The organism is Methylobacterium sp. 174MFSha1.1, from assembly GCF_900116815.1.
GTDB lineage: Bacteria > Pseudomonadota > Alphaproteobacteria > Rhizobiales > Beijerinckiaceae > Methylobacterium.
In genome coordinates this window covers 55,954-274,620 of the sequence record NZ_FPCB01000010.1, presented here as the reverse complement: position 1 = coordinate 274,620, position 218,667 = coordinate 55,954, and the positions used below count along the sequence as shown (strand labels likewise).

Here is a 218,667-nt window from a genome sequence, read left to right as displayed (position 1 = left end):
CCGTCTCGGCTACGCCTGGGATCGCACCCTCGTGTACGCCACCGGCGGTTTCGCCTACGGCTCGGGCGGCGGTCGCGATTTCGGCCTGACCAACAGCTCGCGTGACGACTTCCAGACCGGCTGGGTCGTCGGCGGCGGCGTCGAGTACGCCCTGCCCACCGACTCGTTCTTCAACTTCTTCCGTTCGTCGGCGGTGACGCTGAAGGTCGAAGGTCTGTACGTGAAGCTGGACCAGGGCAACCGCAACAACGGCGTGTTCGCCCAGACCGCCAACGGCACGCAGTACTCGGTGTTCTCGCCGGGAGTGGTGTCGGTCGGCCCGGCCAACCTGTACCGTCGCGAGACCGAGTTCGCGGTCGTTCGCGCCGGCCTGAACTACAAGTTCAACGGCTTCTAGTCGTCGCACTCCGTCACCTCGACGGAGCGGAGCCCGGCCGAAAGGCCGGGCTCTTTTTTTTATGTCAATAGGCTTTCGAAACGACCTTTGCTCGCCGTTGAGCCGACCCGATCCATACTCTCCTGGTCATCCCGGGGCCGCGCAGCGGAACCCGGGATCCATAACCGCTGACGCGTCAGGATGGAGCGGATCGCGCTTCGCCCTTTTCGGCATCGTCAGCGGTTATGGATCCCGGGTTCTCGCCTGCGGCGAGCCCCGGGATGACGTAGAGGGAAATCGGCCGCTTCCCCGGATTGATCGTAGCCACCGATCAAACAGGCGCTGAAAACCGTCAGCCTTAATCACGCCCCCGTCGGCACCTTCACGCTGAACTTCACCTCGCGCAGCGCGAAGTTCGAGTGGATCTGCTGCACCGCCGGGCAGGAGAATACCGCCTCCTGCAGGAAGCGCTCGTAGTGCTGGGCGTCCCGTACCACGACGCGCAGCAGGTAATCGGCCTGGCCGGTGGTGGAGAAGCATTCCAGCACCTCGTCCCGGCGCCCGATCACGCGCTCGAACTCGGCCACGCCGTCCCGGTCGTGCTTGGCGAGCGTGACGTGGGCGAAGACGCATTGGCCGTGGCCGAGCGCCGCGGCATCCACCAGCGCGACGTAGCCGCGGATGATCCCCCGCTCCTCCAGCGCCTTCAGCCGCCGCCAGGTCGGCGAGGTCGACAGCCCGATCCGCTGCGCGAGATCCTGCACCGAGAGCCGGGCGTCGTCCTGCAGCGCATCCAGGATCGCCCGCTCGAAACGGTCCGGCGCGTCTCCCCGTTCAGGCATGGGCATGTCCCGTTTCAAGGTTTCCGACGCCGTTCGTACCTCCGGACCCCGCGACACGGAAGCGAAGAGGCAGGTTTTGCCTGTGCGGGCGGCATAGCCTGACGGCGAGGAGACCCCGCTGATGCCCGAGCTCGACCGCGCCTACCGCCTCGACGACCGTTTCGACCGCGCGACCGGCCGGGCCTACATGACCGGCACGCAGGCCCTGGTCCGCCTGCTTCTCGCTCAGAGCCGGATCGACCGCCGCGACGGGCTGAACACCGCCGGCCTCGTCTCCGGCTATCGCGGCTCGCCGCTCGGCGCCGTCGACCAGGAATTGTGGCGGGCGAAGGAGCGGCTGGCCGAGGCCGGGATCCGCTTCCAGCCCGGCATCAACGAGGATCTGGCGGCGGCGGCCCTGCTGGGCAGCCAACGCGTCGCCCTCGATCCGGCCGCCACCGTCGAGGGCGTGTTCGGCCTCTGGTACGGCAAGGGCCCGGGCGTCGACCGTTCCGGCGACGCGCTCAAGCACGGCAACGCCTATGGCAGCAGCCCGAAGGGCGGCGTGCTGGTCGTCGCCGGCGACGACCATGGCTGCGTCTCGTCCTCGATGTCGCACCAGAGCGACCTCGCCCTCGCGGCCTGGCACATGCCGGTGATCCATCCGGGAAGCATCGCCGAGTACGAGGCCTTCGGCCTGTGGGGCTTCGCCGCGTCGCGCTTCTCCGGCGCCTGGATCGGGTTCAAGGCGATCTCCGAGGTGGTGGAGGGCGCGGCCTCGGTCGCGCTGGCCCCGCTGCCCTCCTTCGCGACCCCCGACTTCACGCCGCCGCAGGGCGGCCTGCACATCCGCTGGCCCGACCTGCCGAGCCTCGCCATCGAGGCGCGCGCGCTGCAGAAGCTCGAGGCGGTCCGCGCCTTCGCGCGGGCCAATCCCCTCGACCGGCTGGTGGTGGCGCCGGAGCGCCCCCGTCTCCTCGTCGTCACCGTCGGCAAGGCCCATGGCGACGCGATGGAGGCGTTCCGGCTCCTCGGCCACGGCCCGGATTCGCTGAAGGCCGCCGGCGTCGCGGTCATGAAGGTCGGCCTCGTCCACCCGCTCGACGTCGCGGGACTCTCAGGACTGGCGGCGGGCGTCGAGACCGTGCTGGTGATCGAGGAGAAGGCGCCGCTGGTCGAGCGCCAGCTGCGCGAGGCGCTCTACGACTTGACCCCGGCGCATCGCCCGCGCATCCTCGGCAAGCGCGACGCGGATGGCCGACCCCTGGTCCCGGAGGTCGAGGAGCTGCGCCCCTCGCGCCTCGTCGGGATTCTGGCCCAGAGCCTTCGCGGCCTCGGCCTCGCGGTCGCGGAGCCGCAGGGTCCCTCCGCCCCCGCTCCCTCCGGTCCGCTGCCGGTGCGCACGCCGTATTTCTGCTCCGGCTGCCCGCACAACACCTCGACCCGGGTGCCGGCGGGGTCGCAAGGGAGGGCCGGAATCGGCTGCCACTTCATGGCGAACTGGATGGAGCGCGACACCACCGGCATCGTGCCGATGGGGGCCGAGGGCGTCGACTGGACCGGCCAGGCGCCATTCACCCGCCAGGCCCACGTCTTCCAGAATCTCGGCGACGGGACCTATTTTCATTCCGGCCACGCGGCGATCCGGCAGGCAGTCGCGAGCGGGGCGAACATCACCTACAAGATCCTCTACAACGACGCGGTGGCGATGACCGGCGGCCAGCCGGTCGACGGCGTGCTCACCGTGCCGCAGATCACCCGCCTGGTCTCGGCCGAGGGCGCGGCCCGCGTCGTGGTGGTGTCGGACGATCCCGAGCGGGTGGCGAAGGCGGCCGCCCGCGACCCCCTCGGGCCCGGCGTCACCGTGCATCACCGCGACGACCTCGACGCCGTGCAGCGGGAGTTGCGGGAGACGAAGGGCGTCACGTTGCTGGTCTACGACCAGACCTGCGCCACCGAGGCGCGCCGGCGGCGCAAGCGCGGCAAGAGCCCGCCGGCCGCCCGGCGTGCGGTCATCAACCCGCTCGTCTGCGAGGGCTGCGGCGATTGCCAGCAGAAATCGAACTGCCTCTCGGTCGTGCCGGTCGAGACCGAATTTGGGCGGAAGCGCGCCATCGACCAGACCGGCTGCAACAGCGACCTCTCCTGCCTCAAGGGCTTCTGCCCGTCCTTCGTGACCCTGGAGGGCGCGACGCCCCGGCGCCGGCCCGGCGTCGCGGTCGCGCCCGAGGCGGTCGCCGCCCGCGCCGCCGCTCTTCCCGAACCCGACACCGCCCTCGGCGCCGCACCCTACGAGATCCTGGTCGCCGGCGTCGGCGGCACCGGCGTCGTGACGGTGGGCGCCCTCATCACCGTGGCGGCCCATCTCGAGGGGCATGGAGCCAGCGTGCTCGACTTCATGGGCTTTGCCCAGAAGGGCGGACAGGTGCTGTCCTTCGTGCGGCTCGCGCGGGATCCGGGCGCGCTCCACCAGGTGCGGATCGACCGCGGCCGGGCCGACGCGGTTCTGGCCTGCGACCTCGTGGTGGCGGCGAGTGCGGACGCGGCCTCGGTGATCGATCCCGCCCGCACCCGGATCGTCGCCAACACCCACGAGATCCCGACCGGCGCGACCCTGCGCGACCCCAACGCCCGGATCGACACGCGGATGCTGGAAACTTTGCTCACCCGCCGGGTCGGCGCCGGGGCGCTCCGCAGCCTCGACGCGCAGGCGATGGCGGCGCGGCTGACCGGCGACGCGCAAGCCGCCAACGTGCTGCTCCTCGGATTCGCCTGGCAATGCGGGCTGGTGCCGGTCTCGCGCGAGGCCCTCGATCAGGCCGTGGCGCTGAACGGCGTCGCGGTGGCGGGCAACCGCCTGGCGCTCGCCTGGGGCCGGCTGCTCGCGGCCGATCCGGCCTTCGTCGAGAGCCATCTCGCCCCGGAGCCCGCGCCGGCGCAGGACCTCGACACCCTGGTGGTCCGCCGGGCCGAGTACCTCACCGCCTACCAGGACGAACCTTATGCGGCGCGCTACCGCGACCGGGTCGCCGTGGTCCGGGCGCGGGGTGGAGATGTTTTGGCCGAGGCGGTCGCCCGCTCGCTCTTCAAGCTGATGGCGATCAAGGACGAGTACGAGGTGGCCCGCCTCCAATCCGATCCGGCCTTCCATGCCCGCCTCGCCGAGGAGTTCGAGGGACGAGACGCGGGAGGCCGCTTGCGGCCGACCTTCCACCTCGCGCCGCCCTTCCTCGCCCGGACCCGGCCGGGTGAATCCGAGCCGCGCAAGATCGCCTTCGGCCCGTGGCTGCTGCCGGTGCTGCGCGGGCTCGCGGCCATGAAGGGCCTGCGTGGCCGGCGCCTCGACCCCCTGCGGCTGATCGCCGAGCGGCGGGAGGAGCGGGCGGTGCTGGCGGAGTACGAGAGCCAGATCGACGCCGCCCTCGCCCTCGTCGGCCGGGCGGAGCCGTCGGCCTTGCAGGACCTCCTCGCCGCCCCCCAGGAGATCCGCGGCTTCGGCCCGGTCAAGGCGCGGGCGATCGCGGCGTGGCGCGCGCGGAGCGACGCGCTGCTGGCCGCCGCCCGGGCCGGCAACGATTCCGGGGCGCCGCTGTCGCGGGCGGGTTAACGGGTCGTCCCCCTGCGTCGGCCGGCCGGATTGCCGTCCGGCGGCCGCTCGCGTAGGCGGGGGCTCACGAGATTGCCACCGCCTCAGGGTTGCCCCACCATGCGCCGCCGCACCCGTTCCTTCGTCGGGACGATCGTGATGATCGCATTCGTGCTGATCTACGCGCCCCTCGCCATGGCGCTCGCCGACAGCCGCATCGCCCAGACGCCGCCGGTCGTGCAATCAATACTCTACGCGCTCCTCGGACTCGCCTGGATCATCCCGCTGATGCCGCTGATCCGCTGGATGGAGCGGCCCGACCGCGACCCGGCCTGACCCGGTCTCAATGGACTGACTGGTGCAGAGGCCGGGTTTTCGCCAAAAAGGTCTGGCAGACGTCCCGGTCGCAGCCTTTCGGCCCGCGCCCTCACGCTTCGGCACTCCTCGACACCCGCAAGGCAGCCCCAGGCCCATGCGCCACGCGCTCGCGCTCTTCCTCCTCCTCGGTCCCCTCGCCGGTGCCGCCCTGGCGCAGGGCGCGCCGCGCTCCGTCGGCGAGTGCGAGCGCATCAAGGGCGACCTCGCCTACAACCAGTGCCTGTCGCTGTTCGGCCCCGCCGCGAAGGGCGTCGCCGCCGCGGCCGCGGCGGTCTCCGCGGCGATCCCGCGCCTGCCCCTCCCTCCTGCCCTCGCCGAGGCGGTGGCGCCCGCGCCCCGCGGCCGCCGCGGCTGGACCCGGCGCCTGCGCGGCGGCCGGCAGAGCGCGAGCTTCGCGGTGATCAGCGGCGGCAGCCGCCACTACCGTCGCGGCCGCCGCCGCTGAACGTCACCCGACATTGAGCCGCCGGCCCCGGTTCCAGGCCAGGAACGGCACGCCGGAGAGGAGCGCGCCCAGGGCCGCGTCGGTCTGGAAGCAGCCGTTGACCGAGACTCGCGGCAGGGCATGCAGGTGCGCAGCGTGCTCCGGGAAGAGGTGGCCGGGCCGGGTCGTCACGGCGGTACTGTAGCCCGCCTCGCGGGCGAGGCCGAATTCCCGCGCACCCGCCGAGCCCGGATCGCCCACCGGATAGGAGAAATGCTCCGGCACCCGGCCGAGCAGGGCGCCGAGGCGCGCCCGCCCCTCGACGATCTCCCGGCGGGCGGTGGCGTCGTCGTGCTTGGCGAGCATCGGGTGGGACAGGGTGTGGGCGGCGAGCGTCACCGCCTCGTCCCGGGCGAGATCCCGCAACTCGCCCGGCGACAGGCACAGCTCGCCGGCGATTCCGCCCGCGTCGATCCCGGCCTCCCGGCACAGGCGCAGGGTCGCCGCGCGCAAGACCTCCTCCGGCCCGGCCCGCAGGACGCGATAGGCCTGCGCGAAGGCGGCGGATTTCTGCGGGTCGTCGCCCGCGGGCAGATCGAGCCCGGCCTCCGGCAGCCGCACCCTGTCGAGGACCCGGATCGCCCGCTCCAGCTCGATCCACCACAGCCGTCCGGTCCCGGTGGCGTAGTCGTGGGTGACGTAGAGCGTCCAGGGCGCGCCGTGGCGGCGCAAGATCGGGGCGGCGTATTCCAGGTTGTCGCGGTAGCCGTCGTCGAAGGTCAGCACCGCGAAGGGCTCTCCCGTCTCCGTCAGACGCCGCGGCAGGTCCGACAGGGGGACGATCGCGAAGCCCCGCGCCCGCAAAGCCGTCAGCGTGCGGTCGAGGAAGGACGGGGTGATGGCCAGCAGCCGGTTCGGCGCGTAGGCGCCCGGCGGCGGCTCGTCCGGCCGGACGTGGTGGAAGGTCAGGATCACGCCCCGGCCGCGGGCGGCGGGGGCGAGCCAGCGGTCGGCCCCGGTCGCCGCGATGGTGGCGAAGCCGGCCTGGAACAGACGGTGGCGCGTGGAAGAAACGAGTGCTTTGGCGGAGAGCATGACCGGAGGATGGCGGCGATCGGCCAAAGCTTCGTTACGACGTTTGCGGATTCTGCACGCTTGCCCGGTAGGTCATCGGCAGGACGTGCGAGGTGGAGCGATGAGCGGCACGATGCAACTCGCAGCGGAGGGCGTGGCGGCCGGCCCGGCGCCGTCGCCCACCCTGACGCCCGAGATCTTCTCCGGCCTCGCGGCGGCCGAGGCACCCTGGCGTGCGCTCGAGGCGACGCCCGGCGCGGTGATGACGCCCTATCAGCGCTTCGACTGGGTGGCCGCCTGCGCGCACCTGCTGCCGGCGGGGGCACGGCCCTGCCCGGTGCTGCTGCGCGATTCAGGCGGGCGGCCCGTCGCGCTCCTGCCGCTGTACACGCATCGCGAGGCCGGCATCCGCGTCGCCCGGGTGATCGGCGGCCGGCACGCGAATTTCCACATGCCGCTCTTCTCCGGCCCGGAGGCGATGGCTCTGCCGGCCGACGCCTATGCCCGGGCGCTGCGCCGCGCCGGCGCCGAGGCCGGCCTCGACGTGATCCATCTGCCGGACCAGCCGCGGCTGTGGAACGGCGTGGCGAATCCGCTGGCCGCGGGCTCGCCCTCGCCGAGCGACGCCTACGGCCTGGCCCTTGAGGCCGATCCTGACGCCGTGCTGAAGCGGTGCTTGAGCGGCGACGCGCGCCGAAAGCTGCGCCAGAAGGAGAAATGGCTGGTCGCCGCGCACGGCCCCGTCGCGCACCGGGTCGCGGCGGACGTCGCCGAGGGCGAGGAGATCCTCTCGGCCTATCTCGCCCAGAAGGCGGTGCGGTTCGCGCAAGATGGCATCCGCGACCCGTTCGCCGATCCGGCGGCGCGGGACTTCCTCGCGGCCGCGCACCGGGCCGGCGCCCTGGAGCTGCACGCCCTGCGGACGGAGGGGGGACGCATCCTCGCCACCTTCGTGGGCGCGGTCGATGCCACGCGCTTCAGCGGCATGCTGACCTCGTTCGATCCCGATCCCGCGCTCGCCCGCTTCAGCCCCGGCGACCTGCTGCTCCAGGCGCTGATCCGCGACCAGTCCTTACGCGGCCGCACCGCCCTCGACCTCGGGGTCGGCGAGGCGCGCTACAAGGCGAGCGTCTGCGACGAGACGATCGCCCTCGTCGATGCGGTGATCCCGGTGAGCCTGCGCGGCCGGGCCTACGGGGCGGCGGCCGGGGCGGGCGCCCGCCTGAAGCGGCGGATCAAGCGCGATCCGCGACTCTGGGCGCTCGTCGGGCGGATGCGCAAGGCGATGGCGCGGAAGGCCTGACGCAAGATTGACGGTATCGTCGCTCGAACCGACAGTTCTTCTAACCCTCCGCGTCATCCCGGGGCCGCGTAGCGGAACCCGGGATGACCCCGACGGTGGCAGCGACGTCGAGAGACTTGGCGTCCCGATTACCCTAGCGTCCCGATCACACCGGCCCCGACACCCCCGCCTGCGCGAAGGTCGCCATCTCGCGGTGGCAGGCCACCGCCGCCTTGACGAGGCCGAGCGCGAGCGCGGCGCCGCTGCCCTCGCCGAGGCGGAGCCCCAAGTCGAGGAGCGGGCGCAGGCCGAGGCGCTCCAGCACCGCGGCGTGGTCGCCCTCCGCCGAGACGTGGCCGGCGAGGCAATGGTCGAGGGCGCGGGGATCGACGGCGTGGAGGAGCGCGGCGGCGGCCGTCGAGACGTAGCCGTCGATCACCACCGGCACCCGCTGCTGCCGCGCCGCCAGGATCGCCCCGGCCATCGCGGCGATCTCGCGGCCGCCTAAGCGCGCCATCACGGCGAGCGGGTCGTCGAGATGGCCCTGGTGGCAGGTGAGCGCCGCCTCGACCGCCGCGACCTTGCGGGAGAAGCCCGCCTCGTCGATGCCGGTGCCGCGGCCGACCCAGCGGGCCGGCTCGCCGCCGTAGAGCGCGGCGTAGATCGCCGCCGCCACCGTGGTATTGCCGATGCCCATCTCGCCGACGGCGAGCCCGTCGGTGCCCGCCGCCACCGCCTCCATGCCGAACGCCATCGTGGCGACGCAAGCCTTCTCGGTCATCGCCGGCTCGGTCGTGATGTCGCCGGTCGGCATGTCGATGGCGAGGTCGAACACCTTGAAGCCGAGCCCGTAGGCGGCGCAGATCTGGTTGATCGCCGCCCCGCCCGCGGCGAAATTGTCGAGCATCTGGCGGTTGACCGTCGACGGGTAGGCCGAGACGCCTCTGTTCGCCACGCCGTGGCTGCCGGCGAAGACGCAGACCAGCGGCCGGTCGAGGCTCGGCGGTGCCTTGCCCTGCCAGGCCGCCATCCAGGCGGCGAGGAATTCGAGCCGGCCGAGGCTGCCGGCGGGCTTGGTCAGGAGCGAGTCGCGGGCCGAGACCTCGGCGGCGGCGGATTCGTCCGGCCCCGGCATGGTGGCGATCAGGCGGCGGATGTCGTCGAACGGGGCGGCGTCGGTCGGGGTGTCGGCCATGGGAATCGGTGTCCTGCGGGGGCAACCCGCTTGGCGGGCTATCGTGAGGCGTGCAGATACAGCAAAATGCCGGAGGGGCGAATCCAGAGGTGCAGGGGCGCCTAGCGGCGGGGCACGTGGGCGAATGGGGACAGGATTGAACATGGGGCCTGATCGGGCCGACGACGCGTTCGAGCCGCCCGTGCCCCGCTCCGGCCCGTGGCCTCCCCTCGCCGACCTCGCCGCCTGCCTGCGCTTCTACAGCCGCCTGCCGGTCCCGGCCCTGCCGGGCGAGACCGACGTCCACGCCGCGCCGGATTTCCGCACCGTGCCGCGGATGCTGCCGCTGGCCGGCCTGGTGATCGGAGCGGCGGGCGCCGTCGCGCTCGCCGCCTCCCTGGCGCTCGGCCTCGGGCCGTTCCTCGCCGCGACCCTGGCGCTCGCCTTCACGACGCTGGTCACCGGCGCCTTGCACGAGGACGGCCTCGCCGACGTGGCGGACGGGTTCGGCGGCGGCGCCACGCCGACGCGGCGCCTCGAGATCATGCGCGACAGCCGCATCGGCGCCTACGGGGCCGCCGCCCTGGTCCTGTCCTATGCGCTGCGCATCGGGGCGCTCGCCACCCTCGCCGACCGGATCGGCTGGCGCGTCGCCGTCGCCTTTCTGATGGCGGCGGCTTTGTCGCGCACCGCCGCCCTGTGGCCTCTCTGCCGCCTCCCTCCGGCCCGGCCGGACGGCGCCGCCCACGCGGTCGGCCGGCCGACGACCGCGACCCACGCCACCGCCTGGGCGCTCTGCCTCGCCGTGCTCGCCGCCGCCGGCCTCCTCGGCCTGCCCTGGCTGTCCTTAAGCCTCGCGGGACTCCTCGCCTTCCTCGCCGCCTGGACGCTGAGCCGCATGGCAGCCCGCCTCGTCGGCGGCCAGACCGGCGACGTGATCGGCGCGAGCCAGCAGCTGGCCGAGATCGCCGCCCTCCTCGCCCTCGTGATCGCGATTCCCGCCTGATGCCCGCCTCCTCCCCCTGCATCCGCCTCTGCGTCCTCGATCCCGTCACCGGCCTGTGCGAGGGCTGCGGCCGCACGGCTGCCGAGATCGCCGCCTGGGGTTCCCTGTCCGAGCCGGAGCGGCTGCGGATCATGGCCGGGCTGCCGGCGCGGCTCGCGGCCGCTGATCCCGAGCCGGAGCCCGCGCCGGCCCCGGCCCTGGCCTGACGCCCGTGCCGGGCGCCGTCGGCATCGGACTCCTGCTCCTCGCCTGCGCCTATGCGCTGAATGCTTTTGGCGGGCGCGAGGTCGCGGGCCTGCGCCCCGACGAGGCGGCCGGACTCGCGGCGGCCGGCGGCGCGGCCCTGATGATTCTGAACGGCGTCGGCAACCGGTTCCGGTCGGGCCTCGGCGAGGGGCTCGTCTCGCTGCTGCTCTGGATCGGGATCGGGTCGGGCGCGGCCGGCCTCTACGCCTATCGCGACGCGGCGCGGGACATGGCGTTCCGGGCGCTCGGCGAGATGCGGCCGGGCGAGCCGGTGCCGGGGCGCGGCGACGAGGTGGTGATCGCCCGGCGGGTCGATGGCGGCTTCACGGTGCAGGCCAAGGTCAACGGCCGTGCGCAGGCCTTCGCCTTCGATACCGGCGCGAGCGCGGTGGTGCTCACCGCCGAGACCGCGACCCAACTCGGCCTCCACCCGGGCCCGGGCGCCTACCGGGTCCAGGTCCAGACCGCCAACGGCCGCACCGCCGCGGCCCCTGTGGTGCTCGACACGGTGGCGGTCGGGCCGATCACCGAGACGCGCGTCGCCGCCCTGGTGACGAAGCCCGGGGCGCTCGGCGTGAACCTGCTCGGGATGAGCTTCCTGGAGCGGCTGAACTCCTACGAGGTGCGGGGCAGCCGCCTGATCTTGCGCGGGGCGCGGGGCTGACGCCTATGCCGGCGAGGCCAGCGGCTTGCCCTTCTCGACGATGTAGGTGCTGAGGATGCGGACCGACTTGGCCCCGCTCTTCGCGCCGGCATGGGGCACGCCCGCCGGGACCTGGAAGGCGTCGCCGGCCTTGAGCACGCGGGTCGGCTGGCCCTCGATCGGCAGCTCGATCTCGCCGTCCAGGACGTAGCCCGCCTCGATGCCCGGATGGGTGTGGCGGCCGACCAGCACGCCGGGCTCGATCTCGACCTCCGCGGTGATGGTGACGTAGCCGGGGGCCGGCCCCTCGGTCTGGCCCAGGACCTTGCGCTTCACCCCCGGCGTCGCAGCGGGCGGCGTCTGCGCCCCGGCCTCGGTGGCGAGAAAGCCGGTCAGGCTGCAGATCGCGCACGAGGCAAATCCCGCGAAACCGCGTCGCGTCAGCATGGTGTTCCTCCCGTCGGTCGCGCTCTCTCCGGAGTGCGGTTCGGGGAGTGTGCGCGCGTGCGGGGGACAGTCAAGAGACGGGGATAGACTGAGTTGTTTTTGATCGCCGGGCTGTCCGGGGCAAGTCCTCCTTGAAATGAAGCGCGGGTTTCCCCCTCCCCCCTCTGCGGGGGAGGGTGGCGAGCGTAAGCGAGCCGGGAGAGGGGACGCCGCTTCCGGATAGGGCGGAGGCGTCGCGAAGGGCGCTCCCTGGAACAGCGTCGCGCTGCCCCTCTCCCGCCCGGCTCCGCCGGGCACCCTCCCCCGCAGAGGGGGGAGGGGGAAACCCGCGCCAACTCTTCTGTCGGACAGCCCTGATCTGATCGGGTATGCCAGTCGCGCACGGCCACGCAGCATCGCGAAAAGACAAGGCTGCCCCGGCACCGTGATGCGGCGCCGGGGCAGCCTGAAAGTTTAGGTGCCGGCGCCCTGACGCCGGCAATACCAGTTCTCAGCGCTTGCCGAGCTGCTCCATCGGCGTCCGGTAGGTCTCCCGCGCCGTGAAGATCGAGACCGCGGCGATGCCCGCCGTGGCGGTGACGAACAGTGCCACCGGGACCCAGCCGGTCGGGCCGGTGCCGAGCAGCGAGGCGCTGATCACCGGGGCGAAGCCGCCGAGCGCGAAGCCGATCTGGGTGCCGATCGCCATGCCCGACAGGCGGACCTTGGTGTCGAACATCTCACCGTAGAGCGACGGCCACACCCCGTTGGCGGCGCTGTAGACCACGCCCGAGAGCAGGATGCCGAAGCAGAAGATGAGGGCTAAGTTGCCCTGGCTGATCGCCCACATGTAGGGCCAGATCAGCGCCGCGGAGCCGAGCGCGCCGAAGATGAAGACCGGGCGGCGGCCGATCCGGTCGGACAGGGCCGCGAAGGCCGGGATCGCGCCGAGCGCCACGACGTTGGCCAGGATCAGCACGGTCAGCATCGTCGAGCGGTCGATCTGCATCGTATTGACGGCGTAGGACAGGGTGAAGACGCTGAAGATCGTGCTCACCACCGAGACGAGCGCCGCGAAGATCACCCGCACCACGTCGTCCCACTGGGTGCGGAACAGCATCGCGACCGGAAGCTCCGCCTTCGCGTGGGTGTGCTCCTCCTGCTCCTTCTCGAAGACCGGGGTCTCCGGCAGGGTGCGGCGGACCCAGAAGCCGACGGCGACCACGAGGGCGCTGAGGAAGAACGGGATGCGCCAGCCCCAGGACAGCATCTGCGCCTCGGGCATCTGGGTGATCGGCAGGAAGACCAGCGTGGCGAGGATCAGCCCGGCCTGCGTGCCGCTCAGGGTGAAGCTGGTGAAGAAGGCGCGCTTGTTCGAAGGCGCGTGTTCGAGGGTCATCGAGTTGGCGCCGGCCTGCTCGCCCGCGGCCGAGATGCCCTGGAGCAGGCGGGCGATGACGAGCAGGATCGGCGACAGGATGCCGAGCTGGTCGTAGGTCGGCAGGCAGCCGATCATGAAGGTCGAGATGCCCATCAGGAGCAGCGTGAAGGTGAGCACCTTCTTGCGGCCGAAGCGGTCGCCGATATGGCCGAGCGCCACCGCGCCGAGCGGCCGGGTGATGTAGGCGACGCCGAAGGTCGCGAACGAGGCGATCGCCGCCGCCTGCGGGTTCGCGGCCGAGAAGAACAGTTTTGGGAAGATCAGCGCCGCGGCAGTGCCGTAGATGAAGAAGTCATAATACTCGACCGCGCTGCCGATCCAGCTCGCGAGTGCGGCCTTCTTCGGGGTTTTCACGGCCTCGGGCTCGTCGGCGGCCAGCGCGGCCGCCGGAAGGACGGTTGAGGTCATCGGGCGTTTCCTGGGATGGAGGAGAGGACGGGCCCGTTGGGTCGGGCCGCATTCTGGAAGAGTTGGGCCGCGGCGCGCGCCGCCGGCCGGGGGAAAAGCCTCAGGCCGTCCGGCCGAGCTCGGCGAAGTGGCGCAGCATCCGCTCCGGATCCGGGGTCCGGCCGGTGATGAGCCGGAACGCCTCGACCGCCTGGAACACCGCCATGCCGCCGCCGTCGAGGGTGCGGCAGCCGATCCGCCGCGCCTCGCGCAGGAGCGCGGTCTCGAGCGGGAAGTAGACGATCTCGGCGACGAAGAGTTTTGGGTGCAGGTATTCCGCCGGCAGCGGCAGGCCCGGATACTTGTCCATGCCGGTCGGCGTGCAGTGGACGAGGCCGTCGGCGGCCGCGACCTCCGCCTGAAGGTCGGTGCAGGCCCGCGCCCGGCCGGCGCCGAAGCGCTCGCACAGGGAGGCCGCCACCGACGCCGCCCGGGCCGGGTCGATGTCGTTGAGGACGAGGTCCTTGACCCCGAGGGTGAGGAGCGCGTGCGCCACGGCCGCGCCGGCCCCGCCCGCGCCGAGCTGCACCACGCGGTCGAGTTTCACGTCCGGCAGGCCGCGCCGGAACGCCTCGGCGAAGCCCCACCAGTCGGTGTTGTGGCCGACGCGCTTGCCGTCGCGCAGCACGACCGTGTTGACGGCGCCGAGCGCCGCCGCGTCGGGCGACAGCTCGTCGAGGTGGGCGAGCACTGCCTGCTTGCAGGGATGGGTGATGTTGAGGCCCGAAAAACCCATTCGCTCGGCCGCCTGCAGCAGCTCCGGCAGGGCGTCGGCGCCCAACCCCAAGCGCTCGAGATCGATCTTCTGGTAGAGGAGCCGCAGGCCCTGCGCGTCGCCCTCGTGCTCGTGCATCGCCGGGGTGCGGGAGGCCTGGATGCCGTTGCCGATCAGGCCGGCGAGAATCGAATGGGGAAGGACGGAAGTGGGGGCAGCGCCCATCGCGGGCTCCTCTCTCGGTGCGTTCCTCGGATGGCGCGATTGCGACGCGCTTGAATCCAAATGTACTAACCGGTACGTTCATGTCAAGCGCGAAAGAACGCGGCCTGCCCGGCCGCCGCTTCGGGCTCGACGGAGCCGGCCCCGTTTGCGATGGAGAGCCGGCGAAAACGGGAGAGGGAGAGCGCGATGAGGAAGTCGATCGCCACGGTGTCGGTGAGCGGCACGCTGGTCGAGAAGCTGGAGGCGATCGCGGCGGCGCGCTTCGACGGGGTCGAGATCTTCGAGAACGACCTCCTGTTCCACACCGGCGCCGCCCGCGACGTGCGCCGCTACGCCTCCGACCTCGGCCTCTCGATCGACCTGTTCCAGCCGTTCCGCGATTTCGAGGGCGTGTCGGACGCGCAGCTCAAGCGCAATCTCGACCGGGCCGAGCGCAAGTTCGACCTGATGGAGGAGCTGGGCGCGCCCCTGATCCTGGTCTGCTCCAATGTCGGCACCGAGGTCTCGGACGACGACGCCCGCATGGCCGACCAGCTCTACCAGCTCGCCGAGCGGGCGGCGAAGCGCGGCCTGAAGATCGGCTTCGAGGCCCTGTCCTGGGGCACCAAGGTGCGCACCTTCGACCGGGCCTGGGGCATCGTCGAGCGGGCGAACCACCCGCATCTCGGCCTGATCCTCGACAGTTTCCACACGCTCGCGCTCCCCGACGACTGGTCGGGCATCGCGAAACTCCCGGGCCAGCGGGTGTTCTTCGTCCAGCTGGCGGATGCGCCGCGGATCGGCATGAACCCGCTGACCCTGAGCCGCCACTTCCGCTGCCTGCCGGGCCAGGGCGACCTCGACGTGCCGGGCTTCCTCCAGGCGGTGCTCGCCTGCGGCTACACGGGCACGATCTCGCTCGAGATCTTCAACGACGAGATGCGCGCGGCACCCCCACGCCAGACCGCGGCCGACGGACACCGCTCGCTGCTGTTCCTCGAGGAGCGGGTGCGGCGCACCGAGGAGGCGGCCGCGCAGGCCCCCTCCCCGGCCAAGCGCCCCCGCCGCCGGGTCGAGCTGTTCGACCCGCCGCTGCCGCCGGCCATCGCCGGCCACCGCTTCATCGAGGTGGCGGTGGACGAGCGCTGCGAGGGCGCGCTGGCGCGGCTCTTGGGCCAGCTCGGCTTCACGCGCCTGGGCGTGCACCGCAGCAAGGCGGTGACTCTCTACGGCCAGGGCGAGATCCGCATCGTGCTCAACCGCGAGCCGGATTCCTTCGCCGCCTCCTACTTCCTGATGCACGGCCCCTCGGTCTGCGCCCAGGCCATCGCCACCGACGACGCACTCGCGGCTCTCGGCCGGGCCGAATCCTACGGCGCCGCCCGCTTCGGCGGCCGGATCGGGCCGGACGAGAACACCTTCCCGTCGATCCGCGCGCCGGATGGCAGCCTGATCATCCTCACCGATCCCCAGACCGGCGGCGACTTCGAGCACGACTTCGTGATGGACGGGGACGCGGCGCCCGCCGGCCTGCTGACCCGGATCGACCACGTGGCGCAGGCCCTGCCCGAGGGCCAGCTCGATTCCTGGGTGCTGTTCTACCGCGCGGTGCTCGGCCTCGAACCCGAGGACGTGGTGGTGCTGCCCGATCCCTATGGCCTCGTGCGCAGCAAGGCGATGTCGAACGCGGAGCGCACCATGCGCCTGCCGCTCAACATCTCGGAGAGCCGCAACACCGCCACCGCCCGCCTGGTGACGAGCTTCGCGGGCGCGGGCGTGCACCACATCGCGCTCGCCACCGACGACATCTTCGCGGCGGCGGAGAGCCTGAAGAAGGCGGGCGTGACGCTGCTGCCGATCCCGGCCAACTACTACGACGACGTGGCGGCCCGCTTCGGCCTCGACGACGCGCTGATCGCCCGGATGCAGTCGTTGAGCATCCTCTACGACCGGGTCGGCGACGGCGAGTTCCTGCAGCTCTACACCACGCCGTTCGAGGAGCGGTTCTACTTCGAGCTCGTGCAGCGCAAGGGCGGGTACGACCTCTACGGCGCGCCGAACGCGCCGGTGCGGATGGCGGCCCTGGCGGCGTTGCGCGGGCCGAACCTGTCGCAGGTGCTGCGGTAGGGCCAGGGGGCGGGCCCGTCCCGCTCCACTCCCTTTCCCGGACGACTGGAGCGTCAGCGGAAGGAGATCCGGGATCCAGGGGAGATGTGCCGCGAAGCGGCTCTGCATGCTGCACCGTTGCAGACACGCGGACGCTTCGCGGATTCTTGTGCTGGATCCCGGATCTCCTTCCGCTATCGCTCCAGTCGTCCGGGAAAGGGCGCGGCTAGCATGAACATAAGCGGCGAATCGATGAGAACAGCCCTCGGAGCGACGCTCCGGGGGCTGTTCTCATTCGGGGACCAAGCCTCAGTTCTTCTTCTCGTCCACCTTCGGCGCCGGGGCGGGCACGGCCGGCGCCGCCGCGGTCTTCTCGATCTTGGCGCCCTCGCGCAGCTTGGTGATGAGGTCCTGCTGCGTCTTGCGGGTCAGGTAGGCCTCGACCTGCTCCTTCATCTCGTCGAAGCTCGGCACCGGCTTGGTGCGCTTCTCCTCGACCTTGATGACGTGCCAGCCGAACTGGGTCTTGACCGGCTCGGAGATCTTGCCGGCCTCCATCTTGAACGCCGCGTCGGCGAAGGGCGCGACCATCCGCTCCTTGGTGAACCAGCCGAGATCACCACCCTCGGCCTTGGAGCCGGGATCCTTCGAGGTCTCGGCCGCGACCTTGGCGAAGTCCTCGCCGCCCTTCAGGCGCGCGGCGATCTTCTTGGCCTCGGCCTCGTTGTCGACGAGGATGTGGCGGGCGTGAACCTCCTCCTCGGGCTTCATCGCCTTGACGGTCTCGTCGTAGAGCGCCCGCTCGGCCTGCGGCGTCACCGCCTTCTTGGCTTCGCGCTCCAGGTACTCGTCGAGGAGGAGCTTATCGCGAAAATAGGCGAGCTTGCGGACGAAGTCGGGGCTCTCGGCGATCTTCGCCTTCTCGGCGGCCTGGGCGCCGATCTTCAGGTCGACCATGTAGTCGACGAGGAGACCCTTCTTCTGCGCGTCGTCGACGCCGGGAAGCGACAGGGCCGGATCGTCGGCCGCCACCGCGAGGTCGCCGGCGGTGATGGCCGCGCCGTTCACCTTGGCCACGACCGTGTCGGGCGACGGGGCGGGGGCGGCAGGGGCCGGGGCGGCGGGCGCCGGCGCTTGCGCGAGCGCAGCTCCGGGCAACATTCCCGGCAAGAGGAGCCCGAGGGCGAGCGCGCCGTTGCGCCAGAAGGGAGAGAGGGTCGGCATGGCGTGATCCTTGGGGCCCGTGCGCGAGGTCGGTCGAAACCGGCGGACAGGTGGCAAAGATCGGCCGACAAGACAAGCGGCGCGCGCGCCGCAGAGGCAAGGCAGGCGGCGCAGGCGCCGCGGGGGCAAGGCAGGCGGCGCACGCCGCAGAAGCAAGGATGGGCAGCGCCCCCGCGGATCCGTGATCCGCGGGGAGGCAGCAGGGCTCAGAAGCCGGTCGAGGCGACCTCGATCCGGTCGCCGCGGCGGGCGAAGGCGACCGAGGCGGCGGCGCCGTCCTGGGTGCCGGGCACCGAGAAGCTGACGACCTGCTCAGAGGCGAGCGTGGTGATCACCCGCAGCGGGGTGGCCGTGTCGGACTCCGTCGGCGCCAGGGTGGCGACGACGCGCAGGCCGTCCTTCTCGACGGTGTAATAGGCCGAGCCGCGCACCGGGCCGAGATCGAGGCTGTGGGCCTGGCGCGGGTTCAGCTCCGCGGCGCCCGCCGCGGTGGCGAGAACGAGGCCGAGGGCGGTGAGGGAGAGGAGACGCATCGGTGGTCCTGGAGGTTCTGTCCGGCGCGAGGAGCGCGTCCGGAAAGCCGGGATTCGCCGGGAGCCCGTAGCTAATCATTCATCATGATGCACCGCAATAGAATTATGTTGCAATGCACAATCAGCGACCTGCATTACCGGTCATCCCCCGAGACCTCACCGCGGCGGCAGAACTCCCGTCGAACCCGGCCGCCGAGGGTCCGGCGTGACCTTCCGGCCACCCCGCCCTACCTGCCGCCATGGCGAGCGACGCCGCCGCGACGATCGCCGACGCCCGGACGCCCTCATGAGACCCGCATGAGCACCTACCGCTTCGACAGGCTCCTCAGCCCCCGCTCCGTGGCTCTGGTGGGCGCGAGCGCGCGGCCGAACGCGTTCGGCGCCGCGATCCTGCGCAACCTGCGCGAGGCGGGTTTCGAAGGTCCGATCTGGCCGGTGAACCCGCGCCACGACAGCGTCGCCGGCGTGCAGGCCTTCGCCGACCTCGCCGACCTGCCCGAGCCCGCCGACCTCGTGGTGATCGTCACCCCGCCCGAGACCGTGCCGGAGGTGGTGGAGGCGGCCGGCCGCCGGGGCTGCGGCGCGGCCGTGATCATCACCACCGGCCTCGGCAGCGGTCCGGATTCGCTCGCGGAGGCCGCGCGGGCCGCGGCGCGGCGGCACTCCCTGCGCCTCGTCGGGCCCGACAGCATGGGGCTGGCGGTGCCGAACGCGGCCCTCAATGCCAGCCTGCTCGCCCGGGCGCCGCTCCCGGGCGACCTCGCGCTGATCTCGCAGTCGCGCACGGTGGCGGCGGGCATCGTCGCCTGGGCGCAAGGACGCGGCACCGGCTTCTCGGGGATCGTGTCCCTCGGCAACGCGCTCGACGTCGACATCGCCGACTGCCTCGACCACTTCGCCGGCTGCATCCATACCCGGGCGATCGTGCTCTCGATCGACAGCGTGACCGATGCGCCGAAATTCATGTCGGCGGCGCGGGCGGCCGCGCGGGCGAAGCCCGTGGTGGTCCTGCGCTCCGGCCGGCACGACACCGCCCGGGCCATCGAGGGCCGCGCCGCGCCGCATACGGGGATCACTCACACAGGGATCACTCACACAGGGATTCTTGCCCGCACCGACGCGGTCTACGACGCCGCCTTCCGCCGCGCGGGCCTGCTGCGGGTACAGGATCTCGACGAGATGTTCTCGGCGGTCGAGACGCTGGGGCGCCAGCGCCCCTTCCCCGGCCGGCGCCTCGCGATCCTGACCAATGGCCGCGGCGTCGGCGCCATCGCGGTCGACCGGCTGCTGGATCTCGGCGGCACCCTCGCGGGCCTCTCGGACGAGACGCGGGCGCGGCTCGCGGCGGCGGTGCCGGGCACGGACCCGGAGGATTGGCGCAACCCGGTCGATATCGGCGCCGATGCCGACGGGCCGCGCTACGCCGCGTCCCTGGAGGCGCTGATCGCCGACCGCGACAACGACGCCGTGCTGGTGATCAACGTGCCGACCGCCCTGTCCGGTGGCTGCGCGGTGGCGACCGCGATCGTCGAGGCGGTGAGGACCGGCCGCAAGGGGAGTTTTCGCGCCCGGCCGGTCTTCGCCGTCACCGTCGGCGACGAGGCGGCGGGCGAGATCCTGAGCCAGGCCGGCATCCCGCGCTTCGCGACCGATGCCGACGCGGTCGAGGGCTTCACCCATCTCGTGCGCTACCGCGAGGCGCAGGACGACCTCACCACCACCCCGGCGGTGCTGCCCGACGACCTGGTGCCGGATGCCGGCGCGGCGCGGATGATCGTCGACCGCGTGCTCGCGGAAGGGCGCACCTGGCTCGACCCGCGCGAGATGGCCGACCTGCTCGCCGCCTACGGCATCCCGGCCCAGCCGGTGACGCTCGCGGCCGACGCCGACGCGGCGGCCGAGGCCGCCTGGCCGGTCATCGCCGCGGGCGGCACCGTGGCGCTCAAGCTCGTCTCGCCGGACGTGGTGCACAAATCCGACGTCGGCGGCGTGCGGCTCGGCCTCACCAGCGAGGCGGCGGTGCGGGACGCCGCCCGCGAGATGCTGGGGCGCGTCGCCCAGGAGCGGCCCGGGGCCCGGGTCACCGGCTTCGTCGTCCAGGCGATGCTGCGGCGGACGCAGGCCCGCGAGCTGATCGCGGGCCTCGTCGACGATCCGGTCTTCGGTCCCGTGGTGGTGTTCGGCCGCGGCGGCACCGCGGTCGAGGTGATCGACGACCGGGCGCTGGCGCTGCCGCCCCTCGACCGGCGGCTCGCCGCCGACCTGATCGGCCGCACCCGGGTGGCGCGCCGGCTCAAGGCCTATCGCGACGTGGCGGCGGCGGACGAGGCGGCGGTGGCCCTGGTGCTGGTCAAGCTCGGCCAGCTCGCCGCCGACCTGCCGGAGCTGCGCGAACTCGACATCAACCCGCTGCTCGCCGACCGCGACGGCGTGATCGCGCTGGATGCCCGCGCCGCCGTGGCGCCGCTGCCGCCGGCGCGACGCCGCGACGCCGGGACCGGCCCGAGCCACGCCCGCTTCGCGGTGCGGCCCTATCCCCGCGCCTGGGAGCGCCGCATCGTGCTGGACGGCCAGGGGATCCTGGTGCGGCCGGTGCGGGCCGAGGACGAGGGGCTGTTCGAGACGTTCTTCCGGCAGGTCAGCGCCGAGGACCTGCGCCTGCGCTTCTTCGCGCCGGTGCGGGACTTCAGCCACGCCTTCCTCGCCCGCCTGACCCAGCTCGACTACGCCCGCGCCATCGCCTTCGTGGCGATCGAGGAGGCCAACGGCACGATGATGGGGGCGGTGCGCCTCCACGCCGACGCCAACCACGAGACCGGGGAATATGCGATCCTGGTCCGCTCCGACCTCAAGGGCCTCGGCCTCGGCTGGGCGCTGATGGGGCTGATGCTCGACTGGGCCCGGGCGGACGGGCTGCGAATCGTCGAGGGCCAAGTCCTACGTGAAAACACCACCATGCTGGCGATGTGCCGCAAGCTCGGCTTTACGGTAAGGACGGACCCCTCCGACCCCGACCTGATGCTGGTGCGGCGCACGCTCACGCAGGAGAGTGCCGCGCCCGAATCGTAGACGACCTCAGCTCCCCTCATGCGCGACACCCCTCCCCTCGACATCGCCGGCGGCCTCCTGCTCACCGCCGCGGCCGGCTACGTCGACGCCGTCGGCTTCCTGCGGCTCGACGGGCTCTACACCTCGTTCATGAGCGGCAACTCGACCCAGTTCGCGGTCTCGCTGGCGCAGGCGGGACACCCGGTCGCCTGGGAGATCGGCCTCCTGTTCGTGTCGTTCCTGGCCGGGGGGTTCTGCGGCAGCCTGGTCTCCCTGCGCGTGCCCGGTCGCTGGGGGCCGGCGGCGGTCCTGGGCGTCGAGGCCGCGCTCCTGGTGCTCGCCCTCGCGCTCGCCGTCAGCCCGGCGCCGGGACCGGTCGCGCCGCTCCTCGCCGCCGCCATGGGAGCGCAGAACGCGGCGCTCCGCCGGAGCGCGGGCTTCCGCCCCGGCGTCACCTTCGTGACCGGCACGCTGTTCAGCCTCAGCCACACCCTCGCCCAGGCGGCGACGCGGATCGGCCCGGCCTTCGGATGGGTGCCGGATGCCTGCACCTGGCTGGCGCTCGTCGGCGGCGCCGTGGCCGGGGGCCTGGCCTATCGCGGCTACGGGCTGGAAGCGCTGGTCGTGCCGGTGACGGGCGTCGGGCTCGTGCTGGCCCTCGCGGTCGGGCGGGCGACCCGGGGCGCCGCAGCGGCGTGACAGCGCGTCATCGCTCCCGGCATGGCGGGCCGGGGCGAGGAGGGCCTGCGCCTCATTTCTTGAAGAATTTTTGCCTACGCTTCCGTGCTTGGTCGCTATACGACGGTCGAAGCCGGCCGAATCGGCGAGACCGGATCCGCCTCACGGTCCGGCGCACCTGCGAACCCGCGCCTGCCTCAGTATCAGTCAGATATTGGACAGAGGACGCCGACGAAACACGCGTAATCGCACCGTTTCGCCGGGGACAGGCGCGATAGTCCCGTTCATTCGCCGCCGAAGCGAACCCTTGCGAGAAATCAATCCCGCATCCACACCGTCCACGTGCACCAGTGGACAGTCTTTCTCACATCTTGCCACTGGCTTTCAATCGTGTCAGGCGGCCCACGGCCCGCTCGGCCGAATCATCCCGCTGCATCTCTTGTTCCCACTCCTCGATCATCGTCGGGCGGCTGCGCAGGCTTTGCCGCAGGATGTCTACCTGGGTCCGCAGGATGGTGTTCCGCGGAGCCGTCTCGTGCTTCGGAACCGGAGGTGATTTGCGGGAGCTCGACATGCCGGGCATGCTCTGACGGCATCATTAACGAGTGGTAAATTTCTGTCAGATCCACCTCGTGCGCCGCTCCCGCTCACCCGATGGTGATGGACGACCTTGAAGCACGGGTCTCCCGGCCGATAACAGCGGGCAACACGAACCAACCCGGGAGGCGGTCCGCATGGCGATCCAGGCCCTCATCTTCGACGTCTTCGGCACCCTGCTCGACTGGCACGGCGGCGTCGCCCGGGAGGCGGCGCGGATCCTGGCGCCGTACCGGCCCGACCTCGACGGAGGCGCCTTCGCGCGGGCCTGGCGCGACCGCTACCAGCCCGGCATGGAGCCGATCCGCCAGGGCGCCCGCGCCTACACCGACCTCGACACCCTGCACGGCGAGAGCCTGGAGAGCGTGCTCGCCGGCCTCGCCCTCGCCGAAGCGGTGCCGCCGGCGGCGCGCGAGGAGCTGGTCCAGGCCTGGCACCGGCTCGACGCCTGGCCGGAGGTGCCCGATGCCCTGGTGCGCTTACGCGAAAAGTACCTGCTGGCGCCGTGCTCCAACGCGCATGTGCGGCTCGCCATCGCGCATGCCCGCCGCAACCGCCTGCCCTGGGACGCGGTGCTCGGGGCCGAGTTCGTGCAGGACTACAAGCCGAAGCCCGCCGTCTATCTCCGCGCCGTCGAGGCCCTGCGGCTGCAGCCGGGCGAGGTGATGATGGTGGCGGCCCACTCCTCCGACCTCGCGGCGGCCGCCGCCTGCGGGCTCGCCACCGCCCACATCGCCCGGCCGGACGAGAGCGGCCCCGGCACCGGCGAGCCGGCACCGCTCGTACCGGTGGATTTTTCCGCCTCCGACCTCGCGGATCTGGCGCGGCAGCTCGGCTGCTGAAGACTTGTCCGACCCACGGCGTCATCCTGACCCTCGACGTCATCCCGGGGCCGCGAATGCGGAACCCGGGATCCATGAACGCCGACGATTCAAGACAAGGTGGACCGCGATTCGCCTCGTTCTCCAACGTCGGCGGTTATGGATCCCGGGTTCTCGGCTTCGCCGAGCCCCGGGATGACACGGAGAGATGTCGGTCTGTGCGCCAGATCGATCAACCAAGTCGATCGACAGGTCGGGCGTAAAGAAAGGGCCCGCCCCCGGAAGGAGGCGGGCCCCGAAGGACACCCTTAGTTCAACAAGGCCTTCGCCGGCCGGCGCTCGTCCGGCGCCACTGCCTGATCGCCGATGAACAGGCCGGCGGGGCCGAGGCGGACCGGTACCGTCTCGCCGTCATGGACGCGGCCGGCCAGGATCTGCTCGGCGAGCGGGTCCTGCACCGCCTTCTGGATCACGCGCTTCAACGGGCGCGCGCCGTAGGCGGAGTCGTAGCCCTTCTCGGCGAGCCAGGCGCGGGCGTCGGGCTCGATCTCGAGGGTGATCTTGCGGTCGTCCAGCAGCTTGGCGAGGCGTCCGAGCTGGATGTCGACGATCGCCCCCATCTCCTGCCGCTGCAGGCGGTGGAACAGGATGATCTCGTCGACCCGGTTCAGGAATTCCGGCCGGAAGTGCGAGCGCACCACGTTCATCACGTCGTCGCGCACCGCGTCGGTATCCTGGCCCTCCGGCTGGTTGACCAGGTATTCCGAGCCGAGGTTCGACGTCATGACGATCAGCGTATTGCGGAAGTCGACCGTCCGCCCCTGCCCGTCGGTGAGCCTGCCATCGTCGAGGACTTGCAGGAGGACGTTGAACACGTCCGGATGCGCCTTCTCGATCTCGTCGAACAGCACGACCTGGTAGGGCCGGCGCCGCACCGCCTCGGTCAGCGCGCCGCCCTCCTCGTAGCCGACATAGCCCGGAGGCGCGCCGATCAGGCGGGCGACCGCGTGCTTCTCCATGTACTCGGACATGTCGATGCGCACGAGCGCCGTGTCGTCGTCGAACAGGAAGCCGGCGAGCGCCTTGGTCAGCTCGGTCTTGCCGACGCCGGTGGGGCCGAGGAACATGAACGAGCCGATCGGCCGGTGCGGATCCTGCAGGCCCGCCCGGGCACGCCGGACGGCGGTCGCGACCGCCACCACCGCCTCGTGCTGGCCGACGACGCGCTTGCCCAGCGCCTGCTCCATGCCGAGCAGCTTCTCGCGCTCGCCCTCCAGCATCTTGTCGACCGGCACGCCGGTCCAGCGCGAGACCACGCCGGCGATGTGGCTCGGCGTCACCGCCTCCTCCATCATGCCGGAGCCGTTGCCGCGCGACCCGTCGGCACCCCTGGCCTCGATCTCGGCGAGCTCGCGCTCCAGACCCGGGATGATGCCGTAGGCGAGCTCGCCCGCCTTCTGGTACTGGCCCTGGCGCTGCGCCGCCGCGAGGTCGTTGCGGGCCGCGTCGAGCTTCGTCTTCAACTCCGCCGCACGTCCCAGCTTGTCCTTCTCGGCCTTCCAGCGCGCGGTGATCGCCGCCGACTGCTCCTCGAGGTCGCCGAGCTCCTTCTCCAGCCGCGTCAGGCGATCACGGGAGGCGGAATCGGTTTCCTTTTTCAGGGCCTCGGCCTCGATCTTGAGGCGCACGATCTCGCGGTCGATGCTGTCGAGCTCCTCCGGCTTCGAATCGACCTGCATGCGCAGGCGCGAGGCCGCCTCGTCGACGAGGTCGATCGCTTTGTCGGGCAGGAAGCGGTCCGTGATGTAGCGGTTCGACAGGGTCGCGGCCGCCACCAGCGCCGAATCCTGGATCCGCACCTTGTGATGCTGCTCGTACTTCTCCTTGATGCCGCGCAGGATCGAGACCGTGTCCTCGACGGTCGGCTCCGAGACGAAGACCGGCTGGAAGCGCCGGGCGAGCGCCGCATCCTTCTCGACGTGCTTGCGGTACTCGTCGAGCGTGGTCGCGCCGACGCAGTGCAGCTCGCCGCGGGCGAGCGCGGGCTTCAGGAGGTTCGAGGCGTCCATCGCCCCGTCCGCCTTGCCGGCGCCGACCAGCGTGTGCATCTCGTCGATGAACAGGATGATCTGGCCCTCGGCCGCGGTCACCTCGGAGAGCACGCCCTTGAGGCGCTCCTCGAACTCGCCGCGATACTTCGCGCCGGCGATCAGCGCGCCCATGTCGAGGGCGAGGAGCTGCTTGTCGCGAAGCGATTCCGGCACGTCGCCGTTGACGATGCGCAGGGCCAGACCCTCGACGATGGCGGTCTTGCCGACGCCGGGCTCGCCGATGAGGACCGGGTTGTTCTTGGTGCGCCGCGACAGCACCTGGATGGTGCGGCGGATCTCCTCGTCGCGGCCGATCACCGGGTCAAGCTTGCCGTCGCGGGCCGCCTCGGTGAGGTCGCGGGCGTATTTCTTCAGCGCGTCGTAGGCGTTCTCGGCCGTGGCGTTGTCGGCGGTGCGGCCCTTGCGCAGGGCATTGATCGCGCCGTTGAGCGAGGCCGCGGTGACGCCCGCCTGGCTGAGGATCTTGCCGGCATCCGTGTCCTTCTCGACGGCGAGGGCCAGCAGCAGGCGCTCTACGGTGACGTAGGAATCACCGGCCTTCTCGGCGGCCTTCTCGGCGGTGTCGAACAGGCGCATCAGCTCGCGGGTCGCCTGCGGCTGCGACGCGCCGCCCGACACCTTCGGCTGCTTGGCGAGCCACGCCTCGGTCTGGGCCAGCGCCACGCGCGACTGGCCGCCGGCGCGGTCGATCAGGCCCGCGCACAGGCCCTCGGGATCGTCGAGCAGCACCTTCAGCACGTGGGCGGGCGCCAGCTGCGGGTGGCCCTCGCGGAGCGCAAGCGACTGCGCCGACTGCACGAAGCCCCGCGCCCGCTCGGTGTATTTCTCGAAGTTCATGAATTCGCTCCTCCTTGGCCGGTCCCTCCGCCCTCGTGGCGAGGCATCGGGAGACCGGTGGGTTCTCGCCCTCGCGCGTCGGTCGCGCGCCGGGCGCCGGCCCTTCCAGGAAGCTGCCGGCTCTCCCCATGTGGTGTGACATATCGGTAACACAAGGGGGCGGCGCCGCGATTTGCGGGCCGGAGGCATGCGGCCGGGGGATGGCTTGGCGGCACGCCGTGATGGGCCGGCGGCACCCGATTTTCAGCGCGGCGGATTTCCGTTACGCAAGAGGCCATGACGCAGGCCTCCCTCACCGTCACCGCCCTCCACCGCTACCCGGTGAAGGGCCTCTCCCCCGAGCCCCTGACCTCGGCGGCGCTGACTACCGGCGCCTATTTCCCGGGCGACCGGCTGTTCGCGGTCGAGAACGGCCCGAGCGGCTTCGACCCGGCCGCGCCGGTGCATCAGCCCAAGATCAAGTACCTGATGCTGATGCGCAACGAGGCGCTGGCGCGCCTCTCGACCGTGTACGACGACGCCACCGGCGTGCTGACGATCCACGAGGGCGGGCGGGAGGTCGCGCGCGGCGACCTCGCCACGCCGGAGGGGCGGCTTTCCATCGAGGCGTTCTTCCGCCGCTTCGTGCCGACGGAGCTGCGCGGCCCCCCGAAGGTGCTGGCGGCGCCGGAGGGCTACCGCTTCACCGATTCGCGCGGCGGCTTCGTCTCGCTCATCAACCTGGCGAGCGTGGCCGCGGTCGAGGACATGGTCGGGGCGGCGGTGGATCCCCTGCGCTTCCGGGGCAACCTGCACGTCACCGGGCTGCCGGCCTTCGCCGAACTCGACCTCGTCGGGGCGGAACTGGCGACGGAGGCGGGCCTGCGCTTGAAGGTGACGAAGCGCATCGTGCGCTGCGCCGCCACCAACGTCGATCCGGCCACCGGCCAGCGCGACCTCGCGATCCCGGAGGCCCTGCAGAAGAACCTCGGGCATGCCGATTGCGGCATCTACGCCGAGGTGGTCTCAGGCGGTGAGGTGCGGGCGGGGGATATACTGCGGGTGGCGGGCTGAGCGACCGCCTCACCGCTTCGTCGGCAGCCAGTCCGGCTCGGGCTCCTGGCGCGGCAGCACCGCGGCCACCTCGTCGAGGTCGACGGTGTAGCTGTCGGTGAGCAGGCGCCAGAGATCCTGGCGGCTGGCGGCGCGGTGGCTGAGCGAGGTGACCGTCGCGGCGAGCAGCGACGGGCTGGTGAGGGCGGGGCGCGGCAGGAGTGTGTCGGCGAGGCGCATCGTTCGGAGATCCGGTGGACCGTCCACAGGATGCAGGGATCGTGGTTAACCCTCAGTAAAGCCGACCGTCATCGAACCGTCGCGGGCCGCGGCCAGAACCCGGCGGCCGACGGGGCGCAGCCGTCGCGTTGAAATGTCCGCTCGCGAGATTTCAGTGTGACACGCCGTACGTTGATGCGTAGAACGCCGCGCCGTCCCCGGCCGCTTGCCGCGATGGCGCCGGCCCGACCTTGCGAGAGGAAACCCGCCACGATGAGCGATTCCGGAGCGGACAAAGCGCCCGACGTCCAGCTGCCCAACGTCCATGTGCGGGCCGAGGTCCTGGTCCAGGCGCTGCCGCACATGCAGCGCTACGATCAGGAAGTCGTCGTCATCAAGTATGGCGGCCACGCCATGGGTGACCGCGCGGCGGCCGAGGACTTCGCCGAGGACATCGTGCTCCTGGAGCAGTCGGGCCTCAAGCCGGTGGTGGTCCATGGCGGCGGGCCGCAGATCGGCCGCATGCTCGACCGGCTCGGCATCAAGTCCGAGTTCCGCGAGGGCCTGCGCGTCACCGACGAGGCCACCGTCGAGGTGGTCGAGATGGTCTTGGCCGGCTCGATCAACAAGCAGATCGTCGGCTGGATCTCGGCCGAGGGCGGCAAGGCGATCGGCCTGTGCGGCAAGGACGGCAACATGGTGCGGGCGCGCCGCGCCGCCCGCACGGTGACCGATCCCGATTCGCACATCGAGCGCCACGTCGATCTCGGCCTCGTCGGCGAGCCGGAGCATGTCGACCGCACGGTCCTCGATGCGGTGCTGAAGGCCGAGCTGATCCCGGTCCTCGCTCCCGTGGCGGTGGGCGGCGACGGCCAGACCTACAACGTCAACGCCGACACCTTCGCGGGTGCCATCGCCGGGGCGATGCGGGCCAAGCGCCTGCTTCTGCTCACCGACGTGCCGGGCGTGCTCGACAAGAACAAGAAGCTGATCCCGGAACTGTCGATCGAGGATTGCCGCCGGCTCATCGCCGACGGGACCATCACGGCCGGCATGATCCCGAAGATCGAGACCTGCATCTACGCCCTGGAGCAGGGCGTCGAGGCGGTGGTCATCCTCGACGGCAAGGTGCCGCACGCGGTGCTGCTCGAGCTGTTCACCGATTACGGCGCCGGCACGCTGATCCGCCGGTCCTGACGCCGGAGAACCGGGCGGCCGACCCGACGGCCGCCCGACCCGCAAGTCCCTTCTTTCATCTTCCCTTCCGCCCCGCCTCGCTTATCTTGGGCGTCCGGGGCCGTGGGGCCCCCGTCGCCGGACCGTCCCTTGCTCCTGCCAGGCGAGAGCCACCTCACCGCGCCTCAGGCCCGCGGCTTCTCCGGGATCGACACCTGGGTGTTCGACCTCGACAACACGCTCTATCCCCACGACGCCCGCGTCTGGCCGCAGGTCGACGAGCGCATCACCCTCTATGTGATGAATCTGTTCGGGCTCGACGGGATCTCGGCCCGCGCGCTGCAGAAATACTTCTACCACCGCTACGGCACGACTTTGCGCGCGCTGATGGCCGAGTGGAAGATCGACCCCTACGAGTTCCTCGACTTCGCCCACGACATCGACCATTCGAGCATCGCGCTCAATCCGGATCTCGGCGTCGCCATCGAGGGGCTGCCCGGCCGCAAGCTGATCCTCACCAACGGCTCGCGCCGCCACGCCGAGAACGTGGCGAAGAAGCTCGGCATCCTCGACCATTTCGAGGACGTGTTCGACATCGCGGCGGCCGATTTCGTGCCGAAGCCCGAGCGCTCGGCCTACGAGAAATTCCTCGACCGCCACGGGGTCGACCCGACCCGCTCGGCCCTGTTCGAGGACATCGCCAAGAACCTCGTCGTCCCGCACGACCTCGGCATGGCGACGGTGCTGGTGGTGCCCCGCACCATCGACCCGTTCCGCGAGAGCTTCGAGCAGGAGGCGGTGCGCGCCCCCCATATCGACCACATCACCAACGACCTCGCGGGCTTCCTGACCGACCGGGTCGCCCCGGCTCTCGCGGCGTGAGCCCGCCACTCCCGCCCGGACAGGACGGGCCGGGAGATCACGATCCCGTCGAGGTCTGGGGCCGGCGCATCGGCCGCGGCCTCGGGGCCGTGGCTTTCGTCGTGCTGGCCTGGCTGCTCGGCCGGCAGCTGCACCTGTGGTGATCCCCGAACGCGAGATCCGCATGTCCGAGACCGACTGGAGCCCGTTGCGGGCCCCCGACCTCGCCGCCATCGAGGCCCTGGCCGAGGCCGCCTTCGCGCGCCTGCCGGACGAGTTCCGCGCCCTGTGCGAGGGCGTGGTGATCCGGGTCGAGGAGTTTCCCGACGAGGAGACGCTGGCGGAGATGGGCTGCGAGAGCGAGTTCGACCTCCTCGGCCTGTTTCGCGGCACCGGCCTGGCGCAGGGCGGCGGCGCCCTGAGCCTCGCCACCGGGCAATTCCCCAACATGGTCTGGCTCTACCGCCGTCCCCTGCTCGACTACTGGGCCGAGCACGACGAGACCCTCGGTCATCTGGTCGCCCACGTGCTGGTGCACGAGATCGGCCACCATGTCGGGCTCTCGGACGACGACATGGCGGCGATCGAGGCGGCGGCCGATCTCTGAAGAGCCTTTTTGAGCGGTTGGGCCAATCGATCTTCACATAGGCCGGCCTCTCTCCACGTCATACCGGGGCTCGCTGCAAGCGAGAACCCGGGATCCATAATTGCTGACGCTCCGGGATGAAATCGCGAACTCGGCCTGATGTTGCGCGGCATCAAGCCACTCGCCCACTTCATGACAATCAACGACGACGAGCCGGAATGCCCCGTCAGATATTAGCGCCTGTTCGATCGACACGTGTCTCGAGTTTGCCTGATCAAACGGGAATATGTCGAACCCGCTCCGATCTTGCCGCAAGGCGAGGTTCGAAACGTGTTTTACGCGTTGTCCGGCGAGGCATGGAGGATCGATGCCATGCGTGCCCTGCTCGCCGAACCCGGCGAATGGACCCGGGATCGGGAGCGGCGCCAGGGAGAACTCTTCGGATACGAGAACTGGCAGAACGATGTCTGGCTCAGCCGGTGGCAGCGGCCCGCCCCGCTCTGAGCGGGCTGCCCGCCCACGATGCGCGTGAGGGACATCACGACGGCTCGCGCGGGCGGGCGATCCCGAGGCGGAAAGGCCATCGCTGGCCGCTCCGCCGGTGCCAAGCCGTGATCCCCTACTCCGCCGCCGCCGGCCGATGCGCCGCCTCGTGCCCCGGCGGCTCGTCCACCGCCCCCACGAACCGCCCGAACAGCCGCCCCATCAGCCGCGACAGGTCGTCCATCAGGAGGAAGATCGCAGGGACGAAGAGCAGCGACAGCAGGGTCGAGACGATCAGCCCCGAGATCACCGCGATTGCCATCGGCGAGCGGAACTCGCCGCCGATGCCGAAGGCCATCGCGCTCGGCACCATGCCGGCCGCCATGGCGATCGTCGTCATCACGATCGGCCGGGCGCGCTTGGCGCCGGCCTGGGTGATAGCGGTGACGCGGTCGACGCCGCGGGCCATCTCCTCGACGGCAAAATCGACCAGCATGATGGCGTTCTTGGTCACCACGCCCATCAGCATCAGGATGCCGATCACCACCGGCATCGAGATCGGCCGGTTGAAGAGCAGGAGACCGAGGATCGCCCCGCCGATCGAGAGCGGCAGCGAGAACAGGATGGTCAGCGGCTGGAAGAACGAGGCGAAGAGCAGGATCAGCACGCCGAGCACCATCATCAGGCCGGCGCCCATCGCCATCGCGAAGCCCTCGAACACCTCGCCCATCACCTCGGCGTCGCCGGTCTGGCGCAAGCTCACGCCGGGCGGCAGGTTGCTGGCGGTGGGGGTGCTCATCGCGAGCTTGATCTGCTCGCCGAGGGCGTCCGAGCCCTGCATGTTGGCTTCCAGCGCCACGCGCACCGCGCGGTCGTAGCGGTCGATCGCGGTCGGCCCGCGGCCGAGGCTGATGTCGGCCACCGCCGAGAGCGGCACCGCGGCGCCGTTCTTCGCCGGCACCTTCAGGCTCTCCAGCGCCGAGAGGTCGCCGCGCAGGGCCATCGGCAGCTGCACCCGGATCGGGATCTGCCGGTCGGTGGCGTTGAATTTGGCGAGGTTCTGGCCGATGTCGCCGATCGTCCCGACCCGCACCGTCTCGGCGATGGTGTCGGTCGAGACGCCGAGATCGGCGGCGACGCCGGGTTTCGGGCGGATGCGCACCTCGGTCCGGTCCAGCGGCGCGGTCGACATCACGTTGACGAGGTTCGGCAGCGCCGCGACCTCGCGCTGCATCTTCTCCGCCACCTCGGTCACCGTGGCGGTGTCGCCGCCGGCGACGATGAGGGTGAAGTCGCGCTGGCCGCCCTCGCGCAGGGACCAGTAGCGCACGTCCGCCTCGTCGCGCATCAGGTCCATGATCGCCGCTTCCACGTCGGCCTGCTTGCGCACCCGGGCGTTCTTCGGCGTCAGGTTGATGGTGAGGGTGGCGAGCCGCACCTCCTTCTTGCCCGGCAGCTGGCGGCCGCCGTCGACGAAGACGGACTTCACCTCCGGCAGGGTGCGGATGCGCTGCGCGACCCGGTCGGTGACCGCGATCGTGTCCTCCAGGCGCGCGCCCGGCGGCAGCTCGACCACCATCAGGGTGCGGGCCGCGTCCTCCTTCGGCAGGAAGCCGGCGGGCAAGAGGCTCGTCGACATGATCGAGGCGGCGAACAGCGCGAGGCCGACCACCAGGGTCACGTATTTGTGCCGCACCGACCACAGCACGACCCGGTTGTAGGTCCGCATCACCGGACCCTCGCGCTCCTCGTGGTGGCCGTGGTCGCGCAGGAAGTAGGCCGCCATCATCGGGGTGATCAGGCGGGCGACCAGCAGCGACATGAAGACGGCCGCCGCGATGGTGAGGCCGAACTGCTTGAAGTACTGCCCGGCGATGCCGCCCATGAACGAGACGGGCGCGAAGATCGCGATCAGGGTCGCGGTGATGGCGATGACCGCGAGCCCGATCTCGTCGGCGCCCTCGATCGCCGCCCGGTAGGCCGACTTGCCGAGCCGGACGTGGCGGACGATGTTCTCGATCTCCACGATCGCGTCGTCGACCAGGATGCCGGTGACCAGCGTGATCGCGAGCAGGCTCACCGCGTTGAGCGAGAAGCCCATCGCGCTCATCGCCCAGAAGGTCGGGAAGACCGAGAGCGGCAGCGCCACCGCGGCGATCAGCGTCGCGCGCCAGTCGCGCAGGAACAGGAACACCACCAGCACCGCCAGCGCCGCGCCCTCCATCAGGCTGTGCATGGCGGATTCGTAGTTGCCGATCGTGTTGGTGACCGAGGAATCGATCCGGTCGAAGCGGACGCCCGGATATTCCTTGGCAAACTCGTCGATCTTCTTCGCCACCACCTCGCCGACCGAGGCGTCGCTGGCGCCGCTCGCCCGCGAGATCGCGAAGGCGACGACCGGCTCGCCGTTGAGGCGGGCGAAGGTGCGCGGCTCCTCGGCGCCGTCGGTCAGGGTGGCGAGGTCGTCGAGGCGCACCTTGCGGCCGCCCGGCAGCACGATCGAGGTGGCCGCCAGCGTCTCCAGGGTCGAGGAGGCGGCGAGCGTCCGGATCGACTGCTCCTGGCCGCCCACTTCAGCCCGGCCGCCGGCCATGTCGGCGGAGGTCAGGCGCAGCTGCTTGTTGACGTCGGCGGCGGTGATGCCGAGGGCCAGCAGCCGGTCGGGCTTCAGGGTCACCCGCACCTCGCGGGCGACGCCGCCCAGGCGCTCGACGCCGCCGACGCCGCGCAGGCCCTGGATCTGGCGCGCCACCACGTCGTCGACGAACCACGACAGGTCCTCGGGCGTCATCGCGGGGGCGGACGCCCCGTAGACCATGATCGGCAGGCCGGCGATCTCGACCCGGGTGATGATCGGCTCGTCGATCGTCCGGGGCAGGTTCATCCGGATCTTGGCGATCGCGTCCTTGACGTCGTTGACGGCGCGATCGGTGTTCACCTCCAGGCGGAACTCGATCGTCGTGGCCGAGGTGCCCTCGGTGATCGCCGAGGTGATGTGCTTGACGCCCTTCACCCCCGCCACCGCGTCCTCGACCCATTTGGTGACCTGGGTCTGGAGTTCGCTCGGCGCGGCGCCGGCCTGCGTCACCGTCACCGAGACGATCGGCACGTCGATGTTGGGGAAGCGGGTGATCGGCAGGCTGCGGAAGCTCACGAGGCCGAGCAGCCCGAGCACCAGGAAGAGCACGATCGAGGGGATCGGCTTGCGGATCGCCCAGGCGGAGACGTTCAGGCGCATCAGGTGTGCTCAGTCAGGAGAAGAACGGGCGTCGGGCAGCGTCAGGGACGCCCGGCCTCGGCGGTGGCCGGCAGGGCCGGGTAGATCGGGCGGACCCGGTCGCCGTCGCGCAGGAAGCTGCCGGCCCGGGCGACGACCGCCTCGCCGGCCTTGACCCCGTCGCGGGCCTCGATGAAGCCGCCGGCCGAGAGGCCGGTGCGGATCGACCGCGCCTCGACCCGCTCGCCGGAGACCACCAGCACGGTCGGGCCCGAGGCCCCGTAGACCACCGAGGCGATGGGCACCGCGACGCCGGTGCGCCGCGCCGCCTCGACGGCGCCGCGGGCGAAGGCGCCGATGCGCAGGCGCGGATCGGCCTCGAGCTTGATCCGGACCTTGCCGAGCCGCGTCGCACGGTCGATCTCCGGATAGACGACGCGGACCTTGCCGGAGACGGCGACCGGCCCCTCCGTCGTGTCGAGATCGAGGCTCGCCGGAGCGCCGGCGCGCAGGCGGGCAAGGCCGGTCTCCGGCACCTCGCCCTCAAGCTCGATCTCGCCGCGGGCGATCAGGCGGAACAGGGGCTCGGCGGAGGCCGAGGCCGTGGCGCCGACCCGGGCGGTGCGGCGGCTGACGATGCCGCCTTCCGGCGCGCGGATCTCGGTGCGGGCGAGCTTCAGGTCGAGTTCCGAGCGCTGGGCGCGGGCCTGGGCGAGGTCGGCCTGGGCGATGGCGAGCCCGTTGCGGGCGGCCGACAGCTTGCCCTCGGCGGCCTTGGCGGCGGATTCGCGCTGCTCCAGCACCGCGGCGGTGCCGTTGCCGGTCTTCATCAGCGACTGGGCGCGCTCGAACGAGAGCGCCGCCTCGACCTGCGCGGCCTCGGCCTGCACGATGGTGCTGCGCGCCTGCGCCACCGCGCCCTCGGCCCGGGCGATGGCGGCGGCGTTCTGGGCGAGCTGGGTGTCGAGCATCTCGCGGGAGAGCCGCGCCAGCACCGCGCCCTTCGCGACCCGGTCGCCCTCCTCCACCAGCAATTCGGTGATGCGGCAGCCCTCGATCTCCGGCGAGACCAGGATCTCGTCCCGCGGCACCAGGGTGCCGGTGACGACGGCGCGCTCGACGATCTCGCGCTCGGCGGCCACCGCCACCGTGACGGCGGGCGCGGGCGCCGCCGTGACGACCGGGCCGGCCGCGGGCAGGGTCTCGGCGGCGAGGGCGGGCGCGGCGGCGAGCATGGCGGCGAGGGCGGCCGGAACGCCGGCGCGGCGACGGGGGCGGATCATCGGGCAGGTTCCGGAGTGGCGGCTTTGCCGGTCGGGTCGAAGCGGCCGTCGAGCGCCGCCCCGATCAGGGTCAGCATGGCGTCGATGACGGGGCCGGGGGCGAAATCGGGCGAGAGGGCGCGGCGGACCATGAGGCCGTCGGCCATCACCATGACGAGGCGGGCGAGCGCCTCCGGGTCGGCGCCGGGGATCGGCTGCCCGGCGCGGGCCTGCTCTCGGCGGTAGAGGCCCGAGAGGCGCGCCGCGATCTCGCGCTCGAAGTCCCGGCAGATCGCCGCCATGGCGGGGTTGCGGGTCGCCTCGGCCCACATCTCCAGGCACAGGACGGCCTTCTCGGCCGGCGCCTCGGCGAGGTGGCGCTGCGCCAGGGCGGCGAAGGCCTGCATCAGGTCCGGGGCGGTCTCGATGCCGGAAAAGTCCTCGGCCACCGTCGCGCGGTCGCGCTCGGCGAGGCCGGCCACGATCGCGTCCTTGGAGGGGAAGTAGCGGTAGAGGTTGCCCGGGCTCATCCCGGCCTCGGCAGCCACGTCGTGCATCGTCGCGCGGTGGAAGCCGTGGCGGACGAAGCAGGCCTCGGCCGCATCGAGGATGCGGGTGCGGCGCTCCTCGGCCGAGTCGAGGCGGGTGGGGTTCGCAGGGTTCGGTTGCGGCGGCACGCGGGGGAGGTCCTGAGAATGAACGTTCATTCTCTACACCCAAAGGGGCCGTTCCTGCAACGTTCGATCCCGTGCAACCTCCGCCGACCGGCACGCGTTGAATGCCCGGATATCAGTCTTCAGCGGGAGGACAGTTTTCATGGCCATCTTCCAGGTCAGGCAGGCCGCGACCGGCGCAATCCTCTGGACCGGCGGCGCCGAGAACGAGCAGCAAGCCCTCGACGCGATGGCACGCGAGGCGGGCTACGCGGATTTCTCGGCGATCCCGGAATCGTTGCGCGGCGCGGGCACCCAGGTGGACCGCCTGAACCTCGGCTGAGCCGGGACACATCGCATTCGTCGCCGATGAAGAGCCGGGGTTCGCGCCCCGGCTTTTTTCATGCGCGAACAGGGTCGGTCGGAATGGTTAAGGAAAGGTTGATACGATTCCCGAACGATCAGTTCGGAAATCGTATCGCCAGCCCGCGCGGCGCGTGAGCGAGGCCGATTTCCGCATCGCGAAGCGATCAATCGGAAATCGTATGAGAGGTGTCTCGCCGGTGTTTCGGGCGATTCTGCGGCCCGTCCGGCGGCGATGATGCGCGGAGGCATCAATCACGACGTCCGTCGTCGGCATGATCCGGGATAGCGGCGAAGATTCTGGAGATCCGACCGCATTCAACCTCGCCGCGTCATCCCGGGGCCGCGAAAGCGGAACCCGGGATCCATGACCGCCAGCGACTCAGGATGAAGCGGAACGCGATCCGTCCCTTTTTCGAACGTCAGCGGTTATGGGTTCCGGGTTCTCGCCTTCGGCGAGCCCCGGAATGACGATGTCGATCGAACAGCCTCTCAGGTGATCCGGCCGATGATCGCCTCCCGGGCCGCCCGCGAGCCCGACAGCCGCTTCTTCGCCCGCTCCAGCACCTCCGGCGGGGCCTCGGCCGGGGTTCCGGCGCCGAAGGGCGGGGCCGGGGCGTATTCGAGGGCGAGCTGCACCGTCTCGGCCTCCTCGCGGCCGAGGAGTTCAGCCACGACCGCCAGCCCGAAATCGATGCCAGAGGTCACGCCGCCGGCGGTGATCAGGTTACGATCACGCACCACGCGGTCCTGCACCGGCACGGCGCCGAAGCGGGCGAGGAAGTCGTGCGCGTACCAGTGGGTGGTGGCCCGCCGGCCTTCGAGCAGCCCGGCCGCGCCGAGCACCAGCGCTCCGGTGCAGACCGAGGTGAGGTAGCGCACCTCCTTCGCGCGGGCCCGCACGAAGTCCAGCACCGCTTCGTCCTCCAGGAGCGCGTTCACCCCGGCGCCGCCGGGGATGCACAGCACGTCGAGGGGCGGGCAGGTCTCGAAGGTCGCGGTCGGCACGAAGGGCAGCCCGGTCGCCGAGCGCACCGACTCGCCGTCCTTCCAGATCAGGTGGACGGCGCTGTCCGGCACCGAGGCGAAGACCTCGTAGGGACCGGTGAGGTCGAGCTGCTGGACCTGCGGAAAGACGAGGATTCCGAAGCTGAGCGACAAGGGCGGGCCTCCCGTTTGCGCCGCAGGATCGTATGCGGACGGGTGGGGTGCAAGGGTTGTGAGTATGTCTTCTCCCCGCGAGCGCGTGGACGAAGACGGTCACGCCCGGTCCCGACGCGGCCCCTCGCCGAATCCCAGCCGCGCCCGCACCTCCGCCGCGCTCATCCCCCGCTCGCGCAACGCGGCCAGCGCCTGCGAGCGCAGGCTCTTCGACAGCTTGTCCCCCGCCTCGTCCCGAATCAGCCCGTGATGGTGGTAGCGCGGGGTCGGCAGGCCGAGCAGCCGCTGGAGCAGGACGTGGAGGTCGGTGGCGGCCTCCAGGTCCTGGCCGCGGACGACGTGGGTGATGTCCTGCGCCGCGTCGTCGAGGACGACGGCGAGGTGGTAGCTCGCCGGCACGTCCTTGCGGGCGAGCACCGCGTCGCCCCAGCGGGCCGGATCGGCGATGCGGACCGCGTCCGGCGCGCCCGGCGCGAAGGCGGTGTAGGCGAAGGGGCCCGGGCACAGCGCGAGCGCGCGGGCCATGTCGAGCCGCCAGGCATGGGGGCCGTCCGGCACCGGCTTGCCGCGGCAGCTGCCGGGATAGAGCGGCGCCCCGTCCGGGTCACGGGCGTCGCCGGCCGCCTCCTGGATCTCCCGGCGGGTGCAGGTGCAGGGATAGACCAAACCTCTCGCCTGCAACGATTCGAGGGCGGCGCGGTAGGTGGACATCCGGACCGACTGGCGCCAGACCGGCTCCGGGTAGGTCAGCCCGAGCCAGGCGAGGTCGGTGACCAGGGCCTCGGCCAGCTCCGGCCGGCAGCGGACCGGATCGATGTCCTCGACGCGCAGCAGCACGGTGCCGTGCAGCGCCCGCGCGATCTCCGCGTTGAGGAGGGCCGAGTAGGCGTGGCCGAGATGCAGACGCCCGTTCGGGCTCGGAGCGAAGCGCAGGCGGGGAGACGGCACGGCGGGATGCGGACGCGACAGACCCCTCACCCCATAAGCCCGACGGGCCTCGGCGTCACGGGCCGGCTGCTCGATTGCGAGGCGGCGTTGCAGGAGGGCGTGGCGGCCCTGGCACGCCTCGATCCGGTGATGGCGCGGCTGGTGGCGGAGGGCGCGGTGCCTGCCTTGCGCAAGCGCCCGCCGGGCTTCGAGGGGCTGGCCGGCATCGTGGTGTCGCAGCAGATCTCGACCGCGAGCGCCGCGGCGATCTGGGGCCGGCTGACCGCCGCCCTGCCGGACCTCACCGCCGGAGCCCTGGCGGCGGCGCCCGACGACGTGCTGCGCGGGGCCGGCCTGTCGGCGCCGAAGATCCGCACCCTGCGGGCGGCGGCCGCCGCGGTCGTTGGGGGCGACCTGCCGCTCGACGCCCTGCATGGGCGTCCGGCCGACGAGGCCCACCGGCTGATGGTCTCCGTGCACGGCATCGGGCCCTGGACGGCCGACGTCTACCTGCTGTTCTGCCTCGGCCACCCGGACGCCTTCCCGGCCGGCGACCTCGCCCTGCAGGAGGCGGCACGCCTCGCCGACGGGCAGGAGACGCGCCCGAGCGCCGCCGCCCTGACGGCCCGGGCCGAGGCCTGGCGGCCGTGGCGCGGGGTCGCCGCCAAGGTGCTGTGGGCCTATTACCGGGTGGCCAAGGCGCGCGACGGCGCGCCCCTCGCATCATGAGCGTGCGCGACGGCGTGCCCCTTCCCTGAGCCGAACGGAACCCGACCCGATGCCGATCCTCACCGGCCCGCGCCTGATGCCCCGCTCGGGCGCGACACCGCGCCAGCTCGTCGTCCTGCTGCACGGCTTCGGCGCCGACGGCAACGACCTGATCGACCTCGCGCAGGAATGGCAGCCGCTCCTGCCCGACGCCGCCTTCGTGGCGCCGCACGCCCCCGAGCCCTGCATCCAGGGCTTCGGCCGGCAATGGTTCTCCCTCACCTTCCGCGATCCGCACGAGCGCTGGCGCGGGGTGAACCGGGCCGGCCCGACGCTCGACGCCTTCCTGGATGCGGAGCTGGAAGCCCACGGCCTCGGCCCCCATCAGCTCGCGCTGGTCGGCTTCAGCCAGGGCTGCATGATGGCCCTGCACGTCGCCTTGCGGCGACCGGCCCCGGTGGCGGCGGTCGTCGGCCTCTCGGGCATGCTGGTGATGGAGGAAGGGACGGGTCCCGAGGGCCTCAAGCCGCAGGTCCGCGCGGTCCCTCCCGTTCTTCTCGCCCACGGCGACCAGGACGAGGTGATCCCGGTCGACGCGCTGTTCCTCTCGGCCGAGGCGCTGGCGGCCGCGGACGTCCCGGCGGAGTGGCACCTCTCCGCCGGGATCGGCCACGGCATCGACGACGGCGCCCTGCACCATGGCGGGCAGTTCCTCGCCGCCGGCTTCAAGCGGGCGGCGCGGCAGAACTAAACATCATTCCGTCGGCCAGGAACGACCGGAAGTTGGGCGGAGCCAAGCTCGTTGGCCAAGACAGTGCATCTTCGCCTCTCCCCTTTCCCGGACGACTGAAGCGAAGCGGAAGGAGATCCGGGAAAGGGCGGGTTGCCTTACGATAGATATCAGCCCACCGACACGGCATCTGCGAGAGTCGTGGACCGTGCGTGCAGTTCTGCTCAGCCTCCTTCCGGCGGGAGTTAGCCTCGTGCTTCCCTCAGCGCCGCCGCGGCGCCCGCCCGCAAGAGGGCGCCGTCGCCCGAGAGCGCGATCAGGTCGAAGCCCTCGGCGATCAGCTCGCGGGTGCGCGGGCCGGACAGGGAGTAGATGCCGATCCGCTTTCCCGCCGCGCGGGTGCGGGCCATGGCGTGCTTGAGCGCGTCGCGCACCGCCGCGCCGTCGGGGTCGAGGCCGGCGCCGTTCGACAGGGCGATCGAGAGGTCGGAGGGGCCGATGAAGATGCCGTCGATCCCGTCCACCGCCAGGATGTCGTCGAGGGCGGCGAGCGCCTCCCGGGTCTCGATCATCGCCAGCGTCTGGCAGAAGCCGTTGGCCTCCCTGAGGTAGACGTCCGGTGCGAGGCCCGACAGCATCAGCGCCGGGTTCGGCCCCCAGCTGCGCTCGCCGAGCGGCGGGTACTTGGCCATCGCGGCGAAGCGCCTTGCATCCTCCACGGTGTTGACCATCGGGGCGATGATCCCGGAAATGCCGGCATCGAGGAGCCGCGAGACGGTGGCGAAGCCGCCGACCGGCACCCGCGCGAGGGTCGGCTTGCCGCGGGCCGCCACCAGGGCGACGGTGCGGTTGATGCTGTCGAAGTCGTGGGCCCCGTGCTGCATGTCGAGGGTCACGGTGTCGAAGCCTTCCGCGGCGAGCAGCCCCGCGACCGCCGGCTCAGGGATTCCGCACCAGGCCGTGATCAGCGGCTTGCCCTCGCGGAATCGCGCCGCCAGCGCGGCCACCGCTCCACCTCGTTCCGCCATCGTGGTCCCTCCCGGATCGGCCGCGTGGGTGCCGCGGCTCGTCGCGCGAGCTTAGGTCAGGCCCGGGTGCGCCGTCGAGGCGGGAACGCCCTCGCCCGCGACATGCCGCCCCCTCCCGCCACGCTTGCAACATCGCGGCGCGATGCGCATATCGGCGCGACCAACGACCGCAATCCATCGCAGCGGCGACCGAGCCCTCCCCGGCGCACAGGCTAACGCGTTGTGCTGCCTTCGCGGTTCGGGTAATTTGCCCCCGGCTGCCGGGACGCCCCGGATCGACGCGTCCCCCGGCCCGACCTCTTGTCGTCAGAGGTCGCCGCGCCGCGGGTCCCACACGTCGTCAGGAGCCTCGGCCCATGGACTTCCTCAAACCACGGTACACGCCTATGAACCGCCGCCGTCGCATCTACGAGGGCAAGGCGAAGGTCCTCTACGAGGGGCCCGAGCCCGGCACGCTCATCCAGCATTTCAAGGACGACGCGACCGCCTTCAACGCCAAGAAGCACGAGGTGATCGACGGCAAGGGCGTGCTGAACAACCGGATCTCCGAGTTCGTGTTCCAGCACCTCAACGACATCGGCGTGCCGACGCACTTCATCCGCCGGCTGAACATGCGCGAGCAGCTGATCCGCGAGGTCGAGATCATCCCGCTCGAGGTGGTGGTGCGCAACGTGGCGGCGGGCTCGCTGGCGACGCGGCTGGGCCTGGAAGAGGGCACCCAGCTCCCGCGCTCGATCATCGAGTTCTACTACAAGAACGACCAGCTCAACGACCCGATGGTGTCGGAGGAGCACATCACCGCCTTCGGCTGGGCGACGCCGCAGGAGATCGACGACATCATGGCGCTGGCCATCCGGGTCAACGACTTCATGTCGGGTCTCTTCCTCGGCGTCGGCATCCGCCTCGTCGACTTCAAGATGGAGACCGGCCGGCTCTGGGAAGGCGACATGATGCGCATCGTCGTCGCCGACGAGATCTCCCCGGATTCCTGCCGCCTCTGGGACATCAAGAGCCAGGACAAGCTCGACAAGGATCGCTTCCGCAAGGATCTCGGCGGCCTGATCGAGGCCTATACCGAGGTGGCCCGCCGCCTCGGCATCCTGGGCGAGAACGAGAAGGTGCAGACCGGCGGGCCGCGGCTCGTGCAGTGACGCGGTCCGGCTCAAGGCCGGATCGGGATCGAGGGCGGGGCTGCCTCCGGGAGGGGGCGGCCCCGTCGTCGTTTCTGACGTCCTCCATCGTCATCCCGGGGCTCGCCGCAGGCGAGAACCCGGGATCCATAACAGCTGACAGTGCCGGACGAAGCGGGACGCTGTTCGCCTCTGCTCGAGACGTCAGCGGTTATGGATCCCGGGCTCCGCTGCGCGGCCCCGGGATGACATCGAGGGTGCCATGATCGTCGAGGTGTCCGTGGACGACCCGCTCAACGCGGACCCGCTCCCTCCCATTCCCGCATCCGCACATACGTCCCCGCCCGCGGATCGAACCCCGGATGATACCAGGGATCGGCCTCCAGCCGCGCTCCCCACCGCGCCCGCAACGCCGCCACCTCGGCTTCGTGGCGGCTCTTCGCCTCCGGGTTCCAGCGCCGGCTCGCCGCCTCGTGGTGGTAGAGCACAGCGCCCGGCACCATCATCGTCCGGTAGCCCGCCGCCTCCAGCCGCAGGCAGAGGTCGACGTCGTTGAAATCGACCGCGAAGGCCGCCTCGTCGAAGCCCCCCACCGCCCGGAATTTCTCGGTCTCCACCGCGAGGCAGGCCGCCGTCACCGCCGAGACCCGGTGCGTCGCCCGCAACGAGGCGAGGTAGCCCGGCGCCTTGCCGGGGAAGTGGCGGTGGGCGTGGGTGACGAGGCCGCCGGTGCCGAGCACGATTCCGCCATGCTGGATCCGCTCGCGGATGTCGAGGAGCTTCGCCCCCACCGCCCCGACCTCCGGCCGCAGGGCCTCCTCGGCCATCCGCTGCAGCCAGTCGCCCCGGTGGGCCACCACGTCGTTGTTGACGAAGACCAGGAGCGCGCCGTTCGCCTCGGCGGCGGCCCGGTTGTTCATCGCCGCGAAGTTGAACGGGCCGGGGCAGGGCAGCACCCGCACCCCCTCCCCCGCCAGGCGCTGGAGATAGGCGAGGGTGCGCGGGTGACGGCTGTCGTTGTCGCAGACGATGATCTCGAGGGACGGCCAGTCGGTCCGGGCGCGCAGGCTCTCGATGCAGGCCCGCAGGAGCTCGACCCGGTCGCGGGTCGGGATGATCAGGCTGGCGAGCGGCGGCGCGGGCAGGTCGCGGCGCAAGGCGAGGATGCCGCCCGCCGCCTCGACCCGGCCGGCTCCGGCGAGGTGGCGCTCGGCCAGGGCCCGGCGCGACTCCGCCCAGCCCGCCGGAGGCGCGGCCGCGTCGGGCGCCCAGGTCGAGAGGAGGCGCGGCAGGTGGCGCACCTCCCCGGCCTTAAGCCGCAGCAGGAGGTCGGCGGCTTCCGCTCCCGGCAGGGCGGGATCGAGCCCGAGCCGGTCCAGCACCGCCCGGCGACAGGCGACAACCGGGCCGATGTAATCCGCGGCGAGGAGGTAATCGGGGTCGAAGGCCGGGCGCAGCACCGGCAGACGCGGCGCCCCCCCGGGACCCAGCACCACGGCGTCGCCGTAGAGGGCGGTGACGCCGGGCTCGGCCGCGAACGCCTCCGCGATGGCGGTGGCCGCCCCCGGCACGAGCCGGTGTCCCGGCGCCGTCAGCACCACGATGTCGGCCGGTCCGGCGCCGCCGGACAGGATCTCCGCCGGCGTCGCGACGCGCAGGCCGGGCACAGCCTCGGCCTCGCCCGCGGGCACGGGCGGCGGCGTCAGGGCGTGGCGGGCGCCCCACAGGATGGCGGCGCGGTCGCGCGCCCGAACCCTTTTGCCGGCGAGGAAGGCCCGGGCGACCTGCCACGCCTCGCCCGGACGCTTCAGCGCCAGGAGCAGCCGCACGAGCCCGCGCCGGGCGGGACCGGGCCGGTGTTCCGCGAAGCGTAGGGTATCGAAGGCCGGATGAGGCGGCAGCCTCATTCCAGCTCCTCCCCGAAGGTCGTGACCGAGAAGGCCGGGTGGTAATACGGGTCGTCGCGGATCACCCCCCGCCAGCGGGCGGCGAAACGGTCGCCCTCCGCCTCGAACCGCGCCCGGGCCGGGCCGACGCTCGGGCCGCGGCTGACCGATTCGTGGTGGGCGAGCACGGCCCGCGGGGTCCAGACCGAGCGCCAGCCCGCGGCGGCGAGGCGCAGGCAGAGGTCGATGTCGTTGAAATCGACCGGAAACGCCTCGGCGTCGAGCCCGCCGACCGCCTCGAATTTCCGGCGCGCCACCGCCAGGCAGGCGGCGGTGACGCCCGCCACCTCGTGCGCGACCGTGAGCCGGCCGAGATGGCCCGGCGTGTCGGCGGGGCGGTTGCGCAGGATGTGCCCGGCCCGGCCACCGAGCCCGACCACCACGCCGGCATGCTGGATCCGCCCGTTGCCGAACAGGAGCTTGGCGCCGACCGCGCCGACCTCCGGCCGCAGGGCCTGGCGCACCATCGCCGAGAGCCAGTCCGGGTGCAGCACCTCGACGTCGTTGTTGAGGAGCACCAGCACCTCGCCGCGGCTCGCCGCGGCGCCGTCGTTGACGAGGCGCGAGAAGTTGAACGGGCCCGGCCGGTCGAGCCGCCGCACCCGCGGATCGGATTCCCACTCGGCGTAGAGGGCGGCCACCACCGGATCGGTCGAGCCGTTGTCGACGATGACGAGTTCGAGCGCCGGATAGGCGGTGTCGTGCAGCACGCCCCGCACGGCGACGCGCAGCAGGTCCGGCCGGTCGCGGGTCGGGACGACGACCGAGACCAGGGGGGCCGGATCGGGGAGCGGCCAGTCGAGGTCGAGGGTGTCGCCGGTCCGCACCAGCGCGGCGTGCGAGCCGGCCCGGTCGAGGGCCCGCTCCAAGTCGGCGGCGTGGCCGTCGGGATCCGGCACGTCCGGCGCGACGCGGCAGAGGAGGCGGGGGATGCGGCGCACCCGCTCAGGAGCAGCGAGGGCGGCGGCGAGGAGGAGCGCCCGGGCCCCCTGCCCCGGCGTCCAGCCGCTGCGCGCGACGAGATCCCGTCCCACCAGGAGCGGCCGCCCGGGATAGAGCGTGGTCAGGGCGAGATCCGGGCTCCAGCCCGGCTTGAGCCGGGGACGCAGGCCCTCCGGCGTCTCGGCCTCGCTGTCGGCGTAAGCCAAGTCGGCGGGCGCAGGCCCCGCGAAGGCGGCGGCGAGATGGGTGAGCGCGTCGGGTGCCAGCGCATCGCCGGGGCGTAGAAAGCCGATCGCGACCCCGTCCGGCAGGGCCTCCGCCGAGATCCGCGGATCAGCGGCGAAGCCGGCGGGCGCCTGTCCCCGCCAGTGCAGGGCGAGGCGCCAGTCGCGATGGCCTTGGGCCAGCAGGGTGGCGAGGGTACGCCGCACGGCCTCCTCTTCCTCCGGCGCCGCCTCCAGGATCAGGCCGAGGCGCGGCAACCCGGGCGGCACCCGGTCGAAGGCAGGCTCGAACGGCCGCGCCCGCTCGGCCTTCCAGAGCGGGTACTGCGCCGGCGGCCGCACGCCGACGGCGATGCGCAGGGTGTTGCGCAGGCGGCGGCCGTCGCGGCGCAGCCACTGGTAGAGCGCGACCGGCAGTTTTTCCGGCCGGCGCCGGGCGCAGAGTGCGAGCACCGCCGTGCGGGAAAGGAGTTGCGCCGCCTCGATCCGGAACCCCTCCGCCGGGGCGGCGAGCCGGATCTCGTCCGTGCCCGGCGGCACCGGGCCGAGCCAGGAGGCGCGGCCGAGCACCGGGCCCGGCAGCAGCGCATCCTCGTGGGACCCGTCCGCCCGCGCGAAGCGCAGCATCGGCCGCACCGGCGCGGCGAAGCGGTCGAGGGCGTAGTCGAGGGCGAGCCAGCGTCCGGCGGTCGGCCGCTCGAAGACCAGGGCTCGGGAGAAATCCGGATCGTCCGGGCGGGGGGCGATGCGCCAGGGCGCCACCCTGGCGGTCAACCGTCGGCCGGCGCCGGGGCGGCGGGCTTGCGCCGCGGCGCCCGCGCGGGCTTCGACCCGCCGCCGAGGCCGACCTCGATCTCGAAATCCTGCGCGAGGTTGGCCGGGACGGAGATCCCCTCCTCCACCACCGTGAAGGTGCCGCTGGCGCTGCCCGTGGGAATCGTCGCCGCGGCCTGGCGGCTGCGCCGGGCGATGACCTGGGTGCCGTGCTTGACGGTGATGGTCACCGGAGCGTTGAAGCGGCCGGGGGCGCCGCCGGGCCCGAGCAGGACCACGCCCTGCACGCCGACCGCGACGGTGACGCTGCCGTTCGGCCCGGGCTGGCAGGAGCGGCTGATCTGGCCGAGGCGGATCTGCGTGCGCACGCTGCCGCCCGCCATGGTCTGCAGCGAGGAGCCGCCCTCGCTGACGTCGAGCGTCGGGCAATAGACGTCGTCGAGGTTCGGGGGCGCCTCGGGCGGCTTGGTGGTGCCGCCGTACTTGAAGATGTTGAGGAGCGGATTGCCCCCCTCCTGCGGCGCCGCATCCTGCGCCCGCGCCGGGGTGGCGAGCCCACCCGGCGCCGGGACCACGCCCAGCAGCGCCAGGGCGACGCCCAGGGTGCCGAGGCCGAGGGTGCGGAGACTACGAGCCGTCACGGTCCTCTCCCGATCGTCGATCACTTCAGGCTGTCGAAGCCTTCCTTGAACCCCTTGAGGGAGAGCGGGATGCCCACCCCCTCCTCGGGCGTCTGGAAGACGATGAAGGTGGCCTGCTGGCCGCCCTTGAGCTGGCTGATGAGCTTGTCGTCCATCACCACCTCGGCGACGCAGCCGGTGGAGAGGCAGCGCACGAACGAGGTGCGGCCGATCTCCGCCTGGTCGACCTTGAGGCCGAGGCCGGAGGGCAGGAGCACGCCGAGGGGCGCCACCACCCGCAGCAGGATGCCGCGGTTGTCGGCGGTCTTCAGCACGATCACCACGAGGGAGAGGTTCGGCCGGTCTTCCGCCGCGACGTACTGCACCAGGGCGCATTGCTCGGCCTTGGCGCCGGCGGGCGTCTCGCAGCGCAGCTGCCAGTCGTCGAAGCTCTGCTTGACCGCGCCCTGCGCCAGGGCGGCCCCGGCCGGCAGGCCGAGCGTCAACGCGAGTCCGAGGGTGGCGGCCCGCACCCGGCGTCCGATCCGTCGCAAGCTGTCTCCCACGCCGCTCACCGCTCCGCTGTCCGGGCCATCCGCCGGCCCGGGGGCGTTCCGACCACGGGGCCGGGATGCTGTCAAGCCGAGGCGCCGTTTCGACGTCGGGAACTCTCCATGGGACCTCTTGCGTGCCCCTGGCGGGAACCGGTGCCGCCGGACCGGCTTAGCTTGGTAAGGAGCCGGGCTGCATCCGTCGTTAGTGGTTGTGCATGGTTTCCGGTTCATATCGGATCGACCGACCCCCGCCCTCACCTTCCTCGCGAGAGCCCCGATGAGACCCGCCGCCACCTCCCTCGCCCTCCTGCTCCTGGCCGCCGGCCCGCTCGCCGGTGCCGCGGCCGCCCAGTCGCTGCCGGTCGACGAGACCACCTATGTCGAGCGCTCGCTCAACCGGGACGCGACGCTGACGATCGAGCACCCGCCGGTGCCGCGCAACCCGCGCGGCCGCCGGGCCTCGCGCTCGGCCGAGATCGCCGGATTCTGCCGCGACGGCGGGGTGATCCGGCGGCGGGGCGAACAGGGCGAGATCATCCTGCGCCAGCGCGAGACTTGCGACAGCATCGCGCCGCGCACCCTCGCTCCGGGCTATGTCGACCCGCGCCCGGCCTGGCCGGTGCGGCGCGAGCGCGTCGTGGTGGTGCGCACCAAGGGCTGAACTCATACGATTTCCGATTGATCGCTTCGCGATGCGGAAATCGGCCTCGCTCACGCGCCGCGCGGGCTGGTGATACGATTTCCGAACTGATCGTCCGGAAATCGTATCAGCCGTAGCGGTGCAGCTCGGTGCCGTGCCGCTTCAGCCAGGCCTCGGGCTCGTCGTAGCCCGGGGAGAGTGTCTGGACCACGCGCCAGAACCGGTCCGAGTGATTCATCTCGGCAAGGTGCGCGACCTCGTGCGCTGCCAGGTAGTCGAGCACCGAGGGCGGCGCCATGATCAGGCGCCAGGAAAAATTCAGCTGGCCCGCCGCGGTGCACGAGCCCCAGCGGCTGCGGGTGTCGCGCACGGTCAGACGCTTCGGCGTGCGGCCGAGCGTGGCGGCATGGCGCGTCACCGCCGCGGTGAGGTCGCGGCGCGCCTCGGCCTCCAGGAAGTCGCGCACCCGCCGCGCCACATGGGGCAGCCCGCACGACACCGCGATCACCAGGGCGCCGTCGGCATCCGTGGTGGCGACCGTCGCGCCCGACGTCGCCGACCAGTGCAGGATGCGGTGGGGCACGCCGCGCAGCGGCACGACCGCGCCGGGCACGAAGGCGACGCGTTCGGGGAGCTTCGCCACCCGGGCGGCGATCCAGGCGCCGTGCGAATCGGCGAAAGCTTGCGCCGCGCCGAGGTCGGTGCGCTCCGGCAGGGTGAGGACGATCTCGCCGGTAGCGCTCGACACCCGCAGGGTGATGCGCCGCGCGGCCGCGCGGCGGCGCACGGTGACCGGATAGCAGGTGCCGGCGTGGATGACGGTGACGTGGGTGGGTTCGGGCGCCGAACGGCGCAGGAGCGCGACTCGCATGCCACCCTTGTATCCGGGAGACCCGGAGCCTGTCAGCGTCCCGCGTGATCGCGCGAGGCCGACGAGGTGCGCGAACCAGGAGCGTAAGGAGCGGGCCGGTGACATCGGCGGGAGCCGGCGCCGCATGAGACGGCGCCGGACGGGACGATCAGGAGGCCGCGCGCAGGTCCTCGACGGCCTGCGTGCCCTGCATGGCGTGCATGAAGGCGGAGATGCGCGGCGCGATGTTGGCGCGGAAGCGCGAGCCGTTGAAGACGCCGTAATGGCCGACGCCCTTCTGCAGGTGGTAGAGCTTGCGCTCGGCCGACAGGTTGGGGGTCAGGTCGTGGGCCGCCAGGGTCTGGCCGACGCCGGAGATGTCGTCGTTCTCGCCCTCGACCGCCATGATCGCACAGTGGCGGATCGCCGTCGGGTCGACGGGCTTGTCGCGGTGGCGCATCTCGCCCTTCGGCAGGGCGTGCTCGACGAACACGGTGTTGACCGTCTGGAGGTAGAACTCCGCCGTCAGGTCCATCACCGACAGGTACTCGTCGTAGAAGTCGCGGTGCTTCTCGGCCGAGTCGCCGTCGTTGCGCACCAAGTGCTTGTACATGTCCCAGTGGGCCGTCAGGTGACGGTCGAGGTTCATGCCCATGAAGCCGGAGAGCTGGAAGAAGCCCGGATAGACCTCGCGCCAGGTGCCGGGATAGCCCGGCGGCACCACGGTGATGCAGTTGCGCTTGAACCATTCCGAGCCGCGCTCGGCGGCGAGGCAGTTCACCGCGGTGGGCGAGCGGCGGGTGTCGATCGGGCCGCCCATTAGGGTCATCGAGGTCGGCACGCCCTCCATGCCGTCCGCCTCCATCCGGGCGACGGCGGCGAAGACCGGCACCGAGGGCTGGCAGACCGCGATCACGTGCAGGTCCGGCCCGAGGGCCTGGAACATCTCGATCAGGTAGTCGATGTAGCTGTCGAGGTCGAACCGGCCGGCCTCGAGCGGCACCATGCGGGCGTCGATCCAGTCGGTGATCATCACCTCGTGGGCCGGCAGCAGCGCCTCGACCGTGCCGCGCAGGAGCGTGGCGTAGTGGCCCGACATCGGCGCCACGACGAGCACCTTCGGCTGGGCCTGGGTGGTCGGGCGCTTCAGGGCGCGGTCGAACTTGAGGACCTGGCAGAACGGCTTCGACCAAACGACCCGCTCGGTGACCTCCGTCACCAGGCCCTCGACCACGGTGGTGGGCAGGTTGAAGGCCGGCTTGCCGTAGCGGCGCGTGGTGCGCTCGAACATTTCGCAGGCCGCCGACACGGTCCGGCCGTAGGGCGTGTAGGTGATCGGATTGACGGGATTCTTGAACACGAGCTGCGTGGCGTCGGCGGCCGCTCGGGCAGGCGTCAGCATCCAGTGCGCAGCTTCATACCAGAAATAGGAGAGATCCATGACGCCACCGTCCACGATTGACCCAACGGCGCGCGCACCCGCCGTCATGAGACGCCTGTCCCGACTGGGAGCCAGGACAATAGAGGCTTGATATAGAAGGGCAACATCTGCGGAAATCCAAGGTGTCAAAAGGTGGAACTGTGCCTTTTTTGCCTCAACTCCCGCGTGTGCCTTGTGCAGTGCGGTAACCGGTGCGGAACCGCCCTGCCGGCAACCCTGAACCAGGGCATGCGCCGTCGACAATAACGCACTGGACCGCGAAGGGTTTCCGTCCCGTCGCCCTGGCCGGCGGGCGGCGGCGCACTATGGTTTCCGCCATGTTCGAGACCTTGCAGACCGACCTGGTGCGCGACGCCCGCCACCTGCGCCTCGATACCCTGGTGCGCCTGCGCTGGCTCGCGGTGGCCGGCCAGGGCGCGGCGGTGGCGGGCGCCCATCTCGGGCTCGGCCTGCCCCTGCCCTTCGGCTGGTGTTTCCTCGTCATCGCGGCCTCGTCCTGGCTCAACCTCACACTCCGGATCCGCTACCCGGCGAGCCACCGGCTCAGCGACGACGCCGCGGTGCTGCTGCTCGCCTTCGACATCATCCAGCTCGCCGCCCTCCTCTTCCTCACCGGCGGCCTGCAGAACCCGTTCGCCCTCCTGTTCCTCGCCCCCGTCCTGATCTCGGCCACCGCCCTCCCGCCGGCCCGGACCCTGGCCCTCGGCCTCCTGGCGGTCGGCCTCTCGACGCTTTTGGCGCTGGTCTACCGGCCGCTGCCGTGGTTCGCCGGCGAGAAGCTCGAACTGCCGTTCCTCTACGTCTCGGGCGTCTGGACCGCGATCCTGCTCGGAACAGCTTTCACGGGGGTTTACGCCTGGCGCGTCGCCGAGGAGGCGCGCCAGCTCGCCCAGGCGCTCGCCGCGACCGAGCTGGTGCTGGCCCGCGAGCAGCACCTGTCGCAGCTCGACGGGCTCGCCGCGGCGGCCGCCCACGAGCTCGGCACGCCGCTCGCCACCATCACGGTGGTGGCCAAGGAGCTCGACCGCCAGCTCGGGCCCTCCGCCTCCCCGAGCGTGGCGGAGGACCTGGCGCTCCTGCGCGACCAGGTCGAGCGCTGCCGCGGCATCCTCGCCAAGCTCACCTCGCTCGATGCCGACCAGGGCGGCTTCATCGAGACCATCACCCTCAGCCACCTCGTCGAGGAACTCGTCGCGCCGCAGCGGGCGCTGGGCATCGTGCTCGACGTGACGACGAAGGGCGACGGGCCGGAGCCGGCCTGCCGGCGCAATCCGGGCGTGATGTTCGGGCTGGCCAACATCGTCGACAACGCGGTCGACTTCGCCGAGAGCTGCGTGGCCATCGAGGCCCGCTGGAGCCCGGACCGGATCTCGCTCGAGATCCGCGACGACGGGCCGGGCTTCGCCCCCGAGGTGCTGCTGCGGGTCGGCGAGCCCTATGTCAGCACCCGCAGCGCGGCCAAGCATGTGGCCAAAAGTGCGCAGGAGAGTGCCGGACCGGAGGGCGGGACCGGCCTCGGCCTCGGCCTGTTCATCGCCAAGACCTTGATCGAGCGCTCCGGCGCGCAGCTGAACCTCGCCAACGCGGTCGATCCCTCGACCGGCGCGGTGGTGCGGATCGTCTGGCAGCGTCACGTTTTCGAGAGGGAGGCCAAAGGCCACCGAAACCCGGGTACGGGGGGCGCCGCACCCCTGACGCAGGCGCGCGACGTTCCTATATAACGCTCTGAAGAGACTGACTGAAATTCGCAAGGAGCGTCGCCTGATGACGCAGTACGGAACACTGAGCCCGGAGGCCGCGGCGGGGACCATCCCGGAGGGCGACGCCCTGCTCAACCATGCCGACCGCAGCCTGCTGATCGTCGACGACGACAAGCCGTTCTCGACCCGTCTCGCCCGGGCGATGGAGGCGCGCGGCTACCGGGTGCACGTGGCGGAGAGCGTGGCCGAGGGTGTCTCGGCGGTCGACGCGCAGCCGCCGGCCTTCGCGGTCATCGACATGCGTCTCGGCGACGGCAACGGCCTCGACGTGATCGCCCGCCTGAAGGAGCGCCGGCCCGAGGCCCGCGGCGTGATCCTGACCGGCTACGGCAACATCGCCACGGCGGTGACCGCGGTGAAGCTCGGCGCCTTCGACTACCTGGCGAAGCCCGCCGACGCCGACGAGATCCACGGCACCCTGATGGCCGAGCCCGGCGAGCGGGCCGACCCGCCCGAGAACCCGATGTCGGCCGACCGGGTGCGCTGGGAGCACATCCAGCGCGTCTACGAATTGTGCGGTCGCAACGTCTCGGAGACGGCACGCCGGCTCAACATGCACCGGCGCACGCTGCAGCGGATCCTGGCGAAGCGCGCCCCGCGCTAGAGCCCTGGGGATGGATGGCGAAGGGCCCGGCACCGCGAGGTGCCGGGCCCTTCGCATGTGTAGCCGTCATGCGCGAAGGTTACGTCATGTAACGCCTGTTCATCTTCATGGCCTACGGGATTATGACAATAGTCCCGGAAAGGCTCCTCGGCTGTGGAGCGGAAACGCCATGACCGCGAACCTCCAACGCAACTTCGGCGGCGCGATCCCGGATTTCTACGAGCGCGGCATGGCGCCGGTGATGTTCGCGCCGGCCGCCGCCGTGACGGCAGCCCGGGTCGCCGCCCTAGCCCCGGAGCGGGTGCTCGAGACCGCCGCCGGCACCGGGCAGGTGACCCGGCTCCTGGCGGCGCGCCTGCCGGCCGGGACGGCGATCACCGCCACCGACCTCGCCCCCGCGATGCTGGCGCTCGCCGCGGAGACCCTGTCGGACGCGCCCGCCGTCGAGCTGCGCCCTGCCGACGCGCAGGCGCTGCCCTTCGCGGACGCCACCTTCGACCTCGTGCTCACCCAGTTCGGCGTGATGTTCTTCCCCGACCGGGCCGGCGCGATGCGGGAGGCCGCACGGGTGCTCCGTCCCGGCGGCCGGGTCATGTTCACCACCTGGGATTCTCGGGCAGCCAACCCCTACGCGCAGATCGCCTCCGACCTCGTCGTCGAGACGACCGGCGAGCCCGGGGTCTTCGGCCTCGCCTACGGCCTGACGAGCCTCGACGCGGTTCGGACGCTGGTACAGGAGGCGGGGTTCACGGGCTTTCGCGCCGAGGTGGTCCGCCTCGACGCGCCGGTGCCGGATGTCGGGCTGTTCGCGGCCGGCCTCCTGCGCGGCAACCCGACCGCCACCCTGCTGCACGAGCGCGGGATCGCGCCGGAGTCGCTGGTCGCGGAACTGGAGCGCCGGCTCCGGGACGCGCTCGGCGACCCCGCGACGGCCCGGTTGCAGATGCTGCTGTTCGAGGCGGTGAAGCCGTGAGACGAGGCTAGAGCCCGGCCGCCCCCCCGTCCGAGCGCGGATCGTGCGTCGCCTCGACCCGCCCGTTGCCCGGGTGGCGCACCAGCAACCCGGCATGGCCCAGCGAGTCGATGTAGGAGCCGCCCAGCTCCTCGACCTCGTGGCCCAGCCGCGCGAGCGCGGCGATGCAGGACGAGTCGAACCGGTCCTCCACCTTCACGGTCATCGACTCGGCGCCCCAGGTGCGGCCGAAGAGGAAGCGCGGCGCGTCCACCGCCTCGGCGACGCCCATCCCGTAGGTGGCGTAGCGGGTGAAGACCTGCGCCTGGAATTGCGGCTGTCCGTCGCCGCCCATGCTGCCGTAGGACATCACCCGCCCGTCGGCGAGCACGGCGAGGGCCGGGTTGAGGGTGTGGAAAGGCCGCCGCCCCGGCTCCAGCGGGTTCACGGCCTTCGGATCGAGGGAGAAGGCGAGGCCGCGATTCTGCCAGGTGATGCCGGTGCGCGGCAGGACGAGGCCGGAGCCGAACTCCCAGTAGACCGATTGGATGTAGGAGACCGCGACGCCGTGTCCGTCGATCGCCCCCATCCACACCGTGTCGCCGTCGCCGACCGGGCGCACCGGGGTGGGCGAGGCGCGGTCCATCCGGATCGCCGCAGCTTCCGCCTCCAGCCGCTCCGGCGCGAGGAAGGTCGCGGGGTCGTGGCGCAGGCGGTTGAAATCGGTCACCACCGCGTCGCGGATCCTGAAGGCGCGCTTCGTCGCCTCGATCAACCCGTGATAGTGCGCCGCCGTCTCGGGGCGGATGGTGCCCAGACGCTCGTAGAGGCCGAGGATCATCAGGGCGGCCAGCCCCTGGCTCGGCGGCGGGCAATTGTAGACCGTGCCGCCCGACAGTTTCAGCGCGAGCGGCGCCCGCGACACCGCCCGGTAGCGCTCGATGTCGCCCCGGGTGACCGGACTCCCGGCCCGTTCGAGATCGGCGGCGACCTCGCGGCCGATATCGCCGCGGTAGAAATCGTCGAGCCCGGCATGGCCGAGTTGCTCCAGCGTCGCGGCGAGCGCCGGCAGCGCCCGCTTCGTCCCGGCCTTCGGGGGCTTCCCGTCGATGAGGAAGGTGTCCTTGAAACCCGGTTGGTCGTGGAGCGTGTCGAGTTCCTTCGGCACGTAGCGCGCCTCGGACGGCGACACCGCCACGCCCTCGCGGGCGTGCCGGACCGCGTCGGAGAGGAGCAGGGGCAGCGGCAGGCGCCCGCCGAGGTCGCGGGCGATGCCGCGGGCGAGCGCCCAGCCGCCGACGGCGCCGGCCACCGTCAGCGCCGCGTCGGGCCCGCGCTCGGGGATCGCCTCAAAGCCCTTGTCGCGGTAGCGCTTGATCGTCGCGAGGCTGCCGGCCGGGCCGCAGGCCTCGATCGCCCGCACCACGCCGTTCGGACCGCGGATCAGCCAGAAGCCGTCGCCGCCGATACCGTTCATGTGGGGGTAGACCACCGCGATCGTCGCCGCCATGGCGAGCATCGCCTCGACGGCGTTGCCGCCCTCGTCGAGGATCGCCCGGCCGGCTTCGGCCGCGAGGTGGTGGGGAGCCGCGCAGGCGGCGCGAGAGAAGACGGGGGTCTCGGGCATCTCACCGATATGACGAAACGGAACCGGCCCGCGCGGTTGCGCCGGCCCTGCGGTTCAGGCTAGTCCCCGCAGCCATGAAACGATAGGCGTCCCCTCGCCCGTCGCCCTGCCATCAGGACAAGGATCAGGCCGCGTGCCCGCATCAGGTTCCCTCAAGCCCCGCAGCCTCGTCACCATCCTCAGCATCATGGTGCTGGTCGGCGTCGAGGTCTTCGCGGTCGCGATCGCGGCGGGCTGGGCGCTCGCCGGCATCTTCGAGCTCGGCGACATGGTCGGCCACGCGCTGATGGTGCTGTTCAGCCTGGGCGCCCTGTACATCATGATCCAGCTCTGGCGCCGGGCCACCAGCATCGAGCCGATCCGCTAGGGGCGTACCGCGATGATCGACCGCCGTACGCTCCTCGCCGGCGCCGCGCTGCTGCTCGGCTCCGGCCCCGCGGCGCTGTCCGCCGAGCTGCCGCTGGGCACTCCCGAGCCCTTCAGCTTCGATGCCCTCAAGGCCCGGGCGCGGAACCTCGCCGCTCAGGCCTACGCGCCGCCGGCGATCCCCGACCGCGATGTCCTGCAGGCGATCGACTACGACGCGCACGGCAAGCTGAAGTACAAGCCCGACCACGCCCTGTGGGCCGACGGCCCGAGCGCCTTCCCGGTCACGTTCTTCCATCTCGGCCGCTACTTCCAGAAGCCGGTGCGGATGCACGTGGTCGAGGGGGGGCAGGCGCGCGAGATCATCTACGACCCGGCCGCCTTCGAGATGCCGGCGGATTCGCCGGCCAAGCGGCTGCCGCCGAATCCGGGTTTCGCGGGCTTCCGCTTCCAGGAGCGCCGCGGCGGCCCCCTCGACTGGCGCCGCAACGACTGGGTCGCCTTCCTCGGCGCCTCGTATTTCCGGGCGATCGGCGAGCTCTACCAGTACGGCCTCTCGGCGAGGGGCCTCGCCCTCGACACCGTGATGCCGGACCGCCCCGAGGAATTCCCGGACTTCACCCACGTCTGGTTCGAGACCCCGGCGCCGGATTCCGATACCGTCACGGTGCTGGCGCTCCTCGACGGCCCCTCGGCCGCCGGCGCCTACCGCTTCAAGATGCGCCGCACCAAGTCGGTGGTGATGGACATCGAGGCGAGCCTGCACCTGCGCAAGGATGTCGGCCGCTTCGGCCTGGCGCCGCTGACCTCGATGTACTGGTTCTCCGAGACCGCCAAGCCCACGGCGACCGACTGGCGCCCGGAGGTGCACGATTCGGACGGCCTGGCTTTGTGGACCGGCACCGGCGAGCGCATCTGGCGGCCCTTGCGCAACCCGCCCCGCACCATGGTCTCGGCCTTCTCCGATGAGCGCCCGCGCGGCTTCGGGCTGATGCAGCGCGACCGCCTGTTCGACCACTACCAGGACGGCGTCTACTACGACCGCCGGCCCTCGCTCTGGGTCGAGCCCCTCGGCGACTGGGGCAAGGGTAGCGTCCAGCTGGTCGAGAACGCCACCGACGACGAGATCCACGACAACGTCGTGGCGATGTGGGTGCCGAGTGAGCCCGCCCGCGCCGGTTCCTCGCACGACCTCGCCTACCGCCTGCACTGGGTCGCCGACGAGCCCTATCCGAGCAACCTTGCCCGCGTCGTCGCCACCCGCGAGGGCAATGGCGGCCAGGCCGGCACCGACCGGCCGAAGGGCGTGCGCAAGTTCGTGGTCGAGTTCCTGGGCGAGCCCCTCGGCCGCCTGCCGGCCGGGGTGAAGCCCGAGGCCGTGCTCACTACGTCGCGCGGCACCTTCCCGCTCGCCCGCACCGAGGCGGTGCCGGACGACGTGCCGGGCCACTGGCGGGCCGAATTCGACCTCGCGGTGACGGGAGCGGAGCCGGTGGAGCTGCGGCTGTTCCTGCGCCGGGGCGACGAGACGCTGAGCGAGACCTGGACGTATCAATACATCCCGGCGGCGTAACGTCGGGCCGATGATTCTGATACCCTTGATGTCATCCCGGGGCCGCGCAGCGGAACCCGGGATCCATAACCGCCGACGGCAGAGGACGAGGCGGAACCGATCCGCTTCATTCTCCGACGTCAGCGGTTATGGATCCCGGGTTCTCGCCTTCGGCGAGCCCCGGGATGACGCAGTGGAACGTCGATATCGGCAATGTTTAACCTTGACAAAGAGAAGCCCCGCGGCGCGAGCCGCGGGGCTTCTCTTTGTCTCACACGGTCGAGCGGTCTCAGCCCACCCGCACCCGCCAGATCTCCTCGGCGTATTCCCGCATCGTCCGGTCCGACGAGAACCACGCCGTGCGGGCGGTGTTGAGGATCGCCGAACGCCACCAGGTCCGGGGCTTGCGCCACGCCGCGTCGACCTCGCGCTGCGCCCGCCAGTAATCGTCGAAATCGGCGGTGAGCAGGAAGCGGTCGCCGTGGGTCAGCTCGTCGACGAGCGGGCGGAAGCGGCCCGGCTCGCCGGGCGAGAACCCGCCCGCGGCGATCAGGTCGAGGGCGTTGCGCAGGCGGGGCGAGGCCGCGATGGCCCGGCCCGCATAGCCCGGCTGGCTCTGGGTGCGCTGCACGCCCGCCGCGTCGAGACCGAAGATGAAGATGTTCTCCGGGCCGACATGGTCCTTGATCTCGATATTGGCGCCGTCGAGGGTGCCGATGGTGAGCGCGCCGTTGAGGGCGAGCTTCATGTTGCCGGTGCCCGAGGCCTCGAGGCCGGCGGTCGAGATCTGCTCCGACAGGTCGGCGGCCGGGATGATCGATTCGGCGAGGCTCACCGAGTAGTTCGGCACGAAGGCCACGGTCAGGCGGCCGGCCACGTCCGGATCGGCGTTGACGCGCTTGGCGACATCGCTGGCGAGGCGGATGATCAGCTTGGCCTGATGGTAGCTCGGCGCCGCCTTGCCGGCGAAGAGCTTGACCCGGGGCGTCCAGTCGCGGTGCGGCTCGGCCTTGATCGCCTGGTAGAGCGCGACCGTCTCCAGGATGTTGAGGAGCTGGCGCTTGTACTCGTGGATGCGCTTGATCTGGACGTCGAACAGGGCATCCGGATCGAGGGTGATGCCGGTGCGGTCCTCGACGACGCGGGCGAGCGCTTCCTTGCGCTCGCGGCGCACGGCCGCGTAGCGCGCCTGGAAGCCGGCATCGTCGGCGAAGGCCGCCAGCCCCTCGAGGTGGCGCGGATCGTCGAGCACCTTGGCGCCGACGGCCTCGACGGCGAGGCGCGTCAGGCCCGGATTGGCGTTGTGGAGCCAGCGCCGGAAGGTGATGCCGTTGGTCTTGTTGACGATCTTGTCGGTGTCGAGGGCGTGGAGCGGTGCGAACACCGTCTGGCGCATCAGCTCGGTGTGGAGCGCCGAGACGCCGTTGACGCGGCGCGCCCCGAGGAAGGCGAGGTGCCCCATCCGCACCCGCTTGCCATGGCTCTCGTCGATCAGCGAGACCTCGGCGAGCTGCGCGACCGAGGCACCGTGCTTCGACACCTCCTCGAGGTGCATCCAGTTGATCAGGTAGATGATCTGCATGTGGCGCGGCAGCAGCCGCTCCATCAGCTCCACCGGCCAGGTCTCCAGGGCCTCCGGCATCAGGGTGTGGTTGGTGTAGCCGAGCGTCTGGGTGGTGACGTGCCAGGCATCTTCCCAGGACATCCCGTGCAGGTCGACGAGGAGCCGCATCAGCTCCGGCACGGCGATGGCCGGATGGGTGTCGTTGAGCTGGATCGCCGCGTGGTCGGGCAGCGAGCGCAGGTCGCCGCGCTCGGCGACGTGGCGGCGCACCAGGTCCTGGAGCGAGGCCGAGGTGAAGAAGAATTCCTGGCGCAGGCGCAGCTCCTGGCCGGCCGGCGTGCCGTCGCTGGGATAGAGCACCCGCGAGATCGCTTCGGCCCGGGCGCGCTCGGCCACCGCGCCGACATGGTCGCCGGCGTTGAAGCGCGCGAGGTCGATCGCCTCGGGCGCGCGGGCCGCCCACAGGCGCAGCGCGTTGACGTGCTTGGCGCCCCGTCCGATCACCGGCGTGTCGTAGGGCACGGCGCGCACGATCTCGGCCGGGCGCCAGACGCGGCGGAGCGTCCCGTCCGGCTGGACGCTCATCGCCACGTCGCCGCCGAAGCCGACCTCGCAGGCGGCTTCCGCGCGCTCGAACTCCCAGGGGTTGCCCTCGGAAAGCCAGGTCTCCGGCACCTCGCGCTGGACCCCGTCCTCGATCACCTGCCGGAACAGGCCGTGATCGTAGCGGATGCCGTAGCCGTAGGCGGGAATGGCGAGGCTCGCCATGCTCTCCATGAAGCAGGCGGCGAGCCGCCCGAGGCCGCCATTGCCGAGCGCCGCGTCGGGCTCGGCGCCCGCCACCGCGTCGAGGTCGACGTCGAGGCCCGCGAGCGCCGCCCGCACCGTCTCGGCGACGCCGAGATTGCCCAACGCGTCGGAGAGCAGACGCCCGATCAGGAATTCGAGGGAGAGGTAGTGCACGCGCTTCGGCGGCACGATCCCGGCCGAGATCGCGCTCGCGGCGACCGCGCGGTCGCGCAGGGCGAGCGCGGTGGCGACGAACCAGTCGCGGTCGCGGGCGGTGGCGGGCGTCTTGCCCAAAGCGTAGGCGAGCTTCGACAGGATCGCGGTGCGCATCACCGTGACCTCGTCGCCCGCCGGCGCGGCGGGCGCCGCCTGTGGCATCCAGGAGCGCGAGGTCTCGGCATCATGGGACGCCTGCGCCTCCCGTTGAGCCTCTTCGCGCTGGCGACCGGACAGAAGAACTTCGTTCAGCACCTTGGAACCCCCTTCCCTGCCGCAGGTCTCTCGGGTGCTGCAGCGCGATCTCACGTCGCGTGCTGTGCAGCAAACCTTTGGCCACGGCAGCATCGTGTGGCTGTGGGACGGCGATGTCGAGACGCCGAGACTAAGCTTGAGCACGCGAGTCGCCGCGTGTTGCTGTCCCGACACGTCTCACGGAAACGAGACTTGATTTTGGCGAAGCGGCCTGAAGCGAGTGTGAACGCTTTCGGGCTTCCCCGCAGGTCGGACCTTAGGGTTAAGCCTTGCCCCTAGGGAATGGATAACCGTTAGGGCAGGGTTGCATCAAGGGTCTGACCTTCCGGCCACGGCGCGCCGCTCTTCCGGCGGATCGGCCGCGGGTCGTCCCGGCACGGGCGCGGATCGCGCCTCCCTCCATGCCGGGGCCGTCATGACGGTGTCGCGGCCGCCGGTGATGCAGGCGTGCCACGCTTGGGTCCCGCGCACGGAGGCACGGGAACCGGATGCGACAGGACGGTTTCCCTACGGGACGCCCCGCCGCGGGCGCTCCCTATAAGGGTGACCGCCCGGCGGCTCAACCCCGCAACTTCCTAGCCCGGTGCCGTCCGCCCCCAGGAGCCCAGCATGACCGACGACGCGAAGCCTGCCACCCTGCTGGCGGGCGAGCTGTGGTGGAAGGCGGGGGTCGTCTATCAGGTCTATCCGCGCTCGTTCCAGGACACCGACGGCGACGGCGTCGGCGACCTCAAGGGCGTGGCCTCCCGGCTCGATTACCTGGCCTGGCTCGGGGTCGACGCCGTGTGGCTGTCGCCGGTCTGCCGCTCGCCGATGGCCGATTACGGCTACGACGTCTCGGATTACTGCGACATCGATCCGCTCTTCGGCACGCTGGCCGATTTCGACGCGCTCGTGGCCGAGGCGCATCGCCGGCGCCTGCGCGTGATCGTGGATTTCGTGCCGAACCACACCTCGGAGGAGCATCCCTGGTTCCGCGAGGCGCGGTCCTCGCGCGACAATCCGAAACGCGACTGGTACATCTGGCGCGATCCCGGTCCCGATGGCGGGCCGCCGAACAACTGGATCAGCAATTTCGGCGGTCCGGCCTGGACGCTCGATCCGGCGACGGGACAATACTACTACCACGCCTTCCTGCGCGAGCAGCCGGACCTGAACTGGCGCAACCCGCAGGTCCGCGCCGCGATGATGGACGTGCTGCGCTTCTGGCTCGACCGCGGCGTCGACGGGTTCCGGGTCGACGTGATCTGGCACCTGATGAAGGACGAGGCCCTTCGCGACAATCCGGTCAACCCGGATTACGTGGCCGGCGAGCCCGAGATCAACACTCTTGTCCAGCTCCATTCCGCCGACCAGCCCGAGGTGATGCAGGTCATCGCCGAGATGCGGGCGGTGCTGGAGGAGTACGAGGCGCGGGTGCTGATCGGGGAGATTTACCTGCCGCTGGAGCGGCTGGTGGCGTATTACGGCGTCGACCTGTCGGGCGCGCATCTGCCGTTCAACTTCCAGCTGATCCAGACGCCGTGGCACGCCGATGCCGTGGCGCAGCTGATCGCCGAGTACGAGGCCGCCCTGCCGGAGGGCGGCTGGCCGAACTGGGTGCTCGGCAACCACGACCAGCCCCGCATCGCCGCCCGGATCGGCGACGCGCAGGCCCGGGTGGCGGCTTTCCTGCTCCTCACCCTGCGCGGCACGCCGACGCTCTATTACGGCGACGAGATCGGCCTCGGCCGGGTGCCGATCCCGCCCGAGCGCGTCCGCGACCCGTGGGAGCACAACGAGCCCGGCCGCGGCCGCGACCCGGAGCGCACGCCGATGCAGTGGGCGCCGGGGCCGCAGGCCGGCTTCTCCACCGTCGAGCCCTGGCTGCCCCTCGATCCCCAGGCCCAGACCCGCAACGTCGAGTGCCTGCGCGACGATCCCGCCTCGATCCTGACCCTGCACCGGCGCCTGATCGCACTGCGGCGCGAACACCCGGCGCTGAGCGTCGGCGCCTACCGGGCGGTGTCGGTCTCCGGCGACGTGCTCGTCTACGAGCGCCTCCACGGCGACGCGGTGATCCGCGTCGCCCTCAATTTCGGGCACGAGGCTTGCAAGGTTCCGGTGCCGGCGGATGCCTCCTGGGAGGTGCTCTTGTCGAGCGCGGGCGGCCGGCGCGGCGAAGGGCCGGACGAAGGGCATTTCGCACTTGCGGGAGACGAGGCCCTGGCGCTGATCCGGCGCGCGCCGGCGGCGAACGGCTGAGCCCGACCTTTACCCGCCTAAGCTCCCGGTGGGGAGCGGCACAGCTTCGGGATTCGGCAAAGATCGGGATTTTTGCTTTTCGTTAATCAAAATCGTCTTGCCGCGTCGGCGATCCATGATATTGTGCAGTGCACTGGAACCGGGATCGGTATCGCGCGTTGTCGTGGCAGTACGCCGCGGCATCGTCCGCTCGCAATCCGTCCGGCTCGCGGCGTGGGGGCTCTTCATGACATTTCCGGCGTCGGCACGGTCGGCTTCGCAAGCGCCGGTCCTGCCGTCTGGGGGCTCTCCGGGGAGAGCCGTCGAGGCGTTGCGCGGCTCGCTCAAGCCGCGGATCCTCTACGCCACGCCCGAGATGGCCGATTTCGTGAAGACCGGCGGCCTCGGCGAGGTCGCGGCCTCCCTGCCCCGGGCCCTGCGCCAGCACTACGACGTCCGCATCCTGATCCCGGGCTACCGCCAGGTCGTCGACCGCCACCCCGAGATCGCCGTGGTGGCCCAGCTCCCCGGCAGCGCCGAGATGCCGCCCTGCGACCTCGGCCTGATCGAGACCGGCGACGGCCTGCCGGTCTACGTCATCCTGAATTCCGGCCTCTACGAGCGCGACGGCACGCCCTACGGCGACCAGGGCGTCGACTTCCCCGACAACGACCTGCGCTTCGGCCGCCTCAGCCTCGCCGCCGCCGAGATCGCGCAAGGGATCGACCCCGAATGGCGCGCCGACCTCCTGCACCTCAACGACTGGCAGACGGCGCTGGCGCCCGCCTACCTCGCCTGGCGCGGCCTGCGCACGCCGAGCGTGCTGACCATCCATAACCTCGCCTATCAGGGCCTGTTCCCGTGGGAGAATCTCGGCCGCCTCGGCGTGCCGGAGAGCGCCTTCCACATCGACGGGGTCGAGTTCTACGGCAAGCTGTCCTTCCTCAAGGCCGGCCTGTACTACGCCTCGCACGTCACCACCGTCAGCGAGACCTACGCCCACGAGATCACCACGCCGGAATTCGGCTGCGGCCTCGACGGGCTCCTGCGCACCCGCGCCCATCAGGGCCGGCTCGCCGGCATCCTCAACGGGATCGACGAATCCTGGGATCCCCGCACCGATCCCCACCTCGCCACCCGCTTCGAGCCCGACGACTGGAAGGGCAAGCGCGCCAATGCCGACGCGGTGCGCACCCGCTTCGGCCTCGGCGTCTCGCGCGGGCCGCTCTTCGCCATCGTCTCGCGGCTCGTGCACCAGAAGGGCGTCGACCTGACCCTCGCGGCGGCCGAATCGATCGTCGCCGAGGGCGGCCAGCTCGTGGTGACCGGCCAGGGCGAGCCCCGCTTCGAGGCCGCCTTCCTCGACCTCGCCCGGCGCCATCCCGGCTCGGTCGGGGTGCGGGTCGGCTTCGAGGAGACCGACGCCCACCGGATGTTCGCCGGCAGCGACTTCCTGCTGATGCCGTCGCGCTTCGAGCCCTGCGGCCTCGCCCAGATGTACGCCCAGCGCTTCGGCTCCCTGCCGATCGCCCACCGCACCGGCGGCCTCGCCGACACGGTCGAGGACGGCGTCACCGGCTTCCTGTTCGGGGAATCCTCACTCAAGGGCCTGAGCGGCGCGATCCGCCGCGCCTTCGACGTCTTCGCCTCGAAGCGCCGCCTCGGCGCGATGCGCCGCAACGCCATGGCCCGCGAGTTCGGGTGGGACAAGGCCGCCGACAGCTACTCCTCGCTCTACACCCGCGTCGTCGGCAACGGCGCCGACCTGATGCGCGGGCGCGCGGCGGCCTGAACGCCGCCGCCCCTCTCTCGGCTGGTTTTTCCAACGACCCCGCGGTGCCGGAAGCGCCGCGGGGTCGTTCGCGTTCGGCACCACCGAATGGAGCGGCAGACGACAACGCCGCCGGACGGCAGAGTAGGGTCGGCGAGGCGTCATGCCTAAGCAGAGCTGCACAGGGCAACTCTGCTTGGCTTTCTGTTTTTGCATCATTTTCGGCGCCGAACCGGTGACCACTTCGGCGAATGATGCTGAGGGACGAGGGAGGCGACGATGAGGGCAATGGTGGCAGCGGCCCTGCTCGGCGCGGTCTGCACCGACGCCGGCGCTCCCCTGCTCGCGCAAGGGGCGGAGGAGGTGCCGATCCAGCGCGACCTCCGGCGCGAGCGGCGCCTCGAGCGCCGGCTCCAGCAGGACGGCCAGTCCCCGCCGTTCGAGTCATACGTCACCCCGGACAACCCGGACGGGGTCGTCGGCTTCGATGGACCGCCGGGCCTGTTCGACGACAACGACGTCGAGGAGAGCGGCCCGATGGCACCGGGCTCGCCCGCCGACATCGACGACGATTGAGCGCGCCACCCCTAGACACTTTTCACAAGGTCAGCAACACATGAGCACGTGTTCATGTGTTGGGGAAGAGGGCGTGCGGCTCCTGTCGTCGGAGCAGGTCGGTGACGTGGCGGAGGTGTTCCGGCTCCTCGGAGAGCCGAATCGCCTGCGCATCGTGCTCGCCTGCCTGGAAGCGGACCGCACGGTCGGAGAGATCGGCGAGGGGCTCGGCCTGTCGCAATCGCTGACCTCGCATCACCTGCGCCTGCTGCGGACCGCCCGCATCCTGCGCGCGATCCGCCACGGCCGGCACGTCGCCTACGCGATCGACGACGATCACGTGCGGGACGTCCTGCGCGGCATGGTCGCCCACTATACCGAGCCGCACGAGCACGCCCACCATTCTCACGATCACCCCGAAGAGGAACAGGATTCATGACCAGCACCAGTGCCGAGACCGTGAAGTGCGCCTGCGAGGACTGCGTCTGCGTGGTCCCGGTGGCCAACGCCGTGTCCCGCGACGGCAAGGCCTTCTGCTGCGAGGAATGCGCCGAGGGCCACCCCCACCACGCCGGCTGCGAGCATGCCGGCTGCGCCTGCCACGGCTGAACGTGCCCAAGTGCGGGAGACGACGGGCAAGCCGTTTCCCGTGCTCGGTGACCAGGATCGACCGCTCCGATGCATAGGCGTCCCGCGGCGGACGTGGCTGGTTCGCTGGGGCCGGCCTCGCTCGTCTCGGCAGGCCAAGCCTGATAGTCTGAGGCACCAATCCCCATTGATGCCGGGAGAGATGGATGGCTCTTCGCGACACCTTGCGCGCGGCCTCGGCCCAGGCCGTTCGGGACGTGCGCGTCGATGATGACCGGGTGAACCTCATCGCACGATGGCAGGCGTCGGTCATCGCGGTCGAGGATGAGATCGCACGGTGGCTGGCAGAGTTCGTCCGCGAGGACTCCCTCGCAATCGAGTTGCAAGACGTGGAGATCGACGAGGACAGCCTCGGCCCGTACACCGTGCAGGCGATGACGTTGCGGGCGGGAACGCGGGTCGTCAGGCTGCAGCCGATCGCCCGGGTCGTCGTCGGTGCAGCCGGCCGCATCGACATGTACCGGCAAGGCTTGCTGCATCAGGCCATCCGGTACACTCTCATCCGCACGATCGACGACGCCCAGGGTGGATGGTGCTTGCGGCCTCCGCCGGAGCCGGGACAGACCGCACCGAACCTCGAGCCGCTCACGCGCGACCGCTTTGAAGCGGCGCTCGACGCGCTCCTCCGGTGATCCCGGCATGGCCGATTCCGCTCCGATCGACCGTGCCTTTCAACGCTCGCGGGTTCTGGCCCGACTCGTCGCGGAGGCGCGCGAGCATGCGACGCGCAACCCGGGACACGACAAATGGCTCGATCTTGGTCTCACCGAGGTCGGGGACAGACCAAAGGACGCCGTTAGGAAGCTGGAGCGGATCTTCGATGAGATCGCCGGGTTGATCGAGCACCTCGCGATCCTGGACATGGCCGCGAGTTACGAGCGCTCCGCCCGCACCCGCATCGGAAACTACGTCGGCGTCTTGAACGCGGTGGGCGAGGCGGCTGTGCGACGTGGGGGATTGCCGAGGCACAGCCTGGGCCTGCTGCGCCGTGCCACGGAGTATCAGGACCTGGCGAGCATCATCGAACTCTTGAAGCCAAGTCTCGATGCCGACTTGCTGACCGATCTCCAGCGCGTGCGACGATCGCGCAACAGCTTCGCGCACGGCACCGACGTCTCGTTCGGACCCGACATCGATGCCGAAGGCGCCCGCGTGGTGCTGAAGCAGGCCATCGACGTCGTCTGACGACAGCCACGCCCCGGACCACGTGCCTCCGACCCCGAGATGCTTTAAAGCCCCGCACACGAGCAAAGCCCGGGCCCCCGCCCGGGCCGGGGATGGACGACGCCGATGATCGCGGGCTGGACGGTGGTGCTGGCGGCCCTCGTCTATATCTGCGCCCTGTTCGCGGTGGCCCATTGGGGCGACGTGGCCGGGCGGACCCTGATGCGCGACGCGCGGGTGCGGCCGACGATCTACGCCCTGTCGCTCGCGGTCTACTGCACCTCCTGGACGTTCTTCGGCTCGGTCGGCCTGGCGAGCCATGCCGGCCTCGACTTCCTCACCATCTATGTCGGCCCGGTCCTGGTAGTCGGCCTCGGCTACCGGTTCGTCGCCCGGGTGGTGCGGATCGCCAAGGCCCAGAACTCGACCTCGATCGCCGACTTCATCGCCGCGCGCTACGGCAAGAGCGAGCGCATCGCCGCGCTGGTCTGCCTGATCGCGGTGGTGGGCGCGGTCCCCTACATCGCGCTGCAATTGCGGGCGGTGACCGCCTCGCTCCAGGTCTTCCTGCGCGCCACCGACGGGGTCGGGGCACCGGCCGGGATGCTGGGGGATCTCAGCCTGTTCGTGGCCCTGGTGCTGGCGGGCTTCGCGGTCGCCTTCGGCACCCGCCACGCCGACGCCACCGAGCACCAGGACGGGCTGACGCTCGCGGTGGCTCTCGAATCCCTCGTCAAGCTCCTCGCCTTCCTCACCGTCGGCGGCTTCGTGGTCGGCTGGATGCTGGGCGACCTGCCGGAGGCCTCGAGCGCCGTCCACGGGTTCGGCACCCTGGTCGGGCAGACCTCCGGCCCCGCGACGCTGATCGTCCAGACCCTGCTCTCGGCCGCCGCCGTGCTGCTGCTGCCGCGCCAGTTCCACATGGCGGTGGTGGAGAACCGCGCGGTCGCCGATGTCGGACGGGCGGCCTGGACCTTCCCGCTCTACCTCGTGATCATCAACCTGTTCGTGGTGCCGCTGGCGCTCGCCGGCCTCGCCCTCTTCCCCGAGGGTACGGTGCAGCGCGACATGACGGTGCTGGCGCTGCCCCTGCACGAGCGGGCCGACGGCATCGCGCTCATCGCCTTTATCGGCGGTCTCTCGGCGGCGACCGCGATGGTGATCGTCGAGTCGGTCGCCGTGGCGATCATGATCTCGAACCATCTCGTCATTCCGGTCGCCTTGCGCCGGCGCAACCTCGTGGCGGGCGCCCCCTCGCCGGAGCCTGGCGCGCCGGATCTCGGCGGCTACGTGCTGGTGGTGCGCCGCATCGCGATCGTCGCGGTGGTGCTGGTGGCCTACGCCTATTCGCGGATCGCCGGCGAGGTGGCGCTCGCCTCGATCGGGCTCCTGTCCTTCGCGGCGGTGGCGCAGATCGGGCCGGCCTTCGTCGGGGCGCTGTCCTGGGGCCGGGGCACGGGCCTGGGCGCCGCGGCGGGGCTGATCGTCGGCTTCGCGGTCTGGCTCTACACCCTGCTGCTGCCGAGCCTGGTGACGGGCGACGGCTGGGCGGCGACGCTGATCGCCGAGGGGCCGTTCGGCATCGCGGCGCTGAGCCCGACGGCGCTGATGGGCGTCGACGACTTTCCCCGCCTCGTCCACGGCACGCTGTGGAGCCTCGGCCTCAACACCCTGGCCTATATCGGGTTCTCGCTCCTGCGCCCGCCGAGCGCGATCGAGCGCCTGCAGGCCGAGGCCTTCGGGCAGGTCGCCGGCTTCGACGAGGCCGGGCCCGTGGCCCCGAGCTTCCGGCTGTTTCGCAGCGCCGTGACCCTCGCCGAGCTGCGCGCGACGGTGGCCCGCTTCCTCGGCGAGGAGCGGGCGGTGCGGGCCTTCGAGGACTTCGCGCAGGCGCAGGGACGCGGGCCGCTGCGCGACGACGCGGTCGCCGGCCTGCCCGAACTGCGCCACGCCGAGCACCTGCTCGCCTCGGCGATCGGGGCGTCGTCGGCCCGGCTCGCCCTGTCGCTGCTGCTGCGCCGGCGCAACGTCTCGCCGAAGGCCGCCCTCAAGCTCCTCGACGACGCCTCGGCGGCGTTCCAGTACAGCCGCGACGTCCTCCAGCACGGGCTCGATCACGCCAAGCAGGGCATCACGGTCTTCGACCGCGACATGAAGCTGATCGTCTGGAACCGGGCCTTCGCCGACCTCTACGACCTGCCGCCCGACATGATCCAGACCGGGATCGGCCTGGAGGCGATCGTGCGCTTCAACGCCGGGCGCGGCGCCTACGGGGCGCGGGACGCCGACACCCTGGTCCGCGAGCGCATCGCCGCCTTCCGGCTCGAATCCGGGCCCCAGCGCCTGCGCCTGCATCCGAGCGGCCGGGTGATCGAGATCCGCGCCAACCTGCTGCCCAATGGCGGCGTGGTGGCGACCTATACCGACGTGACCGATTCGGTCGCCGCAGAGGAGGCCCGCACCCGCCTCAACGAGGAGCTGGAGACGCGGGTGCGCGAGCGCACCGAGGAACTGACCCGCCTCAACGCGGCGCTCACCCGCGCCAAGGCCGAGGCCGAGGAGGCCAACGCCTCGAAGACCCGCTTCCTGGCCGCGGCCAGCCACGACATCCTCCAGCCGCTCAATGCCGCGCGGCTCTATGCCAGCGCGCTGGTCGAGCGCGACCGGGCGACCGACCCGACGCTCGCCGAGAACGTCGACGCCTCCCTCGACGCCGTCGAGGAGATCCTGACCGCCTTGCTGGAGATCTCGCGCCTCGATACCGGGGCGTTGAAGCCCCAGCTCTCGATCGTGCGGGTGTCGGAGCTCTTTCGCCAGGTCCAGCGCGAGTTCGGCCCGCTGGCGCAGGAGAAGGGCCTGAGGCTGACGGTGATGCCCTCCTCGCTGGCGCTCCGCTCCGACCGGCAGATGCTGCGCCGGCTCCTGCACAACCTGGTGTCGAACGCCATCAAGTACACGCCGCAAGGACGCGTGGTCGTCGGCGCGCGGCGGCGCGGCGACCGGGTGGTGCTGATGGTGCTGGATACCGGGCTCGGCATCCCGGCGGCGCAGCAGAAGCTGGTGTTTCGCGAGTTCCAGCGCCTCGACCAGGGCGCGCGGGTCGCCCGCGGCCTCGGCCTCGGCCTGTCGATCGTCGAGCGCACCGCGCGGCTCCTCGACCACCCGGTGAGCCTCGCCTCGCGGCCGGGCCGCGGCTCCGCCTTCTCGGTCGCGGTGCCGGGTGCCCCCTTGCGGCCGGTGGTCGAGGCGCAGGGCGAGGCGCCGCGCCCGGCCACCGTGCCGCTCGCCGGGCTGACGGTGCTCGCGGTCGACAACGAGCCGGCGATCGTCGATGGGATGCGGGTGCTCGTCGGCAGCTGGGGCTGCGGCTTACACACCGCCGGCTCGCTCTCCGAGGCCCTGGCCCTGGTGCTCGGCGGACGGCTGCGCCCCGACGTGATCGTGGCCGACTACCACCTCGACCAGGGCACCGGCCTCGACCTGATCGCGGGTCTGCGGGCGGCGCTCGCCGCCGACATCCCGGCGGTGCTCCTCACCGCCGACCGCTCGCCCGACGTGCGCGATGCGGCGAACGCGCAGCGGGTCCAGGTGCTGAGCAAGCCCTTGAAGCCGGCGGCTCTGCGCGCCCTGCTGACCCAGTGGCGCAACCGGCAGGCGGCGGAATAGGGTTAGTGCCGCACCCACATCACCCGGGCCATCCAGGCGATCTCGGAGGCCGGGACGACCCGGTCGGGATCGCCGGGCGCCGGCCCGCTGAGCTCGGCGGCCCGGGGGGTGCGCCGTTTCAGCTCGGCGATCAAGATGCTGCCGCCGCCGAGGCAGGTGACCACCCGGTCGCCCTTGCGGATCGCCGCGGTGGCGGAGACCACCAGCACGTCGCCCTCCCGGTAGAGCGGGGACAGGGCGCCGTCCCGGACCTCGATGGCGAAGCAGCGCTCGGGACCGAGGCCCGGCAGTTCCACCTCCGCCGTGGCGCCGCCGTTGCCCGGCAGGCCGTTGGCCCCGATATGCCCGATCGCGCTCTCGCTGCCGATCAACGGCACCGCGACGCGGCCGCCGCCGTTCCGCGGCTCGATCAGGCTCAGGAAGTCGTCGAGCGTCGCCCCGGTCGCGGCCAGGATCTTGGCGACCGACTCGGTCGAGGGCCAGCGCTTGCGTCCGTCCGGGCTGATCCGCTTCGAGCGGTTGAAGCTCGTCGCATCGAGCCCGGCGCGTTTGGCGAGGCCCGACGCCGTCAGATTGTTGCGTTGGGCAAGATGGTCGATCGCGGACCAGATTCGCTCGTGGGACAGCATGGGAGACCTGGCTTGCCGCGGGGGGTACGTTCACCAGCGAACTAACAAATGTAAAGTACCGAACCCTCACCGAAAGGCAACGGGCGTTGCCGGTCCGTCCCGGGGCGGCTATCGCTCGCCCGCACCCCGCCGAGGAGGCCCTCGACGCCCATGACCCTGATCTACAAGATATGCCCGGTCCCCCTGTGGCGTGAAGCCGAGGCGGCCGGCCGGTTCGACGGCGCCCCGGTCGATCTGGCGGACGGCTTCATCCATTTCTCGACCGCGGCGCAGGTCTCCGAGACGGCTGCCAAGCACTTCTCGGGACAGGACAATCTTCTTCTGATCGAGGTTGACGCAGAGGCATTGGGAGAGGCCCTGCGTTACGAGCCGTCCCGCGGCGGCGCCCTGTTTCCCCATCTCTACGGCATGCTGCCGCTCTCGGCCGTCCGGCACGTCGCGCCACTGCCGACGGGGCCTGGGGGAACCCATATTTTTCCTGATTTCGCAAGGGGTTGATCTTGCTCTCGGCCGTCTTTCCGCTCGTTCGCCCGCTGCTGCACGCCGTCGATCCCGAAACCGCCCACAACTTGACCGTCGGGGCCCTCGCGCGGCTTCCCGTACGGCATCCGCCGGCTGATGACCCTCGTCTCTACGTAACGGTTATGTCGCGGACCTTTCCGAATCCCGTCGGGCTTGCGGCAGGCTTCGACAAGGGGGCGCGGGCGCCGGACGCGCTGCTCGGGCTCGGATTCGGCTTCGTCGAGGTCGGCGGCGTGGTTCCCCGGCCGCAGCCGGGCAATCCGCGGCCGCGGGTCTTCCGGCTGCCGGAGGACGGGGCGGTGATCAACCGATTCGGTCTCAACAGCGAGGGACTGACGGTGGTGCGGGCCCGCCTCGCGGCCCGGAGCGGCCGGCCGGGGATCGTCGGGGTCAATATCGGGGCGAACAAGGACTCGGCCGACCGCCTCGCCGACTACGTCGCCTGCACGCGGGGCCTCGCCGGGCTCGTCGACTTCATCACCGTCAACGTCTCCTCGCCCAACACGCCGGGCCTGCGCGACCTGCAGGGGGAGGCGTTCCTCGACGACCTGCTCGCCCGGGTGATCGCGGCCCGCGACGAGGCCGGGCGCGACGCCGGACGTCGCACGGCGGTGCTGCTCAAGATCGCCCCCGATCTCGGCCTCGACGGCCTCGACGCGATGGCGGCCACCGCGCGAAACCGCGGCGTCGATGCGCTCGTCGTCTCCAACACCACCGTGGCGCGGCCGGCGAGCCTCGTCGGGGCGGCGAAGGGGGAGACCGGCGGCCTGTCCGGCCGGCCGCTCTTCTCGCCCTCGACCCGGCTCCTCGCGGAGGCCTATCTGCGGGTCGGAACCGCCCTGCCGCTGATCGGCGTCGGCGGCGTCGATTCGGCCGAGGCCGCCTGGACCAAGATCCGGGCCGGCGCCAGCCTGGTCCAGCTCTACTCGGCGCTGGTCTATGCGGGCCCGGGCCTCGTCGGGGAGATCAAGGTGGGTCTGTTGCGCCGGATGGAGGCGGAGGGGATCTCGCGCCTCACGGATGTCGTCGGGCGCGACGCGGCGGAGCTGGCGCGCGCGGCGTGAGGCGCGGATAGTCGGGACGGCCCGCGCCGCCCTGACCCCTCCCCCCTCTGCGGGGGAGGGTGGCCTACGGAGTAGGCCGGGAGAGGGGCAGCGCGACGCCGATCCAGGGCGCGTCCTTCATGACGCGTGCGACCTCTCCGGAAACGGCGTCCCCTCTCCCGACCCCTGCTGACGCAGGGGCCACCCTCCCCCGCAGAGGGGGGAGGGTTTTGAAGCGCGCGCCTCGATCCCAAAGACCTTCACAATTCCGGGTTCGTCGGCTCGGTGCGCCGCGCCACCACCGTGTAGCAGAGGCGCTTCTGCCCGAGCAGGGACTGGCGGTGATAGGTCACCGTCGATTCGCCGAAGCCCAGGATCGCCAGGAATTCCTGCATCGTGGTCGGGGCGATGGTCCACCAGGCGTCGAAGCGGATCCGCTGGTCGGTGCGGGGCAAAAGGAACAGCGGCAGGCCGAGGCTGCGCGGCAGCCAGCGCAGGAATTGCAGCGATTTCGGCAGCATCTCGGTCACCACCACGGTCTCGCGGGTGAGCCGCAGCGTGCCGTGGAGGGCCCGGAACGGGTCGCGCAGGCGCGCCAGCGCGTTGCCGAGCACCGCGACGTCGACGGGGCCGATCGCCTCCGGCACGTCGTAGAGCGAGCCGCCGGCCCGGCGCGACCGGGAGCCGAGGGCGGCGTGGCTGTACCAGTAGGCGTTCTCGAACCGGCGCAGGTGGTTGCGGATCTCCGGCGCGATCACGGCGCGCTCGAAATCCGGATACGGCACCATCTCCCAGCAGGCCTCGCCGGCGAAATCGTAGGACACCACCTCGGCGCCCCGCGCCTCCATGGCGAAGCCGAGGAAGCCGCTGGTGGCGCCGAAATCGAGCACGCGCTTGCCCGCCACCGCGACGTGGCCGAGATACTCGTCGAGGGTCGGCCGCAGGTCCCAGGCCCCCGTCACGGTACCGTGGCCGGGCAGGTCGATGGTGTGGTGGAAGGTGCAGGCCGCCGGGTCGTCGACCGCGCGCGGAGCCAGGTAGGGAGCCGAGCACGGCGCATCGGTCTCGGGGTGAGCGGTCGGGTCCGCCATCGTCATGCGGGATCGTCTCGTGCGGCGGCGAAGAGAAGGCGTCAGGACCCGCGCGCCTGCGGGTAGGCCGGCAGCCCGGGGGGCAGCGCGACCCAGGACAGGCGGCGCGAGACCCAGACGTGGTCGCGCGGCGGAAACAGCTCCGGATCGTCGAGGCTCGCGAGCGTCAGGTCGATCTCTCCGGGCAGGTCGTCGGCCCGGTAGGCGAGCGGCGTGCCGCAGGCCGGGCAGAAGCCGCGCTCCGCCCGCGGGCTGGAGCGGAACCAGGCGGGCTCCGTACTGAGACGGCAGCTGTCCCGCCTTACGGTGAGCCAGCCGACCATCGGTGCGCCGGTGGCGCCGCGGCAATCCGCACAGTGGCAGACCGTGACGTTCCAGGCCTCGCCCTCCGCCTCGTAGCGCACCGCGCCGCACCGGCATCCACCCGAGATCATCGCGCGGCCTCCGTCAGGGGTCCGACCCGCGGCCGCGGGAAGGCGCCGGCCGCGAGCCGCGGGTAGAACGCGGCCTGGCCGAGGCCGCGGACCGCCAGGAAGGTGAGCATGGCGAGCCATAGGCCGGTATTGCCGAGATCCCGCGTCGCCGCCAGCATCGCGGAGTCGACCGCGAGCGCGACGAGCATCAGGTTGCGCATCGCCCGGGTCCAGGTCGCCCCGATATAGACGCCGTCGTACGCGAAGGCGGCCGCCGCCGCGAGCGGCGTCAGGGCGGCATAGACCAGATAATCGTGCGCGAGGGCCCGCACCTCCGGCGCGGTGGTGATCGCGTCGATGAACGGGCCGCCGACCGCGAGGAACAAGCTGGACACCGCCAGCGCGAAGCCGAGGCACCAACCGAGGGAGAGGCGCACCGCGCCCCGGAAGGCGCCCTCGTCGCGGGCGCCGAGCGCCTGGCCGCACAGGACTTCCGCGGCGGTGGCGAAGCCGTCGAGGAAGAAGCTGCCGATCAGGAAGAGGTTCTGCAGCACCGCGTTGGCGGCGAGCGTCACGTCGCCGGCCCGCGCCCCGAGGCCGGTGAACAGGGCGAGCGCGGTGATGAGCGCGAGGGTCCGCACCATCACGTCGCCGTTGACCGCGAGCATCCGGGTCAGGCCCGCGCGCTCGGCGACCTCGGCGAGGGGCACGCGCCAGGGCCGGGAGCCGAGGCGGTGGAGCGCGACGAGGCCGAGGACCGTGCCGGCGACCTCCGCCAGCAGCGTGGCGAGGGCCGCCCCGGCGACGCCGTGGCCGAGGCCGAGGACGAAGATCAGGGTGAGCGCGACGTTGACGACGTTGATCGCCACCTGCAGGCCGAGGCCGAGATCCGTGCGCCCGCGCCCGAGGGTCGAGCCGAGGATGGCGTAGTTCGCGAGGGTGAACGGCGCGCACCAGATCCGGACGGCGAAGTAGCCGCCGAGCGCCGTGGTCACCGCCGGGCTGGCGCCGAACAGCCTGAGCGCCAGAGCCCCGAGCGGTCCCTGCAGCGCCACCATGACGAGGCCGACGGTGACGGCCACCGCGAGTGCCCGGGCGAGGGCGCGGTCGATCTCCGCGCGATCGCCCGCCCCGGTCGCCTGCGCGGTGAGGCCGGCGGTCGCCATGCGCAGCGCCCCGAAGGTCCAGAACAGGTAGTCGAACGCCACCGCGCCGAGGGCGAGCGCCCCGAGCAGGGACGCGTCGCCGAGCCGCCCCACTGCCGCCGTCCCGACGAGGCCCAGGAGCGGCGTCGTGACGTTGGCGAGCGTCATCGGCAGGGCGAGGGCGAGGATCCGCCTGTGCGTGATCTCCGGGCTCGCTCCGGGACGGCTCGGGACGGCGGGACGCATCGTCGGTCAGCGGCCGCGGGCGAAGACGCGCGACAGGAGCCAGAGCGGCACCACCACCACGGCGCCGGCGACGAACCAGCGGCCGGCATCGTGGAAGGTCTCGAAGCCGAGGGCGATCAGCGAGTGGATCGTGTCGTAGGCCTGGGCGAACAGCAGCCCGGGCGTCACCCCCATCATCGCCATGCCGGCGCCGACGAGGAGCGACAGGAACACCAGCCGCACCAGCACCGCCCCCGGCGAGCCGCCGAGGAAGCGGTGCAGGTTCGAGCGCCGGTCCTGCCGGTAGCCCGCCTCGTAGGGCTCCTGCCCGAATGGGGGGCCACCCTGGGGGCCCGCACCCTGCCCGCCGAAGGGACGGTGGAATCTCTGCTCGCTCATGCTTCCTCGCGACCCTGCCGTTGCGGATGGACGGTGAACCGTGACGCAACGCAACCCGAGCGCTGCCGGCCGGCGTTGCGGGATTGTCACATCCCGAACGAAACCCTGCGCCGCCCGGCGCATTGCACCGTTTGGCAATCCGGACCTGAGATGGCAACCTTCGCGGATTATCCCAAGATGCCCGGTGTGCCACACCGGGCAGGACGGTGGCCCGCCCGCAACCCCGAGACGCTCCGCCGCCCGCGAGGCCGGCGGCGCAGCGCCGCGAGATTGATACCCCGAGCATGATCGACCACGCGCTCTTCGACCCGGCGAAAACCGATCCCGACGCCGAGCGGCTGAACCGGGAGATCATCGCCGCCCAGGCCCAGGCGCCGGACCCCTGGTCCATGCCGGTGGCCGAGGTGCGCGAGCGCCGCCGGCGCGGCAGCGTCGCCTATCCGGCGATGCCCCGCAGCGAGCGGGCCGAGACGATCACGATTCCCGGTCCCGGCGGGCCGCTGGCGCTCAGGGTGATCCGGCCGCAGCGCAAGGCCCGGGGCGCCTACCTGCACATCCATTCCGGCGGCTGGATCTGGGGCGGGGCCGACGAGCAGGATCCCTGGCTCGAGCGCATCGCCGAGCGCTGCGGCTTCGTCTGCATCTCGGTCGAGTACCGGCTGGCCCCCGAGCATCCCTACCCGGCCCCGATCGACGATTGCGAAGCCGCCGCGCTCTGGCTCTACAACGAGGGCCGCAAGCTGTTCGGGGTCGAGGCGCTGACCATCGGCGGCGAATCGGTCGGCGCGCACTTGAGCGTCATGACGCTCCTGCGCCTGCGCGACCGCCACCGGCTGCCCAAGGCCTTCCGCGGCGCCAACCTCTTTTCCGGCCTCTACGACCTCGGCGTCACCGCGAGCGCCCGCAACTGGGGCGACGAGCGCCTCGTCCTGAACTCCACCGACATCCGCCGCTTCGCCGACGGCTTCGTGCCGGAGGGCGTCGCCCGGCGCTCGCCCGACGTGTCGCCGCTCTACGCCGACCTCGCCGGCCTGCCCCCGGCCCTGTTCTCGGTCGGCACCCGCGATCCGCTCCTCGACGACACCCTGTTCATGTCGATGCGCTGGGCCGCGGCCAACAATGGCGGCTACACCTCGGTCTATACCGGCGGCTGCCACGTCTTCATCCGCTATCCCATCGCCATGACCCAGCGGGCCCTGGAGCTGATCGAGCGCTTCCTGATGGCCCTGGCGTGAGCGGCGGCCGTTCGGCCGCGACCGCCTACGCGCTTCTCGCCTTCGCGACGTTTCTCTGGGCCGGCAACGCGGTGGCGAGCAAGGTCGCGGTCGGCCTCGTCTCGCCGCAGGCGCTCGTCGCCCTGCGCTGGTCGATCGCGCTCACGGCCATCGCCGCGATGGCCGGCCGCGAGACCTGGGCCCACCGGCGCGTTCTGTGGGCGCACTGGCCGCTGATCCTGCTGATGGGCGGCGTCGGCTATACGGGATTCAACGCGCTGACCTACGAGGCGGGCGCGCTGACGAGCGCCGTCAACCTGTCGCTGATCGAGGGCACCATTCCGGTCCTGGTGCTCGTCCTGAACTTCCTCGTCCGCGGCGTCGCGGTGCGGGGCGGGCAGATCGTCGGCGCCGCGATCACGCTCGCCGGGGTGGTGCTGGTGGCGAGCCACGGCGACCTCGGCCGGCTGCGGGCGCTGGATTTCAACCGCGGCGACCTTCTGGTGCTGCTCGCCTGCCTGTTCTACGCCGGCTACACCATCGCCCTCCCCTTGCGGCCGGCGGTGCCGGGCCTCGCCTTCTTCACCGCCATGGCGGTCGCCGCCTGGGCGACCTCGGTGCCGCTCCTCGCGGCGGAGTGGGCCGCCGGCCGCGTCCTGTGGCCCGGCGCCGCCGGCTGGGCGCTGATCGCCTTCACGGCGCTCGGGCCGTCGCTGCTCGCGCAGCTCGCCTATATGCGCGGGGTCGAGACGATCGGGCCCAACCGCGCCGGGCTGTTCAACAACCTCGTGCCGGCCTTCGGGGCGATCCTGGCGGTGGGTCTGGTCGGCGAGCCCTTCGGCCTCGTCGAGGCCTCGGCCCTCGCCCTGGTGCTCGGCGGGATCGCGGTGGCGGAGATGTCCGGGCAGCGCAAGGCGGCGTAGGGGCGAAGCCCGGTCGGCTCGACCGGATCGCGGGCTGCCCGCGGGCTCCCAAGGATGCCGGCTTCCCGGCATTCGACTGCGCCGGTCGTCGGCGCGGCTCGATGGTGGTTCGGACGGCTGGCCGCGTCGCGCGCTGGCTGTTAGACCGGGGCCATGCCCGGCATTCTCGATTGGCTCGGCGGCCGAAGGTCGTCCGGACGGCAGGACGATGGCGCGGCCGCGCGCTCCAGTGGGGCGGCCGGCGATCCCTACGCCCGTCTCTCCGCCCGCCTCGGCGACTACCCACCCGACACGCCGCTCCATCGCGGCGATCCCCGGAGGCTGACACGGGAGCAGCGCGCCGAGAACCTGACCCGGTTCCTCGCCCGCGACGCCGACCGGATCGCCGTCCTCGTCTCGCGGCTCGCCCGTGAAGGGCTCGACGGGGCGGCCGTGCTGAAGGGCGACGACGCGGCGCTGGCCGAAGGCCGACGGATCGATGCGTGGCTGGCCGGCTGGGTCCCGCACCGCCCCTTCGACCCCGTCCGCGGCGATACCGAGGTCAACGCGCCGCGCACCCACTGGTTTGCGAGCGACCGCGCGGGTGCGGATCTCGTGTTCAGCTTCGTCTCCGATCTGGCACGGCTCAACGCCGCGGCCATCGCGGCGGCCGATCCGCTGTTCTCCTGGGCGGTCGTCGAGGACGCGCTCGACGCGGCGATCACCGGCGGCGCGGTCGACACCCCCAAAGGCGAGCCGAGCGACCGGCGCCACCACCTCTGCCTCGTCAGGGACCTCTCCGACGGCTCGGTGCCGGTCGTCCTCGACCTGCCGCTCGCGGTGCTCGATCTGATGCATGGCCGGATGTCGCCGCTCGGTCTGCCGGCGGCGGCGGCGTTCCCGATCGGGCTGCAGGCCGTGTTGTCGGGCGCGTACGCCCGGCCGTGAGCGGGCCGGCCGCCGTCGAACCACCGACACGATCGCCCGAGCGGCTAATCGCTCCGACCGCGTTCTCGACCCCGGGCGCCTCAGCGCGTCTGCCCGCCGAGCCCGAGCCGGCGGATCAGCAGGAAGGCGGCGGCCGCCGAGAGGACAGCGATTCCGATCGCCACCGTCGAGCCGTCGTCCCACTCGGCCAGCGGCAGGCCCTTGGTGTTCATGCCGAACAGGCCCGTCACCAGGGTCGACGGCAGGAACAGGGCGGTCAGGACCGATAGGGTCTGGAGCTGGCGGTTCGACTGGCGGGCCAACAACCCCGACAGTTCCTCCTGCAGCAGCCGGCTGCGCTCAGCCAGCACCACCATGTCGCGGTCCAGCGCGTCGAGGCGCTGGGCGATGCGGGCGGCCGCCTCCCGGGTTTCCTCGAGCAGGTCCTCGCCATCCTCCTCCAGGCGATGGAAGACCGCCCGCAGGCCGTTGAGCTGGCGGTGCAGCCGCACGGCGTCGCGGCGGATCGGCCCGAGCTGGCGGGTCTCGTCGCGGATGCGCTCGTCGAGGATGTGGTCCTCGATCCCGTCGAGGCGCTCGGACAGGAGCGTGCCGCGGGCCCCGATCGCCGCCGCGACCCGGCCGATCAGGGTTTCGAGCAGAGCCACCGGCCCGGGCAGCGCCCGCCCCTCGGCGATCGCCTCGCGCACCGCGTCGGGGCCCATGATCGGGTGCCGGCGCCCGCTGACGAGGTAGTTCGGCCCGAGCACGAAGTGCAGCCGCCCGGCGGCGTCCGGTAGGCGCTCCAGAGCGGTCGAGGCCTCGGTGGCGCGGGTCAGCTCGGCGTCCCGCGTGAGGTCGGCGATGACGCCGCCGACCTGCCCGTCCTCGACCGTGACCCGCTGGTGGGGATCGCTGGCGAAGGCCGCCGCCGCGAGGTCCGGCGGGCCGAGGCGTCCCTCCGCCACCAGGGCCGGCACCCGCGCGTCGTTGAGGTTGACGTGGAGCCAGACGAAGCCCTCGCCGAAGCGGCCGAGCGCCGGGATCTCCTCGCCCGGCTCGACCAGCCGCCCGCGGCCCGCCGCGTCGAACCGCATCGCCCAGATCAGGCCCGGCAGGGCGGGTTCGTCGCTGAGGAGGGGCGGCATCGGGCGTCCTTCGTCCCCGCCTGTCGAGAGAGGCGCGACCGGGACGCCGCCGCACCCGGCCGCCGTCGCTAGGGGCCGGGCACGACGGTTCGATGACGGCTCAGCCCTCCATCGCCTCCAGCTCCGCGATCATGCCCTCGATCATCGACAGGCCGATCTGCCAGAAGGCCGGGTCGCGGGCGTCCAGCCCGAACGGCGCCAGCAATTCGCCGTAGGGCTGGCTGCCGCCGGCCGCCAGCAGCGCGAAGTAGCGCTCGACGAAGCCCTCTTCCGCCGCCGGGTCGCCGCTCGCCCGCTGGTAGACGCCGTAGAGCGAGTTCACCAGGCAGTCGCCGAAGGCGTAGGCGTAGACGTAGAACGGCGAGTGGATGAAGTGCGGGATGTAGGCCCAATAGGGCTCGTAGCCCTCGTCGAGCCGGATCGCGGGCCCCAAGCTCTCCGCCTGCACCGACATCCACAGGGCGTTGATCGCCTCGGCGGTCAGCTCGCCCTCGCGGCGGGCGAGGTGGACCTTGCGCTCGAAGCTGTAGAACGCGATCTGGCGCACCACTGTGTTGATCATGTCCTCGACCTTGGCGGCCAGCATCGCCCGGCGCTGGACCGGGTCGGTGGTGGCCTCGAGGACGCGGCGGAAGGTCAGCATCTCGCCGAACACGCTGGCGGTCTCGGCGAGGGTCAGCGGCGTCGGCGCCATCAGGGCGCCGTTGGGGCCCGCCAGCACCTGGTGCACGCCGTGGCCGAGCTCGTGGGCGAGCGTCATCACGTCCCGCGGCTTGCCCTGGTAGTTGACCAGCACGAAGGGGTGGGCCGAGGGCACGGTCGGGTGGGCGAAGGCGCCCGGCGCCTTGCCGGGCCGCACCGGCGCGTCGATCCAGTTGCCGTCGAAGAAGCGCCGGGCGATCTCGGCCATCTTCGGCGAGAACGCGCCGTAGGCCGAGAGCACGGTCTCGCGCGCTTCCGCCCAGGGGATCGTGCGCTGCTCGACCTTCGGCAGCGGCGCGTTGCGGTCCCAGTAGGCGAGGTCGTCACGGCCGAACCACCGCGCCTTGAGCTTGTAGTAGCGGTGCGACAGCCGCGGATAGGCCGCCTGGACGGCCGCGACCAGCGCCTCGACGGTGTCGCGCTCGACCCGGTTGGCGAGGTGGCGGGCATCAGACACGTCGGTGAAGCCGCGCCAGCGGTCGGAGATCTCCTTGTCCTTGGCGAGCGTGTTGGTGATCAGCGTGAACACCCGGAGGTTCGCCCGGAACACGGTGCTCAGCGCGCCCGCCGCGTCCCGGCGCACGGTCTCGTCCGGGTCCTGGAGCTTGTTGAGCGTCGGCTCCAGCGTCAGCTCCTCGCCGCGCAGCGGGAAGCGCAAGGACGCGATCGTCTCGTCGAACAGCCGGTTCCAGGCGGCGCGGCCCGTCACCGACTTCTCGAGGAAGAGTTTCTCCGCCTCGTCGCTCAGCTGGTGCGGCTTCTCGCGGCGGATATCCTCGAGCCAGGGGCGGTAGCGCGCGAGCGGCGGGTGGGCGGCGGCGGCGTCGATCGACGCATCCTCGACCCGGTTCAGCTCCAGGGTGAAGAACAGCAGGTCGCTCGCGGCGTTCGTCAGCCGCTCCTGGGTGTCGCCGTAGAACTTCGCCCGCGCCGGATCGGTGGTGTCACCCGAATAGACGAGGCCGGCATAGGACATCAGCCGACCGAGCCGGTCCTCGATCGCCTCGTAGGCGGCCACCGCGGTGCCGAGCCGGTCGGAGGCGCCCTCGCCGGAGACGAGGTCCCGAATGCGGCCGCGATAGCTCTCGGCGAAGCCGCGGCACTCGGCCTCGGCACGGGCGAGGTCCCCGGCGAAGGCCGGGTCGTCGAGGCCGGCATAGAGGTCCGACAGGTCCCATTCCGGCAGCGGCCCGAGATCGACGGCGCGGGCCGTGGCCTTCGCGGTGCTCAGGGCGCTGTCGGACGGCGCGGCGGCACTCAGCGGCATGGACGATGTTCCTTCAGGCGCAAGCGATGCGGGGGACATATCGGCCGCGACCCGCCCGCGATCAACCGACGTCGCGGCGATTGCGGCGCGACCGAGGCTCGGACAGAGGGAGGCAGGGTTGTCCCCGGTCACCTCTCGTTGGCGTTAAGAGCCACTTTACGCTTGTGACGCAGCATGCGGCTCGAAACGAAACAGCCGCGTGATTCGCCGGTCGTCCGCTCGCCGGGCCCGGACGCGAGAGGCTTTCAGGGCGGCGCCTCCTCGGCGCCGGTCCTTCCGAGGAGTACAGATGACCACCACGGTCCTCATCGTCGACGACGATCCCGTGCAGCGCCGGCTGGCGGAGGCCATGGTGCGGCGCCTCGGGTTCGAGGCCGTGGTGGCCGAGAGCGGCGCGGCCGGCCTCGACGCGATCCGGGCGCCCGATTCCGGCATCGACGTGGTGCTCCTCGACCTCGCGATGCCGGGCGGCCTCGACGGGCTCGGGGTGCTCGCCGAGTTGCGCAAGGCCGGCATTGACACGCCGGTCATCGTCCAGACCGCGAACGGCTCGATCGACGCGGTCGTCAACGCCATGCGCGCCGGCGCGGTCGATTTCGTGGTCAAGCCCGCCGGTCCCGAGCGGCTGCAGGTGTCGATCCGCAACGCGCTCCAGGTCGACCAGCTCCAGGACGAGATCCGGCGGATGCGCCGGCGCGCCTCGGGCGCCCTCTCGTTCCGCGACCTCACCTCGAAGAGCCCCGACATGGGCCGGGTGATGCGGCTCGCCGAGCGGGCGGCGAAATCGAACATCCCGGTCCTGATCGAAGGCGAATCCGGCGTCGGCAAGGAGGTGCTGGCCCGGGCGATCCAGGGCTCGGGCGACCGGCGCGGCAAGCCCTTCGTCACGGTCAATTGCGGGGCGATCCCCGACAACCTCGTCGAATCGACCCTGTTCGGCCACGAGAAGGGCGCCTTCACCGGCGCCACCGAGCGGCATCTCGGCAAGTTCGTCGAGGCCTCCGGCGGCACGCTCTTTCTCGACGAGATCGGCGAGCTGCCCCTCGACGCGCAGGTGAAGCTCCTGCGCGCACTGCAGGAGGGCGAGGTCGATCCGGTCGGCGGGCGCAAGAGCGTGCGGGTCGACATCCGGCTGGTCTCGGCGACGAACCGCTCGCTCCTCGACCTCGTCAAGCAGGGCCGCTTCCGCGAGGACCTGTATTACCGCCTCAACGTCTTCCCGATGACCCTGCCCCCGTTGCGGGCGCGGCGCGAGGACATCCCCGACCTCGCCCGCTCGTTCTGCGCCCGCTTCGCGGCGGAGGAAGGCAAGCGGGTGCGGGGCATCGCCCCGGAGGCGATGGCGCTGATCACCCGCTACGACTGGCCCGGCAACGTGCGCCAGCTCGAGAACGCGCTGTTTCGCGCCGTGGTGCTGGCGGACGGCGACGAGCTGACCGTGGCGGAGTTCCCGCAGATCGCCGCCCAGGTCGAGGGCTTCGACGTGCGCATCCCGCCCCTGCCCGCCTCGCCGGAGCCCGGCGCCGGGCCGGCCCCGGTGCGCGAGATCGTCCGGGTCGAGGTGCGCGACCCCCACGCCCTGTCCCTCGTCGCCGAGGAGACCGGCGAGATGAAGACCATGGAGGGCCTGGAAGGCGAGATCATCCGCTACGCCCTGCAATTCTACCGCGGGCGGATGTCGGAAGTCTCGCGCCGGCTCGGGATCGGTCGTTCCACGCTCTATCGCAAGTTGAAGGAGCTCGGCCTCGACGACGAGAAGGCCGAGGACGCCGCCTGATCTTCGCGCCCGCGCGGGCTCCGGTCCGAAGAAAACCGCATTTTGCCCGTCTTGGGCGGCACAGCGCGGTCGCCGTCTCGGGTTTCGCACCGCGATCACCGTCGCGGTGCGCCAGAACACGCCGTGCGCGCCCAAGGTTGCATGTCATCCAGGTGTGGCTGCCGTGCGATGGCACGGCCTGCGCCGACGTGTTTACTAGTCTAGATTGACCAGCGTGGCCGCTTTCGACCGGCCGCGGCTTCGAGGAGAGGACCATGGCTCCCAGGCGCAGGACCGGCCGGAACGCGGGCGCGGCAGCGACCCTCGCGGTGCTGCTGGCGGCGCAAGCCGGCCTGCCGGCGGCGCGGGCCGAAGGCGTCGCCGCAGCAGGGCCGGGGGCCGCGGCCGTGACGCCGCCTCCCGCGATCACGACGATCCCGGACGCGCCCCAGGATCCGTCCAAGGACACGGCCAGGCAGAACGCGCCCAAGGACGCGACCCGGGCCGGCATCGACGTCCTCACCCCCGGTTCGGACGGTTTCAAGCCCGTCACGGTGGCTCCCGATCCCGCCGACGCGCCGAAGCCGGCCGCCGCGACCGAACCCGCCCGGCCCGACGCCGCCCCGGCCCAGCCCGCAAGCCTGCCGGGCAATGCGGCGCCCGCGGAGACGAGCCCCGCCCCGGCGGAGGCGGCCGTGCCCGCCCTGCCCCCGCCCGCCCCCGGCGACCCGGTCGCCGAGGTGGTGGCCGCGCGCCTCGCCGACCCGAACTTCACGCTGATCCGCCGCCTCAATACGAAGCAGCGCGAGGCGATGCAGGCCTTCTACGCGCTTGGTGCCTTCAAGTCGGTCTGGCTCACCGAGACCGGCTGGAGCGACGCCGCCAAGGCGGTGATCGCCCGGCTCCAGGCGGCGGGCGAGGACGGGCTCGACCCGCTCGCCTACCCGATCCCGCTCCTCGACCCGCCCCACGCCAAGCCCGCCGACCGGGCCGAGGCCGACCTGAAGCTGTCGGCGGCGGCCGTGCTCTATGCCCGCGACGCCCGCGGCGGGCGCATCGAACCGTCGCGCCTGTCGCGCTTCATCACCCCGAAGCTCGACCTGCCCTCCGCCGACGCGGTGCTGACCCGCCTCACCCCGGCCGGCAGCGGCGCCGGCGGCCTGCTCCAGGCCTACAATCCCGGGCAGCCCGGCTACCTCGCCCTCAAGGCGAAGCTCGCATCGTTGCGCGCGCAGCAGCCGAACCGCGCCGTGCCGATGGTGCGCCTGCCCAAGGGCCCGGCGCTGAAGACCGGCATGCGCGACCCGCGGGTGCCGCTGATCCGCGCCCGGTTCGGGCTCGGCGGCGCAACCGACGCCACCGCCTACGACGAGGGCGTGGCGACCGCGGTGGCGAGCTTCCAGCGCCAGCGCGGCATGAAGGCCAGCGGCGTGCTCGATCCGGCGACCGTGGCGGCACTGGCCGGCCCCGCGCCGGACCGGCAGGAGGCCGACCTCCTCGCCAACATGGAGCGCTGGCGCTGGATGCCGACGGATCTCGGCCGCACCCACGTCTTCGTCAACATCCCCGAATACAAGGTGCGGGTGATCCGCGACGGCCGCGTCCTCGACGAGGCGCGGGTGATCGTCGGCAAGCCCGATTCGCCGACACCGATCTTCTCCGGCGAGATGACCTACGCGGTGGTCAACCCGTCCTGGACGGTGCCGCCCTCGATCCTCAAGAGCCAGTTCCTCCCGGGCCTCGCCCGCGATCCGAACTACGCGGCGCGGCTGGGCTACCAGGTGGTCAAGCGCGGCAACGGCATCGCCATCCGGCAGCCGCCGGGCGAGCGCAACGCGCTCGGCTTCATCAAGTTCATGTTCCCCAACGACCACGCGGTCTATCTGCACGACACGCCGAACCGCTCCCTGTTCTCCCGCTCGGAGCGGGCGCTGAGCCACGGCTGCGTGCGCGTCGACGATCCGTTCCGCTTCGCGCAGGTCGTGCTCGGGCCGCGCTGGCCGACAGAGCGGCTGAAGACGCTGATCGGCAAGGGCGAGCGCACGGTGATGCTGCCCGAGAAGCTGCCGGTGCACCTGGCCTACTTCACCCTGGAGGCCGACGGCTCCGGGCCCCTGCGCAGCCTGCCCGATCTCTACGGCATCAACGCCCGGGTGAAGGTGGCGCTCGGCCTCTCGACCGAGGCGCTGCCGCCCGAGGCCGGCCACAAGCCGAAGGTCGCCGGCTCGAGACCCGCCGCGACCCCGCCCGGCCATCCCGGCGCGGCCCCGCGCCCGCATCGCGATCTCGCGCAGCAGCAGCAGGCCGCGCCCCGCCAAAGCCCCCGCCGCCCGGTCGCCACCGCGACCGAGCCCGTGGAGCCGGCGGCGGTCCAGCCGGCGCCGGATTATTTCGGCGAGACCGGGGCGATCCGACGGGGGTGGTGGTAGCCGTCAGAGGACGCAAGGGGCGCGGTACACCCCCTCTCCCCGCGGGCGGCAGGCAGGGCTGTCCGTGGACGGAAGTGGCGCGGGCTCTCTCCTCTCCCCGCGGGCGGGGAGAGGGCTTCACCCCCCTTGTCGGGGGTGAAGCGAGCGGAGGCGTAGCCGGAGTGAGGGTGAGGGGGTGTTTCCGTAGGAGCTTCACCCGTCGAGACCCCCTCACCCTCGGCTAGCGCCTCGCTTTGGTGACGACAAGGTCACCAAAGCCCTCTCCCCGCCCGCGGGGAGAGGGGAATGCCCGCGCCTCCCCCGTCCACGGGCGCCCCGCTTCCAATGAACCGGGTCGCGCTCCGTCGTGCATGGCCGCCGGGCACATCACCCTCTCCATTCCCCTTTCGGCGAAAACCGCCTAGATGCTGACCATGTCGCAGCCTCCGACCGCCCCCGCGCCCGTCACCGTCCTCGTCGTCGACGACAGCAAGCTCGCCCGCGCCGTCGCCGTGCGGCTGCTGCGGCAGGCCCGGCCGGACTGGATCGCGCGCGAGGCCGCCCATGCCGACGAGGCCGCGTCCATCGTGGCGGCCGAGCCCGTCGACATGACGCTCCTCGACTTCAACATGCCGGGCAAGGACGGCCTCGCCCTGGCGCAGGACCTGCGCGCCGCGCGGCCGGGGATGCCGGTCGCGGTGATCTCCGCCAACATCCAGGACGAGGTGATCGCCCGCGCCCGCGAGCTCGGGGCGACGTTCCTGGCCAAGCCCCTCACCGGCGAGGCGCTGGCGGGCTTCCTCTCGGGCGCGAGCCTGCGCCTGCGCCGGGGCGGCACGCCGTGAACGACGGCACCATGAATTCCGCCGCATCGGCGGGACTGACCGAGCTGCAGCAGGACGCCTTCACCGAACTCGTCAATATCGGGGTCAGCCGCGCCGCCGCGAGCCTGCGCCAGATGATCGGCACCCAGGTGCTGCTCTCGGTGCCCTCCGTCGAGATCGTCTCGCGCCACGCCGCCGCGCGGCTCATCGGCGAGCGCGAGGCGGCCCCGCTCGTGGTGGTGCACCAGGATTTCGCGGGCGCCTTCGCGGGCCGCGCCCTGCTGATCTTCCCGCAGGAGAACGGCCGCGAGCTGGTCCGGGCCGTCGCCGGCGAGGAATTGTCGCCCGAGGAGGTCGCCGCCCTCGAGGACGAGGCCCTGGCCGAGACCGGCAACATCATCCTCAACGGCTGCCTCGCCACCATGGCGAACATGCTCCAGCGCACCCTGACCATGTCGCTGCCCGGCATCGTGCGCGGGGACGGCCCGCGGATCTTCGGGCTGGAGACCGGCGAGGCGGCCGGGGACGACGCCCTGGTGCTGTTCCTCTACATCGACTTCTCGGTGAGCGAGCGCGACATCCGCGGCTACCTGGCGATGCTGATGGACCTGCCGTCGCTGGAGAACCTGCGGCTCCTGGTCGACGAGTTCATCGCCCGCGCCCTCGGCGACCTCGACGCATGACGCCCGGCCCCCGTCCCGGAGCCACCGCGTGAGCGCCCCCGACGGCACCGCCCTCGCGGCGTCCATCGCGGCGGCGCGCACCCGCGCCGGGCCGTTCCTCACCGCGCTGGAGCACTCGCGCCAGCCGATGCTGATCAGCGACCCTAGGCTCCCCGACAACCCGGTCGTCTTCGCCAACCAGGCCTTCCTGACGCTCACCGGCTACGACGCCGCCGAGGTGATCGGGCGCAATTGCCGTTTCCTGCAGGGCACGGACACCGATCCGGGCGCGATGGCGGCGATCCGCGAGGGCCTGCGCGAGGAGCGCGTGGTCCGGGTCACGCTCCTGAACTACCGCCGCGACGGCAGCCGGTTCTGGAACCAGCTGCTGATCTGCCCGATTCGCGACGAGGCCGGCCGCCTCGTCAACTTCTTCGCCTCGCAGGTGGACATGTCGCATGTCCACGAGGCCGAGACCGGTCGCGAGCGCCTCGCCGACATCGAGCGGCGGCTGGCCGAGGCGCAGCGCCAGCTCTCCCTGACCCTGTCCTCGGCCGGCATCGCCGGCACCTGGGACTGGGACATCCCGGGCAAGCGCCTGCACGTCGACGGGCGCTTCGCCGCGCTCACCGGGCTGACGCCGCCGCCGCGGCCCGGCACCCTGCCGCTCGCGCCCGGTCCGCTGCCGGCGAGCGCCTTCTTCACCGGCATCCACCCCCTCGACCGCCTGCGGCTGCGCCTCGCGGTGAGCGGCATCCTCGGCGGGGCCGAGGTGTTCGACAAGGAGTACCGCCTGCTCGCCCAGGACGGCTCGGTGCGCTGGGTCCATGCCCGCGGCCGCTGCCATTTCGGACCCGACGGCCGGCCCGCCCGCTTCACCGGCGTGCTCGTCGAGGTCACCGAGCAGAAGCGGGTCGAGGAGCGCCTGCGCATCGCCCAGTCGGCGGGCCGGGTCGGCGCCTTCGAGCACGTGCCGGGCTTCGCCACGGTGACCGCCTCTCCGCAATTCTGCAGCCTGCTCGGCCTGGTGCCGGCCCGCACCGTCGCGGCGAGCGCCGTCAACGCGCTGGTGATCGAGGGCGACCCGCCGCTGCTCGCCCCCGACCAGCGCCACGAGGGCGAGTTGCCGCCGATCGAGACCCGGGTGCGGCTCGCCGAGACCGGCGAGGTGCGCTGGCTGGTGCGCCGCGGCGAGGCGATCCGCGACACCGAGACCTCGGGCCTGCGCCATGTCGGTGTGGTCTACGACGTCACCGAGTCGAAGCGGGCCGAGGTGGCGTTGCGCGAGCTCAACGACACGCTCGAGGCGCGGGTGCGCGAGGCGGTGGCCGAGCGCGAGCGGGCCGAGGAGCAGCTGCGCCAGTCGCAGAAGATGGAGGCGGTGGGCCAGCTGACGGGCGGCATCGCCCACGACTTCAACAACCTGCTCACCGGCATCGTCGGCTCCCTCGACTTGATGCAGACCCGCATCAACGAGGGCCGCACCGAGAACCTGACCCGCTATGCCGGCCTCGCCATGGCCTCGGCCCAGCGCGCCGCGGCGCTGACCCACCGGCTCCTCGCCTTCTCGCGCCGCCAGCCGCTCGAGGCGAAGCCCGTCGACGCCAACCGGCTGGTGAGCTCGATGGACGAGCTGATGCGCCGCACGCTCGGCGAGCGGGTGCAGCTGGAGGTGGTGGTGGCCGGCGGCCTGTGGCTGACGCTCTGCGACCCCAACCAGCTCGAGAACGCGATCCTCAACCTCGCCATCAACGCCCGCGACGCGATGCCGGAGGGCGGGCGCCTCACGATCGAGACCGCCAACGCCCATCTCGACGACGCCTACGCCGCGCGCGACATCGGGGTGCGGGCGGGACAGTACGTCTGCATCAGCGTGACGGATACCGGCACCGGCATGCCGCCGGACGTGATCGCGCGGGCCTTCGACCCGTTCTTCACCACGAAGCCCCTCGGCCAGGGCACGGGCCTCGGTCTGTCGATGATCTACGGCTTCGCCAAGCAGTCGGAGGGCAACGTCAAGATCTACTCGGAGGCCTGCCAGGGCACGACGGTCAAGCTCTACCTGCCGCGCTACCACGGCGAGGTCGAATCCACCGCCGAGGTGCGGGGCGAGGTGCCGCGGGCCGAGCGCGGCGAGACGGTGCTGGTGGTGGAGGACGATCCCACCGTGCGGGCCCTGGTGGTCGAGGTGCTACACGAGCTCGGCTACCGCACCCTGGAGGCCGGCGACGGGCCGGCGGGCCTGCGCCTGCTGCAATCGGCCTCCCACATCGACCTGCTGGTGACCGATGTCGGCCTGCCGGGCTTGAACGGCCGCCAGCTCGCCGACCAGGCCCGGCAGGTGCGCCCCCACCTGAAGGTGCTGTTCATGACCGGCTACGCCGAGAACGCCGCCTTCGGCAACGGCCATCTCGGCCCCGGCATGCAGATGATCACCAAGCCCTTCCCGGTGGAAGGCCTGGCGACCAAGATCCGGTCGATCATCGAGGGGTGAGGCAGCGGACGGCGACCGGATCGCCGAGGTTCGTCGAACGGACGATCGCTGTTTCACCTCCCCCTTTCCCGGACGAGAGCAGCGTCAGCGAAAGGGGATCCGGGATCCAGCGCTAAAAGTCGCGAAGCGTCTGCTTGTCCGCAACGGTGCAGCATTCGGAGCCGCTTCGCGACACGTCTCCCCCTGGATCCCGGATCTCCTTCCGCTGACGCTCCAGTCGTCCGGGAAAGGGGAGCGTGACATACCTACTCAACCTGCCGTGGCCCCGTCATGGGCCGGGCTCCGCTGTCGCCATCCCGGGAACCGTGGAAGCTTCAGATCACCTCCGCGCCGGCCGGGCTCCGCGCGGGGGCGCCCTGCGTCGCCTGGAACAGGCGCTCGCTCGTCAGCTTGAGGAAGTAGAAGCCGAATTCCGGGTTCTGGTAGTAGAGCTGCTTCACGTCCGCATAGGCCACGCCGAGGACGACGCCCGGCTCGGTGCAGACCAGGGTGCCGGTGCGCAGGTTGCCGGGCGAGAGCATGCCGAGCTCGCCCACGATGGCGCCGGGCCGGATCTCCAGATCCAGCTCCTCGATGCGGAAGCGGCCGCTCTCGATCAGGAACATCTCGTCGGCCGGGTCGCCCTTGCGAAAAAGCACCGCGCCGGCGGCGATGCGGCGGGACTCGCCGAAGGGCCGGAGCCAGTCGAGGGAGAGGTCGCCTTCGGCGGCGCGCTCGACGTCGCGCACCAGCCGGACCATCTGGTACAGCCGCCAGGCGTTGAACGGGATCTGGATCGCCTCGGTCAGCACCACCGGCATGCTGCCGGTCAGGAGGCCGTAGGTCATCACCGCCACGCTGGCGAGGATCGAGACGACCCGCAGCGGGATCATGGTGCTCATCGCGGTCGACGCGATGGTGAGCCCGGTCCCGAGATAGCCGATCGCCTCGACCCAGTTCACGGCCTGTCGCGCTCAGCGCCGTCCGACCGCCGATCCGCTGAAGCGGCCGGCGCCGGGCCCGTCCTCGGACGAGCCGTTCTGGAACCGGGTCGCCACCGCGCCGGCGGGCGCCGAGACGAGGCCGGCGGGCGGGGTGCCACTCTTCGGCCGCTGGATGACCCGGACCGCCGCCGCCTCGACCGCCGGTGCGGCCGCCGCGGCGCTGAACAGGGCGCGCAGCTGCGTCTTCTGGTCGGTGGGCGCGGGCACCACGGGCACGGGCGCGGGCGTCGCCCGGGGGCGCGGCTGGAGCATGGCGCCGAGGGCCGCCGGGTCGGCCTCGGCCGAGGCGACCTGGATCGAGGCCGGACGGGCCGGGGGCAGCGGAACGCTGGCCGGCAGGTGCCCGGCGATCGGCGGCGGCGCGGCGACGAGGGCCTCCGCCAGGGCGGCGAATTCCGACGGGCGTCGGGGCGGCAGCGGGGTGGAGGCCAGGGTGGTCTTCGCCGGCGCCTCGGGCGCCGGCTCGGCGCTGCGAGTCTCCGGCTCGGGCGCGGCGGCCGGCGCGGCCTCCGGCTGCACCGGCTCCGGCAGGGCGGCCTGCCGGGCGGCCGCCTGCGGTAGCAGGGCGGCCGGCGCGGCGGGGGCCGCGTAAGCCAGGGCGTCGCGGGTGCCGGCATCCTCCGGCTGGGCGCTGGCGAGGGCCACCGGGCGGACGCGGCCGGCGCGCCCGGACAGCACCACCGGTGCCGGCGGCGGGGCAGCGGGCTTCGATCCGCCGAACAGCATCGCGAAGAACTGGCCGACGACGTTCGGGCTGTCCTCCTCGTCCGCCGCGGCGATCGCCTGGCTCACGCCCATCACGCTGCCGCCGCGGGCCAGGATCTCGGCCTTGGCGACCTCGTAACCCGGCATCGGCCGGCCGTCGGCGGGCAGGTGGACGGTGCGGCCGTCGGGGAAGAGGCGGGCGAGCTGGTCGTGGCTCATCCGCGGCCAGGAGCGTACCGAGCCGACGTCGAGATGGACGAAGGGGCTGTTAGCCTGCGGGTACCAGCCGACGCCGCCGCGCTGCATCCGCATGCCGATCGCCCGGATCTGATCGATCGAGACGTCGGCGAGGTAGAAATCCATCGCCTTGCCGAGCATGTGCTGGCTGTGCTCGGCTACCGCGCGGGAGCGGCGGCGCAGGGCGGCGTTGGTCTTGGGCGAGCGATAGGCCGAGACGACGTGGATCGCGTCCTGCGAGCCGACGGCGCGGTGGGCCTCCCACACCACGTCGAACAGGCGCGGGTCCATCTTGGTCGGCTCGTCGAGGCGCCAGTCGCGCAGGAGCCAGTTCAGCTGCTCCAGGGCGGCGCGGTCGTAGCGCCCGTCACGCTTGAACGTGATCGCGGCGCTCTCCTTGGTGTGCTCGTGGAAGATCGAGATCGTGCGGGTGTCGCCGTTGGCGACCGCGTCCTGGGTGCCGCTGGTCGAGCCGAGGACCGCCGTCAGGCAGGCGACGAGCGCCATCGCGCCGCGACGGCAGGCGCGGGATCGACGGGAGAGGAAGTCCCGGGCCGGGTCGGCCGCGCCGCAGCCGGCACGCTTGAGCGCTCGCACGATCCCTCTTCCTCGCTCGGGCCGCGTGGCCGCCATGGTGAACGCAGGGTTGCCGAGAACCGTCAACAAACGGTTACCAGGTCCCCGCGCCAAGGTTGGCCGCAGGGCTAAGCCGCAACCGTGGCGAAAATCGGCCCGCCTTCACGATTCCGTGCGCCGCAAGGGAAGGGGAAAGGAACGGGACCGCGCCGGGCGCCGCGGCCGATGTCCTCAGCGATACATGTCCGTGGTATCGCGACCGGGGCCGCAATCTTGCCGCGCCATGATTCGAACGTCATCGTCGCCTCGTCACAGTTTTTTGGCAATGCAAAAAAATTTCCCAATTTTTTTGCACTTGCGAGATGATCCCCGCCGTGCTCTGGTCCGGCCTCGTCTCGGACGGCAAGAGATCCCGAGATGGAAAGACATGTCGTGTGGGCGCGACGTGTCGGGAGATCAAGACATGGGCTACCAGAGCCAGATGGCCGAACGTCTGTCGCGGTACGGTGTTCGGCAAGGCGAGAGTTCCATCTCCGGCTTGTCTTCCGGCGCCTTCATGACGGTGCAGATGCACCTCGCCCATTCCAGCAAGTTCAAGGGCGCCGGGATCATCGCGGGCGGGCCGTTCCGCTGCGCCGAATCGTTCCGCGGGGCGGCTTTGCTCGCGGCCGACGCCTACCAGCTCGGCGCGCTGGCCATCGGGATGAACCCGCTCATCCCGCAGATGGCGCCGGATGCCGGGGATCTCGCGGCCCTGGCCCGGGACGCGGCTGGCCTCGGCCTGATCGACCCGCTCGGCGCCCTCGCCGATCACCGGCTCTACATCTTCACCGGCCGGTCCGACTGCGTCGTCTATCCGGACGTGGTGAGCCGCACGCGGGAGTTCTACCTGTGCCTCGGCGTCGATCCCGCCAACATCCTCTATGACGACGTCGTCAATGCCGGCCATTCGATCATCACCGACAACCTCGAAGACTCGCCCCTCGCCGACAACCGGCCGCCCTACATCAACAACGGCAATTTCATGCAGTCGCATGCGATCCTCCGTCAGATCTACGGCGACCTGAACGAGCCGGCGGAACACCTGCTCGGGCGGCTGATCCGCTTCGACCAGAGGGAGTTCTTCGGCGGCGACAAGCGCGCGAGCATGAGCGACTTCGGCTACGCCTACGTGCCGTCGGCGGTCCTGGCCGGGCGGACGCAGGCCCGGGTGCACATCGCGCTGCACGGCTGCAAGCAGGGCTACAATTACGTCAACTACGTCCGGGGCCTGCCCGATACGGCCAACCAGCCGCCCTACGGCAACCGGTACATCACCACGACCGGCTACAACCACATGGCCGAGAGCAACGACATCATCGTCCTCTACCCCCAGGTGGAGGGAAGCGACGGCGGCGACCTGCAGAACCCCGACGGGTGCTGGGATTGGTGGGGCTACAGCTCGCCCACCCCGCGCAACCCTGATTACTACTCGAAGAACGCCGTCCAGATCCGGGCGATCGCCGCCATGCTGGAGCGCCTCGGCGGCTGAGGATCGGTGATCCCCCGACCGGCCGGACATCGCATGAGGAATTCGTGATGACACCCCCGACCACCACGCCCGTCTCCATCCTGCCGGCGCCGCTCGCCGCCTTCGTACAATCGGCCCTGACCGCGACCGAGCAGGCGCCGGTTGCCGCGACGCCGGTCGGCGCGCCCCTGCGCCGCTCGGCCCTGGTCGGCGAGCTCGCGACGCGCAGCACCGCCAACGCGGTCGGGACCGCGCAGCTCCTGTCGGAGAACCCCGATTCGGACACGATCGGCGAGCTCTACGCGATGCAGGGCGCCTTCGTGAAGCAGCTCTGGAAGATCGACCAGGACTGGCGGGCCGGGCTGCTGCGGATCTACGAAAACTCGCTGCTGCTGCACAAGGCCAACACGGTGTCGAAGGTCATCGAGCAGGATTGCAACCTGTTCGGACAGTACGGCGACCTGGTGACGAACACCGTGACCAGCGTGGCGACGCTGATCGACAATTCGACGGTCGGCTACTCGTACTGGCTGAGCAAGAAGATCCAGGCGGCGCATGCCGCGAAGGTCGCCGCGGCGGCGTGACGACCGCCGCCGGCGCAGCCGTCGAAGCGGATACCGGTCCGTCGAAGGCTCTCGTGGAGGCTCGAGGCCGGGCGATCGCGATCGGCGAGGGGGGTCCCCCGCCCGTGTTCGTTTCCGGCGCCGGGGTACCGGCGGAGCACGACGGCCGCGGGTGGCGGCTCCTACCGCCCCACCCGCACCACCCGCGCCCGCAGCATCATCGCGACCGGCCGGATCGTCTCGCGCACGTGCCCGGCAACCGGATGGTCGAGGAGCAGCATCGCGACGAGCCAGGCGCCGGTCCCCCCGAACCCGGCGAGCACGCCTTGCGGGATGGTCAGGGCGAAGCCCTGGCCGGAGAGGGCGATGACGGCGAGCGGCGGCAGGGCGGTCGCGACCGTGACGAGGGCGCTGATCCGCAGCGCCCCGGCGAGATCGCCAAGGCTGAACGGCACCCGGCGCCGGATGAAGGACAGGGCGATGCCGACCTGGAGCGGGACGGTGACGAATTGCGTCGCCGCCACCGCGAGCGGTCCACCGGAGGCCGAGGCGGCGATGATCGCGGCGCTCGGCGGCAGGCCGATCAGGCTCGCCGTCAGGGTGTCGCGCAGGCCGCCGCTCGCCAGCAGCACCGGATAGGTCAGCATCGCCGGGAAGGTCATCATCGAGGCGAGCGACAGCACCTGCACGATCGGCACGCTGGCGAGCCACTGCGTGCCGAGCAGCACCAGCACCACCGGCTGGGCGATGAGCGCGAGCAGCAGGGCCACCGGCCAGAGCACCACCGTGATGTTGCCGATCGAGGCGAGGTAGGTCGGCGCCAGCGCCCGGCCATCGCGGCGGTCGGCGGCGAACATCGGCAGGATCACCGCGCCGAGGCTGCCGAGGATCATCTTGTCGGGCAGCTGGCTCACCACCTGCGCCCGGCCGTAGAGGCCGACCAGGTCCGGCCCGCCGAAGCGACCGAGGAGGAAGATCGGCAAGAGGTCGTAGGCGCGGTTGAGGAGCGTCGTCACGCTGGAGAAGCCGCCGATCGCCAGCGCCGTGCGCCAGCCCTGGAGACAGGGACGGTAGATCCCCGGTTCCGGGCGGCCGGCGAGGCTCAGGACCACCGTGGCGGCGGCGCTCGCCACCGTGGCCCAGGCGAAGCTCATCGCCCCGAAGCCGAGGAGCGCCAGGGCGATCAGCACCACGGCGTAGGTCAGGCAGGTGCCGACATTGACCCACATCAGCGAGGCGAACTGGAAGTCGCGCCGCATCAGCGCCATCAGCGGGCCGGAGAACGGCACCAGCAGGAAGCTCGCCGAGAGCACCCGCAGGTAGGAGGCGAGCAGCGGCTGGCCATAGAGCTGCGCCCACAGCCCGGCCGAGGCGAACAGCGCCACCGCGAAGACCAGAGACAGGGCGAACAGCACCGTGAAGGCGGTGCGCGCGCTCTGCTGCGAGGTCGTCGGCTCGTGGATGATGTAGTTGGTGGTGCCGAAATCGCGCATGCCGTCGATGACCTGCACCAGCGCCACCCCGAGCATCGACAGGCCGACCTCCTCCGGGGTGAGCAGGCGCGAGACCAGGGCGGTCTGGCACAACGTGATCGAGAGGACGAGGTAGCGCTCGCCCGAGACGAGCAGGACGGCGCGCTTGACGAGGCTCATCAAGTAACCCTTGAGGCTGGAACAGGCGTTGCGAGCAGGTGGGCGGATCAGGGCGAGCCGGCGAGCGCCCCGGGCGCCGGCCAGGCCCGGCCCGCCCGCCAGATGCGGGCGAGCACCGCGAGGTAGCGGGCCGGATCCAGGCCCGGGACGCAGTCCCGCGCCAGCACGGCCCGCGCCTCGGCCGGGCGGCCGAGATCGGCGAGCTTGCGGGCATGGTCGAGCATCAGCCGGTTGCGGCAACGCCGGGCGGAGGGGGCGAGCTCGGCCGGCACCGCGCCCTCGTCGAAGAGCCGCGTCAGGGTGGCGGCGAGCAGCGGCGGCGCCGGCACGCGCCGCGACGGAGGGGCCGGCCCGAGCACCGCCGTCGGCCGGGCGACGTAGCGAAACAGCCCCTGCAGGGCGAGGCGGCCCCACAGGTCGAGCTCCGGCCCGCCGCCGCAGCGGGTCGGAAAAAGCCCGGCATCGATCGCCGCCGCCCGCTCGATCAGCGCGGCGCTCGCCCGCAGCGGGGCGGCGCCGATCCGGAGCGCGAAGTCGAACGGGTCGGAGACCCGGCCCGAGGGCACGCTCATCGGCAGGAGCGGTCGCCCGCCCTCCCCCAGGACCGGGTTGCCGAACACCGCGACGGCATCGCCGAAGCGGGTCGCGGCGACGAGCTCGGCGAGATGGTCCTCGCGCCAGGCATCGCCCGGATCGAGGAAGGCCACCCACTCGGCCCGGGCGGCGGTGACCCCCCGGTTGCGGGCGGCGCAGCGGCCGGATTCTTCATCCCGCAGGGCTCGCACCCGCGGATCGCCAGCGAGGGACGCGGCCTCGGCGGCCCCCTCCCCGACCGCCAGGACCTCGTAATCGCCGAAGGTCTGGGCGCGCAGGGACGCCAAAGCCGGCTCGACGGGGAAGCCCGCCCGGAGCGGGAGCACGACCGAGACGCGGGGGCCGGATCTCGCGGTCGCGACAGCCTTGGTGCTCGTCATGGCGCTCACGCCCCCGTCCGCAGGGTACGGGCGGGATTGCCCACCACGGTGGCGCCCGGCGGCACGTCGCGCAGGACCACCGCTCCGAGGCCGACCAGCGCCCGCTCGCCGATGACGACCCGCTGGCGCAGTGCGCTGCCCGCCCCGACGTAGCAGGACCGCCCGAGCCGCACGAAGCCGCTGACGAGGCAGCCCGGCGCGAGCACCGCCCCGTCCTCGATCACGGCGTCGTGCCCGACGATCGCGCCGGGCCCGATGGCGACATGGGCCCCGACCACGACCTGGCCGGCGACGCTGGCGCCGGCATGGATGCAGGTGCCCGGGCCGAGCACGGCCCGGGACGAGACCCTCGCGCCGGCATGGACCAGGGTGGCGAAGCGCGCCGGGTCGAGCCCGGTCCCGGCGACGATCCGCAGGCGCTCGCGGTGGCTGGCCTCGCTGCCGATGGCGTTGACGAAGCCCATCTCGGGATCCTCGGCGAAACGCCGCGCCTCGGCGAGGCGTCCCAGCACCGGCAGCCCGGCGACGACGGCGCCCTCGGGGCGCGCGTCGTCGAGGAAGCCGGCCACCCGCCAGGGAGTGGGCCGGCTCTCGACGAGATCGAGGAGATCGAGGGCGTTGCCGCCGGTGCCGAGGATGATCAGAGGGCGTTGCATGGCTGTGCCGAAGCTGGGCCGGGTCTCGCCGCGGCTCACCAGAGGCTAGCCGGCCCTGTCCGCAGGGTAAGCGTCGCAATCGTCGGCGCCGGGACCTCCGAAAGGCGTAAACCCGCCCGCATTTCTGGGCGGGGACGCCGCCGAATTCCACCGCTCCCGGGCGGCAGGGCAGCCCCTAGGCTGCGCCTCAACGATCGCGCGGCGCGGGAACGCCACTTCCGCGCGCGAGACAGTGCAGTGGGAGCGTCGTCACCCATGACATCCGGCCAAATGGAATTCAGCCAAGTAAAATCCGGCTCGGCGACATCCGGCCCCGTGCCGTCCGGTTCGATGACGGTCGCCTACCTGGTCAACACCGCCCCGGTGACGAGCTCCACCTTCATCCGGCGCGAGATGGCGGCCCTGGAGGCGCAGGGCGTGACGGTGCAGCGCTTCGCGCTGCGGCGCTGGCACCAGCCCCTCGTCGATCCCGACGACGTCGCCGACCAGGCGCGCACCCACTACATCCTCAGCGGCAACCTGCGCGGTTTGGGCCTGGCCGCCCTGCGCCAGGCGGTCACCGGCCCGGCGGCGTTCCTGCGCGGCGCCTGGCTCGCCGCGCGGCTCGGCCGCTCGGCCGGCGGGGCGGTGCGGCACGCGGCCTACTTTCTCGAAGCGGTGTACTTCCTGCGCGCCTTGCGCCGCGAAGGCATCGCCCACACCCACGTGCATTTCTCGTCGAACGCCGCCGCGGTGGCGCTGATCGCCCGCGCCATGGGCGGGCCGAGCTACAGCTTCACTGCCCACGGGCCCGACGAGTTCCTGACCGCCGCGGAGGACGGCCTGGCGCTGAAGCTCTCCGGCGCCGCCTTCGCGGTGGCGATCTCGGATTTCTGCCGCGGGCAGCTCCTGCGCTTCGGCGGCGCGCAGCACCGCGACCGGATCGCGGTGGCGCGCTGCGGCCTCGACCTCGGGGACTTCGTGCCCTCCGCCCGCCCGGCGGGGGGAAGCCGGACGCTGATCTGCGTCGGCCGGCTCTGCCCGCAGAAGGGGCAGGTCTACCTGCCCGCAATTGTGGCGGCCCTGCGCGCGACCGAGGCGCCGTTCCGCCTGGTGCTGATCGGCGACGGCGAGAGCCGTCCGGCGATCGAGGCCGAGATCGCCCGCCACGGCGTCGGCGACCTGATCGAGCTCCGCGGCTGGCGCAGCAGCGCCGAGGTGCGCGCGGCGATCGCGGAATCCCGCGCCCTGGTGCTGCCGAGCTTCGCCGAGGGCCTGCCGATCGTGCTCCTCGAGGCGCTGGCCCTGGAGCGGCCGGTGGTGACCACCACCGTGGCAGGCATCCCCGAGCTGGTCGACGAGGGGTGCGGCCGCATCGTGCCCCCGGGCGACGCGACCGCCCTGATGCAGGGCTTGCGCGACATCCTGCGGGCCGACGACGCGACGCTCGCCGCGATGGGCCGGGTCGGCCGCGCCCGCGTCGCCCGCCATCACGACCTGGCGACGCTGGCGACCACCCTGCGGGGATTGTTCGCGGCGGCGATCGCTCGCGAGGGGAGCGCGGGGTTGCGGCGGGACCGGGTGGTGCTGGCGCGGGAGGCCGCGGAGGTGGAGCCGTGAAGGGGGCGCTGGTGCTGCGGCGTCGCTTCGCTCCCGTCCCGGATCTCCCTCCACGCCGATCCGGTCGTGCGGGCCCGGACAGGGAGGAGCAGGGGTGAAGCGGACGCCAAGGCCTCGCGGTCCGCCCCTCACATCGCGGAGGCCGTCACCTGCGGAAGCGTCGCCTTCGCACCGCCCACCCTCTCGGCCGCCCGCGCCGCCTTCGCGGCGGCCTGCTGGGATAGCGCGTGCTGGGAGAGGGACGCCCGCAACGCCGCCACGTTCTGCGCGGCCTGGGCCGGGCCGAGGTCGCGGGTCAGCACCTGCTCGGCCTCGCCGAAGCGGCCCTGGAGGCCGAGCACCAGGGCGAGGTTCTGGCGCACCCGGCCGTCGGCGCGGGGATCGGCGCCGGCCTGGCGCAGGGTCGTTTCCGCCTCGGGCAGGCGCTTGGCGAGGGCATAGGACAGCCCGAGATTCGACAGGACCGCCGGCTCGCCGGGCACGATCTTGAGCGCCGCCTCGTAGTAGCGCTGGGCCTGGACGTGGTCGCCCATCTGGTCGGCCACCGCGCCCTGCGCCGAGAGCACGCGCCAGTCGGGGTTGGCCGGCGAGTGGGCGTTGCGCAGGACCTCCGCCGCCTCGGCGAAGCGGCCGACCTCGGCCAGGCTCTTGCCGTAGGCGGCGAGCACCGCCGGGTTCTTCGGGTTGCGCAGAGCCGTCTGCTGCAGCACCGCCGCGGCCTGGGCGCCCTGGTCGGTCGCCCGCAGGGCCTGGGCGTAGGCCATGGCCGTGCCGATATCGGCCGGGTCCCGCTCGTAGCGTGCGGCGAGGCGCCCGACGTCGCGCCGGGCGGTGTCGGGCGGGGCGTTCGCGTCGATCGAGCCGGTGGAGAGGGACGCGAACGAGCCGGTGGTGAGTGACTTGAGGGAGTTGAGCGGGTCGCGCGACATGCAACCCGACGCCATCAGGGCCACGATCCCGGCGACGGCGAGCCGCCGCAGGGGGGTCGGGCGGGCGGGACGGGTCTCGACGGTCGCGGGCATCGGCCACTCCAGGGCGGGCCTGGGATGTGGCAACCCCGCTCCCACGGCCCTCGTGACCGTGGTGATATGTCGTTAACCCTAATCTCCCGTTAACGCTGCGGCGCGTCGGACGGGGTCGCCTTCGGGGCCGGCTGGGGCGCCTTCGCCCCGCCCCGGTCGGTGCCGGTGCCGTGACGGCTCGGGGTCACCGCCTCGCCGTCGTGGCGATTGCCGTCCTCGATGCCGATGGTCTCGCGCCGCTCCAGCGGGTTGATGGGCTTCTGCTCCTCGGCCATGGGAAATCTCCTCTTAAGGGTCGCAATCCGGTCGGGGGTGACGCCGCAGGGGCGCCCGGGTTCCCGGGACCCGGCCGCATCTCCGGTGCAGGGCGATTTGCAGAAGGCGGAATCGGAAATAACGAGTGGCGCGCCGTCGAAAGCGCGCGGCGGAACGGCCTCCGAATGGGCCCGGGACAACCCTGAGGTCCTGTCGGGGCGACCCGGCCCATGCTAGACTAGAGGGCATGAGCGCGGTCGCCTTCGACACCCTGAAATTCGCCCGCGCCCTGCGGGAGCGGGCCCACCTCTCCGCCGAGCAGGCGGAGGGGTTGTCCGAGGTGTTCGCCGAGGCGGTCCAGGGCGGCCTGCCGACCCGAGGCGACCTCCAGGGCCTCGAAGGCTCGGTGAAGGCCGAGTTCATGGCCGTCCGGTCCGAGATCGCGGCGTTCCAGGCCGAGACCAGGGGCGAGTTCGCTGCCGTCCGGTCGGAACTGGCGGCCTTCAAGGTCGAGACGAGGAACGATTTCGCCGCCGTCCGGTCGGAGATCAGGGCTGAGTTCGCCGCCGTGCGGTCAGAATTGGCCGCCTCTCAGGTCGAGACCCGGAACGAATTCGTCTCCGTCCGGCAGGAAATGAAGGCCGAGTTCGCTGCTGTCCGTTCCGAGATGAAGACCGAGTTCGCCGCCGTCCGGCAGGAAATGAAGACCGAGTTCGCTGCTGTCCGTTCCGAGATGAAGACCGAATTTGCCGCCGTCCGATCGGACATGAAGCTGCTCGAGCAGCGGATGACGATCAAGCTCGGCGCCATGCTGGCGGCTCTCGTCGGCATCCTGCTCGCGGCGATCCGCTACATGCCGCCCCGCTAGCGGCCGGGCGCAGGTCTCGCCCCGGAGCGTGCTCCGGCGCACCGCGCGCGGAGCGGGGACGGGCGACCTTGCCGCCGGACGCGGGGAGGGGCATGGTTTCGTCCGCGAAACCGCCAAGCCGGGCCGGGCGGGGCATGTCGGCTCGGGACGCCGCGCGGGGGCGCGGAGACGCCCCGCCCTCCGTCACCCCGTTTCACCAGGCACCCCGTTTCACCAGGATTGCGCCGCATTGGACCAGAGGCCCGACGCCGCCACCGGCCTGCCGGACGACTCCTTCCCCCGCTTCGCCTTCGAGGGCGCGCCGGTCGCCCTCGCCTGCCTGGGTGGGCCGGACCGGCGCATCCTCGCCGCCAACCCGGCGCTGGGCGCCCTGCTGGGTACGACACCGGAGGCGCTGACCGGCCGCCGCCTGGCCGATCTCGCACACGCGCAGGGATCCGGATCCGGCACGGAGGTCACGGACGAGGAGCTCACGGACGAGACGCGGTGGCGCCGGGCCGACGGGTCGCCCGTGCGGGTGCGGCTCCGGGCCGGGCCTGAGCGGGACGGGTGCCGGATCCTCTCGGTCGAGGCCGTCGCGGACGGGGCGGCCGTGGCCGGAGCCCAGGCGACCCCGGCGCGGTCCCCCTCCGCCCCGCAGATCCACCCCGAGCAGACCCATCTGGCGCTCGCCTCCGCCGGCCTCGGCGAGTGGAGCTGGAGCCCGGCCGACGGCCGCGTCACCCTGTCGGACCGGGCCGCCGCGATCCTGGGCTATCCCTCCGGGGCGATGCCGGCCTGGGCGGAGCTGCGGGACGCCGTCGGCCGCGACGACCTCGACCGGATCCGCGCCACGGTGGAGGACGCCGTCGCCAAGGCGCTCCCCTACGCGATCGAGCTGCGCTTCCGCCGGGCCGATGACGGCCAGGAGGCCTGGATCTCCGCCCGCGGCCGGGCGACCCTCGCCCCCGACGGGACGCTCACCGGCATGATCGGCGTGCTGCAGGACGTCACCGCCCGGGAGGAGGCGCGGCGCGCCCTGCACGACCGCGAGCAGCGGCTGCGGGTGGCGACCACGGTCGCGGCCCTCGGCATCTTCGAGTGGCACGTGCTCGACGACCAGTCGCTCTGGGAGAACGAGCGCATGTGGGAGATCTTCGGCCGCCGGCCGCAGGACGGCACCATCAGCATGCGCGAATTCTTCCGCACGGTGGTCCACCCGGAGGACAAGGCGTCCTTCCGCCGGGCGGTGGCCGCGGCGCTCCACGGCGACGGGGTGCTGCACGCGACCACCCGCATCCGCCGGCCGGAAGCCGCGGGCGGCGAGGTCTGGCGGACGATCGAGATGGCCGGCCGCTTCGAGCGCGACGGGCCGGCGGGCCTGCCGCGGCGCCTGATCGGCGTCGTCGCCGACATCACCGACCGGCGGCTGGCCGAGGAGCGCCAGTCGCTGCTGATCCGCGAGCTGCATCACCGCGTGAAGAACACGCTGGCGACGGTGCAGGCCATCGTCGGATCCACCGCCCGGACGGCGTCGAGCATCGACAGCTTCTACGAGGCCTTCGTCGGCCGCATCATGTCGCTCGCCCACACCCACTCGGTGCTCACCGAGGACGTGTGGCAGACCGCCTCCCTGCGCGGCCTCCTGGAGAACGAGCTGCGGCCCTACGCCGACGGCGAGATGCGCGCCGGCACCGGCGGGCGGGTGGAGCTCGACGGGCCGGCGGTCGACCTGGCCTCCGAGATCGCGGTGCCGATCGGCATGGCGATCCACGAACTGACCACCAACGCCGCCAAGTACGGCGCGCTGTCGAACCGCGCCGGGCGGGTGCGGATCCGCTGGAGCGTCGAGCCCGGGGCGGACCGGCCGCGCCTGCGCTTCCACTGGCAGGAATCCGGCGGTCCCCTGGTGGCGCCGCCGACCCGCCAGGGCTTCGGCTCGCGGCTCCTGCAGCGGGTGCTGACGACCCAGGTCCAGGCCGAGGTCGCCACCGACTACGCGCCCGGCGGCCTCGTCCTCACCATGCTGGCGCCGCTGCCGGCCCGCAACGCCGCGCTCAACCCGCTGGCGGCGCTGTAGCGGGCCTTCAGGCGCCGCGGGCCGCGCCCTCGCCGCCGGCCCCGCGAAACGCCTTCAGCTCCTCGATCGACGCGAAGTGGAAGCGTCCGGCGGGCGTCTCGGCGTCGATCGTGCCGTCGGCATACATCGTGTAGGTGTTGCCGCCGGAATCGTAGGTGCCGATCACGGTCTTCGCCAGCGCCTCGTCGAGGGGCGGCTCCTGATGGAGCGGCTCTTCATGGGACGGCGCCTCCGGCCGGGGCGCCTCGGCGACGGGCTCGGGCGCCGGGGGCGCCGGCTCGGGGGGCGGAGGCGGCGGCACATCGTGCCGCTCCTCGACCACGGGACGCGGCTCCTCCGCGGGCGGCCGCGGGGGCGGCAGCGGGTCGTGAGGCGCGGGTTCGTGCGGCGGAGCCTCGTGCAGGTCGGGCCGGTAGGGGTCGGGCTCGCGGGCGACCGGCTCGTGCGGGACAGCCTCATGCGGGACCGGCTCATGCAGGACCGGCTCATGCAGGACCGGCTCCTGCCGCCCTCCCGTCAGGTCCGGATCCTCGGCCCGGTTGAGACGCAGCTCGCTCGCCGCAAACCCCACGGCCGCGCCTGCGGCACCGGCCGCCAGCGCCGCGCCGCCGTCGAAGCCCGGCGGCTCGGCCGGGCGCGGCGCGGGGGCCGGCGGGGCCGGGAACGCGATCGGCGGCAGGACGGGCTCGCTGCGGGCGGCGCGGAGCGGCAGGGCGGGAGTCTCGATCGGTGCGGTGTCCGCCGCGCCGGAGCGCTCGGCTGCGGGGCGCGCCGCCAGCGCCCGCTCGATGCGCGCGAGCCGCGCCACCGCGGCGGTGATCCCGAGCAGGACCGCGCCGCCGCTCGCCCCGACGGTGCCGGCGATCACCATGGTCCAGCCGACCTCGAGCCGCACGAAGGGAATGCCCTGCACCATCGCGGCGAGACCGCCGATCAGCATCAGGAGGGCGAGCACGGTCAACGCGACGATCATCGGACTCTCGGACTGGCGAGATGGGACGCCGGCTGAGGGGGCAGCCGAACGGGCGGGACCGGGGCCTCGCGCCCCGCCCGCTACGGCCCAGATTTAGGGGCAGCGCCCGCTTTTGCAAAATCGCCGCGCTTGCGCGGTCGCCAGAGCCCGGCAAACGGCCAAAACCCGAAATGCCGGCGCCGCGGCGGGCCGGCGGCGTTGCCGCCGGCGGGCGGCCGACTTAGGTAGACGCGGGTGCCGCGGCGGCGCCCCCGAGGCCTCGCCGCGTTGACCCCATGCGATCCGGAGACACGTCCATGGCCTTCACGCTGCCCGAACTCCCCTACGCCTACGACGCGCTGCAGCCCTACATGTCGAAGGAGACCCTGGAGTTCCACCACGACAAGCACCACAAGGCGTATGTCGACACCGGCAACAAGCTCCTCGAGGGCTCGGAGCTCGCCGGCAAGAGCGTCGAGGAGGTGGTGAAGGCCTCCTACGGCCAGAACCAGCCGCTCTTCAACAACGCCGGCCAGCACTACAACCACATCCACTTCTGGCAGTGGATGAAGCCGAACGGCGGCGGCGCGATCCCGGGCGCGCTGGAGAAGAAGATCGCCGAGGATCTCGGCGGCACCGACAAGTTCAAGGCCGACTTCATCCAGGCCGGCGTGTCGCAGTTCGGTTCCGGCTGGGCCTGGCTCGCGGTGAAGAACGGCAAGCTCGAGATCATGAAGACCCCCAACGGCGAGAACCCGCTGGTCCACGGCGCCAAGCCGATCCTCGGCGTCGACGTGTGGGAGCATTCCTACTACATCGATTACCGCAACCGCCGTCCCGACTACCTCAAGGCGTTCATCGAGAACCTGGTGAACTGGGAGCACGTCGAGAAGATGTACGGCGAGGCGATCGCCTGATCGACGCGGCACGATAGTCTGTCGATAGCCCCCTCCCCGCCCGGGCGAGGGGGCTTTTCTTTATCGATGGCTGTGCCGCGCGGAGTGGATGCAACCTTTCCCCATCTCCGTGTCATCCCGGGGCTCGGCGAAGCCGAGAACCCGGGATCCATAAACGCTGAGATGTCAGAATAGCGCGACCAGCGTTACGCTTCGAACTGAACCGTCAGCGGTTATGGATCCCGGGTTCCGCATTCGCGGCCTCGGGATGACGCGGAGGGTTTCACATCGGTCGAGGCGAGTGAGCATGAGGGGCGAGGTCCGGCCCCGGCACCAGCCGCAGGCCCTCCCGTTCCAGGAAATCCCCGAACCTGCCCGATCCGAGATAGGCGAGCTCCAGCGGCCGGCTCGCCACCACCGGATCGAGGGCCCTCAAGGCCTCGTCGATCTCGCCGGGATGGCACATCACCACCGGCGCCGGGCCGAGCGCGCGGAAGCTCGCCTCGAAGGCCTCCGCGAAGCCCTCCCCCTCCGCGAAGTCCGAGAAGCCGGAGAAGCCGCGATTGGCGGAGAACCCCGCCCGCCGGACCGCTGGCCCGAAGCCGAGGCCGAGCCCGGCCACGACGAATGCCTTGCGCGCCTGCGGCCGCGCCCGGATCGCCCCCAGGGTGTCGCCCGGGTCGCGCAGCCAGCCCCGCCAGCCCCGCACCGAGAGCGCCGCCAGGAGCGCGCCCCGCACCCCCGGCAGGACGTGGACGTGCTGGTGCCCGTCGACGAAGTCCGGCAGGCGGCCCATCGCCGCCGCGAAGGCGTCGAGCTGGCGCTCGATCTCGGGGCGGACATCCGCGGCCTTGAGCCCGCCCGACAGGGCGAGCCGCAGGAGGCGCCCGAGGGGCGGCAGGCGCCCGTCCGGCGCCAGACGCGGCAGAGGCCCGAGGGGTTCGCCCGTGGTGAGGGTCAGGTGGAGCCCAAGGCCGACCGTGCCGGAGAGTTCGGCCAGGGCCGGCGCCGCCTCAGGGAAGGCCGGGATGTTGGTCATCGCGCCGGTCGCTGATATGCGCTTCACCCGCGCCAGCGCGAGGATGCCCCGGCTGACGCCCGGGCTCAGGCCGTAATCGTCGGCGCAGAGCACGACCGGGCGCCGTTCAGGAAGCATGGCTTAGATCTCGCGCTCGAACCGCCGGTGCGCGCACCGGCCTGATCACCGAAAGAAACGAGGGACAGCACCGTGGAGCTGTTCAGACACCCCGAGCCGGTCGACCTGAGCGTCGTCATACCGGTCTTCAACGAGAGCGCCAACGTCGCGCCGCTGCTCGCCCGCCTCACGCCCGTCCTGGAGCGCCTGACGCCGGCCTGGGAGGTTGTGTTCGTCGACGACGGCAGCCGCGACGACACCGCCGCGGTGGTGGCCGCCCACCACGCCGGCGAGCCGCGGATCGGCGCGGTCTCGTTCAGCCGCAACTTCGGCAAGGAGATCGCCATCGCAGCCGGCCTCGACCACGCCGAGGGCCGCGCCGTGGTGATCATGGATGCCGACCTCCAGCACCCGCCCGAGCTGATCGCGACATTCTGGGAGCGCTGGCAGGAGGGCAACGTGATGGTCTACGCCCAGCGCACCGACCGCGACGACGAGAGCGCGATGCGGCGCGGCTTCGCCCGGCTGTTCTACCGGCTGTTCGCCCGCTTCGGCGAGATGCCGCTGCCCGAGGGGGCCGGCGACTTCCGCCTGATCGACCGCAAGGGCGTCGAGGTGCTGCGCTCGCTCCCCGAGCGGGCGCGGTTCTCGAAGGGGCTGTATTCCTGGATCGGGTTCCGCTCCGTCGGCGTGCCCTACCAGGTCGAGGAGCGCCAGCACGGCAGCTCGAAATGGAGCTTTCGCAAGCTGTTCCGCTTCGCCTTCGACGGCATCACCTCGTTCTCGACGGTGCCTTTGCGAGTCTGGACCTATCTCGGCGGTGCCATCGCCACGGTGGCCTTCCTGACCGCGCTCTACTTCATCGCCGACACCCTGCTGCGCGGCCCCGACGTGCCGGGCTACGCCTCGCTGATCGTCTCGGTGATGTTCTTCTCCGGGGTGCAGCTGATGTCGCTCGGCATCATCGGCGAGTATATCGGGCGCATCTTCGCCGAGGTGAAAAGGCGCCCGCTCTACGTCGTCGCCGAGCGGATCGGCCCGGCGGCGGCGGGCCACGACCGGCTGGTGCGGGACGACCGGCGAGGGGAAAGACGGGGCGGCCGGCAGGCGCGCTATTCCGGCGCCGCGTGAGGCTTATCGGTCCCGGTTCCGATCACGTCCTGTGGTAATGACCGCCGCATGATTCGCAGCATCCTCTCGGTCGGCGGCTGGACGCTGGTCTCGCGGGCCACCGGCTTCCTGCGCGACGTGGTCATGGCCGCCGTGATGGGCGCCGGCCCGATCGCCGACGCCTTCGTGGTGGCGTTCCGGCTGCCGAACCACTTTCGCGCGATCTTCGGCGAGGGCGCCTTCAACGTCGCCTTCGTGCCGACCTACGCCGCCCTCGACGCCGAGGCCGGGGCGGCGCGCGCCTTCGCCGACCGGGTCTTCACCCTGATGCTGCTGGTGCAGGTGGCGCTGCTCGCGCTCGCCCTGCCGCTGATGCCGGTGATCGTGCGGGCGCTCGCCCCCGGCTTCGCCGACGAGCCCGAGAAATTCGCGCTCGCGGTCACGCTCACCCGCATCACCTTCCCGTACCTGCTGTTCATCACCCTGGTGACGCTGCTGTCGGGCATCCTCAACGCCCGCCGGCGCTTCGCGGCCGCCGCGGCGGCACCTGTCCTCCTCAACGTCTCGCTGCTGGCGGCCCTCGCCCTCGCTGTCCTGTTCCCGAATGCCGGCTACGCCGCCGCCTGGGGCGTCGCGGTGTCGGGCGTGCTGCAATTCCTCCTCGTCTGGGCCGATGCCAGGCGGGCCGGCCTCGCGCCGTCCCTCGTGCGCCCGACACTGCAGGATGCCGGCATGCGCCAGTTCTTCCGGATGCTGGGCCCGGCGGTGATCGGCTCGGCCGGCGTGCAGATCGCGATGTTCGCCGACACGATCATCGCCTCGTTCCTGCCGACCGGCGCGGTCTCGGCGCTCTACTACGCCGACCGGCTCTACCAGCTGCCCTTCGGGGTCATCGGCATCGCCGCCGGCACGGTGCTGCTGCCGGAGATGAGCCGGCGCATCGCCGCGAAGGACGAGGCCGGCGCCCACGCGGCGCAGAACCGCGCCACCGGCTTCTCGCTGGCCCTCTCGGCGCCGTTCGCGGTCGCGTTCCTGCTGGTGCCGGACCTGATCATGACGGCGCTGTTCCAGCGCGGCGCCTTCGACGCCGAGGCGGCCGCCCGCTCCGGCGCGGTGCTGGCGGCCTACGGCCTGGCGCTGCCGGCGGCGGTGCTGATCCGCTCGATCGTGGCGAGCTTCTACGCCCGCCAGGACAGCCGCACGCCTGTTATTGCTTCGCTCACGGCGGTCGCCGTCAACGTGCTCCTGAAGGTGGTGCTCACCGGGCCGCTCGGGGTGATGGGCCTCGCCCTCGCCACCGCCGCGGGCGTCTGGGTCAACGTGCTGATCCTGTTCTGCCTCGCCTATGGTCGCGGCTGGACGGCGCCGAGCCGCACGCTGATCGTCACCGCCTGCGGGGTGCTCGCCGCCTGCGCGGTGCTCGCCGCCTGCACCCTCGGCGGCCTGCCGCTGATCGACCGCCTGATGCCGTCCCTGCCGCGCTTCCGCGAGCTGGCGGTGCTCGCGGCGCTCGGAACGGCCGGGCTCGTCGCCTACGCGGCGACGCTGCTCGTGGCGCTACGGCTGTTCGGGGTGCGGCTCAGGCGGGTGTGAGCGGTGGGGGCGGACGCGTTCCTTCGGTCCCGTAGCGGCTTAGACCCGCGCCGATCTTTCTCTCCCTAGGGTCATTCCGGGCTCCGCTGCGCGGCCCCGGAATGACACGGAGGGTGTCGAGAGCGCCGAAAGAACTCCCTGCCGAACCCGGCCCGGCCCCCCGCGCGTTGACGGGCGCGATCCCGCCCGCGCCGCACGAGGCCCCCATGCCCCTTCCCGCCCCGCTCGACCGCGCCGAGGCCGTGGTCTTCGATGCCTACGGCACGCTGCTCGACGTCCATTCCGCCGTGCAACGCCACGCCGCCGCGATCGGGCCGGAGGCGCAGAAGCTGTCCGAGACCTGGCGCCAGAAGCAGCTCGAATATTCCTGGGTCCTGTCCCTGTGCGGGCGCTACGCCCCGTTCTGGACGCTGACCGAGCGGGCGCTCGACTACGCCCTCGCGAAGCACCCGGGGGTGGATCGCGGCGCGCGGGACGATCTGCTCGAGGCCTACAAGACCCTCGACGCCTATCCGGAGGTGCCCGGCACCCTCGAGGCCCTGCGCCGGGCCGGTCTCCGGACCGCGATCCTGTCGAACGGCGATCCGGCGATGCTCGACGCGGCGGTGAGGGCGACGGGCCTCGGGGACCGTCTCGGCGCCGTGCTCTCGGTCGATCCGGCCGGCACCTTCAAGACGGCGCCCGCCGCCTACGACCTCGCGCCGGACGCCCTCGGCGTCGCGCGGGAGAAAATCGTCTTCCTGTCCTCGAACCGCTGGGACGTCGCCGGGGCGGCGGCCTACGGCTTCGCCCCGGTCTGGGTCAACCGCACCGACCAGCCCGACGAGTACTCGGACCTCGCGCCGGTCCGGGTGATCCGATCCCTCGACGGGCTTTTGGCCTGACAAGGCCCAGCCTGATCACGCGGCCTAATCACTCGCCGGCGACGGGCCGCACCGCGCCGGGCATCGCGTCCGCGGCGGTCTCGCGGCGGCGGTAGATCAGCAGGGTGGCGACGAGGCCGCAGGCGCCCGCGAAGGCCATCCACAGACCCGGCGCCGCCTTGTTGTCGAGCTTCTCGATCAGCCAGGTCGAGACGACCGGGGTGAAGCCGCCGAAGAGCGCCGTGGCGAGCGAGTAGGCGAGCGAGAAGCCGGTGGTGCGGACGTGCTTCGGGACGATCTCGGTCAGCGCCACCACCATCGCGCCGTTGTAGCTGCCGTACAGGAACGACAGCCACAAGAGCGTGAGCAGCATGTTGGTGAACGAGATGTTGGAGGTCAGCCACGCCAGCGCCGGGTAGGCGGTGAGCATGGCCAGGGCTGAGAACACGATCAGGATCGGCTTGCGGCCGATCCTGTCGGAGAGCGCGCCCATCACCGGCAGCCAGATCAGGTTCGACAGGGCGGTGCAGAAGGTGACGATCAGGCTGTCGGTCTCGGACAGCTTCAGCACGGACTTGCCGAAGGTCGGGGTGTAGACCGTGATGGTGTAGAACGACACCGTGGTCATCACCACGAGCAGCATGCCGAGCGCCACGATCTTCCAGTTCTGGCCGAGCGAGGTGAAGACCTCGCTGAGCTCAGGGCGGTGCTTCTGCTGCAGGAATTCCTGGGTCTCTTCCAGCGAGCGCCGGATGTAGAACAGGAACGGCACGATCATGCAGCCGATGAAGAACGGGATGCGCCAGCCCCAGTCGGACATCTGCGCCGGCATCAAAGCGTGGCTCAAGGCAAAGCCGATCAGCGCCGCCACCATCACGGCGACCTGCTGGCTGCCCGACTGCCACGAGACGTAGAATCCCTTGCGGCCCGGCGTCGCCATCTCGGCGAGGTAGACCGAGACGCCGCCGAGCTCGACGCCGGCGGAGAAGCCCTGGAGCAGCCGGCCGATCAGCACCAGGAACGGCGCCGCGAGCCCGATCGTGGCGTAGGACGGCACGAAGGCGATCAGCACCGTGCCGGCGGCCATGATGCCGAGCGTCACGATCAGGCCCTGGCGCCGGCCGATCCGGTCGACATAGGCGCCGAGGAAGATCGCCCCGAGGGGGCGCATCAGGAAGCCCGCTCCGAAGGTCATGAAGGTGAGCATGAGCGAGGCGAACTCGTTCCCGGCCGGGAAGAACGCCTTCGCGATGTGGCTCGCGTAGATCCCGAACAGGAAGAAATCGAACATTTCCAGGAAGTTGCCGCTCGTGACGCGCAACACCGTGGCGACCTTCGACCCCTGCGGACCGTGGACCGGACCTGCCATGCTCTCCTCCCGAATGCGGGCTTCCTCGTCTGCCCCCTCTCTACCGCTAACGCCGTTACGTTTGACAGAAAAATCTAATCCCGAAGAATTTATGCCCCGGCCGCGAACCGCGGGGGAGAACCGGTGGAGCCGGCGCGTCAGGCGGGTTACCTAGGCGAGAGAGGGCGGATGATCGCCGCCGGGGAGGAACCATGACCATGACGACAGGGCGCTGGAACATCGCCTTCGGCCGCAGAACCACCCTCTCCCGCCTGGCCGCCGGACTGCTGGCCGGGCTCGTCCTCGCCGCCCCGGCCCGGGCGGCGGAGGTCCGGGTGATGATCTCCGGCGGCTTTACCGCCGCCTACCAGGCCCTGGTGCCGAGCTTCGAAGCCAAGACCGGCAACAAGGTGGACACCGCCTACGGCCCCTCGATGGGCACGGCCCCGGAGGCGATCCCCGTGCGGCTCGCGCGCGGCGAGCCGGCCGACGTGCTGATCATGGTCGGCTACGCCCTCGATAACCTCGACAAGGAGGGCAAGATCGCGCCCGGCAGCAAGGTCGCATTGGCCGATTCGCGGATCGGCCTCGCGGTCAAGGCCGGCGCACCGGTGCCGGACATCCACGACCTCGATCACTTCAAGAAGGCGCTCCTCGCCGCGACCTCGATCGCCTATTCGGACAGCGCCAGCGGCGTCTACATCGAGAAGGAGATGTACCGGAAGCTCGGCCTGCACGACGAGCTGGCGGGCAAGAGCCGGATGATCGTCGCCGAGCGCGTCGGCAACGTGGTCGCCCGCGGCGACGCCGAGTTCGGCTTCCAGCAGCTGAGCGAGCTGAAGCCGGTCAAGGGCATCACCATCGTCGGCCCGGTCCCGGCCGAAGTGCAGCAGGTGACGGTGTTCTCGGCCGGGATCCCGAAGGGCGCCGCCCATCCGGAGGCGGCGAAGGCGCTCATCGCCTGGCTCTCGGCCCCCGAGAACGCCGCGACCGTCGCCGCGACGGGACTCGACCCGATCAAGGGCCGCTAACTCCCGATTCACGACAAGGGAGAATGCGAGGGATCGGATTCACCACCTCTTCACGCCGCCAGGTGCCTGATGGGCCTCACACAACAGGTCTCGCGCCGCCCGAGAGGGCGGCCAAGCGGGCGAAGGACGGCATCATGCAGCAGGGTCGGACACCCGGAGCGGCGGCGCGCCTGAAAGCGCCGCTGCTCCGGCAGGAGAAGCACGCGCATCAGCGCTACCTCGCGGCCCCGGGCTACCATCCGGGCGCCCTAGTGATCGCGATGGCGGGCCCGGCGCTCGGGGCCGCGATCGTGGCGGTGATCGCCCTGGGGTTGCGGGTGTCGTTGTGACGCGCGATAAGTCTAGGCCGAGATCATCGCGCCGATAGTCCTGCACCCGCGGGATCAGCGGGGCGGGAACAGCAGCAGCGTCAGGAACATCCGCTTCGAGACTTCATCCGCACTGTCGAGATGAGCGATAGCGGATCGCGCCAGACGAACGTACACCTCCACCTCTGACTCCGAAACGACGTAGGCCGGATCGTAATCGGCGAGCATGCGTCGCTCGTTCAACGTAATGAAGATCCGCGCATAGTCGGCAATCGATCGATCCCAGCCGCCTGCCGGGACATACCGATGATACCGGGCCGAGGGTGCCGACTTCAGCACCTCCTGGCAGAGTGCCTTCATCTTGGCGTGCTCGATCGATCGGTAGGCCAAGCCGTACACGAGCGTGCCGCGCTCGGTGGTCTCTGCGAACAGGTCGGCGGCTGCGATCAGCCCGGCGTGGAAAACCGCATAATAAGTGGCGGACACGGCCCGGCAAAGATCAGTCAAGCGCGATGGTTCGGACCCGCCGACTGGCGCAAGAAGCCGCTCGGCCTGGTCAAGCAGATGATCTGAGTCGAGCATCCGGCAGCTCCGGCTCGTCTTCGATCCTGGAAAAGCTTACGAGCGGCAGCCTGCTCTCGCCGACGCGCGATAATTCGTCCCAGATCGATCCCAGGATTTTCAGGAGCTGGTCTCCGCTCAGCTCGGCCAGTCTCGCACCGGGGAATAGAACGACGATCTTGATCGCGCCCTCTCCATCGAAGGTGTATTCCCGCTGAAGCCTCGCATCCAGAGGCATGGTCTCGCCGACGACCTTCCTCGCCGCTGCCTTTGCCAGACCAGCCAATTCGTTGAGCGGACGCTCCATCGGCCCCTCCACTCCCACACGTGCGGAGCAGCCGATACTCTGCACGTCGCAGCCTCCGGCGTAAACGCGCATCCCCGCTTGATCCTGCCCATGCCAACCCCGCTCCGCTTCGGCCCCGCCCGCGCCAATCGGCCGGATTGCCGAACCGTCCTCCACCCCGCCATGGATAAGCCATGCGGCGCCACGTCCCCCTCGTCCTCGCGGCCCTTCTCGCCTTCGTGGCGACGGCGCTCCTCGCCTATCAGTGGCTCGGGCAGCCGACGACCCTGCGCGTCGCGGTCGGGCCGGCGGGGAGCGAGGATGCGCGCCTCGTCGCGGCGGTGACGCAGTCGCTCGCCCGCACCCACGAGGACGTGCGCCTGCGGCCGGTCGCGACCGGGGGCGTCGCCGAGAGCGCGAGCCTCGCCGAACGGGGCAAGGCCGACCTCGCGGTGGTGCGCTCCGACGTCGGCATCCCGGCCAACACCCAGACGGTGGCGATCCTGCACCGCAACGCCGTGCTGCTGCTGACGACCGACCCATCGCTCGCCGCCGTGCCGGACCTGCGCGGGCGCCGGATCGGGATCGTGCGCAACCCCTCCGGCAACACCCGGCTGCTCGCCACCATCCTGGAGCATTACGACATCCCGGCCGACGCCGTGACGGTCGTGCCGCTCGGCGACGGGCACGAGGCCGGCGAGGCCCTGCGCGGGCACCGGGTCGATGCCGTGATGGTGGTGAGCCCGCTCACCGGCCGCACCGCCGGCGACGTCGTGGCGAGCATCATCAAAGGAGATAACGGAGTCTCGGCCGGCGGCACCCCGAACTTCATCCCGATCGGCGAGGCGGCGGTGCTGGCCCGGCGCTGGCCGGCGCTGGAGAGCGTCGAGATCGCCCGCGGCACCTTCGGCGGCACCCCGCCGCGCCCGGCCGAGGCCGTCGCCACGATCGGGGTCAGCCACCGGCTGGTGGCCCAGGCGCACCTGTCCGATTCGATCGTCTCGGAGCTGACGCGGCTCCTCTTCGTCAACCGGCCCGGCCTCGCCGTCGAGGTGCCGCTCGCCAATCAGATCGAGGCGCCCGACACCTCGAAGAGCGCGTCGCTCCCGGTCCATCCCGGCGCCCAGGCCTATTACGAGGGCGAGGTCGAGAGCTTCTTCGAGCGCTACGGCGACTGGTTCTACCTGGTCGTGATGTGCGTCTCGATCCTCGGCTCGGCCGCCGCCGGGCTGGTGTCGCGGGCGGCCAACCGCTCGCGGGCCCGGGACATGGCGCTGCTGCGCCAGCTGCTGGCCATCGTGCGGGCGAGCCGCGACGTCGAGGACGACGGAGAACTCGCCGACCTCGAGCGGCAGGCCGACGAGATCCTGGCCGCGGCGCTCGCCCGGGCCGGCGCGGGCGCGATCGACAATGCCGGCGTCGCGGCCTTCACCCTCGGCCTCGATCAGGCCCGGCGCGCCATCGCCGAGCGCCGCGCCGTGCTGCTGGAGCGGCAGGCGCAGGGCCTCGACCGCGCACCGGACCCGCGCTCCGCCGCGGCGGAGTGACACCTCGCAAGACGAGCCCCCTCTTGCGAACAGGCGCCACACCTTATATTGCGACGCAACAGTTTTCCCCCGGCTCGATGCGTCCGGCTGCCATCCTGGCGGCCCGCGACGTGCCGGGCTTTGTTTGCTTCGGATATCCCATGAAGCTGCGCAATATCGCCATCATCGCCCACGTCGACCACGGCAAGACGACCCTGGTCGACAAGCTGCTCCAGCAATCCGGCTCGTTCCGCGAGAACCAGCGGGTCGAGGAGCGCGCGATGGACTCGAACGACCTCGAGAAGGAGCGCGGCATCACCATCCTGGCCAAGGCCACCTCGGTGGTCTGGAAGGACACCCGCATCAACATCGTCGACACCCCCGGCCACGCCGATTTCGGCGGCGAGGTCGAGCGCATCCTCTCGATGGTCGACGGCGTGATCGTGCTGGTCGATGCCGCCGAGGGCCCGATGCCCCAGACCAAGTTCGTGGTTTCGAAGGCGCTCAAGATCGGCCTGCGCCCGATCGTGGCGGTCAACAAGGTCGACCGTCCCGACGCCCGCATCACCGAGGTGGTGAACGAGGTCTTCGACCTGTTCGCGGCGCTCGACGCCACCGACGAGCAGCTCGACTTCCCGATCCTGTACGGCTCGGGCCGCAACGGCTGGATGTCGACCTCGCCGGAGGGCGACCAGTCCGAGGGCCTCGCGCCCCTGTTCGACCTGGTGCTGGAGCACGTGCCCCAGGCCAAGACCGAGGAGGGCCCGTTCCGGATGCTCGGCACCCTGCTCGAGGCCAACCCGTTCCTCGGCCGCATCATCACCGGGCGCATCGCCTCGGGCACGGTGAAGCCGAACCAGCAGATCAAGGTCCTCGACCGCGAGGGCAAGGTCGTGGAGACCGGCCGCGTCTCGAAGATCCTGGCCTTCCGCGGCCTTGAGCGCCAGCCGATCGAGACCGGCGAGGCGGGCGACATCGTGTCGATCGCAGGCCTCGTGAAGGGCACCGTCGCCGACACCTTCTGCGACCCGCAGGTCGAGACCCCGATCCAGGCCCAGCCGATCGACCCGCCGACCGTGACGATGTCGTTCATCGTGAACGATTCGCCGCTCGCCGGCACCGAGGGCGACAAGGTCACGAGCCGCATGATCCGCGACCGCCTGTTCAAGGAGGCCGAGGGCAACGTCACGCTCAAGATCGAGGAAGCCGCCGACAAGGATTCGTTCTACGTCTCCGGCCGCGGTGAGCTGCAGCTCGCGATCCTGATCGAGACCATGCGCCGCGAGGGCTTCGAGATCGCCGTGTCGCGTCCCCGCGTCGTCTTCGAGAAGGACGAGGCCGGCGAGATCATGGAGCCGATCGAGGAGGTCGTGATCGACGTCGACGAGGAGTATTCCGGCGTCGTCGTGCAGAAGATGTCGGAGCGCAAGGCCGACATGATCGAGATGCGCCCGTCGGGCGGCAACCGCCTGCGCCTGGTGTTCCACGCTCCGACCCGCGGCCTGATCGGCTACCAGGGCGAGCTGATGACCGACACCCGCGGCACCGCGATCATGAACCGGCTGTTCAAGGCCTACGAGCCCTACAAGGGCGAGATCGCCGGCCGCCGCAACGGCGTGCTGATGTCGAACGACCAGGGCGAGGCGGTGGCCTACGCCCTGTGGAACCTCGAGGATCGCGGCCCGATGATGATCGAGCCGGGCTGGAAGGTCTACCAGGGCATGATCATCGGCGAGCACAACCGCGAGAACGACCTCGAGGTGAACGTGCTCAAGGGCAAGAAGCTCACCAACATCCGCACCACCTCGAAGGACGAGGCGGTGCGCCTGACCCCGCCGATCCGCATGACCCTCGAGCGCTCGCTCGCCTGGATCCAGGACGACGAGCTCGTCGAGGTGACCCCGAAGTCGATCCGCCTGCGCAAGGCCGTGCTCGACCCGAACGACCGCAAGCGGGCGGAGCGGGCCAAGGAAGCGCTGAGCGCCTGATCGGCTTCATGACGATCTGAGATGTCCGTCCCTCGCCCCTTCCCGGGGCGGGGGATTTTTTATGGCGGCGGTGGACGGGCTGCCTGCTCAAGTGGATTCCCGGTTCTTCGTCCCGTATCCGGTAGGATGAACAGGGCACCGGACAGCGGCGGCAGGAGGCCGTGTGGAACACGAGATCTACCGCTGGCTCGGGATCCTGACCTCGATCCGGGCCGACGTCCTGGCGCCGATCGGCCTCGCCATCGCGGTCATCGTCACGGTGCACGCGCTGATGAACAAGCGCGAGGTGAGCGCGGCGATCGGCTGGATCGGCCTCGCCTGGCTGTCGCCGCTGCTCGGCAGCCTGCTCTACGTGATGTTCGGCATCAACCGGGTGAGCCGGCGCGCCCGCCGCCTGCCGGTGCTGCCCGGCCCCCGGCCCGGCGCCCCGCCGCCGCCGGTGGCCGAGGTGCCGGACGACTTCCAGCCGCTCAAGCAGGCGGTGCAGCGGATCAGCGGCCTGCCGCTGGTCGCCGGCAACCGCATCCGGCGCTACCGGCACGGCGACGAGGCCTATCCGGCGATGCTGGCGGCGATCGGCGAGGCGACCACCAGCGTCGCCCTGTCGAGCTACATCATGCGCGACGACGACAGCGGCCGCGCCTTCGCGGAGGCGCTCGCCGCCGCGAAGGCGCGGGGCGTCGCGGTCTGCGTGCTGATCGACGGCATCGGCAGCGGCTACTTCTTCCCGGCGATGTACCGGCGCCTGCGGGCTTTGAGCATCCCGGCGGGGCTGTTCATGCACTCGGCCCTGCCCTGGCGGATGCCGTTCCTGAACCTGCGCACCCACAAGAAGCTGCTCTTGATCGACGGCCGGGTCGGCTTCGTCGGCGGGGTCAACATCGCCGACGAGAACGTCATGGCGAAGGATCCGCCGGAGCCGGTGCGCGACAGCCATTTCCGCATCGACGGCCCGGTGGTCGGCCAGCTCGCCCAGGCGTTCTGGCGCGACTGGGCCTTCGTCAAGGGCGAGGACCTGGAGGGGCCGGCCTGGTTCCCGGAAATCCCGCCGGCGGGCGCCTCCCTCGCTCGGGTCGTCACCTCGGGGCCCGACGCCGACATCGAGAAGATCGAGTTCGTGGTGCTGGAGGCGGTGGCCACCGCACGGCGCTCGGTGCGCCTCGCCACGCCCTACTTCCTGCCGAGCGAGACGCTGCTGACGGCGCTGGGCCTCGCGGCGATGCGGGGCGTCACCGTCGACGTCATCATCCCGCAGGCGAGCAACCACCGGGTGGTCGACTGGGCGACCCGGGCCCATGTCGGGCCGCTGCTCGAAGCGGGCGTGCGGATCTGGCTCGACCGGCCGCCCTTCGACCATTCCAAGCTGATGGTGGTGGACGAGGCCTGGTGCTTCGTCGGCAGCGCCAACTGGGACAGCCGGAGCTTCCGGCTCAACTTCGAGCTCAACGTCGAGGTCTACGACACCGACTTCGCGGCCGATCTCGACGGGCTGATGCGGGCCAAGATGGAGCAGCGCCTGACGGCGGAGATGCTCAACTCTCGCGGGATGGCCGTGCGTCTGCGCGACGCCGCCGTGCGATTGCTGCTGCCATATCTTTGAGCGGCGCCCGCTTCCGAAAGTCCTCGGCGCGGTCGCGAAACGCCTCGATCCGGTCGCGGAGGGGCTGGCGCTTCCCCTGCGGATTGCCGGGTTCGAGATGGACCACGATCGGCCGGTGGTCGGAGGCGCCGCGCGGCAGCACCGCCTGACCGCGGCAGGTCAGCCCCCGCACGAGGCAGCGGTCGAGGCGCAGGGGCACGAGGTCGACCATGGCGTGGGTCGGATGGCGCGGCCCGACATCGTGGAAGCCCGGCAGCAGGGCCGGGCCGACGATGTTGTAGTCGCCGAGCACCGCGGCGCGCACCGGCAGGGCTTGAGCGATGCGGCGCAGCTGGCGCCGGTTCAGCACCTGCCCGTGCGAGAGGTGCACGTTGGCGACCCCGAAGGTGCCGAGATCGAGGATCTGGCAGACCCGGTCGATCAGGGCGCCCGAGGGCAGGGTCACTACCTCCGGCGGGCGCGGCCAGGGCGTCGGGCTCCACATCGCGAGGCCGTGGATGCGCCGCGGCAGCGGCGCCCAGGCATAATGCCCGCCGACCCGCGCCTGCAACTCGGTGATGTCGACGGTCGCCTCCTGCATCAGGAGCAGGTCCGGCTTCTCGTGCGCGATCAGCGCCTCGAGGGCGTCGACCGTCGCGCCGGTCCGCCGCAGCAGGTTCCAGCTGATGATCTTGCGCGGACCGGACCGGTGCGGCGCGTGGGCCGCGGCCGGGGTCTCGGCGGGCAGGAGGCGTTGGGGGGGCAGCATGGCACCGCGGGGGAAGCGCTCGGAGTGAGCCGGCGCGCAGCGACATACGCCGATTTGCCGGTTCGGGGAATGTGCCTCAGGCGCCCGGGGGTCGCAGGCCGGGCAGGGCTCGCACGAGGGCACGGAACTGGTCGCCGCGATCCTCGAAGCTGCGGAACTGGTCGTAGGAGGCGCAGGCCGGCGAGAGCAGCACCACCGGTTCGCCCGATTCGTCGCGCTCCGCGGCAGCGGCAGCCTCGGCGACTGCGACGTCGAGCGTGCCGCAGCGGCTGAACGGCACCTGCCCGTCGAGGGTCGCGGCGAAATCCTCGGTCGCGGCGCCGATCAGGTAGGCGTGGGCCACGCGGGGGAAATACGGCGCGAGGCTGGCGATGCCGCCCTCCTTCGGCTTGCCGCCGAGGATCCAGTGGACGCGCTGGAAGGCCGAGAGCGCCTTCTCGGTCGAATCGGCGTTGGTCGCCTTCGAATCGTTGATGAACAGGGCGGAGCCGCGGCGGCCGACCTCCTCCATCCGGTGCGGCAGGCCGGGAAAGGTCGCGAGCGCCGCCGCGAAGGCGTCCGGCGCGACGCCGAGCTCGGCGGCCACCGCGTAGGCGATGGCGGCGTTCTGCCAGTTGTGGGCGCCGCGCAACGACCCGATGCCGGAGAGATCCGCCACCGGCTCGGCCGGCTCCCGCCGCCCGTCGATGACGATGCCGCCGCGGGCGAGGATGCCGGGCCCCTCCCCCGCCTCGCCGACATGAACCCGGGTCAGCGGCCCGGACCGGCGCTCCGCAATCGCCCGGCAGAACGCGTCGTCGACCCCGACGATCGCGTGGGCGGCACCCGTCACCAGCCGCTCCTTGATGGCGGCGTAGCGGGTCATGTCGCCGTGGCGGTCGAGATGGTCGGGCGTGAGGTTGAGGAGCACGCCGATCGTCGGCGCCAGCGACGGCGTCAGGTCGATCTGGAACGAGGACAGCTCGATCACGTGGACCCGGTCGGGCGACGGAGGCGCGAGGGACAGGATCGCCGTTCCGATATTGCCGCCCATCTGCACGTCGCGGCCGGCCTCGGCCAGGACATGGGCGATCAGCGCCGTGGTGGTCGACTTGCCGTTGGTGCCGGTGATCGCCACGAAGGGCGCTTCGGGGCACGTCGCGGCGCGCTCGCGGCAGAACAGCTCGATGTCGCCGATCACCGGGACGCCGGCGTTCCTGGCGAGGTCGACCGTCCAGTGCGGCGCCGGATGGGTCAGCGGCACGCCGGGGGCGAGGATGAGCGCGGCGAAGTCACTCCAGTCGGCATCGCGCAGGTCGCCAGTCCCGATGCCCTGCTTGTCCGCCGCCTCCATCCGGGCGGGGTTGTCGTCGCAGGCGATCACCCGGGCGCCGCCGGCGGTGAGGCTCAGCGCGGTCGCGAGGCCCGAGCCGCCGAGGCCGAACAGGGCCACATTCTGGCCGGCGAAGGTGGTGGAGGGTGTCATGCGGTGTCCGCCGGGTACGTCAGGATGGCGTGAGGCTTGCCCCGTACGAACTCACGCATCCACACATCGCCGAAAGAGGCGCGGGGCTCTCCTCTCCCCGCGGGCGGGGAGAGGGCTGCGTCTCCGTTCAGGAGATGCAGCAAGCCCGAAGGGCGAGGGTGAGGGGGTGTTTCCGGAAGAGCCACATCCGGCACCACCCCCTCACCCTCGGCTGCCGCCTCGCTGCGCCCCCTGAACGGGGGCACAGCCCTCTCCCCGCCCGCGGGGAGAGGCGACGCGCGCGACCCGAGATGTGAATCCGCGACCCCGCATGGGAAAGGGATACACCTTACTTTCAAGCCTGGACGAGGATTGCAACAGGCGGTCCGTGACGCACGTCGCGGAGAACAATTTCTACCGCAGCTTCAGCGTCGCCAGACCCAGCAGCGCCAGCACCACCGCGATGATCCAGAACCGGATCACCACCTGCGGTTCCTTCCAGCCCTTCTGCTCGAAATGGTGGTGGATCGGCGCCATGCGGAAGACGCGCTTGCCGGTGAGCTTGAACGAGGCGACCTGGATGATGACGGAGAGGATTTCCAGCACGAACAGGCCGCCGACGATGCCGAGCACGATCTCGTGCTTGGTCGCCACCGCGACGGTGCCGAGGAGCCCGCCGAGCGCCAGCGAGCCGGTATCGCCCATGAAGATCTGGGCCGGCGGCGCGTTGAACCACAGGAAGCCGAGCCCCGCCCCGATCAGGGCGCCGCAGACCACCGCCAGTTCGCCGGTGCCCGGGACGTAGTTCACCTGCAGGTAGGAGGCGTAGATCACGTTGCCGACGAGGTAGGCGATGATCCCGAAGGTCGCCGCCGCGATCATCACCGGCACGATGGCGAGCCCGTCGAGGCCGTCGGTGATGTTGACCGCGTTGCCGGCCCCCACGATCACGAAGCCCGCGAAGGCGACGTAGAACAGGCCGAGATTGATGATGGCGTCCTTGAAGACCGGGAAGGCGAGCCGGTAGGCGAGGCCGGGCGCGGAATATTCCGCCACCGCGACGCAGGCCGCGACCGCGATCAGGGCCTCCAAGGCGAGGCGGAACTTCCCCGAAAAACCCTTGTGGCTCTGCTTCGTGACCTTGAGATAGTCGTCGTAGAAGCCGATCGCGCCGAAGCCCAGCGTCACCATCATGACGATCCAGACGTAATGGTTGCGCGGGTTCGCCCAGAGCAGGACCGCCACCATCACGCCGGCCAGGATCATCAGCCCGCCCATGGTGGGGGTGCCGCGCTTGGTCAGCAGGTGCGATTGCGGGCCGTCCTCGCGGATCGGCTGGCCCTTGCCCTGGCGCAGGCGCAGGAGCGAGATGATCCAGGGGCCGAACCAGAACACGAAGAAGCCCGCCGTGAACAGCGCGCCGCCGGTCCGGAAGGTGATGTAGCGGAAGACGTTGAGCGGCGAGAACACGCCGCTCAGCTCGGAGAGGAGGTAGAGCATCCCGAAGGCATCCGATCGTGGGCGAGCGGCAACGGCGGGCTTATGCCCACAGCGCTGCGACAGAATCCTGAAGGTTGGCTCAGCCGGACCGGCCGACGGCGAGATCCTGGTCCGCAGGCTCGCCGTAGCGGGCCTTCAGCGCCTCGACGATGCGGCCCATGCGGGTGCTGTTCGACCCCTTGACCATCACGGCGTCGCCGGGCCGCAGGGCCGCGAGCACCGGATCGACCAGCTCGGCCGAGGAGGCGCGGGCGGCGGCCCGGCGCGCGGTCGGCAGCGCCTCGAACAGCTCCTGCATCAGGGGGCCGGCAGTGAAGACGAGGTCGATGCCGTGTTCCTCGACGGCTTCGGCCAGTTCGCGGTGCAGGCGGGGGGCGTCGGTCCCGAGCTCCATCATGTCGCCGAGGACCGCGATGCGCCGGCCCGCGGTCTCGACGCCGGCGAGCGTGCTCAAGCCCGCCCGCACCGAGGCCGGGTTGGCGTTGTAGCTCTCGTCGACGAGGAGCGCCTCGCCGTCGCCGACGGTGAGGACGTGGCGGGCACCGCGCCCGGCCGGCGGGCGCAGCTGCGCCAGCGACAGGGCGGCGAGCGCGAGGTCGGCGCCGAGCGCCTGAACGGCGGCGATGACGGCGAGCGAGTTCAGCGCCGTGTGCCGGCCCGGCGTGCCGAGCTGGTAGGTGATGGCGACGCCCATCGCCCGCACGTCGACGATCGACAGGTCGGGGCGCATGACGATGCGCTCGGCCCGCACGTCGGCCTCGCGGTGCTCGCCGAAGCTCACCACCCGGCCGGCCCGGGAGGCGAGCGCGTGGGCCTTCAGCCGCTCGAAATTCGGGTTGTCGCGGTTGATGATCGCGACGCCGCCGGGCTCGAGGCCGCAGAAGATCTCGCCCTTGGCGTCGGCGATGCCCGACAGCGAGCGGAAATGCTCGATATGGACCGGCTCGACCGTGGTGACGATCGCGATCTCGGGCCGTACCAGGCGGGTCAGGGGGGCGATCTCGCCGGCATGGTTCATGCCGACCTCGAACACCCCGAACTCGCTCGACGCCGGCATCCGGCTCAGCGTGAGCGGCACGCCCCAATGATTGTTGTAGGAGGCGACCGAGGCGTGGGTGCTCCCTTGCGCGGCGAGCACGTGGCGCAGGGCCTCCTTGGTGCCGGTCTTGCCGACCGAGCCGGTGACGGCGAGGATCCGCGCGCCCGTGCGGGCACGGGACGCGGCGGCGAGGCCGCGCATGGCGGCCAGAACCCCGTCGTCATCCTGCGCGGGCACCGCGATCAGCGGGCCGGCCTCGGAGAGGTCGGCCGCGCGCTCCTCGGCCACCACGGCGGCGCCGGCGCCGCGGGCCAGCGCGTCGCGCACGAAGTCGTGGCCGTCGCGGGCCTCGCCGCGGATGGCGAAGAACAGGTCCGCGACCTTCAGGGTGCGGGTATCGATCGAGATTCCGGAGAGACCCTGCGGCGCAGACGCGTCGGCGACGACGCGGCCGCCCATGGCGGCGGCGGCCTCGTCCAGGGTCCAGAGGGGCTCGGTCATGCGCGGGACTCCTCGATCGCGCTCAGGACCGCGTCGCGGTCGGAGAAGGGGAGCGTCCGGTCGCCGATGATCTGGCCGGTTTCATGACCTTTGCCGGCAACGACCAGCACGTCGCCGGCGCGAAGGTCGCGTACGGCCGCCCGGATCGCCTCGGCGCGGTCCGCGATCTCCTCGGCGCCGGGCGCCGCCGCCAGGATCGCCGCGCGGATCGAGGCCGGGTCCTCGCTGCGGGGATTGTCGTCGGTGACGATGACGCGGTCGGCCTTCTCGGCCGCGATGCGGCCCATCAGCGGGCGCTTGGCCCGGTCGCGGTCGCCGCCGCAGCCGACGACGCAGACGAGGCGCCCGGTGGTGAAGGCGCGCAGCGCATCGAGGACGTTGGCCAGCGCGTCGGGCTTGTGGGCGTAGTCGACGATGCAGAGCGCGTCCCGCACCGTGCCGATCCGCTCCAGCCGCCCCGGCACGCCGGTCAGATGCGCGAGCGCCGCGATGACCTCGGATTCGCGCCCGGCGCCGGCCGGGGTCGCGAGCACGAGACCGGCCGCGACGAGGGCGTTCTCGACCTGGAACGCCCCGACGAGAGGAAGATCGACGGTATGGGTCGCGCCGCCTGCCGCGATTGCGAGGCGCTGGGCGAAGCCCTCGGTGCGGGCCGAGACGAGGCGGATCCCCTCCCCCGCCCGGCCGGTGGTGACGAGCCGCAGGCCGCGCTCACAGACGGCGGCGATCACCGCCCCGCTCTGCGGGCCGTCGGCGTTGACGATGGCCGTGCCGTCGTCGGGCAGAAGGGTCGTGAACAGGCGGAGCTTCGCCTGGAGGTAGGCTTCCGGCGTGCCGTGATAATCGAGGTGGTCGTGGCCGAGATTGGTGAAGCCGGCCGCCGTCAGGCGCACCCCGTCGAGGCGGCTCTGCTCGATGCCGTGGGAGGAGGCCTCCATGGCGAGTTCGGTCACGCCGTCGCGCTCGAGCCGGCCGAGGGTCTCGTGCAGCGTGATCGGGTCGGGGGTGGTCAGCGAGCCGTAGGCGGCGCCGCTCGTCGTGATGACCCCGAGCGTGCCGAGACTCGCCGCCTCGCGGCCGAGACGGCCGAAGATCTGGCGCACGAAATCCGCCACCGAGCTCTTGCCGGCGGTGCCGGTGACGGCGACGACCGTGCCGGGCTGGCCCGGATTCAGCCGGGCGGCCGCGGCGGCGAGGGCGACGCGGGCATCCGCGACGGCGATGTAGGCGACGCCCTCCGGCAGGTCGGCCGGGCGGTCGCCCTCGGCCACCATCGCGACGGCACCGGCTGCGGCGGCCTTCGCGGCGAAGAGCCGGCCGTCGGCGGCGGTGCCGGGCACCGCCAGGAACACGAAGCCGGGCTCGACCTTGCGGCTGTCGGCGGTGAGGCCGGTGACGGGGAGGCCCGCGACTGGTCCGGCCTCCGGGAAGAGGTCGCCGAGGGTGAGGCTCATCGTCCGTCCAGCATGTTGACGTGGTAGGCGCCGAGCTTGACCATCAGCGGGAACGGCTTGACCGGCGGCTCGAATTGCGGCGGCAGGCCGAGGATCGGGGCGACGCGGGCGATCGTCCGGCCGGTGACGACGCCGGAGTTCCAGGCCGCCGTGGCGTAGGAGCCGGATTCCGCCGCCACCGCCTGCGGCTCGTCCATGATGGTGACGAACAGGTATTTCGGCTTGTCCATGGGTGCCGCGGCCATGAAGGTGGTGAACAGCCGGTTCTTGACGTAGCGGCCGCGGATCACCTTCTCGGCGGTGCCGGTCTTGCCGCCGACATAGTAGTACGGAATCGCCGCCTTCTTGGCCGAGCCCTCGGTGGCGTTGAGGCGCATGATGTAGCGCATCGCCTCGCTGGTCTGGGGCGCGAGCACCTGCGTCGCCTTCTCGCGCGCCTCGGCCTCGCTCCGCTTCAGGAAGGTCGGCGTCATCAGGAAGCCGCCATTCGCGATCGCCGCCACCGCGGCGGAGGCCTGGAGCGGCGCGACCGCGAGGCCGTGGCCGAACGCGATGGTGATGGTGTTGATCTCGGTCCAGCGCGGCGGGACGATCGGCTCGGCGCTCTCCGGCAATTCGGTGCGCATCCGGTCGAGCAGGCCCATCTTCTTCAGGAAGGCCTTGTGGCCGGGCACGCCGATGCCGAGCGCCATCTTGGCCGAACCGATGTTGGACGAGTGCGTGAACACCTCCGGCATCGTGATGACCCGGTTGGTGCCGTGGTACTCGTGGATCTTCTGCCGGCCCCAATGCAGCACGCCGCCGCGGGTGTCGAAGGTGGAGTTGACGTTGAACTTTCCGGAGTCGAGCGCCATGGCGAGGGTCATCGCCTTGAAGGTCGAGCCCATCTCGTAGACGCCGACATTCATCCGGTTGATCCGGTCGGGATCGAGCGCGTCCTTCGGCTCGTTCGGGTCGAAATCCGGCAGCGAGGCGAGCGCGATCACCTCGCCGGTGGTCACGTCGAGGATCAGGCCGGCCGCTGCCTTGGCGCGGTAATGCTCCATGCCCCAGGCCAGCTCGTCGCGCACCGCGTGCTGGGCGCGCAGGTCGATCGAGAGCTGGACCGGCGCCATGTCGGCCGACTTCTCGACGAAGCCGAGGCTGTTGAGGTCGCGCAGGCCCTGGCGGTCGATGTACTTCTCCATGCCGGCGATGCCGACATTGTCGAGGTTGGTCACGCCGAGGATGTGGGCCGCCGCGGTGCCGTTCGGGTAGACCCGCTTGTGGTCGGACAGGAAGCCGACGCCCGGGATGCCGAGGCGGTGCACCTCGGCCTGCTGGCGCGGGGTGATCTCGCGCTTGACCCAGACGAAGCCCTTCTTCGACGACAGCTTTTCGCGCAGGTCGCGGGCGTTGATCTCCGGCAGGACGGCGGTGAGGAGCTCGACCGCCTCGTCCTTGTCGTAGATGTTCTTCGGCTCGGCGAAGACCGAGACGGTGCGGATGTCGGTGGCGAGGATCTCGCCGTTACGGTCGATGATGTCGGGCCGCACCTGGGTGGCGCCGGCGTTCTCGGCCCGGCGGGCCGAGGCCGTGCCCGGATCGTCCGGCACCAGGGCGAAGCTGGCGAGCCGGCCCATCAGGGCGAGGAACACCGCGCCGAAGACGAGGCCGACGAGGCCGACGCGGGCGGCGCTGCGCTCCACCGACAAGCGGAACATCGCCAGGACGCCGCCGCGCAGCACCTGCGCGAGGCTGCGCCGGGGTGCGGCCGGCGCGGCGGGCTCCTCGACGGAAGCGGGGGCCGGATCGACCGCGGCGGCATCGGCCTCCGCGGGATCAATCTGGGCCGTCCGGGGATCGTGAGCCTGGAAGTCCTGGTCCTGGTTCACGGGCGCCTACCTCTTGGCCGTCGGGGTGACGGTGCGGGTGGGAGTGGAGGTGGAGCCGGTGGTGCGGGGCTCCTCGCTGCGGGCGGCGGTGGTGGAGGGCGCACGCTCCTTGGCGGCGGGCGTCGCCGTGGCGCCGAGGCCGAGCGCCTCGAGCTTGCGGGCGATCTCGTCGCCGCGATCGGCCTTGGCCGGCAGGTCGGCGAGCCGCGCGAGATGGCTGGTGCCGATCGGCTCGAGCTGCAGGTACTTGTCGACCGCGCCCTGGAGGCGGTCCGGCCGCGTGAGCAATTGCCACTCGGCGCGCAGGACCGCGATCGCGTCGCGCTCCTTGCGCAGGCGGGTCTTCAGCTTGGCGACCTGCTCAGCCTGGTAGAGCGTGTCGTACTTGATCGAGTAGGCGTAGATGGCCGAGGCGATCAGCCCGGCGATCGCCGCGAGGTGCAGGAGGCGGATCACCGGCGCCCTCCCCGGGTCTGGGTCTCGGGCAGGGAGGCGAGCGCCTCGAGCGCCGTGAGCGGCGGCGGCGCGGGCGCGTCGGTCCGCTCGCCGGCGCGCAGCTTCGCCGAACGGGAACGGGGATTCGCCCGGCACTCGGCCTCGCCGGCCGCGACCGGGCCCTTGGTCACCAGCGTGAAGCTGCGCGGGGCGGGCTGCGCCGCCATCGGCAGGTGGCGCGAGGCCGCGACCGCCCGGCCGCTGCGGGCGGAGAAGAACTGCTTCACGATGCGGTCCTCGAGCGAGTGGAACGTCACCACCGCGAGGCGGCCGCCCGGCCGCAGGGTGTGCTCGGCGGCGTGGAGCGCCCGCTGCAGCTCGCCGAGCTCGTCGTTCACCGCGATGCGCAGGGCCTGGAAGGTCCGGGTCGCCGGGTGGATGCCGCTGCCGGGCTCCGCCCTCACGACGCCCGCGACGACCTCTGCCAGGGCCGCCGTGGTCTCGATGCGGCCGCGCCGGCGCGCCTCGATCAGCGCGCGGGCGACCGCGCGGGCCCGGCGCTCCTCGCCGTAATGGTAGATCACGTCGGCGAGCGCCGCCTCGGAGGCCTCGTTGACGAGGTCGGCCGCGCTCTCGCCCGCCCGTTCCATGCGCATGTCGAGGGGGCCGTCGAACCGGAACGAGAAGCCGCGCTCGGCCTGGTCGAGCTGCATCGACGACACGCCGATATCGAGCACGACGCCGTCGGCGTCGGCGAATCCGTGGTCGCGCGCGATGGCGTCGAGGTCGCCGAAGCGCCCCTGGACCAGGGTCAGCCGCCCGCCTTGCGCCTCGACCAGGGCCTGGCCGGCGGCGATGGCCGTGGGGTCGCGGTCGATGGCGAGCACGCGGTTCTGCGGATCGGCCGCCAGGATCGCCCTGGTGTAGCCGCCGGCGCCGAAAGTGCCGTCGATGACGCGCGCCGGCCCCGAGCCGAGGCGCAGGGTGGCCAGGACCTCGTCCAGCAGGACCGGGATGTGGGGGGCGGCCTCGCTCACGACTGCCGCCCCGACTCGACCGGGACGACGGGCGATCCCGCGCGCCGGGCGCGCCTTGAGGCGTGACGATCCATGGTGCTCCGGTATCCGCGCGAGCCGGGCCGAGGCCGGCCGGGATCGGCGCCAGGGCGCCGCTTTGCCCACGCCAGACACCGACGCGCGACCATCACGCCCACTCTCGCGGGGTGCGGCCGCCGATGCTGGAATCGCCGTGGACGGGGTGGCTCGGGGTATCATGGGCCTCTGGGGTCGTCAACGCGAGGGCACACGCGGCGGGCAGCACCCGCCCCGCGGCAATCAGAGACCAGCAAGGTTAACGAAGGCTTGTGATGGTCGCGCGTCGCGCCGAAAAGTCGAGGTGGCCGTACCTGTTTGCCCGCGGGCGCGGGCTCTACCTCGGAGATGCGTCGCGCCCGCCGGCTTTCAGCTGCGGCGGGCTTGGGCCGGATGTTCGGAGATTGGGTATCAGCCGGCCTGTAAGCCGGGTTCTGTATGGCCCGGGAAATCCGCGAGGATCCCCCGGACGTGGCGGCCATTCCTCTGGGACGGCCGTTGCCGGCCGCCTCGAGCAACCAACCCGGGCGACGGGCCTGAAGAAGGCCGTGCGCGATTTCTCGCGCGTGCCGCCCCTATTCGGTTTTGCTCCCGGTGGGGTTTGCCGTGCCGTCCGCGTTGCCGCGTCCGCGGTGCGCTCTTACCGCACCCTTTCACCCTGGCCGCAACAGGCCCCGAAGGACCTGCCATGCGGTGGTCTGCTCTCTGTGGCACTGTCCCTGGGGTCGCCCCCGCCGGACGTTATCCGGCACCGTCTCTTCATGGAGCCCGGACTTTCCTCCCCGATCCCGCGGACGGGCGAACCCGCTGACAGGACCGGAGCGGCCGCCCGGCCGGCTGACGGCGCCGATGTGCGATGCGGGAGCGCCCGCGTCAAGACGGGGGACCGGGTTGCCGTGCCGCGCCTCCTCCCTACCTGCCGGTCTCAAGGCCGCCGCGACGCGGCCGCGAGAACGGAGGCAACCCTGATGAGCGAGAACATCGAGGCGGGCTGGACGCTCGAGACCGTGCAGCAGCTCAAGGCCATGGCGCGCGAGGGCGTCTCGGCCTCGGTGATGAGCCTGAAGCTCAAGCGGCCGGTCACGGCGATCCACGCCAAGCTGGCCGAGCTCGGCCTCACCCCGGCGGCCGAGGCGTAGGAATATCGAAGGGGGGCGGGCCTCGTCCGGCCCGCCCGCCGATGCATCACCAGCTGCCGGTGTTCTGCATCGAGGCCCAGGGCTCCTGCGGCGGCTTCGCTCCGCCCTTCTGCAGGATCTCGATCGAGATGCCGTCGGGCGAGCGCACGAAGGCCATGTGGCCGTCCCGCGGCGGGCGGTTGATGGTCACGCCGGCATCCTGGAGCTTCTGGCAGGTCGCGTAGATGTCGTCGACCTGATAGGCCAGGTGGCCGAAGTTGCGCCCGCCGGTATACTCCTCCGGATCCCAGTTGTAGGTGAGTTCGAGCAGCGGCGACTTGGTGTCCTTGGCCCGCGCGGCGTCGCCGGGGGCGGCCAGGAAGACCAGGGTGAAGCGGCCCTTCTCGCTCTCGGTGCGGCGCACCTCCTGGAGGCCGAACTTGTTGCAGTAGAAGTCGAGCGCCTTGTCCAGGTCGGCGACGCGGACCATCGTGTGCAGGTATTCCATGGCGCTCCATCCTCGTCTGTCGGGGCGCCCCTGGCGGGCGCCGGATCCGGCGTCGTAGCTAGGGCGCCGCTCGGCCGGCGGGGAGGGCCCGGGGATCTCGCCGGGTCCGCGCGTCGATCCCGCGTTGCGCTGCGGCCGGCGCCGGTGCAAAGGCTGGATCCCTCCGCCGCCCGCGCGACCGCCGAGGACCCCCGCCATGCAGTCGATCGTCCGCCTCGCCGATTACCGCCCGAGCGACTACCTGATCGACCGCGTCGAGCTCGACGTACGCCTGCATCCGACCGAGACCCGGGTCACCGCGACGCTGGCGCTCCGCCCCAACCCCGCCGGCGAGCCCGGCGCGCCCCTCGTCCTCGACGGCGACGAGCTGACCCTGCTCGCCGTCGCCCTCGACGGGCAGCCGACCGGCCCGGGGGCGATCGCGGTCACGCCCCGGGCGCTGACCCTGCACCAGCCGCCGCAGCGCCCCTTCGTGCTCGAGATCGAGACGCAGGTGAACCCGAGCGCCAACACCAAGCTGATGGGGCTCTACCGCTCGAACGGCGTCTACTGCACCCAGTGCGAGGCGGACGGGTTCCGGCGCATCACCTACTTCCTCGACCGGCCCGACGTGATGGCGGTCTACACCACCCGGATCGAGGCCGAGCGGGTCGACGCTCCCGTGCTCCTCGGCAACGGCAATCCGGTGGCGACGGGCGAGGTGGGCCTGACCCGTCACTACGCGGTCTGGCACGACCCCCATCCGAAGCCCGCCTACCTGTTCGCCCTCGTCGGCGGCCGCCTCGGCCGGGTCGGCGCGCGCTTCACCACCATGGAGGGGCGGGACGTCGAGATCGCCGTCTACGTCGAGCCCGGCAAGGAGGGCCGCGCGGACTTCGCCCTCGACGCCGTCGCCCGCTCGATGGCCTGGGACGAGCGCACCTTCGGCCGCGCCTACGACCTCGACGTCTTCAACGTCGTCGCGGTCTCCGACTTCAACATGGGCGCGATGGAGAACAAGGGCCTCAACATCTTCAACGACAAGTACGTGCTGGCGAGCCCCGACACCGCCACCGACGCGGACTACGCCAACATCGAGGCGATCATCGCCCACGAGTACTTCCACAACTGGTCCGGCAACCGGGTGACCTGCCGCGACTGGTTCCAGCTCTGCCTCAAGGAAGGCCTGACGGTTTTTCGCGATCAGGAATTCTCCTCAGACGAGCGCTCGCGCCCGGTCCACCGCATCGCCGAGGTGCGCACGCTGCGCGCCCGCCAGTTCCCGGAGGATGCCGGTCCCCTGGCCCATCCGGTGCGGCCGCAGGCCTATCGCGAGATCAACAACTTCTACACCGCGACGGTCTACGAGAAGGGCGCCGAGATCGTCCGGATGCTGCGCACCCTGCTCGGCCCCGAGATGTTTCGGCGCGGCATGGACCGCTACTTCTCCATCTGCGACGGCACGGCCGCCACGGTGGAGGATTTCCTCGACGCCTTCGCGGCCGAGAGCGGGCGGGACCTCGCCGCCTTCTCGCGCTGGTACGAGCAGGCCGGCACGCCGACCGTGGCGGTATCGGGGACCTACGATCCGGCCGCCCGGACCTACACCCTGACCTTCCGCCAGAGCCTGCCCCTGGTCGCGACCGAGGCGACGGCGGGCGCCGCGCCGCGTCCCCTGGTGATCCCCGTCGTGCTCGGCCTCGTCGCGCCGGAGGGCGGCCCGGTCGCGGCCGCGTCCGAGCGGGTGCGGGACGGCGTGTTCGTCCTGGAGGCGGCGGAGGACGACCTCGTCTTCGCGAATGTCGCGTCGACGCCGGTGCCGTCGCTGTTTCGCGGCTTCTCGGCCCCGGTGAAGGTCGATCACGCCCTGACCCGGGCCGAGCGGTTGGTCCTCCTTGCCCACGATTCCGACGCCTTCAACCGCTGGCAGGCGGCCCAGAGCCTCGCCATGGAGGTCCTGGTCGCCCGCGCCAGGGCCGGCGCGCCCCTCGCCGCCGAGGCCGGGCCGGAGGGCGCCGGCCTCACCGCGGCGCTCGCGACCTTCCTCGGCGGCGAGGCCCTGGCCGATCCCGCCTTCGCCGCCCTGGTCCTGACGCTGCCGGGCGAGCAGGAGGTGGCGCAGACGCTTCAGTCCGAGGTCGATCCCGACGCGATCTGGCGCGCACGGCAGACGTTGCGGGTGCAGCTCGGCCGCGACCTCGGGCCCCGGCTCCTCGCCTTGCGCGACGCGCTCGCCGACGAGCCGGGCACGCCCTTCAGCCCCGACGCCGCCAGCGCCGGGCGCCGGGCCCTGCGCAACGCCGCGCTCGACCTCGTGAGCGCCGCCGATCCGGAGGCCGGCACCGCGCTGGCGCTCGCCCAGCTCGACGCCGCCACGACCATGACCGACCGGCTCGCCGCGCTCGCGACCTTGAGCCTGGTGCCGGGCGAGGCGAGGGAGGCGGCGCTCGCCCGCTTCGCCGACACCTACCGCCACGAGCCCCTGGTGCTCGACAAGTGGTTCGCCCTGCAGGCGATGATCCCGGAGGCCGGCACGCTCGACCGGGTCCGCCGGCTGATGGCGCATCCGGCCTTCTCGCTCGGCAACCCGAATCGCGTGCGCTCGCTGGTCGCGAGCTTCAGCCTCAACAATCCGACGCAGTTCCACCGCCCCGACGGAACCGGCTACGACCTGACCGCCGAGGTGGTGCTAGCCCTCGACCAAAAAAATCCCCAAGTCGCGGCGCGGCTGCTAACTGCTTTCAATACTTGGCGTATGGTCGAGAGCGGACGCCGACTGCGGGCCGAGGCCGCCCTGCGCCGCGTGGCCGAGGCGCCGGGCCTCTCCCCCGACGTCAGCGACATCGCCGGGCGATCGCTCGCAACCGTAAAATAGCGCACAAGCGCCTGTCGCCGTTGGTAGAATCGCGTGGCGTGCGCGCCACGCGCAGGTTTCGATCACTGGTTAACACTTCATTTCCACGGCGCGAGACGCTGGACAAAATGCTTGTGGAAATGCCAGATTGAAGCTCGATTCGGGGGCCAGCCGGGAACCTCCGCGGCATCTGTCTTTCTGTTCCGTTGGGGGTTTGGGTATGCTGGAGGCGGATCCCGCCCCCTTCTCTGCGCGTGCCGCGACGATCCTCGGGATCAGCCGGGCTTCGAAGGCCGCGCACCAGCGTCTCGCCCACGCGGAATCCTGGTTGCGGTTCGCCGTTCCGGCGATGCTGGCAGCCTTCCTCCTCTGCCTCGGCACCGTCACCGCCCTGCAGCTCTCAGGCCACCGCGAGGAGGTCGTCGCCGACGCGCGGCGCGACATCGACCTCGTCGCCCGCCTGACGGCCGGCACGCTGCCGGCCTCCCTCGCCCGGTCCTCCGGCGCGTCGGAGGCGATGGCGCCGACCTCCCTGCGCGAGCGCCTGGTGCGCCTCCTGCCCCCCGGCGGCCTGCCGGCCGGCCGCAGCGTGCTGCTGATCGGCGCCGACGACGCGATCCTGGCGGCCCTGCCCGAGCAGCACGGCCTGCCGCGCAATTTCGGCGAGTTCGTCGGCGAGGTGCAGGTGCTCGGCATCATGGGCGAGCGCGCCGGCGTGCTGCCGGTGGTGCTCGGCACCGGCGAGCGGGCGCTGGCGACGGTGCGGGCGGTGCCGGGCGGGACCGGGATCGCCCAGGTCGCCGTGGTGCAGACCCTCGACTCGGTCACCGCCCTCTGGGCCGGGCGGGCGCGCATCGCCGCGGTGCTGGTCGGCGCCGTGACCCTGGTGGTGGTCTGCACCGGCCTCGCCTACGCGCTCCAGGCCGACCGGGCGCGGGCGGTCGACCGGGTCTGCGAGCAGGTGCGCCAGCGCCTCGACACCGCGCTGGGACGGGGCCGCTGCGGCCTGTGGGACTGGGACATCCCGCGCGGACGGATCTACTGGTCGGATTCGATGTACCAGCTCCTCGGCTACGTCCGGGAGCAGGAATTCCTCTCCTTCGGCGACGTCAACGCCCTGGTCCATCCGGACGACACCGACCTCTACGGGCTCGCCCGCCAGCTCGCCGCCCGCGACACCACCGTCGACCACGAGTTCCGCATCCGCGCCGCCGGCGGCGAGTGGGTCTGGCTCAAGGCCCGGGCCGAGATCGTGCAGGACCTGGAGGATAACGGCCGCCACCTCGTCGGCATCGTCATCGACATCTCGGAGCAGCGGCGGCTGGCCGAATCGACCGCCACCGCCGACATGCGCCTGCGCGACGCCGTCGAGGCGGTGTCCGAGGCCTTCGTGCTGTGGGACGCGCAGAACCGCCTGGTACTGTGCAACTCGAAGTTCCGGCGCCTGCACGCCCTGACCGCCGACGAGGCGCAGCCGGGCCGGCGCTACGACGCCATCATGGGGCGCGCCGCCCTGCCGACCGTGCGGCGCGAGATCCCCGCCGGCGAGTTCCCGGAAGCGGGCGCCCGCACCTTCGAGGCCGAGCTCGCCGACGGGCGCTGGCTGCAGATCAGCGAGCGCCGCACCAAGGACGGCGGCTACGTCTCGGTCGGCACCGACATCACGGCCCTGAAACGGCACCAGGAGCGGCTCGTGGAATCGGAACGCCAGCTCATCGCCACCATCGCGGACCTCAAGCGCTCGCGCCGGACCCTCGAGATCCAGACCCAGCAGCTCGCCGACCTCGCCGAGCGCTACCTCGACCAGAAGGCCCAGGCCGAGAGCGCCAACCGCTCCAAGTCCGAGTTCCTGGCCAATATGAGCCACGAGCTGCGCACGCCGCTGAACGCCATCCTGGGTTTCGCCGAGGTGATGGAGAGCGAGGTGTTCGGCTCGCTCGGTTCCGAGAAGTACCGCGAGTATTGCCGCGACATCCGTTCGAGCGGCCACTACCTCTTGTCGGTAATCGACGACATCCTCGACATGTCGCGCATCGACGCCCGCCGTGTGAAGCTCGCCAAGCAGCCGGTGGCGGTGAGCGAGGCCCTCGAGCGCGCCCTCAAGCTGATCGCCGATCCGGCCCGGTCCAAGGGGCTGACCGTCAGCGTCGAGATGAGCGCCGACACCCTGGTGATGGCCGACGAGCGCGCCCTGCACCAGATCCTGGTCAACCTGCTGCAGAACGCCGTGAAGTTCACTCCCGAGGCCGGGCGGGTCGCGGTGCGCACCCGGCGCGCCCTCGATTCGGTGCACATCTTCGTCGAGGATAGCGGCATCGGCATCCCGAAGGCGGCCCTGCCGAAGCTCGGCTACCCGTTCGAGCAGGTCGAGACCAACTTCGCCCGCAGCTACAAGGGCTCCGGGCTCGGGCTGGCGATCGCCCGCTCGCTCGCCGAACTCCACGGCGGGGGGCTGCGCATCCGCTCCGAGGAGGGCACCGGCACGATCGTGCTCGTGCGCCTGCCGCGGCCCGGCCTCCACGACGCCGCCGAGGCGCAGGACGCGGCGCAAGACGCGGCGGCTGAGATCGGGGCGTGACCGGCGCCTGAGCCGGCAGGCATCACGACGCGCGGTCGGACACCCGCTCGACCAGCGTCAGCAGGCATCCCGGCCGCGCCGTGTGGATGTTGACGAAGGCCGTCCGCGGATCGTCGAGCGCCCGCGCTAGCGGCGCATCCACCTCCGCACCGGCGCAGACTTGGCCGAGATCGTAGAGGCATTGGTGCGCGCCGTCATAGGCGCGCACGGAGACGAGCGGGTTCGCTCGCACGATCGGCGCGACCTCGTCCACGATCTCGGCACGGGGGCAGTCGGCCGCGTGCAGGAAGATCGGGCTCGGCGTCCAGTAGATCCCTGCCGGCTTCGGCAGGTCGTAGGAGCCGAGCAGCACCGTCTCCCCCGGCGCGGCGAGGCGCAGGCAGTGCCGGCAGGGATACGCGCCGCCCGGCGTCGCGACGATCCGCCGGAGGGGGTTGCCGCGGTCGTCGGTGCCGGTGGCGCGGAAACGGGCGGCGGTCTCGGTCGGAACCGGGATGCAGCGGAAAGCGGTCATGCGATGTCCTCCTCCGATCGACCTTAAGCGGCCGGGAGGCGGCGCTTCATCCCGCTTCTTGCGCCCGAATCGCGAGCCCCGGGCGCCCGCCGCGCGGGCCCCCCGGGGCTGCATCGACGACCTCGACGGTTCAGGCCGCCCGCACCGTGGCGAGGAAGCGCGCGACCTCGGCGCCGAGATGTTCGGACTGGCGCGACAGCTCGGTGGCCGAGGCGAGCACCTGGGTCGCCGCCGCCCCCGTCTCCTCCGCCGCGCCCGCCACCCCGGCGATGTTGCCGGTGACCTCGCCGGTGCCGGTCGCGGCCTGGGAGACGTTGCGGACGATCTCCTGCGTCGCGACGCCCTGCTCCTCGACCGCGGCGGCGATCGCCACCGTGACGGTGTCGATCTCGCGGATCCGCTCGGTGATGGCGGTGATCGCCGCCACCGTCTCGCCGGTGGCGCTCTGCACCGCGGCGATCTGCTGGCCGATCTCCTCCGTCGCCCGCGCGGTCTGGCTCGCCAGCTCCTTCACCTCGGCGGCGACCACCGCGAAGCCGCGGCCGGCGGCGCCGGCCCGGGCCGCCTCGATCGTGGCGTTCAGCGCCAGCAGGTTGGTCTGCGCGGCGATCGACGAGATCAGGCCGGCGACGTCGCCGATCCGGCCGACGGTCTGGCTCAGCTCGCGCACCCGGGCGCCGGTCCGGTCGGCCTCCGTCACGGCGGCCCGCGCGAGGCCGGCCGAGCCGTCGACCTGGCGGCCGATCTCGGCCACCGAGGCGCCGAGTTCCTCGGCCGCCGCCGCGACGGTGCCGACGTTGGAGGCGGCCTCCTCGGCCGCAGCCGCGACCGCGGCGGACTGGCTCGCCGTCTCGGTCGCCGTGCCGGTCATCTGCCCGGCTGTCGCCTGCAGCTCGGTGGCCGACGAGGAGACCAGCCCGACGATGCCGCCCACCGCCTGCTCGAACCCGTCCGCGAGCATCATCATGGTGCGCCGGCGCTCCGCGGCCGCCGCGGCGTCGGCGATCCGCTTGACCTCGGCCTGCTCGGCCGCCTTCTGCGCCACCATCGCCTTGATGCCCTCGACCGCGCGGCCGATGGCGCCGATCTCGTCGCCCCGGCGCGCCTCGGCGATCTCGGCCTCGATCTCGCCGTGGGCCATGCGCTCGAGGACGCGCACGAGGCGGCCGATCGGCCGGGTGACGCCGAGCACCGCCACCAGGGCGACCACCGCGAGGCCGAGCACGAGGCCGAGGCCGCTGACGATCATCAGCCGGGTGCGGGTGGCGTTGGTCTGGTCGGTCAGGTCGTCCGAGTTCGCCGAGACGTAAGTCTGGATGTCGAGGGCGAGCTTCCGCGTTTCCTGGATCTGGCCGCCGAGGACGGGATCGACGCTGCGCCGGAACAGGTCGAGCGCCTCGGCGTTGCGCTGCGCCACGGCGAGGTCGCGGACCTTCGCCAGACGGCCGGCCAGGTCCTCGAGGTCGCGGGCGATCGTGTCGATGCGGCCCGCGAAAGTCGGCGCCCGCTCGCGCAGGGCCGCGACCCCCGGCTTGACCCCCGCGAGCGCCTCGTCGAACTCGGCGCTGGCGCGGCGCATCTGCGCCTCGTCGGTCTCGGCGATGATGCGGAAGGTCGCGTAGCTCAGGGTGTAGAGAGTGCGGTTGAGGAGGCTGGCGCTGGCCGGCGCCCGCCCCTCGCGGACCAGGAACACGCTGTAGGCGTCGTCGATCGCCGCCATGCGGCCTTGAGCGTACCAGACGCAGCCGCCGACCATGACGGCGATCAGCAGAACGGCAGCGGTGAGCTTGTGAAGAATCTTGAGCTTGGCGAGCACGGGGCCGGTCCCTGCGGAGGCTAGTGATGAGCAAGATAAGACAACGAGCGCCTTAATCCTGCGTAAATCCGCAAGTTTTTGTCCCGCAATCAGCCTATTCGCAGCAGGTCGCAGCCATATCCGCCAGCGCACGGGTGCTCAAGCCCACGATGAGCTGATCTCCACAACCGATACCCTATGTCAGTATCGATGCCGACTGGACGCTCGACGCGCATGGGTACGGGCCTGCGGCGGACAGGCAAGACCGCCGCGCCGGCTCCGGAACACGGCGAAAACGCTCGGCTGCGCGTACCGTTCCGCTTGTCGGAGCCCGATCTCGTTCGAAAATACGCGGCGCTCGCCCGCTTCCCGCATGCAGCTTAGCCGGCGCAGGCCCCGCCTCGACGGAGGCCCGCACCGCGTGGTCGGCCGCGCCGAGCGGGAGCGGCCTACCCCAGCAGCGCCTCGAACGCCTCCCGCACGCCCGCGCGGGTCTCGGCGAGCTGCGCCGTCAGCGCCGTCTCGTCGGGCTGGCCGAGGGCCGCGACGAGGCGGGCCCGAGCCGCCGGCGGGGCCGTCCGGGAGAACTCGCCCTCGACCATCAGGCGCTGCCAGTGATGCACGTCGTCGAGAAGCCGGTAGGCGGTGACGAGGCGGACAGCGAGCCCGCGGTCGACGAGGCCGTGGGCGCCGGCGCGCTCCAGCACCTCCGGCGCGTCGAGGCCGACGAGATCGGGATGCGCGCTCGCGTGCGACAGGACCAGGGCCTGCGCGAGGAAGTCGAGGTCGAGGAGCCCGCCCGGGGCGAGCTTGAGGTCGAGGGGGCCGTGATCGCCCTTCTCGCGCGCGACGAGCGCGCGCATCGCCCGCACCTCGCCGGCGACGAAGCCCGCGTCGCGCGGCTGGCGCAGGACCGAGGCGGCGGCGGCGTCGGCCTCCGCCATCAGGCCGGCATCGCCCGCGATGGCCCGGGCCCGGGTCAGCGCCATGTGCTCCCACAGGGCCGCCTCGTCGCGCCAATAGGCCGAGAAGCGCTGCCACTGGTTGGCGATCGGCCCCTGGCCGCCGCTCGGCCGCAGGCGCAGGTCCACCTCGTAGAGCCGGCCGCGCCGGGTCGGCACCGTGAGCGCCGCGACGAGGCGCTGGGTCAGGCGGTTGTAGTAGACCGCCGCGTCGAGGCGGCGGTGTCCGTCGCTCTCGCGCGAATCCTGGTCGAAATCATACAGGACCACGAGGTCGAGGTCGGAATCGGCGGTGAGCTGGCGCGAGCCGAGGCGCCCGAGGCCGAGCACCGCGAAGCGCCCGCCCGGCACGCTCCCGTGCTCCTCGGCGAAGGCGGCCTGGACCGCCCCGAGCGCCGTCGCGACGGTGACCTCGGCGATGCCCGCATAGGCCCGGCCGGCGCCAGACGGCGGCAGGATGCCGGAGAGGAGCCGGGCGCCGGTGACGAAGCGCAGCTGGCGGGCGGCGTCGCGGCTGCGGTCGAGGAAGTCCTCGTAGTCGCGGGGCCGGCCGAGGCCGGCACGGAACTGCTCGGCCAGCACCTCCGTCCCGGTCACCGGCGCCACGAAGGCCGGGTCGATCACCGCGTCGAGGACGTGCGGGCTGAACGCCACCGTGTCGGCGAGCCGCGGCACGGTGCCGAGGAGGTCGGCGAAGAGCAGCCGCAGGCGCTCGTGCGAGCGCAGGATGGTGAGAAGCTCGACCGCGGCCGGCATCCGCCCGAAGGCGCGGTCGAGGGCGGCGAGCGCGCCGTCGGGATCGGCGGTGCCGGCGAGCGCCTGGATCAGGGCCGGCACCAGCTCGGTCAGCACCTCGCGGGCGCGCGGGCTCGTCACCGCCGGGCGGCGGCCGAAATGCCAGCCCCGCACCGTCTCGGTCGCCCGCTCCGGCGCCCGGAAACCGAGGCGGCGCAAGGTCGCGAGCGTCTCGGGATCGTCCTCGACGCCGGTGAAGACGAGGTCGCCGACCTCCGCCGCGAGGTCCGGCTCGGCCTCGAACAGCAGCGCGTAATGCCCCTGGACCCGGCGCGCCTCGGCGGTCAGCGCTTCGCCGAAGGCGGCCTCGTCGGCATAGCCGAGGAAGCGGGCGAAGCGCCCGAGCTTCGAGGACTCCTCCGGCAGGCGCTGGGTCTGCTCGTCGGCCACCATCTGCAGCCGGTGCTCGACGGTGCGCAGGAAGCGGTAGGCCTCCGAGAGCTCGTCGCGCGCCTCCGCGGTGATCCAGCCCTCGTCGTGGAGGGCCGCCAGCATCTCCAGGGTGCGCCGGCCGCGCAAGGAGGGGCGGCGACCGCCGAAGACCAGCTGCTGGGTCTGGACGAAGAACTCGACCTCGCGGATGCCGCCGCGCCCGAGCTTGATGTCGTGGCCCGCCACCGCGATGGCGCCATGGCCGCGCACGGCGTGGATCTGCCGCTTCATCGCGTGCACGTCGGCGATCGAGGCGAAATCGAAGTATTTTCGCCAGACGAACGGCCGCAGCTCGGCGAGGAAGGCGTCGGCGAGCGTGGTGTCGCCGGCGACCGGCCTCGCCTTGATGAAGGCGGCGCGCTCCCAGTTCTGCCCCACCGTCTCGTAATAGGTGTAGGCGGAGGGCAGCGACAGGGCGGTCGGGGTCGAGCCGGGATCGGGCCGCAACCGGTAATCGACCCGGTGGACGTAGCCGTCGGCGGTGCGCTCCTGCAGCAGCTTCGCCATGCTCTGCGCGATCCGGCTGAAGAACGGCGTCGCCTCGACGCCCTCGCGCAGGGGCGCGGCGTCGGGATCGAACAGCACGATCAGGTCGACGTCGCTCGAATAGTTCAGCTCGCCGGCCCCGAGCTTGCCCATGCCGAGCACGATCAGGCCCGATCCGGCTTGCGGGTTCGTCGGGTCGGGGGGCAGGAAGCGGCCGGTGCCGGCGGCCTGGACGAGGGCCGCGTCGACGGCGGCACTCACCGAGGCGTCGGCGAAATCGGAGAGCGCCGCCGTGACCTGCTCCAGGGACCAGACCCCGCCGATGTCAGTGAGCGCCACCAGCAGCGCGTGGGCGGCGCGGTTGCGGCGAAGGCGTTTGGCGACGTCGCCGCCGGCCAAGCCCGCTCCGCGCTGGTCGGCCAGGATCGCGGCGTTGGATTCCTCCGGCGACCGCTCCAGCAGGTCGGCGAGCCGGGCGGGGTCGCGGGCGGCCAGGCCCCACAGGAACGGCGAATGGTCGGCGAGGCCGAGGAGGAGGTCCCGGGCCGGGCCGCCGTCGCCCAGGAGGGGCGCGAGGTCGGGCGCCTCGGCCAGGAGGTCGGCGAGGCGGTCTCGCGCCCGCTCCGGCTCGGCGAGGCGGGGCGCCCGGGTCAGGCGGGCGGAAAGGCCGGTCACGCGGCGACCTCCCGGGCGGCCGGCTCGCGCGGCGGGGCCGGCAGGCGTAAGGTCGCGCGCAGGCCCGGCGCGTTGTCGTCGAGCGTGAACGTGCCCTGGTGCAGGCGGGCGACGGCGTTGACGAGGCTCAGGCCCAACCCGAAGCCGGGACGGGTGCGGGCGGTCTCGAGCCGCACGAAGCGCTCCAGCACCCGGCCGCGCTCGGCCTCCGGGATGCCCTCGCCCTGGTCGGCGACGGTGAGCACCACGCTGCCCTCCTCCCGCCGCGCCGCGACGCGGACCACCGGCCCGGAGGCCGGATCCGCGGTTTTCTGCCCGTATTTCAGGGCGTTGTCGATCAGGTTCGCCATCGCCTGTCCGATCAGCTCGCGGCTGCCGTGCAGCACCAGGCCGTCCTCGACCTCGGCCTGCACCGCGATGCCGCGCTCCTCCGCCACCGCTTCGTACAGCTCCGCGACCTCGAGGGCGACCGCCCCGGCGTCGAATTCGGCCAATCCCTCGCGGGCATTGCCGGCCTCGAGCCGGGCGATCATTAGGAGCGCGTTGAACACCCGGATCAGGTTGTCGCTCTCCTCGATGTTGGCCTCGAGTGCCGCCCGCAAGGAATCCGGGTCGTTGCCTTCGCGGAGCGCCGCGTCGGCCTTGTTGCGCAGGCGGGTGAGCGGGGTCTTGAGGTCGTGGGCGATGTTGTCCGAGACCTCGCGCATGCCGCGCATCAACTCGCCGATGCGGTCGAGCATGGCGTTGAGGTTGCTCGCCAGCCGGTCGAGCTCGTCGCCGGTGCCGGCGAGCGTCAGCCTCCCGTCGAGGTCGCCCGCCATGATGCCGCGGGTGATCTCGGTCATGTGGTCGACGCGCTTGAGGACGCGCTGGGCGATGAACCAGCTGCCGAGGAAGCCGAGGCCCACGACCAGCATCAGCGACCAGGCGAAGGCGCGCCCGATCACGGCGCGGAGGCGGTCGCGCTCCTCGACGTCGCGGCCGACGAGCAGGCGGAAGCCCCCCGGCAGGGTGAAGATGCGCACGATCGCCCGGTGATCGAGGCGGTCGCCGTCGGTGCTGCGGCCATAGGCCGTCTCGGTCTGGCCCGGCTCGTTGAGCACGCCGGGCGGCAGCGCCTCGACGTTGCCGGCGACGTGCTCGCCCGCCGGCGTGGTGACGAGGTAGAGCGAGGCGCCGGGCTCGCGCGAGCGACGCTCGACCACGCTCACGAGCCGGCGGATGCCGCCCGACGCGTACTGGTCCGACAGGCCGTTGATCTCGGCCTCGATGGTCGAGACGATCTGGTCGTCGAGGACCCGCCGGGCGTTCCAGGCGACGTAGCCGAGGGCGAAGAACGCGAAGGCGGCGAAGACCAGGAGATAGGCGAGCGAGAGCTTGAACGCCGTGGTGCGGAACAGCGCGCCGAGGCGGGCCAGCACGCCGTCCGGCGCCCCCGATCCGAAGGTGCCTTGCCCATGGGGGCCGGTGTTCCGGGCGCTCACGCCTCGCCGCCGGCGCGGACCATGTAGCCGGCTCCCCGGACGGTGTGGATCATCGGGCGCTCGAAGCCCTTGTCGACCTTGGCGCGCAGGCGCGAGACGTGGACGTCGATGACGTTGGTCTGCGGGTCGAAATGGTAGTCCCAGACGTGTTCCAGCAGCATCGTGCGGGTGACGACCTGGCCGGCATGGCGCATCAGGTATTCGAGCAGGCGGAATTCCCGCGGCTGGAGCGGGATCTCCTGGCCGGCCCGGGTGACCCGGTGCGACAGCCGGTCGAGCTCGAGGTCGCCGACGCGGTAGGTCGTCGCCTCCGCGGCCGCGCCGCCGCCGCGCCGGCGCGCCAGCACCTCGATCCGCGCCATCAGCTCGGAGAAGGCGTAGGGCTTCGGCAGGTAGTCGTCGCCGCCGGCTTTGAGGCCCTTCACCCGGTCGTCGACCTGGCCGAGCGCGGACAGGATCAGCACCGGCGTCTCGACGCCCTGCTCGCGCAGCGAGCGGATCAGCGACAGGCCGTCGAGCTTCGGCAGCATGCGGTCGACCACCAGCACGTCGTAGGCGCCCTCGCGCGCCAGCGCGTAGCCGTCGAGCCCGTCATCGGCGGTGTCGGCGACGTGGCCGGCCTCGCGAAAGGCCTTGGAGAGGTAGCTGGACGCCTCGCGGTCGTCCTCGATGATGAGCAGGCGCATGTCGGGCATTCTAGGGCAGATCCCCGGCGCGCGGGAGTTTCCGATCCGGGATCCTGGCGCCCTTCGAACCCGGGGCGGGCCCCGCCCGGCATGCCGCGCTGATTGGGGGGAGGAAACGCGGCATGCCGGGCCTCGCCGCCGGGGGGTCGGCAGGCCGAGCGGGGGGCTCGGCCTGCCGTGGCACGCTGCACCGGGTCGTCTGGGGGGCGACGATGATGACCCGGCGCCTCGGCCCTCGGGGCCTTGAAGCGCGGCGGCGCCCGGGGGGATGGGGCGACGCCGCGTTCCGGCGACCCTGCCGTTATGGGCGCCGCCGGCTTACGCCGGTGTCTCCGGTCCATGAACTGTGCGTAATCTTTGCCGGAGCGGGGCTCCCGCTCCGGCTCTCATCACACCACCGGCGGGGCCGTCGCGGCGGCGTCCGGCGCCGGCGACTTGGTGCCGGAGACGAGCGGCCCGTCGCCGTGGACGAGGGTCATCACCAGGGCGATCACCGCCAGGACCGCCGCGACGACCGCCGGGACCAGGAAGGCGCGCTCGCCGAAGAAGCCGTGCAGGACGCCGCCGGTGATCGCCCCGAGGGTCAGGGCGGCCCAGAGCGGCGCCTGGATCCAGAAGGACGGCGAGGGATGGCCGAGCAGCAGGTTGGCGAGCCCGGTGCCGAAGCGCACCACCGCGCCGGTGACGTAGGTGAGCGCGAGGCTGCGCCCCTCCTCGTCCTGGAGGACGGCGTTCTGCATGCCGAGCGCCAGCACGATGGGGTAGGCGTGGATCGGGAACTCCTCTGGCCCGCGCGGCATGGCGAGGCCGACGCAGAGCAGGGCCGCCTGGAGGCCGAGCAGCACCGCGAGCCGCCAGTAGCCGACGGCGGCGGCGAGCAGCGTGCCGAGGAAGGCGCCGAAGCAGAACAGCGCGATGGTGCTGCCGACCCGGGTGACGTTGCCCCAGTCGCCCAGGCTGACCGCGGCGCCGAGGCGGGTGGTGTTGCCGCTCATGAACGACATGAACAGCTGCGAGAATTCGAGGAAGCCGATCGCGTCGGCGCAGCCGGCCAGCGCCGACAGGGCCAGCGCGAACGGAACCCTGGTCTTCGCCGCGGCCGGAAAGGCCTTCGTTTCCTTCTCTGCTGCCATTCAGCCTCTCTCCTGTGCTGCCGTCGGGGCAGACGACGCTCCGATGCAGAACAGGGTCGCAGCGTGACGGTTCCGCTGCGGTGCGTCAGAACACCTGCGTCAGAACATTTGCGTCAGGTGCGTCGCAGGGCGGGCAGCACGCCGGCGAGCGCGTTGTAGTCGAAGGGCTTCGACCAGGAGGGAATCGCCTCGTAATCGGCCGGGATCGCCGCGGCGTCGTAGCCGGTGGCGAAGACCATCGGCACGCCGCGCCGGCTCAGCTCGGCGACCAGGGGGTAGACGAGTTCACCCCGCAGGTTGATGTCGAGGACCGCGAGGTCGAGGGCTTGCGAATCCAGCAGGGCCCGCGCCTGCTGCACCGTCGGCACCGGGCCGACCACCTCGGCCCCGTGCCGGATCAGGGCGCGCGAAATGTCGTCGGCGATGAAGTACTCGTCCTCGACCACGAGAACCCGAAGGCGATCGGGCTTCTCCTGTCCTGTCATCGGATGATCCTCGCCTCGGGCGGCGCGCCCCGCACGGGCACCGTCCGGTGGTACACTATCACAGCCGGCGGGTTCCGCGGCGACCGCAACTTTCGGGCCGCGGCTCACTGTGGACAACCAGGACGTGAAGAACTCAGTAGAGCCGCGTCCTGTAGGATTCCTCCATCAGCTGCTCGGCCTCGGCGACGCCGATGGCGCCGGTCTGCTCGGCGAGCACGCGGCCGAGGCTCGGGAAGCTCTCGCGCGGAACCTGCGCCGCCGGGTCCCAGAGCCGGGCCCGCATCACCGCCTTGCCGCAATGGAAGAAGGCCTCGCGCACCGTGACCACGAGCCCGGTGGTCGGCACCTTGCCCTGGGCGGCGAGCGGCGCGAGCAGGGCCGGATCCGTGGTGAGGCGGGCGGTGCCGTTGACCCGCAGGGTCTCGGTCAGGCCGGGCACGAGGAAGATCAGGCCGATGCCGGGCGCGGCCAGCAGGTTGCCGAAACTGTCGGCGCGGTTGTTGCCGCGCCGGTCCGGGATCAGCAGGGTGACGTCGTCGACCACCTGGACGAAGCCCGGCGCGTCGCCCCGCGGGCTCGCATCGGCGCGGCCCTCCGCATCCGCGGTGGCGACCACCAGGAACGGCGAGAGCGCGATGAAGGCGCGGGCATGCCGGTCGAGCCGGGCCTGCACCTTGCCCTCGGCCAGGCGGCTGACCGGGCCCATATGGCCGCGCAAGGCGGCCGCGTCACGAATTTCGTCGTCGCTCGTGTGTCCACTCATGTCGCCCGTCTCCCGCTGCGGCGTAAGGTCCGTCGCGGCCGTGACCCGCGCGGCCGCCCTATCTTTCCGGCAAGGGTGCGGGTTCCGGGCGGGCGGTGCAAGGCGGGCCATGCAAGCGATGAGAGTCCTCGGCATCACGCCGGCCCGCCTCGGCCTCGCGGCGCTCCTCGCCCTTCTCGCCCAGCCGGCCGCGGCGGGGCTGACGCCCAAGGATCTCTCGGGCGTCGGGCTGGCGCCGCCGCCCGGGGCGCGGGCGCCCCTCGACGCCGCCTTCACGGACAGTGCCGACGGACGGCGCCTGACGCTTCGCGAGGCGCTCGCCGGGCGCCCCTCCCTGCTGATGCCCCTCGACTATGCCTGCCGCAACGTCTGCGACCCAATGCTCGCCGTCGCCGGCACGGCGCTCGCCGCCACCGGGCTCGCGCCGGGCACCGATTACCGGCTGGTGACGCTCGGCATCAATCCGCGCGCCGACGCCGCCACCGCCCGCGCCATGGTGGCCGAGCAGCTCGGGCCGGGACAGCTCCTTTCCGGCGCCGTCGTGCTCACCGGCTCGCCGGGACCGGTCGGGGCGGTGACGCGGGCGGTCGGCTACGCCTATGCGTACGACCGCGACACCGACTCCTACGCCCATCCGGCCGGCGCCTTGGTGCTGACCGGCGACGGCCGGGTCGCCCGGGCGCTGTCGCCGCTGGCGATGACCGCCCGCGACCTGCGCCTCGCCCTGGTCGAGGCCGGGGACGGCCGGGTCGGCGGCCTCGCCGACCGGCTGGTTCTGCTCTGCTACGGCTACGATCCGCAGACCGGGGTCTACACGCCGCTGATCCGCCGCATCCTCGCGGCCTCCGGAATCGTCACGGTCGCGGGCATCGCCGGCCTGGTGCTGGTGCTGCACCGGCGCTCGCGCCGGATGCCGGACGCCTGACGTAACCCCGGCTTAACGACGACCGCGATCGCCCATGGGCGCCGGCCGGCGGGTGGTGCAGACTGCCCCCTGCGTCGCGGGGGGCGGGCGCATCGTAATTCTGGCGGCCGCCCCACGGAACCGAGAGACAGATGGCCATTCCCCTCGTCATCACCGTGGCGCCGAACGGCGCCCGCCGCACCAAGGCCGACCATCCCGCCCTGCCGATCGACCCGCGCGAGATCGGCCTGGACGCCGCCCGCTGCCGCGAGGCCGGCGCCGCGATGATTCACCTGCACGTGCGGGACGCCGAACAGCGCCACACCCTCGACCTCGACCGCTACCGGGCGGCGCTCGCCGCGGTGCGGCGGGAGGCCGGGCCGGAGATGATCTGCCAGGTCACCACCGAGGCGGTCGGCCTCTACAGCCCGGCCGAGCAGATGGCGGCGATGCGGGCGCTGAAGCCCGAGGCGTTCTCGGTCGCCCTGCGCGAGCTCTTCGCCGAGCCGGAGGACGAGGCTGCCGCGGCCGCCTTCCTCGCCGAGCAGGCCCGGGCCGGGGTGATGGTGCAGCACATCCTGTACGATGCGGGCGACGTCACCCGCTTCCAGGGCCTGGTGGCGCGGGGGCTAATTCCGCTCGACCGGGCGAGCGTCCTGTTCGTGCTCGGCCGCTACGCCGTCGGCCAGCGCTCGGACCCCGCCGACCTGCTGCCGTTCCTGGGCGCCTGGAATTCCGAGCATCACCTCGACCTGCCCTGGGCGCTCTGCGCCTTCGGGCCGCGGGAAGCGGCCTGCCTCGTCGCCGCGGCGACGCTCGGGGGGCATGCCCGGGTCGGGTTCGAGAACAACCTCTGGCGGCCGGACGGCAGCCTGGCGCCGGACAACCCCGCGCAGGTGGCCGGCCTCGCGGCCCTGGCCCGCGCGGTCGGGATCGCCGTCGCGTCGCCCGCGCAGGCGCGGGCCCTGTTCGTCGGGGAAGTGTGAGACCTACTGGCTGACCGCGGCGGCCGGCTCCGGCGCCGCCGCGGCGGTCTGGGGCACCGGGGGCGCGGGTTTGCGCACGACGAAGTGGCGGAACTCGACCGGGCGGCGCGGCGGCAGCGGCATTTTGGGGCCGGCCTCGGGCTCGGCCGGCGCGGCGGCCGGCTCCAGGGCGGCGACGGTGGTCGCCGCGGCCGGTGCGGTGGCCGGCGCGGGAGAGGCGGCGGCGGGCGTCGCCGCGAGGCTGACCGTCTGGCCGGAGGTCGGGAACGCCAGGGTGCTGCCGCTGCCCGCATAGGCGAGGGCCTGGCCGGCGGCGGGGGCCGGGGCGGCGTGGAACGCCAGGGCGGCCGGGCGGACCGGCGGCAGCGGCACGGTGACCGTCGGCTCGGCGGCGGCCTGAGCCGACGGCTCCTGCGCCAACGCCATCTGGACCGGAGCTTGGACCGGAGCTTGGGCCGGCTGGGCCATCACCGGCTGTGGCTGCGCGGTGGGGGTCGGCAGGGCGTATGGCTGCGCGGCGGCCTGCTGGGCGTAGGCGCCCGCCAGGGCGGCGACCGACGGGTCGGCGGAGGCGGTGGCGGTCGTCGCCGTCTGGCGGGCGCCGAAGACGCTGCCGAGGAACTTGTTGAGCGGGTTGGCGGGCTGCTCGCGGACCGGCGGCGCCTCGAGTTCGGCCACGTCGGTGCGGATGCCCGCGCGCTTGGCGGCGTAGTAATAGCCGCGGGCGTAGTAGCTGTAGGCCTGGGCCTCGTTGCCGTGCGCGGTCTTGTAAGCGCCGGCGAGGTAGGCGACGCCGTAGGTCAGGTTGATCCTGGCATCGAGCAGGCCAGCGGGCGAGCCGCTATAGCCCAGCGCCCGGGCGGTGCCGTGCTTGATCTGCATCAGGCCCATCGCCCCGCCGCGGCCGACCGCGCGGGGGTTGTAGCCGCTCTCCCGCTTCACCACCCGGTGGATGAAGCTCGCCGGGACGCCGTTGGCCTTGGCGTGCGCCTCGATCAGCGCGTCGATGTTGTCGCGGACGGGGCTCACCTGCGCCGTGGCGGGGAGCGGCGCCGCGACGGCGACGGCGATGAGGAGGCGCTTGCGCATGCAGGACCTGCTGGAGGGGGCCGGTGCGCGGACCGCACCGACGGGGAGGCCCCATCCTGCTCCGGTTCAAATGCGGCGGGAAAGAGACTTGGCCGTTCCGGGGCCGAACTTGGCCGTTAACTCAACCGGAAAACGGTCGGGTTTCGCACTGCGGTGTGGCGCCAAGACCACAACGGCCAAGCTTCTGCGGCCATCCACAGCGGAGTCGGGAGGTCCGGTGATTCGGGCGATTCGCGTCAGCGCCGCCCGCCGCCACCGAAACCACCCCCGCCGCCGCCGAACCCGCTGGGCCCCTCGCCGCCCGGCCGGCCGAAGCCGCCGGGACCGCCGAAGCCACCTTGGCCGCCGGAGCCACCTGGGCCGCCGGAGCCACCTGGGCCGCCGAAGCCGCCCGGCCCTCCGACCCCGCCCGGGCCGCCGAAGCGCCCGCCCCCCTCCCCGCCCGGCAGGCGCGGGTCGATCTCGCCGCGGCTAGGACCGCCGAACGGCACCTCCCCGCCCGGGCCGAAGGAGCGGTCCGACGGACCCGGCCGTCCGCCCGGGCCGCCGCGCCCTCCGTGACCCGGTCCATGACCGCCAGGTCCGTGACCTCCCGGCCCGTGACCTCCGGGTCCCTGCCCTCCCGGCCCGCCTTGCCCCGGGCCGCCCCGTCCGGCCCCGCCGCCGGGAGCCCCCGGCCCGCTTGCGCCGGTGCGCCCGGTGGGATCGGGCCTGAGCCGCACGCCGTCGAGGTCGAGCCGGCCGCCGCGGCCGGTGCGGCCGTCGAGGATCGCGAGCCCGCCGCCGGCCGGGACGAGCCCCCCCTGCCCGGACACCGCGTAGCCGGCGCCGGTGCGCAAACGTCCGCCCTCGCGGGTCACGTAGGCCTCGATCGACAGGCGCCGCGCCTCGACGCCGAACGGCTCGGCCGCCGCCACCGCCCGCGCCACCGCGAGCCGGCCGCCCTCGAGGCGCCCCTCCGTCACCGCCCGCCCGCCGGCGAGCGCCGGGTCGAGGCCGGCGAGCGGCAGGTTGCCGATCCGCAGGGCGCCGCCCGGCCCCCGCTTCACCGGGCCGGCGACGAGGTCGGGGGCGGAGCCGGCCGGGTCGATCCGGCTCGCCGCGATGCTGCCGTCGGGCCGGCGCAGGCCGCTCACCGCGATCCGCTCGCCCAAGCGCGGCCGCGGCATCTCGGGCGGCAGCCCGGCGGTGGCGACCGTCTGGCCGAGCACCGTCAGCCGGTCGGGCGCGACGCGCTGCACCGGGCCGACCACCTCGTGGATCACCGCGATGCCGGCGGTGGACAGCCCGCCCTCCCCCGGCTGCGCCAGGGCGCGCACCACCTGGCCGACGCGCAGGTCCTCGACCCGGGCCGGGCGGCCGTCGACCGTCACCGGCACGTCGGCCGGGTAGGCGATGCGCAGGTCGTTGACGATGATGCTGCCGAAGCCCCGGATGGTGCCGACGACGCCGGTGCCGCCGATGCCGCGGTCGCCCTCGTCGTCGGGCCCGGGCCGGATGCCGGTGCCGCCGATCCCCTGGTCGAGGATCTTGTCGCCGGCCGCACGGGCGGGCCCGGCGACGGCGAGCCAGCTCGCGCCCGAGAGGAGGCGCACCACCCCCCGCAGGAGGCCGCGCCGGGTGACGGAGGTCGCGCGTCGCACGGGGGCCTCCCTCACGCCTTCGGCTCGGGCCGGGGCGCGACGGTCGGGGGGGCCTGCATGGAGGCCTGCGGCGCATCCTCGGAATAGATGTAGATGCCGAAGTTCCAGCGCGCCTCGCCGCCCGGATCGGTCTCGCAGGCCGCGTGCGCCTCGCGGTTGGCCTGCTGCAGCGCCTCCATGGCGATCTCCCGCGCCCGCCCCTCGAGCCGCCGCGCCAGCTCGGGCGACAGCCCGTCATAATGCACGGCGCGTTCGAAGAAACGCGGCTTCTCCTCCAGGATGTTGGTGACCGCGGCGGCGATGTGGTCGTGGAGGTTGCGGCCGAAATAGTAGAGCTGCTGGCTGCCGCCGCCGCTCGGCACGAAGGCGGCCTCGGCGAGCACGATGCGCTCCTCCGCGTCCAGGGTCACGAGGCCGCGGTCGAGCCACTCGTCGAGCACCGCCCGCGGGCGCAGGTCCCGGGTCACCGAGGCGACGAGGCTCTCGAAGGACGGCCCGCTCTCCGCCACCCGCGGCAGCGCCTTCGGCCGGCCGTCGGCCTCGGTGAAGTCGGGCGCGGCGACCCAGCGGGCGATGATGCGGCTGGTGCGCGAGACCGCGGCCGGCACCGCGCTCACCGGCGCGCCGGCGCCGCGCAGGCGGCGCACCTCCTTGCGGTGGATGCCGGTGAGCAGGCTCACGCGGCTGTCGGTCTGGTCCTTGCCGGGCAGGGCGAAGTCGTACTCGGCGACGTTCACGTAGAGCTCGCGCAGGAGGTCGGTCAGCGCCGGGAAGGTGATCCCGCTGCGCACGAACAGGCGCACCAGCGGGCGCAGCAGCCGGGCGAGCGGGGCCTGCAGCGCGCCCGCGTCCGGCGGCAATCTCGGGTTCGGCTCTGACATCGCGATCGTTGTAGCGGAGGCGACGTGGGACACAATCCCACGAAAGCGCATCGCAGCGCGTTTTCCGATTGACGTGGGAATTTTGCCCACATAAATATCGGGACGTGGTCAGATTTCCCACGCCGTCTTTCGCCTCAGGACCCTCCCCGATGGCCCGCCCGCTCCCCCTCCTCTGCCCCTCCGCCGAGCCGTTGCGGCTCCGGTCCGCTCCGCGCCGCCGGCTACCGACGCGGCTGCCCACGGCGATGCTGGTGCGCAGCCTCGCGGTGATCGCCGGGTTGGGGATGCCGGTGGTGGCGGCGACCCTGGCCGACCTCGTCCACCCCGCCCCGGTCGTCTCTCCTCCGATCGTCTCTTCCCCGGTCGTCTCTTCGGCCCGCTGACCCAGGAGTTCGTCCCATGCTCGAGACCCTGCGCGGCGACCGCCCCCACCCCGCCCCCCTCGGCCGGGCCTTCCCGGCCCCGGAGATCGACGGGGACCGCCCCGCCCTCCGCTCCCGGCGCGAGCCGTCCGACGGCGGCGAGGCCCTGATCGTCACCGCCCTCTGCCTCGTGATCGGCGGCGCGATCCTGCTGGTCGCCCTGCAGGCGATCTGCATCGTCCAGAACCTCTGACCCCGGTTCTGACGCAGCCGGCACGATGCCGGCCCAAAACTGATGGTCCGGACGGCCCGCCGCCCCGGCCCCACCCCGAAGACCCACGTACGGTTTCCCCAATGATCAGATCGACCGAAGCGCTCGGCCTCGCCGGCGCGCTCGCCCTGACGGCTGTCCTCACGGCCGCCTCGCCGGCCTCCGCCGCCGACCTGCCGCGCCGGGTCGCCCCGCCGCCGGCCTTCACCCCCGTCCCGGTCTTCACCTGGACCGGCTTCTACGCCGGCGTGAATGCCGGCGCCGGCTTCGGCGGCGGGGGCGGCACCTTCACGGACGCCACCTACGGCACCGTGACCCCGGCCAGCCGCGACGCCGCCTTCGTCGGCGGCGGCCAGATCGGCTACAATTACCAGCTCACGCCCGGCTCCGGCTTCGTGCTCGGCGTCGAGGCCGACATCCAGGGCACCACCTTCGGGCGGGCCCGCAGCGGCCTCGTCGGGAGCACGACGTTCTACGACGTCGGCCCGAGCCTCGACTGGTTCGGCACGGTGCGCGGCCGGATCGGCTACGCCTTCGACCGCTTCCTGGTCTACGGCACCGGCGGCTTCGCCTATGGCGGCGGCAGCACGCCGGCGAACGCTTCCTACTACACCGGCACCCTGCCCGACACGTTCCGCACCGGCTGGACCGCCGGCGGCGGCGTCGAGTACGCGATCACCGAGCGCCTGAGCGCCCGGATCGAGGCGCTCTACGTCAGCCTGGATCGCAACGGCGGCAGCGGCGGCCTCGTCTACGACACCGCCACCAACGCCTATTACGGCCTGGGCAAGCCCAAGGCGGATTTCGGCGTGGTGCGCGCGGGACTGAACTACCGGTTCTCGACCGACTGAGTTCCCCCCAGCAGCAGGACGGTCGAGAGGACCGGAGGCGGGCGACCGCCTCCGGTCCACCCGTAGGCACGCCACGTCAGATCATCGATCGACGTCGATCCCGCAGGTCGCGGCAAGGAAGGACAGGCGCCGCCGCAACTCGTCGATGGCGGGAGCGCTCTCCGGCATGCGGTCGAGGCGCGACTGCATGTCGGTGAGGGAGAAGAGGCCGGCCCTCAGCCCGGACTGCAACCAATCCCGATCCTTCTCCCGCCAGGCGACCAGCTTGGCGAGCGCCACGTCGTTCTGTTCGGGGACGATCGCCGTGACTCCGGGACATCCCGGTCCCTCGTAGGACGTCGCGCGCAGGCGCCAGTCCCGCGGCATCACGGACGTGCCCGACGATACGCCGTCGGCATAATATCCGTACTGGTCGTGAAACCGTGATCCCTGGCCGATGCTGCCCGCTATCCTGTCCGAGATATCCTCTTGGTCGGGAATATCAGGCACGTACAGGTCGATCTCGGGCGTCAGCAGCATGTCCGCGGGGATGTTCCTGCAGCGCACGAGGACCACCGTGGATCCCACCAGCACGAAGGTCCGGTGGCCGGTGACGCTCGCGGCTGCGCGCAGCAGATGATCGATCTTGCTCCGTCGCATCATGGTGCGGACAGGACACCCGGCATCTCGCCAGCGGTCGGATGGGGGCGATCCGAGCTCCCGCCTGCCCGTTCGCTCGGCGACAGGACGACGAAGACCGGCTGGGTGTCGCGAAGGAGGTCGCCGTCCGGCGAATCCTCCAACAGGCGGCGCGCGATCACCGTCACGTCCTGCCGGAGGAGATCGGTCCACATCGCGTAGTAGCGGGACTGCCTCGGATCGCCGCGCATGTGGCGCTCGAGGTAGGCCTGCCCGTTCCGGATCAGCGTTGGGTTGTCGACCAGACGCGTGGCGACAGCTCGGGTGAAGACGTAGGACCGTCGCTTGCTGCGGTCGTGAAAGTCGGTCTTTGCCGGCAGGGAACCGACGTAGCGCTCTCCCTCCGTCATGGGACCATGGTCCTTCTCAACAGGGCCGCAGGATCATAGGACGACGTCCGGCGAAAAACGAAGCACGGAACTCTCCGTGCTCACATATCGGCGGTGATCGCGCCGGCACCAAGCCCGACCCCTCCGCTTGGGTCGATCGGCGCGAGGGTTCCCGCCCGTCGGCGAGAACTCTCTCCATGCTTCGCACGGACGCGCCGGCGTCACCCCTTCGCGTCGATCAGCTGCGCGACCCGGCGCAGGGCCAGCCCGTAGCCCTGCGTGCCGAGCCCCGCGATCACCCCGTCGGCGCGCAGCGAGACGTAGGAGTGATGGCGAAACGCCTCGCGCTTGTGGACGTTCGAGATGTGCACCTCGATCACCGGCGCCTCGAAGGTATTGAGCGCGTCGAGGATCGCCACCGAGGTGTGGGTGAAGGCCGCCGGGTTGATGACGATGCCGCCGGCGGTCTCGCGGGCCTCGTGGATCCAGTCGATGATCTCGTATTCGCGGTTCGACTGATGGAAGCGGATCTCGAGACCGAGCTCGCCGGCGAGCGTCCGGCACGAGGCCTCGACATCGGCCAGGGTCTCGCTGCCGTAGATGTGCGGCTGGCGCTTGCCGAGCAGGTTCAGGTTCGGGCCGTTCAGCACGTAGACGAGGCGGCTCATGACGGGGCTCCTTGACGCGGCTTCTCGCGTGTCCGGCCACCGTTAGGGCGCTTTTCGCCGGCGGGCGTCAACGGGGTCCGCGCTACCCTTCCGCCTTGTCGCCCTGCCCCTGCTTGGCGCCGCCGGCCGGGTCGGTCGAATCCTCGCCTCCGGGCTCCGGCGCGTCGCGGCCCTGCGGAGTCAGGCGCGGCCGGCTGATCGCGTCCTCGTCGACGCCCGGCGGCTGGGTCTTGGGATCGGTCATAGTATGCTCCCGGGGAGTTTGTCTCAGGAGCAACGCTGGGCTGGTGGGGTGGTTCGCGATCGGATGATGACGATCCGAACGACTGCCTTTCGCGACAGAACTCTCACCCTCCATCGTCATCCCGGGGCCGCGAAAGCGGAACCCGGGATCCATAACCGCCGGCGTGTCCTGAAAAAGCGGATCGCGGTCCGGTTCGTCCTGCATCGTCAGCGGCGATGGATCCCGGGTTCTCGCCTTCGGCGAGCCCGGGATGACATCGAGGGTGGAACGGCCGGCGGTGCCAGCAGACGGACGTACTCCTTACCGCTTACGGTAATACTGGTCGATGCTCACCGCGCCGAGCAGCACCAGTCCCTTGATGACCTGCTGGTAGTCGATGCCGATGCCGAGAATCGACATGCCGTTGTTCATCACGCCCATGATCAGCGCGCCGACCACCGCGCCCGTCACCTTGCCGACGCCGCCGGAGGCCGAGGCGCCGCCGATGAAGCAGGCGGCGATCACGTCGAGCTCGAAGCCCAAACCCGCCTTCGGGGTCGCGGTGTTGAGCCGCGCGGCGAAGATCAGGCCGGCGAGCGCCGCCAGCACCCCCATGTTGACGAAGGTCAGGAAGGTCAGGCGCTCGGTGTTGATGCCCGAGAGCTTGGCCGCCTTCTCGTTGCCGCCGAGCGCGTAGACCCGCCGTCCGATCACCGTGCGGCTCGTGACGAAGCGGTAGAGCAGGATCAGGGCGAACATCACGATCAGCACGTTCGGCAGGCCGCGATAGGTGGCGAGCCACGTGCTGAAGGCGACGATGACGGCCGCGACGAGCGCGTTCTTGAGCGCGAAGGCACCCATCGCCTCGGGCGTGAAGCCCTGGCGCTGCTGGCCGAGGCGCCGGCGCAGGTTCGAGCCGACGAGGATCACCGCGAGCGCGACGCCGACGAGGACCGAGGTGATCCGCAGCGAGCCGCCGGTGACGACGTCCGGGATGAAGCCGGAGCTGAGCTTCTGGAAGTCGGACGGGAACGGCCCGACCGACTGGCCGGCGAGCAGCGCCAGGGTCAGGCCCTTGAACACCAGCATCCCGGCGAGGGTGACGATGAAGGACGGGATGCGCAGGTAAGCGACCCACCACCCTTGGGCCGCGCCGATGACCCCGCCGGCGATAAGGCAGAGGAGTGTGGCCAGCAGCGGGTGCAGGCCCATCTGCACCATCAGCACCGCGGCGAGCGCGCCGATGAAGCCCGCGGTCGAGCCGACCGACAGGTCGATGTGCCCGGCCACGATGACGAGCAGCATGCCGAGCGCCATCACCACGATGTAGCTGTTCTGCAGCACCAGGTTGGTGAGGTTGAGCGGACGCAGCAGCGCCCCGTCGGTGAAGAACTGGAAGAAGAGCACGATGCCGACGAGGCACAGGATCATGCCGTAGTCGCGCAAGGAGCCCGAGAAGGCCTTGGGGTTGAACCCGGCGATGGCCGGCGGGCGCGGGGCCTGGGCGGGGGTGACGGTGTCGCTCATGGCGGTCTCAATGTCCTCCCGAGGTGACGATGGCCCGCATGATCGCCTCCTGCGAGGCCTCGGCGGCGGGAAGTTCTCCGACGATGCGACCCCGGTTCATGACGAGGATGCGGTCGCACATCCCGAGCAGCTCGGGCATCTCCGAGGAGATGATCAGCACGCCCTTCCCCTGGGCGGCGAGGTCGTTGATGATCGCGTAGATCTCGTACTTGGCGCCGACGTCGATGCCGCGGGTCGGCTCGTCGAGGATCAGCACGTCCGGGTCGGCGAAGAGCCACTTGCTCAACACGACCTTCTGCTGGTTGCCGCCCGACAGGTTGACCGTGGCCTGGTCGATGCCCGAGGAGCGGATGCGCAGGCGCTCGCGGTAGCGCTCGGCCACCGCCCGCTCGCGGTCCTCGTCGATCACGCCGCGGCCTGAGACGCCGGGCAAGTTCGCCAGCGAGACGTTGGTGCGGATGTCCTCGTGCAGCACCAGGCCGTAGCCCTTGCGGTCCTCGGTGGCGTAGGCGAGGCCGGCCGCGATCGCCTTCTCGACGCTGCCGAGATTCGCGGGTTCGCCCCGTAGCCGCGCCTCGCCGGCGACGCGGGTGCCGTAGGCGCCGCCGAACAGGCTCATGGCGAACTCGGTCCGCCCGGCGCCGAGGAGTCCCGCCATGCCGACGACTTCGCCGCGGCGCACCGTCAGGCTCACGTCCTCGACCGCCAGCCGGTCGGGATGGAGCGGGTGGCGCACGCTCCACCCCCTCACTTCGAGGAGCGGCTCGCCGATCGCGACGCCCTCCCGCGGGGGATAGCGGTGGGCGAGGTCGCGCCCGACCATGCCCTTGATGATCCGGTCCTCGTTGAGGCGGCCGTCGGGCCCGAGCATCGCCTCCCGCGGCAGCGTCTCGACGCTGGCGCCGTCGCGCAGGATCGTGACGCTGTCGGCGACCCGGGCGACCTCGTTGAGCTTGTGCGAGATCAGGATCGAGGTGATGCCCTGCTCGCGGAACGCCTCCAGGAGGGTCAGCAGCGCGTCGCTGTCGCTCTCGTTGAGCGAGGCGGTCGGCTCGTCGAGGATCAGGAGCCGCACCCTCTTCGAGAGCGCCTTGGCGATCTCGACGAGCTGCTGCTTGCCGACGCCGAGATCGGTCACCAGGGTCTCGGGCGCCTCGTCGAGGCCGACCCGGGCGAGCAGGTCCCGGGTGCGCGCCATCACGTGGGGCCAGTCGATCACGCCGAAGCGCGAGGCGGCCTCGTTGCCCAGAAAAATGTTCTCGGCGATCGACAGGAGCGGCACCAGGGCGAGCTCCTGGTGGATGATGATGATGCCGAGCGCCTCGCTGTCGGGAATGCCGGAGAAGCGCCGCACCTCGCCGTCGAACAGGATGCTGCCGTCGTAGGAGCCGGCGGGGTAGACCCCGCTCAGCACCTTCATCAGGGTCGACTTCCCGGCCCCGTTCTCGCCGCAGACGGCGTGGATCTCGCCGGCGCGGACGGCGAGGGTGACGTCGTCGAGCGCCTTCACGCCCGGGAACGCCTTGGTGATGCCGCGCATCTCCAGGATCGGGGATGTGCTCGGCACCGCGCGGGGGGCCGGGGACGCCGCCATCACTTGACCTGCGAGGCCTTGTAGTAGCCGCTGTCGACCACCGTCTTCTGCCAGTTGTCCTTGTCGACCGCGACGGGTTTGAGCAGGTAGGACGGCACCACCTTGACGCCGTTGTTGTAGGTCTTGGTGTCGTTGACCTGGACCTGGCCGCCGGACGAGATCGCGTCGACCATGTCGCTCGTGACCTTGGCGAGCTCGCGGGTGTCCTTGAACACCGTCATGCTCTGCTCACCCCGCACGATCGACTTGATCGAGGGCAGTTCGGCGTCCTGGCCGGTGATGACCGGGAGCGGCTGGTCGGACGAGCCGTAGCCGACGCCCTTCAGCGACGAGATGATGCCGATCGAGATGCCGTCATAGGGCGAGAGCACCGCGTCGACGCGCTTGTTGCCGTAGAAGGCGGAGAGCAGGTTGTCCATCCGGGCCTGGGCCGCCGCACCGTCCCAGCGCAGGGTCGAGACCTTGTCCATCCCGAGCTGCTTGCTCTGCACCACCAGCTTGCCGGACTCGATGTAGGGCTTCAGCGCCGACATCGCGCCGTCGTAGAAGAAGTAGGCGTTGTTGTCGTCGGGCGAGCCGCCGAACAGCTCGATGTTGAACGGGCCCTTGCCGTCCTTGAGGCCGAGCTTGTCGACGATGTAGCTGCCTTGCAGCACGCCGACCTGGAAATTGTCGAAGGTGGCATAGTAATCGACGTTCTTCGAGCCGCGGATGAGGCGGTCATAGGCGATGACCTTGATGCCGCGGTCGCTCGCCTGCTGCAGCACGTCCGACAGGGTGGTGCCGTCGATCGCCGCGATCACCAGCACCTTGGCACCGGTGGTGATCATGTTCTCGATCTGCGACAGCTGGTTGGGGATCTCGTCCTCGGCGTATTGCAGGTCGGGGGTGTAGCCCTTGGCCTTGAGCGCCTGGACGAGGCCCTGGCCGTCGGCGATCCAGCGCGCCGACGACTTCGTCGGCATCGCGACGCCGACCTTGCCCTTCTGCTGGGCGTGAGCCGGAGAGGCGAGCATCGCGGCGGCCACCAGGGCCCCGCCGATGAGGGCGGTGAACGACTTCATGTTTCCTCCGGGAATTCCCGCGTCTTGGTCGCGCGGGGCTGATCGGGAACCGTGACGCGATGGAGCCGGCCGGCGTCTCCGCCGGCCGCGAGAGGCTACACCCAGCCGCCGTCGACGACGTAATGCTGGTTGGTGCAGGCGCCGGCCTCCTCCGAGGCGAGGAAGACCGCGAAGCGGGCGACGTCCGCCGGCACCAGCTTGCGCTTGAGGCACTGGCGGGCGTTGATCTCGGCCTCGGAGTCCGGCGTCACCCAGAGGGCGAGCTGGCGCTCGGTCATGATCCAGCCCGGCGCCAGCGCGTTGACGCGGATGCCGTACGGCCCGAAATCCCGGGCAAGCGAGCGGGTGAGACCGATCACCCCCGACTTGCAGGCGGTGTAGGCGGCCATGCCGCCCTGGCCGATCATCCACGAGACCGAGCCGAAATTCACGATCGCGCCCGAGCCCTTCGCCTTCATGTCGGGCAGGACGGCCTGCGCTGCGAAGAACTGGTGCTTGAGGTTCACCGCGATGCGGCCGTCCCAATAGGCCTCCGTCACCTCCTCGGTGGGGTGGCGCTCGTCGTGGGCGGCGTTGTTCATCAGCACGTCGACCGGGCCGAAGCGCTCGCGCACCCGACCGATCGCGGCCTTCAGGGCCGGGATGTCGGTGACGTCGGCATGCTCGAAGGCGACCGCGAGGCCCTGCCCCTCGAGCTCGGAGGCGAGCGCCCGCGACGGCTCGTCCGCGATGTCCAGGAAGCCGACCCGCGCCTGCTGCCGCGCGAAGTGCCGGACCAGCTCGGCCCCGATGCCGGAGCCGCCGCCCGTCACCACCACGACCTTGCCCGCAAGGTCCGGATAGATTGCCGCCAACGCTTCCTCCCTCGAAGCCCGTCGGATCGCTCGACGCACTGAAAATCATTTAATATGACTATTCCAGTGGCCCGGCCCTTATCGCGGAATCCTGACCCCCGGGCAAGAGGCGAAAGACCGCGGGAGGATGCAACCTTGGATGAACTCGGCGCCGAAACCGTGCCACGGCACGCCCCGGGCCACGCCCGGGTCGCCCGGGCGCTCGGCACCGGCATCGTTGCCGGGCGCTACCGGCCAGGCGACGTGCTGCCGGGCGAGCCGGTCCTGCTCGCGCGCTTCGGGGTGTCGCGCACGGTCCTGCGCGAGGCGATCAAGACGCTCGCCGGCAAGGGCCTGATCGAGACCCGCACCCGGGTCGGCACGCGGGTGCGCGAGCGGGCGGCCTGGAACCTGTTCGACCGCGACGTGCTCGCCTGGACCATCGAGGCCGGCATCGACGCGCGCTTCCTCGGCGACCTCGCCGAGATCCGCCTCGCCATCGAGCCGGCGGCGGCGGCGCTCGCCGCCGCGCGCCGGACCGCGTCCGACCTCGACACGCTGGATGCCTGCGTCGCGGCGATGCGCGCGGCCCCTGGCCTCGACCCGGCCTTCGCCCGGGCCGACGTCGCCTTCCACCTCGCGCTGGCCGAGGCTTCCGGCAACCTGTTCATGCACTCGGTCGGCGCGGTGACCGAGGCGGCGCTCGACGTGCTGTTCCACCTGAGCCGCCCGACCGATCCGCAGGCGCACGACGTCGCCTGGCGCACCCACGCGGCCATCGCGGCGGCGATCCGGGCCGGCGACGGCGCGGCCGCCGCGGCGGCGACCGAGGCGGCGGTGCGCGACGGCCTGAAGAACAGCGCCGCGGCGGTGGAGAGAGCCCCCCATGCGCCCTATCCTGAGGCGAGCCCGCCCTGCACCCGAAGGAACCCGACATGAGCTTTCCCGTCACCGTCGGCACGATGCCGGACGGCAGCCCGATCCTGGAGGTGCGCCTGGAGGGCGAGGGGCTCGCGGTCGCGGTCCTGAGCCTCGGGGCGGCGCTCCGCCGCCTCGACTTCCACGGGCGCCCGATGGTGCTCGGGCGCGACGACGCCCACGACTACGTGGCGAAGACCCCGCATTTCGGCGCGATCGTCGGGCGCTTCGCCAACCGCATCGCCGGCGGGCGCTTCACCCTCGACGGCGCGGCCTATGAGCTGCCCCGCAACGAGGGGGGCCGCACCCACCTGCACGGCGGGACGCGGGGCTTCTCGCGCCGCAACTGGACCTTCGCGGAGGTCGGTCCGCGCACGGCGACGCTGACCTACCGGGCGGCCGACGGCGAGGAAGGCTATCCGGGAGCGCTCACCGCCGCCTGCACCTACGCCATCACCGGCCCCGGTACCCTGCGCACCACGCTGACCGCGACCACGGACGCCGCCACCCTCGTCAACCTGACGAACCACAGCTACTTCAACCTGCTGCTGCCGCCCGACGGCGGCCCGGCCCCGACGATCGACGACCACGTGATCGAGATTCCGGCGGAGGCGTACCTGCCGGTCGACGAGGCCCAGATCCCGACCGGCGCGGTCGCCCCGGTCGCCGGCACCCGCTTCGACCTGCGCGCGCCTACCCGCATCGGGGCCCAAGCCTTCGACCACGCCTTCGTGCTCGGGCGCGAAACCCTCTCCGAGCCCCGCCCCGTCGCCCGGGTCACGGCGGCGGGCAGCGACGTCGCGCTGACCGTGCTGGCGTCCGCCCCGGCCGTGCAGTTCTACGACGGCACGCAGCTCGCCAAGACCGGCCTCGGCTACGCCCCCCGCACCGCTTTCTGCCTGGAGCCCGAAGCCTATCCCGACGCGCCGAACCATCCGGATTTCCCGAGCGCGGTGCTGCGCCCGGGCGAGACCTACCGCCAGATCATCGCGTACCGCTTCACCAGGGAGACCGCCCGATGAGCGGCTGGGCCGGCCTCTTCTGCGACCGCGCCTGCATCCTCGGCGAGGGACCGGCGGCGCATCCCGGCCTCGGCCGGCTGTACTGGCTCGACATCCTCGGCAAGCATCTCGCCGAGCGGCCGTTTTCGGGCGGCAGCACGGTTCTGCACGACCTGCCGGTGATGGCCTCGATGGTGGCGCGGGTCGACGACCACACCCAGCTTCTCGGCGCCGAGGACGGCCTGTACCTGCGCGACATCGCCACCGGCCGCCTGCGGCTGCTGGCGCCGCTCGAGGCCGACCGGCCCGAGACCCGCTCCAACGACGGCCGGGTCCACCCGAGCGGCGCGCTCTGGCTCGGCACGATGGGCAAGCAAGCCGAGCAGGGGCTCGGCGCGATCTACTGGTTCTTCCGCGGCGAGATCCGGACCCTGTTCACCGGCCTGACCATCCCGAACGCCATCGCGTTCTCGGGCGACGGCACCTCCGCGACCTTCGCCGATTCGGAGGCCGGCACGATCTGGCGCATCGCCACCGATCCGGCGACCGGCCTGCCGGTCGGCGAGCGCCGGGTCTTCGTGCAGGTTCCGGCCTCCGAGGGCGCGCCGGACGGGGCGGTGATCGACGCGGAGGGCCTGCTCTGGAACGCCCGCTGGGGCGGCGCCAGCCTCGACGCCTACGCCCCCGACGGCAGGCGGGTGCGCAGCATCGCGATGCCGGCCCGCCAGGTGACCTGCCCGGCCTTCATCGGCGAGGGCGCCGACACGCTGGTCGTCACCTCGGCGACGGAAGGGCTCGACCCCGACCGCACCGACGACCGCTTCGCCGGCTGCACCTTCTCCGTGCCGGGGACGGTGAAGGGGCGGTTCGAGCCGCCCGTGCGGGTGGAGTAGCGATGCCCCGCCGGATCCTGATCACCGGTGCCAGCATCAGTGGCACGACCGCCGCCTGGTGGCTCGGCCGCGCCGGCTTCGACGTCACGGTTGTGGAGCGCGCACCTGCGTTTCGCGATGGCGGCCAGAACGTCGACGTGCGCGGGATCGGCCGCACGATCCTGCGCGAGATGGGGCTGGAGCGGGCGGCCCTCGACCGCGGCACCGGCGAGGAAGGAACAGCCTGGGTCGACGCCGCCGGCCGGCCCGCGGCGCGTTTCATGGCCGGGGAGACTACGGGCGAGGGCCCGACCGCCGAGATGGAGATCCTGCGCGGCGACCTCGCGCGCCTCCTCCACGAAGCTAGCCGGGATCACGCCGCCTACCGCTTCGGCGATAGCATCGCGCGGGCCGAGGAGGACGGGACCGTCGTCTTCGCGGGCGGCGGCACCGAGCGCTACGACGCCGTGATCGTCGCCGAGGGCGTCGGCTCCGCCACCCGCGAGCGGGTGTTCCAGGGCGAGAACGACCCGCGCTGGATGGACCTGACGATCGCCTACTTCACGGTTCCCCGCACGCCCGCCGACGACCGGCTCTGGCGCTGGTACAACGCGCCCGGCGGCCGCAGCGTCTCGCTGCGGCCCGATCCCTACGGCACCACCCGGGCGATGCTCTCGGTCCACGGCCCCCTGCCCGAGGCGCAGGGCTGGGACATCGCTCGCCAGAAGGCTTTCCTGCGCGAGCGCTTCCGGGACGCCGGCTGGGAGGCGCCGCGGGTGCTGGCAGCCCTCGACGACACTGACGACTTCTACTTCGACGTGCTGCGCCAGGTGCGGATGCCGCGCTGGTCGCGCGGCCGCATCGCGCTCACCGGCGACGCCGCCTGGTGCGCGACCCCGCTCGCCGGCATCGGCGCCACGCTGGCGATCACCGGGGCGCGGGTGCTCGCCGGGGAATTGCTGCACGGCGGCGACGTGCTGGGGGCGCTCGCGGCCTACGAGCGGGCGATGCGCCCGATAGTCGGGCAGGCGCAGGGCGTGCCCAAGATCGCGCCCCGGCTGATGCATCCGCGCACGCGGACCGGCATCCGCGTGCTGCATGCAGTGTTGCGGGCGGCGAGCACGCCGGCGCTTCGCGGCGTGGCGGGGCGACTGTTCGGGGGATCGCGGGAGGAGCCGGACCTGTCGCGCTACGGGGAGGTACGGGCCGACATCGCCACCCAGGGCGGCGTCGTGTAGCCGAGCACGATCGCCTTGCCCGCCGGGAGGTGCGCGAGCCCCGCGGCGGTGAGCGTGGAGAAGGCCACCCTGTGCAGCAGGGACACGCCCAGGATCACCGGAGCGTCGCCCCGCGGCGGGAGGCACAGCCGGCCGGTCGCCCCGAGGATCGCCACGAGGGCGGCGAAGGCGATCCAGCACCGCAGGGCGGTGATCCAGAGCGGCGGAACGGTGGCGACGAGGATCTTGGTGACGGGCCAGTTGCAGCCCCAGGCCAGGACCACGGTGCCAAAGAGGACGAAGGCGGCGCGGCGCGTCAGCATCGGTTTTAACGGTTCAGCGTCGGGGATGGCGAGGCGGAGGAAGGCCGCCCGGGCGTCCCGCCGCGTCGCGTATGGGCCCGGATCCCCGCCAGATACGCGCCGGCCGCGGCGACCTGGACGACGATCGCGACCAGGAAGACCGCCCGGTCGGACCCCGCCTGGCGCAGCAGCCCGAACGCCGCCGGGGCGAAGGCGTAGGCGCCTTGCGAGATCGCCACGATGAGCGCGACGACCCGCGGCGCCTCGGCCGGGGCGAACTCGACCTGGGCAATGAGCGGCGGCAGCGACGTGGCGTTGCCGATGCCGAGGCCGACGAGGATCGCGCCCAGCAGCAGGACGGGCGCCGCCCCATCGGCCAGCATCAGGACCCCGCATTCCACGGCCTGGATCAGGAGGCTCAGCACGGCCACGCGGCGGCGATCCGTGCCGGCCGGCATCGCCCATCCGACCGCGAGGCGTCCGACGATCGCCGCCGCGGTCGCCAGCCCGGCGGCCAGTCCCGCCCCGTCCGGGCCGAGCGTGGGGGCGAGCAGGGAGATCAGCTGCGCGATGAGGCCGATCTGCGCGAACAGCGCCAGGGCCATGCCGGCACTCAGCGTCACGAAGGCCCGATCGCGGGCGAGCGGCGCAGCGGGGAGCGCCACGGCCGCCTTCGGCGCCTGGCCGGTCCCGCCGGAATCCTCTCCGTCCGGTACCTGCCCCATGCTCGCCGGGGTCCAGGGCAGGACGAGCAGCGCTAGCGCGCCGAGCACCGCGATCATGCCGGCCCCGACCACGAGGGCGGCCATGGGGAAACCGATGCGGCCGATCAGGGCCACCCAGAGCGGGGAGAAGACGACCCCGCCGATGCTCGCGCCATTATAGGCCATGCTCAGAGCCGCCGGACGCTTTGCGACGAACCAGGGGGCGACGATTGCGTTGACGGCGGCCGCCCCCATCGTCGGCCAGGCGGCGCCGCTCAAAACGGCGGCGAGGTAGAGCTGCCACGGCGTCCGCGCGAGGGCCCAGCCGAGCACCCCGACCGCCAGCAGGACGGCGCCGGCGAACGTGACGGCGGGCAGGCCGAAGCGACGGTGCAGGAGGGGCAGGCCGGCGATGATGCCGGTGCCCGCGAGGAAATGGACGGTCACGGCGCCGGACACGAGGGCGATCGGCCATCCCCGTTCCTGCCGGACCGCTTCGAGATAGACCGGCGGGCCGTAGAACCCGACGCCCCAGCCGAAGACGGCGACGACGAAGGCCGCCGCGACGATGGACCAGCCATAGAAGCCAGGCCCGCGATGTGGGGAGTTCGGCACGATCGGCGCATTCCCGAGAGTTCATCTGACGCTGCCGTTATGGCAGGTCGAGTCGTCGGGATGCTTCGGTCGCGGCCGAAGTGGGCGGCCGGCGTTTCCCGGGGTGCCGCTGCGCGGCCCGGGGATGGCAAGGTGAGCTTGGATGTACTCGGCCGATGCAACCACTCTCTCGGGGTCTGTTTGGATCGCAAAGATTGCACCGCGAGAAACTGAATTCCTCCCACCCGCAACCTCATCCTGAGGTGCGACCAACGGGAGCCTCGAAGGCGGCCTCCGGAGATCTCGGCGGGATCTGGAGGCCTCCTTCGAGGTCAGTCGATTTTCAATCGACCGACACCTTAGGATGAGGTTGTGGGTGGGATAGATCCTGCCAATCCGTCAAACAGGCTCTCATATATCATCAAAAAATCAGTACAAATCTTTCACGACAAGCCTCAATCATCATGGAAGACCGTATACGCTTCCACCGGCTCCCGCTCCGCCCGCAACGCATTCACCGGCTCCTCCGGGTCGGCGTGCCCAAGGGCCATCCCGCACACCACCATCTCGCTCTCCGGCACCCCGAGCTGCTCCCGCACCACCGCCGGATAGCTCGCGATCGCCGCCTGCGGGCAGGTGTCGAGGCCGCGGCCGCGGGCGGCGAGCATGAGGGTCTGGAGGAACATGCCGTAATCGAGCCAGCTGCCCTGCTCCATGTCGCGGTCGATGGTGAAGACGAGGCCGACGGGCGCGCCGAAGAACGTGAAGTTGCGCCCCATCTGGCGCTTGGCGCCCGCCTTGTCGCCCTTCTCGATGCCGGCGAGCCCGTAGAGCTGCCAGCCGAGCGTCCGGCGCCGACCGAGATAGGGCTCGCGCCAGCTCACCGGATAATACTCGTACTCGCGGGCCTCCGGCGCATCGCTCTCATGCGCCGCCGTGAGGGCGTCGGTGAGGCGCCGCAGGGCCGCGCCCGTCACCACGTGAACCTTCCAGGGCTGGATGTTGCTGCCGCTCGGCGCCCGGCCGGCGAGCGCGATCAGCTCGCGGATCGTCGCCTCCGGCACCGGATCGGGCCGGAAACCCCGCACGCTGCGCCGGCTGACGATCGCCGCGTCGACGGCGTTGCGCTCCGTCATGGTCGCCTCCCCTCATCAGGCCTTGCGCGGCCGTTCCCATGGATTAACCCACACGAGCCGCTGGCCTCTGGCCCGCCACGTGCTAAGCGCGACTGTAAGGACCGCGCGTCGAGAGAAGGAAGTGTCGTGATGCTGTCACGCAGATCGCTGGCAGGCCTGGTTGGGGCCGGCTCCGTGGCGGCGGGGGCGGTCGCCTCCGCGCTCGTTACCCCGGCCCAGGCGCAGGATGCCACCGAGAGCGCCTTCGACCGGATCCGCCGGACGAAGAAGCTGCGCACCGCGGCGGTGGCCGGCGGGGCGCCGTACTACCAGAAGGACATTGCGACGGGTCAGTGGCGCGGCTTCTACGTCGACATGGCGAAGGCGCTGGCCACCGAGCTCGAGGCGGAGCTGGAACTGTCCGAGACCACCTGGGGCAACGCGGTGCTCGACCTCCAGGCCAACAAGATCGACTTCTTCTTCGGCCTCAACCCGACCCCGAAGCGGGCACTGGTGGTCGATTTCTCCGTGCCGGTATTCAGCAACGCCTTCACGGTGATCGCCAAGAAGGGTTTTTCGCCCAAGACCTGGGCCGAGCTGAACAGCCCGGACGTGAAGCTCGCGGTCGATGTCGGCTCCTCGCACGACGCCGTCGTGACCCGGCTCTGCCCGAAGGCGCAGGTGGTGCGCTTCAAGTCAGCCGACGAGGCGACGCTGGCGCTCTCGACCGGCCGGGTCGACGCGCAATGCCTGATCCTGATGCTGGCGATGACCGTGCTGAAGAAGAACCCGGCCCTCGGGCAGCTGGTGGTACCGAACCCGGTTTTCGCCACCACCTCGAATGCCGGCTTCCGGCGCGAGCGCGACAAGACCCTGCGCGACTTCGTCAACACCTGGATCGACTACAACAAGGGCCTCGGCTTCATCCGCCAGACCATCGTGTCGAACATGGAGCTGGTGGGCGTGACCGAGGCCGACATGCCGGCCGGCGTCTCGCTGTGAGCCGCCAGGGGCGCGGGGCGGTCTGATATGTACACCTGGGATTTCAGCTCGCTCTGGACCTATCGCTGGCTGTTCGTCCAGGGGCTCGGCGTCACGGCGGCCTTCACGGTCGCGATCGTGGTGATCGGCCTCCTGGTCGGCCTCGCCGCCGGCCTCGCCAAGCTCTCGCCCATCGCGCCCCTGCGCTGGCTCAGCAACGCCTACATCGAGGTGTTTCGCTGCACCCCGCTCCTGGTGCAGCTGGTGTGGTTCTACTACGCCCTGCCGATCCTCTCGGGGATCGAGATCTCGGCGATCGGCGCCTCGGTGCTGGCTTTGTCGCTCTACGGCGGCTCGTTCTACGCCGAAATCATCCGCGGCGGCATCGTGTCGATCGACCGCGGCCAGGGCGAGGCGGCGGCGGCCCTCGGCATGACCCCAGCGCAGAGCCTGCGCCGGATCGTCCTGCCCCAGGCGCTCAAGCGCATGGTGCCGCCGCTGATGAACCAGTCGATCATCCAGTTCAAGAACACCTCGCTCGTCTCGGTGCTGGCGGTGCCGGACCTGCTCTACCAGGGCCAGGTCGCGGCCCATGACAGCTACCGGCCGCTGGAGATCTACACCCTCGTGGCGGTCCTGTACTTCGCGGCGCTCTATCCCCTCACCTGGATCGTGCGCCGGGGCGAGCGGCGCCTCGCCACCAGCGATTGAGGGCCGACATGGCAGAGACTCCCAAGATCGCGATCACGCATCTCGCCAAGAGCTTCGGCGCCAACAACGTGCTGAAGGACGTGTCGCTCGCCGTGCCGGCGGGCGGGGTCGTGGCGCTGATCGGGCCGTCGGGCTCCGGCAAGTCCACCCTGCTCCGCTGCATCAACCTCCTGGTGGTGCCGGATGCGGGCGAGGTCCGGGTCGGGGCCGATGCGTTCCGGTTCGGTCCCGGCACCAAGCTGCCGGGGACGAAGGCGCTGGCGCGGTTCCGCGCCGGGACCGGCATGGTGTTCCAGCACTTCAACCTGTTCCCGCACCTCACGGCGGTGCAAAACGTCATGGAGGGGCCGCGCACCGTGCAGCGCCTGCCCAAGGCGCAGGCCGAGGCGCGGGCGCGGGCGCTGCTCGCCAAGGTCGGCCTCGCCGACAAGGCCGAGCAGTATCCGAGCCGGCTCTCGGGCGGGCAGAAGCAGCGCGTCGCCATCGCGCGGGCGCTCGCCATGGAGCCCGAGGTGATGCTGTTCGACGAGGCGACCTCGGCCCTCGACCCCGAGCTCGTCGGCGAGGTGCTCGGCGTGATGCGGGCGCTCGCCGCCGACGGGATGACGATGGTGATCGTCACCCACGAGATCGCCTTCGCCCGCGAGGTCGCCGACCGGGTGGTCTTCCTGCGCGACGGCGTCGTGGTCGAGGAGGGACCGGCCCGGACCCTGATCGACGCGCCGCAGCACCCCGACACCCGGGCCTTCCTCGCCCATTTCCATCGCCGCGGCGAGGCGGTGCCCTCGTGAGGGTCACCCTGGTCACGGGTGCCGGCAGCGGCATCGGCCGCGCCACGGCCCTGGCGCTGGCCGCCTCCGGCGACGGCCTGGTGCTGCATAGCGGCCGCAACGCGGCGGGCCTCGACGCGGTGGCCGAAGCGGTTCGGGCCCGGGGCGCCGCGGCCGCGACCTGGCTCGGCGACCTCGCCGACCCGGAGACCGGGCCGCGCGGCGTGGCGCTCGCGGCCGAGACCTTCGGGCGCCTCGACGCCGTGGTGGCCGCCGCCGGCAAGGCGCAGCGCGGCGGCGCACTCGCCCTCGATCCCGGCAGCCTCGCCGGCGCCCTCGCCCTCTCGGCGGAGTCGTTCCTGCGGCTCGCGCAGGCCGCCGCGCCGCTGCTGCGGGGTGCCCCGGCCCCGCGAATCGTCGCGGTGTCGTCCTACGTCGCCCATCTCTACCGGACCGATCTCGGCCTGTTCTCCGCCTCCTCCGCCGGACGCGCCGCCCTGGAGGCGCTGGTGCGGAGCCTCGCCCGCGAGCTGGCGCCCGACGGCATCACCGTGAACGCCGTGGCGCCGGGCCTGACCCGCAAGGATCCGGGCCGCGCCGGGGCCTTGTCGGCGGAGGCGATCGCGACCCTCGAATCGGCCATCCCCCTGGGACGGCGGGCGGATCCGGCGGAGATCGCGGCATTCGTCGCGTTCCTCGCCTCCCCGGCCGCATCCTATGTCACCGGCCAGGTCATCCACGTCGACGGAGGGCTCACGTGAGCCGCATGCCCCTCACCGATCCGCTCGTCGTCGAGCACCTGCGCGTCGTCCTGATCGAGAGTCCGATCAGGATGGCCCGCCGCCAGGGCGTCGGCGACGTCAAGGGCACCGTCAAGCGGGTGCTGCTGCGGCTCACCACGCGCGAGGGGATCGTCGGCTGGGGCGAGGCCGCCCCCTGGGAGGTGTTCACCGGCACCGCCGAGGGCGCCTTCTCGGCGCTCGACACCTACCTGCGCCCGCTGATCCTCGGCCGCTCGGCGCGTCACGTCCGGGCGCTGTCCGCCGACCTCGACCGGGCGCTCACCGGCCATACCGACGCCAAGGCGGCGGTGGAGATGGCCCTGTTCGACATCCTCGGCCACGCCGCCGGGCTCTCCGTCGCCGAACTGCTCGGCGGCCGGGTGCGGGACCGGATCCCGCTCTCGTTCTCGATCGCCGATCCCGACTTCGAGGCCGACCTCGCCCGCATGCACGCCATGACGGCGGGGGGCCACCGCCTGTTCAAGGTGAAGACCGGGGTGAAGTCCCACGCCGAGGACTTGGCCCACCTCGAAGCGATGCGGGCGGCCTTCGGCGAGGGCATCGACCTGCGGGTCGACTACAACCAGGCGCTGGCGCCGTTCGGGGCCCTGCGCACCCTGCGCGACATCGAGGCCTTCCGGCCGACCTTCATCGAGCAACCGGTGGCGCGCCGCCACCTCGACGCGATGGCGGAGCTGACGGCCGCCCTCGATACCCCGATCCTCGCCGACGAGAGCTGCTTCGATGCCGCCGACGCCCTCGAGGTCGTGCGGCGCCGGGCGGCGGACGCGGTCTCGGTGAAGCTGATGAAGTGCGGCGGGATGCTGAAGGCGCAAAGCCTGATGGCGATCGCCGAGACCGCCGGCCTGCCGGGCTATGGCGGCACCCTGTGGGAGGGCGGCATCGCGCTCGCCGCCGGCACCCAGCTCATCGCGGCGACGCCCGGCATCTCGCTCGGCTGCGAGTTCTACATGCCCCACCACGTCCTGACCGAGGACGTGCTGGAGGCGCGGGTGCCGGTCGAGGCCGGCGCGGTGGTGGTGCCGCAGGGTCCGGGGCTCGGGATCGCGGTGAGCGAGGCGGCGATCCGGGAGAATGCGCGGGTGCTGGCCGAGGCGTGAGGCTCCCTCGCGCGGAGAGGCGCGGATCTCGCGCCGAGGCCTCGATCTCACAACATCCCGGGGCCGCGCCAGCGGAGCCCGGGATCCGGAACCACCAACGTTCCAAGAAGAAGCGGAAGACCGGTCGCCCTGTTCGGCACTGTCGGCGGTTATGGATCCCGGGTTCCGCTCTCGCGGCCCCGGGATGACGTGGAGGGTATCAAGTCGGTCCGCTCACGCCGCTTGGCGCGCCTCCTCCACCAGCTCGTCGGCCGGCCCGAAGAACTCGTAGCGGATGCGCTCGGCCTGCACGCCCAGGCGCGCGAGGCCGTGGACGAGGCTCGCGAGGAAGGGCTTGGGGCCGCACAGGTAGTAGGTCGCCTCCGCCGCCGGGGTGTGGGCGGCCAGCCACTCTGGCGTGATGCGGCCGACGCTGTCGTAATCCGTCCCGAGCCGGTCGGCGGCCTCCGGCGCCTCGTAGAGCGTGTGCAGGCGGATCGCCGGGCATTCGGCGGCCAGCCGCCGGGCGTGCCCGGCCATGGCGTGGACCCGGCCGTTCAGCGCCCCGTGGACGTACCAGGTCGGCCGCGCGGGCGTCTCGGCGTGGATCGTCTCCAGCATGCTCATCATCGGGGTGAGGCCGACACCGCCGCTCACCAGCACCACGGGCGCGGTCGAGGCGCGGTCGAGCGCGAAGTCGCCGGCGGGCGCGGCGGCCTTCAGCACCGTGCCGGGACGGGCCGTGTCGTGCAGCCAGGACGAGACCAGGCCGGCGGGCCGGCCGGGGGCCGCCTCGCGCTTGACGGTGATGCGGTAGGCGCGGTCGTTCGGCGCGCAGGAGATCGAGTAGTTGCGCGTGAGCACGCCCTCGCCCGGCAGGTCGAGGCGGAGGCCCAGAGACTGGCCGGGCTCGTGGCGCAGCACGGGTCCGCCATCCACCGGCACCAGCACGAAGGAGCGGATCGTCTCGCTCTCGGCCGTCACGCTCTCGATGCGGAGGTCGCGCCAGCCGGTCCAGCCGCCGGGCCGCACGGCGTGATCGTGGTAGATCGCCGCCTCGCGATCGATCAGGATGCCGGCCAGGAACCAGTAGGCCTCGCCCCAGGCGGCGCAGATCTCCGGCGTCGCGGCGGCGCCGAGCACGTCCCGGATCGCCCCGAGCAACGCCTCCGCGACGGACGTGTAATGGGCCGGCAGGATCGCCAGGGTGACGTGCTTCTGGGCGATGCGCTCGACCGCGCCGGCGAGCGCCCCGAGATCGTCGATGTGGCGCGCATAGGCCAGCACGGCATTCGCCAGGGCCTTCGGCTGCGAGCCGGTCTCGCCGTGATGCGACTGGTTGAACAGGTCGCGCATCGCCGGATCCTGAAAAAGGCGCTCGTACATCCGGCGGGTGATGGCGAGGCCGTGCACCTCCAGGGCGGGCACGGTGGCCTTGACGAGGGCGATGGTGGCGGGGCTCAGCGGAGACGGCATGGCGCGCTCAAAGGTGCATTCAATATGCATCTTATACGGCACGCCCTGGAAGGTGTATAGGATTTACATGTTATGAGACGGGCGAGGCTCCCATGCGCCTGACGCGCTACACCGACTACGCCCTGCGCACGCTGCTCTATCTCGGGGCGAACGAGCCGCGGCAGAGCTCCATCGCCGAGATCGCCCGGGCCTACGGCATCTCCGAGAATCACCTGACCAAGGTGGTGCACCAGCTCGGGCGGCTCGGCCTGGTGCGCACCATCCGCGGCCGCGGCGGCGGCCTGCGCCTGGCGCTGAGCCCCGGCGAGATCGTGGTCGGCGCGGTGGTGCGGCAGACCGAGGAGGACCTGGTCCTGGTCGAGTGCTTCGGCGCGGGCGCCTGCGCCATCACCCCGGCCTGTCGCCTGCGCCGCGCGCTCGGCGAGGCGCTCGCCGCCTTCCTGGCGGTGCTCGACGGCTACACCCTGGCGGACCTGCTGGCGGGAGGCGCGGCGCCGGACCTGGCGCGGCTGCTGGGCCTGCCGGATCCGGGAGGCGAGCGGGTGGGGGTGTAGATATTCGGGCCGCACGCCGCGCTCGATCCCTCCCCCCTCTGCGGGGGAGGGTGCCCGGCGGAGCCGGGCGGGAGAGGGGAACCACGTTTCCGGATAGAACTGAACCGTCCTTGCGCGGCGCCAGCGGGATCAGCGTCGCGCTGCCCCTCTCCCGGCCTACTCCGTAGGCCACCCTCCCCCGCAGAGAGGGGAGGGTTCGGGCGGTAGCGTCAGCGCCTCACCTGTCCCGCCCCGGCCGCTCGGCCAGCGGCGTGTAGTCGATCGTCGTGAAGCTGCCACCCTGGAGGGTGCGGGCGACCGGGTCGAGGGGGTTCTCCTGCCGAAGGATTTCCTCGGCCCAATCCTCCGCCGACTGGGTCGGCCGGTAGCCGATCACGGCGGCCGCCGCGCTGTTGTCCCAGTAGCTGCGCGGGTTGTTCGAGGCGCCCCAGACCGCGACGTAGCCCGGGACCGGCGCCGCGATGCTGCGCAGCACGAGCTGGGCGAGGTCGTCGTGGCCGAGCCAGGTCGAGAGATGGCGGAACTCGGTCGGCCGCGGCAGGGCGCTGCCGATGCGCAAAGCCACCCCCTCGATGCCGTGCCGGTCCCAGTACATCTGCCCCATCAGCTCGCCCCAGGCCTTGCTCAGGCCGTAGGCGCCGTCGGGCCGGAACGGCGCGTCGATGGCGAGCCGGTCGTTCACCGAATGCATGCCGAAGGCGTGGTTGGAACTGGCGAAGATCACCCGCCGCAGGCGATGGCGGCGGGCGCCCTCGTAGACCGCCTGGAGGGCACGTAAGTTGTTGTCGATCACCTCCGGCATCGGCTTCTCGACGCTGGTGCCGGCCATGTGCACCAGAACCTCCGTGCCCTCGAGCAGCCGGTCGACCGCCGCGGGATCGCGCAGGTCGCCCGTCGTCACCGTCTCGGAATCCGAGAGCGGTGCGAGCGCCGTCGGCCCCCCGCCGGAGCGCAGGACGATTCCGGCATCGAGGAGCCGCGGCCGCAGCACCGCCCCGATCTGGCCCCCCGCCCCCGACAGGGCGACCCGGATTCCCGCTGCCTCGCTCATTCATCCTCCTGAACCATCGTTGGTGCGCGCCCGTCCGGCGCGAGGTCACGGGCCCCATCATCGGGGAACGGCGGTGTCCCGTCGAGGCGCGCCGTGCCTCTCGGCGCTTGCATCGCGGCGCGCGTCCCGCGAAGGTCCGCCGCGCCGAGAAAAGCAGCAGGAGGACGCCACCGTGTGGACGCCGACGACCCGGTATCCCGACCCCGCCATCGAGGTCATCGACCCCTCCTTCGCCCGCTACCGGGTGTTCAGCGCCGGGATCGAGCGCCTCGCCACCGGCTGCCGCTGGAGCGAGGGGCCGGTCTGGTTCGGCGACGGGCGCTACCTCCTGTGGAGCGACATCCCGAACAACCGCATCCTGCGCTACGACGAGGAGAGCGGCGCGGTCTCGGTGTTCCGCAAGCCGTCGAACTTCGCCAACGGCAACACCCGCGACCGCCAGGGCCGCCTCGTCACCTGCGAGCACGGCGGACGGCGGGTGACGCGGACCGAGTATGACGGCGCCGTCACGGTGCTGGCCGACTCTTACGAGGGCAAGCGCCTCAACTCGCCCAACGACGTGGTGGTGGCCTCCGACGGCGCGGTCTGGTTCACCGATCCGCCCTTCGGCATCCTCGGCAACTACGAGGGCGAGCGGGCCGAGCCGGAATCGCCCCAGAACGTCTACCGCCTCGACCCGGCGACCGGGGTGCTGGCGGCCGTCGCCACCGACCTCGCCGGGCCGAACGGCCTGTGCTTCTCCCCCGACGAATCGATCCTCTACCTCGTCGAGTCGCGGGCGCAGCCGAACCGCCGCATCCTCGCCTACGACGTCGGCCCGGGCGGGCGCCTGACCAACCGGCGCGTCCACATCGATGCCGGCCCCGGCACGCCGGACGGCTTCCGCTGCGACACCGACGGCAACCTGTGGTGCGGCTGGGGCATGGGCTCGGACGCCCTCGACGGGGTGATGGTCTTCAACCCGGAGGGCACCCTGATCGGCCGGATCCGCCTGCCCGAGCGCTGCGCCAACCTCTGCTTCGGCGGCCGCCACCGCAACCGGCTGTTCATGGCGGCGAGCCAGTCGCTCTACGCGGTCTACGTGGACGCGCAGGGCGTGGCTGGGGGGTGAGCCCGGCCCGCGGGGTGCTCAGGGACGACGCCCCGCCGCCACCAGGCACAGGAGCTCGAACAGCACCTGCGCGGCGCATTGCGCCGTGTTGCTGGTGGGGTCGTATTGCGGCGCCACCTCGACCACGTCGCCGCCGACGATGTCGATCCCCGCGAGCCCGCGCAGCAGTTCCAGGACCTCGCGCGGGGTGAGGCCGCCCATCTCGGGCGTGCCGGTGCCCGGCGCGAAGCCGGGATCGAGGCTGTCGACGTCGAAGGAGACGTAGGTGGGGCCGTCGCCCGCGACCTCGCGGGCCCGGGCGATTACCGCCGGCAATCCGAGCCGCGGCACCTCCTCGGCATGGATCACCGTCATGCCGGAGACGTAAGAGAACTCCCAGAGGTACTCGGCGCCGCCCCGGATGCCGATCTGGATCGTGCGCTCCGGATCGAGCACGCCGTCGAGCACCGCCTGACGGAACGGCCCGCCGTGGTGGAACTTCGAGCCCTCGTAGACGCCGCCGGTGTCGCAATGGGCGTCGATGTGGATCATGCCGACCGGGCGCGACGCACCCACCGCCCGCAGGGTCGCGCGGCTGATCGAGTGGTCGCCGCCGATTGCCAGCGGCACCACGCCCGCCTTGACCACGGTGGAAAAGAAGGCCTCGATGTCCTCGTGGCAGCTCTCGAGGGAGAAGCGGCTGCGGAACGGCACGTCGCCGATATCGGCCGCCTTGAGCTCGGCGGCCGGGGTGATGCGCAGCACGTGCTCGTAGGGGCCGATGCGCTCCACCGCCCGCACCGCCCGCGGCCCGTGGCGGGCGCCGGCCCGGTTGGTGACGCCGAGATCCATCGGCACGCCGATCAGCGCGACGTCGAGGCCGCCGAAATCGGGCAGCGTCGCGGCCTCGGGGCGGAACGGCAGGTCGAGGAAGGTCGCCGGGTCCGCGAAAGGCCACTTGCGCCGGTCGCTCTCGCTGAATTGCTGCGCGGCGGCCTTGGCGAAATCCGGGTCGTCGATGTCGCCGCCGGTCGCGTCGAGGTAGCGGGCGCGAAGAGCTGCCAGCTTGGCCGCGCGCTTGGCCTGATCCATGGGGGACTCCGGAGACGAGGGCCCGCAGGTCGTGCTCCTGCGGGCGCGGCACTCGGGGGGTCGGCCGCGCGACGGCCCCGGCGCGCCCGGCGTGCCCTCGGCCCGCGCCACCCGGCCGCGAGAGAAGCGCAGGCCGGCCAGGCTGGCAAGCCCGTCGTCCGGTCCGGCCGCTCGGGAGCGAGAGTGTCGGGGCTGGACTCTTGGGGCTGGATTCTTGGGTCCGCGCTCCGGCGAGGCGGGGCTCGGCCGCGCCCTGCCGGCGACCTCGGCGCCGGCCTACGCGACGGGAATCGTTGTCCTTCTTCCAGGTGCGCCCTACCTTACGGAACCCGAGACGGGGTGAGCCGGGATCGGAACGGAGACGGACGCCCGCCGAGCGGGCAGGCGAGCGCGATGGACACGATCACCCTTCGGCCGGACGGCGTCGCGCCGGGCAGGTCCGGCCGGACTCCGGCCGACGACGACGCCTTCGAGGCCTATCGCGCGCTCTACAGCGGCGGCAGCGACGTCGACCGGTTGATGAGCGGATCCTCCGCCGTCCCGCTGCGGACCGAGGTCGTCGCCCACCGGCTGCCGCGGATGCTGCTGTTCGACCGCCGGCTGGCCGGCGTGTCGCATGCCCGCGCGCCCCGCCGGGTCGCCCGCGACGGCTTCGATCACGTCACCCTGCACCTCGTCCTCGCCGGCAGCATGATGCTGGAGGTGCCCGGCGCGGTCCGCCGGGTCGGGGCCGGGAGCGTGGCGTTGTTCGATCTCACCCGGCCGCAGCGCACCTGGACCGAGGGCGCACGCATCGTCACCGCCTCGATCGCCCGCGACCGGCTCGACGCCGCGACGCTGGACGGCCTCGACCTGCACGGCCTGGTCCTGGGGCCACGCGAGGCGGGATTGGTGATCGACTTCGCCCGCTCGCTGGCGGCGCACGCGGCGGCCCTGACGCCGGAACTCGCCGGCGCGGCGACCGAGTCGCTGTGCCTGATGCTCGGCGCGACCCTCGCGTCCTTGCGCGACGCGGGCGCCCCGCTGCCGTCTCCGGTCGCGGGGGGCCGCGCACGGGCCCGGGCGGTCGCCTACATCGCGCAGCATCTCGGGGATCGCGGCCTGACCAGCGCGGCGATCGCCGCCGGGGCCGGCCTGTCGCGCAGCGCGCTCTACCGGCTGTTCGAGCCGGCGGGCGGCGTCGCCCGGTTCGTGCAGCAGCAGCGCGTGGCACATCTGCGCCGCACCCTGTCCCGGGCCGACGAGCACCGCACGATCGACGAGCTGGCGGGCGCGGCCGGTTTCACCTCGCCGAGCCTTGCCGGCCGGGTGTTTCGCGAGGCATTCGGAATGCCGCCCGGGGAATACCGGCGGGGCGTGCGGGCCGCGTCCGGAACCGTCCTGATCGGAGCCCCGCATGGTGCGAGTCCGCCGGCCGGCCTCGCGGCCTGGCACGGCGAGCTCCTGTGAGCGGCACGGCCGGCCCCCGCCGGTCGCGCCGCGATGCGAGCAGGAACGGTGGCCCGGGCGGGGATCACCCGCGCGACCGCTCCGGATCGTCTCACGCGCTGCGCGCGCGCCCGCGCTTGGCCGTCTTGGTCTCGGCCGGGGTGGCCTCCGTCGTCTTGGCCTCGGCGACCGGCGCCTTCACGACGGCGTCGGAGGCGGCCCGCTTGGCGGCCGCCGCGACGTTGCGGCCCCGGCCCAGGCCGATGCTCTTCGCCAGCTCGGAGCGCTGGGCGGCGTAGTTGGCCGCGACCATCGGGTAGTCGTGCGGCAGGCCCCACTTGCGGCGGTACTCCTCAGGGGTGAGCCCGCGGGTCGACAGGTGGCGCTTGAGCGACTTGTACTGGCGGCCGTCCTCGAGGCTGATCAGGTAGTCCGGCGTCACCGTCTTCTTGATCGGCATCAGCGGCACCGGCTTCTCCGCCTCCTTGGCGGCCGGCTGGCCGAGGGTGGCGAAGGCGGTGTGCACGGTGCCGATCAGGCCGGCCAGTTCGGCGGCCGGGACGGAGTTGTTGGCGACGTAGGCCGATACGACGTCGGCGGTGAGGGCGACGAAATCGACCTCCTGGACCAGATCTTCTTGTGACACGGAGAATCATCCTAACTTACGCACCCGCAACGCGGGCATAGCCGCGATATCGGGCAGCGCGGCGTGTTTTCAACCCATCGTCGCGCGTTCACCCCCCGATTTCCCACAGATACTTTTGATAATCGGGCAGGCTTGCCATCGCGCAACGGTGTCGGGGCGGATCGGGAGATTCATCCAAGCCTTGCGCAGCCGGCGGGCTACTCGGACGCCTACTCTGACGGGCAGGGTGCAGGGCGGCATCGAATGCGACACGATGAGCAAAAATGGCTCAAGCACCGGCCTGATACCGACGCGAAACTTGGGGCTGCCCTTTCCCCGGCGCCGATTTTGCACTAACGCCGAGGTACGACCGGCGAGCGCCGCATGCCCTTCAACTCCCTGCCGTTCCTGCTGCTGTTCCTGCCGGTGGCGCTCGGGCTGCACGCGCTCTGCGTCGCCCGCCGGCCGGGCTGGCGCGTCGCCTGGCTCGCCGGCCTGTCCTTCGCCTTCTACGGCTGGTGGGACCTGCGCTTCGTGCCGCTGCTCGCGGCCTCCGTCGTCCTCAACTGGCTCGCCGGCGAGGCGTGGCGCCGCTCCGGGCGCGGCGACGTCCTGACCGCCGCGATCGTCCTCGATCTCGGGCTGCTCGGCCTCTACAAGTATCTCGGCTTCTTCGCCGGGCTGGCGGACGCCGTCACGGGCGCGAGCCTGCCGCTCGTCTCGCTGGCGCTCCCGCTCGGCATCTCGTTCTTCACCTTCCAGCACATCGCCTACCTGGTCGACCTGCGGCGCGGCACGGCGGAGCCGATGACGCTCGCGGAATACGCCGTCTACGTCGCGTTCTTCCCGCGGGTGATCGCCGGCCCCCTGGTGCGGCCGTCCGAGCTCGTGGGCCAGCTGCGCGCGCCGGAGCCGTCCTCGGCGGACCGCGCCGCACGCGGCCTGATGCTGCTGACCGCGGGCCTCGCCAAGAAGGTCTTTCTCGGCGACGGGCTCGGGAATTTCGTCGATCCGCTCTGGGCCGCCGCCGCGGCCGGCGGCCGGCCGGACTTCGCCACGGCGGCGCAGGCGACGCTCGGCTACGCCCTGCAGCTCTACTTCGACTTCTCGGGCTACACCGACATGGCGCTGGGTCTCGCGCTCCTGTTCGGCATCGTGCTGCCCGAGAACTTTTCGGCGCCCTACCGGGCGACCTCGATCCAGGATTTCTGGCGGCGCTGGCACATCACCCTGTCGCTCTTCCTGCGCGACTACCTCTACATCCCGTTCGGCGGCAGCCGGCACGGGGTGCCGCGCCAGCTCCTGGCGCTGTTCCTCACCATGGCGCTCGGCGGGCTGTGGCACGGGGCGGGGCTCACCTTCGTCGCCTGGGGGGCGGCGCACGGGATCGCGCTCGGCCTGCACGTGCTGTGGCGCCGCGCCGGCCTGAAGCTCCCGGCAGCCGCGGGGTTCCTCGCCACCTTCGCCTTCGTCTGCCTCGCCTGGGTGCCGTTTCGCGCGCCCGACTTCGCGACCGCGCTCAGCGTCTATCGCGGTCTCCTCGGCCTCGGCACGGAGGCGGGCGGCGCACCCGAGTTCTGGCCGCTCGCCGCCGGCGCCGCCGCCCTGGCGATCCTCGGGCCCACCGCCCGCGAGGCGGTGGAGCGCCTGATCCCGCGAGGATGGGCCGCCGCCGCGACCGCCCTGCTCCTGGCCGCGATCCTGCTCCAGGTCGGCAACGACGCCAACCAGGCCTTCATCTATGCCCGCTTCTGAGGCACCGGACCGCGAAAAAACCTTTGCCCGCGAGTTCCTGGCCCGCCGCTACCTGGTGCTGACGGCCCTGATCCTCGCCGTGCTCGTGGCCCTGGTGGCCGGGCGGGTGATCTGGTTCGACGCCTACTGGGTCTTCCGCCAGGACCCGCCCTGGCGGGCCGTGACCGACGGCAACAGCCGCCTCCTCGACCGGCAGACCCGCAGGGCCAAGGTGCTGCAGGCGCTGACGCGTCCCTACGACCTCGCGCTGATCGGCTCCTCGACGGTCTATCACGGCCTCGACCCCGCCGACGTCACGAGCGTGGCGCCGGGACGGGTGTTCAATGCCGGCATCTCGGCGATCATCGCCACGGAACTGCCGGTGATCGCCGCGGTGGTGGCCTCCCGGGCACCGGCCCGGGCGACGCTCGGCCTCGACTACTACATGTTCTCGCGCCCGAGCGTGCCGGTGCATATCGACGAAGCTCTGGCCGGCCCAAGCGGCCGGCTCGCCGCCCTGATGGGCAGCGTGCTCGGCCGCTACGCGCTCGCCGACAGCCGGCTCGACGCGGTGGCGGGCGGCGACGATCCGGGCGCCTGGACTCGGGGCGGCTACCGCATCACCCCGCCCCTGCCGGCGGCGCTGACGCTTGAGAACGACGCCACCCGCCGGCGCACCACCGCGCCGTTCCGGCCCGAGACGCTGGCGGGCCTCGACCTCGCGCTGGAGCGGCTCTCAGCCACTGACCTGACGGTCTACCTCTCGCCGGTGAGCGACGCGCAACGCCGGGTGCTGGCCGATCTCGGACTCTCCGACGATTTTTCGCGGTGGCGCGAGGCGGTGATGCGGCTCTGCGCCGCCCGCGGCCGAACGGTCCTCGACCTCACGAGCCTCGGCGACCCCTATCCCTTCGATCCCGCCGCCGGCTCGACCCCCGCCTGGCTCGACAACCTGCACTACACGCCGCTGATCGGCCGGCAGGTGCTGGAGCGGCTGGGATTGCGCCGGGCGGCGGGGCGGTGAGCGCCGCCCGCCCCCCTGCCCCACCCGCAAAACTCTCCGGGCTGCGCCGCCACCGCGCCCTCATGGCCCGCCTCGCCGCCGGCCCGGCGCCGGGCGCGGTGATCCTCGGCGATTCGCTCGCCGCCGGCTGGCCCGAGCCGGACCTTGACGCCGCGACCGGCCGATCCACCCTCAATCTCGGCCTGCCCGGTGACCGGGTGCAGACCACGCGGTGGCGCCTCGCCGCGATGGCCGCCTTCGCGCTCCGCCCCCGCCTCGCGATCCTGATGGTCGGCACCAACAGCTTCGCCGACGGCGACGACCCGGAGACGATCGTCGCCGGCCTCGCCGCGCTGCTCGCATCCTTGCGCGCCGCCTGGGCGCCGGGGTGGATCGTGCTCGCCACGGTGCCGTGGCGCGAGAGCCCGCCCGGGCGGAGCGAGGCCGACCGTCTCGCGCTCAACGCCGCCATCGCGGACCTCGCCCACCGCGAATCTCTGCTCCTCCTCGACGGCGACGCGGCGCTTGGTCCCGATCCGGCCACTGGCCTCGACGCCGACCGGCTCCATCTCAACGCCCGCGGCTATGCCGCGCTCGGCATCGCCCTCGGATCCCTGCTGCGCCAAGGCTGAATCGCTCGGCCCGGCCGCCGCTGTCATCGGATCGTCACGAGAGCGGCCGACACGCAGGCCATTCCGAAAACGACAGGAGCCCCGCCCGATGGACTTCCACCGCCGCTTCACGGTGCTGATGTGCACGCCGGCCTTCGACCCGGACGACCTCGAGGGCGTGCGCGTCAACCAGATCGTCGCGGCGGTCGAGCACCGCGGCTTCGAGGTGGTGCGGGCGCGGCGGGTCGAGGACGCGGCGATCGCGGTGCAGACCGATGCGGCGGTCGGCTGCCTGGTGGTGGATTGGGGCAAGCGCGGCCTCGACGGCAAGGCGGCGGCGCTCATCGACATGATGCGCAAGCGCGGCCTCGAGATGCCGATCGTCATCATGGTCCGGCGCAAGCGCCTGGAGGACATCCCGGTCGAGCTGCTCGACTTCATCGACGGCTACATCTTCCTCGCCGAGGAAACCCCCGAATTCATCGCCCGCGGTCTCGTCAGCCGGGTGACGCAATACGCCGAGACCCTGAAGACCCCGTTCTTCGGCGCGCTCGTCGACTACGCCGAGAAGGGCAACCAGCTCTGGACCTGCCCCGGCCATAACGGCGGCATCTTCTACAACCGCTCGCCGATCGGCCGCATCTTCGTCGAGCACCTCGGCGAGGCGATCTTTCGCGACGACCTCGACAACTCGGTCCTCGACCTCGGCGACCTCCTGACCCACGAGGGCCCAGCGCTCAAGGCGCAGAAGGAAGCCGCCCAGATCTTCGGGGCGGAGAAGACCTACTTCGTGCTCAACGGCACCTCGGCCTCGAACAAGATCGTGCTGTCCTCGCTGGTGGCCGAGGACGACCTGGTGCTGTTCGACCGCAACAACCACAAGGCGGCGCATCACGGCGCGCTCTTTCTCGGCGGCGGCATCCCCATCTTCCTGGAGACCGACCGCAACGCCTACGGGCTGATCGGCCCGATCTTCCACGAGGCGCTCGACGAGGACAAGATCCGCCAGAAGATCCGCACCAATCCGCTGGTGAAGGACAAGGAGGCGTGGCGCCGCGAGCGCCCGTTCCGCGTCGCGGTGATCGAGCAATGCACCTATGACGGCACGATCTACGACGCCCGGGAGATCGTCGCGAAGATCGGCCACCTCTGCGACTACATCCTGTTCGACGAGGCCTGGGCCGGCTTCATGAAGTTCCATCCGCTGTTCCAGGGCCGCTACGCCATGGGGCTAACGGGGCTGGACGAGACCTCGCCCGGCATCATCGCCACGCAATCGACCCACAAGCAGCTCGCGAGCTTCTCCCAGGCCTCGCAGATCCACACCAAGGACGGCCATATCCGCGGCCAGACCCGGCGGGTGGAGCACCGGCGCCTCAACGAGAGCTTCCTCGTCCACGCCTCGACCTCGCCGTTCTATCCGCTCTTCGCCTCCCTCGACGTCGGCGCCCAGATGATGAAGGGGCGCTCGGGCATGATCCTGTGGGACGACACGATCCGCCTCGGCATCGAGTGGCGCAAGAAGGTGCGGGCGATCCGCAAGGAGTTCGAGGAGAACGAGCGCGACCCGAAAAGACGCTGGTTCTTCGATCCCTTCGTGCCCGACCTGGCGACGGGGGCGGGCGGCGCCGAGGTGCCGTGGGAGAGCCTGCCGACCGACGAACTCGCCTCCGACCCGCGCCACTGGGAGCTGAAGCCCGGGGCCGGCTGGCACGGCTTCACCCATGTGGCGCCGGGCTATGCCATCACCGACCCGAACAAGCTCACGGTGCTCACCCCCGGCTTCGACCGCAAGACCGGCGAATACGCCGAGCACGGCGTGCCGGCCCCGATCGTCGCCCAGTACCTGCGCGAGAACCGCATCGTCGCGGAGAAGAACGACCTCAACTCGCTGCTCTTCCTGCTGACGCCCGGCGTCGAATCGTCGAAGGCCGGCACGCTGATCTCCGGCCTCGTCGCCTTCAAGCGCCTGCATGACGACAACGTGCTGCTCGAAGAGGCGATGCCCGAATTCGTCCGGCGCCGGCCGCAGCGCTACGGAGGCGTGCGCCTGCGCGACCTCTGCGCCGACTACCACGCCTTCCACCGGCAGGCCGGCACCTCGGGCCTCCAGCGCAAGCAGTTCATGCCCGAGCACCTGCCCGAGATGGTGATGCCGCCGAAGGCCGCGGCGCAGATGCTGACCCGCAACAACGTCGACTTCGTGCCGATCGCGGAGGCCGAAGGGCGGATCGCCACCACCCTGATGCTGGTCTATCCGCCCGGCATCGGCACGGTGCTGCCGGGCGAGCGGCTCGACGAGCGGGCCAAGCCCATGCTCGACTACTTCAAGATGTTCGAGGCGGCCGCCAACCTGTTCCCGGGCTTCGAGGCCGAGATCCAGGGCGTCTACCGCCAGGTCGAGCCGGACGGGCGCATCCGCTTCTACACCTACGTGCTGCGGGAGGGGCGCTGATGGACTCGGCGCCTTCGCAGCCCGGGATCGTGATCCGTCCGTCCACGGACGCGGACGTGGCGGCGATGATCGAGATCTACGAGCACCACATCCGCCACGGCGTCGGCGATACCGGCGACTTCGAGGAGGACAGGCTGGTGCCGGACGACCTCAAGCGCCGGCGCAAGAACATGCGCTCGAAACGCCTGCCCCATCTCGTGGCCGAGCGCCACGGGGTGGTGGCGGGCTACGCCTACGCGGTGCCGTTCCGCAAGCGGCCGGCCTACCGCTACACGCTCAAGCACTCGATCTACGTCCATGCCGGCCACCTCCATGCCGGCATCGGCCGGCGCCTGCTGCCGGCGCTGATCGAGGCCTGCGCGGCGGGGGGCTACCGCCAGATGATCGGCTACATCGACGCCGAGAACGAGGCCAGTTTACGCCTGCACGAGGCCTGCGGCTTCGTGCGTGTCGGCCACCTGCCGGCGGTGGCCTACCGCCACGGGCGCTGGGCCGACAGCGTGATGGTGCAGTGTCCGCTGGGGACGGGGTCGTCGGACCAGCCCTCGACCTGGCGGCAGGAGGCGGTGGCGCAAGGTGAGCGGGCGCCGTTGCCGCTGGCGTGAGGGGGACAATCGGCTCGCGCGGCGGCCCCCCCACCCTCCGTGTGTCATCCCGGGGCTCGCCGCAGGCGAGAACCCGGGATGACACGGAGGGTGGAAAAACCAACCGGAGATAAGCCGGCGCGGGACTGTCCTACCCCGGCACCACCGGCGTCTTCCCCGCCGGCAGCCCGGCCAGCACCGACTCGTCGATGTTCAGATGCGCCCGCACCAGCGCGTGCGGGGTGAGCGTCATCCACTGGTTCAGCGACACGTCGGCGTAGACCGGGCTGCGGAACAGTTCGAGGAATCGCAACGGCGTCGATCCGGTATTCTCGATGTAATGCCCCATGGCGAAGGGCACGTAGCCCACGTCGCCGGCCTGGTAATCGAAGGTGCGGGCCTTCGATTCCGAACCGAACACCGTCATCCGGCCCTGTCCCGAGAGGTAGTATTGCCACTCGTCGCCGTTCGGGTGCCAGTGCAGCTCGCGCAGTCCCCCGGGCTCCAGCTCGACCAGGGCCGCCGCGATGGTCTTCGACACCGGGAAGACCTTCGAATCGGTGATGCGGACGCTGCCGCTCTTCGTCCTGATCGGCTCCTGCGCCAGCATCCGGTAGCTGAAGCCCTCCGGCACCGGACCGGCACCGCCGGTGCGGTCTCCCGCGAGCGGGCCCGGCATCGGCGCCGGGAAGATGTACTTCTCCTTGTCCGGCAACCCGGCCAGCGCCGATTCCGGCACCCCGAAATTCTTCGCCAGGATGTCGCGCGGGGTGTGGGCGAGCCAGTCGGTGATCAGGAAGGTCGAGTCCTCCGAGAAGTGCCCGTCATCGAAGACGAGCAGGAACTCGCAGCCGTCGATCTCGCTCTCGAGCCCCTGGATCGAGTGCGGGATGCCGGACGGGAAGTACCAGAGGTCGCCCTCGCCCACGTCGTCCACGAAGGTGCGGCCCAGTTGGTCGACGGCGGTGATTCGGGCGCGGCCCTTGAGCATGTAGGACCACTCCGCCTCCTTGTGCCAATGCATCTCCCGGGCGACGCCGGCCTTCAGCCGCATGTTGACGCCGGCCATCGCGGTCGAGATCGGCAATTCGCGGGTCGTGGTCTGGCGCGCCCAGCCGCCTTCCTCCAGGCGCATGTGGCTGTCGGTGAACGACCATTTGAGGTTCGGCATCGTGCCGTGGTCGGTCTTCGGCGGACGCGTGGTGAACGGCTCCGCCGCCTGCCGGGCCGGGTTCACCGGGCCGACGATGTTCGCCCCGTCCTTGCCGCGGATCGGGGTCGGTCCGGACGGCGTCTGCGCGCTGGCGGCGGTGCCGACGAGGCCGGCCGCCGCGGCGGCCAGGGTGTCGCGACGGGAGATGAGGGGCATGGGCGGTCTCCACCTCTGGGCGGGGACAAGCTCTCACGGCCCCGCGTGGCGCCCGACAATGCTCCGCCCGCCGGCGGGTTCCGCTCGGTCAGCGCGGCCCAGATCTGCGCCTGCGACTGGACCGGCGCCCCCTCACTCCGCCGGCTGGTGCCGGCCCGCCTCCCCCTCCGGCCGGCTCGCCGGCAACCGGCCGCGGCGCAGCGACAGGACGAGCCGCGTCGCCCCGGTCCCGAGCCGGTCCATGTAGAGGTAGAGCACCGGCGTGATGAACAGGGTGAGGAGCTGCGACACCAGCAGCCCGCCTACCACCGCGACGCCGAGGGGCTGGCGCAATTCGGCGCTCGCCCCGTGGCCGATGGCGATCGGCAGGGTGCCCATCACGGCCGCTGCCGTCGTCATCATGATCGGGCGGAAGCGCAAGGCGCAGGCCTCGCGGATCGCCGCCGCGGGGGCCCAGTTCTGCTCGCGCTGGAGCACCAGGGCGACGTCGATCATCATGATGGCGTTCTTCTTCACGATGCCGATCAGCATCAGCACGCCGATGATCGCGATCACCGAGAGGTCCATCCCGTAGAGCTGGAGCGCGCCCAGCGCCCCGATCGCCGCCGCCGGCAGGCCGGTGAGGATGGTGAGCGGGTGGATGAAGCTCTCGTAGAGGATGCCGAGCACGAGGTAGATGGTGATGACGGCAGCGGCCAGCAGCAGCCCCTGGTTGGCCAGCGCGTCCTGGAACACCTGGGCAGTGCCGGCAAACGTCGTCGTGATGGTGCCCGGCACCCCGAGCGACTCCTTGATCTGGGCGATGCGGTCGACCGCCTGGCCCAGCGCGACGCCGGGGGCGAGGTCGAACGAGATTGTCACCGCCGGCAGCAGGCCGAGCTGGTTGATCGAGAGCGGGCCCGGCACCCGGGTGACGCTCGCCACCGCCGAGAGCGGCACCAGCTTGCCACTGGATGAGCGCAGGCGGATGTCGTCGAGCCGGTCGGCGGTCCAGTTCAGGCGCGGGTCGAACTCGGTGATGACCTGATAGCTGTCGGCGGTGCCGTAGATGGTCGAGACCTGCCGGGTGCCGAAGCCGGTATAGAGCGTCTGGCGGATCTGGTCGGAGGTGATGCCGAGCGCCTGCGCCTTGTCGGTATCGACCGTGACCTTGGCCTGGAGCGCGGCGTTCTGGAGGTCGCTGGTGACGCCCGTGAAGGTCGCGCGGTCACGGGCCAAAGCCTCGGTCAGCCGCTCGGACCAGCGCTCGAGATCGGGGCGGTTCAGGCCCTGCACCACGTACTGGTACTGGCTCTTCGACTGGCGCCCGCCGAGGCGCAGGTTCTGCACCGGAGTGATGAACGAGGTCAGGCCCGGCACCGTGGCGAGATCCCGGCGCAGTTCCGTGAGGGTGCGGGAGAGCGGCGGACGCTGGTCGCGGTCCTTCAATTCGACGAAGAACGAGCCCTGGTTGAGGGTGCCGGAGAAGCCGTTCGAGCCCGCGCGGCTCACCACGTGGGCCACCGCGGGGTGGCGGGCGAGGATCACCTCGGCCTGGTGCTGGAGCGCGCTCATCGCGTCGAAGGACACGTCCTGCCCGGCCTCCGTGGCGATCTGGAGCTGGCCGATATCCTCGGAGGGGAAGAACCCCTTCGGGATCACCACGAACATCCAGGCGGTGAGCGCGACGGAGGCGAAGAACACCATCAGCACCGTGAAGGGCCAGCGCAGGCAGAGATCGACCCCGCGCTCGTAAGCGCCCTGCATCCGGGCGAAGCCGCGCTCGAACAGGTTCTTCTTCTGGCCGTGCCCGGCGGCGTCGGCCGGCAGGCGGGCGGCGAGCATCGGGGTCAGCGTGATGGAGATCACCGCCGAGGCGACGATGGCGATCGTCACCACGATGGCGAACTCGTTGAAGATGCGCCCCACCACCCCACCCATCAGCAGGACGGGGATGAATACCGCGATCAGCGAGATGGTGATCGACAGGATGGTGAAGCCGATCTCGCCGGCACCCTTCAGCGCCGCCTCGAACGGCTTCATCCCGTCCTCGACGTGCCGCACGATGTTTTCGAGCATCACGATCGCGTCGTCGACGACGAGGCCAACCGCGAGCGTGAGGCCGAGGAGCGAGATGTTGTCGATCGAGTAGCCGAGCAGGTACATCGCCCCGAAGGTGGCGATGATCGAGATCGGCACCGCCACCGACGGGATCAGCGTCGCGGCGAGCCGCCCGAGGAAGAGGTAGATCACCGCGACGACGAGGACGATGGTGAGCACGAGCGTGAACTGCACGTCGTGCACCGCCTCGCGGATCGAGGCCGAGCGGTCGTTGACGACGTCGATGGTGCCGCTGCCGCCCAATTGCTCCTGGAACTTCGGCAGCATCGCGCGGACCCGGTCGACCACGTCGACGGTGTTGGCGTCTGGCTGGCGCTGGACGGCGAGCACCAGGCCGCGGGTGCCGTCCTTCCACGAGGCGATGCGGTTGTTCTCGACCGAGTCGATGACCCGGGCGACCTCGCCGAGGCGCACCGGCCGGCCGTTGCGGACCGCCACGATCACGTCGCGGAACGCGTCGGCGTTCATCAGCTGGGTGTTGGTCTGGATGGTGAGGTTCTGGCCGCGGCCCTCGACCACGCCGACCGGCGTCGAGGTGTTGGCGTTCTGGATCGCGGCCTGGACCTCGTCGACGCCGATGCCGCGGGCGGCCAGCACGTTGGGATCGAGCTGGACCCGGACGGCGAATTTCTGGCTGCCGAAGACCAGGACTTGGCCCACGCCCGTGATGGTGGAGAGCGAGGGCGAGATCACCGTCTGGGCGAAGGCGTCGAGCGTCGGCAGCGGCGTCGTCTCGCTCGACAGGGCGAGCAGGATCACCGGCGCGTCGGCGGGGTTGAGCTTGCGGAAGCTCGGCGGGATGGTCAGCTCGATCGGCAGCCGGCGCAGGGTCCGGGTGATCGCCGCCTGCACGTCGGCGGCGGCCTGGTCGATGTTGCGGGACAGCTCGAACTCGACGGTGATCGAGGTGAAGCCCTGGTAGTTCGTCGCCGAGATCGTGGCGATCGACGGGATCGTCGAGAACTCCTTGATCAGGGGCGTCGCCACGGAGGCCGCCATCGATTCCGGCGAGGCGCCGGGGAGCTGCGCGGTGACCGAGATGGTCGGGAAATCCACGGTCGGCAGAGCCGCCACCGGCAGGAAGCGGTAGGCGAACAGCCCCGACAGCGTCAGCGCGATCGAGAGCAGGATCGTGGCGACGGGCCGGCGGATGAACGGGGCCGAGAGATTCATGGGGTCACTCGATCCGGGTGGCGGCGCCGGGCTTGGCCGCCTGCGCCTCGGTCGCGTCCTGCGGGCGCTCGCTGACGGTCAGGCCCGGCCGGACCCGGAACTGGCCCTCGACCACCACCCGCTCGCCGGTCGTCAGGCCCTGGCCCAGGGCGGTGCGGCCGTCGCGGGAGGCCAGCACCTCGATCGTGCGGCGCTCCACCGTGCGGTCGGGCTTCACGACCCAGACGAAGCTGCCCTCCTGCCCCGGCTGCACCGCGGCCTGCGGCACCGTCACGGTCCCGGGGCGCGAGCCGAGATCGACCTCGATCCGGACGTACTGGCCGGGCCACAGCCGGTCGTCCTCGTTCGGGAACAACGCCCAGGCGGTGACGGTGCCGGACGCCTGGTCGACGCTCGAATCGACGAAGGAGAGCCGGCCGGTCGCCAGCACCGCCTCGCCGCCGCTGGGATAGACGCGAACCGGCGCGGTGCCGGGGCGGGCGAGCGCGGCGCGCAAGCCGTCGAGGTCGCGCTCGGGGAGAGAGAAGGTGGCGCGCAGGGGCCGCATCTGCGTGATGGTGACGAGGCCGGTGCCGGCCGATTCGTTGCCCTTCACGAGGTTGCCGGTGGTGACCAGCACCTTGCCGAGGCGGCCCGAGATCGGTGCCCGCACGGTGGTGTAGTCGAGCCGGACCTTGTCGGCCTCGATCGCGGCCTGCGAGGCCGCGACGTTCGCCGACGCGACCTTGGCCTCGGCGGTGGCGACGTCGAACTGGGCCTGCGAGGCGGAGGAGCGCGACAGGAGCTCGCCGACGCGGCGGACGTCGTTCTGGGTGCGGACCTGGGTCGCCTGGTCGCGGGCGAGCGCCGCCTCGTTCCGGGCGAGCTGGGCCCGGATCTCGCGGTCGTCGAGGCGGTAGAGCACGTCGCCGGCCTTCACCACCTGTCCGTCGCGGGCGAGCTGCTCGGTGATGACCCCGTCGATGCGCGGCCGCAGGACCACGCTCGCCATCGGCTCGACCCAGCCCACCGCCGAGCGGGTGAGCGCGAGGTCGGCGACGCCGGCCGCCACCGTGGTCACGACCGGGCGCGCGGCGGCGGGATTGACCGGGGCTGCGGGCGCGGGCGGCGCGTAGGCGAGCGGCAGGTGCTCCGGCAGGTGCCGGGCGAGGTCGGCCGGCAGCGCCCCCCGGGCCGTGCTCCAGGCCGCGCGTGTGTCGCCGCCGTGGCGCTGCACGAGCCATCCCGCCCCGGCCGCGAGGGCGACCAGGAGGACGAGGAGGAGGCGGATCATCGTGGGGCTCCCATGCGCGGCGCGGACGTGTGAGGCGAGGAAGGCGGTGCAGGCCTGGCGCCGAGTCCGTCGAGGAAGAAAGCGGCCACCGCGATCGAGGCCGGCGGACGCCGGCCGGTGCCGTGCACCGCCATGCGGATGCCGCCGAGGATCATCATGACGGCGAGGTCGATGTCGGGCACGTGCAGCTCGCCCGCCGCGACGCCGGCGCGCAGGAGGTCGGCCAGCGCCCCCCGCAACCCGTCGAAGCCCTCGCGCAGCACCCGCCGGCTGCGCTCACCGAACTCGGCGCCGCTGCCTTCGATCGCGGTCAGCGCCGGCGACAGGGCACCGATCCGCTCCAGCACCAGCGCGACCGCATCGCGCAGGCGCGCCGGCGCGTCGACGGCCCGGATCGACCCGATCGCGTCGCGCAACTCGGCGAGCGTCCAGGCGAGGCCGGCGATGAACAGGGCTTCCTTGGTGGGGAAGTAGCGATAGAGCGTCGGCTTGGCGACGCCGGCCGCGGCGGCGACCGCATCCATGTGCACGGCCGCGTAGGGCAGGCCGGAGAACAGGCCCATCCCGGCCTCGAGGATGCGGCGTCGGCGCTCGGGGTCGAGAGACTTGTGATCGAGCGGGCGCTCGGCGGGCGGACGTGCGAGATGGGGGCGATCGGCGTGGCGGGCGGCGTCGCTCATGAAGGCCTAACTGAACTGACGAGTTCAGTTAGCGGCCGAGAGTGTCCGGCTGGCAAGCGTTGGTTTCTGCGACATAGAAGCGCAACACGACCGAGGCGGGAAGATCGATCGCGCAACAACCGTAAGACGGTGCAACACGCGGATGTCGGGGCGTTGAACGACCGCGACGGATCGGGATGGATGGGGCTCAGGTTCGCCCTTCCCGTTCGGGTATGGAACTAGCCGGACTGCACTTTCGATCGTTCACGCTTGGCATCGACTTCGCGCGTGGCGCAGCGATCCAGTCGAAATCTCCGAGCATCGTCCATTTTTATTCGAGCAGGACCCGCCGGTTCATCCCTCCCCCCTCTGCGGGGGAGGGTGCCCCACGGAGTGGGGCGGGAGAGGGGCAGCGCGACGCTGTTCCAGGGAGCGCCCTTCACGACGCCTCCGCCCTATCCGGAAGCGGCGTCCCCTCTCCCGGCTCGCTTACGCTCGCCACCCTCCCCCGCAGAGGGGGGAGGGTTCTGCCGCTGCGGCCGTCGCTTCGGCACCGTGAAGCTTGCGGTGTCGTATGCCGCGACACTGCAATAGGCAGTGCTCTAGACTAGGTGGAACGCGTGCGGCGCGAACAGTCCGACCGCCAGCATGGCGATCCCGGCGATCCCCAGCGCTCCGCCCGCGAAGGCCAGCGCGGCGATGCCGGTGATGACCTGGGCCGAGGCGAGCACGATGCCGATCTGGAAGGCGGCCGATCCCAGCTCGTAATGGTGGTAGCGGGCGAGCGACAGGTCGCGCTTGGCCTCGGCCGCCTTGGCCTTGGCGGCGAGCTCCTTGCGGCCGTCGCCGGAGGCCGGGTCGGATTCCCAGCGCGCCATGGTCTTCGCCCATTCCTCGGTCTGCTTCTTCACCGCGTCGGGCGACGCGCCGGGATCGAGGGCGGCCTGCTCGCCCGCGGTCTTCAGCACCGTGGCGCGGATCGTGCGCGCCTGGAAATAGGCCCACTGGTTGGCGGATTCGACGTTGGCGCCGAGCGCGTCGGTCTGGGCGCTCTTCGCCAGGGTCTCGCCGAGGGCGAGGAAGAGCGCCAGCACCGAGATCAGCAGCGCGACCTTCTTGTTGGAGGCGTCGACCGCCCCGTGACCACCCGACATCGTCGTCTCCCCTCAACCGGCCATGACGGGCGCTCCACGCACCCGGTCTGGCGTAACCCTGCGACAGGACGAAGACCAGCCGCGCCGCGTACGAAGCGGCGAATCGGCGGCATCCGCGCCTTCATAGCCGGGCCGCGGGACCGCGCCAGCCCCCGCTTGCGGCGCGCGGCCGGACCGGGCAGGCCTCTCGCGACGGCCCCGCGCGCGGGCCGGCCCGGAGAGACGCCCCTCATGTCGCCTGCCCGCCTCCTCCTCCCGCTGCTCGCCGGCCTCGCGGCCGCCCTCCCCGCCCGGGCCGCGGGGCCGGACTGGCCCGACACCTACCTCTCCCGCGTCGAGGCGACGGCGGTGATGCAGAGCCTCAACGCCGCCCTGCTCGCGAGCCGCAGCGCCACCGCGACGCTGGAGGGCTGGTGCGCCGCCCACCGCATGGCCGAGGCGCCGCGCCTCGTCGCCTGGCTGGAGCGGGGCGTCGACAAGCCGGCCTCGCCGGAGACCCGCAAGCGCCTCGCCGTCGGGCCCGAGGAGCCCCTGCGCTACCGCCGGGTGCGGCTCGCCTGCGGCGACCACGTCCTGTCCGAGGCCGACAACTGGTACGTGCCGGCCCGCCTGACCCCGGAGATGAACCGGGTGCTGGAGACCACCGACACGCCGTTCGGCCGGGCGGTGTCGTCGCTGGGCACCACCCGCCAGACCGTCGGCGCCGAGCCGCACTGGCAGCCCCTGCCGGAGGGCTGGGACCAGGCGGCGCCCCCGGCCCCGGCCTGCGGCACGCTCGGCGTGCCGGAGCACCTGTTCAGCCACCGCGCAGTGCTGTTCACGGGCGAGCGGCAGCCGTTCTCGGAGGTGGTCGAGACCTATACGCGCGAGGTCCTGGACTTCCGGCGCGCCCCCCGCCCGGCCGATCCCGCCTGCCCCAAGCCCTGACTCCTAAGCCCTGACCGTTACGGGGTGGGCAGCAGACTTGCATGGCGGGCAGGAACCCGGATGCTCCGGATCTGTATCCTCACCCCGGACCGGACGGAGGCCGCCCCAGGCGAATGGACACCACCCTCACCCTGCTCGACCTCTGCGGCGCGGTCGCGCTGCTGCTCTGGGGCATCCACATGGTGCAGACCGGGGTGCAGCGCGCCCTCGGACCGCACCTGCGCCGCCTGCTCGGGGTGGCGCTCGGCAACAGGGTGAAGGCGCTGGCGGCGGGCCTCGGCGTCACGGCGCTCCTCCAGAGCAGCACCGCCACCGGCCTGATGGTTGCCTCCTTCGCCGGGGCCGGGCTGGTGGCGGTGGTGCCGGCGCTCGCCGTGATGCTCGGCGCCAATATCGGCACCACGCTCATCGTGCAGGTCCTGTCCTTCGACGTCGCCCGGGTGGCGCCGGTCCTGGTGCTGGTCGGCGTGATCCTGTTTCGCCGCGGCGCCGACCCGCGCACCCGCGACATCGGCCGGGCGGCGATCGGCCTCGGGCTGATGCTGATGGCGCTCGCGCGCCTCGTCGAGGTCATCACCCCCTACGAGGACGTGCCGGCCCTGCGGGTGCTGCTCGGCGCCGTCGCGACCGACCGGCTGATCGCCCTGATGCTCGGCGCGGTGCTGACCTGGGCGGCGCATTCGAGCGTCGCCATCGTGCTCCTGGTGATGTCGTTCACGCAGGCCGGGGTGCTGCCGCTGGAGGCCGGGATGGCGCTCGTGCTCGGGGCCAATCTCGGCTCGGCCCTCAACCCGGTGCTGGAAGGGTCTCGCGATGGCGAGGCCGCCGGACGCCGGGTGGCGCTCGGCAACCTCGTCACCCGGGCGCTGGGCTGCGCGGTCGCCCTGCCCTGCCTCGGTCTGATCGGCCCGCTCCTCGTGACCTGGCAGCCCGACCTGTCGCGGGCGGTGGCGGATTTCCACACCGCCTTCAACCTCGCCCTCGCGCTCGTTGTCCTGCCGCTCCTCGACCCCTTCGCGGCCCTGCTGCGCCGGATGGTGCCGGAGCGGATCGACGCCCACGATCCCGGCCGGCCGATCCACCTCGACGAGGCCGCCCTGGAGACGCCCCCGGTGGCGCTCGGGGCCGCCGGCCGCGAGGCCCTGCGGATGGCCGACGTGCTGGCCGAGATGATGAGCGGCGCCGGCGAGGCGCTGACCGGCGGCGACCGCACGCGGGTGGCGCAGATCCGCCGGATGGACGACACCCTCGACCGGCTCAACGCCGCCATCAAGGCCTACCTCGTCCGCCTCGATCCCGAATCCTTGAGCGAGGACGACGAGCGCCGGATCGCGGGGCTGCTGGCCTTCACCACCCACCTGGAGCATGCCGGCGACATCCTCTCGCGCAACGTGATGACCCATGCGGCCAAGCGCCTGAAGCGGGGGCTCGCCTTCTCGGCGGAGGGCAAGGCGGAGGTGGGGGCGCTGCTGGCGCGGCTGTCAGCGAATCTCAGCGCGGCGGGCGCCGCCTTCCTGACCGAGGATCCCCGCGCCGCCCGGCGGCTGGCCGACGAGAAGGCGGTGTTTCGCGATCTCGAGGCGCGGGCGACCGAGGCGCATTTCCGCCGCCTGCGCGAGGCCGGCCCCGGCTTGGGGCCTGCCGAGGCCACGGCGCTCTATCCCGACCTCGTGCGCGACCTGAAGCGGGTCAACGATCATCTGGTGGCGGGAGCGGCCTACCCGATCCTGGAGACGCGGGGCGCCCTGCGGGCGAGCCGGCTCGAAGAGCCGTGAGCGCGAGCAATCGATCACGGCTCGGCGGGCATCCGCCGTCCTTCCTCAGCGTCCGCTCGCGCCGCCCGGCAATCGTGTCCGCCGCTACACCCGCCGCCCCTCTTCCGAGAACAGCGCCCCCCGCCCCGGATCGAAGGTCAGCGCGATGGTCTCCCCCAGCACCGGCGCCGCATCCCCCGGCAGCCGGGCCAGCACCCGCTCCTCGCCGGTCACCACCGTCACCAGGGTATCCGCCCCGAGGGGCTCGACGAGGGAGATGACGCCCCGGATTGCCGGGCCCTCCCCGCCGAGGCTCAGGTGCTCCGGCCGGATGCCGAAGGAGGCGCGGCCCGCATGCGCGCTGCGGGTCGGGATGCGCTCGCCGCCCGGCAGGGTGACGGCGCCCCCGGACACGTCGACCCGGACGAAGTTCATCGCCGGCGAACCGATGAAGCTCGCGACGAAGCGCGAGGCCGGCGCCCGGTAGAGCTCGGTCGGGGTGCCGATCTGCTCGATGCGGCCCTCCTTCAGCACCACGATGCGGTCGGCGAGCGTCATCGCCTCGACCTGGTCGTGGGTGACGTAGATCATCGTGGCGCCGAGGCGCTGGTGGAGCTGCTTGATCTCGGCCCGCATGTCGACGCGGAGCTTGGCGTCGAGGTTGGAGAGCGGCTCGTCGAACAGGAAGATCTTGGGATCGCGCACCATCGCCCGGCCCATCGCGACGCGCTGGCGCTGGCCGCCGGAGAGCGCCTTCGGCTTGCGGTCGAGGAGGTGGCCGATCTGCAGGACTTCCGCCACGCGGTCGACCTTGGCGGCGACGGTCTTCTTGTCGACGCCCGCCATCTTCAGGCTGAAACCGATATTGGCCGCGACGGACATGTGGGGATAGAGCGCGTAATCCTGAAACACCATCGCGATGTCGCGCTGCCAGGGGGCGAGCCCGTTCACCACGCGTCCGTCGATGGCGATCTCGCCGTCCTGGAAGTCCTCGAGCCCGGCGATCATGCGCAGAAGCGTGGACTTGCCGCAGCCGGAGGGCCCGACGAAGACGACGAACTCGCCGGGCGAGACGTCGAAGCTGAGCGAGCGGATGACCTCGGCGGTGCCGTAGCGCTTGACGACGTTGCGGATCGAGAGAGCCGACATCGGGTCTATCCCTTCACCGCCCCGGACGACAGGCCCGAGACGAGTTGGCGTTGGACGAGGAGGGCGAGGACGAGGGGCGGCAGCGCGATCATGGTGGCGGCGGCCATCAGGGCGCCCCAGTTGGTCACCCCCTCGCCGATGAAGTTGAACGACGCGACGATCGCCGTCTTGGTGTCGAAGCCCGACAGGGCGAGCGCGAACAGGAAGTAGTTCCAGGTGAAGACGAAGCAGAGGATCGCCGCCACCACCAGTCCCGGCGCGACAAGGGGGAGCGCGATGCGCCACAGGATCGCGTGCGGCCGGCAGCCATCCATCTGCGCCGATTCGATCAGCGCCCGCGGCAGGGCGTCGAAATAGGGTAGCAGCGTCCAGAGCGCGACCGGCACGGTGATTGCCCCGTGGGTCAGGATCAGCACCGTGTAGGTGCCGACGAGGTCGACCTGCGAGAACAGGATGAACCAGGGCAGCAGGAACAGCGTGCCCGGCGCCATGCGGGCGAACAGCGTCAGCGTCGCCGGCCAGGTGGTGCGGTGCCAGGAGATCGCGAAGGCGGCGGGCGCGCCGAGCGCCAGCCCGAGCAGGGTCGCGCCCGCCGCCACCACCAGGCTGTTCCAGGTGTTGTGCAGGAAGTCGGTGCGCAGAAAAAGTTCGCGGTAATTGTCGAGGGTCGGCGTGAAGATCAGCTGCGGCGGCAGCGCCATCACGTCGCGGCTGACCTTGAACGAGGACAGGACCATCCAGGCGAGCGGCGCCAGGACCGCGACCAGCATCGCGACGACTTGCAGGCGGCCGAGGATCCGGCGGGGTGCAGTGGGGGCCATCGGCGGATCCTCAGTAGCTGAGCGCGCGCCGCAGGCGGGCGAAGACCATGACGGTGCACAGGACGACGAGGGAGAGCGTCAGCATCGCCGCCGAGGCGTGGCCGAAGCGCGAGAACTCGAAGCCCTGCTGGTAGGCGTACATGTTCATGGTGGTCGAGGCGTTGCCCGGCCCGCCGCGGGTGGCGATGAAGACGAGGTCGAAGAAGCGCAGGAGATCGACCGAGCGCAGGACCGCCGCGGTGAGCAGCGTCGGCCCGAGGAGCGGCAGGGTGACGTAGACGAAGCGGCGCCAGCCGATCACCCCGTCGACCTCGGCCGCCTCGAACACGCTCGCCGGCAGGGATTGCAGGCCGCCGAGCACGATCAGCCCGACGAACGGCGCCCATTGCCAGGTATCGACCAGCGCGACGCTGAGGAGCACCCAGCGCGGGCTCGCGAGCCACAGGAGCGGACCCACCCCGACCGTGCCGAGCAGCCAGTTCACGATGCCGACGGAAGGGTCGAGGATCACGATCGCCAGCATGCCGACCACCACCGGCGGCATCATGAACGGCGTGATGGCGATGGTGCGCACGAGGTGGCGGGCGGTCCTGACGCCGTTGAGCACGATGCCGAGCCAGGTGCCGAGCACGAGCTGCATCGAAAGCGCCACCGCGTAGAGCAGCCAGGTCACCTGGAAGGCGTTGAGGAATTCCGGGTCGCTCGCGAGGTTCAGGTAGTTGTCGAGGCCGACGAAGCGCGGCTCTGTCCCGAGCGAGGCGTCCTGGAGCGAGATCCAGGCGGCGTAGACGAGCGGGAAGACCATCATCAGGACGACGAAGGCCACCGCCGGCCAGACCATCCAGGAGAACGAGATCTTGCGCTGGCCGCGATGCGCCCGCTCGGGGGCGATCGTGACGGCTGGGCTGGCGATGGTGCTCACGCGTGTCCCCCGTGGCGGGATGTCGGTCGGTGTCGGACGACGATCCGACCCTGAACCTCGTCCTGAACGTCCGTTCGAATCTGTCGACTGACTTCAAACCCTCCTCGTCATCCCAGGGCCGCGCAGCGGAACCCGGGATCCATAACCGCCGAGGTTTCAGGATGAGGCGGAACGCTGACAGACCCTTCCTCCAGCCTCAGCGGTTATGGATCCCGGGTTCTCACCTTCGGCGAGCCCCGGGATGACGCGGAGAGTTGGAAACGTGCGAGCTACTGCAGCTTGAGCAGCGCCGCGTCCGCGTCGCAGGCGGCCTGCTGCGGGGTCTTCTGGCCGAGGACCACCTCCTGCGCCGCCCGGCCGATGATCTCGCGGGTCTCCGGTACCCGGTCGGTCGGCGAGGCGTAGTCGCCGGTGCCGCGCCGGCTGATCTCGCTCACCGCCGCGACCCATTGCTGGCGCACCGGCTTCTGGCTCGCCCAGGCCCGCATCCCCTCGCCCTCGAAGACCGAGGTGCGGGACGGCGCGACTCCGCGATCGACCAGGGTGGCCTGCATCTCGGGCGAGGTCGCCCATTGCAGGAAGTACCAGGACGGGCCCTTGCGGCGGGAATACTCGGAGATCGACAGGCCCCAGCCGAAGCCGATCGGCTGCGACACGCCGCTCGCACGCCCCTTCGGCAGCAGCTTGATGCCGAGATCGTCCTCACGGCCCGGATACTTCATGATATTGGAGAACTCGTTCGAGGATTCGTGGGTCATGGCGACCTTGCCCTGGCCCAGAAGCTCGACGACCTGCGGGAAGCTGTGGTTGGTCGCACCCACCGGTCCGTAATCCTTGAGGAGATCGGTGTAGAGCGTCAGCCCCGCGACCGATTCCGGCCGGCACAGGCCGGGCTTCGTCCCGTCCACCGACTTGAAGCCGCCGCCCATGTTGAACACGAAGGCGGCCATCGGGTACGGCACGGCGTTGCGCACGCCGCGGGCGGCCCAGGCGTTGATCGACGGATCGCAGGCCTTGATCTTGCGCGCCGCGTCGAGGATGTCCTCGAGATATTCCGGCACCGTGACGTTGCACTTGGCGAAGATATCCTTGCGCCAGTAGAACAGCGGACCCTCGACGTTGATCGGCAGGCCGGTGAGCCTGCCCCCGAAGGTCTCGTTGCGGATCAGGCCGGCGCCGAAATCGTCGATCTTGAAGTCCGGTGCGGTCTGGCTCGGATCGTTCAGCATCGGCGCGACGTCGGCGTACCAGCCGGCCTTGTTGTAGACGGCGCCCTCGCGGATCTTGAGCGAGATGTAGACGTCGACGTCGGAGGATTTGGCCTGGAGCAGCGTGTTCAGCCGCGCCCGCTGCGGGTCCTCGTTGAGGATCTCGATGCGCAGCTTGATCCCGGTCTTGTCGGTGAATTGCTGCGCCATCTCCCGGACGGCGTTGCCCCAGGGATGGTTGGTGAGGACGAGGTTGATGGTCTGGCCGTCGTACCGCTTCCAGTCGAAGCCCTCGGCGGCGGCCGGGGCCGCGCCGGCGAGGCAGGCGATGAGGCCGGCGAGGGCGACGGCCGGCCCGCGTCTCCCCACGGTCCGGGAGCGGGAACGGGTCGAGGCTCTCGCGTGCGGCGTCGTCGTCATGGTTCCTCCTCGGACCGGATCCCCGGTTCTCGTTCGCGCGGCCGGCCTGCGATCAGGCTCTCGGCCTCCGCTGTTAGGCAACCCTTTAGCGATTGACAGACTGACATGTCAATGAGAGAAGAGTGACATGAAACAGCGCGACCAAGCCTACGACGCCTTCGTCCAGCAATTGCTGGACGGGCGCCTGGCGCCGGGCTCCTTCGTGACGCAGCGTGAGCTGGTGGCGCTCACCGGCCTGCCCCTCGGCGCGGTGCGCGAGATGATCCCGCGGCTGGAGGCCGACGGGTTGATCTCGACCCTGCCGCAGCGCGGGCTCCAGGTCGCGGCGGTCGACCTGCGGCTGGTGCACGAGGCGTTCGGGCTGCGCGAGATCATCGAGACCGCGGCGGTGGCGCATTTCGCCCGCACCGCGCCGGCCTCCCTGGTGGCGTCCTTGCGGGCCGCCCATGCGCGGATCAGCGCGCAGGCGCGAGAGGGCGTCACCGAGGCGCTGATCGCCGAGGCGCAGGCGACCGACTGGGGGTTTCACGATGCGGTCGTCGCCCATCTCGGCAACGGTCTCGTCTCGGAGATCCACCGGGTGAACCTCATCCGCATCCGGGTCATCATGCAGAGCCGCGTCGCGCTCTCCCCCGAGGTGCTGCCCCCCGCCTTCGCCGAGCATGCCGCCATCCTGGCGGCTGTGGAGGAGCGCGACGCCGACGGGGCGGCGGCGGCCCTGCGCCGGCACCTCGACACCTCGCGCCGCCGGGCGCTCGGCCTCGACACCGGCCGGGAGGCCGACCGGCACGAGGCGACCTCGTCGCTCCCTGCCGGCGGGCACGAAGCGCCCTCACCCCTCGTCTCCAACGGGCGTGAAACGCCCGCATCCCGTGATTCTAACGGGCGCGAATCGCCCTCTCGGAGGACCGCATGACCAACGCCATCACCGGCCTGTGGGTCGCCCTCGCCACGCCGCTCGACGCGACCGGCGCGGTCGATCACGGCGCCCTCGTGCGCCACGTCCGGTTCCTGATGGACCGGGGCTGCGACGGCGTGGTGCCGTTCGGCACCACCGGCGAGGGCACCTCGTTCTCGGGCGCCGAGCGCCTCGCCGCGGTCGAGGCCCTGCTCGCCGCCGGCATCCCGGCTTCGCAGATCGGCCTCGGCACCGGCTACCCGGCGATTCCGGACAGCATCGCGCTGACCAAGGCGGCGCTCGGCCTCGGCCTCGTCCACGCCCTGGTGCTGCCGCCCTATTTCTACCGCGACGTGACCGAGGCGGGCATCGTCGACGCCTTCGCGGCGATCCTCGACGGCGTCGGCGACGACCGCCTGCGGGCGACGCTCTACCACATCCCGCAGACCTCCGGCGTCGGCCTGCCGCCGGCGGCGGTCGCGACCCTGCGCGCCCGCTACGGCCGGCTCGTCGCCGGCGTGAAGGACAGCTCGGGCGACTTCGCCCAGTTCCAGGCCTTCCGGGCGGCGGCCCCCGAGGTCGCGGTCTGCGTCGGCAACGAGGCGGATATCGGCCGGGCCCTCGCCGAGGGCGGGGTCGGGACGATCTGCGGCATGGCCAACATCGTCCCCGACCTGGTGCGAGCGATGTTCACCGATCCCGCCGCCGCCGAGCCGATGCGGGCGGCGATCGGCCTGATCCGCGGGCCGTTCGTGCCGGTGCTGAAATCCGCCATGGCGGCGATGATCGGCGAGCCCGCCTTCGGCCGGGTGCGCGCGCCGCTCGTCGCAGCGGAGGCAGGGGCGGGGCAGCGCATCGCCGCCGAGCTCGCCGGCCTGTCGCGCGCGGCGGCGGCTTAAGGGCTGTCCGGCGGTTTCCGTATGGTTTGTCCGAATAAAGATAGGGCGCGCCTCCCCTCTCCCGTGTGGGAGAGGGGCCGGGGGGTGAGGGTGACACGCTTCCGTGCAAAGCTGAGAGCATCGTGCCAGCAGCGTGACGGTTCAGATTTACTCGGAAACGCGCCACCCTCACCCCTACCCCTCTCCCACACGGGAGAGGGGATCCCGCGCTCGACTGATTTTTGGACAGGTTAGACAAAACCCGTATAGGACCATCCACACGAGCGGCGATCCACGCCGCCTCTGGGAGGAGAGACCTGCATGACGGCGATGCCGGACGCGTCCCGCAGCGAGGCGGTGGTGGCCGCCCTCGTGGCGGAGCTGGGCGACAGGACGGTGCTCACCGGCGCCGGGCTGCCGGAGCGCAACGACTCCGACTGGAGCACGCTAGGGCCGCAAAGCCCCCTCGCGGTGGTCCGGCCCACGACCACCGAGGCCGTCGCCGCCGCGATGCGGATCTGCGCCCGGCACGGCGTGCCGGTGGTGCCGCAGGGCGGCCTCACCGGCCTGTGCGGGGGCGCCCGCCCCCTCCCCGGCTCGGTCGCCCTGTCGCTGGAGCGGATGACCGGAATCGAGGCGATTGACGAGGCCTCCGCCACCATGACGGTCAAGGCCGGCACGCCGCTCCAGGTGGTGCAGGAGGCCGCCGACGCGGCCGGTTTCCTGATCCCGCTCGATCTCGGGGCGCGTGGCTCCTGCGCCATCGGCGGCAACGCCTCCACCAATGCCGGCGGCAACCGGGTCATCCGCTACGGCATGACCCGCGAAATGATCCTCGGCCTGGAGGTGGTGCTGCCCGACGGCAGCATCGTCACCAACCTCAACCGGATGATCAAGAACAACGCCGGCTATGACCTCAAGCACCTGTTCATCGGCTCGGAGGGCACGCTCGGCATCATCACCCGGCTGGTCCTGCGGCTGTTCCCGAAGCCCGCCTGCACCTTCGCGGCGCTCTGCGCCCTGCCGGATTACGATTCCGTGGTCGGGCTCCTCACGGCGGCCCGCCGGGGCCTCGGGCCGATGCTCTCGGCCTTCGAGGTAATGTGGCCGGATTACTGGGAGACGATCGGCGCCATGCCGGGCGTGCGGGTGCCGCTGCCTCAAGGACACGCCGCCTATTGCCTGATCGAAGCGCAGGGCACCGACGAGACCTTCGACGGGCCCCGCTTCGAGGCCTGGCTCGAAGCGCAGGCCGAGGCGGGACTGCTCGCCGACGCGGTTCTGTCCCGCTCGGTCGCCGACGTGAAGGCGTTCTGGGGCGTGCGCGACGCCTGCTCGGAATTCCCGCAGGTGCTGGGGCCGCACGAGCCGTTCGACATCGGCCTGCCGGTCGCCGCGATGGACGCGTACGTCCGGGCCTGCAAGGCGGCGTTGACCGAGCGCCTGCCCGGCATCACGGCGTTGTTCTACGGCCATATCGGCGACGGCAACCTGCACATCGTCGCCGGCGTGAAGGGCGCGAGCCCGCAGCCGAAGGACGTGATCCAGGAGGTGGTCTATGGCCTGGTGCGGGATTTCGGCGGCACGGTCTCGGCCGAGCACGGGATCGGCTTGACGAAGAAACCCTGGCTCGGCCACGTCCGCTCGGAGCCCGAGATCGCCCTGATGCGGCGCCTCAAGGCGGCCCTCGATCCGGACGGGGTGCTGAATCCCGGCAAGGTCGTGTGACAAAGGTCCTGTGAGCGGAGAAACCCCGTGATCGTGTGCTTCGGCTCCCTCAACGCCGACCTGATCTTCCGCCTGCCCGAGGTGCCGCGCTCGGGCCAGACGCTGCTCGCCGACGACCTCGCGGTGCAGGCGGGCGGCAAGGGGGCGAACCAGGCGGTGGCCGCGTCCCGGGACGGGGCCGAGGTCGCGATGGTCGGCGCGGTCGGGGACGATGCCCTGGCCGAGGTGGCGCTCTCGGGCCTGCGCGAGGCCGGGGCCGACACCGCCCGGGTCCGCCGGGTGGCGGCCGCGACGGGCTGCGCCTCGATCTGGATCGACGCGGCCGGCCGCAACCGCATCGTGGTGGCGCTCGGCGCCAACGGGCACACGCGGGCCGACCAGATCGCGGATGCCGACCTCGCCCGGGCGACCTCGTTGCTCCTGCAGATGGAGGTCGATCCCGCCGAGACCACCGCCCTGCTGCGCCGGGCCCGGATTCTGGGCGTCCGCAGCATCCTCAACCTCGCCCCGGCCCTGCCGCTCGACATCGACGCCTTGCGCCTCGCCGGCCTCCTCGTCGTCAACGAGGACGAGGCGGAGGCGACCGCCGCGCGGCTCGGCTGCGCGCCGGAGGCCGCCTCCCTGCGGGCGGCGCTCGGCATCGACGTGGTGCGCACCCTCGGCGAGGCCGGCTCCGAGGCAGCGACGGCGGACGGCGCCTGGCATGTCCCGGCCCGGGCGGTCGACCCGGTCGACACCACGGCGGCGGGCGACTGCTTCGTCGGCGTGCTCGCCGCCGCGCTCGACCGCGGCGCGCCCTTGCGCGCGGCGATGGAGCGGGCGAGCGTGGCGGCCGCCCTCGCCTGCGGGCGGCGCGGCAGCCAGGCGAGCCTGCCGTGGCGGGCGGAGACCGACGGGGCCCTCAGCGCCTGATCAGGCGGGGCAGGTCGCCGGGTCCGCCGGCGACGGGAAGGCGGCCTCGCGCGCCTTGATGAGGGCGACCACCGTGTCGTTGACCGGGGTCGGCACGCCGCAACGCCGCCCCAGGCGCGGGATCGAACCGTTGATCGCCTCGACCTCGCCGCGGCGCCCGGCGCGGTGGTCGAGCAGCATCGAGGGCCGCGCTTCCGGGATCTTGCCGCCGAGCCGGCGAATGTGCTCGACCGGATCGCCGACCTGGAGCGTCACCCCCATCGCCGCCGCCACGGCGATCGCCTCCTCGGCGCAACCCCGCGCCACGCTCCACGCCTCCGGATCCGCCATCACCCCGCCGATGGTGAGGCCCGTGAGCGTCGTGGTGCCCGAGAAGGTGACGTTCATGATCAGCTTCTCCCACACCATCCGGCCGAGATCGTCGAACAGGCTGACCTTGAACCCGGCCGATTCCCAGATCGCCGCCGAGGCCTCCAGGCGCTCCCGCTCCAGGCCCGCGAAGGCGCCGAAGCGGATCATCTCGAGCCCGTTATGGTGCGCATGGCCGGGCCCGCGCATCGAGGCGCCGAAGCCGCCCACCACCCCGACGGCGATCCGGTCCGGATCGATCACGGCGGCCGCCACCTCCGGCGAGCCGAGCCCGTTCTGGATCGTCTGCACCACGGTGTCCGGCCCGATCAGGGGCGCGCAGCTCTCGGCCGCCGCCGCGACGTCGAAGGCCTTGGTGGCGATGATGACGAGGTCGCACGGACCGATCCCCTCGGGCGTCGTGCCGGCGCTCGCCAGCCGCACGGTCCGGTCGCCGCTCGCGCCCTCGACGCGCAGGCCGCGCTCGCGCATCGCCGCCGCATGGTCGGCCCAGAGCGTGACGGCGTGCACCGCGTGACCCGCCGACGCCATCAGCGCCGCGTAGACCGAGCCCATTGCCCCGCAGCCGACGATCCCGACCTTCGCCATCCTGCCCCTCCCGTGGTGCGGGCGCCTTGCGCGAGGGGCCCGGCTCGTCTTCGGGCGATCGTATCGTGGCGGGAAAGCACGCGTCCAGGCGGGCACCGTAGCAACGCGGGTGCATCGAAGGCGTGCCGGCCGATTACGGCTCTACCCGGAAGGCGAAAACTGGCCGATGCCGTAGGGCACAATCGTGCCCAACCCAGTGGACTCGCACATTCGGACCAGCCTGCTTACCTAGGCCGAACAGATGCACAATACGAATGATCCAGGGAAAATTTAAGATCCATGGATATTTTAGGTCGATATTGCCTAGTATACCCCGCAACGGCCAATTTTATTAAATTTATTTAACCAAATCTTAATCATTGTAGTGAAATTTTGCATTCTTATTTTTCCTTGCCTCAGCAGCGCTGTATAATACATAATCTAAATATGCGTACGAAACTGTAGGTTCGATTTTTGATATAGCATTCCTCGTTATATTTGCACACTCGCTTGGAAGCGGGAGCTTGATAATAAGATGTCTAGGGTATCTCAACTCATCCCCGCAGGTCATATCGTGGAATCTTTCCACTAATTGCTGCAGCCTGTCTATATGGCCAATATTATTTTCTGCGCATTTTTTATATATATTCTCAATGTTGTGTCCTAATTTTTTCTCCCTTAATTCTTTTTTTGTTACCCCACACGCGACAAGATATGATTTAAGTATGAGCTCTAAAGCATGTGCAAAGAGAAAATAGCTGGCGTACGGCTCTGCTAATTTGTCTCCAGCGGTCAACTTCTCGAACGCCGATAAATACTCCTTGCCCCTCAGGAGAAGATTATGGGAAAATCTGCCGAGGGGTTCATTTTTCTCAATTAATTTGTATTTGAAAAAATAACGTACATTCATTGATCTATCGCGGGATAGATTACGGTGCATCTTTGTAATCGCCCTAGGCATTGCTTTCCGCCACCCCAGACGTGTTACTTCCGCATTGCGTGGAGCAGCCTACGCCACGCTGGAACCCATTGTAAAACAAGGATCCGTGTTGCTAGCTGCTGCAACACACCCGCCGTCGACGCTGGGCATGCCAAAATCCCGCCAAGTCATTGACCGAGCGGGCATTTCAGTGGCGACCCCGGTAGGGCTCGAACCTACGACCTGCCGCTTAGAAGGCGGTCTAGGCGATAGGTTATGCTATTGTGTTGAAAGGGATTTCTGAATCGTTGTCGTTGCCGTGTTGCGTCCGTGTTGCAGGTTCGATCTCGCCGAGAACCGACAGTTCGCCAGCGCTGATCGCCCGCCGGTCCGCGCGGCCAGCGCTGAACAGGTGGCCGTAGACGCGCTGCGTGAAGTCCGGCGCCTCGTGCCCGGCCCACTCCGATACCTGCTTGATCGCCGCGCCCTCATCGATCCAGAGCGAGACGGCGAAGTGTCGGAAGTCGTGAGCCGTCCAGCGCGGCGACCCATCGGCCGCGGTGATTCCGAGCGCGATCTGAAGCGGCTTGAGCTGGCGGTTGGCGATGTTGGCGTAGCCGAGTGGCGTCTTCTCCTCTGAGGGGAATGTCAGGCCATCCTTGCCCTTGCTGGCAGCCTTCCAGTTGGCGAGGATCGCAGCGAGCTGCGGACCGATCGGGACTGTCCGGAGTGCTGCCACTGTCTTGACCGTGCCGAGTTCGTTGAAGGCGTCCACCGCCTCTCGGACTTCCAAATGCTCGGCATGGATACGATGCCACGAGAGACCCCTCGCTTCTCCTATCCTGAGACCAGCCAGGGCCATCGCGGCGAGCATCGGCCGGAGCCAAGGCGTCGGGCGGTAGGCCTGCACTTCTGCGCCAGGATGCTCCTTCCGGAAGGTGCGCAGCACGTTGATGGGGTGCTTCGCTGGCACCCGGCGCACCTCGACAGTCTGAAGACCTTTATCAGTCCGCTGACGCGCGATCAGGAACAGGCCATCCACGTCTGCGGCACCAGCTAAGAGCGCCCTCACGGTCTCCCGCTCTGGGATCTCTAGCGTGTCCTGCGCCTCGTGGATCTCCGCCCGCCGGGTCTTGCGGCGACTACGGAGCGCCCGGACCGGGTTGGTGTAGGCCAGCCGGCGCCGAATCGCTTCGTCATAGATGACGCCGAGGACGACCCGGGCGCGGCGGCGCGTGTCGTCCGTCCTGCCATCCTCCTTCAGCTTGTCGAGCCATTCCCCCACATCGGCCGGGTGCAGCTTCGGCAGGAGCCGGGCGGCAAGGTACGGCTTGACGTGGCCGTTGTAGTAGACTTGGTAATTGCGGCGGGTCGCCCGAGCCGCGCCCTCATCCTCCAGCGTCTTCATGAGCATCTCGAAGGCCTTTCCCACGGTGCTCGCAGCGCGGTCCGGGATGTGGCTTCCCGCTGCCACTTGGCTTCTGGCTTGAAGCAGGAATGACTCTGCCTCACGTTTCGTCGTGAACTGCTTGAAACGCCTCTCTCCGCCTCCATCAACGTAGCGGGCAAGCCATACTTGCTTGCCGGATGGGAGCATCCGCTTGCTCACCGATGCCATGGAACACCTCCGTCGGCGCTTCCGAACCGCCCACGGCCATGCTACCACGAGTCTTTCAGAATTATCCAGATAGGCACTTGACCTTCTTTCTGGATCATTCTAATTGACAGGGCATACGATGGCGCTCTTCCGGGACCTCGTTAGTACGATCGCAGAGGCCGAGGGCCTGAGCGAGATGACCGTCACGGGCGTCGGGCAGTATTTGCGCGACGCTGGCAAAATATCGAAATTTGGCCGCGGGAAATCTGGCGCTAAAATGACCACGACTGATGCTGCTACGCTTTTGATAGGCGTCAATGCGTCAGAATTAGCAAAAGACGCAGTTCAGACCGTGGAGACGTATGCATCGCTGCCACTCAGCGATGCACCCCATCCCTATGACCTCAACGATAACATGGGAGGCGGCGAAGCACTGAAACAGGTTTTGCACAACCCTGCCAATGCGGTTGAGTGCATTGCTGGCTTGGTACGATTATGCATTCCGGATCGGAGGGAAAGTCCAGTTCTCTTTTTGCTGAATAACGACATCGAAGTCGTGTTTCATCGCCCTACACCAAGGATCGACGTCAGCGTTTTCCAAAAATCCCCATCGCGGGATCGCGCCTTCATAGGCGCGCTCATCTTCTCGTCCGCTAATCATGTAGCCGCAGGTGATAGGCGAGTCGAGATCAAGATTTCAACCGCGACCTTACGCGCCGTTGGATCACTTCTAGTAACCTAACTGGAGAAGTCAGATGCCTGAAACTCAGACGCGCCCTCGCGGCGCGAACGGGAGCGGCTTGCCGCTTTCCGAGGATCTTATGACCGGAGCTGAAGCCATCGCCGAATTTATGTTCGGCGCCGCGTCTGAGGCAAACCGGCGACGGGTCTATCACGCCGCTGACAGGCTTGGACTGCCGAGCTTCAAGATGGGCGGCACGATCTGCGCACGCCGCTCCACCATCCTTGCATGGATTTCGGAGCAGGAGAGCCGGTGATGAAAAATAACATGTCCACCCTGCCCCTTTTTCAGCGGTTGAGCGCCCAGCCCGGCGCCACCGTCACCTTTGATTACACGCAACTTCCTGAGGACGTTGCATCTGAAGCACGTCAGATTGCTAGTCGCGTGCGCTATCGGATACGCACCAACATCATGGATACAGGCCGCGACCTCCTGGAAATGAAGCAGAAGCTTGGTCATGGCGCCTTTGGCCCGTGGATCGCAGCAGAGTTCAGAATGACCGACCGGACGGCGCAGAACTTTATGCGGGCGGCTGAGGTATTTTCCTCAAAACCCGAAATCGTTTCGGTTCTGCCGCCAACCACCATCTATGCGCTTGCAGCGAAGTCCACCCCCGACGACATCCGCGCCGATGTGATTGCTCGCTTTGACGAGGGCCAGCCGCTTGACGCTCGCGTGATTGGCATGCGGATCAACGAGGCCCGTCGCGCAAAGAGGGAGGAAATTGATAGCGCTGCCCGCACGCGGGAACGGGCGAAGCTGTCTCCGGAGAAGCAAGCGAAGCTCAACAAGGCAGAGGCAAAGAAACAGGAGGCGCAGGACGCTGAGAGGCGCCGTCTCTGTGAGGAGCACGAGCGTACGGCTAAAGATGCTGCGATGCTTCTGACCGAGCGCTTGGGTGATGACTTGCCCCGGATCATGGAGTTGATCGAGTCAGTAGGCGTCTATCGCGTCAGAGAGGCACTGAGGGCTCTCAACACGCCAGATGACGGCGTTGCTGGCGTGGCTAATGCGCCTGGTGCGTACGTGCCGAAGCAGCAAGCTCATTGATGCTGCAATGCGACCAGCGCACCAGCCATGCGGCACGGCCTTGATTGCGATCGTGGGTGCTTGGTGCTTGAGCCCCTAGCTCGCTTCCCCGCTTCCCCGCATTAGCAGGTCATTCCGTACATGTTTACGCCATGACGTACCTTCGCAAGTATGTCACGGCGTGGATGTCCGAGAAGGTGGGCCGTCGGACGCACGAGGTCGAGCACCACTGGGGGTAGTTTAACCATATTGATGTGCCATCATCGATACACAAAAACTATCAATGAGTCTTCATCACGCGGTGCCCGGTTAAAATTCTGTTGTGCCGAAGTCGAGTCTGAGCCTCGATTTGGGCTTCTAGCCACTTTTTGGTAGACCAGAAATGAGAAAGCCCGCGACGCCAACCGCGGGCTTCTCGAACACTCCAACCGCCGGCCTTCCGGGGCCACCAATCAATCACCATCAGAACGTTACATCAGTGTTTAACGCAAAAAAGTTCGTCCTGCAAGCGGAAACTGTGGTCCCTATCGACTTGAACCTCAGTATATTCAAATATCCGCCAAAGCGCACGCGGTCCAACCGGGTGCGAGTTTCTCAGCATGGTCATACTGCGTATGACGATGATGACAAGACACATTTGCGCTTTCGCACGCGGATCATGAAGATCATCAACGAAAGCGAGCGCGTCATTGCTCGTACGCGATACATTGGGCAGGCCTTTGACGCTCAGATGGTCTTGCGAAGCGTCAAGCCGCTGCTCACTCTGAAGTGGACGACCCTTGGCCGGGACCCGGCTCCCCGCATCATAGCGTGGGCGCAGGAGCACCTGCCTGAGGCTGACCCTTTTGACGATCCCGACTCGATCGTGATGTACTTCAACCGCGATGACCTCGCCGAGGCGCTTCAGATCTCGCAGGATACGAAGCTGGCCTGCTCGTGTCGGTACCTCGTATCCGTCGATGACACGATGGAGGCGCGCAAGGCTCGGAAGCGTCCGAAGGATCGTATCGGCGCCCAACAACGTCGCTCGCGGAACGGTGGGAAGCGCCGGGAGGACTGCACGACACGCGACGACGAGAGAACGCTTGCCGTCGTTCTCGGCCTGGGGTGCGGTGGGGACCGGACTATCCGCAACTGGAAAAAGAAGGGGGTACCTGTCTCGGCCCTTCGTCGGTGGCACTCCGATGGTACGTACGAGGCCAACGTCGACATGGTCCGCCAGATCGGGTTGGTCGTTCCAGAATTTTCCCAAAAGCGTCGCTCGCGTCCCATTATAAAGGGATTGGTGGCGACGAGTTTGGGAAAAAAACTGACATCGGTGGATTGCACCGCGGGGGTTGCCGGCCAGGATGGAAGCAGGGCCGGGATTGTGGATGCGGACACCTCGACCGTGCAGACGCGCACGCGGGAGTCCGGTCGCGACCTGGAAGCTGTCGCACACCTGGCTGATCCTTTCGCAGCGCCTCAGACCTGGCCGATGTGGGTGCGGATGGAAGCGCTCGCCTTGGCCGCCTAGCGTGATGGCAACGGTACGGTCGAGCAGTCCGGCCAGGACGTGAACGGGGGCGCGATCCTGGACACCTACTTCTCGATGGTGCCGGCACTCACGCCGCCGATCGGCCACGACTTCAAGGCCGCCCTCCACTTGGTTGGCCTGGGATCGGACGCCCAAGACGCGATTTGGGTCCGGCTACGCAAGAACGCGGCGGAGGCGGCGGCCGAGTTTGCCGACCTCGACGAGGCCTTCCCCGCCATCCGGACGGCCGAGGAGGTTGAATACCTGATGGCGGCTTGATCCTGCATCCGGCGGTGTGGCGGGACCGTCGAGACCTTGGGCGCGATCGAGGACGACAACCCCGATCGCGTCGACCCCTCGATGATATCGACTACGACACCGGCCGCATCACCTCCTGGCGGGCTTCCTCGACGACGCCCAGAACTTCAACATCGTGGAGCCGATCCCCTGGTACACCGGCTCGGAGGATTCTCGGATGGCTTGGAGGGGCCGCCGGACTGCGGGACAAGCTTTCGCATATCGACCTCAGACGATCCCCACGCAGGTGGGGGAGCCATCCCGCTCGGCATCGAGAAGATCGAGTTCGAGGGTCGATCCCCGCAGGCGCGGGGGAGCCTTAGCCCAGAAGGCAGTGTGAACTGGAGCGTCGGGTCGATCCCCACAGGCGCGGGGGAGCCGCACCCAGCGATGCCTTGCCATTCGGATCGAAGGGTCGATCCCCGCATGCGCGAGGGAGCCCCCCGGTAGTCGGCGTCGATCACGCCCGGCCCGGGTCGATCCCCGCAGGAGCGGGGGAGCCGGGTCGGGCTTCAGCTTGGTGCCCAGCGTCTTGGGTCGATCCCCGCAGGCGCGGGGGAGCCATCGCTGGGCTCGCGATGCCGGGCTCGCTGCCGGGTCGATCCCCGCAGACGCGGGGGAGCCCCGGACGCCTGCACAATACCAGCGAAATCCTTGGGTCGATCCCCGCAGGTGCGGGGGAGCCTCGATGTAGCCGGCATTGAACACGTACTCGTGGGGTCGATCCCCGCAGGCGCGGGGGAGCCAAGCCCCAAAGGGCCTCGCTGATCCGGCCGATGGGTCAATCCCGCATATACGGGGGATCTAAGGTGCAGTTGATGACGTACTCTTGCGCCATGGGCCCATCCCCGCGCATGCGGGGGAAGTCTCTGAGTTCGCGAACGCCCGCGGGCTCTATAAGGGTCAATCCCCGCAGTGCGGGGAGCCTACACGACATAATCGATGGACTGCTGCTCGATGGGTTGATCCCCACAGGCGCGGGAAAGCCTACTCCTTGTAGAGGTTGGTCACCGGATCCTTGGGTCAATCCCTGCAGCGCGGGGAAGCCTTCTTCTACCACCGGGGCTGGGGCCGCAAGGAGAGTCGATCCCCGCAGGCGCGGGGGAGCCAGGATCGAAATCGGCGGCTCGCGCTATTTCGAGGGTCGATCCCCGCAGGCGCGGGGGAGCCTTGAACTCGGCCCGGACGACGACCCAGGTGCAAGGTCGATCCCCGCAGGCGCGGGGGAGCCCGCTACCAGTTCGCCGGGTTGGCGTACTCGGCGGGTCGATCCCCACAGGCGCGGGGGAGCCGACGTGGCGTCCCAATACGCCTTGACGATGCCGGGTCGATCCCCGCGGGCGCGGGGGAGCCTCGTCATGGGGTCTTTCTCCTGGGGTGAAGGGGGGGCGATCCCCGCAGTCGCGGAGGAGCCGTCAACGTCGCTACCATCGTGCTCCGCCAGTGGGGTCGATCCCCGCGGGCGCGGGGGAGCCGTGCCGTAGCTCGATGCCGCGTTGCCGAGGTTGGGTCGATCCCCGCAGGCGCGGGGGAGCCTTGGCCGCGATGGCACCGCCGTTGATCTGGGTGGGTCGATCCCCGCGGGCGCGGGGGAGCCCGCTCCTGCTGGCGCCAATGCTCCTCGTGCTCGGGTCGATCCCCGCGCGCGCAGGGGAACTGGCATCACCACCCAGCGGCCGGTCTCCGGGATGGGTCGATCCCCGCGCATGCGGGGGAGCCCGCGACGCAAGATAGCCAAGTGGCTGGAGAGTGGGTCGATCCCCGCACAGGCGGGGGAGCCCTGTCGCGCTCCGTGATCAGCCAGGCCAACCTGGGCCGATCCCCGCAGGCGCGGGGGAGCCTTAGCCCAGAAGGCAGCATGGATTGGAGCGTCGGGTCGATCCCCACAGGCGCGGGGGAGCCGCACCCAGCGATGTCTTGCCATTCGGATCGAAGGGTCGATCCCCGGAGGCGCGGGGGAGCCCAGAGCGATGTGGCCCTGATGCAGACTAACCAGGGTCGATCCCCGCGGGCGCGGGGGAGCCGGCGGCAGGACGATCAGGCAGGGTTCCGCGCCAGGTCGATCCCCGCAGGCACGGGGGAGCCTTCACCGTCTTGCCGGCCCGCGCGTCGACGTGGGGTCGATCCCCGCGGGCGCGGGGGAGCCCGGCCATGGCAGGACGGACAGAGGGCGCGGCCGGGTCGATCCCCGCACGCGCGGGGGAGCCCTCTCCTCCGCTTCGTCGCGCTCGTTCCGCTTGGGTCGATCCCCGCAGGAGCGGGGGAGCCGTGACAATCGACACAGGCGACATCAAGCGCCGGGGTCGATCCCCGCAGGCGCGGGGGAGCTATCGAGCCTTCTCGCACTCGAAGCTCGCCCGGGGTCGATCCCCGAGGGTGCGGGGGAGCCTGCAACGTGACGTCGATCAGGGTGTAGGGGCGGGACGATCCTCACGCGTATGGGGAACCGGGTGGATCACTAGCAAACAGGACCCCGTGCAAGGTCAATCCCCGCACATGCAGGGGATCTAGGGTGTAGTTGATGACGTAATCTTGCGCCATGGGTCCATCCCCGCGCATGCGGGGGAAGTCTCAGAGTTCGCGAATGCCCGCGGGCTCTACAAGGGTCAATCCCCGCAGTACGGGGAGCCTACACAACGTAATCAATGGACTGCTGTTCGATGGGTTGATCCCCAGAGGCGCGGGGGAGCCCAGGTCGAGAGCTTGACCGAGATGGTCGTGCCGGGTCGATCCCCGCAGGCGCGGGGAGCCGGCGCCATCGTGTGGGAGCGTGTCCAGGTCTGGGGACGAGGGGGCGATCCCCACGCGTGTAGGGGAGCCTCTTCCCACAGCATCGCGGCCATCAGCGGCGAGGGACAGTCCCCACGCGTGTGGGGGAGCCGCGATCTTTGCGAGGCGCCGGACCTGATTGTAGGGACAATCCCCACGCGTGTGGGGGAGCCATTACCTCCTTCAGGCGGTCGCGGGCCGAGCCGGGACAATCCCCACGCGTGTGGGGGAGCCGACTCGCCCGAGACCCTGTACGAGGCATCGCCGGGACAATCCCCACGCGTGTGGGGGAGCCGCCATCTCGGAGAGGACCAGGGCGTCCGCTTGGGGACAATCCCCACGCGTGTGGGGGAGCCGACTCGCCCGAGACCCTGTACGAGGCATCGCCGGGACAATCCCCACGCGTGTGGGGGAGCCGCCATCTCGGAGAGGACCAGGGCGTCCGCTTGGGGACAATCCCCACGCGTGTGGGGGAGCCGACGTTCTGCTGTCCGTCAACCCGCTGCACGAGGGACAATCCCCACACGTGTGGGGTAGCCCGGCACATGGACCTGCTGGTCCAGGTCTCCCAGGGACAATCCCCACGCGTGTGGGGGAGCCTTGGTGGTCCACTTCAGGAATTCCCGCATCCAGGGACAATCCCCACGCGTGTGGGGGAGCCTCTTCCAGGCAAGTTGTTGATTTTTTTAACAATTTCAAATAGCGAGAGAGTAGGCGTACGGTCGCTTCGTGGATCACGATAGCGTACAGACCGACCTAGAACCTACTTCCTTTAGATCACCGCCCCGGAGGCTTGAGAAGGAGCATACCGAAGCCGAAGGCGCGATGGCGACCAACGCCCCGAGTCAGGAGTTCCGCAAAACCCTCCGGATCCTGCACCGAGAAGCGCCCCATCACGGTCACATCCGGACCGTCGATGCGCTTGCGCGGCGCACCGCCGTCGTGACGGCTACGCGCGACCTCGGTGCGGGTTGAGGCTGCAAGGGACAGGCGCGACAAGGCTATGGCGCCGCTCGCCTCGAGCTTCTCTCTCGCGAAGCCGAGATACACCTCATCACGACTTGGCCACTCTTCTCGCGGCAGACCCCGCACGGCGACGCCGAACGCATCGTGCTCACCCGGACGCTCTTTCGAGCGATTGGCCAGGCCGGTGCGGCGGACGGGACGCAAGCGCACCTCGAAGTCGAGGATGAGACCAGAACGCCATGTCGTGGGCATGGTACGCGTTTCTACACCGTCGAGCGCCAGAGCAGCCCGGGCGCTCTCCGTGCGCTCGTCCAGAGGAGGCAGCGCAACAGCCGCCTCGAAGCCCCCAAGGTCACGACAGTACCCAAGCAGCCGTCTCTGCTGCTCGAAGAACCGCCACGGCTGTGGCGCTGTCGCACCTAAGGCTTGGCGTAACGCCAGATGCACAGCGTAGCCGAGGTCGCCGCCCGCCGGCAGCGCGCCGGTCTTCGCCGCGAAGGCGGTCAGGCGCGGCAGATCGGGACGCAGGGAGACGAGGTGCAGGCTCACGACGCGTGCTCCCGCTCCCCGCCGATCGTGCCAACCCGCCGACGGCGCAGGCCGACATGAACGCCATTCCGAAAGTCGCGATCGTCGCAAACCTCCACGAGGCGACTCGGCGCATCCCCTTCTCGGTCCGGCCAGCGGGCACGCCACGGCCCCGCGTCGAGCTCAAGCCGAAGTTTCGGGCTCACGTTCTCCGCCTCGACCAGCTTTACAGCGCCAAGGTTGAGCGCATCGAGGAGGGTCTCAGCCGAAATCCGTTCCTGCCAAGCGATCGGCCTCGAGGGCAGGCAGGGCTTGCGGCCGAGAAAGAGCGGGCGCTCGGGCCACTCCAAGGCGTGGGCGATGGCGTCGAGGTCAGGCGCTTCATTCGGTGGGTCGAGGCGGAGTGCGACGAGTGCGAGCGCGTCGGCGTGGTAGTCGCGAAAGCGGCGATGAGGGCTATTGTAGGAGTCCGCTCCACCGCTTCTCCCCTCGGGACGCCCTCGCGTCGTCCAGCCGACATCCCCCTTAGCGAGCTTGGCGTTCTGGGCGTCGGTGATCGTGGAACCACGACGCAACACGGCCGCGCCGACCACGAGACGCTCCTGGAGAGTTTCGAGAAGCTGCCAATCCGCGCGGTCGTAGCCCAACGCATTGGCGACCAGGCCACCGACCAGGGTCGCAGCCGGAAACTCATCCACCGGACCGTACGCATCGACTAGAACGCTGCCCCAGGCCTGGAGCGGGGCTTCGAGCAGGAGGAGAAGGTGCTCGCGCATCACACCTGCCCAGCAGCAATAGCGGCGTTCACCCGGGACGCGATCTCGGGCAAGGCGATAGTCTCCACCCCTTCGAGGCGGCCTTCTCGCCGGGCGGCGAGAAGCCGGGTTTCGTGGGGGCCGTACATCTCGTCCATGTCATCCAGGAACGCCGCCATAGACTGGCTCGCCGAGGAGAGGAGCGAGTTCACGCCTCTCAGCGGCACCGCCGTGCGGAAGGCGTTGGCGAGCGTCCGCGGCTGACGCCGCCCCATCTCGACCAACACAAACTCAGCGTGAGCGTACGGCGCGGTCGACCCGCGTTTGGCGCCTGGCGAGACCTTGGCGATCAGGTGGATCAGGTTCTCCACCACGCGCCCGGCAAGGCCGCGATCGGTGCCCTCGGCTAGCCACGCCTTCCGGTCGACACCCGCCAGGTTCATGACGAGTTGCGGCACGTCCACGACCACGTAGCCGTAATAGAGGCCCGAGGTGAGTTCGGTGTCGAAAACACCGGCGGCCCCCGCGTCCTCGTCCTCGTCGAGCTGCTTGAGGTCGTCGACGACGGTGAAATAGTCCTGCTCTGGCTCTTCGTCGTGCACGGTGAAGGCGTGTGCCACGTGGATGGCCGCATCCTTGTTCGCAGCGGGGTCGGACGTAACCATGCGGCCGAAGAGGGCCACCTCCAGGCCGAATGGCACCTGGCCTTGGTCGCGAAGCGCCGTCAGATTGGCCTTGCCATCGCCCTTGGCAAAGAAGTCCTTGGCGGCCGCCTCCGCCGCCTTGGCGTTCGCGGCAGACCCAGCCACCTGCTCGGCGGCATCCGCCAGGTAGCGCACCTCCGGCCAGCCGAGGATCAGGGCCTGCCGCTTCTTCGGGTCGACCGCGTTCTTGCCATAGAGCGCCTTGGCGAACTCGTCGGCAACGGCCTTGACGATCTCGGGCGCGATCCCCTTCGCCGTGAGCCGCTCGCCGATCTCGCGATCGACGATCTCCTTCGAGCGCACAGCGTTGGGGACACCGAGACTGGAGAGGGCGTGCTCGTCCTCCGCGATGCGCCAGTGGCGCTTGAGGCACTGCGACGACACGCGGGTGCGCACGTTGCCGCCGAGCGGCAGGCGTTTGGCGAGCCCTGCGTCGTCCCGGTTGAGGAGGGTGCCGGGATAGCTCGCGAGCCAGTGGATCTGGATGAAGCGCGGTTCGGTCATGGAGGCCTTCTCGGTTTGCGCGCAGGTCGCCGTCAGGCGGCTTGGGGATCCCGCTCCTTGCCGAGCGCGAAGTAGTAATCGCGAGCCAGGATGAGTCGGATGTCCTCCGCCCGGCTGCCGTCCTCGCCGCCGAGCAAGATCAGTTCGACGAGAGGTCGGGCATCGAGGCGCTGTCCCCGACCGGCCAGAAAGCGCGCGAGCCGGGGGATCTGATCGTCGAAGGCCGGACCGCGAGCGGTGAGAAAGCGCCGGAAGCGCCCCTCGCTCAGGCCAGCCTGGACCAGACCGGCACCCGCGCGGACCGGCGCCTGGGGATCGGCGCCGCTGCCGCTCAGCAGGGCCTGGAAGTGAACGGCCAGCGCCACACGGCGCAGGGCGGGAGCGTCGAGCCGCTCGATCTCGACGCCGCACGCCAACAGCAGGCGGCAGACCGCGCCGATGCCGTTCTCGGGATTGGCCGGATCGAGGCGCCGCAGCGTCGCGCGCTCGCCAGGAGACATGCGCCGCCCCGGCTCTGACGCCCCGAGCCGGCCAGCGATGGCCGGCACGGCCTTCACGATGCGGACGATATCAGCGGGGTGCATCGGGCTGCTCCTCCGAAGCGGCAGGGCGAGGTGGGCCGGACAGTGGAAGCTCGTGCCGGATCTTGGCGGCGAGGTAGGAGCGCGCAGCGGCGCGGGCGCGGTACACCGCGACCGCCTTGCGCGGCGCGGCAGCCTCCGCAGCCCTGAGCACGGCGAGCGCCGCGCCGCGCAGGGTCTTCTGCCAGTCGGCCTCGGCCTCATCCCGCCGGGCTTCGTCGTCCTCGGCGGCCATGAACTGGAAGAGCTGGTCGAAGAAGATCGCGTCGACTCTGGCGTCGTAGCGCCTCATCCAGGGCTCCACCTGCGGGCCCGTCGTGGGTTTCTGGAAGTCGATCTTCTCCCCGCCCTGGAACAGCAGGAACAGGGCGGGCCGCAGCGCCTTGCGTCCGAACTCACCAGCCTTGTCGGCGCGCCGTCGCGCTTCGGTACCGAAGCGGTCGAAAGATGCCGCACCGCGAGCAAAGATCGGGCGAACGCGCTCCTCGATGGGGATGGCGCGGCGGTGAAACCCCTCGGTCTTACCCTGCCCACGTGCCAGAGCCACGGCCCGGAGAGAAAGCCCCCGTTTGGCATCCTGGGCGTCAATCCGCGCGAGCGGAGGGCGGTCATAGAGTGCTGGATCGAGAAGTTGCGCCATGCGGCGGTACCCGAAGCCGTCGCGGGTCACCGAGAGGACCTTGCCCTCTTGCCGGTCCACGGGGGCCCACGGATCCCCCGTGCGGCCCTTCAGATCCTTCGGCCACGCGATGCGAGCGGCCTTCGAGCCGACGCCGAACGCGACGAGGCGCTCGCCTCTCTGGACGAAGCGCACCCGTCGGCAGACCTCGATGAAGAAGGGGTCGAGGTCCTCCGGCGCGAGTGGTGCAGCGCCGTCCCAGGCCTCGAGCCAGGTGAGCCCGACGGCGCGGCGCGTTCCGAGGCCGGCGAAGTCGGCGAGCATACTGTCCCGTGCCGCGAGGAGTCGGACGAGGTCACGCTGCAGAGACACACCCGGGCCGCCTTCCGGCACGACGCCGAGCATGGGACGGCTTCCGTACCCACCGTTCATGCGAGCGATGCCGTACTTCCCCGATCCCATCACGCCTTCGAAGGTCTGCAAGGTGACGAGTGCGTAAGCCCAGTGCTCGGGCTCAGGCGAGCCCATGCGCTCCGCCTTCACGTCGTGGTCCTTGGAGGTGACGAGGAGATCGAGAGCGTCGGGCGTCTCCGCACTGAGCTTGTACTCGGCCGCCGCGGCCTTGCTCGGTGCCGGCGGCTGCATGAAGGCGGGTTTGGTCCAGTCCTCGACCACCAGCGCGAAGGCCGTATCCGCGTCGGCTCCGGCGAGCGCGCGCAGGAGCGCCGCCCAGGTCTCTGCGTCGGCCGGTAGCTCGTCCTGGCCGGCGTGGTGAAGAGCGAGGGCGCCG

The 218,667-nt window shown here is 71.3% G+C and carries 191 protein-coding genes, 1 other RNA gene, 1 pseudogene and 1 CRISPR repeat array (1 of these 194 only partly in view); of the genes and pseudogenes, 96 read left to right on the top strand and 97 right to left on the bottom strand.

The genetic code is table 11. The features are described from left to right. Positions 1-397: pseudogene (locus tag BM430_RS10115) on the top strand (porin family protein); the annotation flags it as partial. Positions 398-738: 341 nt separating this feature from the next. Here BM430_RS10115 and BM430_RS10110 read toward each other — a convergent pair. After that, positions 739-1,218 carry an Lrp/AsnC family transcriptional regulator gene (locus tag BM430_RS10110; protein ID WP_093567108.1) on the bottom strand — a complete coding sequence of 160 codons (480 nt, stop codon included), beginning with the start codon at positions 1,216-1,218 and terminating at the stop codon, positions 739-741. A gap of 121 nt (positions 1,219-1,339) precedes the next feature. Between BM430_RS10110 and BM430_RS10105 the strand changes: the two genes are divergently transcribed. The 3 genes from BM430_RS10105 to BM430_RS10095 all read left to right on the top strand — a co-directional run bounded on the left by BM430_RS10105 (position 1,340) and on the right by BM430_RS10095 (position 5,606). Continuing rightward, complete coding sequence (locus BM430_RS10105; RefSeq protein ID WP_093567107.1) at positions 1,340-4,804, top strand: indolepyruvate ferredoxin oxidoreductase family protein; 3,465 nt, start codon at positions 1,340-1,342, stop codon at positions 4,802-4,804. Between the two features lie 99 nt (positions 4,805-4,903). After that, complete coding sequence (locus BM430_RS10100; RefSeq protein WP_093567106.1) at positions 4,904-5,119, top strand: DUF2842 domain-containing protein; 216 nt, start codon at positions 4,904-4,906, stop codon at positions 5,117-5,119. 136 nt (positions 5,120-5,255) lie between these two features. Beyond that, a complete protein-coding gene (locus BM430_RS10095; RefSeq protein WP_093567105.1) occupies positions 5,256-5,606 on the top strand; it encodes a hypothetical protein in 351 nt (116 codons plus the stop codon). Positions 5,607-5,609: 3 nt separating this feature from the next. Here BM430_RS10095 and BM430_RS10090 read toward each other — a convergent pair whose 3' ends face one another. After that, on the bottom strand, positions 5,610-6,680 hold the full coding sequence (locus BM430_RS10090) for a polysaccharide deacetylase family protein (RefSeq protein WP_093567104.1): 1,071 nt from the start codon (positions 6,678-6,680) through the stop codon (positions 5,610-5,612). Positions 6,681-6,780: 100 nt separating this feature from the next. Between BM430_RS10090 and BM430_RS10085 the strand changes: the two genes are divergently transcribed. Then, positions 6,781-7,962, top strand: a complete 1,182-nt coding sequence (locus tag BM430_RS10085; protein WP_093567103.1) for a GNAT family N-acetyltransferase — start codon at positions 6,781-6,783, stop codon at positions 7,960-7,962. Positions 7,963-8,107: 145 nt separating this feature from the next. On the opposite strand, the gene cobT is transcribed toward BM430_RS10085, so the two are convergent. After that, on the bottom strand, positions 8,108-9,136 hold the full coding sequence (gene cobT, locus BM430_RS10080) for a nicotinate-nucleotide--dimethylbenzimidazole phosphoribosyltransferase (protein WP_093567102.1): 1,029 nt from the start codon (positions 9,134-9,136) through the stop codon (positions 8,108-8,110). A gap of 142 nt (positions 9,137-9,278) precedes the next feature. Between cobT and cobS the strand changes: the two genes are divergently transcribed. The 3 genes from cobS to BM430_RS10065 are packed head-to-tail and all read left to right on the top strand — an operon-like array spanning position 9,279 to position 11,031. Beyond that, positions 9,279-10,121, top strand: a complete 843-nt coding sequence (cobS, locus tag BM430_RS10075) for an adenosylcobinamide-GDP ribazoletransferase (protein ID WP_244539414.1) — start codon at positions 9,279-9,281, stop codon at positions 10,119-10,121. Beyond that, positions 10,121-10,327 (top strand): DUF1289 domain-containing protein, encoded by a 207-nt coding sequence (locus tag BM430_RS10070; RefSeq protein WP_093567100.1) that lies wholly within the window; start codon positions 10,121-10,123, stop codon positions 10,325-10,327. The genes cobS and BM430_RS10070 overlap by 1 nt, the downstream gene beginning before the upstream one ends. A 5-nt stretch (positions 10,328-10,332) precedes the next feature. Continuing rightward, positions 10,333-11,031, top strand: coding sequence for a retropepsin-like aspartic protease family protein (locus tag BM430_RS10065; RefSeq protein ID WP_244539413.1), 699 nt, complete (start codon positions 10,333-10,335; stop codon positions 11,029-11,031). 3 nt (positions 11,032-11,034) lie between these two features. Here BM430_RS10065 and BM430_RS10060 read toward each other — a convergent pair whose 3' ends face one another. From BM430_RS10060 to BM430_RS10050, 3 genes are all read right to left on the bottom strand, one after another. Beyond that, complete coding sequence (locus tag BM430_RS10060; RefSeq protein ID WP_093567099.1) at positions 11,035-11,457, bottom strand: cupin domain-containing protein; 423 nt, start codon at positions 11,455-11,457, stop codon at positions 11,035-11,037. 490 nt (positions 11,458-11,947) lie between these two features. Beyond that, positions 11,948-13,285 (bottom strand): MFS transporter, encoded by a 1,338-nt coding sequence (locus tag BM430_RS10055; RefSeq protein WP_093567098.1) that lies wholly within the window; start codon positions 13,283-13,285, stop codon positions 11,948-11,950. A gap of 100 nt (positions 13,286-13,385) precedes the next feature. Beyond that, positions 13,386-14,264 (bottom strand): shikimate dehydrogenase, encoded by an 879-nt coding sequence (locus tag BM430_RS10050; protein ID WP_093567097.1) that lies wholly within the window; start codon positions 14,262-14,264, stop codon positions 13,386-13,388. A gap of 186 nt (positions 14,265-14,450) precedes the next feature. Between BM430_RS10050 and BM430_RS10045 the strand changes: the two genes are divergently transcribed. Beyond that, on the top strand, positions 14,451-16,370 hold the full coding sequence (locus tag BM430_RS10045; RefSeq protein ID WP_093567096.1) for a bifunctional sugar phosphate isomerase/epimerase/4-hydroxyphenylpyruvate dioxygenase family protein: 1,920 nt from the start codon (positions 14,451-14,453) through the stop codon (positions 16,368-16,370). Positions 16,371-16,658: 288 nt separating this feature from the next. Here the strand turns inward: BM430_RS10045 and BM430_RS10040 are convergent, their stop codons facing one another. Next, the gene (locus BM430_RS10040) at positions 16,659-17,573 is read right to left on the bottom strand and encodes a peptidylprolyl isomerase (protein ID WP_093567095.1); all 915 of its coding nucleotides are present in this window, start codon (positions 17,571-17,573) and stop codon (positions 16,659-16,661) included. A 206-nt stretch (positions 17,574-17,779) separates the two neighbouring features. Beyond that, positions 17,780-18,106, bottom strand: coding sequence for a hypothetical protein (locus tag BM430_RS10035; protein ID WP_093567094.1), 327 nt, complete (start codon positions 18,104-18,106; stop codon positions 17,780-17,782). Positions 18,107-18,403: 297 nt separating this feature from the next. Here BM430_RS10035 and BM430_RS10030 point away from each other — a divergent pair, with 297 nt between their 5' ends. Together BM430_RS10030 and BM430_RS10025 are read left to right on the top strand one after the other, a co-directional pair. After that, positions 18,404-21,175, top strand: a complete 2,772-nt coding sequence (locus BM430_RS10030) for a bifunctional acetate--CoA ligase family protein/GNAT family N-acetyltransferase (protein ID WP_093567093.1) — start codon at positions 18,404-18,406, stop codon at positions 21,173-21,175. 18 nt (positions 21,176-21,193) lie between these two features. Then, positions 21,194-21,853, top strand: a complete 660-nt coding sequence (locus BM430_RS10025) for a YoaK family protein (protein WP_093567092.1) — start codon at positions 21,194-21,196, stop codon at positions 21,851-21,853. Positions 21,854-22,196: 343 nt separating this feature from the next. Here BM430_RS10025 and BM430_RS10020 read toward each other — a convergent pair whose 3' ends face one another. Continuing rightward, positions 22,197-22,415, bottom strand: coding sequence for a hypothetical protein (locus tag BM430_RS10020; protein WP_093567091.1), 219 nt, complete (start codon positions 22,413-22,415; stop codon positions 22,197-22,199). A 151-nt stretch (positions 22,416-22,566) separates the two neighbouring features. On the opposite strand from BM430_RS10020, the gene BM430_RS10015 reads away from it, so the two are divergent. Continuing rightward, a complete protein-coding gene (locus tag BM430_RS10015) occupies positions 22,567-23,271 on the top strand; it encodes a haloacid dehalogenase type II (protein ID WP_093567090.1) in 705 nt (234 codons plus the stop codon). A gap of 287 nt (positions 23,272-23,558) precedes the next feature. Here the strand turns inward: BM430_RS10015 and clpB are convergent, their stop codons facing one another. After that, complete coding sequence (gene clpB, locus BM430_RS10010; protein WP_093567089.1) at positions 23,559-26,198, bottom strand: ATP-dependent chaperone ClpB; 2,640 nt, start codon at positions 26,196-26,198, stop codon at positions 23,559-23,561. A gap of 276 nt (positions 26,199-26,474) precedes the next feature. Here clpB and BM430_RS10005 point away from each other — a divergent pair, with 276 nt between their 5' ends. Continuing rightward, positions 26,475-27,251 (top strand): MOSC domain-containing protein, encoded by a 777-nt coding sequence (locus BM430_RS10005; protein ID WP_093567088.1) that lies wholly within the window; start codon positions 26,475-26,477, stop codon positions 27,249-27,251. Positions 27,252-27,260: 9 nt separating this feature from the next. On the opposite strand, the gene BM430_RS10000 is transcribed toward BM430_RS10005, so the two are convergent. Continuing rightward, on the bottom strand, positions 27,261-27,470 hold the full coding sequence (locus BM430_RS10000; protein WP_093567087.1) for a hypothetical protein: 210 nt from the start codon (positions 27,468-27,470) through the stop codon (positions 27,261-27,263). Positions 27,471-27,722: 252 nt separating this feature from the next. Here BM430_RS10000 and argB point away from each other — a divergent pair, with 252 nt between their 5' ends. The 5 genes from argB (at position 27,723) to BM430_RS35540 (ending at position 30,576) form a co-directional block, all read left to right on the top strand. Next, on the top strand, positions 27,723-28,646 hold the full coding sequence (argB, locus tag BM430_RS09995) for an acetylglutamate kinase (protein ID WP_093567086.1): 924 nt from the start codon (positions 27,723-27,725) through the stop codon (positions 28,644-28,646). A gap of 129 nt (positions 28,647-28,775) precedes the next feature. Continuing rightward, positions 28,776-29,507, top strand: coding sequence for a pyrimidine 5'-nucleotidase (locus BM430_RS09990; RefSeq protein WP_093567085.1), 732 nt, complete (start codon positions 28,776-28,778; stop codon positions 29,505-29,507). Next, positions 29,504-29,650: a hypothetical protein gene (locus tag BM430_RS34635; RefSeq protein ID WP_177302999.1), complete on the top strand. Its 147-nt coding sequence runs from the start codon at positions 29,504-29,506 to the stop codon at positions 29,648-29,650. The genes BM430_RS09990 and BM430_RS34635 overlap by 4 nt, the downstream gene beginning before the upstream one ends. A 20-nt stretch (positions 29,651-29,670) precedes the next feature. Continuing rightward, the gene (locus BM430_RS09985) at positions 29,671-30,093 is read left to right on the top strand and encodes a metallopeptidase family protein (protein ID WP_093567084.1); all 423 of its coding nucleotides are present in this window, start codon (positions 29,671-29,673) and stop codon (positions 30,091-30,093) included. A gap of 351 nt (positions 30,094-30,444) precedes the next feature. Beyond that, positions 30,445-30,576, top strand: a complete 132-nt coding sequence (locus tag BM430_RS35540) for a hypothetical protein (protein ID WP_280142269.1) — start codon at positions 30,445-30,447, stop codon at positions 30,574-30,576. A 115-nt stretch (positions 30,577-30,691) separates the two neighbouring features. Here BM430_RS35540 and BM430_RS09975 read toward each other — a convergent pair whose 3' ends face one another. From BM430_RS09975 to BM430_RS09965, 3 genes are read right to left on the bottom strand one after another with little or no spacing between them, the layout of a single operon-like run. Further along, positions 30,692-33,793, bottom strand: coding sequence for an efflux RND transporter permease subunit (locus BM430_RS09975; RefSeq protein WP_093567083.1), 3,102 nt, complete (start codon positions 33,791-33,793; stop codon positions 30,692-30,694). Between the two features lie 41 nt (positions 33,794-33,834). Beyond that, entirely contained in the window at positions 33,835-35,055 is a 1,221-nt protein-coding gene (locus tag BM430_RS09970) for an efflux RND transporter periplasmic adaptor subunit (RefSeq protein WP_093567082.1), read from the bottom strand. Beyond that, positions 35,052-35,711 carry a TetR/AcrR family transcriptional regulator gene (locus tag BM430_RS09965; protein ID WP_244539412.1) on the bottom strand — a complete coding sequence of 220 codons (660 nt, stop codon included), beginning with the start codon at positions 35,709-35,711 and terminating at the stop codon, positions 35,052-35,054. Before BM430_RS09965 ends, BM430_RS09970 begins: the two co-directional genes overlap by 4 nt. A gap of 139 nt (positions 35,712-35,850) precedes the next feature. Here BM430_RS09965 and BM430_RS09960 point away from each other — a divergent pair, with 139 nt between their 5' ends. Further along, a complete protein-coding gene (locus tag BM430_RS09960) occupies positions 35,851-36,030 on the top strand; it encodes a hypothetical protein (RefSeq protein ID WP_093567080.1) in 180 nt (59 codons plus the stop codon). Positions 36,031-36,542: 512 nt separating this feature from the next. Here the strand turns inward: BM430_RS09960 and BM430_RS09955 are convergent. Together BM430_RS09955 and gluQRS are read right to left on the bottom strand one after the other, a co-directional pair. Continuing rightward, positions 36,543-37,211 carry a DJ-1/PfpI family protein gene (locus tag BM430_RS09955; protein WP_093567079.1) on the bottom strand — a complete coding sequence of 223 codons (669 nt, stop codon included), beginning with the start codon at positions 37,209-37,211 and terminating at the stop codon, positions 36,543-36,545. 99 nt (positions 37,212-37,310) lie between these two features. Then, entirely contained in the window at positions 37,311-38,159 is an 849-nt protein-coding gene (gene gluQRS / locus BM430_RS09950; RefSeq protein ID WP_093567078.1) for a tRNA glutamyl-Q(34) synthetase GluQRS, read from the bottom strand. Between the two features lie 6 nt (positions 38,160-38,165). Between gluQRS and BM430_RS09945 the strand changes: the two genes are divergently transcribed. Both BM430_RS09945 and BM430_RS09940 read left to right on the top strand, forming a co-directional pair. After that, positions 38,166-38,867 (top strand): DNA-3-methyladenine glycosylase family protein, encoded by a 702-nt coding sequence (locus tag BM430_RS09945; protein WP_093567077.1) that lies wholly within the window; start codon positions 38,166-38,168, stop codon positions 38,865-38,867. Positions 38,868-38,916: 49 nt separating this feature from the next. Continuing rightward, complete coding sequence (locus BM430_RS09940) at positions 38,917-39,597, top strand: alpha/beta hydrolase (RefSeq protein ID WP_093567076.1); 681 nt, start codon at positions 38,917-38,919, stop codon at positions 39,595-39,597. A gap of 224 nt (positions 39,598-39,821) precedes the next feature. Here BM430_RS09940 and BM430_RS09935 read toward each other — a convergent pair whose 3' ends face one another. Then, a complete protein-coding gene (locus BM430_RS09935; RefSeq protein ID WP_093567075.1) occupies positions 39,822-40,604 on the bottom strand; it encodes an HpcH/HpaI aldolase family protein in 783 nt (260 codons plus the stop codon). 356 nt (positions 40,605-40,960) lie between these two features. Here BM430_RS09935 and purC point away from each other — a divergent pair, with 356 nt between their 5' ends. Continuing rightward, complete coding sequence (gene purC, locus BM430_RS09930) at positions 40,961-41,755, top strand: phosphoribosylaminoimidazolesuccinocarboxamide synthase (RefSeq protein ID WP_063928401.1); 795 nt, start codon at positions 40,961-40,963, stop codon at positions 41,753-41,755. A 272-nt stretch (positions 41,756-42,027) separates the two neighbouring features. Here the strand turns inward: purC and BM430_RS09925 are convergent, their stop codons facing one another. The 4 genes from BM430_RS09925 to BM430_RS09910 form a co-directional block, all read right to left on the bottom strand. Further along, entirely contained in the window at positions 42,028-43,641 is a 1,614-nt protein-coding gene (locus BM430_RS09925; RefSeq protein WP_093567074.1) for a glycosyltransferase family 2 protein, read from the bottom strand. Continuing rightward, on the bottom strand, positions 43,638-45,473 hold the full coding sequence (locus tag BM430_RS09920; protein ID WP_244539421.1) for a glycosyltransferase family 2 protein: 1,836 nt from the start codon (positions 45,471-45,473) through the stop codon (positions 43,638-43,640). The genes BM430_RS09925 and BM430_RS09920 overlap by 4 nt, the downstream gene beginning before the upstream one ends. Positions 45,474-45,616: 143 nt before the next feature. After that, positions 45,617-46,261: a hypothetical protein gene (locus BM430_RS09915; protein ID WP_244539411.1), complete on the bottom strand. Its 645-nt coding sequence runs from the start codon at positions 46,259-46,261 to the stop codon at positions 45,617-45,619. A gap of 20 nt (positions 46,262-46,281) precedes the next feature. Continuing rightward, entirely contained in the window at positions 46,282-46,785 is a 504-nt protein-coding gene (locus BM430_RS09910; protein ID WP_244539420.1) for an invasion associated locus B family protein, read from the bottom strand. A gap of 286 nt (positions 46,786-47,071) precedes the next feature. On the opposite strand from BM430_RS09910, the gene BM430_RS09905 reads away from it, so the two are divergent. Continuing rightward, the gene (locus BM430_RS09905; protein ID WP_093567072.1) at positions 47,072-47,455 is read left to right on the top strand and encodes a hypothetical protein; all 384 of its coding nucleotides are present in this window, start codon (positions 47,072-47,074) and stop codon (positions 47,453-47,455) included. Between the two features lie 106 nt (positions 47,456-47,561). On the opposite strand, the gene BM430_RS09900 is transcribed toward BM430_RS09905, so the two are convergent. Continuing rightward, the gene (locus tag BM430_RS09900; RefSeq protein ID WP_093567071.1) at positions 47,562-48,305 is read right to left on the bottom strand and encodes a M48 family metallopeptidase; all 744 of its coding nucleotides are present in this window, start codon (positions 48,303-48,305) and stop codon (positions 47,562-47,564) included. 148 nt (positions 48,306-48,453) lie between these two features. Further along, positions 48,454-49,725: a polyhydroxyalkanoate depolymerase gene (gene phaZ, locus BM430_RS09895; RefSeq protein ID WP_093567070.1), complete on the bottom strand. Its 1,272-nt coding sequence runs from the start codon at positions 49,723-49,725 to the stop codon at positions 48,454-48,456. A 317-nt stretch (positions 49,726-50,042) separates the two neighbouring features. Here phaZ and BM430_RS09890 point away from each other — a divergent pair, with 317 nt between their 5' ends. From BM430_RS09890 to BM430_RS09880, 3 genes are all read left to right on the top strand, one after another. After that, the gene (locus BM430_RS09890; RefSeq protein ID WP_093567069.1) at positions 50,043-51,446 is read left to right on the top strand and encodes an ActS/PrrB/RegB family redox-sensitive histidine kinase; all 1,404 of its coding nucleotides are present in this window, start codon (positions 50,043-50,045) and stop codon (positions 51,444-51,446) included. Between the two features lie 43 nt (positions 51,447-51,489). After that, entirely contained in the window at positions 51,490-52,089 is a 600-nt protein-coding gene (locus BM430_RS09885; protein ID WP_093567068.1) for an ActR/PrrA/RegA family redox response regulator transcription factor, read from the top strand. Positions 52,090-52,258: 169 nt separating this feature from the next. Beyond that, positions 52,259-53,062, top strand: coding sequence for a class I SAM-dependent methyltransferase (locus BM430_RS09880; protein ID WP_177302997.1), 804 nt, complete (start codon positions 52,259-52,261; stop codon positions 53,060-53,062). Between the two features lie 7 nt (positions 53,063-53,069). Here BM430_RS09880 and BM430_RS09875 read toward each other — a convergent pair whose 3' ends face one another. Next, a complete protein-coding gene (locus BM430_RS09875; protein ID WP_093567066.1) occupies positions 53,070-54,668 on the bottom strand; it encodes a gamma-glutamyltransferase family protein in 1,599 nt (532 codons plus the stop codon). A gap of 187 nt (positions 54,669-54,855) precedes the next feature. Here BM430_RS09875 and BM430_RS09870 point away from each other — a divergent pair, with 187 nt between their 5' ends. Both BM430_RS09870 and BM430_RS09865 read left to right on the top strand, forming a co-directional pair. Next, positions 54,856-55,035 (top strand): hypothetical protein, encoded by a 180-nt coding sequence (locus BM430_RS09870; protein WP_093567132.1) that lies wholly within the window; start codon positions 54,856-54,858, stop codon positions 55,033-55,035. Positions 55,036-55,047: 12 nt separating this feature from the next. Beyond that, the gene (locus tag BM430_RS09865) at positions 55,048-56,607 is read left to right on the top strand and encodes an OpgD/OpgG family glucan biosynthesis protein (protein WP_093567065.1); all 1,560 of its coding nucleotides are present in this window, start codon (positions 55,048-55,050) and stop codon (positions 56,605-56,607) included. A 268-nt stretch (positions 56,608-56,875) separates the two neighbouring features. Here BM430_RS09865 and BM430_RS09860 read toward each other — a convergent pair whose 3' ends face one another. Beyond that, a complete protein-coding gene (locus tag BM430_RS09860) occupies positions 56,876-59,410 on the bottom strand; it encodes a glycogen/starch/alpha-glucan phosphorylase (protein WP_093567064.1) in 2,535 nt (844 codons plus the stop codon). Between the two features lie 639 nt (positions 59,411-60,049). Between BM430_RS09860 and BM430_RS09855 the strand changes: the two genes are divergently transcribed. The 8 genes from BM430_RS09855 to BM430_RS09820 all read left to right on the top strand — a co-directional run bounded on the left by BM430_RS09855 (position 60,050) and on the right by BM430_RS09820 (position 69,437). Then, positions 60,050-61,654 carry an alpha-amylase family glycosyl hydrolase gene (locus tag BM430_RS09855; RefSeq protein WP_093567131.1) on the top strand — a complete coding sequence of 535 codons (1,605 nt, stop codon included), beginning with the start codon at positions 60,050-60,052 and terminating at the stop codon, positions 61,652-61,654. Between the two features lie 226 nt (positions 61,655-61,880). Beyond that, a complete protein-coding gene (glgA, locus tag BM430_RS09850) occupies positions 61,881-63,425 on the top strand; it encodes a glycogen synthase GlgA (protein WP_093567130.1) in 1,545 nt (514 codons plus the stop codon). A gap of 258 nt (positions 63,426-63,683) precedes the next feature. After that, on the top strand, positions 63,684-63,980 hold the full coding sequence (locus BM430_RS09845; RefSeq protein ID WP_093567063.1) for a hypothetical protein: 297 nt from the start codon (positions 63,684-63,686) through the stop codon (positions 63,978-63,980). Between the two features lie 73 nt (positions 63,981-64,053). Continuing rightward, positions 64,054-64,398 carry an ArsR/SmtB family transcription factor gene (locus BM430_RS09840; protein WP_244539410.1) on the top strand — a complete coding sequence of 115 codons (345 nt, stop codon included), beginning with the start codon at positions 64,054-64,056 and terminating at the stop codon, positions 64,396-64,398. Continuing rightward, complete coding sequence (locus BM430_RS09835) at positions 64,395-64,568, top strand: metallothionein (protein WP_093567062.1); 174 nt, start codon at positions 64,395-64,397, stop codon at positions 64,566-64,568. Before BM430_RS09840 ends, BM430_RS09835 begins: the two co-directional genes overlap by 4 nt. Before the next feature lie 185 nt (positions 64,569-64,753). Next, the gene (locus BM430_RS09830; RefSeq protein ID WP_093567061.1) at positions 64,754-65,239 is read left to right on the top strand and encodes a hypothetical protein; all 486 of its coding nucleotides are present in this window, start codon (positions 64,754-64,756) and stop codon (positions 65,237-65,239) included. Between the two features lie 7 nt (positions 65,240-65,246). Next, positions 65,247-65,792 (top strand): hypothetical protein, encoded by a 546-nt coding sequence (locus BM430_RS09825; RefSeq protein WP_093567060.1) that lies wholly within the window; start codon positions 65,247-65,249, stop codon positions 65,790-65,792. Between the two features lie 105 nt (positions 65,793-65,897). Then, on the top strand, positions 65,898-69,437 hold the full coding sequence (locus BM430_RS09820) for a NahK/ErcS family hybrid sensor histidine kinase/response regulator (protein WP_093567059.1): 3,540 nt from the start codon (positions 65,898-65,900) through the stop codon (positions 69,435-69,437). Between the two features lie 2 nt (positions 69,438-69,439). Here the strand turns inward: BM430_RS09820 and BM430_RS09815 are convergent, their stop codons facing one another. Further along, entirely contained in the window at positions 69,440-70,066 is a 627-nt protein-coding gene (locus tag BM430_RS09815) for a LexA family transcriptional regulator (protein ID WP_093567058.1), read from the bottom strand. Between the two features lie 150 nt (positions 70,067-70,216). Between BM430_RS09815 and BM430_RS09810 the strand changes: the two genes are divergently transcribed. Beyond that, positions 70,217-70,564, top strand: a complete 348-nt coding sequence (locus tag BM430_RS09810; protein WP_093567057.1) for a DUF952 domain-containing protein — start codon at positions 70,217-70,219, stop codon at positions 70,562-70,564. Between the two features lie 2 nt (positions 70,565-70,566). Continuing rightward, the gene (locus tag BM430_RS09805; RefSeq protein ID WP_093567056.1) at positions 70,567-71,652 is read left to right on the top strand and encodes a quinone-dependent dihydroorotate dehydrogenase; all 1,086 of its coding nucleotides are present in this window, start codon (positions 70,567-70,569) and stop codon (positions 71,650-71,652) included. Positions 71,653-71,891: 239 nt separating this feature from the next. On the opposite strand, the gene BM430_RS09800 is transcribed toward BM430_RS09805, so the two are convergent. The 4 genes from BM430_RS09800 to BM430_RS09785 are packed head-to-tail and all read right to left on the bottom strand — an operon-like array spanning position 71,892 to position 74,904. Continuing rightward, positions 71,892-72,728, bottom strand: a complete 837-nt coding sequence (locus BM430_RS09800; RefSeq protein ID WP_093567055.1) for a class I SAM-dependent methyltransferase — start codon at positions 72,726-72,728, stop codon at positions 71,892-71,894. A 35-nt stretch (positions 72,729-72,763) separates the two neighbouring features. Next, entirely contained in the window at positions 72,764-73,156 is a 393-nt protein-coding gene (locus BM430_RS09795) for a GFA family protein (RefSeq protein ID WP_093567054.1), read from the bottom strand. Then, positions 73,153-74,526, bottom strand: a complete 1,374-nt coding sequence (locus BM430_RS09790; RefSeq protein WP_093567053.1) for an MATE family efflux transporter — start codon at positions 74,524-74,526, stop codon at positions 73,153-73,155. Before BM430_RS09790 ends, BM430_RS09795 begins: the two co-directional genes overlap by 4 nt. A gap of 6 nt (positions 74,527-74,532) precedes the next feature. Next, complete coding sequence (locus tag BM430_RS09785) at positions 74,533-74,904, bottom strand: DUF6460 domain-containing protein (protein ID WP_244539409.1); 372 nt, start codon at positions 74,902-74,904, stop codon at positions 74,533-74,535. Between the two features lie 284 nt (positions 74,905-75,188). Here BM430_RS09785 and BM430_RS09780 point away from each other — a divergent pair, with 284 nt between their 5' ends. The 3 genes from BM430_RS09780 (at position 75,189) to BM430_RS09770 (ending at position 77,968) form a co-directional block, all read left to right on the top strand. Next, positions 75,189-76,139 (top strand): alpha/beta hydrolase, encoded by a 951-nt coding sequence (locus tag BM430_RS09780; RefSeq protein WP_093567052.1) that lies wholly within the window; start codon positions 75,189-75,191, stop codon positions 76,137-76,139. Further along, the gene (locus BM430_RS09775) at positions 76,136-77,041 is read left to right on the top strand and encodes a DMT family transporter (protein WP_177302995.1); all 906 of its coding nucleotides are present in this window, start codon (positions 76,136-76,138) and stop codon (positions 77,039-77,041) included. The genes BM430_RS09780 and BM430_RS09775 overlap by 4 nt, the downstream gene beginning before the upstream one ends. Positions 77,042-77,194: 153 nt before the next feature. Further along, the gene (locus BM430_RS09770; protein WP_093567051.1) at positions 77,195-77,968 is read left to right on the top strand and encodes a hypothetical protein; all 774 of its coding nucleotides are present in this window, start codon (positions 77,195-77,197) and stop codon (positions 77,966-77,968) included. Between the two features lie 80 nt (positions 77,969-78,048). On the opposite strand, the gene BM430_RS09765 is transcribed toward BM430_RS09770, so the two are convergent. Together BM430_RS09765 and BM430_RS09760 are read right to left on the bottom strand one after the other, a co-directional pair. Continuing rightward, a complete protein-coding gene (locus tag BM430_RS09765) occupies positions 78,049-79,095 on the bottom strand; it encodes a CorA family divalent cation transporter (RefSeq protein ID WP_244539408.1) in 1,047 nt (348 codons plus the stop codon). A 100-nt stretch (positions 79,096-79,195) separates the two neighbouring features. Then, positions 79,196-81,064: a M3 family oligoendopeptidase gene (locus BM430_RS09760; protein WP_093567050.1), complete on the bottom strand. Its 1,869-nt coding sequence runs from the start codon at positions 81,062-81,064 to the stop codon at positions 79,196-79,198. 289 nt (positions 81,065-81,353) lie between these two features. Between BM430_RS09760 and BM430_RS09755 the strand changes: the two genes are divergently transcribed. From BM430_RS09755 to BM430_RS09735, 5 genes are all read left to right on the top strand, one after another. After that, positions 81,354-82,841, top strand: a complete 1,488-nt coding sequence (locus BM430_RS09755; RefSeq protein ID WP_093567049.1) for a sigma-54-dependent transcriptional regulator — start codon at positions 81,354-81,356, stop codon at positions 82,839-82,841. Between the two features lie 254 nt (positions 82,842-83,095). Next, the gene (locus BM430_RS09750; protein ID WP_093567048.1) at positions 83,096-85,249 is read left to right on the top strand and encodes a L,D-transpeptidase family protein; all 2,154 of its coding nucleotides are present in this window, start codon (positions 83,096-83,098) and stop codon (positions 85,247-85,249) included. A 413-nt stretch (positions 85,250-85,662) separates the two neighbouring features. Further along, the gene (locus tag BM430_RS09745) at positions 85,663-86,073 is read left to right on the top strand and encodes a response regulator transcription factor (RefSeq protein ID WP_093567125.1); all 411 of its coding nucleotides are present in this window, start codon (positions 85,663-85,665) and stop codon (positions 86,071-86,073) included. Positions 86,074-86,084: 11 nt separating this feature from the next. Beyond that, positions 86,085-86,735 (top strand): chemotaxis protein CheX, encoded by a 651-nt coding sequence (locus tag BM430_RS09740; protein ID WP_093567124.1) that lies wholly within the window; start codon positions 86,085-86,087, stop codon positions 86,733-86,735. A 28-nt stretch (positions 86,736-86,763) separates the two neighbouring features. Further along, positions 86,764-89,208, top strand: coding sequence for a PAS domain S-box protein (locus BM430_RS09735; protein ID WP_244539407.1), 2,445 nt, complete (start codon positions 86,764-86,766; stop codon positions 89,206-89,208). Between the two features lie 314 nt (positions 89,209-89,522). Here BM430_RS09735 and BM430_RS09730 read toward each other — a convergent pair whose 3' ends face one another. After that, positions 89,523-90,149, bottom strand: coding sequence for a Crp/Fnr family transcriptional regulator (locus BM430_RS09730; RefSeq protein ID WP_093567047.1), 627 nt, complete (start codon positions 90,147-90,149; stop codon positions 89,523-89,525). 12 nt (positions 90,150-90,161) lie between these two features. Then, entirely contained in the window at positions 90,162-91,640 is a 1,479-nt protein-coding gene (locus BM430_RS09725) for a peptidoglycan L,D-endopeptidase MepK (RefSeq protein ID WP_244539418.1), read from the bottom strand. Positions 91,641-92,172: 532 nt separating this feature from the next. Here BM430_RS09725 and BM430_RS09720 point away from each other — a divergent pair. Continuing rightward, a complete protein-coding gene (locus tag BM430_RS09720; RefSeq protein ID WP_093567046.1) occupies positions 92,173-93,240 on the top strand; it encodes an extracellular catalytic domain type 2 short-chain-length polyhydroxyalkanoate depolymerase in 1,068 nt (355 codons plus the stop codon). 47 nt (positions 93,241-93,287) lie between these two features. Then, positions 93,288-93,803, top strand: coding sequence for a hypothetical protein (locus BM430_RS09715; protein WP_093567045.1), 516 nt, complete (start codon positions 93,288-93,290; stop codon positions 93,801-93,803). Positions 93,804-93,964: 161 nt separating this feature from the next. Here BM430_RS09715 and BM430_RS09710 read toward each other — a convergent pair whose 3' ends face one another. From BM430_RS09710 to BM430_RS09700, 3 genes are read right to left on the bottom strand one after another with little or no spacing between them, the layout of a single operon-like run. Beyond that, on the bottom strand, positions 93,965-95,434 hold the full coding sequence (locus tag BM430_RS09710; protein WP_093567044.1) for an oligosaccharide flippase family protein: 1,470 nt from the start codon (positions 95,432-95,434) through the stop codon (positions 93,965-93,967). Between the two features lie 47 nt (positions 95,435-95,481). Next, entirely contained in the window at positions 95,482-96,408 is a 927-nt protein-coding gene (locus BM430_RS09705) for a glycosyltransferase family 2 protein (protein WP_093567043.1), read from the bottom strand. A gap of 5 nt (positions 96,409-96,413) precedes the next feature. Next, entirely contained in the window at positions 96,414-97,064 is a 651-nt protein-coding gene (locus tag BM430_RS09700; protein ID WP_093567042.1) for a NeuD/PglB/VioB family sugar acetyltransferase, read from the bottom strand. A gap of 255 nt (positions 97,065-97,319) precedes the next feature. On the opposite strand from BM430_RS09700, the gene BM430_RS09695 reads away from it, so the two are divergent. Next, positions 97,320-98,663 (top strand): glycosyltransferase family 4 protein, encoded by a 1,344-nt coding sequence (locus tag BM430_RS09695; protein WP_210188426.1) that lies wholly within the window; start codon positions 97,320-97,322, stop codon positions 98,661-98,663. A gap of 128 nt (positions 98,664-98,791) precedes the next feature. Here the strand turns inward: BM430_RS09695 and BM430_RS09690 are convergent, their stop codons facing one another. Further along, a complete protein-coding gene (locus BM430_RS09690; protein WP_244539417.1) occupies positions 98,792-99,607 on the bottom strand; it encodes a tetratricopeptide repeat protein in 816 nt (271 codons plus the stop codon). 167 nt (positions 99,608-99,774) lie between these two features. Further along, positions 99,775-99,960: a hypothetical protein gene (locus tag BM430_RS09685; protein ID WP_093567039.1), complete on the bottom strand. Its 186-nt coding sequence runs from the start codon at positions 99,958-99,960 to the stop codon at positions 99,775-99,777. A gap of 227 nt (positions 99,961-100,187) precedes the next feature. Here BM430_RS09685 and BM430_RS09680 point away from each other — a divergent pair, with 227 nt between their 5' ends. Both BM430_RS09680 and BM430_RS09675 read left to right on the top strand, forming a co-directional pair. Further along, a complete protein-coding gene (locus tag BM430_RS09680; RefSeq protein WP_093567038.1) occupies positions 100,188-100,808 on the top strand; it encodes a CCDC90 family protein in 621 nt (206 codons plus the stop codon). A 229-nt stretch (positions 100,809-101,037) separates the two neighbouring features. Further along, the gene (locus tag BM430_RS09675) at positions 101,038-102,867 is read left to right on the top strand and encodes a PAS domain-containing sensor histidine kinase (RefSeq protein WP_244539406.1); all 1,830 of its coding nucleotides are present in this window, start codon (positions 101,038-101,040) and stop codon (positions 102,865-102,867) included. Positions 102,868-102,874: 7 nt separating this feature from the next. Here the strand turns inward: BM430_RS09675 and BM430_RS09670 are convergent, their stop codons facing one another. Further along, complete coding sequence (locus BM430_RS09670) at positions 102,875-103,840, bottom strand: hypothetical protein (protein ID WP_244539405.1); 966 nt, start codon at positions 103,838-103,840, stop codon at positions 102,875-102,877. A 296-nt stretch (positions 103,841-104,136) separates the two neighbouring features. Here BM430_RS09670 and BM430_RS09665 point away from each other — a divergent pair, with 296 nt between their 5' ends. After that, the gene (locus tag BM430_RS09665; RefSeq protein WP_048429540.1) at positions 104,137-104,736 is read left to right on the top strand and encodes a superoxide dismutase; all 600 of its coding nucleotides are present in this window, start codon (positions 104,137-104,139) and stop codon (positions 104,734-104,736) included. 262 nt (positions 104,737-104,998) lie between these two features. Here the strand turns inward: BM430_RS09665 and BM430_RS09660 are convergent, their stop codons facing one another. Beyond that, positions 104,999-105,871, bottom strand: coding sequence for a ChbG/HpnK family deacetylase (locus BM430_RS09660; RefSeq protein ID WP_093567037.1), 873 nt, complete (start codon positions 105,869-105,871; stop codon positions 104,999-105,001). Between the two features lie 72 nt (positions 105,872-105,943). On the opposite strand from BM430_RS09660, the gene BM430_RS09655 reads away from it, so the two are divergent. The 3 genes from BM430_RS09655 (at position 105,944) to BM430_RS09645 (ending at position 109,437) form a co-directional block, all read left to right on the top strand. After that, positions 105,944-106,981, top strand: coding sequence for a glycosyltransferase family 2 protein (locus BM430_RS09655; protein WP_093567036.1), 1,038 nt, complete (start codon positions 105,944-105,946; stop codon positions 106,979-106,981). 48 nt (positions 106,982-107,029) lie between these two features. Beyond that, positions 107,030-108,553 (top strand): murein biosynthesis integral membrane protein MurJ, encoded by a 1,524-nt coding sequence (murJ, locus tag BM430_RS09650; protein ID WP_093567035.1) that lies wholly within the window; start codon positions 107,030-107,032, stop codon positions 108,551-108,553. A 206-nt stretch (positions 108,554-108,759) separates the two neighbouring features. Then, a complete protein-coding gene (locus BM430_RS09645) occupies positions 108,760-109,437 on the top strand; it encodes a haloacid dehalogenase type II (protein ID WP_093567034.1) in 678 nt (225 codons plus the stop codon). Positions 109,438-109,465: 28 nt separating this feature from the next. On the opposite strand, the gene BM430_RS09640 is transcribed toward BM430_RS09645, so the two are convergent. After that, on the bottom strand, positions 109,466-110,785 hold the full coding sequence (locus BM430_RS09640) for an MFS transporter (RefSeq protein WP_093567033.1): 1,320 nt from the start codon (positions 110,783-110,785) through the stop codon (positions 109,466-109,468). Positions 110,786-110,976: 191 nt separating this feature from the next. Between BM430_RS09640 and BM430_RS09635 the strand changes: the two genes are divergently transcribed. Continuing rightward, positions 110,977-111,795 carry a molybdate ABC transporter substrate-binding protein gene (locus tag BM430_RS09635; protein WP_244539404.1) on the top strand — a complete coding sequence of 273 codons (819 nt, stop codon included), beginning with the start codon at positions 110,977-110,979 and terminating at the stop codon, positions 111,793-111,795. 134 nt (positions 111,796-111,929) lie between these two features. Then, positions 111,930-112,124: a hypothetical protein gene (locus BM430_RS09630; RefSeq protein WP_093567032.1), complete on the top strand. Its 195-nt coding sequence runs from the start codon at positions 111,930-111,932 to the stop codon at positions 112,122-112,124. Between the two features lie 54 nt (positions 112,125-112,178). On the opposite strand, the gene BM430_RS09625 is transcribed toward BM430_RS09630, so the two are convergent. Both BM430_RS09625 and BM430_RS09620 read right to left on the bottom strand, forming a co-directional pair. Next, a complete protein-coding gene (locus BM430_RS09625) occupies positions 112,179-112,685 on the bottom strand; it encodes a hypothetical protein (RefSeq protein WP_143131987.1) in 507 nt (168 codons plus the stop codon). Continuing rightward, a complete protein-coding gene (locus BM430_RS09620) occupies positions 112,660-112,971 on the bottom strand; it encodes a hypothetical protein (RefSeq protein ID WP_143131986.1) in 312 nt (103 codons plus the stop codon). Before BM430_RS09620 ends, BM430_RS09625 begins: the two co-directional genes overlap by 26 nt. A 173-nt stretch (positions 112,972-113,144) precedes the next feature. Between BM430_RS09620 and BM430_RS09615 the strand changes: the two genes are divergently transcribed. The 3 genes from BM430_RS09615 (at position 113,145) to BM430_RS09605 (ending at position 118,064) form a co-directional block, all read left to right on the top strand. Then, on the top strand, positions 113,145-114,497 hold the full coding sequence (locus BM430_RS09615; protein WP_093567029.1) for a TAXI family TRAP transporter solute-binding subunit: 1,353 nt from the start codon (positions 113,145-113,147) through the stop codon (positions 114,495-114,497). A 140-nt stretch (positions 114,498-114,637) separates the two neighbouring features. Next, positions 114,638-116,464, top strand: a complete 1,827-nt coding sequence (gene typA, locus BM430_RS09610; protein WP_093567028.1) for a translational GTPase TypA — start codon at positions 114,638-114,640, stop codon at positions 116,462-116,464. A gap of 163 nt (positions 116,465-116,627) precedes the next feature. Then, positions 116,628-118,064 carry a phospholipase D-like domain-containing protein gene (locus tag BM430_RS09605; protein ID WP_093567027.1) on the top strand — a complete coding sequence of 479 codons (1,437 nt, stop codon included), beginning with the start codon at positions 116,628-116,630 and terminating at the stop codon, positions 118,062-118,064. Here the strand turns inward: BM430_RS09605 and BM430_RS09600 are convergent. The 9 genes from BM430_RS09600 to rnpB all read right to left on the bottom strand — a co-directional run bounded on the left by BM430_RS09600 (position 117,997) and on the right by rnpB (position 128,991). Continuing rightward, positions 117,997-118,812: an endonuclease/exonuclease/phosphatase family protein gene (locus BM430_RS09600; RefSeq protein ID WP_093567026.1), complete on the bottom strand. Its 816-nt coding sequence runs from the start codon at positions 118,810-118,812 to the stop codon at positions 117,997-117,999. The two genes, BM430_RS09605 and BM430_RS09600, sit on opposite strands and share 68 nt — an antisense overlap. Positions 118,813-118,888: 76 nt before the next feature. Next, positions 118,889-120,277: a UDP-N-acetylmuramoyl-L-alanine--D-glutamate ligase gene (gene murD / locus BM430_RS09595; protein WP_093567025.1), complete on the bottom strand. Its 1,389-nt coding sequence runs from the start codon at positions 120,275-120,277 to the stop codon at positions 118,889-118,891. 393 nt (positions 120,278-120,670) lie between these two features. Then, positions 120,671-121,756 carry a phospho-N-acetylmuramoyl-pentapeptide-transferase gene (gene mraY / locus BM430_RS09590; protein WP_093567024.1) on the bottom strand — a complete coding sequence of 362 codons (1,086 nt, stop codon included), beginning with the start codon at positions 121,754-121,756 and terminating at the stop codon, positions 120,671-120,673. 79 nt (positions 121,757-121,835) lie between these two features. Beyond that, positions 121,836-123,296, bottom strand: coding sequence for a UDP-N-acetylmuramoylalanyl-D-glutamyl-2,6-diaminopimelate--D-alanyl-D-alanine ligase (locus tag BM430_RS09585; protein WP_093567023.1), 1,461 nt, complete (start codon positions 123,294-123,296; stop codon positions 121,836-121,838). Further along, on the bottom strand, positions 123,293-124,750 hold the full coding sequence (locus BM430_RS09580; protein WP_093567022.1) for a UDP-N-acetylmuramoyl-L-alanyl-D-glutamate--2,6-diaminopimelate ligase: 1,458 nt from the start codon (positions 124,748-124,750) through the stop codon (positions 123,293-123,295). The genes BM430_RS09585 and BM430_RS09580 overlap by 4 nt, the downstream gene beginning before the upstream one ends. Continuing rightward, positions 124,747-126,477, bottom strand: a complete 1,731-nt coding sequence (locus tag BM430_RS09575) for a peptidoglycan D,D-transpeptidase FtsI family protein (protein WP_244539416.1) — start codon at positions 126,475-126,477, stop codon at positions 124,747-124,749. The genes BM430_RS09580 and BM430_RS09575 overlap by 4 nt, the downstream gene beginning before the upstream one ends. 153 nt (positions 126,478-126,630) lie before the next feature. Then, on the bottom strand, positions 126,631-127,080 hold the full coding sequence (locus BM430_RS09570) for a cell division protein FtsL (protein WP_093567021.1): 450 nt from the start codon (positions 127,078-127,080) through the stop codon (positions 126,631-126,633). Continuing rightward, the gene (gene rsmH, locus BM430_RS09565) at positions 127,077-128,096 is read right to left on the bottom strand and encodes a 16S rRNA (cytosine(1402)-N(4))-methyltransferase RsmH (RefSeq protein WP_093567020.1); all 1,020 of its coding nucleotides are present in this window, start codon (positions 128,094-128,096) and stop codon (positions 127,077-127,079) included. The genes BM430_RS09570 and rsmH overlap by 4 nt, the downstream gene beginning before the upstream one ends. A gap of 461 nt (positions 128,097-128,557) precedes the next feature. Next, an RNA gene (gene rnpB / locus BM430_RS09560) (RNase P RNA component class A) lies at positions 128,558-128,991 on the bottom strand. Between the two features lie 127 nt (positions 128,992-129,118). Here rnpB and BM430_RS34630 point away from each other — a divergent pair. Then, on the top strand, positions 129,119-129,289 hold the full coding sequence (locus BM430_RS34630) for a hypothetical protein (protein ID WP_164712196.1): 171 nt from the start codon (positions 129,119-129,121) through the stop codon (positions 129,287-129,289). 46 nt (positions 129,290-129,335) lie between these two features. Here the strand turns inward: BM430_RS34630 and gloA are convergent, their stop codons facing one another. After that, positions 129,336-129,776, bottom strand: a complete 441-nt coding sequence (gene gloA / locus BM430_RS09555) for a lactoylglutathione lyase (RefSeq protein WP_093567019.1) — start codon at positions 129,774-129,776, stop codon at positions 129,336-129,338. Positions 129,777-129,972: 196 nt separating this feature from the next. On the opposite strand from gloA, the gene pepN reads away from it, so the two are divergent. After that, entirely contained in the window at positions 129,973-132,630 is a 2,658-nt protein-coding gene (gene pepN, locus BM430_RS09550; RefSeq protein ID WP_093567018.1) for an aminopeptidase N, read from the top strand. A 199-nt stretch (positions 132,631-132,829) separates the two neighbouring features. Then, the gene (locus tag BM430_RS09545; protein WP_093567017.1) at positions 132,830-135,187 is read left to right on the top strand and encodes a PAS domain-containing sensor histidine kinase; all 2,358 of its coding nucleotides are present in this window, start codon (positions 132,830-132,832) and stop codon (positions 135,185-135,187) included. A 22-nt stretch (positions 135,188-135,209) separates the two neighbouring features. On the opposite strand, the gene BM430_RS09540 is transcribed toward BM430_RS09545, so the two are convergent. From BM430_RS09540 to BM430_RS09505, 8 genes are all read right to left on the bottom strand, one after another. Then, on the bottom strand, positions 135,210-135,701 hold the full coding sequence (locus tag BM430_RS09540; RefSeq protein ID WP_093567016.1) for a DUF1203 domain-containing protein: 492 nt from the start codon (positions 135,699-135,701) through the stop codon (positions 135,210-135,212). Positions 135,702-135,831: 130 nt separating this feature from the next. Next, positions 135,832-137,457 carry a methyl-accepting chemotaxis protein gene (locus tag BM430_RS09535; protein ID WP_093567117.1) on the bottom strand — a complete coding sequence of 542 codons (1,626 nt, stop codon included), beginning with the start codon at positions 137,455-137,457 and terminating at the stop codon, positions 135,832-135,834. Positions 137,458-137,945: 488 nt separating this feature from the next. After that, on the bottom strand, positions 137,946-140,846 hold the full coding sequence (locus BM430_RS09530; RefSeq protein ID WP_093567015.1) for a bifunctional [glutamine synthetase] adenylyltransferase/[glutamine synthetase]-adenylyl-L-tyrosine phosphorylase: 2,901 nt from the start codon (positions 140,844-140,846) through the stop codon (positions 137,946-137,948). Then, positions 140,843-142,330 (bottom strand): HAMP domain-containing sensor histidine kinase, encoded by a 1,488-nt coding sequence (locus BM430_RS09525; protein WP_093567014.1) that lies wholly within the window; start codon positions 142,328-142,330, stop codon positions 140,843-140,845. The genes BM430_RS09530 and BM430_RS09525 overlap by 4 nt, the downstream gene beginning before the upstream one ends. Next, entirely contained in the window at positions 142,327-143,016 is a 690-nt protein-coding gene (locus BM430_RS09520) for a response regulator transcription factor (protein ID WP_093567116.1), read from the bottom strand. The genes BM430_RS09525 and BM430_RS09520 overlap by 4 nt, the downstream gene beginning before the upstream one ends. A gap of 389 nt (positions 143,017-143,405) precedes the next feature. Continuing rightward, entirely contained in the window at positions 143,406-144,149 is a 744-nt protein-coding gene (locus tag BM430_RS09515; protein ID WP_093567013.1) for a YoaK family protein, read from the bottom strand. Positions 144,150-144,262: 113 nt separating this feature from the next. After that, the gene (locus BM430_RS09510; RefSeq protein ID WP_093567012.1) at positions 144,263-144,634 is read right to left on the bottom strand and encodes a response regulator; all 372 of its coding nucleotides are present in this window, start codon (positions 144,632-144,634) and stop codon (positions 144,263-144,265) included. A 133-nt stretch (positions 144,635-144,767) separates the two neighbouring features. After that, positions 144,768-145,397 carry a pyridoxamine 5'-phosphate oxidase family protein gene (locus BM430_RS09505; RefSeq protein WP_093567011.1) on the bottom strand — a complete coding sequence of 210 codons (630 nt, stop codon included), beginning with the start codon at positions 145,395-145,397 and terminating at the stop codon, positions 144,768-144,770. Between the two features lie 109 nt (positions 145,398-145,506). Here BM430_RS09505 and BM430_RS09500 point away from each other — a divergent pair, with 109 nt between their 5' ends. Together BM430_RS09500 and BM430_RS09495 are read left to right on the top strand one after the other, a co-directional pair. Then, positions 145,507-146,322 (top strand): thioredoxin domain-containing protein, encoded by an 816-nt coding sequence (locus BM430_RS09500; protein WP_177302994.1) that lies wholly within the window; start codon positions 145,507-145,509, stop codon positions 146,320-146,322. Between the two features lie 131 nt (positions 146,323-146,453). After that, positions 146,454-147,287: a beta-keto acid cleavage family enzyme gene (locus BM430_RS09495; RefSeq protein ID WP_093567010.1), complete on the top strand. Its 834-nt coding sequence runs from the start codon at positions 146,454-146,456 to the stop codon at positions 147,285-147,287. 3 nt (positions 147,288-147,290) lie between these two features. Here BM430_RS09495 and BM430_RS09490 read toward each other — a convergent pair whose 3' ends face one another. From BM430_RS09490 to BM430_RS09480, 3 genes are all read right to left on the bottom strand, one after another. Beyond that, positions 147,291-148,376 carry a lytic transglycosylase domain-containing protein gene (locus tag BM430_RS09490; RefSeq protein ID WP_177302993.1) on the bottom strand — a complete coding sequence of 362 codons (1,086 nt, stop codon included), beginning with the start codon at positions 148,374-148,376 and terminating at the stop codon, positions 147,291-147,293. Positions 148,377-148,612: 236 nt separating this feature from the next. Beyond that, the gene (locus BM430_RS35535) at positions 148,613-150,019 is read right to left on the bottom strand and encodes a DUF5666 domain-containing protein (RefSeq protein WP_093567009.1); all 1,407 of its coding nucleotides are present in this window, start codon (positions 150,017-150,019) and stop codon (positions 148,613-148,615) included. 11 nt (positions 150,020-150,030) lie between these two features. Continuing rightward, positions 150,031-150,900 carry a DUF6502 family protein gene (locus tag BM430_RS09480; RefSeq protein WP_093567008.1) on the bottom strand — a complete coding sequence of 290 codons (870 nt, stop codon included), beginning with the start codon at positions 150,898-150,900 and terminating at the stop codon, positions 150,031-150,033. A 149-nt stretch (positions 150,901-151,049) separates the two neighbouring features. Here BM430_RS09480 and BM430_RS09475 point away from each other — a divergent pair, with 149 nt between their 5' ends. The 3 genes from BM430_RS09475 (at position 151,050) to BM430_RS09465 (ending at position 152,384) form a co-directional block, all read left to right on the top strand. Then, on the top strand, positions 151,050-151,283 hold the full coding sequence (locus BM430_RS09475; RefSeq protein WP_093567007.1) for a hypothetical protein: 234 nt from the start codon (positions 151,050-151,052) through the stop codon (positions 151,281-151,283). Between the two features lie 16 nt (positions 151,284-151,299). Continuing rightward, complete coding sequence (locus tag BM430_RS09470) at positions 151,300-151,515, top strand: hypothetical protein (protein ID WP_093567006.1); 216 nt, start codon at positions 151,300-151,302, stop codon at positions 151,513-151,515. A 101-nt stretch (positions 151,516-151,616) separates the two neighbouring features. Then, positions 151,617-152,384: an outer membrane protein gene (locus tag BM430_RS09465; RefSeq protein ID WP_093567005.1), complete on the top strand. Its 768-nt coding sequence runs from the start codon at positions 151,617-151,619 to the stop codon at positions 152,382-152,384. An 81-nt stretch (positions 152,385-152,465) separates the two neighbouring features. Here the strand turns inward: BM430_RS09465 and BM430_RS09460 are convergent, their stop codons facing one another. From BM430_RS09460 to BM430_RS09430, 8 genes are all read right to left on the bottom strand, one after another. Beyond that, positions 152,466-153,026, bottom strand: coding sequence for a DUF6036 family nucleotidyltransferase (locus BM430_RS09460; protein ID WP_093567004.1), 561 nt, complete (start codon positions 153,024-153,026; stop codon positions 152,466-152,468). Continuing rightward, positions 153,023-153,412: a hypothetical protein gene (locus BM430_RS09455; protein ID WP_093567003.1), complete on the bottom strand. Its 390-nt coding sequence runs from the start codon at positions 153,410-153,412 to the stop codon at positions 153,023-153,025. The genes BM430_RS09460 and BM430_RS09455 overlap by 4 nt, the downstream gene beginning before the upstream one ends. Positions 153,413-153,612: 200 nt before the next feature. Next, the gene (gene aroQ, locus BM430_RS09450; RefSeq protein ID WP_093567002.1) at positions 153,613-154,059 is read right to left on the bottom strand and encodes a type II 3-dehydroquinate dehydratase; all 447 of its coding nucleotides are present in this window, start codon (positions 154,057-154,059) and stop codon (positions 153,613-153,615) included. An 82-nt stretch (positions 154,060-154,141) separates the two neighbouring features. Then, positions 154,142-154,303: a hypothetical protein gene (locus BM430_RS34625; RefSeq protein ID WP_177302992.1), complete on the bottom strand. Its 162-nt coding sequence runs from the start codon at positions 154,301-154,303 to the stop codon at positions 154,142-154,144. Positions 154,304-154,603: 300 nt separating this feature from the next. Then, positions 154,604-155,809 (bottom strand): multiple monosaccharide ABC transporter permease, encoded by a 1,206-nt coding sequence (gene mmsB / locus BM430_RS09445; RefSeq protein ID WP_093567001.1) that lies wholly within the window; start codon positions 155,807-155,809, stop codon positions 154,604-154,606. 7 nt (positions 155,810-155,816) lie between these two features. Continuing rightward, complete coding sequence (gene mmsA / locus BM430_RS09440) at positions 155,817-157,403, bottom strand: multiple monosaccharide ABC transporter ATP-binding protein (protein ID WP_093567000.1); 1,587 nt, start codon at positions 157,401-157,403, stop codon at positions 155,817-155,819. Then, the gene (gene chvE, locus BM430_RS09435; protein ID WP_093566999.1) at positions 157,403-158,467 is read right to left on the bottom strand and encodes a multiple monosaccharide ABC transporter substrate-binding protein; all 1,065 of its coding nucleotides are present in this window, start codon (positions 158,465-158,467) and stop codon (positions 157,403-157,405) included. Before chvE ends, mmsA begins: the two co-directional genes overlap by 1 nt. Positions 158,468-158,562: 95 nt before the next feature. Next, positions 158,563-159,321 (bottom strand): SDR family NAD(P)-dependent oxidoreductase, encoded by a 759-nt coding sequence (locus tag BM430_RS09430; RefSeq protein ID WP_093566998.1) that lies wholly within the window; start codon positions 159,319-159,321, stop codon positions 158,563-158,565. 135 nt (positions 159,322-159,456) lie between these two features. On the opposite strand from BM430_RS09430, the gene BM430_RS09425 reads away from it, so the two are divergent. Genes BM430_RS09425 through BM430_RS09410 form a run of 4 tightly spaced genes read left to right on the top strand, consistent with a single transcriptional unit; the run spans position 159,457 to position 163,329 of the window. Then, entirely contained in the window at positions 159,457-160,239 is a 783-nt protein-coding gene (locus BM430_RS09425) for a FadR/GntR family transcriptional regulator (protein WP_244539403.1), read from the top strand. Further along, positions 160,236-161,240 (top strand): aldose epimerase family protein, encoded by a 1,005-nt coding sequence (locus tag BM430_RS09420; protein WP_093566996.1) that lies wholly within the window; start codon positions 160,236-160,238, stop codon positions 161,238-161,240. Before BM430_RS09425 ends, BM430_RS09420 begins: the two co-directional genes overlap by 4 nt. After that, a complete protein-coding gene (locus BM430_RS09415; RefSeq protein WP_093566995.1) occupies positions 161,237-162,112 on the top strand; it encodes an SMP-30/gluconolactonase/LRE family protein in 876 nt (291 codons plus the stop codon). The genes BM430_RS09420 and BM430_RS09415 overlap by 4 nt, the downstream gene beginning before the upstream one ends. Before the next feature lie 2 nt (positions 162,113-162,114). Next, on the top strand, positions 162,115-163,329 hold the full coding sequence (locus BM430_RS09410) for an FAD-dependent monooxygenase (RefSeq protein WP_093566994.1): 1,215 nt from the start codon (positions 162,115-162,117) through the stop codon (positions 163,327-163,329). Here BM430_RS09410 and BM430_RS09405 read toward each other — a convergent pair. From BM430_RS09405 to BM430_RS09395, 3 genes are all read right to left on the bottom strand, one after another. Next, a complete protein-coding gene (locus BM430_RS09405; RefSeq protein ID WP_093566993.1) occupies positions 163,281-163,631 on the bottom strand; it encodes a DMT family transporter in 351 nt (116 codons plus the stop codon). The two genes, BM430_RS09410 and BM430_RS09405, sit on opposite strands and share 49 nt — an antisense overlap. A gap of 5 nt (positions 163,632-163,636) precedes the next feature. After that, positions 163,637-164,929: an MFS transporter gene (locus tag BM430_RS09400; protein ID WP_093566992.1), complete on the bottom strand. Its 1,293-nt coding sequence runs from the start codon at positions 164,927-164,929 to the stop codon at positions 163,637-163,639. 434 nt (positions 164,930-165,363) lie between these two features. Further along, positions 165,364-166,044 (bottom strand): nitroreductase, encoded by a 681-nt coding sequence (locus BM430_RS09395; protein ID WP_093566991.1) that lies wholly within the window; start codon positions 166,042-166,044, stop codon positions 165,364-165,366. A gap of 129 nt (positions 166,045-166,173) precedes the next feature. Between BM430_RS09395 and BM430_RS09390 the strand changes: the two genes are divergently transcribed. From BM430_RS09390 to BM430_RS09370, 5 genes are read left to right on the top strand one after another with little or no spacing between them, the layout of a single operon-like run. Continuing rightward, positions 166,174-167,025, top strand: a complete 852-nt coding sequence (locus BM430_RS09390) for a transporter substrate-binding domain-containing protein (protein ID WP_093566990.1) — start codon at positions 166,174-166,176, stop codon at positions 167,023-167,025. 27 nt (positions 167,026-167,052) lie between these two features. Next, on the top strand, positions 167,053-167,715 hold the full coding sequence (locus BM430_RS09385) for an amino acid ABC transporter permease (protein WP_093566989.1): 663 nt from the start codon (positions 167,053-167,055) through the stop codon (positions 167,713-167,715). Positions 167,716-167,723: 8 nt separating this feature from the next. Beyond that, positions 167,724-168,506 carry an amino acid ABC transporter ATP-binding protein gene (locus tag BM430_RS09380; protein WP_093566988.1) on the top strand — a complete coding sequence of 261 codons (783 nt, stop codon included), beginning with the start codon at positions 167,724-167,726 and terminating at the stop codon, positions 168,504-168,506. Beyond that, positions 168,503-169,246, top strand: coding sequence for an SDR family NAD(P)-dependent oxidoreductase (locus BM430_RS09375; protein ID WP_093566987.1), 744 nt, complete (start codon positions 168,503-168,505; stop codon positions 169,244-169,246). The genes BM430_RS09380 and BM430_RS09375 overlap by 4 nt, the downstream gene beginning before the upstream one ends. Positions 169,247-169,251: 5 nt before the next feature. After that, complete coding sequence (locus BM430_RS09370) at positions 169,252-170,388, top strand: enolase C-terminal domain-like protein (protein WP_093567114.1); 1,137 nt, start codon at positions 169,252-169,254, stop codon at positions 170,386-170,388. A 213-nt stretch (positions 170,389-170,601) separates the two neighbouring features. On the opposite strand, the gene hmpA is transcribed toward BM430_RS09370, so the two are convergent. Continuing rightward, entirely contained in the window at positions 170,602-171,843 is a 1,242-nt protein-coding gene (hmpA, locus tag BM430_RS09365) for an NO-inducible flavohemoprotein (protein ID WP_093566986.1), read from the bottom strand. Positions 171,844-171,935: 92 nt separating this feature from the next. On the opposite strand from hmpA, the gene BM430_RS09360 reads away from it, so the two are divergent. After that, positions 171,936-172,397: an Rrf2 family transcriptional regulator gene (locus BM430_RS09360; protein ID WP_093566985.1), complete on the top strand. Its 462-nt coding sequence runs from the start codon at positions 171,936-171,938 to the stop codon at positions 172,395-172,397. Positions 172,398-172,614: 217 nt separating this feature from the next. Here the strand turns inward: BM430_RS09360 and BM430_RS09355 are convergent, their stop codons facing one another. After that, entirely contained in the window at positions 172,615-173,448 is an 834-nt protein-coding gene (locus BM430_RS09355) for an NAD-dependent epimerase/dehydratase family protein (protein ID WP_093566984.1), read from the bottom strand. Positions 173,449-173,620: 172 nt separating this feature from the next. Here BM430_RS09355 and BM430_RS09350 point away from each other — a divergent pair, with 172 nt between their 5' ends. Next, positions 173,621-174,559, top strand: a complete 939-nt coding sequence (locus BM430_RS09350; RefSeq protein ID WP_093566983.1) for an SMP-30/gluconolactonase/LRE family protein — start codon at positions 173,621-173,623, stop codon at positions 174,557-174,559. A gap of 18 nt (positions 174,560-174,577) precedes the next feature. Here the strand turns inward: BM430_RS09350 and speB are convergent, their stop codons facing one another. Further along, on the bottom strand, positions 174,578-175,630 hold the full coding sequence (speB, locus tag BM430_RS09345) for an agmatinase (protein ID WP_093566982.1): 1,053 nt from the start codon (positions 175,628-175,630) through the stop codon (positions 174,578-174,580). Between the two features lie 393 nt (positions 175,631-176,023). On the opposite strand from speB, the gene BM430_RS09340 reads away from it, so the two are divergent. Beyond that, the gene (locus tag BM430_RS09340; protein WP_093566981.1) at positions 176,024-177,079 is read left to right on the top strand and encodes a helix-turn-helix domain-containing protein; all 1,056 of its coding nucleotides are present in this window, start codon (positions 176,024-176,026) and stop codon (positions 177,077-177,079) included. 91 nt (positions 177,080-177,170) lie between these two features. Here the strand turns inward: BM430_RS09340 and BM430_RS09335 are convergent, their stop codons facing one another. Continuing rightward, a complete protein-coding gene (locus tag BM430_RS09335; protein WP_093566980.1) occupies positions 177,171-177,704 on the bottom strand; it encodes a Ros/MucR family transcriptional regulator in 534 nt (177 codons plus the stop codon). A 363-nt stretch (positions 177,705-178,067) separates the two neighbouring features. On the opposite strand from BM430_RS09335, the gene BM430_RS09330 reads away from it, so the two are divergent. The 5 genes from BM430_RS09330 (at position 178,068) to BM430_RS09310 (ending at position 184,091) form a co-directional block, all read left to right on the top strand. Further along, entirely contained in the window at positions 178,068-179,438 is a 1,371-nt protein-coding gene (locus BM430_RS09330; RefSeq protein WP_093566979.1) for an MBOAT family O-acyltransferase, read from the top strand. After that, positions 179,425-180,441, top strand: a complete 1,017-nt coding sequence (locus BM430_RS09325; RefSeq protein ID WP_093566978.1) for a hypothetical protein — start codon at positions 179,425-179,427, stop codon at positions 180,439-180,441. Before BM430_RS09330 ends, BM430_RS09325 begins: the two co-directional genes overlap by 14 nt. Beyond that, a complete protein-coding gene (locus BM430_RS09320) occupies positions 180,438-181,052 on the top strand; it encodes an SGNH/GDSL hydrolase family protein (protein WP_244539402.1) in 615 nt (204 codons plus the stop codon). Before BM430_RS09325 ends, BM430_RS09320 begins: the two co-directional genes overlap by 4 nt. An 88-nt stretch (positions 181,053-181,140) precedes the next feature. Next, positions 181,141-183,486, top strand: coding sequence for an Orn/Lys/Arg family decarboxylase (locus BM430_RS09315; RefSeq protein WP_093566976.1), 2,346 nt, complete (start codon positions 181,141-181,143; stop codon positions 183,484-183,486). Next, the gene (locus BM430_RS09310; RefSeq protein WP_093566975.1) at positions 183,486-184,091 is read left to right on the top strand and encodes a GNAT family N-acetyltransferase; all 606 of its coding nucleotides are present in this window, start codon (positions 183,486-183,488) and stop codon (positions 184,089-184,091) included. The genes BM430_RS09315 and BM430_RS09310 overlap by 1 nt, the downstream gene beginning before the upstream one ends. A gap of 130 nt (positions 184,092-184,221) precedes the next feature. Here the strand turns inward: BM430_RS09310 and BM430_RS09305 are convergent, their stop codons facing one another. From BM430_RS09305 to BM430_RS09285, 5 genes are all read right to left on the bottom strand, one after another. Further along, positions 184,222-185,439: an oxalate decarboxylase family bicupin gene (locus tag BM430_RS09305; RefSeq protein WP_093566974.1), complete on the bottom strand. Its 1,218-nt coding sequence runs from the start codon at positions 185,437-185,439 to the stop codon at positions 184,222-184,224. A gap of 132 nt (positions 185,440-185,571) precedes the next feature. After that, entirely contained in the window at positions 185,572-188,712 is a 3,141-nt protein-coding gene (locus BM430_RS09300) for an efflux RND transporter permease subunit (RefSeq protein WP_093566973.1), read from the bottom strand. Positions 188,713-188,716: 4 nt separating this feature from the next. Continuing rightward, positions 188,717-189,985, bottom strand: a complete 1,269-nt coding sequence (locus tag BM430_RS09295; protein ID WP_093566972.1) for an efflux RND transporter periplasmic adaptor subunit — start codon at positions 189,983-189,985, stop codon at positions 188,717-188,719. Beyond that, entirely contained in the window at positions 189,982-190,665 is a 684-nt protein-coding gene (locus tag BM430_RS09290; RefSeq protein ID WP_244539401.1) for a TetR/AcrR family transcriptional regulator, read from the bottom strand. Before BM430_RS09290 ends, BM430_RS09295 begins: the two co-directional genes overlap by 4 nt. Before the next feature lie 581 nt (positions 190,666-191,246). Beyond that, positions 191,247-191,798 carry a DUF4337 family protein gene (locus BM430_RS09285; protein ID WP_093566971.1) on the bottom strand — a complete coding sequence of 184 codons (552 nt, stop codon included), beginning with the start codon at positions 191,796-191,798 and terminating at the stop codon, positions 191,247-191,249. A 231-nt stretch (positions 191,799-192,029) separates the two neighbouring features. On the opposite strand from BM430_RS09285, the gene BM430_RS09280 reads away from it, so the two are divergent. Further along, the gene (locus BM430_RS09280) at positions 192,030-192,725 is read left to right on the top strand and encodes a hypothetical protein (protein ID WP_093566970.1); all 696 of its coding nucleotides are present in this window, start codon (positions 192,030-192,032) and stop codon (positions 192,723-192,725) included. 113 nt (positions 192,726-192,838) lie between these two features. Further along, the gene (locus BM430_RS09275) at positions 192,839-194,500 is read left to right on the top strand and encodes a Na/Pi cotransporter family protein (protein ID WP_093566969.1); all 1,662 of its coding nucleotides are present in this window, start codon (positions 192,839-192,841) and stop codon (positions 194,498-194,500) included. A gap of 84 nt (positions 194,501-194,584) precedes the next feature. On the opposite strand, the gene ugpC is transcribed toward BM430_RS09275, so the two are convergent. From ugpC to BM430_RS09255, 4 genes are all read right to left on the bottom strand, one after another. Beyond that, positions 194,585-195,628, bottom strand: a complete 1,044-nt coding sequence (gene ugpC / locus BM430_RS09270) for an ABC transporter ATP-binding protein (protein ID WP_093566968.1) — start codon at positions 195,626-195,628, stop codon at positions 194,585-194,587. A 5-nt stretch (positions 195,629-195,633) separates the two neighbouring features. Next, entirely contained in the window at positions 195,634-196,449 is an 816-nt protein-coding gene (locus tag BM430_RS09265; RefSeq protein ID WP_093566967.1) for a carbohydrate ABC transporter permease, read from the bottom strand. 10 nt (positions 196,450-196,459) lie between these two features. Further along, positions 196,460-197,371, bottom strand: a complete 912-nt coding sequence (locus BM430_RS09260; RefSeq protein WP_244539400.1) for a carbohydrate ABC transporter permease — start codon at positions 197,369-197,371, stop codon at positions 196,460-196,462. A 269-nt stretch (positions 197,372-197,640) separates the two neighbouring features. Continuing rightward, complete coding sequence (locus BM430_RS09255) at positions 197,641-198,999, bottom strand: ABC transporter substrate-binding protein (RefSeq protein WP_093566966.1); 1,359 nt, start codon at positions 198,997-198,999, stop codon at positions 197,641-197,643. A 127-nt stretch (positions 199,000-199,126) separates the two neighbouring features. Here BM430_RS09255 and BM430_RS09250 point away from each other — a divergent pair, with 127 nt between their 5' ends. The 4 genes from BM430_RS09250 (at position 199,127) to BM430_RS09235 (ending at position 203,415) form a co-directional block, all read left to right on the top strand. Further along, positions 199,127-199,915 carry a GntR family transcriptional regulator gene (locus tag BM430_RS09250; protein ID WP_093566965.1) on the top strand — a complete coding sequence of 263 codons (789 nt, stop codon included), beginning with the start codon at positions 199,127-199,129 and terminating at the stop codon, positions 199,913-199,915. Then, positions 199,912-200,796, top strand: coding sequence for a dihydrodipicolinate synthase family protein (locus BM430_RS09245; protein ID WP_093566964.1), 885 nt, complete (start codon positions 199,912-199,914; stop codon positions 200,794-200,796). The genes BM430_RS09250 and BM430_RS09245 overlap by 4 nt, the downstream gene beginning before the upstream one ends. Positions 200,797-201,105: 309 nt before the next feature. Continuing rightward, entirely contained in the window at positions 201,106-202,503 is a 1,398-nt protein-coding gene (locus BM430_RS09240; RefSeq protein WP_177303001.1) for an FAD-binding oxidoreductase, read from the top strand. Positions 202,504-202,530: 27 nt separating this feature from the next. Next, a complete protein-coding gene (locus BM430_RS09235) occupies positions 202,531-203,415 on the top strand; it encodes a ribokinase (RefSeq protein WP_093566962.1) in 885 nt (294 codons plus the stop codon). Here the strand turns inward: BM430_RS09235 and BM430_RS09230 are convergent, their stop codons facing one another. From BM430_RS09230 to BM430_RS09225, 3 genes are all read right to left on the bottom strand, one after another. Further along, a complete protein-coding gene (locus BM430_RS09230; RefSeq protein ID WP_093566961.1) occupies positions 203,416-204,372 on the bottom strand; it encodes a ketopantoate reductase family protein in 957 nt (318 codons plus the stop codon). 352 nt (positions 204,373-204,724) lie between these two features. Then, the gene (locus BM430_RS33875) at positions 204,725-205,261 is read right to left on the bottom strand and encodes a hypothetical protein (RefSeq protein WP_143131985.1); all 537 of its coding nucleotides are present in this window, start codon (positions 205,259-205,261) and stop codon (positions 204,725-204,727) included. Between the two features lie 283 nt (positions 205,262-205,544). Then, on the bottom strand, positions 205,545-206,888 hold the full coding sequence (locus tag BM430_RS09225; RefSeq protein WP_093566960.1) for a tyrosine-type recombinase/integrase: 1,344 nt from the start codon (positions 206,886-206,888) through the stop codon (positions 205,545-205,547). A 175-nt stretch (positions 206,889-207,063) separates the two neighbouring features. Between BM430_RS09225 and BM430_RS33870 the strand changes: the two genes are divergently transcribed. The 5 genes from BM430_RS33870 to BM430_RS09205 all read left to right on the top strand — a co-directional run bounded on the left by BM430_RS33870 (position 207,064) and on the right by BM430_RS09205 (position 210,433). After that, positions 207,064-207,609, top strand: coding sequence for a hypothetical protein (locus BM430_RS33870; protein ID WP_143131984.1), 546 nt, complete (start codon positions 207,064-207,066; stop codon positions 207,607-207,609). A 13-nt stretch (positions 207,610-207,622) separates the two neighbouring features. Further along, positions 207,623-207,865, top strand: a complete 243-nt coding sequence (locus tag BM430_RS09220) for a hypothetical protein (protein WP_093566959.1) — start codon at positions 207,623-207,625, stop codon at positions 207,863-207,865. Positions 207,866-207,876: 11 nt separating this feature from the next. Continuing rightward, positions 207,877-208,659: a DUF3102 domain-containing protein gene (locus BM430_RS09215; protein WP_177302991.1), complete on the top strand. Its 783-nt coding sequence runs from the start codon at positions 207,877-207,879 to the stop codon at positions 208,657-208,659. Between the two features lie 637 nt (positions 208,660-209,296). Further along, positions 209,297-210,154, top strand: coding sequence for a hypothetical protein (locus tag BM430_RS09210; RefSeq protein ID WP_093566957.1), 858 nt, complete (start codon positions 209,297-209,299; stop codon positions 210,152-210,154). 39 nt (positions 210,155-210,193) lie between these two features. Beyond that, complete coding sequence (locus BM430_RS09205) at positions 210,194-210,433, top strand: hypothetical protein (protein ID WP_093566956.1); 240 nt, start codon at positions 210,194-210,196, stop codon at positions 210,431-210,433. Between the two features lie 247 nt (positions 210,434-210,680). Next, positions 210,681-211,197: a CRISPR direct-repeat array (repeat unit 29 nt; unit sequence GGGTCGATCCCCGCAGGCGCGGGGGAGCC). A gap of 2,800 nt (positions 211,198-213,997) precedes the next feature. Here BM430_RS09205 and BM430_RS09200 read toward each other — a convergent pair. The 5 genes in view from BM430_RS09200 to casA are tightly spaced (at most 32 nt apart) and all read right to left on the bottom strand, a layout consistent with a single transcriptional unit that may run on beyond the window. Beyond that, positions 213,998-214,735, bottom strand: coding sequence for a type I-E CRISPR-associated protein Cas6/Cse3/CasE (locus tag BM430_RS09200; protein ID WP_177302990.1), 738 nt, complete (start codon positions 214,733-214,735; stop codon positions 213,998-214,000). Next, positions 214,732-215,490 carry a type I-E CRISPR-associated protein Cas5/CasD gene (gene cas5e, locus BM430_RS09195; protein ID WP_093566954.1) on the bottom strand — a complete coding sequence of 253 codons (759 nt, stop codon included), beginning with the start codon at positions 215,488-215,490 and terminating at the stop codon, positions 214,732-214,734. The genes BM430_RS09200 and cas5e overlap by 4 nt, the downstream gene beginning before the upstream one ends. Continuing rightward, positions 215,490-216,677 carry a type I-E CRISPR-associated protein Cas7/Cse4/CasC gene (gene cas7e, locus BM430_RS09190; RefSeq protein ID WP_093566953.1) on the bottom strand — a complete coding sequence of 396 codons (1,188 nt, stop codon included), beginning with the start codon at positions 216,675-216,677 and terminating at the stop codon, positions 215,490-215,492. The genes cas5e and cas7e overlap by 1 nt, the downstream gene beginning before the upstream one ends. A 32-nt stretch (positions 216,678-216,709) precedes the next feature. Further along, the gene (gene casB, locus BM430_RS09185; protein ID WP_093566952.1) at positions 216,710-217,261 is read right to left on the bottom strand and encodes a type I-E CRISPR-associated protein Cse2/CasB; all 552 of its coding nucleotides are present in this window, start codon (positions 217,259-217,261) and stop codon (positions 216,710-216,712) included. Further along, positions 217,248-218,667 carry the 3' portion of a type I-E CRISPR-associated protein Cse1/CasA gene (casA, locus tag BM430_RS09180; protein WP_177302989.1) on the bottom strand. 167 nt of this gene lie beyond the right edge of the window, so only the last 1,420 of its 1,587 coding nucleotides appear in the window; its start codon lies beyond the right edge, outside the window — the gene reads right to left on this strand; its stop codon occupies positions 217,248-217,250. Before casA ends, casB begins: the two co-directional genes overlap by 14 nt.

Excerpts from the sequence above, each read along its gene's own strand:
- cobT (WP_093567102.1), bottom strand. The coding sequence starts at position 9,136 with ATGGCCGACACCCCGACCGACGCCGCCCCGTTCGACGACATCCGCCGC.
- BM430_RS09585 (WP_093567023.1), bottom strand. The coding sequence starts at position 123,296 with ATGACCGAGCCCCTCTGGACCCTGGACGAGGCCGCCGCCGCCATGGGC.
- BM430_RS09720 (WP_093567046.1), top strand. The coding sequence starts at position 92,173 with ATGGGCTACCAGAGCCAGATGGCCGAACGTCTGTCGCGGTACGGTGTT.
- BM430_RS09745 (WP_093567125.1), top strand. The coding sequence starts at position 85,663 with ATGTCGCAGCCTCCGACCGCCCCCGCGCCCGTCACCGTCCTCGTCGTC.
- BM430_RS09290 (WP_244539401.1), bottom strand. The coding sequence starts at position 190,665 with ATGAGCGACGCCGCCCGCCACGCCGATCGCCCCCATCTCGCACGTCCG.
- cas7e (WP_093566953.1), bottom strand. The coding sequence starts at position 216,677 with ATGACCGAACCGCGCTTCATCCAGATCCACTGGCTCGCGAGCTATCCC.
- BM430_RS09230 (WP_093566961.1), bottom strand. The coding sequence starts at position 204,372 with ATGGCGAAGGTCGGGATCGTCGGCTGCGGGGCAATGGGCTCGGTCTAC.
- BM430_RS09760 (WP_093567050.1), bottom strand. The coding sequence starts at position 81,064 with ATGCCGCTGAGTGCCGCCGCGCCGTCCGACAGCGCCCTGAGCACCGCG.
- BM430_RS09405 (WP_093566993.1), bottom strand. The coding sequence starts at position 163,631 with ATGCTGACGCGCCGCGCCGCCTTCGTCCTCTTTGGCACCGTGGTCCTG.
- argB (WP_093567086.1), top strand. The coding sequence starts at position 27,723 with ATGAGCGATTCCGGAGCGGACAAAGCGCCCGACGTCCAGCTGCCCAAC.
- BM430_RS10055 (WP_093567098.1), bottom strand. The coding sequence starts at position 13,285 with ATGACCTCAACCGTCCTTCCGGCGGCCGCGCTGGCCGCCGACGAGCCC.
- BM430_RS09765 (WP_244539408.1), bottom strand. The coding sequence starts at position 79,095 with ATGCCGCCCCTCCTCAGCGACGAACCCGCCCTGCCGGGCCTGATCTGG.
- BM430_RS10100 (WP_093567106.1), top strand. The coding sequence starts at position 4,904 with ATGCGCCGCCGCACCCGTTCCTTCGTCGGGACGATCGTGATGATCGCA.
- BM430_RS09360 (WP_093566985.1), top strand. The coding sequence starts at position 171,936 with ATGCGCCTGACGCGCTACACCGACTACGCCCTGCGCACGCTGCTCTAT.
- BM430_RS09710 (WP_093567044.1), bottom strand. The coding sequence starts at position 95,434 with ATGAGCCTCGTCAAGCGCGCCGTCCTGCTCGTCTCGGGCGAGCGCTAC.
- BM430_RS09495 (WP_093567010.1), top strand. The coding sequence starts at position 146,454 with ATGGCCATTCCCCTCGTCATCACCGTGGCGCCGAACGGCGCCCGCCGC.
- BM430_RS09520 (WP_093567116.1), bottom strand. The coding sequence starts at position 143,016 with ATGCGCCTGCTCATCATCGAGGACGACCGCGAGGCGTCCAGCTACCTC.
- ugpC (WP_093566968.1), bottom strand. The coding sequence starts at position 195,628 with ATGTCGGCTCTCTCGATCCGCAACGTCGTCAAGCGCTACGGCACCGCC.
- BM430_RS09940 (WP_093567076.1), top strand. The coding sequence starts at position 38,917 with ATGCCGATCCTCACCGGCCCGCGCCTGATGCCCCGCTCGGGCGCGACA.
- BM430_RS09905 (WP_093567072.1), top strand. The coding sequence starts at position 47,072 with ATGAGACCCGCCGCCACCTCCCTCGCCCTCCTGCTCCTGGCCGCCGGC.
- BM430_RS09245 (WP_093566964.1), top strand. The coding sequence starts at position 199,912 with ATGACCAACGCCATCACCGGCCTGTGGGTCGCCCTCGCCACGCCGCTC.
- BM430_RS34625 (WP_177302992.1), bottom strand. The coding sequence starts at position 154,303 with ATGACCGATCCCAAGACCCAGCCGCCGGGCGTCGACGAGGACGCGATC.
- BM430_RS09825 (WP_093567060.1), top strand. The coding sequence starts at position 65,247 with ATGGCCGATTCCGCTCCGATCGACCGTGCCTTTCAACGCTCGCGGGTT.
- BM430_RS10090 (WP_093567104.1), bottom strand. The coding sequence starts at position 6,680 with ATGCTCTCCGCCAAAGCACTCGTTTCTTCCACGCGCCACCGTCTGTTC.
- BM430_RS09215 (WP_177302991.1), top strand. The coding sequence starts at position 207,877 with ATGTCCACCCTGCCCCTTTTTCAGCGGTTGAGCGCCCAGCCCGGCGCC.
- BM430_RS09830 (WP_093567061.1), top strand. The coding sequence starts at position 64,754 with ATGGCTCTTCGCGACACCTTGCGCGCGGCCTCGGCCCAGGCCGTTCGG.
- hmpA (WP_093566986.1), bottom strand. The coding sequence starts at position 171,843 with ATGCCGTCTCCGCTGAGCCCCGCCACCATCGCCCTCGTCAAGGCCACC.
- BM430_RS09600 (WP_093567026.1), bottom strand. The coding sequence starts at position 118,812 with ATGCTGCCCCCCCAACGCCTCCTGCCCGCCGAGACCCCGGCCGCGGCC.
- BM430_RS09390 (WP_093566990.1), top strand. The coding sequence starts at position 166,174 with ATGCTGTCACGCAGATCGCTGGCAGGCCTGGTTGGGGCCGGCTCCGTG.
- BM430_RS09240 (WP_177303001.1), top strand. The coding sequence starts at position 201,106 with ATGCCGGACGCGTCCCGCAGCGAGGCGGTGGTGGCCGCCCTCGTGGCG.
- chvE (WP_093566999.1), bottom strand. The coding sequence starts at position 158,467 with ATGAAGTCGTTCACCGCCCTCATCGGCGGGGCCCTGGTGGCCGCCGCG.
- BM430_RS09700 (WP_093567042.1), bottom strand. The coding sequence starts at position 97,064 with ATGCAACGCCCTCTGATCATCCTCGGCACCGGCGGCAACGCCCTCGAT.
- BM430_RS10005 (WP_093567088.1), top strand. The coding sequence starts at position 26,475 with ATGACGCAGGCCTCCCTCACCGTCACCGCCCTCCACCGCTACCCGGTG.
- glgA (WP_093567130.1), top strand. The coding sequence starts at position 61,881 with ATGACATTTCCGGCGTCGGCACGGTCGGCTTCGCAAGCGCCGGTCCTG.
- phaZ (WP_093567070.1), bottom strand. The coding sequence starts at position 49,725 with ATGGATCTCTCCTATTTCTGGTATGAAGCTGCGCACTGGATGCTGACG.
- speB (WP_093566982.1), bottom strand. The coding sequence starts at position 175,630 with ATGGATCAGGCCAAGCGCGCGGCCAAGCTGGCAGCTCTTCGCGCCCGC.
- BM430_RS09890 (WP_093567069.1), top strand. The coding sequence starts at position 50,043 with ATGTTCGAGACCTTGCAGACCGACCTGGTGCGCGACGCCCGCCACCTG.
- BM430_RS09925 (WP_093567074.1), bottom strand. The coding sequence starts at position 43,641 with ATGAGGCTGCCGCCTCATCCGGCCTTCGATACCCTACGCTTCGCGGAA.
- BM430_RS09630 (WP_093567032.1), top strand. The coding sequence starts at position 111,930 with ATGCAGCAGGGTCGGACACCCGGAGCGGCGGCGCGCCTGAAAGCGCCG.
- BM430_RS10035 (WP_093567094.1), bottom strand. The coding sequence starts at position 18,106 with ATGCGTCTCCTCTCCCTCACCGCCCTCGGCCTCGTTCTCGCCACCGCG.
- casB (WP_093566952.1), bottom strand. The coding sequence starts at position 217,261 with ATGCACCCCGCTGATATCGTCCGCATCGTGAAGGCCGTGCCGGCCATC.
- BM430_RS09705 (WP_093567043.1), bottom strand. The coding sequence starts at position 96,408 with ATGACGAGCACCAAGGCTGTCGCGACCGCGAGATCCGGCCCCCGCGTC.
- BM430_RS09535 (WP_093567117.1), bottom strand. The coding sequence starts at position 137,457 with ATGGTCGGCGGCTGCGTCTGGTACGCTCAAGGCCGCATGGCGGCGATC.
- BM430_RS09985 (WP_093567084.1), top strand. The coding sequence starts at position 29,671 with ATGTCCGAGACCGACTGGAGCCCGTTGCGGGCCCCCGACCTCGCCGCC.
- BM430_RS09500 (WP_177302994.1), top strand. The coding sequence starts at position 145,507 with ATGCAAGCGATGAGAGTCCTCGGCATCACGCCGGCCCGCCTCGGCCTC.
- BM430_RS09785 (WP_244539409.1), bottom strand. The coding sequence starts at position 74,904 with ATGAGCGAGCAGAGATTCCACCGTCCCTTCGGCGGGCAGGGTGCGGGC.
- mmsA (WP_093567000.1), bottom strand. The coding sequence starts at position 157,403 with ATGGCGGCGTCCCCGGCCCCCCGCGCGGTGCCGAGCACATCCCCGATC.
- BM430_RS09695 (WP_210188426.1), top strand. The coding sequence starts at position 97,320 with ATGACATCCGGCCAAATGGAATTCAGCCAAGTAAAATCCGGCTCGGCG.
- mraY (WP_093567024.1), bottom strand. The coding sequence starts at position 121,756 with ATGCTCTACCTCCTCTCCGAGCTGAGCGGCGTGTTCTCGCCGCTCAAC.
- BM430_RS09460 (WP_093567004.1), bottom strand. The coding sequence starts at position 153,026 with ATGATGCGACGGAGCAAGATCGATCATCTGCTGCGCGCAGCCGCGAGC.
- BM430_RS09725 (WP_244539418.1), bottom strand. The coding sequence starts at position 91,640 with ATGGCGCTCGTCGCCTGCCTGACGGCGGTCCTCGGCTCGACCAGCGGC.
- murJ (WP_093567035.1), top strand. The coding sequence starts at position 107,030 with ATGATTCGCAGCATCCTCTCGGTCGGCGGCTGGACGCTGGTCTCGCGG.
- BM430_RS09615 (WP_093567029.1), top strand. The coding sequence starts at position 113,145 with ATGCGGCGCCACGTCCCCCTCGTCCTCGCGGCCCTTCTCGCCTTCGTG.
- mmsB (WP_093567001.1), bottom strand. The coding sequence starts at position 155,809 with ATGAGCGACACCGTCACCCCCGCCCAGGCCCCGCGCCCGCCGGCCATC.
- BM430_RS09395 (WP_093566991.1), bottom strand. The coding sequence starts at position 166,044 with ATGACGGAGCGCAACGCCGTCGACGCGGCGATCGTCAGCCGGCGCAGC.
- BM430_RS09470 (WP_093567006.1), top strand. The coding sequence starts at position 151,300 with ATGCTCGAGACCCTGCGCGGCGACCGCCCCCACCCCGCCCCCCTCGGC.
- purC (WP_063928401.1), top strand. The coding sequence starts at position 40,961 with ATGGACTTCCTCAAACCACGGTACACGCCTATGAACCGCCGCCGTCGC.
- BM430_RS09750 (WP_093567048.1), top strand. The coding sequence starts at position 83,096 with ATGGCTCCCAGGCGCAGGACCGGCCGGAACGCGGGCGCGGCAGCGACC.
- BM430_RS09415 (WP_093566995.1), top strand. The coding sequence starts at position 161,237 with ATGAGCGGCTGGGCCGGCCTCTTCTGCGACCGCGCCTGCATCCTCGGC.
- clpB (WP_093567089.1), bottom strand. The coding sequence starts at position 26,198 with ATGAACTTCGAGAAATACACCGAGCGGGCGCGGGGCTTCGTGCAGTCG.
- BM430_RS09325 (WP_093566978.1), top strand. The coding sequence starts at position 179,425 with ATGCCCGCTTCTGAGGCACCGGACCGCGAAAAAACCTTTGCCCGCGAG.
- BM430_RS10105 (WP_093567107.1), top strand. The coding sequence starts at position 1,340 with ATGCCCGAGCTCGACCGCGCCTACCGCCTCGACGACCGTTTCGACCGC.
- BM430_RS09635 (WP_244539404.1), top strand. The coding sequence starts at position 110,977 with ATGACCATGACGACAGGGCGCTGGAACATCGCCTTCGGCCGCAGAACC.
- BM430_RS09670 (WP_244539405.1), bottom strand. The coding sequence starts at position 103,840 with ATGATCGTCGCGTTGACCGTGCTCGCCCTCCTGATGCTGATCGGCGGT.
- BM430_RS09935 (WP_093567075.1), bottom strand. The coding sequence starts at position 40,604 with ATGGCGGAACGAGGTGGAGCGGTGGCCGCGCTGGCGGCGCGATTCCGC.
- BM430_RS10085 (WP_093567103.1), top strand. The coding sequence starts at position 6,781 with ATGAGCGGCACGATGCAACTCGCAGCGGAGGGCGTGGCGGCCGGCCCG.
- BM430_RS10045 (WP_093567096.1), top strand. The coding sequence starts at position 14,451 with ATGAGGAAGTCGATCGCCACGGTGTCGGTGAGCGGCACGCTGGTCGAG.
- BM430_RS09625 (WP_143131987.1), bottom strand. The coding sequence starts at position 112,685 with ATGCTCGACTCAGATCATCTGCTTGACCAGGCCGAGCGGCTTCTTGCG.
- BM430_RS09385 (WP_093566989.1), top strand. The coding sequence starts at position 167,053 with ATGTACACCTGGGATTTCAGCTCGCTCTGGACCTATCGCTGGCTGTTC.
- BM430_RS09410 (WP_093566994.1), top strand. The coding sequence starts at position 162,115 with ATGCCCCGCCGGATCCTGATCACCGGTGCCAGCATCAGTGGCACGACC.
- BM430_RS09870 (WP_093567132.1), top strand. The coding sequence starts at position 54,856 with ATGGTGCTGGTCGGCGTCGAGGTCTTCGCGGTCGCGATCGCGGCGGGC.
- BM430_RS10095 (WP_093567105.1), top strand. The coding sequence starts at position 5,256 with ATGCGCCACGCGCTCGCGCTCTTCCTCCTCCTCGGTCCCCTCGCCGGT.
- BM430_RS09255 (WP_093566966.1), bottom strand. The coding sequence starts at position 198,999 with ATGACGACGACGCCGCACGCGAGAGCCTCGACCCGTTCCCGCTCCCGG.
- BM430_RS09690 (WP_244539417.1), bottom strand. The coding sequence starts at position 99,607 with ATGGCGTCGGGTTGCATGTCGCGCGACCCGCTCAACTCCCTCAAGTCA.
- cas5e (WP_093566954.1), bottom strand. The coding sequence starts at position 215,490 with ATGCGCGAGCACCTTCTCCTCCTGCTCGAAGCCCCGCTCCAGGCCTGG.
- BM430_RS09790 (WP_093567053.1), bottom strand. The coding sequence starts at position 74,526 with ATGCGTCCCGCCGTCCCGAGCCGTCCCGGAGCGAGCCCGGAGATCACG.
- BM430_RS09770 (WP_093567051.1), top strand. The coding sequence starts at position 77,195 with ATGCCCGGCATTCTCGATTGGCTCGGCGGCCGAAGGTCGTCCGGACGG.
- BM430_RS09510 (WP_093567012.1), bottom strand. The coding sequence starts at position 144,634 with ATGACAGGACAGGAGAAGCCCGATCGCCTTCGGGTTCTCGTGGTCGAG.
- BM430_RS09800 (WP_093567055.1), bottom strand. The coding sequence starts at position 72,728 with ATGACGATGGCGGACCCGACCGCTCACCCCGAGACCGATGCGCCGTGC.
- BM430_RS09275 (WP_093566969.1), top strand. The coding sequence starts at position 192,839 with ATGGACACCACCCTCACCCTGCTCGACCTCTGCGGCGCGGTCGCGCTG.
- BM430_RS09280 (WP_093566970.1), top strand. The coding sequence starts at position 192,030 with ATGTCGCCTGCCCGCCTCCTCCTCCCGCTGCTCGCCGGCCTCGCGGCC.
- BM430_RS09285 (WP_093566971.1), bottom strand. The coding sequence starts at position 191,798 with ATGTCGGGTGGTCACGGGGCGGTCGACGCCTCCAACAAGAAGGTCGCG.
- BM430_RS09685 (WP_093567039.1), bottom strand. The coding sequence starts at position 99,960 with ATGGCCGAGGAGCAGAAGCCCATCAACCCGCTGGAGCGGCGCGAGACC.
- BM430_RS09480 (WP_093567008.1), bottom strand. The coding sequence starts at position 150,900 with ATGTCAGAGCCGAACCCGAGATTGCCGCCGGACGCGGGCGCGCTGCAG.
- BM430_RS09315 (WP_093566976.1), top strand. The coding sequence starts at position 181,141 with ATGGACTTCCACCGCCGCTTCACGGTGCTGATGTGCACGCCGGCCTTC.
- BM430_RS35540 (WP_280142269.1), top strand. The coding sequence starts at position 30,445 with ATGCGTGCCCTGCTCGCCGAACCCGGCGAATGGACCCGGGATCGGGAG.
- BM430_RS09865 (WP_093567065.1), top strand. The coding sequence starts at position 55,048 with ATGATCGACCGCCGTACGCTCCTCGCCGGCGCCGCGCTGCTGCTCGGC.
- BM430_RS09920 (WP_244539421.1), bottom strand. The coding sequence starts at position 45,473 with ATGCTGCGCTTCGCGCGGGCGGACGGGTCCCACGAGGATGCGCTGCTG.
- pepN (WP_093567018.1), top strand. The coding sequence starts at position 129,973 with ATGCAGTCGATCGTCCGCCTCGCCGATTACCGCCCGAGCGACTACCTG.
- BM430_RS09475 (WP_093567007.1), top strand. The coding sequence starts at position 151,050 with ATGGCCCGCCCGCTCCCCCTCCTCTGCCCCTCCGCCGAGCCGTTGCGG.
- BM430_RS09845 (WP_093567063.1), top strand. The coding sequence starts at position 63,684 with ATGAGGGCAATGGTGGCAGCGGCCCTGCTCGGCGCGGTCTGCACCGAC.
- BM430_RS09330 (WP_093566979.1), top strand. The coding sequence starts at position 178,068 with ATGCCCTTCAACTCCCTGCCGTTCCTGCTGCTGTTCCTGCCGGTGGCG.
- BM430_RS09875 (WP_093567066.1), bottom strand. The coding sequence starts at position 54,668 with ATGCCCGAGACCCCCGTCTTCTCTCGCGCCGCCTGCGCGGCTCCCCAC.
- aroQ (WP_093567002.1), bottom strand. The coding sequence starts at position 154,059 with ATGAGCCGCCTCGTCTACGTGCTGAACGGCCCGAACCTGAACCTGCTC.
- BM430_RS09960 (WP_093567080.1), top strand. The coding sequence starts at position 35,851 with ATGGCCATCTTCCAGGTCAGGCAGGCCGCGACCGGCGCAATCCTCTGG.
- BM430_RS09225 (WP_093566960.1), bottom strand. The coding sequence starts at position 206,888 with ATGGCATCGGTGAGCAAGCGGATGCTCCCATCCGGCAAGCAAGTATGG.
- BM430_RS09340 (WP_093566981.1), top strand. The coding sequence starts at position 176,024 with ATGGACACGATCACCCTTCGGCCGGACGGCGTCGCGCCGGGCAGGTCC.
- BM430_RS09970 (WP_093567082.1), bottom strand. The coding sequence starts at position 35,055 with ATGATCCGCCCCCGTCGCCGCGCCGGCGTTCCGGCCGCCCTCGCCGCC.
- BM430_RS09660 (WP_093567037.1), bottom strand. The coding sequence starts at position 105,871 with ATGCTTCCTGAACGGCGCCCGGTCGTGCTCTGCGCCGACGATTACGGC.
- BM430_RS10030 (WP_093567093.1), top strand. The coding sequence starts at position 18,404 with ATGAGCACCTACCGCTTCGACAGGCTCCTCAGCCCCCGCTCCGTGGCT.
- BM430_RS10050 (WP_093567097.1), bottom strand. The coding sequence starts at position 14,264 with ATGGGCGCTGCCCCCACTTCCGTCCTTCCCCATTCGATTCTCGCCGGC.
- BM430_RS09640 (WP_093567033.1), bottom strand. The coding sequence starts at position 110,785 with ATGGCAGGTCCGGTCCACGGTCCGCAGGGGTCGAAGGTCGCCACGGTG.
- BM430_RS10020 (WP_093567091.1), bottom strand. The coding sequence starts at position 22,415 with ATGCCCGGCATGTCGAGCTCCCGCAAATCACCTCCGGTTCCGAAGCAC.
- typA (WP_093567028.1), top strand. The coding sequence starts at position 114,638 with ATGAAGCTGCGCAATATCGCCATCATCGCCCACGTCGACCACGGCAAG.
- BM430_RS10015 (WP_093567090.1), top strand. The coding sequence starts at position 22,567 with ATGGCGATCCAGGCCCTCATCTTCGACGTCTTCGGCACCCTGCTCGAC.
- BM430_RS09505 (WP_093567011.1), bottom strand. The coding sequence starts at position 145,397 with ATGAGTGGACACACGAGCGACGACGAAATTCGTGACGCGGCCGCCTTG.
- BM430_RS09210 (WP_093566957.1), top strand. The coding sequence starts at position 209,297 with ATGAAGATCATCAACGAAAGCGAGCGCGTCATTGCTCGTACGCGATAC.
- BM430_RS09740 (WP_093567124.1), top strand. The coding sequence starts at position 86,085 with ATGAATTCCGCCGCATCGGCGGGACTGACCGAGCTGCAGCAGGACGCC.
- BM430_RS09680 (WP_093567038.1), top strand. The coding sequence starts at position 100,188 with ATGAGCGCGGTCGCCTTCGACACCCTGAAATTCGCCCGCGCCCTGCGG.
- BM430_RS09975 (WP_093567083.1), bottom strand. The coding sequence starts at position 33,793 with ATGCGCCTGAACGTCTCCGCCTGGGCGATCCGCAAGCCGATCCCCTCG.
- BM430_RS09810 (WP_093567057.1), top strand. The coding sequence starts at position 70,217 with ATGACCCTGATCTACAAGATATGCCCGGTCCCCCTGTGGCGTGAAGCC.
- gloA (WP_093567019.1), bottom strand. The coding sequence starts at position 129,776 with ATGGAATACCTGCACACGATGGTCCGCGTCGCCGACCTGGACAAGGCG.
- BM430_RS09380 (WP_093566988.1), top strand. The coding sequence starts at position 167,724 with ATGGCAGAGACTCCCAAGATCGCGATCACGCATCTCGCCAAGAGCTTC.
- BM430_RS10025 (WP_093567092.1), top strand. The coding sequence starts at position 21,194 with ATGCGCGACACCCCTCCCCTCGACATCGCCGGCGGCCTCCTGCTCACC.
- BM430_RS09515 (WP_093567013.1), bottom strand. The coding sequence starts at position 144,149 with ATGGCAGCAGAGAAGGAAACGAAGGCCTTTCCGGCCGCGGCGAAGACC.
- BM430_RS09900 (WP_093567071.1), bottom strand. The coding sequence starts at position 48,305 with ATGCGAGTCGCGCTCCTGCGCCGTTCGGCGCCCGAACCCACCCACGTC.
- BM430_RS34630 (WP_164712196.1), top strand. The coding sequence starts at position 129,119 with ATGAGCGAGAACATCGAGGCGGGCTGGACGCTCGAGACCGTGCAGCAG.
- BM430_RS09540 (WP_093567016.1), bottom strand. The coding sequence starts at position 135,701 with ATGACCGCTTTCCGCTGCATCCCGGTTCCGACCGAGACCGCCGCCCGT.
- BM430_RS09295 (WP_093566972.1), bottom strand. The coding sequence starts at position 189,985 with ATGATCCGCCTCCTCCTCGTCCTCCTGGTCGCCCTCGCGGCCGGGGCG.
- BM430_RS09780 (WP_093567052.1), top strand. The coding sequence starts at position 75,189 with ATGATCGACCACGCGCTCTTCGACCCGGCGAAAACCGATCCCGACGCC.
- BM430_RS09310 (WP_093566975.1), top strand. The coding sequence starts at position 183,486 with ATGGACTCGGCGCCTTCGCAGCCCGGGATCGTGATCCGTCCGTCCACG.
- BM430_RS10040 (WP_093567095.1), bottom strand. The coding sequence starts at position 17,573 with ATGCCGACCCTCTCTCCCTTCTGGCGCAACGGCGCGCTCGCCCTCGGG.
- BM430_RS09580 (WP_093567022.1), bottom strand. The coding sequence starts at position 124,750 with ATGAGCCTCACCCTCGGCGACCTCTTCCCGGAGGCCGGACCAGTCGCG.
- BM430_RS10110 (WP_093567108.1), bottom strand. The coding sequence starts at position 1,218 with ATGCCTGAACGGGGAGACGCGCCGGACCGTTTCGAGCGGGCGATCCTG.
- BM430_RS09835 (WP_093567062.1), top strand. The coding sequence starts at position 64,395 with ATGACCAGCACCAGTGCCGAGACCGTGAAGTGCGCCTGCGAGGACTGC.
- BM430_RS09465 (WP_093567005.1), top strand. The coding sequence starts at position 151,617 with ATGATCAGATCGACCGAAGCGCTCGGCCTCGCCGGCGCGCTCGCCCTG.
- BM430_RS09300 (WP_093566973.1), bottom strand. The coding sequence starts at position 188,712 with ATGAATCTCTCGGCCCCGTTCATCCGCCGGCCCGTCGCCACGATCCTG.
- BM430_RS09665 (WP_048429540.1), top strand. The coding sequence starts at position 104,137 with ATGGCCTTCACGCTGCCCGAACTCCCCTACGCCTACGACGCGCTGCAG.
- BM430_RS09250 (WP_093566965.1), top strand. The coding sequence starts at position 199,127 with ATGAAACAGCGCGACCAAGCCTACGACGCCTTCGTCCAGCAATTGCTG.
- BM430_RS09545 (WP_093567017.1), top strand. The coding sequence starts at position 132,830 with ATGCTGGAGGCGGATCCCGCCCCCTTCTCTGCGCGTGCCGCGACGATC.
- BM430_RS09620 (WP_143131986.1), bottom strand. The coding sequence starts at position 112,971 with ATGGAGCGTCCGCTCAACGAATTGGCTGGTCTGGCAAAGGCAGCGGCG.
- BM430_RS33875 (WP_143131985.1), bottom strand. The coding sequence starts at position 205,261 with ATGAATGTACGTTATTTTTTCAAATACAAATTAATTGAGAAAAATGAA.
- BM430_RS09815 (WP_093567058.1), bottom strand. The coding sequence starts at position 70,066 with ATGCTGTCCCACGAGCGAATCTGGTCCGCGATCGACCATCTTGCCCAA.
- BM430_RS09490 (WP_177302993.1), bottom strand. The coding sequence starts at position 148,376 with ATGCGCAAGCGCCTCCTCATCGCCGTCGCCGTCGCGGCGCCGCTCCCC.
- BM430_RS09455 (WP_093567003.1), bottom strand. The coding sequence starts at position 153,412 with ATGACGGAGGGAGAGCGCTACGTCGGTTCCCTGCCGGCAAAGACCGAC.
- BM430_RS09645 (WP_093567034.1), top strand. The coding sequence starts at position 108,760 with ATGCCCCTTCCCGCCCCGCTCGACCGCGCCGAGGCCGTGGTCTTCGAT.
- BM430_RS09755 (WP_093567049.1), top strand. The coding sequence starts at position 81,354 with ATGACCACCACGGTCCTCATCGTCGACGACGATCCCGTGCAGCGCCGG.
- BM430_RS10000 (WP_093567087.1), bottom strand. The coding sequence starts at position 27,470 with ATGCGCCTCGCCGACACACTCCTGCCGCGCCCCGCCCTCACCAGCCCG.
- BM430_RS09370 (WP_093567114.1), top strand. The coding sequence starts at position 169,252 with ATGCCCCTCACCGATCCGCTCGTCGTCGAGCACCTGCGCGTCGTCCTG.
- BM430_RS10070 (WP_093567100.1), top strand. The coding sequence starts at position 10,121 with ATGCCCGCCTCCTCCCCCTGCATCCGCCTCTGCGTCCTCGATCCCGTC.
- BM430_RS09880 (WP_177302997.1), top strand. The coding sequence starts at position 52,259 with ATGACCGCGAACCTCCAACGCAACTTCGGCGGCGCGATCCCGGATTTC.
- BM430_RS10060 (WP_093567099.1), bottom strand. The coding sequence starts at position 11,457 with ATGCTGACGCGACGCGGTTTCGCGGGATTTGCCTCGTGCGCGATCTGC.
- BM430_RS09885 (WP_093567068.1), top strand. The coding sequence starts at position 51,490 with ATGACGCAGTACGGAACACTGAGCCCGGAGGCCGCGGCGGGGACCATC.
- BM430_RS09220 (WP_093566959.1), top strand. The coding sequence starts at position 207,623 with ATGCCTGAAACTCAGACGCGCCCTCGCGGCGCGAACGGGAGCGGCTTG.
- murD (WP_093567025.1), bottom strand. The coding sequence starts at position 120,277 with ATGACACCCTCCACCACCTTCGCCGGCCAGAATGTGGCCCTGTTCGGC.
- BM430_RS09795 (WP_093567054.1), bottom strand. The coding sequence starts at position 73,156 with ATGATCTCGGGTGGATGCCGGTGCGGCGCGGTGCGCTACGAGGCGGAG.
- BM430_RS09945 (WP_093567077.1), top strand. The coding sequence starts at position 38,166 with ATGCGGACGCGACAGACCCCTCACCCCATAAGCCCGACGGGCCTCGGC.
- BM430_RS09715 (WP_093567045.1), top strand. The coding sequence starts at position 93,288 with ATGACACCCCCGACCACCACGCCCGTCTCCATCCTGCCGGCGCCGCTC.
- BM430_RS33870 (WP_143131984.1), top strand. The coding sequence starts at position 207,064 with ATGACCGTCACGGGCGTCGGGCAGTATTTGCGCGACGCTGGCAAAATA.
- BM430_RS09820 (WP_093567059.1), top strand. The coding sequence starts at position 65,898 with ATGATCGCGGGCTGGACGGTGGTGCTGGCGGCCCTCGTCTATATCTGC.
- BM430_RS09265 (WP_093566967.1), bottom strand. The coding sequence starts at position 196,449 with ATGGCCCCCACTGCACCCCGCCGGATCCTCGGCCGCCTGCAAGTCGTC.
- cobS (WP_244539414.1), top strand. The coding sequence starts at position 9,279 with ATGGGGCCTGATCGGGCCGACGACGCGTTCGAGCCGCCCGTGCCCCGC.
- BM430_RS09420 (WP_093566996.1), top strand. The coding sequence starts at position 160,236 with ATGAGCTTTCCCGTCACCGTCGGCACGATGCCGGACGGCAGCCCGATC.
- BM430_RS09355 (WP_093566984.1), bottom strand. The coding sequence starts at position 173,448 with ATGAGCGAGGCAGCGGGAATCCGGGTCGCCCTGTCGGGGGCGGGGGGC.
- BM430_RS09305 (WP_093566974.1), bottom strand. The coding sequence starts at position 185,439 with ATGCCCCTCATCTCCCGTCGCGACACCCTGGCCGCCGCGGCGGCCGGC.